We start from the raw sequence: 230,686 nt of genomic DNA, 5'->3' as shown, positions 1-230,686 counted from the left end.
TCACAAATTATGATATACAAAGGCGCCTTGCTTTTCTCAGATTACAACAAAAGCAAGGAAATTTGGTGGCACAGGCTAAAAAAGAGCTTATCGATGAAAAGCTAAAAAATATTGAAATAAAACGTCGTAATATTGAAGTAAGCAATGATGAAGTTGATAGAGCTTTTGAGAATTTTGCGACACAAAATAATATGACGATTGATCAGCTCAACCAGATTCTGATCCAAACTGAGATCACTGTGCAACACTTTAAAGATTACATCCGTGGACAAATAGGATGGGGGCGTCTTGTTAGCGCACGCTATCAAGCTGAAACAGGTATGATTAGCGAACAAGAAGCTGTACGCAGGATATTAAAAAATGGTGGTGTAAAACCTTCAACCAATGAATATACATTACAGCGAATTGTTTTTGTCATTCCTGCACATCGTCGTTCAGAAATTTTTGAAAGACGTCAAAGAGAAGCAAGCAATTTTCGTGCACATTTCCGTGGATGTGCCAATGCTCACAATCAAGCAAGAGGTATTTTAGACGTTACTATCCGCCACTTAGGAAAGTTTCTGGAGCCCCAACTTCCCAATGCATGGGAACAAGCTATTCTTGCAACGCCTGCTGGAAAAATGACAAAATTACAAGAAACATCTGATGGAATCGAAGCAATTGCTGTCTGCAAAATAAAAAGAGTTTCTGATGATTATGTCGCTCGACTAATATTTTCTCTTCAAGATAGTAAAAAAAGAAGCCCGCAAAAACTTGAAGAATTAAGCGACAAATATTTAGGAGAACTGCGGCGAGTGGCGCGCATTCAAAATTCATAATGGCTGCTCTTATTGTTAGCGGTGGTGATCCTGCCGGAATTGGTCCTGAAATAGTACTAAAAGCGTGGAGTTTGCGTGTTACGCGCCAAATTCCACCTTTTGTGCTTCTTGCTGATCCAGATGTTATTCGTTCGCGCGCTCGTTTTTTACAGATTGATGTTGAGGTGCAATCTGTTTTAATCAATAATTCCGCAAAAAATTTTCAAAACGCTCTTCCTATCATACCGTTAAAAAACAAACAAAGTGATCAATTAGGTATACCTTCATCGAATAATGCCGCTGGAATCATTGAAGCAATTCAACGCTGTGTTCAATTGATTCAAAATGGCCATGCATGTGCACTTATCACTTGTCCTATTGCAAAAAAGAATCTTTATGATGCCGGTTTTCAATTTCCAGGTCATACAGAATTTTTAGCCGATTTAGCCCATAAAGCTTTTCATAAATGTTATCATCCAGTTATGATGTTAGCAGGACCTCGATTAAAAACAGTACCAATAACTGTTCATATTCCATTTAAAAATGTTCCTTCACAGCTTACCCGTGATTTAATTGTTCAAACGGTACTTATTACTGAATGTGACTTAAAAACACGGTTTAAAATAACGTCACCCCGACTAGCTGTTGCTGGTCTTAATCCTCATGCTGGAGAAGGAGGTGCAATGGGAAAAGAAGATATTGAAGTTATCACTCCTGCTATTGAATATCTTAAAAAGAAAGGACTCAATATTGCAGGACCGCTGCCTGCCGACACAATGTTCCATGAATGCGCAAGAAAGGCATATGACGTTGCCATTTGTATGTATCATGATCAAGCCCTTATCCCTGTTAAAACATTAGACTTTGATAGCACTGTTAATGTCACGTTAGGTCTCCCTTTTATTCGCACGTCTCCAGATCACGGAACTGCTTTTGACATTGCTGATAAAGGGATAGCCTCTCCCGAAAGCTTTATTGCTGCTCTTAAACTTGCAAATCAACTTGCCGAAAATAGTTTAATACCATGCCAATAGATAATCTCCCTCCTCTACGTGAGGTCATTGATATATATGGATTACAAGCGCATAAATCTTTGGGGCAAAATTTTCTTTTTGATCTTAATTTAACATCTAAAATTGCTCATCACGCAGGTAATATAGAAGGAAAACCTGTTCTTGAAATTGGTCCTGGTCCTGGAGGTCTCACACGTGCCTTGCTAGCAAAGGGTGCCATTGTAACAGCAATAGAACGCGATGAACGCTGCATACCAGCTCTCTTAGAAATAGAAAAACACTATCCTAAAAAATTAAAAATTATTTGTAATGATGCACTGAAGCAAGACTTCTCAAAACTCTTTGAAACAAGCCCCGAAAAACCTCGCATTATTGCAAATCTTCCCTATAATATTGGGACACAACTCTTATTAAATTGGCTTTTGACTGAACCATGGCCTCCTTTTTATGAATCAATGACATTGATGTTTCAACGTGAAGTTGCCAAACGGATTACAGCTAAACCCCAATCTACTCATTATGGACGTCTTAGTGTCTTAACTGGCTGGCGTACCACTGCTAAAATTGCTTTTGATGTGCCCCCTCAAGCCTTCATACCAATACCTAAAGTAACTTCTTCCGTTGTTCATATTATTCCGCGAATACAACCTCTTGCCTGCTCTGCACAAAAACTAAGCCTCGTCACAAAAACCGCCTTTGGACAAAGACGAAAAATGCTTCGTCAAAATCTCAAAACACTTGGAGGTGAAGTGCTATTAGAAAAAGCTGGAATTGATGGAACACGCCGTGCTGAAACGCTCTCGGTTTCAGAATTTGTAACTTTAGCGCATCTAGTGCTCTAAAAAATTGCACTTTTTGTTATGCAACCTTTTTTAATCAAGACATTTATCGATCTTTTCAGCAATAAGCCCATCAACAAAAGAGTCAAGATAAGAACAGCGCTCGCGTTTTACGGTTTCAGCTAAATAAATTGATTTAATAAAAGATAAAGACTGATCTAAATCTTCGTTAATCACAACATAATCATAAGAACGCCAATGCTTTAACTCCGTTCGTGCATTTTCCAATCGTAAATTGATGATATCTTGACTATCTTCTGCTCGACGATGTAAACGCGAAACAAGCTCTTTCATTGATGGTGGAAGGATAAAAACAGATACAGTGTCTCCTAGCATCTTTTTTTGCAGCTGCTCGGTACCTTGATAATCAATATCAAATAACATATCACGGCCAGTACTCAATGCGTTCTCAACAGTTTCACGTAAAGTGCCATAATAATTCCCGTGAACTTCTGCCCATTCAATAAATTCATCTCTATCACGCTTATATTCAAACTCTTCCTTTGAAATAAAGTGATAATGCAGTCCATCTACTTCACTAGGACGCCTTTTCCTTGTGGTCATACTTACGGAAAGCTCTAATTTTCCATCTTTTAGAAGTAATCGAGAAATTGTTGATTTACCAGCACCTGAAGGAGAAGAGAGAATAAATAAAAAACCGCGGCGTTGATTTATTTTTATAGCACTCAATTTACTTTCGAAGACTGTCATTACATCACTCTACTTTGTTCATAAATGTTTCTCCAAAATTTGAATTATACATTATCTCAACCTTTCCCCTAATCAATGTGTTTTCTTAGCAGTTATCAATGTTATTCTGCTCTTTTTTGAGATAAGTTATTAGCAGTGTATTCACTGCTTTCTTAAATATTTTTATCCATACGCTAATCCCACTTGTGACAGACAAGAAAATGATTTTTTATCATTCTCATAAAAAGTTTAAAGAGAAAAATTTTACTATATTTTGCATTCTCATTTACGATGCAAAAAGATGTATTATCATTATAAATTCAATGTCTTGCCTTTAATTCTCGCCACTTGCGAACATTCACATTATGTTCCTCTAAAGTTCGAGAAAAAACATGCCCTCCTGAACCATCAGCAACAAAATAAAGTGCATCACTGCTTGGTGGATGTGCCACCGCTTTCAAAGAATCTCGACCTGGATTTGCAATAGCTGTTGGAGGCAAACCATTAATTTTATAAGTATTATATGGTGTTTGCTTCTCAAGATCTGAACGATAAATTGCACGACCTGATGGTTTTCCTTTTCCTCCAAAGAGACCATAAATAACTGTTGGATCCGATTGAAGACGCATATGCTTTGTAAGGCGGTTATAAAATACCGCGGCAACCATTGGTCTTTCTGCTGCAATTCCCGTTTCTTTCTCAACAATTGAGGCTAATATAACAAATTCATCAATTGATTTAATGGGTAAATCAGGTGAACGCGTAGCCCATATAGCATGAATTAATTTTGTCTGCCCTTCACGCAATCTGTTTACAATCTCTTTACGCGTTGTCCCCCGAATAAAACGAACAGTATCCGTCATTAAACAGCCCTCTGGAGGCAAAATTTTTGGAAGATCTCCAATCAAAATTTCATTCGCAGCTAATCGATCGAAAACTTGCTGAACCGTTAAACCTTCAGGTACTGTAAATGTATATTCAATAGATTTTCCTTTCACAAGAATATCCATAATATCCTGCATCGAAGAATGTGCCGGAATTAAATATTCACCAGCCTTCAGATGCGTTGTTTTTTGGTGATAACCAACCCCATAAACAAAAATATCTGATGATCGAATGAAACCACGTTTTTCTAGCAATGAAGCAATTTCACGAATTCCTGTGCCAGGATGGATAAGAACAATTTGTTCTTCCTCAATTTTTCCCTTTTCTTCAAAAATACTTTTTCCAATATAAAGAGGAATACTTATGGCGAAAAGAATAACCACAATCAGCATAAGAAAAAAATGACCGAGAATAACCAACGGATTACGGACGATAGATGATTTCTTTCGTTTTTTATGTACTAACATGTCATAACTATCTGCTAAATGATTCGAAGAGGAATCACTTACGTCCTTTAATGATTTTCCATTTTTCACATCGGACATAACCCCTCAATAGCGATTAAGGACAATATTATAATTTCTCATTCACCTTATAACAAAGTAGAAAACTCAAAAGCAGAAATTAAATAAAAATACTTATTATCCCCTAAAACGTCGCATCACCAACGATGCATTTGTCCCACCAAATCCAAAAGAATTAGAAAGAATCGTATCAATCTTTCGTTCACGCGGTTTGTGTGGTACAAGATCGATTTTCGTTTCAATCGATGGATTGTCAAGATTAAGTGTCGCTGGGGCTATATTATCCCGTATAGCTAGAACAGAAAAAATAGCCTCAGCGGCACCGGCGGCACCAAGTAAATGCCCGATAGATGATTTCGTTGATGACATGGATACTTGTGGTGCATAATTCCCTAAAACACGCTCAACAGCTGCTAGCTCTATGGAATCAGCCATCGTTGATGTACCATGAGCATTAATATAATCAAGTTCACTCACATTCACTTGTGCACGCTTAAGAGCAGCCATCATACTACGCTGAGCTCCTTCACCGCTTTCTGAAGGCGCTGTAATGTGGTAAGCGTCACCAGATAAACCATAGCCAATAACCTCAGCATAAATACGCGCTCCTCGTTTTTTGGCGTGTTCCAGCTCTTCTAAAACAACAACTGCTGCTCCTTCCCCCATCACAAAACCATCACGATCAGCATCATAAGGACGTGACGCCCGTTCAGGATCATCATTGCGACAAGTAGAAAGAGCTCTACAAGCTGCAAAACCTGCAAGAGATATCCGATTTATCGGAGACTCGGTCCCCCCTGCCACCATGACATCTGCATCACCAAACATAATCAAACGTGCCGCATCACCAATCGCATGCGCCCCTGTCGAACAAGCTGTTACAACAGAATGATTAGGCCCCCGTAAACCATATTGAATAGATACATAACCAGAAGCAAGATTAATCAAACGACCTGGAATAAAAAAAGGAGAAACACGACGAGGTCCCTTATCACGAAGCGTATAACCAGCTTCAACAATGCCCTCAACTCCCCCAATTCCCGAACCAATTAACACACCTGTACAAATCTGATCTTCATCACTCTTAGGAAACCATTCGGCATCTGCAAGCGCTTGGTTAGCAGCAGCCATTGCATAAACAATAAATGCATCAACTTTACGTTGCTCTTTAGGTTCCATATACAAATCAGCATTATAGGTTCCCTCTGTTCCATCCCCTAAGGGGATACGCCCAGCAATCTGGCATGGCAAATCTGACACATCAAACTCAGTGATACGTCGGACACCACTTCTTCCTTCAAGAAGTCGTTTCCAACTATATTCAATATTACCAGCTAATGGAGATACCAATCCTAAACCAGTAACAACAACACGTCTCATAACTTCTAACCTTGAACTAAACTTCACATCTCAAAGCTCTCTTTTCAAAAGAGCTCCGAAGAATATAGGCAAAAGCAATTTATGCCTTTGCCCTTTAGTAATCATGCAGAAGCTTTATCAATGAACTTGACTGCATCACCAACTGTAAAAATCGTTTCAGCAGCTTCATCTGGAATTTCTACCCCAAACTCTTCTTCAAAAGCCATAACGAGTTCAACCGTATCAAGGCTATCAGCCCCTAGATCATCGATAAAGCTTGCATTTTCTACAACTTTATCAGCATTAACCCCAAGATGTTCCACAATAATTTTCTTAACGCGCTCTACTGTATCACTCATGTTGAAATCCTCGAATTTATATTTTCCTATAATTTGGTTAACTATATCGGCTCATCTAATCAAGCAATAGATGCATTACTTTAAAAGATTTTAGCAATGATTTAAAACATCCTGTGGATATCCCCTACAAAATGAACTAATTTGACATTCCGACATCAATTGATCAACGACCATGTTCAAGAAATAGATGCATCTTTCTATTTCAATCGTTACTATCTAAAATAATACAAATCATAAATCAATGTGGAATAAAATAAATACTCAAATCATTGCCATTCCACCATTGATATGGAGTGTTTGACCTGTCGTATAGGCTGCTTCATCGCTTGCTAAATAAACAGCAGCAGCAGCTATTTCTTGCCCACTCCCCATACGCTTCATTGGAATCGCAGCCATAATTGCTTCTTTTTGCTTTTCATTAAGCTTGTTTGTCATTGCAGATTTAATAAATCCTGGAGCAATACAATTGATAGTGATGTTTCGCGAAGCAATTTCTTGTGCCAATGCTTTAGAAAAACCTATCAATCCTGCTTTTGCAGCACAATAATTCGTTTGTCCAGGATTTCCCACAACACCAACAACAGATGTAATGTTAATAATCCTTCCATAACGGCGGCGCATCATAGAATGTATTAATTCACGCGTCAAAAGAGAAGCTGCTGTTAGGTTAACTTCTAAAACATCATCCCAGTCTTTATCTTGCATACGCACAAAAAGACCATCCCTAGTGATTCCCGCATTGTTAACCAAAATATCGACGCCATCCATTTCTCTTTCTGCAACTTCAGCCAATTGTTTAATCGATTGGCGTTCAGAAAGATTAGCGGGAAATACAAAAACATTCTGCCCTAATTCTGCCGCCACTTCTCTAAGCTTTTCTTCACGTGTTCCATGAAGTCCAACAATGGCTCCTTGTGCATGAAAGCAGCGTGCAATTGCCTCACCAATTCCTCCCGAAGCCCCCGTTACAAGAGCTTTACGTCCTGTTAATCTAAACATTTTTTTAACTCCTTATAGATTAAACGCCAAGCATGCCTAGCGCTGATTCTATTTCATCAACTGTTCCAATTGTTACCCCCTTTATATCTTTGTTAATACGACGCGTTAAACCTGTTAATACTTTTCCAGAACCAACTTCAAAAAGCGTATCAACCCCATTAGCAGCGATCCATTCTATTGTTTCACGCCATCGCACTCTCCCAGTCACTTGTTCAACAAGAAGAGTAGTAATACGCTCTGGATTGCTCTCAGGTGCAACAGAAACATTAGCAATCAAAGGAACAATAGGGGGCATTTTGTTAACAGTCAAAAGTGCTTTCTTCATGGCATCAGCAGCAGGTTGCATTAAAGATGAATGAAACGGTGCAGAAACTGGAAGAAGAAGTGCACGTTTTGCACCTTTTGTTGATGCAATCTCTACCGCTGTCTCAACTGCTTTTGCTTTACCTGAAATAACAATTTGCCCACCACCATTATCATTAGCAATCTGACATAGTCCTTCTCCAGAAACAGTTTCGCAAATTTCTTCCACAGTGTGCTCTTCCAAACCAATCAGTGCTGCCATAGAACCTTCACCAACCGCGACAGCAGCCTGCATAGCATTGCCACGAATACGCAAAAGTCTTGCCGTATCTGTGAGAGTAAATGTACCAGCAGCACAAAGGGCCGAATATTCGCCTAAAGAATGACCAGCAACAAACTTTACCTTTTCTTCTATACAAAGCCCTAATTGTTGCATCACACGAATGACAGCCATGGATACAGCCATTAATGCCGGTTGTGCATTTGCTGTTAACGTTAAAACATCTGCTGGTCCTTCAAAAATGATCTTTGATAATTTCTCACCCAAAGCATCATCAACTTCCTCGAAAACCATCCGTGCGGCAATAAATTGCTCTGTAAGCGCCTTCCCCATACCAACAAGTTGACTTCCCTGCCCTGGAAAAATAAAAGCTGCACCCATTTATCAACTCCTAAAATTGTACAATTAAATTATTCTCTTTTGACCTTATTCATCCGCACAAATCAAGATAAAGCCCTTTATTTAAAACGAATACCACTCTTAAAATTATATTTTAAAGGCGGAATTTGATATAAAAACTTAGGAAAGTAGGGAGCTATAAACTGAATAACACCCAAACTTATGAGACTTCCTAAAATTGCACCTGCTAAAATATCAAAGGGATAATGTACACCCACAAAGATGCGCGCCCAACAGATCAAGCACAAAAACACCGTGGCAAATTTAAAAGCAACCTTGTATCGGTAAAAATAAAAGTTAGCTGCATAAGATGCAATGGTCAAGGCATGATTACTAGGAAAAGAAGCTGTTGCACGATGTTGAATAAGCGGTGTTGTCAACCCTACCACGAATGGGCGAGGATGAAAATAAAAAAGAGAAATGAGATAACCTATGAAAAGAGCAGAACAAATACTCATGCAAATGCTTAGCACGACACATCGTTCCCTCTCCCCACCACAAAACCACAATGCACAAAGATGGAGAGGAATAATATAAATTAAAAACTTTGCACAAAAAATACTAAACAAAACTACAATCGACCAAGCTTGATGATTGCCGACAAACATTTCAAAGAGTGTAACATCAATCTGGTTTAAAAAGTCCATTTTTCTCTCCTTTATGTTACAGTACTATCTTTTTGTAGACGAGGGAAATATATCAAGATTTAGCAAATCAATTTTTTTATGTGCATAAACTTGCTATTTTAAAAGATAACCTGTAGATATGAAATATTCGTTGCCGGCACTTTAGCTGGAGGTTGAACGGAGGGCTGTAAAATATCAGTAGGAAATACAATGTTTCCGGCCTCCCGTGTCTCCGCTCTCGGATGTCTCGAATCGTAAACGCGTCCTTTCTTCTTTGGATTTCCAAAAAAGACAAGTCGCAGAGGCTTTGCGCTAAAACCGGTAAGATTTAATTGAAGAAAGGCAAAACAACAATGGCTCTTTATGAACATATGTTCCTTGCCCGACAAGACATTACACCGCAGCAAGTTGATGAACTTTTGAGTCTCTACAAAGGTGTCATTGAAGCACATGGTGGGAAAGTTGGGCGTATAGAAAATTGGGGACTTCGTCCTCTTGCTTACCGCATTCGTAAAAACCGTAAGGCTTATTATACCTTGGTCAATATTGATGCACCAGCTTCGGCAATTGCTGAAGTGGAGCGTCAGATGCGCATCAATGAGGATATTTTGCGTTATATGACCATTCGCGTAGAAAAACACGAAAAAGAAAAATCTGCTATGCTCTCACACCTTGATCGCAATAGTCACATTGGACACGATGAAGAGCGTCCTCGTTTTCCACGTCGTCAACGTGAAAATGCTATAGAAGGGGTAGAATGATGACTGATACCAATCAAAACTCTGCACGTCGCCCCTTTCATCGTCGTCGTAAAACATGTCCTTTTTCAGGGACCAATGCTCCCAAAATTGATTATAAAGACATCAAGTTGTTACAACGTTATATTTCCGAACGTGGGAAAATTGTTCCTTCACGGATTACTGCTGTTAGTCAGAAAAAACAGCGTGAATTAGCTAATGCTATCAAACGTGCTCGCTTTTTAGGCTTACTTCCGTACGTTATAAAGTAAACGCTCAATACGCTATGCAACTGGAGAGTTTCTCCAGTTGCTTTTCTTATATGATTAAAAAAATAGCTTGTTGCATCCTATGTTAAGCTATTACATGTCAAAGTTGGGGTATTGACACGCCCCTAACTGCAGAAAGCAGGACAGCAATAAATGAAAAAAAATCGTACCTATGAGATATTAACCGGTATTTTAGCAGGATTGTTTGCTGTTGTAATAGGAATGGCAATCATCAGTGTTGCAAATATCGCGCCCTTTTTTTCTCTTCTTCTTGGCTGCTTTCTTTCATTGCCAATTTTTATTGTTGCGTTCGGTCAAGGAACACTAGCCAGTCTCATCGCCCTCATAAGTGCCACTGTTGTTCTTATCATAACCACTAATACCTATATTGCTCTTGGCTTGATGTTCTTATTTTTCCTTCCTGCTGTCTATGCTTCTTGGCTTCTTGGGCTTGCACGACCAGCGCAAAAAGAAAACGAACTGATATGGTATCCATTATCATCGGTTATTTTTCATTTAACTAATTTTATCGCTCTTATAGCAACTTTCATTGGGCTCTATGTTCAAACCCGTCCTTCCACACCCGTCATTGCAAAAAAAATCACCGAAAACATAGCACAAACTCTGCAACAATCACAGTCAATAAAAGAAGCCGATATACGCGCTTTTAGTGAGCTTTTAATGACGCATCCAGCAACTTTTACTGCTGTTTCTTTGACTCTTTATAGTTTGGTTTTTCTCATTGCTAACCTTTACTTTTCCATGATAGCAGCACAACACATGAAATGGCTGAAAAGACCTCGTGATGATTGGAGCCAAACTCTCCGCCTTCCAATTTCTGGAATTGTTATTTTCATTATTGTTTGCATAGCATCGATGATTGAGTTGAGCGCTTCTCTTAACTTGAGTACCCGTGTCTTTAGTACTGCATACACTGTCATCATATTAATTAGCGGTCTAGCATATCTTCACAATATTACAAAAGGGGTAAACGGTCGGATTATTATACTTTCTCTTGTTTATATTGCTATTTTAACAGTCGTTTTTACTCCACCTATTGTTTTCATGATGCTTTTGATGGGAATTTGGGCTGCTATTCAATATAATTTTCAATCACGCAAAAAACTCCACTAAATTTATTTGTTCGAAAGGAAAAACTATGGATATTATTTTACTTGAGCGCATTCCTCGTCTTGGTCAAATGGGTGATATTGTCTCAGTTAAAGATGGTTATGCGCGTAATTTTCTCTTGCCTCAAGGTAAAGCTTTACGTGCAAATGAAGCCAATAAAAAACATTTTGAGATACAACGTGCACAACTTGAAGCACGTAATCTTGAACGCAAAAGCGAAGCGCAAAAAGTTGCTGAAAAACTTGATGGACAATCATTCATTGTTGTTCGTTCTGCTGGTGAAACAGGACAACTTTATGGTTCTGTGTCAACACGTGATATTGCTGAAATTATAACAGATGAAGGCTTTTCTATTGGGAGAAATCAAGTCGAACTTAACCATCCAATAAAAATGATTGGTCTTCACACTATCACTCTTAGCTTACATCCTGAGGTTCAAATTTCCGTGATTATTAATGTTGCGCGTTCTACCAGTGAAGCACAACGCCAAGCAGAAGGTGAAACTCTCACTTCTGCTAAAGAAATATATAATATTCAAGAAGAATTATTAGAAGAAAGTCAGGAAGAATTATTGGCAGAAGAAATTAATGACAACGATATAAACAGTTCTCATCAAGAAGCTTAATTGCTATTTTTGCTTTCTGTTTTATATTTTTTATTCCATTTTAAATATTGCTCATAAAATACTCACACTTTAAAAGTGAGTATTTTATGGCCATCATACATAAAGAACCTAATTTTTATGAAAGCATTAGCAATATATTATTTAAAGGCATTACATGCCGAGAATGATGATATAACTAAGAGGAAATATCTTTTGTTTTCAGCATATAAAGCAAAAATAATTTAAAGTTCTACCTTTCAGGGTAAGGCTTGTATGAGCGGTAAGTTGATTGTATCCTCACATGATCTGAAATAATTTCAGTTATAAAAGAGTAATTCTGCTTACACAGATATTGGAATCTTAAGGTCATGTAACTTCAAAATACTTAAATTTAGAGTACCAAAACTTCCACTTTAAAATTACGTATTATAAAATAAAATAGATAGACGTAACACAAATAATATACAAATGATAAATGAGCAACGAAAAGAGAGCTTTGAAAAATTATATAATTTTAACTTAAAATGAAGGTTTGTAGCTCTATTCTTTTAATTATACGATTTTCAATTTATCGCCTAAAGTAGCTAGACTTGGAATTTTAGTGGAAAAATATTATGGAAGAAACTAACGTTGTTAATGTAGGCTCTTCAAAAAAAGAAGATTCTCCTTCTTTTCGGCAACTTCCGTATAATATTGAAGCTGAACAGGCATTGCTTGGTGCCATCTTTATCAACAATGATTCTCTTGACCGCGTTTCAGATTTTCTAAAACCAGAACATTTTTTTGAACCATTGCATCAAAAAATTTATCATGTTTTATCTCACCTTATTAAAACAGGAAAACGTGTAGATCCAGTTACAATCAAGCCCTATATCCAAATGGAAGAAAAAATTGGAGATATTACTGTCTACCAGTATGTTGTTCGCTTAGCCACAGAGGCAGTCACTATTATTAACGCTGAAGATTATGGACGCGTTATTTACGATCTTTTTATCCGCCGGTCTTTGATTAACCTTGGAACTCAAGTTGTCAATACAGCCTTTGATGCTCCTGTAGAGCTCACGCCTACCCAACAAATTGAAACTGTTGAAAATCAGTTATTTGAGCTAGCAGAAAAAGGGAAATATGGAGGTGGATTTGAAAATTTTAATGAGGCTATCAAAAAAGCTATCGATATGGCAAGTGCTGCGAAAAAGCGCTCTTCACAATTATCCGGGATAGCCACCCATATTAAAACACTTGATGAAAAAATGGGAGGATTACAAGCATCTGACTTAATTATCCTTGCGGGACGCCCTGGTATGGGTAAAACCTCACTGGCTACCAATATTGCCTTTAATATTGCTAATGCTTATAATCGTAATGCCAATATCCAAGAAAATGAAGGTGGCATTGTAGGATTCTTCTCACTTGAAATGTCCTCCGAACAGCTTGCAACACGTATTATTTCTGAACAAACAGAAGTCTCTTCTTCTGATATTCGGCGTGGTAATATTTCAGATGAACAATTTTCAAAAATTATTCGTGCGGTGAACCAACTACAAAAGGCACCACTTTATATTGATCAAACTGGGGGAATATCAATTACGCAATTAGCTGCTCGTGCGCGACGTCTCAAGCGACAACATGGCTTAGATATCTTGTTTATTGACTATATCCAACTCATGACAAGCAGTTCAAAGCGTTCATCAGAAAACCGTGTTCAAGAGATCACAGAAATTACCACAGGATTAAAAGCATTAGCGAAAGAATTGAACATTCCTATTATCGCTCTCTCTCAACTTTCACGTCAAGTAGAAAATAGAACAGATAAACGTCCACAACTTTCAGATTTACGTGAATCTGGTTCAATTGAGCAAGATGCCGACATTGTTCTGTTTGTCTATCGCGAAGAATATTATCTCAAAAATGAAGAACCAAAGTTAGGTAGCTTGGAACATACAAAATGGCAAGAAATAATGGACAAAGCTTTTGGAAAAGCTGATGTTATTATTGCAAAACAGCGCCATGGGCCGACAGGAATCGTGCCACTTGCCTTTCAATCTGATTTCACACGATTCAGTGATCTGGCCGATAGCAATTATCTTCCAGAGCAAATTGGTTAAATCAACATGGCGCGTAATCGTATTCAATTTATCTGCCAAAATTGTGGAACGGTCCATTCTCGTTGGGCGGGAAAATGTAGTGCTTGTGGAGAATGGAATTCCCTTATCGAAGAAACTATAAATGGCGGCATAGGAAGTGCTCCTAAGCAGAATGCTCGTAAAGGACGCATCGTCACACTCACATCTCTTTCTGGAAATATCGAAGATGCTCCACGTATTCATTCTGGTATTGCTGAACTTGATCGTGTTACCGGTGGAGGCTTTGTCCGTGGATCGGCACTCCTTGTTGGTGGTGACCCGGGTATTGGTAAATCAACATTGCTGACACAAACAGCCGCTGCTTTATCACGTAAAGGATATAATGTCATCTATGTTTCAGGTGAAGAGGCTATTGCGCAAATTTGTCTGCGCGCACAAAGGCTTGAAGCTAACAATACAGAAGTGAAACTTGCTGCTGAAACCAATGTTGAAGATATTCTGGCAACCTTAAGCGAACATAAAAACCTTGATATGGTGATTATCGATTCGATTCAAACCCTATGGTCAGATACAGCAGATTCATCACCAGGCACTGTCACACAAGTACGTATCGGTGCTCAAGCAATGATCCGCTTTGCCAAGAAAACAGGAGCCGCCGTTGTTCTTGTTGGTCATGTTACAAAAGATGGGCAAATTGCTGGTCCTCGAGTTGTTGAACATATGGTTGATGGCGTTCTCTATTTTGAGGGTGAAGGAGGACATCATTATCGCATTCTTAGAACTGTAAAAAATCGCTTCGGACCAACAGATGAAATTGGTGTCTTTGAAATGTCTGATAAAGGATTACGCGAAGTGATAAATCCATCCGAATTGTTTTTAGGAGAACGTAATGAAAAAGCACCAGGTGCTGCTGTTTTTGCGGGAATGGAAGGGACACGCCCGATACTCGTAGAAATTCAAGCGCTTGTTGCTCCTTCTTCCCTTGGGACACCAAGACGTGCGGTTGTCGGATGGGATGGAAATCGCCTTTCTATGATTCTTGCCGTTTTAGAAGCCCATTGCGGCATTCGTTTTGGACAGCATGATGTCTATCTGAACGTAGCAGGTGGATATCGCATATCAGAACCCGCTGCTGATTTAGCTGTAGCCGCTGCTTTGGTATCCTCTCTTGCCAATATCGCATTGCCAACGGATTATGTATATTTTGGTGAAGTCAGTCTTTCAGGAGCTACCCGCGCTGTTTCACATTCAGCACAGCGCATCAATGAAGCAAAAAAACTCGGCTTTCAAGGAGCATTTCATCCCACAACAACAACCGAAATGATGAAGTCGCTCAATTTTCAACAAAAAACTTTCTCCGACCTTCCCGAACTCGTTGCTACTCTTACCGTAAGTAAAAAATGATCTGCACCACAGATATGATAATATAGAAAAAACTCTATAAAATACAAAAGATCCTTGCTATAAGAACAAAAAATATATTTGTACACAGACTTATAAGAACACAACTTTATGTATAAGGAACAAACAAATGATCATAACAATCCTTGATGGAATTGTCGTAGTAATCATCCTGTTGTCCGCTTTTCTTGCTATGCTTCGAGGGTTTTCACGTGAAGTGTTATCGTTGATTTCTTGGGCAGTTGCAGCTATTACGACACTGTTTTTATTCAAGCCTGTCTTACCTTTCTTTGAACACTATCTCTCTAATAAAATGATTGCATTGATCACAACATTGGTCACGATTTTTATTATTGTTCTCATTATTACTTCAATTATTACAATGAAGATCTCTGATTTTATTATTGATAGTCGAATTGGTATCCTTGACCGTGCTATTGGTTTTATTTTTGGAGCACTTCGCGGTTTACTTATCATGGTCATCGGTATGTTGCTGATTAATGCACTGATTAAACCCGAGCTTCAAGCGAATTGGTTAAAAAATGCAAAAACAAGGCCTATTTTAGATTCACTAGGACAAAAAGTTTGGGAAATACTCCCAAAAGATATTGGATCTGTTCTCGAAAAGGCGGAAAATTTGTTTAAAGACAGCAATAAACATACGTATGAGCAACACTCTCATAAAAAGATAATTTTAAAAAATAAAGAATAGTTTTTCATGAGGAAAGAGAACTAAATGATGTAAAATGTGATATTAATGATTCCTCCGTATCACAACTGAAAGAATATGATGATAAAAAGTGATGTTTTCTGTCAAGAATTTTCGTTAGATGATGATACCCTTCATGAAGAATGTGGCGTTTTTGGTATTCTTGGGCATGAAGATGCAGCAACATTAACAGCTCTTGGACTCCACGCACTTCAGCATCGTGGGCAAGAAGCAGCTGGTATTGTTTCCTACCATAATAAAATGTTTCATCAAGAAAAGCATTTAGGTCTTGTTGGTGATCACTATACAAATCCTACAACACTTGCACGCTTACCAGGAAATCGCGCTATTGGACATACCCGTTATTCAACAACTGGAGAAGTAGCATTACGCAATGTTCAACCCCTTTTTGCTGAATTAAAAGCTGGAGGCATTGCTATTGCTCATAATGGTAATCTTACCAATGGTCTTACATTACGCCGTGAACTCATCGCTTCTGGAGCTATCTGTCAATCAACATCAGATTCAGAAGTTTTTCTTCATCTTATTGCCCGCTCACGTTATGAATCGTCCTCTGATCGTTTTGTTGATGCAATTCGGCAAGTAGAAGGTGGGTATGCTATGTTAGCGCTCACACGTACAAAGCTTATTGCTGCACGCGATCCAACAGGGATTAGACCCCTTGTGATGGGGGAACTTGATGGTAAGCCTATTTTTTGTTCTGAAACTTGTGCTCTTGATATTATTGGAGCAAAGTATGTCCGTGATGTTAAAAATGGGGAGATCATCATATGTGAAATACAAAAAAATGGGGAAATTACTAAAAAAATTATAAAACCCAAAAATGAAAAACCAGAAAAACTTTGCTTGTTTGAATATGTTTATTTTGCCCGTCCGGACTCAATCGTTGGAGGGCGTAGTGTCTATGCAACACGCAAAAATATGGGAATCCGTTTAGCACAGGAAGCCCCTTGTGAGGGTGATGTTGTGGTTCCTGTTCCTGATGGAGGAACTCCTGCCGCAATTGGCTATGCACAAGAAATTGGAATTCCCTTCGAGCTTGGTATTATCCGTAATCACTATGTTGGCCGTACTTTTATCGAACCAACACAACAAATTCGTGCTTTTGGTGTCAAGTTAAAACATTCTGCAAACCGTCCTGTGATTGAAAGAAAACGTGTTATTCTTGTTGATGACTCTATTGTACGTGGAACAACATCTCTTAAAATTGTGCGAATGCTCCGTGATGCAGGAGCAAAAGAAGTTCATATGCGCATTTCTAGCCCTATGATTTTCTATCCCGACTTTTATGGTATTGATACACCTAAAGTTGAAAGCCTTTTAGCAAATCAATATCCAGATTTAAAATCTATGTGTGATTTTATTGGAGCAGATTCATTAGAATTTCTTTCAACGGATGGATTATATCTTGCTGTAGCAGGGGAAAAACGGAATAACGCCGATCCACAATTTACTGACCATTATTTTACTGGATATTATCCTACGCAACTGGTTGATCAAGAAAATCTCTCCAAAACTCATCAATCATCTGTTCTTAAAACAAGAGATTAATGATGACAAAATGTGACTTTAGTCTCCATGGGCGTGTTGCACTTGTTACTGGCGCATCAAGAGGAATTGGCTATTATTTGGCACTCGAGCTTGCTGCACGCGGCGCTCATATTATTGCTCTTGCACGAACAGTCAGTGGACTTACTGAATTAGATAATCAAATCCGAGAAAAAGGGGCTCATGCAACCCTTGTTCCCCTTGACTTGCATCATATGGAAAACATCGATACTCTTGCTATCTCAATTGCCAAACGCTGGAAAAAACTTGATATTATCGTTGAAAACGCAGGAATCCTTGGAACACTCTCACCAATAGCGCATATAGAAAACACGGTATTTGAAGATGTTTTTCAAATAAATCTTTTCAGCCAATGGCGCTTAATGAAAGCTGTTGAGCCTTTATTACGTGAATCTGATGCTGGACGAGCCATTCTGTTATCCTCAAGCGTTGCGCATGCTGCGCGCCCTTTCTGGGGAGCTTATGCAGCCTCTAAAGCGGCTTTAGAGATGATTGCCCGCTGTTGGGCAGAAGAACTCAAACAAACCCCTATTAAGATTAATTGTGTCAACCCTGGTGCCACACGCACTGCCATGCGCGCTGAAGCTATGCCCGGTGAAGATCCACAAACTCTCCCTTCACCACAAGAGGTTGCAAAAAAGATAGTACATTTGTTATCACCTGATTTAAAGGAAACTGGAAAACTCTTTAATGTTCATAAAAATCGGTTTGTAGATTATCATGTACCTGATTGATCATCATCGGAGAAGTAAATCGTTTAACTCTCTCTTTTTCCTGTGCTTCTCAACAGAAGAATGAAACACTTTATGATTCTTGGATAGATTTAGCATCAGCCTTTTTCTCTTCTAAAGTAGCACGTTTATTATAAGCGATAAAACTACAGGGGAGAAAAATCATATAGCTAACAGCTGTAATCAATAAAGTTTTCCATGTGTAAGTCGCAAGAAAACCGACATAAATAACAATGACCAACATGCACGGTATAACGATATCGCGCCTTAAATTTTGATCAATTGTTTTTGCATTCCATACTGGTAAACGACTAATCAAAAGAAAAGCAATAATTACAGTATAAAGACTAAAAAATAATGCCCACCCCCAATTGGGGACCAAACCAAGAGCGCCTAAATAGGTAGGCAATAAAAGGAGTAATGCTCCTGCTGGTGCTGGAACACCAACAAAATAACTTTTCTGCCACTTAGGTATATTGGTGTTATCCAACATCACATTAAAACGTGCTAACCGCAAACAACAAGCAACACAATAAACAAGGGCTGCAACCCAACCAATGTGATTTGCTTGATTCAAGATAAAAGAATAAACAATAAGTGCAGGGGTAACACCAAAATTTATAACATCAGCAAGAGAATCCATCTGTGCCCCAAAAGATGAACTACCATCTATTAAACGGGCAATGCGACCATCAGCACCATCTAAAACTGCGGCCAAAAGCACCATTAAAATAGCAGCTTCATAGCGATGTTCAAAAGCCAAACGAATGCTGCTCATCCCTGCACAAATTGCTAAAATAGTAATGATATTGGGAATGACATACCGCATTGATGTAGGTGAACGCCGCCGACTTGCAACATCATCATGCTGCCCCTCAGGATTGAATGAAGAAAATGGCGAAAAATTTTTCATTGTGAGTCCTAATCGTATCTGAAGTCCGTTGTGGCACTCTTATCATCAAAAGAACCCAAAACTGTTTCTCCAGCAATTGCGGTCTGTCCAACTGCAACACGCAATTTCATTTCAGTTGGTATATAAATATCAAGGCGAGAACCAAAACGAATCAATCCAAATCGCTCACCAGTCATAACGGCATCGTTTTCTTTTGACCAACAAACAATCCGGCGTGCAACCATTCCCGCTATTTGTACGATACCGATTTTACCATGTTTGCTATCAATTACCACACCATTACGCTCATTAAACTGGCTAGCTTTATCAAACTCAGCATTGGTAAATCGACCTGGATGATAAACGATAGACTCTACTGTACCACTGATAGGAATACGATTAATATGGCATGAAAAAACATCCATAAAAATGGAAATACGGATCATTTCATCTTTCCCTAATCCTAATTCTTCAGGTGGAACACATGATTCCACAAATGAAATACGCCCATCTGCAGGCGACATAACCCAATTTGAATTTAAAGGGATCACACGATCTGGATTACGAAAAAAGTATATACACCACACCGTGAGAACGAGACCAAACCAAAACAACGGACTCCATATCCAACCAAGAATGAGCGAAATAACAAAAAACGCTACAATAAAAGGATAACCCTCTTTATGAACCGGTACAAAGCTATTATGGAAAGATTGCAGAATACTCATATAATTTCCTATTCATCGTAAACTCAAACAAGCAACAAATCTTTTTGTTCCTCTTGTGTCTTTTTATGTATTTAATCAATCACTCCATATAAAGATATAGATTACATTTTGCCCTATTTATTTTTTACGATTAACAACACTCGTCTCATCTTCTTCACGTATTTTACGTAATTTTTCTTCAGCTTTCGATGCTTCAAGCTGCTTATTCCACATTGAAGCATATAAACCTTTCTTGCGTAAAAGCTCTGTATGCGCCCCATTTTCAATAATACGACCACTTTTAAGAACCAAAATTTCATCAGCATTGATGACAGTAGAAAGACGGTGAGCAATAATCAGTGTTGTACGTCCACGGCTTACAATATCCAATGCTTGTTGAATTTCCTGTTCAGTCGCCGTATCAAGAGCCGATGTTGCTTCATCTAAAATAAGAAGTGGGGGGGCTTTTAAAAGTGTCCGTGCAATAGCCACACGTTGTTTTTCACCACCTGATAATTTGAGACCTCGCTCTCCTACCATAGACTGAAAACCTTCCGGTAAAATTTCAATAAATTTTGATATTTGTGCCATTTCAGCAGCTTTGCGCATTTCTTCATCTGTAGCACTTGGACGCCCATAGCAAATATTATAGGCAATTGTATCATTAAATAACACTGTATCTTGTGGGACCATGCCAATCGCTTCACGCAAACTCTTTTGTGTTACGTCACGAATATCCTGCCCGTCAATTGTGATAGAACCCGCGTCAACATCATAAAACCGAAAAAGCAACCGAGAAATAGTTGATTTACCTGCACCAGATGGACCGACAATGGCGACTGTTTTTCCTCCAGGAACTTCAAAATCAATATCTCTGAGAATCTGACGTGTCGAATCATAGGAAAACTTTACCTGATGAAAACGAATGGTCCCATCCCTTATCTCTAACGGTTTAGCATCCGATTTATCAACGATCTCCTTCTGAACATCTAAAAGATCAAACATTGCTTCAATATCCGTCAAACCTTGTCGAATATCACGATAAATTGAACCAATAAAATTCAGTGGAATGGAAAGTTGCATTAAAAGTGCATTAATAAAAACAAAATCACCCAAAGTTTGTGTTTTATAAAAAACTTCATAAGCTGACATCAGCATCATGATCGTCATTCCAATACCAAAGATAAGAGCCTGACCAAAATTAAGCCAGCTTAACGATGTCCAAATCTTTGTTGCGGCTTTTTCATAACCTACCATAGAAGCATCAAATCGATCGGCTTCTAGAGTTTCATTGCCAAAATATTTCACCGTTTCAAAATTCAAAAGAGAATCAACTGCACGCGTATTGGCCTCAGTATCTGCTGTATTCATTTGTTGCCGAATACGAATGCGCCAATCACTCGCCTTAATGGTAAACAAGATATATAATCCAACCGTTGCAACAACGATGAGAAGATAATGCCACCCATAACTTATGTAAAATACAAGTGCCGTTAATATAAACTCTAGAACTGTCGGTACTGTGTTCAGAATTGAAAATCTTACGATCGCTTCAATTCCTTTTGTACCACGCTCAATCACACGAGAAAGCCCACCAGTTCGGCGTTCCAAATGAAATCGCAAGGATAACTCATGCATATGTACAAAGGTTTTATAAGCCAATTGACGAACAGCATATTGACCAACAGTGGCAAAAAGAGAATCGCGTAATTGATTTAATCCAGCCTGCATAATACGTGCGACATTATATGCCAAAACGAGCATGATGGGAATAATCAAACTGGATGGGAACCATTCAGGTAGCTGAAAGCTTGAATCAAGCACATTCGTAGAATATTTAAAGAAATACGGTACAGATATGAGAACGAGCTTAGCCAAAACAAGATAAAATATTGCCCATAGCACACGTATTTTTAGATCACGTCGCCCTACTGGCCACATATAGGGCCATAAATTGTAAAGTGTGTGCAGAGTTCTGCCTGTATCTGATGATACAGTCTTTGTCATTTCATTGCGTTTCATAAAGTCCTTACTTCTCTATCATCCACACGAAAAAGGCAAAATACCCCCCTGTGGTTGTTTATAGATTTATCTCTTCATTACGCTTCCAATAAGCTATACCCACTCGTTATTTAAAGTTAGACTGTTTTTGAAAAAGGAACAAGAAATAATCCACTATACAATTTATTATTTTTATCTGTATTTTCATACCACTCTGCTGCAAATAAATTTTCAACTTTTACATGGTTTTTTTTCAATTCTGCCTGAAGCCACTTTTTTGTTTTACCAATCTCTTTAAGTCCATCATCAATAACTTCACCATTTTCTATTAAAATCGTCGATTTCTTCCCTTCTTCCTTTTTAATGACAGTGAAATCACCATTGGTTTCCAAACGAACAAAAGCGGCTTCATGTAAGTGACACCCTTTAAGACGTAACATCGTAATGAGATCATTAACATTGATCCCTAAGTTCTTAATCTTATCTATTTGGAAAACCCCATCTAAAACTAATGTAACATTCCGCCCTGCAATAAGACGACGAAAAAAAACTGAATAGCGTGCAAAAAAATTAAAAGATGTAATCAAGGTTTGCCAGATGAGTAAAACAAGCAATAATTGAATGCTACTAATACTCTGATTATAAATAACGCCTCCAATAATACCTCCCATAACAAAATTACTGACCAAATCAACTGGTGTCATCTGACTAAGGCTCCCCCGCCCCGTCGTTCTTAAAATAAATAAGAAGGCAACAAGACCTACAGCCAGCTTAAGCGCGATATACCCATAATGATATAAAAATTCCATCAAATTTTCCTCCCTTTATTTATGTAAGCTGCTGGAATAGGAAAATTAAAATCGTTTTATTTCCCACACAGTTATGCGCTCACCACTCTGCGGATCCTTACTGTCTTTTAAAAGAACCCCCTCCGCTGCAAGCTCATCACGAATTGTATCCGCTGCTTCCCACTCTTTATTATGGATAAGTCGTAGTCTTTCAGCAATACGTTGATCAATAAATTTTGAATCAAGAAAAGTTTTTTTTATAAATAATGGGCAGTCTATTTCTTTAATCCATTCTTGTCGTAACAGTCCTAATAAATTCATCCCATTAGCAAGAGCCAGCGCATTCCCTTCTTTATAAAACTTTCGCAAAAGAGTCAGTGCTTTTGGAGTATTAAGATCATCACTGAGTGCATCTATCAAAGTATCATTAATTGCTTCATTGTTTTCCATCTCACTTTTTTTGCTGCGAAGCAATTCATACCAACGATATAGTTCGCCACTCGATTGTATTAAACGCTGCGCTGTCCAATTTAATGGTTCACGATAATGCGTTTGCAACATCGAAAAACGCGCAGACAAACCAGCCCAATTTTTCTTCATTTCATCGATTAAAATACCATTAAACTCCAAAAAATTATTCTCTAAAACAGAACGAATAGTTATGAAATTGCCAAAGCTTTTCGACATCTTTTTGCCTTCAACTTGTAAAAAACCATTATGCATCCAAAAATTTGCCATTCGCTCCGTCCCAAAAGCTGAACAACTTTGTGCAATCTCGTTTTCATGATGAGGAAAAATTAAATCAAGTCCACCACCATGGATATCAAAAACATTCGCGGTTGGATCATCACAAGTTAAACCACCGCCATAGGGCGCTAATAACTTTGCCATTGACATCGCAGAACATTCAATATGCCAACCTGGACGACCTAAAACAGGAATTCCGGCCGGCGATTCCCAACCTGGCTCCCCTTCCACAGAAGGTTTCCATAAAACAAAATCCATCTCTTCCCTTTTATAAGCAGCAACATCAATACGCGCCCCCGCCCTCATTTCATCTAAAGAACGATTTGCAAATGCCCCATAGTGGGGAGGATTTTTTATGCTACTTACAGAAAATAATATATGATTTTCCGCTTTATAAGCGTGCCCCTTTTCAAGCAATCTTTCAATTAAAGAGCGCATTTCCTCTAAATGCTCGGTTGCGCGCGGCTGACTGGTTGGTAATAGACAACCAAGTGCTATTGTATCTTGTTGAAACTGGCAATATGTACGTTCTGTTAATTGACGAATGGCGTCATTCAATGACAAGTTTGGATATTCAAAAGCTGCTCGTGCATTAATTTTATCATCAACATCTGTAATATTACGCGCATATAGAACATGCTCATTGCCATAAACATGACGCAATAAACGAAATAAAATATCAAAAACAATGACAGGGCGTGCATTTCCTACATGCGCATAATCATAAACTGTCGGTCCACAAACATAAAGACGTACTCTTGTCGGATCTATTGGTGTAAAATTTTCTTTTTTACGTGTCAGCGTATTATAAAATCGCAACTCTTTCATTATTGACTCCATAGACGATATTATGCACCGCTCCTTTTAGATGCATCTTATCTCAAATTATCGTATTACGCGGTTTAGGCTAAAAACTTTTTTCTTATAGTAAATTCTTCTTACCATTTTCCCATTGTATTCACGGCTGTATCCATCATTTATCATAAAAACAATCTATTTTATTTGATTGAACAAAAGCATTCTATCATTAGAGATGCTTTCCCTTCTTAAAGAAAACGAGCTTAGAAAAAATTCTATAGGCAACACAATATAAACCTATGTGAAAAATAGATAGCTTTCAGGAAGCAAATCTTAAATTTTTAACCACACAAAGCTTCGTCAGTATTTTCAATATTCCACAATGGGTTCCTTACTGCCTCTTACGCCCTATATTTTATAATCAATAATTGAGAATAATGTAGCAATTAACTCTATTTTTTTACACAGTTCTCATGACAAAATTATTTTATCTGTACAGAGTTTTATTCAAAGAAAGCAATAAAAATAATGCGTAATAGATTGATGAACATCATTATTTTAATATTTCTTGTCATTTCAATGCCAACCTTTGCGCAACAATCTCCACCTTATGAAAAAAAATTACTCCGACTAGCAGAAATTTTGGGATCATTGCATTCTCTCCAAAATCTTTGCGAGCCTCCAACAAACCAATGGTATGATTATATGAATGCACTAATTGAAGCAGAACACCCCATTCCACAAAGACGTGCTTATTTTTATGAAGCGTTTAATGAAGCGTATCGTGCTTTCTCAGAAAATTATCACCATTGTACCCAAGCAGCCATTGAAGCCAATCAAAGATACATCGAGGAAGGAAGAATTTTATCTGAAAACCTCCTCATGCATTATAAATAATTAATCTATGCAAAAAGTATCTTTCTCCATTTTAGCGATATCAATGATATTCCTCTCACAAATGCGGGGAGCAATAAACCAGCTCTGAAAATAGAGAAACTTTTAAAGAATAATGTCTCGATACGCTTTTATTCGTATGAGCGCCTTTTTCCCCATACAAAATCGTTCTTTGGCTTCCTCCCCACACCTCAAAGGATGAAGATTGTTAACTAAATTTGCTCTGTAAATAATCTAGGTTCTTGTTGAACAAGATTCCTCTTGGCTTCCCACTCATGTAATTTGCTTCATAGTTTCTACAAATAAGCCTAAGAATATTCACCACGCATAAAAAACACTTATGTGCCAAAGAGGCTGACATACCCTATATCATCACTCTAAAAGATGATATTTTACGGCATACTTTTTAATCTGTTTACACCAAAGTTTCCATAAATTTAACAGGCTCTCCTTGTGAAGGTGTGACAATTTCACCTTCCCACATAACGCGCATACCACGGATAATAGTCCCAACAGGCCAACCTTTAACTTTTTGACCATCATAAGGTGTCCAACCGGCACGCGAACCAATTAAGCCATTCGTAATAATTTCTTCTCTCTTAAGATCAACAATGGTTAAATCAGCATCGTACCCAACAGCAATGCGCCCTTTACAGCTTATACCAAAAATACGACTAGGGCCATGTGAAGTGAGATCAACAAAACGTTCAAGAGATATTTTTCCTTCATTCACATGTGTCAACATAATTGCTGCTGTTGTTTGCACCCCTGTCATTCCTGAAGGTGAAGAGGGATAAGGTTGAAGTTTTTCTTCAAGAGTATGAGGCGCATGATCTGAGCCTAAGACATCAATAATTCCTTGTTGAACACCGTACCAAAGAGCTTCACGGTGGCGCGACTCACGAATAGGCGGATTCATCTGAATTAATGTACCAAACTTCTTATAATCATCAGCCGTGAGAGTCAAATGATGTTGTGTCACTTCAATTGTTGCAACATCCTTATGTTTTTTTAGAAAATCAATTTCTTCTTCTGTCGAAAGATGTAACACATGAATCCGTGCTTTCGTCTCATGGGCAATTTTTACCAAACGCTGCGTACATTTTAATGCCGCAACTTCATCACGCCAAATCGGATGTGACGATGCATCCCCTTCAATACGCAATATTTTACGCTCTTTGAGCCTCGCCTCATCTTCAGAATGAAAAGCTGCACGACGGCGTGTATTCTTCAAAATAAGGCGTACACTTTCATCATCATCAACCAAAAGATCACCGGTAGAGGCCCCCATAAAGACTTTAATTCCAGCCGCACCGGGAAGTCTTTCTAACTCAGAGAGTTCATGGGCATTTTCACGCGTTCCTCCAACCCAAAATGCAAAATCACAATGCATTCGATGAAATCCGCGTTTAACCTTATCGTTTAATGTTTCTTCTGATGTTGTCAACGGATTGGTATTAGGCATTTCAAAAACTGCCGTAACACCCCCTAACACAGCAGAATACGAGCCACTTTCCAAATCCTCCTTATATTCATTTCCTGGCTCACGAAAATGCACTTGGCTATCAATAATTCCTGGTAAAATATGAAGCCCCGTACAATCAATGACCTCACTAGCCGATGCACATGTAAGGTTGCCTATTTCAGCAATACGACCATTTGTAATACCAATATCACGCTTGCTTCTTCCATCATGATTCACAAGTGTTGCACCTTTAAAAATTGTATCAAATGTTTTAAACATAGCCACGCTCCTTACATATTGCTCACTTATCGATTATGTAACTTTGAGCAGAAAGGCAAGAACCATGATTGAAAAACAAAATGCCATTTGCTTAAAAAACCGCGGGCTTATTCAAATTACAGGCGAAGAAGCAACAGATTTTCTACAATCCTTGATCACGACAGATGTAAAAAAAATCAGTCCACAGGAACTTTTCCCTGGAGCCCTTTTATCCCCACAAGGAAAGATTCTTGCTGATTTTCTTATCGGAAAAAAAGAAAATGGTTACCTGATTGATATCAGAATGCCTTTAGCTGATACGCTTCACCAACGTCTGTTGCTCTATAAGCTGCGTAAAAAAGTAGAAATTACACAACCATTACAAGAGCTTGTTACGGTTTCTTTGAATAATGAATCAGATACTTTAAATTTTGATTCAAGTTTTGTTGATAAACGCTTCCCACAACAAGAAAAAATAATACGAATCTATGGCAAAAAACCTTTTTTGACTTCAGAGTATCATGATACATGGAATCAATTGCGTATCCGTTATGCAATTGCGGAAAGTGGTCAAGACTATGAAGTTGGCAAAGTCTTTCCTCATGATATTAATTACGATCAAATCAATGGACTCTCATTCAATAAAGGATGTTATATTGGACAAGAAATTGTTTCACGAATGCACCACCGCCGTGCAGCACGTCGCCGTATTTTTATTGTAAAAGGCCAGTGTGAATTAACCCCTCAATCTAGCATTGAAGCAGGAACAAAAGTGCTTGGCTACTTGGGAACGTGTGTAGAAAATGAGGCTCTCGCTTTAATGCGTATTGATCACGTCAAAGATTCTATGGACCATAACATCCCCTTTACTGTAAAAAACATTCCTGTCACTATAAACATTGCTGAAAATATGAATTTTACCTTTCCTGAAAATACTATAGAAAATATGCATGGCTAAAGCTGAATTATTAAAAAATGGAGAAGCACGCGCTTGGCAAAGAATGCTCTCTGGACGCAGACTTGATCTTCTCAACCCTTCTCCTTTTGATGTTGAAATTGAGGATATTGCCCATGGACTTTCTCGCGTGGCACGTTGGAACGGTCAAACACGAGGGGAGCATGCCTATTCTGTTGCACAACATTCACTTTTGGTTGAACAAATATTTCAAAAACTTTTTCCACAATCGGGAAGCAACGAATGTCTTTATGCTCTTCTTCATGATGCTCCAGAATATGTCATCGGCGATATGATTTCCCCCTTTAAAGCTGTCATAGGAACACAATATGAACGCATTGAAAAGGGCATCCAAGATGCTATCCACATGCGCTTTTCTCTTCCCGTTGATCTTTCTCAAAAACTTTTAAAAAAAATCAAACAAGCCGACCGTATCGCTGCATATTATGAAGCGATTACGCTTGCTGGATTTAGTACAGAAGAAGCCCTTCGCTATTTTGGCTCTCCCAATAATATTTTACCCGATGATCTTAATTTATACCCCTATTCTACCCAACAAATTGAAAACGCATTTTTAACTCGCTTCAATGCCTTGGATGCCCAAAGATTATAGACTCTTCGCATTGTTGATTCCCTATCATTAAAGACTCATCACACTGATTTATAATAATAATTCATTATTTTTTCATGTTGAATGAGAGCCCCTAATATCGTGAGATTCACTCATTTCAAATCTGTTTATATTGAATCAATCAAAATCATTCTCTTGCACGTCATAAGTGGGACCGGCATATGGGTAAAAACTTTTAAAGAAAGAATTTAAAATGTCTCTTATGAAGCGTAAAGATGCTAGTGCTCTGTAAATTGTACACTTCATAGGAGCTTTACCGTTATACCATTCACAGACGCCGTCGCGAAATAGGAGTTGAGTTCCTTAAGAAAGCTTTCTTTAAAAAAAAAGCACAGCTCAAATTGCATACAAAATATATGAAATAATGCACTTTCATTATCAAAACAACAAATGTTCCCTTGTCAAACTTTTCATCTTAAACTGAAGTTTATTTTAGTTTATAAACTTCATTATCCGCTGGGAAAGCACGAGATGTGACATCCTTTGCATAATTCTTTATTGCAGTTTCCATGGCTTGTTCAAGGTCTCCATAACGGCGTACAAATTTTGGCACATGAGCACCATAGCCCAACATATCTTCCATAACCAATACTTGTCCATCGCACTGATTGGATGCACCAATACCGATCGTAGGGATAGAAAGCTTTTCTGTCAGTTTTACTGCTAAAGGTTCGACAATCCCTTCTAAAACAATAGCAAAAGCACCGGCCTCCTCAATTGCAGCCCCATCGGCTTCAATTCTTTGCCAATCACTCTGTTTTCGTCCTTGTGTTTTGAAACCACCAAAACGATTCACCGCCTGGGGTGTGAGACCGATGTGCCCCATCACTGGAATGCCACGTTTACACAAAAAATCAATTGTTTCCGCTATATAAACACCACCTTCAAGCTTAACTGCACCACACCCCGTTTGAGCAAGAATACGCGATGCATTAAAAAAAGCTTGCTCTGGACTTTCCTCATAAGAGCCAAAAGGCATATCAATAACCACAAGAGCTTTTTGAGATCCACGCACCACGGCTTGTCCGTGTAAAATCATCATATCTAAATTAACAGGAAGCGTTGTCTCAAACCCATACACAACCATACCAACGCTATCACCAACCAAAAGGATATCGCAATATGGATCAGCAATCCGCGCAGTATAAGCTTGATAAGCTGTTAAAGAAACAATTGGCTGTTGTCCCTTTCTTGCACGTATTTCGGAAGATGTTATACGCTTTACGGTTTTATGTACACTCATTTTCCGCCCTTCTCTTGCAATATATATTGATCAATCAGCCTTACCTCTCCAAAGCGAACAGTAAGAAGTAAAACTGCTGGTTTATTCAATGTTCCTTTAACCACGCATAAAGTTTCCATATCCCGTAAATCTATTGCTTCAATGATTGCACGCGTTTCTTGTTGTAAAATATCACGAACAGTTTTGCATAATTTATCAACCGACCGTTCACCTTCATGGTAAAGCTTTTCAGCTGCTTTCCCACTTTCAGGAATAATTTTGGCAGCTTTACGATCTTCTAATGTTAAAAACTGATTGCGTGAAGAACAAGCTACACCATCTGACTCCCGTAGAATAGGAACTCCAACAATTTCAATAGGAAAAGCCAAATCTTCAACCATACGCCGAATAATTAAAATTTGTTGAAAATCCTTTTCCCCAAAAAAAGCCTTATCTGGTTGGACAATGTTAAAAAGTTTAGCAACAACGCTTGTCACACCACAAAAGTGCCCTGGACGTAATTTTCCCATCAAAATACGTGATAATTTTTTCACTTGCACAATTGTATCATTTCCCAGTGGCCACATTTCATCTACAGAAGGGGCAAAAACACATTCAACACCTGCTTCTTCTAACAAAGCACAATCGCCCTTCAAATCTCTTGGATATTGAGCAAAATCTTCATGAGGTCCAAATTGCTTTGGATTGACAAAAATAGAAACCAATACGCGATCACACATTGCTCTTGCATACTGTACTAATGCAAGATGACCATCATGCAATGCCCCCATTGTTGGAACAAAACCAATCGAAAAACCTAAACGTCGTTCCTCTGAAGTATATTGTCGGACTTCAGCAATTGTCTTTAAAACTTTCATTTTCCCATTCAATTATCATCAGATTAATAAATTAATGCTTGTATATCAAATTGGCGCTCAAATAATTGTATCAAATTCATGCGCACTGACGGCTGCTTTATATCTCGTGGCTCCCAGACATGACGCATAAGAAAAAAACCCGTCAGTATAAAACCATTTATTATGTCACTAGAATCAGTAGGACGAGTCGTTCTTTGCACAAGAAATTGTGGTAGAATGAGAAGCTTTTTTTTCCAAGGTTCCCCTGCTTCTTCACAGACAGCCCGTCCAGATTTTGGTGATACGTAATGAAGCCTTTCCTGACGACCTGTTGCAGCACAACAAGATAAATCAAGACCAAAACCAAGTTCTTCAAGAAGCCGCATTTCAAAACGTACAAGCAATTCTGCATTTACAAATGGTTCATCAAAATTCTGCATAAAAAGGTGTAAAATATCATATAAAACGGGGTGCGGATCACGTTCGGGAAGAAGTCGCAAATGAAAAGCTATCAATTGCAAAGCATAAAGTGCTTCTGGTAGACAGATTAATCTTGCCGCATGTAAATCAAGAGCTTCAAGCCGAAAAAGTCCCAAATGTTCTTCTAAACGAGCCCACCATTCAGCCTCCACAAAATTTCCAGGTTGAAGAAGAGCTGCCATACGACGCGATCGCCCCCCTTTTACCACTCCCATATAACGACCATGTTCACGTGTCATAACCTCAAGAATAACACTTGTTTCACCATATTGGCGTGTACCAAGAATAACAGCTTGTTCTTTCCACTTCATTTTACTTTAATTATTTTTAAAAATCTTATTTTAAAAAATCCAATCCCATTTCGCGATAACGTTCTGGATCGGTATCCCAATTATCGCGCACTTTCACAAAGAGAAAAAGATGAACCTTTTGATCCATAATTTCCATGAGTTCTTTACGTGCTGCTTGACCAATCGCTTTAATTGTATCGCCTTTTGCTCCTAAGACAATTTTTTTCTGACTCTCACGCTCGACATAAATAACTTGATTAATTTTAACGGAACCATCTGAACGCTCTTCCCAGTTTTCTGTTTCAACCGTTGAGGAATAAGGAAGTTCATCATGAAGACGAAGAAAAAGTTTTTCACGCGTAATTTCAGCAGCAAGATGACGCATGGGCATATCGGAAATTTGATCTTCCGGATAATACCATGGTCCCTCCTGCATCATATTACTCAACGCATGAAGTAAATCCTTGCAACCAGAACCGTTTAGAGCAGAAATCATAAATGTTTGCGCAAACTTTACACGTTCATTTATTTTAGTGGTTAACGCTAGAAGAGATGATTTAACAACTGTATCAACCTTATTAAGAACAAGAACTTTTTCTTGTTTCATGTTGTTTACAATATCTAACATCATATCAACTTCATCCGAAAGACCACTTTGAGCGTCAATTAAAACGAGCAGAACATCCGCGCTCTTAGCCCCTCCCCAAGCAGCAGAGACCATGGCACGTTCTAAGCGCTTATGGGGACGAAAAACACCCGGTGTATCGACCAACACAATTTGCACATCATCATGAATGACAATACCGCGGATTAAAGTTCGTGTTGTTTGTACCTTATGTGTTACAATTGAAACCTTTGTTCCAACCAATTGATTAACCAATGTCGATTTACCGGCATTAGGCATCCCAATAAGCACAACAAACCCAGAACGCGTTTTCATAACGTCACTCATGATCATTTTTTCCCCCGGCATTAGGCATCCCAATAAGCACAACAAACCCAGAACGCGTTTTCATAACGTCACTCATGATCATTTTTTCCCACTGTTTTCCATACACCCTCTCGTCGCAAAATTTTTTCAGCTGCCATTCTTTCGGCATATCTTTTGGAGCTTCCCTGCCCAATCTCTGAAGCAAACCCAGAAATACTTACCTCTACCATAAAAACAGGATCGTGATCTGGACCTGAACGTTTTATAACCTGATAATGTGGTTGTGCATTGCCTTGGATATGCGCCCATTCCTGTAATTCGGTCTTGGCATCACGCCGACCAGCATCCATTTTCTTTGCCCGACTATGCCAATATTTTTGAATAAAAGGGCGAACGCTTTCCAATCCTCCATCGAGATATATCACGGCAATCAAAGCTTCCACGACATCTGCATGCATATTGATGAGTCGACGCCCCTCGAAATTTTTCATCTCAAAACCAACACGGATCATATCAGGCAGCCTCATTTCACGCGCAATATCAGCACATGTCTGGGCATTGACCAGATGATTCAAACGGACTGATAATTCACCTTCACTTGCCTGAGGAAAAAGTTGATACAGCATTTCTGCAATCAAAAGCCCTAAAACCCGATCCCCTAGAAACTCTAGTCGTTCATAATTCCCCTGTTCCGAATCTTGTACACTCGAGTGTGTTAATGCCTTCTTTAACCTCTCTTCATCTTTAAAACGATGCCCCGTCAGCTTGAAAAGCTGATCAATCATTAGACGTTTCATCGTTGTTTCCTTGCTTGATAAGCGGCAAATCATGAACCGTATTTATGAAAGAAAACAAACGCTTCCAACGCACATCAAATGGCCAGCGCCAAACCTGCCAAGCACTTGAACCGTTACTGATAGAAAAGAAAATCACGCTCGCGCGACCAATAAGATTTTCTTCTGGAACATAGCCTACATCTAAACGACTATCATCTGAATTGTCGCGGTTATCTCCCATCATAAAGTAATGTCCTTGAGGAACTTCAAAAACTTTTGTATCATCAACTTTCGGGATGAAAGCTAAATCAAGTGTATCATAACTAACACCGTTAGGCATTGTCTCGCGATAAACCTCAACAGGATAGTTAACCTCTGTTATATCAGAATTATCAATCTCCCCCATAAAGTGACGTGAAACAGCCTCATCATTAATATAAAGAACACTTTGACGGACTTGTATACGATCACCTGGTAGCCCAACAACGCGTTTTATATAATCAATCTTCGGATTACTTGGTAAGCGAAAAACGACCACATCTCCACGTTGAGGTTGAGATGCCCAAATCCGTCCAGAAAAAAGAGGAGGAGAAAAGGGAATGGAAAAACGAGAATACCCATATGCATACTTAGAAACAAACAGATAATCTCCCACCAACAAAGTAGGACGCATTGAACCGGACGGAATACTAAAAGGCTGGAAAAAAAGTGTCCGAATAACCGCTGCTAAAAGCAGAGCCTGTACTAAAACAGAAATAAATTCACGAACCCCGCCTTTTTTTTCTTTTTTATGCACTTTATCTTTTTGGATCATCACCAACTGCCTTCTCATCACAGATATAATTTTTTTCATCATAATATTCAAATAACAAAAGCACAATCTCTCACACCATCTATCCACGTGGAAGTGCTTCGATAATAATAAATGCCTGTGCCCAAGGAAAATCATCTGTTATGCTAAGATGAATAACTGCATCATGATGAGGAGGTAATAACTTTTGAAGTTGCACTTGCGCACGATTTGTTAATTGCATTATTGGTTTACCAGATGGCAAATTAACGACCCCCATGTCTTTCCAATTGATACCACAAGCGATTCCCGTTCCTAAGGCTTTAGCGCATGCTTCTTTAGCAGCAAATCTTTTTGCATAGGAAGAGGAGCTTTTTTTGAGATTTTCGGATCTATTCCTTTCAATATCCGTAAAAATACGTTGGGTAAAACGCTCACCATAGCGAACCAACATTTTCTCAATACGTCGTATATCAACCAGATCATTTCCAAGACCAACAATCATACGGTATTACCCGATCTTTCTTCCGATGAACGCTTCTTTAAACGCCTTTTTTTTATAATCTTTTGATATCGCTTTTGTTTAAAACGAACCGTTGCTCTGTAAACACCTATATAAGATAAACCACCAAAAACAATACCTAAAAGAGTTCCACCTAAAATCATAGGACTCATAATTGTGTCCCATGCGCCTTTAAAGAGGAGAGAGAGATTTGACAATGTCAAACCATTAAATAGAGCACGAATTTGCGAAAGAGAAATCTCTTTGACATCGCTAAAAAGTGATAAACAAAAATACCCTACTTTATAATCAGCCATGACAATTAATAAAAATGTGAGTGGATTAGAAAAAATCGTCCCAATGATTGCGGCAGCAAAGTTTGCACGCAAAAGCCAAGAAAAAAATATTGCCAAAATAATATGCAACCCAAAGAAAGGGGAACAAGCTAAAAAAATGCCAACAGCAACCCCTAATGCTACTTCATGCGGTGTTGCTGATATACGCAAAATACGTTTATGTATGTAGCAAAATGAGCGAGAAAATGAACGACGTGGCCATAACCAAAGTCGAATACGCGTTACAAAATCTATTGGTTCTCGACTACGAAAAAGCATATGACTCTCAATATACATCTTTTGATGATGAAATAATTTATATCATCCAAATTAATCTTTTTAAGCTTTTGCACAAAAAAAATAGAACGACAATTAAATATTTCGACTGCCTGGTTTAATCGCTGGAAGAACAGAAAGCTCTGCAGGAAGTGCATCACTAGTATAAGAGGTTATCTCATATTCAGCAAGCGCAATCAATGGAACTCCAACATTGACCTTACCACCAGAACGATCAAGGATACATGCACTGGCCAATACCTCTGCTCCTGCTGCAACAAGCGCCTCAATAGTCTCACGAATGGAAAGACCCGTTGTCACAATATCTTCGACAATAACAACCCGTGCACCCTTCTTGATTTCAAAACGACGCAATTCAAAGATGCCATTTACACGCTCTACCCAAAGAGAAGGAACACCAAGGTGACGTGAAGTTTCATAGGAAGGAATAAGGCCGCCAATTGCGGGACCAACAACATAATCAATTTTTCCCTCGATAGATTTTTTGATTTTTTCAGCCAATCCACGACATAACTTTTCCGTCAAGTCAGCATGCATGAATACTTTCGCTTTTTGCATATAAGTCGCACTATGGCGCCCCGATGTTAAAATAAAATGCCCTTCTAGAATAGCATCTGCTTGTTTAAAAATATCAATGACATCTTGTGTATTCATTGCAAAATCTTTCTTTTTATCCATGAACTCGCCGTACTGTACTTACTGAACCTGCCTCTTTTAACTGAGAAAAAATACGATTCAAATGTTTTAAATCCCACACTTCCAAATCAATCATAATTTCTGTAAAATCCGGTGCTGTACGGATAAAAGATAAATTTTGGATATTGGCATCGTTAGCAGAAATTATTTGTGTAATTTCAGCCAAAGAGCCAGGACTATTTACAACCAAAATATTTATCCGTGCAGGAAAACGTTCATTCATTTGGGCATCAATATCCCAGCGGACATCAATCCATCGTTCTGGCTGATCATCATATGCCATCAAAGCTGAAGACTGTATTGGATAAATAACGATCCCAGCTCCGGGCTGCATAATACCAACAATCCGATCTCCAGGTACTGCTCCTTCCGGTGAAAAACGTACGGGTATATCTCCACGGGTTCCTCTAATAGGCAATGCTTTAGATTGATGATTCTCGACCATTGCATTTTTTTCATTTTCTGGAACTTTAAAAATCATACCTTGAGCATTCTCAATATTAAACCAACCTTCTTCCCCAGGCTTAAAAGATGACTTTTGTACCACACGGTGATCTTGATAATCAGGATAAACCGCTTTAATCACATCAGCGGAAAACAGCTCTCCACGCCCAACAGCAGCCAATACATCCTCTACATCTTTACGTGCTAAACGTGGCAAAACTTTCTTCAAAACGTCTTTTGAAAATTGTTTTCCCATATATTCAAATGAACGCTCGAGAATACGATATCCTAAACCCGAATATTGTTTACGTACCGCGGCACGACTTGCTCGTCGAATAGCTGAACGTGCTTTACCTGTGACAACAAGAAATTCCCATGCAGCTGGCGGAATTTGAGCATGTGAACGAATAATATCAACTTCATCACCATTTTTTAATTTGGTCATTAAAGGCATAATACGACCATTGATTTTCACACCCACACAAGAATCACCGATGTCTGTATGGACGGCATAAGCAAAATCAATAGGCGTAGCTCCTTTAGGAAAAGCAATTAATCGACCTTTCGGCGTAAAACAAAAAACTTGATCTTGAAAAAGCTCAAGCTTTGTGTGTTCTAAAAATTCTTCCGGATTATCTCCATCTGACAAAGATTGAATCGTTTGACGCAACCATGCATACGCATTTGTTTCATTTGATAACCTCGAAGCCGAATAATTAGAACCTTGCTCTTTATAAATGGAATGTGCCGCAACGCCATATTCAGCAATTTCATCCATAGCAGCAGTTCTAATCTGCAATTCAACACGTTGTCGCGATGGTCCCACAATCGTTGTATGAATGGAACGATAATCATTCTGCTTTGGTATAGAAATATAATCTTTAAAACGACCAGGAACCATTGGCCACGTCGTATGAATGACACCAAGAGCGCGATAACAATCATGCACTGTTTCAACAATCACACGAAATCCAAAAATATCGGATAATTGTTCAAAAGAAAGCGCCTTGCTTTCCATTTTGCGAAAGACGGAATACGATTTTTTCTGACGGCTTTTAACATTCGCTTTAATGCCATGCTCGAAAAAAAGTTTTGTCAACTCGTTTTCAATTGTGGAAAGCAAATCACGATTGCGTTTTGATAACTCAGAAAGACGATTGGTAATCGTACGATAACCTTCTGGATTTAAATAAAAGAAAGAAAGATCCTCTAATTCCTCGCGCATATCTTGCATACCCATACGACCAGCAAGCGGCGCATAAATATCCATCGTCTCCTCAGCAATTCGCCGACGTTTATCATCACGCATAACACCAAGGGTGCGCATATTATGAAGACGATCAGCAAGTTTGACTAAAAGAACACGAACATCATCAGAGATGGCAATAAGAAGCTTACGAAGATTTTCTGCCTGTACGGCTTTCTTTGATACAAGATCAAGCTTATTAAGCTTTGTAAGTCCTTCAACCAACTTCCCAATTTCAGAACCAAAAAGCTGATCAATTTCTGCTCGTGTAGCGCTTGTATCTTCAATTGTATCATGCAAAAGAGCAACAGCAATCGTCGCCTCATCCAACCGCATATCTGTCAAAATAGCAGCAACTTCTAAAGGATGAGAAAAATAAAGATCACCTGAAGCACGCTTTTGATGTGCATGCTTTCTCATTGCATAATCATAGGCCCTGTTTAAAAGAGCCTCATCTACGTCAGACTTGTAACGTTGAACACGTCCAACAAGCTCACACTGACGCATCATACGAGCATATCCTTTATCTTTTCACACCCCTAATCCTTATTGAACACGTCTTATCAATAAAAGACAAGAAAAATAACGGCTCCTTACAGACAAGGTATCTTTACTCCTGTAATATAAAATGCCGCAATTAATAATCGTCACTTTTTTCTGGAACAACCAAACCTTCAATACCCGCTAAAAGCTCTTCCTCTGACATATGATCAAATGAAGTACCTTCTTCTTGCGACGACGTATTAAAAACACTTTCAGCTTCACCTGAATGGGTAATAAATTCACTTGCCATTTCTGGCTCATCTACTTCCACATGCTTTTGCAGCGAATGAATAAGGTCTTCCTTTAAATCAGCAGGCGACAATGTTTCTTCTGCTATTTCACGCAAAGCAACAACTGGATTTTTATCATTATCACGATCAACCGTAATCTGCGCTCCTTGTGAAATCTGACGCGCCCGATGACCTGCTAAAAGTACCAATTCAAAGCGGTTGTCAACTTTATCAATACAATCTTCTACCGTTACGCGGGCCATTTATGCCTCTTTCTCAAATAAAAAAATTTAATAGCGAATAGAGGAGTATATACAATAATCAAAATAAAACACAAGAAAAACAACACAAACTTTTATATTTTTTGATTAAAGAACTTATTTAAGAAAATTCTTGGAAAATTTATAAAAATGTATAACCTATCCATGCTCGTTATCAAAGCTGCTCTTAAAAGCATTCCAATAGATTGGCTTCAAACAAGGGGAGGTCTTTCTTGACAAAATACTTGTCTGGAGTCTTCATCCTTTTAAAAGGAACACCAGCTGTTTAAAATCCTTTGCAATAACGACAGCCTTATGCATACTTTTTATGATAATATCTTTATTTAAAGAGAGAACTTTTTTTCTTTGAACATCATGTGTATTGTACTCTTATTCATCAAATAAATTACTGAAAGATTACCTCTCTGTACATAATAATTAGCAATAAGTTTATATTAAACTTTATTTATATTCATTATAGATTGTTTATCAAAACATAACCCGTCATATACGCTATAAAAGACTCAAAAAAATAGAAAAAACGATTGATGCCTAACACCACGAATAGCCAATTAACATCGCTTTGCCCAGAACCACCCCAAAATTGCAATTTATGTCCTAGGCTCCATCAGTTTATCGCTGACTGGCGTATCAAAGAACCAAGTTGGTATAACGCACCGGTGCGCCCCTTCTTTCCTTATAAAGGAGCAGACACAACGCGCCTTCTTATTGTTGGGCTTGCTCCTGGATTACGCGGAGCAAATCGAACTGGACGTCCATTCACTGGTGATTATGCTGGGCACTTACTTTATTCAACTTTAAAAAAATTTGGTTTTGCCCAAGGAACCTTTGAAGAAAGAGCAGACGATACTCTTGAGCTGATTGATGCAGCAATCGTCAACTCTGTTCGTTGTGTTCCCCCAGAAAATAAACCCACCGGTGCAGAAATTAACACGTGCCGCTATTTCTTCTCACCTCTTTTAACAAATCTTCCCAAACTTAAAGCCGTTATTACCTTAGGCACCATTGCGCACCATTCAACGATACGTGCCCTTAATGCAAAAGTTTTAGCTCACCCTTTTGGACACGGCGAAATTCATAACATCGGCAGATTACGCATCTTTTCGAGCTATCACTGTTCTCGTTATAATACAAATACTGGACGCTTGACAGACGCCATGTTTCACCAAATTTTTCAAGCAGCAAAAACATACTTAGATCAATGCTAAAACTGTTTTAAACCAGCGCTATAAATAAAGGATATCTAAATCGCATCCGTCATCCATATCTTTTTAAAAGTCTTGCTTTTTCACGTCCCCAATCGCGTTTTTTTTCCGTTTCGCGCTTATCATGAAGCTTTTTTCCCCGCGCTAGAGCAATCTCCAACTTAACACGCCCTCGTTCATTAAAATAAAGTTTAAGAGGAACAAGTGTCATTCCTTCACGAGACGTTGCATTAAAAAAACGTGCCATCTCACGTTTTGAAAGTAATAACTTGCGCAAACGTCGCGGTTCATGATTAAAACGATTAGCCTGCGTATATTCAGGAATATAGCTGTTTACTAACCATAATTCCCCATTCTCAAAACTCGCATAGCTTTCAGCAATATTGGCATGATTAGAACGCAAGGACTTTACTTCCGCTCCCTGAAGGACAAGACCGGCCTCGAGATTATTAAGGATTTCAAAATTAAAACGTGCTTTACGATTGTCAGCAATTATTTTCCGTACGGGCGCGTTCTTTTTTTTATTCATGGCTTTGTCAATATCATTTTATGCTTTTAAAATACCAGCATGACTGAGGGCTACATCAATAATCTTCTTTGTTCTTTCTGTTAATGGAACAATCGGAGAACGCACAGTATCACCACAAAATCCTAATTTTGCAGCAGCATATTTAATACCCGCTGGACTAGGCTCAATAAATACAGCACGATTAAGAGGCATCAAGCGATCATTTAATTCTCGTGCTGTTTTATAATCACCACGAAAACAAGCAGCTTGAAGCTCTGCACACAGCTTTGGAGCAACATTGGAGGAAACTGAAATACACCCCATACCTCCATGTGCATTAAAACCTAACGCTGTACAATCATCACCGGAAAGCTGTACAAAATCCTTCCCACACTTTTCACGTTGTTCACTAACGCGTTCAATTCTGCTCGTTGCATCTTTTACACCAATGATATTTTTAAAATCTTGATAAAGGTCTTTCATCGTTTCCACAGCCATATCGATAACAGAACGACCAGGAATATTATAAATTATAATCGGAATAGAAACAGCTTTGGCAATGGAAGAAAAATGTTTGTATAAACCAGATTGATTTGGTCTATTATAATAGGGAGTGACAACCAAAACTGCATCTGCACCAGCTTTTTGCGCGTATTGTGCAAGCTCTACAGCCTCACTTGTGCTATTTGATCCCGCTCCAGCAACAACAGGAACACGCTTTGCGACCTGCTCAACACACAATTCTATAATCCGCTTATGTTCTTCATGACTTAACGTTGCTGATTCACCGGTTGTCCCAACTGGGCTTACACCATTAATCCCTTGTGTAATCTGCCATTCAATAAAATCACAAAACGCCTTCTCATCAATTGCGCCCTTATTATCAAACGGTGTAATAAGCGCAGTTATAGCTCCCTTGAGCATGATAAACTCCCTATAATATTCGCTTTTATTTTTTTAATAATCGCCTTTTATAAATTTTAAATAGAGCATAATCTTGCTCTATCATTGAAGCAAGATGAATTTCAAAAAAAGCCCTCATAAGATGAAAATGTCCCTCCTTAAATGTTGCACATTTATTTAAAATAAACCGTCTATATTAACGCGTTTTTCATGCTTGTGTTCTATAAATCCTTAAGTTTTTACAAAAAGCAAGGTCTCAAGGTCTTTTCTCTATGCGTGTATTTTCCACCTCTCTTTTCGTATCAACCTTTACTGCACTTATACTGGCAATAAGAATTTTATTTTCAAGTGCATCCGCGCAAACACCTCTTTTGCACGGGAAAGCGCCAATCCCTTTGGTGCGCCCTACTCCCTTTACCGAAAAAGGAGCTCAAGAGCCTCTTCAACAGATACACACGACATCACACAATACTGCTACACTTCAGCAACTGAAAGCTGGGCTAGATGCACTAGCAAACAACAATATTGCAAAAACAATAAATCTTCGTAATTCAATGGAAAAACATAGCCTTGATCGTCATATTTTGACATGGGCGCTGGGGATATCAAACAAAGCTAATATACCAAGTTCTGAAATATTTAATGCAATCAACATGCTAAAAGGATGGCCCGGTATAGAAACGATGCAACGCAATGCTGAACGTGCTTTTCTTAACGAAACCAACGTCTCACGCGCAATCATCCAAAAATTTTCTCATCACCCGCCCCAAACAGCGCAAGGAATGGCTCTCTTCGCTAAAGCACTTATCGCAACGGGACAAACCACTCGTGCTCAACACGTTATTGCACCGTGGTGGCATAAGACACAGCTTAATGCAAAAGAAGAAATATTTGTTCTTAAAAATGCAAGCGTTGCATTAAAACCTATTGATCATTTGAAACGCATGCAATTTATGCTGTATGCATATCGTTTTGATTCAGCAGCACGCGTTGCAAAATTAGCCCATGCTCAATCTCTTTTTGATGCTTTTGTGGCCGTTGAAAAAAATGACCCTAGAGCTACACAAAAATTAAAAGCTGTAGAGAGATCATGGCAAAAAGATCCTCTTTTTCAGTTTGCTCGAATACGCCATCTTCGACGAACAGAGCAATATAATGCAGCCGCAGCACTCATGATGAAAACATCAAAAGATGCATTCCGCCTTATGAACCCTCATTCATTGTGGAAAGAACAACGCGCCCTTTCTCGTGAAATGCTCGATTTAAATAAACCAAAAATTGCTTACCAACTCGTTGCAATGCACACTGGTATAACATCTGCATTAGCTATCGATGCTGAGTTTCATGCAGGATGGTACGCACTACGGTTTCTTCATAACCCTAAATTGGCAATGCAGCATTTTTCACGTATTCCTCAACTCTCTTCTTCACCTTTTTCTGCATCACGTGGATATTACTGGATGGGACGAACAGCAGAAACGCTAGAAGAACATAAAAATGCCCAGCATTACTTTTATCGCGCAGCTCATTTTGGTGCAACTTACTATGGTCAATTAGCCGCTGCACGACTCAACCAAAAAAAGCTTAAAGTTTTCTTTCCCAAACCAACAACCGCTGAGCGACAACATTTTAGTGCACGAAAAGCGATCAAAGCAATTCAACGTCTTGAAGCAGCCGGCTATGCTGATTTTGCTAAAATTTTTTATAGAGAGCTCGGAAAAAAAATAGAAAGCCCCGGCGAATTAGCACTTCTGGCTGTTATGGCAGAAAAAAATGGAGACTATTATACCAGCCTCAAAATTGGAAAAATGGCTGTTTTTCAGGGAAAAAATGTCGGTGCACTCTCTCATCCTCTGGGAGCTATACCAGCTTCTACTAATATTTCTGTAGAAGAAAAATCGCTTATCTATGCCATTGCACGCCAAGAAAGCGAATTTAATCCAACAGCCATATCAAAAGCAGGCGCACAAGGTATACTCCAATTGCTTCCTACAACAGCAAAAGCATTGGCAAAAAAATACTCAATCGCATGGTCTCCTAAAAAATTTAGCAGTGATGCTCATTATAATGCAACATTAGGTGCCCATTTTCTCAATGAACAATTGGAACGTTTTAATGGATCCTATATACTAACTCTTATTGGCTATAATGCGGGTCCCCGTCGAGTCAATGAATGGATAAAACGTTATGGCGATCCTCGAGGACAATCTCTCGATAACGTCATTGATTGGATTGAGCGTATTCCTTATACAGAAACACGTAATTACGTGATGCGTGTCATGGAAAATTATGGTGTCTACAAAGCAAGACTCACTGGGAAAATAGATATAAAAACCGACCTGCTTTCTGGTCGACGGAAATGATATGCCTTAACTTCCCAAATAGTATTTGAAAGTGTTCATAAGAAGTGTTTTTATTCCTTTTTAAATAATACCCACATACCAACCTGCTTATGATATATATAAGCAAGTAATTTTAATTGATTCAGTATCAATAAATTCGAAATGAGAAAACCCTACGCTATTCAGATCTTTTATTTCAAACACAAAATGATAAATTATCATTATAAATCAACATGTTGTACAAATAGTTCATTTCTTCTCAACATAAACGACAATATCATAGATGATTACAAATAGGTCATTTTTTTACTGTTGCTTATTAGTGTCAATATTCAAATCTTGTACAACAGCATATTTTAAGACTATTTTGTTCTGCTTATAACATTTCTATACCAAATAAGAGTACGTTATTATGTATATCGTTTGGATTATCTCTAATAACAGAAAGACAGACTCATTGAGTTAGAAAGCTTTAAAGACAAACAATTCTCTTCTACCCCTTCCCTTTTCATTCGGGTTTACGACTTTTAAATATGTCAATATCTTTTAATGATGAAGATAAAGCTTTGCTTTTTTCCCCCATTTTTACATATAAGCTCACATCCTTCACACAAAACAGAGCATCTCAAAATAGTATGTTTTTCTTATTTATATTCTTGTTTTATTTTAATGTTTCTAAGGCCATTTCACAACGGTGTATCTGAAAAGTATTTACGAAAATCCTCTCACGAATGGTATAAAAATCGATGAGACACGATTAACCTTTACTGAATAAAAGCTATAGCTCTATCATCCCTTAACTCCCAATGTTGTAACAGCCCTTTCATTTAGAGCATTCATAAGAAATATATTCACTGCTTTTTAGAAGTTTTATATCCATGTTCCCCCTCAACTTGTGTCATAAGTAAGCGGATGATTTTGATTGACACAACGTCAAAAAAATCGAACGAACTATATTTTAACTTTTGTTCAAATTATAAATAATTATTATAAATCAATATATTATAAGAATAAGCGCCCTATATAAAAAATCAGCTAAATATCAGGGATACTCTGATTATTTTATTCACTTTTGATAGTGGTGGTGGTGGAAAAGAACCAACGCGTTGAAGTGCCGCCATCGCTAATCGATCAAGTTCCGGATTACCAGCAGAGACTGCCACACGACTAGAAAAAATACTCCCCTGCTCATGCACCATAAATTCTAACTTCACCGTTCCTTTTGCACGACTGGTACGCTGTCCCACAATATAATTTTTTTGCCTTTCTAATTGTGACTGTACCTTTGCTAACCACTCCATTAACAACATATCTTCAAGCCCTGCTGTACCGACGCCCTTGTTGGTGGAAGAAGAACGTACCGCCTTTGCATTAGAGCGCTTTACTACAGCCTTTGTCATCGGTATTGTTTTTTTGATAAACGCTTTATGCTCCACTTTTTGAGGAAGCGGTTCTTCCAAAGACTTTAAGTCATCTTGTTCTATCATATGCTGAGGTTCTTCCGATTGAACTTCATCCACGGATTCCAATTCCTCTGACTCCTTCTCTAAAAGATCAGACTGTAATACTTTTGGCTCTGTATTAATATCCGACTCTGTATGAATATCTGACAAGTCTGTATCAACATCCGGATAGATAGTTTCTTGCACAAAAGTCAGCATAATCTCCGAAGAGAGCAAGCCATTACTTACACCCGTACTTTGAAAATAAAACTGCGCTCCCAATAATACATGCAAAAAGAAAGCTCCAATAAATGCACCAATCCAAAGAGTTAATAATTGCTTCGTATTTGCAAAATTCATCGTTTCTTCTGCCACTATTTTAAGCTTAGTATTGGTGTCCAATCTCATTAAAACAGGCTATTTTGAAATTGCAACTTTTTTCTTGACTGATTTTGTCATGTTTAATATGGTTTTCTAGTGGTTTTGTGTTGTTGTCAAAATCATTTCTACTTGGCTGGCAAGTTTTAATCAGCGGGTCCAGCTTTTTTTGTATGTAAATAAAATTTCAAAACAGAGAGGGGACGTTTAAAAGGGTTGTGATGTGTTATGCAAATAAGACGAAAAAATATCTATAGAAGCTGTGTGATTTTAAGTGCATTATCGGTCTGTATGCCTTCATTTGTTTTGGCACAAAATAAAGATGGAGGTTCTATCACTGAACTCAAGCCAATTGTTATTAAAGAGAAAAAAATAGGAACGGCCTTGGATTCGGTCACTATTTTGACAGATCGGAAAACCGCGAAGGATATTCGTGAGAAACAAATAACTGATGCCTATGATATTAGTCGTCTTTATCCAACCGTGGGGTATAACCCAAGCAATAACAGTTTTGTCATGCGTGGTTTAGAAGCAAACCGTGTTCTCACAACAATGGATGGTATTGTTCTTCCATGGTTCAATGATATATTGCGTGAGAACAGTGGTAACACAATGTTTGACTTTAGTGCGCTTTCCACACTTGATGTTATTCAGGGATCGGATTCTAGTCTTTATGGCTCTGGTGCACTAGGAGGAGTTGTTGCGTTGCGTACCCTTGATCCTGAAGATCTTATCACAGAAGGAAAAAATTGGGGTGGTCTTATAAGAGGTGGTTATCATTCTGTTGATAATAGTTGGCACGTAGATCAAGCTGTTGCAATGCGTGCTCAACAAACGTTTTTGCTTTTCCAAGGTTCTTATGCGGAAGGTCATGAGCGCAAAAATATGGGAACTCTAGAAGGCTATGAAGAGCGCACACGTAAAAACCCTGCTCATTTTGACCAAAATAATTTGCTCTTTAAAATTCACCAATACCTTGATGACAATCACCGGCTTGGTTTTACAGCAGAGCGTTTTGGTCACAATATTGATACACATTTATTGAATGCTTCTGAAAGATCTTATGCCCGTGGTTCCGTTTATGATAAGAGCGACAAACTCCGTGAACGCCTTTCTCTTTCTTATGACTATAACGGCAATGAAGATGCTATTTTTGATGCGTTTCGTGGACAGATTTATTGGCAAAGACAGTCAAGTCATGATATTACGACTTCATTTCGTGTTCGGGCGCCCAAAGGGGATTTTTTGAGAGATAATTTTTTGCGTAATACCAATTATGGTTTCAATGCTGATGCTCTCAAGAAAATTCATATTGGCACTGTAGATCATACGTTAAAGATTACCGCTAACGTCTTGTCATCTAAGTTTCATCATTATTTGTTCGGGAAAGATAATTGTCACTTGCCGGAAAATGCACGGGGGTGCCTCTTTGTACCCGCTAATCGGTCAGATTCACCAGATACAAATGGCTATAATTTGGGTTTTGTTTTTGAAGATGAAATTGGCTTTGCTGATAACCATTTCCGTATAACACCTGGAATTCGGTATGATTGGTATAAGTATATCCCTCAGAAAACGTCTTCTTATGAGAAAGCTCTGCTTTCTGACAAATTTCCTCCAGAAAGAAATGGTTCACGTTTTTCTCCCAAATTACGTATGGAGTGGGATGTTCGTGATCAAGTAACACTTTATGCTCAATGGGCACAGGCTTTTCGTGCACCACGTGTTGCAGAACTTTACGTCTCTTATATGAAACCCCCTGCTTATTACTCGAAGGGCAACCCTGATTTAAAAGCAGAAACGAGCAATGGGTATGATGTTGGCATAAGGTATGGAAATGGAAATTTCGGTGGTTCACTCAGTGCCTTTTTCAATCAATACAAGGACTTCATAGATACTGTGGATATAGGGCCATCAGAGGAATACCGATTGGGACGTCGCCATTATACAAATCGTGCGAATGTGCGTATTTATGGTGCTGAAGCAAAAATACATTTGGCTCTTAATGATGGATTCCATAGCAATTTTTCTCTTACCTATTCGCAAGGAAAGGATCTTGATAAAGATGAATATCTTAACTCAATTCCAGCTTTAAAAGTGATTGCTGGGATCGGATATGCAAAAGAAATCTGGGGAGCAGACGTCGTGCTTACCTCATCTGCCAAACGTGATAAAGTTGCTAAGGAATCGGACTATCAAAAAATTCCAGGTTATAATATTATTGATGTGTCAGGTTGGTTGAAGCCCTTTGGTGAAAAGGGTCCTGTTATAAGGGCTGGTGTTTATAATCTGTTCAATCAAAAATATTGGAATGTATCAGATCTTCCTTCCGGTGAAAGCTCAACGCCGAAGGATTATTATAGTCAGCCTGGTCGCAACTTTAAAGTTTCGTTCGTGCAAAAATTTTAGTCACTTTTGTTAACCATTAGATCAATGAAAAAGGTTATATCGATAAAGAATAAATTGTTGCGTTTCTATTCTTATTGTTCTTTGAACAACAAATTTTGAGGTTTGCGCTTTAACTCTTTGTAATTTATTGTTTTTTATTGTTCTATTGTTGATAAAATAAGGGCTTGTTTGGTGGTGAGTTGAACCATTAGTTGATAGTGGTTCAACTCACTTTCTTTGATTTGAAAAATTAAACAATTAACCTTTAAACAGGTAACATAAGGATAAGCCTATGTCATACACAGCCGAAATGATTATTCGCTTGCGTGAAGAAAAAAAAGAGATGCGTAGCCGCGATTTTGCGGACTCTATTGGTATATCCGAAGCAGAACTCATTGCGGCTTATTGTACAATTGGAAAAGCAAAAAAACTACGCGCTGATGTCGCTACTCTCTTGGAAAATGCTCCTAAACTTGGAATAGTCATGGCATTAACACGGAATGAAAATGCTGTCCATGAAATAACAGGATGTTTTGAGAAGATTGTTCAAAGTCAGCATATTCCGATAACACTCGGTGAAATTGACTTGCGTATTTTTTCAAAACAGTGGAAGTTTGGTTTCGAGCATGACGTGACTATTCTCGGAACACCTATGAAAAGTCTGCAATTTTTTGATCAATATGGCATTGCTATTTTCAAACTCTATTCTCAAGACGCAACAAATATGGAAGAATGGGCTGCACTTGTTGAAAAGTTGCTTCATGACGATCAATCATCCGCACTTGATATTTCTCCCGCTCCTACTCCAGTACAATGTGATACGGCAAAGTTAGATGTTGAAAAGTTCCGAGATCGTTGGCGACAGATGACTGATGTGCATCAACTTCATGGAATTATTTCTGAACTGAAAATTAATCGACATAATGCTGTAAAACATGCCGGAAATGAATTTGCCGATGAGTTAAAAATAGAAGCTGTTGAGATGATGCTCAAACAAGTTGTACGAGAAGAGTTACCAATTATGTGTTTTGTTGGAAATAAAGGATGTATCCAAATTTTCACTGGACAAGTAAAGAACATTAAGCAAATGGGACCTTGGCTTAATGTTCTCGATCAGAAATTTCACCTCCATTTACTCGTTTCTGGAATCAAGAAGGTATGGCGTGTTCGCAAACCTACAATTGATGGGTATGTCAACTCACTTGAAGTTTTCGATAAAGATGATGAGATGATTATTCAATTCTTTGGCGTACGCAAGGAGGGCCAAAAAGAACGTGACGATTGGCGCTCTTTATTGAATGGTTTACCATCGTGTCAAGAAAACAGCAGTAACTAAGATAAGGTAAGGTCAGACATGTTCATATCTCTTTTGCATAGGTTATCAAACCTTTTCCTTATATGTTTACTGCTCTCTCTTACCTGTTTTTCTAAACAAGTGATTGCTGAACCTACAACCCGTTTTCCTGAAAATGCTCGAATTGTTTCTATCGGCGGAGCACTTACAGAAATTGTCTATGCATTGGGAGCCCAAGATCAACTTGTCGCCCGTGATAGTACAAGCGTCTACCCACAAGAAGCGCTCAAGCTTCCTGTGCTTGGATATATGCGTGCTCTTTCACCGGAGGGTGTTTTATCACTTGCCCCAGAGGGCATATTACTTGTTGAAGGAAGCGGTCCCGCTTCAACAATTGATATTCTCAAAAAAACATCAATACCTCTGGTGATCATACCAGAAGACTACTCCCGTGAAAATGTGATCGAAAAGATTCGCCTCGTTGGCCAAGCTATTCATCGAGAAGTGCAAGCGGCTGCGTTAATTGAAAAATTGAAGCGTAATTTTTTAGAAAACGATGCGCTTTTGGCGAAAGTAACAACACCAAAGCGTGTTCTTTTTGTTTTCTCTGTGCAAAATGGACGCGTCATGGCATCTGGAACAGGTACTGCAGCTGATAGTATGATAAAACTTTCAGGTGCTATCAATGCTATCACCGATTATAAAGGATATAAACTTCTCAATGGCGAAGCGTTATTGAAATCAGATCCTGATGTTATCTTACTTGTAAAACATGGTGCAAGATCAACCAGCATTGATAAGATTTTAGCCATACCGGCAGTTCAAGCAACAACAGCAGCAAAAAATCATGCCATAAAACAGATGGATGCTATGTATTTTTTAGGATTTGGTCCACGCACTGCAGACGCATCAAGAGAGCTTATTGAGATACTTTATGGTGCAAATCAAAACGGTAAGAGCTGATAAAAATGGTAGACGGTACATCCATGATGCATTTACCTGAAGCAAAAGAAGGTAAAAAAATAAACCGTTCAAAGCAGGGGAAGATTTTATTATTAAGCTTAATAATATTCCTTATCTTCAGTATTTTTGGTGGGCTCTTGAATGGTGCCGCAAAGGTTTCTTTCGTTGATCTCCTCCATGTAATGCTTACACAAGATTTTTCAGTAAGTAGTAAAACGCGTGATTACCTCGTGCTTATCGACATAAGGCTTCCCCGTGTTATCTTTGGATTGTTGATTGGAGCAGCTTTAGCTGTCTCCGGTGTTCTTATGCAAGGGCTTTTCCGTAATCCTCTTGCAGATCCTGGAATTATAGGTGTATCAGCAGGTGCTGGACTTGGAGCAGTCTTAGCAATTGTTGTCGGTATTGCTTTTCCTATTTCATTTGCACCTTTTCTAGAGCCTTACAAAGTTATCATAGGTGCTTTTTTTGGTGGACTTTTATCAACGATTATTCTCTACATAATAGCAACGCATAATAGTTTTACCTCTATTGCAACCATGCTGCTTGCTGGTATTGCTCTTGGTGCATTAAGCAGTGCAGTTGTTGGAACATTGATTTTTATCGCAAATGACCAACAACTCCGTGATATCACTTTTTGGAGTCTTGGCTCTCTTGCGGGCGCTACGTGGTTGAAAGTATGGCTCGTTCTCCCTTTCATCGTTATTGGTCTTCTTTTCTCTCCCTTTTTATCACGAGCACTTAATGCCCTTGCTCTTGGAGAAGCTGTTGCTGGCCATATTGGTTTCCATATTCAACGCGTTAAAAATATTGCTATTCCCCTTGTTGCTCTTATGTGTGGTAGTGCTGTTGCTGTCAGTGGTGGTATTGGTTTTATTGGTATTATTGTTCCTCATATTTTACGTCAACTCATTGGTCCTGATCATCGCTATCTCATTCCTTGCTCTGCTCTCTTGGGAGCAGCATTACTTATTTTTGCTGATACGTTTGCACGCTTAATTGTTGCCCCCGCAGAATTGCCAATTGGAATTGTAACAGCACTTTTTGGTGCACCTTTCTTTCTATGGATCCTTATATGCAAACGAGGAACAGACTTTTCATGATTGAAGCGACAAATATTTGTGTTCAGCGCGGAAAGAAGCAGATTCTTAAACACATTAATCTTCAAGCTAAAAGTGGTGCTTTTACCATTATTATTGGTCCTAATGGATCAGGAAAAAGTACTTTTATCAAAGCTCTGAGTGGTGAAATTCCTTACAGTGGAAAAATAACCTTAAATGGTTATAATGTATGCCAAACAAAAACTCATGAAATGGCCAAAATGCGCGCTATACTACCACAATCAACAACGCTCGTATTTCCATTCTTAGTCCATGAAGTTGTAGGGCTTGGCCTTTCTGTAAACCAATTTACCATTACCAAAGCCGAAGTGCAAAATCTTATCCAAAAAGCTTTAGAGTGCGTTGACCTTGCTGATTATGGCAACCTATATTATCACCAATTATCAGGCGGAGAACAAGCTAGAGTACAACTTGCCCGTGTACTTTGCCAAATCTGGAAACCTGTTCATAATGGAATTCCTCGCTGGATGATATTAGATGAACCTATTGCTAGCCTCGATATTCAACATCAAATCATCGTTATGGATATTGCCAAAAATTTCGCCCATTCTGGTGGCGGCGTTCTTGCTGTTCTTCATGACCTCAATCTCGCAGCACATTATGCAGATAACATGATTTTGCTCAAGGAAGGAGAGGTTTATTGCGAAGGAAATGCAACTAACGTTTTAACAACACAAAATCTCCGCGATGTTTATCATTGTTCTTTAAACGTTTCTGAATTACCTAAAGAAGATATCCCTTTTATACTCCCTCAAACGGCATCCTCCTATGAAATTAAATCTCTAAGCTATCGGTTTCAATCTAAAAACTAAAGTCCATAGAAAAATAAAACATGCAAATATTCAAGAATTTTTTTATTTTTATATGAGTTTTTTTTGTCATCTGTCATTTTAAAAAATTGTTTTTTTCGACTCTCTCAAGTATCATATTAACAGTATAGATTTCCTCTTCATACGCTAGAAAATAACGCGGAATTGCTCTGCGTTAACAAAATTATCAGGGTGGATGAATTATTATTACTCAAACATACTCATGATTTTATAGCATAGACAACGGTTGCATTAACAGGGCGCGTTTCTGCCTCACCCGTATGGGAAAGAGTTACCTTGTGTGTATGTGCACCAGCAGAACCTGTTCTCCCTTTCAGGGTCGCATTATAAGTATAATGATTCGGTAGTCTCCCAATATCACCAACTGGCCATCCTACCCCTTGATACTCAAAATTATGCGCATGCTCGCCTGCATTTTCAATACTCCCAATATGCGTATGCGATTTTATGCTATCTTGTTGTTCATCTGCAAATTTTCTACCACCATCTAAACCCCGACCATTATCAAAGCCGCGTAAAAACATGCCTCTAAAATCAGGAACTTTAAAAGTTTTATTGCTGTCTTTTCCCCATTTATCACCTATTGCGTTGAATAACTGCGGATAATCTTCACGCTTATAGGCCTTACCATCACACAAAAGCCAACCATTTGGCACATTTTGCATAGCAAATGTTGCAATGAATCCAGAGGGAAAACTTTCTATCTTTGGTGGTGTAGGATTTAATAAGTACCACCCCTCATGCTCTTTTATTAAAACACCATTATTGTATACCATTTCATAAATGCCATCTGTTTGAAGTTCTCCACCTTCTAATGGTATAACCCCCACATCAGTTGCTTTATAGATAAGCTTTTCTCCTATATTATTAACAGTTATTTTTGTCGCGCCAATATTTACACCACAAGCTTTAAAACGTATGACGATATCATTGTTGTATTTCTTTATAGGCGAAACTGTCTTTAAGGTAATTAATGTTGTTTTATCTTCCACATTTACTATAAAGCTTGAATTAATAGATCCACCATTATCTGCAAGATATTCACGCACGCGCTGCATCATCGCCCGTGCACTATCATTAACAGAACTAGGCGGCTGACCTTCTGCCCAATTAATGATACTATCTGAATAAGCATTTTCATCAGCCTTTAGAGACCAATCGTAAATATTAGACATTATAAATCCCCCATTATTTTCATAGTTTTTTTAACAAATTCTCGTTCTGTGCACTAAAATGTGCTGCCGCTGTTGATTGGTACATCATAATCACTGCACCATCCGTATTTACGCATTTTACCTCTCTTCACTCCTTACAATTTAATAACCTAAATTCACCAGATGCTTTTCATAACATTAGTATTAATGTTTTCTCTTCTAATGTGTAATGTAACACCTCATCTGATGTTACTTAATATCTTGTTTTGTTGCTTTGCTGTTGTTATATAATTATTTTTTAAATCTTGCATCTTGTTGCAAAATTTATAAATACTGTTCAAAATTTTCCTTATTATGGATTTCATACAACCATTATCGAATGTAATAACTTATCATCCACATAGAAAGTTTCTGATTTAAACATTATCTTTTTTTATTTTTTTCAATAGTTTAAATCTATCGCGTCGATATTTTAAAACAAAAAAACTCTATCTTTTGGCTATCACTTGTATTAAAATTTTAAAAGTTAGCTTCAACTTCGTTGCATGCTTCATTATGTTTTTATTCACATGCAGATGCTTTGTTATATTTTATTCAATTTATTCCTGAAATTGTATTACAAGGTCAGCACCAATGTTTTTTTGAACAAGCTTTTGTCTAATCTAAATGCACCATAGAAAATATATTCAATATGGACATTTCTTCACACTTTCATTGAACTGGAAATGAAATACTTTGAAATACTAAAGAAACACCACACACCCTCACCAAATCTGAAGGTTGTATCCAATCCGGAAAATATTAAAAAACATAACCTAGCACCCTCCCCCAATTTTTATGAACAATACCCTTGTTTTTTAAACGCCCCGTAATCAAATTCTCCCCTCCCGCACTTAGCATATCTCTATATATATTATTATATGTATATTTTTTTTGCAAGAATAATAAATCATTCTCAACAACATCTTGCAATTATTGGTGCTCTTCTCTATTCTTTCCGGCGTTTACCTCATTATTTAGTATAAGTGCACTACTTAAAAATGATTTTTTTACAAGATCTAAAAGATAAACTGTTTTTTATATCTTTCATAATGTTCATAACCAGTTTTATGGTATTAGTGGGACAATGCAAAGCGATTATAGAATGCTATAATAGTGTAGATAAAGAACTTACTAACGAATTTACCTATGAGTCTCTTGTTAACACATTTGTCTATCTCTGGAGTATACCAATCATCTTTTCCTGTATAGCTGCAGCTTTTATATGGCTACCAATTGTAACATTGCTAATAATAGCAATATTAGTGGGAATTTGGTTACTCCTCCTCATAATTCCCTACTTATTCCAAAATTAGTTTTTGGCTTTGTTAATCATTATCATAATAATTCTTTGTTTGCGTTTGTTTTATTTATTACCTATTTTAGTGTTTAAAAATTTTTTTGATGAAAATTTACTCAATTTTTCTCTTGTTCTATTATAATAATAAGAGCACTTCGTTATAATTAGAAAGCTTTTTGTATATAATTAATGATTTTTTATCTGTAATATTGTTGCATGATATCACATGACTATTGAATAACTTTACCTTGAAAACAAAGAGCTTTATGTCTCAGAAAATGAATTTTTGCCTCGTCTTAAGCTAAAACACAGCGCTTTGTGCGCATTTCTATTGCAAACTAATTAATGAATTTACGTAGTACTTTATGCTGAGATACATCCTTTTTCTTTCCTCTCTCTTCCAACTCTTTAAAAGTGTTGATGAAATTTCAAGATGAAAAGCCTTTGTTCATTTTCATCATCATTTTTTAATTCCGCTTTACGATTTTTAAAACATTCAAGGCAATATTATTTTTAATAATAAAGATTAGGTATTGTTTCACGCTTTTGTTTATCGCACTCTTAATGGGAACATCCCCTCATGAAAAATAGAATGCCCCACACAAAATATAATGATATTGCATATCACGCACTTTATTAAAGAAATATTGCTTAAAATATACTCCGTTCATTTTACGACAGCGCACGTCAATGATACAATGATAAGCTATTACAGATCATCATCTTTAAGCTTTTGAAGATACAAGCTGGAACCCATCATACATTTTGTTGGCCCCCACATTGCGATAGTCCTCGCATCTGAGAATGTTCATGAATGACTTTTGGCTTCCTTTCTTCAAGTATTTTGCCCCATATGCTCCCACTTATGACGTGCAAGGAAGTGATTTTATATGAAAAGATGTATGATGAGAGAATCTTATAGTATTCTGAGTTATTATTTTAATATGAAAAAATCTCAATCAGAGCTATAAACTATCTACTTTTTCCTTGATAATCCGTTTTTAACTTTATTCTTGTTTATAAAAGCTTCAATATCACAGTTTATCACTTCATAATATCTATTTTCACTCTTAAAAAACACACCAAAATCGTTTAAATATATTTTTATGATTGACAATATAGATATTTAAGCCAACCATATTCGTATTAGCAAAAATACTTTAAGTGGGAGGAGGCATGCAAATATGAGAATAGATATTGTATCAATTTTTCAAAATAAATTTTCTTGATCTTTATTGGGTTTGCTTTGCTATAAAGCAATACTATTCCTATTCATCCGAATACTCGTGATTGATAATTTGAATACATCCCCATTAACATCGTAACCTATTTTTGAACTCTGTGTCTATAAGGAAAAAGTTTGTGCAGAAAAATACTCCATCAATTAGTTGTAGCCCCTTTCCCGCTTCACGCAAAATTTATCAACAAAGTCCTATCTTTTCTGATGTGCGCGTACCATTGCGTGAAATTTCACTGACTGATGGCAGTGGTGAGAAACCTTTAAACGTTTACGATACTTCTGGCCCCTACACAGATAAAGATATGATCATTGATATTACAAAAGGCTTGCCAGCAATTAGCTTGCCTTGGCTCTCTAAGCGGGATGATACTGAAACTTATCCTGCACGATTAGTAAAACCTGAAGATAATGGATTGGCTTCTGATAAAAACCTTACACCAACATTTAAACAAAAACGTCCCATTTTACGAGCAAAAAATGGCAAAGCAATTACACAAATGGCTTATGCGCGCGCAGGCATTATTACAGCGGAAATGGAATATGTGGCTATACGAGAAAATGAAGGATTAGCAGTAAAAGAACGGCAGAATGTACCATCAAATGAAACATTTTCTGGATCAATACCAGAAATTTATACTGCCGAATTTGTTCGCAATGAAATTGCTTGTGGACGCGCCATTATTCCACAAAACATTAATCATCCAGAGTGCGAACCCATGATTATTGGGCGTAATTTTCGTGTTAAAATTAATGCCAATATTGGCAATTCAGCAGTGACTTCATCTATGGAAGAAGAAGTTGATAAAATGGTTTGGGCCATTCGCTGGGGAGCAGATACAGTTATGGATCTCTCAACAGGTCGAAATATTCATAATATTCGTGAGTGGATTATTCGAAATGCCCCTGTTCCCATTGGGACTGTTCCACTTTATCAAGCACTCGAAAAAGTACAGGGTATTGCCGAAAACTTAACATGGGATATTTTCCGTGATACCCTTATTGAACAAGCAGAGCAAGGTGTTGATTATTTTACCATTCATGCGGGATTAAGATTACCTTTTATCCCTTTAACCGTTGATCGGGTAACAGGTATTGTTTCACGAGGTGGTTCTATTATGGCAAAATGGTGCTTGCATCATCACAAAGAAAGTTTTCTTTATGAACATTTTGATGAAATTTGTGATATTGCACGCACGTATGACATCTCTCTTTCCTTGGGGGATGGATTGCGCCCTGGCTCTATTGCCGATGCCAATGATGAAGCCCAATTTGCAGAGCTTAAAACTTTGGGAGAATTGACAAAAATTGCTTGGGAAAAAGATGTACAGGTTATGATTGAAGGTCCTGGGCATGTCCCAATGCACAAAATTAAAGAAAATATGGAGCAACAATTAGATCTCTGTCACGAGGCGCCTTTTTATACTTTGGGACCTCTTACAACCGACATTGCTCCTGGTTATGATCATATTACATCAGCAATTGGTGCCGCTATGATTGGATGGTTTGGAACAGCTATGTTGTGTTATGTAACACCTAAAGAACACCTAGGACTCCCCGATAGGAATGACGTAAAAACTGGTGTGATCACTTATAAAATTGCTGCTCATGCCGCTGACCTTGCCAAAGGTTTGCCTAGAGCACAATTGCGCGATAATGCTCTTTCGCGTGCACGATTTGATTTTAGATGGCATGATCAATTCAACCTTTCTCTTGATCCGGAAACAGCCAGTGCCTTTCATGATGAGACAATGCCTAAAGAAGCCCATAAATTGGTACATTTTTGTTCCATGTGTGGACCAAAATTCTGTTCTATGCGTATTTCTCATGATATTCGTGAGGCAGCAGCAATAAGAAAAACAAAAGGGGAAGGTATGATCGCCATGGCCGAGAAATATCAGAAAAATGGTGACCTTTATATGGAAATTGTTCCTCCTCAAAAAGAGAAAGTAAACAGTTGAAGAACATTCTTATCAAAGGTGCAGGTGTAGGCGGCTTAACGGTTGCCTTTATGTTACAGCAAAAAGGTGTTTCTGTTACTATATCAGCTCCCCCTCATTCTCCTATAGGAAGTGCTAGTTGGTATGCAGGAGGAATGCTCGCACCTTACTGTGAGAAAGAAAATGCGGAACAGATTGTTGAAGATCTTGGTATACAAGCTATACAGTGGTGGCGTAAAACGCTTCCCAACCTTGTCATACAAAAAGGCACTTTAGTGGTTGCACCTACACGAGATAGAGGAGAGCTTGAACGGTTTTCTGGACGCACGCATAATCACAAAACCATAGATAATATAGAAATAGCTCATCTTGAACCAGATCTTGCGGAACGTTTTAACTGTGCGCTCTTTTATGAAAATGAAGCCCATATTGATCCTCGCAAAGCACTTATGGCTTTAAAAGAAAAGCTTCTCAACAATGGAGCGTGTTTTGTTGATGTAGAGACGGCTGAAACAAATTTTGATATTGTTATTGATGCAACAGGAATAGCACGTTTAGGAAAAGATAAAAATATACGGGGCGTGCGCGGCGAAATGCTTCTCGTGCGCTGCACCGATATTAAAATTTTGCGTCCAATTCGTCTTCTTCATCCACGGTTTCCTCTCTATATTGTACCTCGACAAGATAATATTTTTATGATTGGTGCAACAATGATTGAAAGTGACTTTGATGGTGCAATCTCAGTGAGATCAATGATGGAACTGCTCAACGCGGCTTATACTTTACATCCTGCTTTTGCTGAAGCAGAAATTATTGAATCTGGCGTTGGTGTTCGTCCATGTTATCCTGATAACTTCCCTTCTGTGCATAAAGATGGTAATTGTATTTCTATTAATGGATTTTATAGACATGGTTTTCTTTTGTCTCCAGAAATGGCAAAACGAGCAATGAAATTGGCATTGGAATAAAGCATGCAAATATTTGTTAATGGTGAAACAGTCCAAACAGAAGTTATGACTCTCGGTCTCTTACTTGAAGAATTGGGGTATGAAGGAAATTGGCTTGCAACCGCTGTTAACGCTGAAGTTGTTTCCATAGATGCACGAAGCCAATTTGTCTTGCATGAAGGAGATAAAATTGAAATTTTAAGCCCAATGCAAGGAGGCTAAAATTATGCTGAATCTTTATGGACGACAATTCTCTTCCCGTCTTCTATTAGGTACAGCGCAATATCCTTCACCAGCAATTCTTCGTGATGCTATTCATAAATCGAATACGGAAATTGTGACTGTTTCCTTGCGTCGTGAAACGGCAGGTGGAAAACAAGGTGGACAATTTTGGCAATTTCTTCAAGAACTTGGGGTAACAGTGCTTCCTAATACTGCTGGTTGTTATACTGTTAAAGAGGCCGTAACCACAGCGCAATTAGCAAGAGATCTCTTTAAAACAGCTTGGATTAAACTCGAAGTGATAGGAAACCCAGACACCTTACAGCCAAATATTTTTTCCTTAATCGAAGCAGCGCAAATTTTAAACAATGAAGGTTTCAAAATTTTTGCTTACACAACGGATGATCTCATTGTTGCTGAAAAACTTTTCGACATTGGTTGCCGTGTTATTATGCCTTGGTGTGCTCCTATTGGTTCTGCCAAAGGACCTCATAATACTGATGGATTGCGTTCTATCCGTGCTTACCTTCCTGACGCTACTCTTGTTATTGATGCCGGCATTGGACGCCCATCACATGCCGCCATTGCGATGGAACTCGGTTATGATGCAGTACTGCTTAATACCGCAGTTGCTAAAGCAGGTGATCCTGTCTTAATGGCTGAAGCATTTTCTAAAGCTGTTCAAGCAGGACGTATGGGATATAAAGCTGGCATGATCGAAGCACGCAATGTAGCAGTCCCTTCAACGCCAGTCATTGGAAAAGCAGTATTTTCATGAAACTGGATCCATTTTACCTCATCGTTGATAACGCTGATTGGATTGAACGTTTGCTCCCTCTTGGCATCAAGCTCGTACAATTGCGTATGAAACATGAAAATCAACAAATAATCCGTCAACATATCAAGCGCGCAAAAAACATATGCAATAAATTGGGAGCACAATTAATTATTAATGATCATTGGGAAATAGCAATTGATGAAAAGTGCAATTTTATTCATCTGGGACAAGAAGACCTAAGCAATGCTGATCTTCACGCAATTCGTAAAAGTGGTATAAAAGTTGGTCTTAGTACACATGATGAACATGAATTGGATATCGCACTCTCTGTTAATCCTGAGTATATTGCACTTGGTCCTATTTATCCGACAATCTTAAAAAAAATGAAATGGATGCCGCAAGGACTAGAAAAAATCAAACAATGGAGAAAGCGGATTGGTGCTTTACCTTTGGTGGGTATTGGTGGTTTAACACCAGAACGCGCAGTTGGTGTTTTAAAAGCGGGAGCAAATAGTGCTGCTGTTGTGACTGATATTATCCTCCATAAAAAACCTGAAGAACGTGTCCAACAGTGGATAAAAGTGACACAAACATGGCGTTGATACCTTCCATTCTTATTGTTGCAGGCACGGATCCAACAGGAGGTGCCGGTATTGTTCGTGATATAGAAACCGCTGCACATTTTCAAATAAAAGCAAATTTGGCAATCACTTGTGTTAACGTACAAGATGATAATCGCGTTGCCGAAATCATTCCAATGCGTGAAGACCTCGTCGCTGCGCAAATGCGTGCTGCCCTAGAAGCAAATCCAATAAGCGCAATAAAAATCGGTATGATGGGTACAAAAGCAATTATAACAGCAATCTGTAACGTACTCAAAGACTATCCCCATGTTCCAGTTATTTTGGACCCCGTACTTGTCGCTTCATCAGGAGGAAAACTAACAACGGAAGCAATCATCGACACGATGATCGATAAACTGCTTTCTCATGTTACTCTTTTAACACCGAATAGAGAAGAACTTGCTCTTCTTAGCCAAAGTCCATTGGCATCTCATGATGAGCAAGCAATACAACAAGCAAAAAAACTTTTGTCATTGGGAGCTCGATCTATTTTAGTAAAAGGGGGACATGCAGAGGGTCCTCTTGCAATTGATAGCTTCATTGACAAAACTGAAGTCATAAATATTTCTACGCCACGTTTAAAAGGAACAATGCGAGGAACAGGTTGCATTCTCTCAAGCGCTATTGCTGCGCATTTAGCATTAAATGAACCTCTCATTTCAGCTGTAAAAAAAGCAAAAGCATATATCTACACATTGCTTTTAACCCATTGCAAAAACAGTTTGTAAAGTCTTAGTATTTTCTCATATATCTAATATTTTCTCATATAAAAGTAATATTTATATATCTCATTAATATATTTAATATTTTTAATAAAAATTATTAAAAAAAAAGATAAAAATATAATAATAAAAAATTTATACTTAATTATTACAAATAAAATACTACAAAAATCACTTTCATTAATTATTAAATATAGAATATAATGATCAAAAATGTTATCATACCACTTGCATTCAGTAGAGAATTCTTTTATTATAAAGAGCTTAGTCTGTTTAAAAATTTAAAATAGCGTAATTTAAACAAATTGTACATTTAAAGATGTATATAATCGCGAACACTCGCATTTTACGATTTGCCTTTTTTGTGAAAAGAGAGAATCCTATCAGCGTTCTTGTACATTAATGGCTAGCGAATACATTTATAAAACTTGAAGGATAATTTTGTTTGATCTATAGTTGCTAGATCATTAGAAAAAATAAAATGTTAAATCAAACGCCGTGCTCAATTTCCTATGAAGAACTCTTAAACTTTTATAAAGAAAGTGGTGCGGATGCTGTTCTGACAAATTTCCCTATTAATCGTTTTAAGCAGTCTGCTTGTTCAGAGAGCAAATTAATATCTGTCGTGAACATTTCTCATAATCAACAAACATCTCCCACCGTAAAATCAGATCATCGTCCGCTGCATAACTCTAGGGGGGCTATACAAAATGAACCCACAGCTATAGAGAGTGCAAACAATGCAAAAACACTTGATGAATTAAAATCTGCGCTCCTCGCATTTAATGGCTGTTCACTAAAATTGACAGCAAAAAATACCTGCTTTTCAGATGGAACAGCAGGAAGCCCCCTGATGCTTATAGGCGAAGCACCAGGACGAGAAGAGGATATACAAGGAATTCCTTTTGTGGGAAAAGCAGGGATGTTGCTTAATAAAATCCTCGCATCAATTGGCTTAACAAGAAATAATGTTTACATTGCCAACACTATTCCTTGGCGTCCACCAGGAAATCGTACACCAACACCAAGAGAAGTTGCCTTGTGCCGCCCTTTTATTGAACGGCACATTTATTTAGCGCGTCCTCGTGTACTTATAGCACTGGGAGGCATTGCTGCACAGTTTCTTACGGGATCTCAAAATGGGATTATCCGAACACGAGGGAAATGGCATATTTATGAAAGTGAGGATAATATAAAAATACCTGTTATGCCAACTTTCCACCCTGCCTACCTTCTCCGAACCCCTAGTCAAAAAAAACTTACATGGACAGACTTCTTAGAAGTAAAAAATCGCCTCGATAGCCTTTTGTAATTCTGTAATCTTCTTTGACTCTAAAATTAAACACCTTCTTTAACTCTTAAAATACGAATGGGAAAAACTATGGAACAGCCAACAACATCTATTTATCGTTTGGAAGACTACCAGCCAACCCCTTACGCTATCCCTAAAACACAACTTTCCTTCCAATTGGCACCAACAAAAACCTATGTTACAGCCATATTGTCTATTGAACCCCGTCACAATACAAAAGAATTAACACCTCTTGTTCTTTCTGGTGATGATCTTACTTTAATTTCCGTTTCTATCAATGGTGAGACGTTAGCTCCAAACACTTATAAAGTGACGCCTTCACGTTTAGAAATTACAAACCCACCAGCGGCTCCTTTTACATTGAAATTGGTTACGGAACTGAATCCTGAAAGCAACCGCCAACTTATGGGCCTTTATCTTTCAAATGGTGTTTATTGCACACAATGCGAATCGGAAGGCTTTCGTCGTATTACTTATTTTTACGACCGCCCAGATGTTCTTTCTATCTATAGAGTGAAAATTGAAGCAGATTCCCAAACAATCCCAATCTTGCTTTCAAATGGTAATCTAGTGGAAACAGGAACTTTAGAGAATAATCGCCATTTTGCCATTTGGGAAGATCCTTATCCCAAACCATCTTATCTCTTTGCTTTAGTAGGTGGAGATCTTGATAAGTTAGAAGATCATTTTACAACTGTATCTGGACGACGTATCGAGCTTGGTATCTATGTGGAAAAAGGAAAAACCAAACGCGCAACCTATGCAATGGATGCTCTTAAACGTTCCATGCGTTGGGATGAACAATGTTTTGGGCGCGAATATGATCTTGATGTTTTCAATATTGTTGCTGTGTCCGACTTTAACATGGGAGCAATGGAAAACAAGGGACTTAACGTTTTTAATGATAAATATGTTCTGGCAGATCCTGAAACAGCAACCGATCAAGATTATAGAAATGTTGAACGTGTCATTGCACATGAATATTTCCATAATTGGAGCGGTAATCGTATTACCTGTCGCGATTGGTTTCAACTCTGTTTAAAAGAAGGATTCACTGTTTATCGTGATCAGGAATTTTCATCAGATCAAAATGTACGCAGCCTACAGCGAATTGAAAATATAAAAACATTAAAAGCTACTCAATTTGCCGAAGACGCTGGTCCCCTCGCTCATCCTGTACGTCCTCGTCAATATAGCCAAATTAACAATTTTTACACCACAACTGTTTATGAAAAAGGTGCTGAAGTTGTTCGCATGATACGGACTATTTTAGGACCCTCTCTGTTTCGTAAAGGTACTGATCTTTATTTTCAACGTCATGATGGACAAGCTTGTACAATTGAAGATTTTATCACCTGTTTTGCTGAAGTATCTGGTCAAGACTTTTCCCAATTCATGTTGTGGTATGAACAAGCTGGAACACCAAATGTAGAAATCGATAGTCATTATAGCGATGGTGTTTTAACAATTCATGCAAAGCAACATATTCCGGCAACCCCACAACAAAATACAAAAAAGCCCATGCTTATCCCTATATTATTTGGCTTGTTAGGACCTAATGGAGAAAACCTCACCTATGAAGCGGATACAGATATTCAATCAAACGTTATGCTTTTATCCAAGGAAAACCAAACGTTTACATTAAAGGGTCTGCGTGAAAAACCTGTTTTATCACTGCTTAGAGACTTCTCTGCGCCAATCAATCTACAAACTCCATTCAATGAAAGCGAACTTATTTTTCTTGCACAACATGATGACAATCACATCAATCGCTGGCAATCTCTTAATCATTTAATGACGCAAGCTTTGATTCAAAGCATTCAAGATGAAACAAAAGCAAAAGAGGGGATGCCCTCTGCTTTGATAAAATTGATTGAAGCTATCATTACAGATGAAAGTCTTGAACCTGAGTTTCGTGCATTTTGTTTAAGTTTACCGAGCGAAGTTGAACTTGCCCATACACTTGGTAAAAATGTTGACCCAGAGCGTATTCATCATGTGCGCAATCAGTTTTTAGCTTCGCTCGCACATACACATCAAGGGCTCTTCACAAAATTTTATGGGCAAATGCAAACCAAAGAGCCCTATTCATCAAACACTGTACAAGCTGGAAAGCGAGCATTAAAGAATATAATACTGGATTATCTTTCCATTACTGAGGCCAATCCAAATCGTGCTGCCGCACAATATGCAACAGCTGATAATATGACTGACCGTATGGCTAGTATCGCTGTTCTCGTGAAGCGTTTTAATGAAAGTGAGCAGGCGCAAAATGCCTTAAATGATTTTGAAAACCGCTATCACCATGATCCTTTGGTCATGGATAAATGGTTCTCCATTCAAGCAATGGTTGCAGGGGCATCAACGCTCGAGAATGTTCAAAAGCTCATGCAACACCCGCTATTTTCAAAAGACAATCCCAATCGTGTGCGTTCCCTAATCGGTGTCTTTTCCTCTAACAATCTCACGGGCTTTAACAGGATGGATGGAGCATCTTATCATTTTCTTTGCCAAATCATTTTGGAAATTGACAAAAAAAATCCACAGCTCGCTTCACGATTATTAACGACGATGCGCTCTTGGCGACAATTAGAACCCATTCGACAACAAAAACTTGAAACTGAATTAAAAACAATTGCTGCTGCGCCAAAATTATCAAGCGATGTCGCTGATATTATCAACCGTCTGCTCACTTGAAACGAAAAATTATTTTAAATCAATATTCTATAATATTTTTTAAATAAATTCTACAGACTATTCGATCATCATTAAATCTATAAACAGGCAATCTAAGCCTGTTTATAGATCATGTTTAAAGTGCCTTTTCCTTTTCATATTCCAAGTTCATAGAAGTAAAATTATTTTTTTTAAAAAAAAGACTGGACAGAAGACTCCTGTTTTGATTCATTGCACTCGATGGGGTTACTATGAATATCGAAGCAGTTTTTAAATCACATTATTCCATAATTAAAGGAACTGGAAATGGCTAAATTGGACGCATATCATGCGCCAACGGAGGTGTATACTGATTCAAAATCGAGCGCTCCAAGTCATAAAGCGCAGAAAAAACGTATTCATCTGCTTTCTGGCTCCGCCTATCAAAAGCTTCTCTTTATTGAACCTTGGTTGCGTCGCTCGCTTCCGTTTGTTATTTTAGCATTTCTTATTGTACTTGCATCAATTCGTTTTATATCACTCTATGATTGGCGTAACACGATTGATAAGAACACGCGTTCTACCATCACTTTCTTAGCTTCTCATATTACCAATACAATTAATCATGACTTACTGGCTGTTTCTCAGAAAGGAAAAGTCTCTGCCCTTTCTCATAGTCATTTCCAAAATATCCTCACCACTTTTCGTAATCAAGATCTTATTAATCCTAGCACTCTGATCGCCATTATTGATCAAAAAGGAAATGTCTTAGCTTCATCCAGTTCAGAGATTTCTTTAGGAAAACCTTTGCAAGATTTTATCTCTGACAGCATTGCTTTACAATCTCTTGGACAGCACGTTGGAATTATGAAAATCACAATAGGAAAAGATGCCCCTGCTCTTGCTTCATTTCAGCAAACAGAAAATGGGCAATATGGCGTATTCATTAGCGAAAAAATGCAAGATAGCGCCATGGAATGGCGGAAAATTCTCTCGTTAAATATAACCCTGTTCATTGGAACTAGTGGCGTTATCCTCGCTCTTCTTTATGCTTATTACAACCAAATTGTACGAGCACGCAAAACGGATCTTGTCTCAGAAAAAATTCAAAACCGTATTGATATGGCAATGATGCGTGGACGCTGTGGACTATGGGATTGGAATATGGCAAGTGGACGCGTCTACTGGTCACGAGCAATGTATGAAATGCTGGGCTATGTCCCTCAAGATGCATTGCTCTCAATTTCCCAAATTAGCGCCATTATCAATCCAAATGATGCGAATTTTTTTGATCTTGCTCAGGAATTAATGAGCGGTAAAAAAAAGCATATCGATATTAACGTTCCCATGCGTCATGCCGATGGCCATTATGTCTGGATGCGCATTCGTGCTGAAGTTACTGAAGAAGAAGAACCCCATTTGGTTGGTATTTCCTTCGATATTAGTGAACAGCAACAATTGGCTGAACAAACAGCGCAAGCCGACCTTCGTATCCGTGATGCAATTGAAAACATTTCAGAATCTTTCGTCTTGTGGGATTCAGAAGGACGTTTAGTCATGTCCAACAGCAAATTTTGCGAATATGCTGCTATTCCTAAACAAATTCTACAATCCGGTATCCAACGTGCAACCGTCGAAGCCATGGCACGCCCTGCTATCAGTGAATATCCCCTTAAAGATGATGGTACTGGTAACTTAACCAGTATTCGCCAAACGGCAGATGGTTGTTGGCTCAAAATTAACGAACGGCGGACCCAAGACGGAGGATTGGTTTGTATTGGTACTGACATTTCTGAGCTTAAACAACAACAGGAAAAATTTGAAGACAGTGAAAGGCGTCTTTTTTCTTTTATTCAAGAACTCAAACGTGCTCGAGGAAGTGCTCAACAACGTGCCTCAGAAGTTGAAAAACTTAATAAAAGTCTCAAGGCAGAAAAAGAGCGTGCTGAAAGTGCTAACAAAGCTAAATCAGAGTTTTTGGCTAATATGTCCCATGAATTGCGCACTCCTCTTAACGCTATTCTCGGCTTTTCAGATATCATGTTACAATCGACTTTTGGACCTCTTGGCTCACAACGCTATAAGGAATATATGCATGATATTTACAATTCGGGAACCCATCTTCTAACCCTTATCAATGACATCCTTGATATGTCAAAAATTGAAGCTGGAAGATTTTCGCTTGATTGTAAAAATACCGATCTTGAGCCCATCATTAGTGAAGCAGTACGAACACTAACGCCTCAAGCTCAAGAAAAAAATATTGTTGTTACAACAAACATTACGCCAGAACTTCATGCTGAAGTTGATGGTCGTGCTATGAAACAGATTTTCCTTAATCTCATCTCTAATGCCGTTAAATTTACGCCTTCTGGCGGAAATATTGATGTTTGCGCTTTCAAGAAAAAAAACAACCTTATTTTTAAAATTACAGATACAGGTGTTGGTATTCCCCAATCAGCAATTAAAAAACTTGGGCAACCTTTTGAACAAGTTGAAAATCAGCTTACTAAATCTCACACGGGCTCAGGTCTTGGCTTAGCCATTTCACGCTCCTTGCTAGAACTCCACAAAGGAAAACTTGAAATTACCTCAAAAGAAATGAAAGGGACAACTGTAACGATTATAATGCCCATCACACAAAATTAAATTCCTCCATTTTGTTCTCGTTGTAGCAAAATCTGTTTCCGTTTGGATCCCCAACGATACCCTGAAATAAAACCATTTTTACGCACAACACGATGACACGGAATGATAACAGCCAATTCGTTACGTGCACACGCATTAGCAACGGCACGAAAAGCGTTCGGTATACCAATACGGCATGCTAAGACTTCATATGAAATTGTTTCACCACATGGTATATCACATAATACTGCCCATACTTGTCGTTGAAAAACTGTACCATTTATATCTAAGGGAAAATTATATTTTTTGACCAACTTAGGTGTTTCTATCATAGCTATAATATGAGCAACTTCTCTCTTAAATGTATTGTCACCTACAACTTGTTGTGCATTGCCAAATCGTATCGTAAACTCCTGTAATAATTGTTCTATAGTATCTCCTAACGCTATATAACAAATCCCTTTTTGAGACCTAGCCACCAAAAGCTTTCCTATTGATACATCTTTCAGACAGAATATTCTCGTTTGGGAAATGTTCAGCATTTTAGCCTTCTTTATATTTTTAAATATTTTTGAACATCATCCATAAAGTAAAGAGAGAGTATTCACTATCTTTTAACAGCAAACAAAATCATTCTGAAATTATCTCCTTAGCCATTGTATTAAAATACACTCTCACCCTTTTATGAAATGGAAATATACATCAATTGACTTTCTTCCTACCCTAAAACGGAAAATTCGACCAGAACAGATCTATCAACAATCTTGCTTTTTATATAACAGATTCCAACTAAGACCATTTCATATGGTTTATTTCACAAGCTCTCTAAAAACAAATCCCGCCCTGAATTCTATCATATACTCTAACAAAAAACACCTTAATGTGGTAAATTTTCATACCTTATATCACAGCTCTAAACGGCAGTATTTTACGGAACAACAAGATAAACTTCCCATTTTATTTTACGAAATCCCATCGAACCATCAATAGTGGCTTATGTTTTACAAGCAACAAAAAAAGTGCGCGCCCTCTCTTTAGGAAAACAACGTCATAAAACACAAAATGTGCCGGCAATGGACTGAAAAGATGTTCCGGCTTTTATTCTCCACAGTATGCTTAAATATTCTAATTTGTTGGAGTACTACTATTATTTTTTTATCAAAGATCATACTTTTGATATACTTACGAGATGACTCAGCTCAAAAAAGAAATTTATCTTCAATTTTATGAAAAAAAGCATGGAAAAGGTATTTTAGTGCTTACTTTCTTTGTCACTTAACTTATAAAATGACTGTAGCCTCAGAACTGAAATATTTTACCCGCAACAATCGCGCACAGATATTTGTCATAGGAAAAAGCCATGCCCAAACGCACAGATATAAAATCTATTCTTATCATCGGAGCAGGACCTATTATCATTGGTCAGGCATGTGAATTTGATTATTCAGGCACACAAGCCTGTAAAGCATTAAAAGAAGAAGGTTATCGAATTATTTTGGTAAATTCTAATCCTGCCACGATTATGACAGATCCAGATCTAGCTGATGCAACTTATATAGAGCCCATTACTCCTGAAATAGTTGCCAAAATTATTGCCCACGAACGTCCCGATGCCCTTTTGCCCACTATGGGAGGACAAACAGCCCTCAACACTGCTTTATCATTAAAGCGTATGGGTATTTTAGACCGCTATCATGTTGAAATGATAGGGGCCAATGCTGATGCTATTGATAAAGCTGAAGATCGTGCTTTATTCCGCCAAGCGATGGCAAAAATCGGTTTGGAAACGCCACGCTCTATGTTAGCCAATGCAACAGAACTAAAAGAAGAAAATCGCCGACAGCACGCAAAAACGCGTGCTGAACTTAAAGCAAAACTTTCTGGTGCTGCACTTGACAAAGCACTCGAAGAACTTGAGCGCAACTGGCGACATACCGAAACTGATCGCAAACAACATTATATCGCCCATGCAACAGCAAAAGCAGTTCAAGCTCTTGATGTTGTTGGACTTCCAGCTATTATTCGTCCTTCATTTACCCTTGGTGGAACCGGTGGTGGAATCGCTTACAATCGTTCTGAATTTTATGAAATTATCGAACGCGGTCTTGAAGCTTCGCCTACAACTGAAGTTTTAATTGAAGAAAGTGTTTTAGGGTGGAAAGAATATGAGATGGAAGTTGTTCGTGATAAGAACGACAACTGTATCATTGTTTGTTCTATTGAAAACATTGATCCAATGGGGATTCATACCGGTGATTCGATCACTGTAGCGCCTGCTCTCACCTTAACAGATAAAGAATATCAATGTATGCGTAATGCTTCGATTGCTGTTTTGCGTGAAATTGGTGTTGAAACGGGGGGATCCAATGTACAGTTTGCTGTCAATCCTGAAAATGGGCGCCTCATTGTTATTGAAATGAATCCACGTGTTTCTCGCTCTTCAGCGCTTGCCTCAAAAGCAACGGGGTTTCCCATTGCCAAAGTAGCCGCTAAACTGGCTGTTGGTTATACTCTTGATGAATTAAAAAATGATATAACGGGTGGTGCAACACCAGCATCATTTGAACCTTCTATTGACTATATTGTGACAAAAATTCCTCGTTTTGCTTTCGAAAAATTTCCCGGTTCATCACCTGTCCTCACAACTGCGATGAAATCTGTAGGAGAAGTCATGGCAATTGGACGCACTTTTCAAGAATCGTTACAAAAAGCACTCCGTGGACTTGAAACAGGACTTACGGGTCTTGATGAAATTGTTATTCCAGAGCATGCTGAAGGTGATGAAAAAAGTTCTATACGCTCCGCCATTGCAATACCAAGCCCTGATCGTCTACGCTATATTGCTCAAGCCATGCGCACAGGCTTACCCTTAGATGAGATTCACCAAATTAGCAAAATTGATCCGTGGTTTTTAGAACAAATAGCCTCCATCATTGAAATGGAGCAGCGTATCCGCGTTCATGGATTACCCCAAGACGCAGATAACTTACGTATGTTAAAAGCTATGGGATTTTCAGATGCGCGATTAGCCTCCCTTACTGGAAAAGAACCCGATGATATCGCAGCTTTACGCAAATCACTGAATGTTAAACACGTCTTCAAACGGATTGACACTTGTGCCGCTGAATTTTCTTCTCCTACAGCCTATATGTATTCAACATATGAAGTTCCCTTTGCAGGTATAGAGCACTCGGAAGCACACATTTCTGAACGCAAAAAAATTGCTATTTTAGGCGGTGGACCAAACCGCATTGGGCAAGGTATTGAATTTGATTACTGTTGCTGCCACGCTGCTTTTGCACTGCGTGATGCAGGCTTTGAAGCGATTATGATTAACTGTAATCCTGAAACAGTTTCAACCGACTATGATACCTCTGATCGCCTTTACTTTGAATCTTTAACAACAGAAGATGTTATCGCTATTTTAGAAGCAGAACAGGAAAAAGGAGATTTGGTTGGAGTCATCGTCCAATTTGGCGGACAAACACCCTTGAAATTGGCAAGCGCTCTAGAAAAACACAACATTCCCATCTTGGGTACTTCACCTGACGCTATCGACTTAGCAGAAGATAGAGATCGCTTTCAAAAACTGTTATTTAAACTTAACTTAACACAACCTCAAAATGGTATTGCTCACTCCATCGAACAAGCACGCCTCATTGCCCACGAACTAGGCTTCCCATTGGTTGTACGTCCCTCTTATGTTTTAGGAGGACGTGCTATGCAAATTATCCGTGATGAACGTAGCTTACAAAATTATTTACTTGAAAGTGTCCCAGAATTAATTTCAGAAGATATCAAAGTCCGTTATCCTAACGACACAACAGGACAAATCAATATATTGCTTGGTAAAAATCCGCTTCTCTTTGATACCTATTTAACAGAAGCAATTGAAGTAGACGTTGATTGTCTATGTGATGGCAACGAAACACTGATTGTTGGTATTATGGAACACATTGAAGAAGCTGGTATCCACTCTGGTGATTCAGCATGTTCTTTACCAGTCCGTACGCTCTCAAATAAAATAGTTACTGAATTAGAGCGCCAAACCAAAGCATTAGCACAAGCACTTCATGTTCGCGGCTTAATGAATGTACAATATGCTATAAAAGATGACACCATTTATGTCTTAGAAGTCAATCCCCGTGCTTCACGTACTGTCCCATTTGTTGCAAAAACGATTGGTCGCCCTATTGCTAAAATGGCTGCACGTATTATGGCAGGAGAAACACTTCATGATGCTCTTCAAGCTTATGGTGGATTACCTTCCTTGCAGAAAAAACAACATATTGCCGTCAAGGAAGCAGTGTTTCCTTTTGCTCGTTTTTCAGGTGTTGATACACTTCTTGGTCCAGAAATGCGCTCAACCGGTGAAGTTATGGGACTTGACTATGAATTTTCGCTTGCTTTTGCTAAAGCACAACTTGGAGCTGGTGTAAAACTCCCTAAAGAGGGAACTTTGTTCGTTTCTGTAAGAGATGAAGATAAAAAACGCATCTTAAATCCTGTAAAACGTTTAACTGAGCTTGGCTTTTCTGTTGTTGCCACAAGTGGAACACATAAATTTCTTACCGAACACCACGTTGAAGCAACAAAAATCAACAAAGTCCTAGAAGGGCATCCTCATATTGAAGATTCCATTCGTAATCGCCAAATTCAATTGATTTTTAATACAACTAGCACTGCCAGTGCCATCTCAGACTCAAAATCATTACGTTATGCAGCACTCATGCAAAATGTTCCCTATTATACAACAATAGCTGGAGCCGAAGCCGTCGTAGAAGCGATCAAAGCACTCAAAAAAAGGCGCCTTGAAGTACGTTCACTACAAAGTTATTTCAGTTGAATTTTTTCTACTCAGCAAAAGGTACACTGCTTTCTTATTTTTTTTATATAAAAATTGATTAAGACTTGCTTTTTGTTCTAAAGACTTTTATAGAGGTTTCATCGAATTTTCGGTTACGTGACTTTCTTTCCTGTGCGATCTGCACTTTTGACGAAACTTCTCCCACCTAATTTCGATCTACAACCGTATTGAAGGAATGAAAGCTTCAATACTCAATATAATTATATATTCTAAGGAGTTTCCTATGTCTACAGGAACAGTTAAGTGGTTTAATACAACGAAAGGTTTCGGATTCATTCAGCCTAGTGATGGTAGTGCAGATGTATTTGTACACATTTCTGCCGTTGAGCGTTCTGGTCTAAACAGTCTTAATGAAGGGCAAAAAATTTCTTATGATGTTCTTCAAGATCGTCGTTCAGGAAAATTTGCCGCTGGCAACCTTGCTGCCCTTTAAAGTTTAAATTCTGCAGTATTTTATTTAAAAATCTTCGTCTGTAACGACGAAGATTTTTTATTTTGTATAAAGCATCATTTTACCTTGTTAAAATAAAAGACTGCTTACCTCCTTTGCACAATTTATCAAACCTCCCTTATACTTCCTCTAAAACTTTCATAAAATCTAAGAAGAAATTATCTTGTAAAAATCTCAAAAAAGAAGAATGTAAAGCCCGTGTAAGAGTATTTTGGAAGTTTTTTATTGCATACAATATAATCTCTTATAGAATATCCTTAAAGCAATAACTATTTGTTGATATAATATAAGGATTTAAAATTATGGCTTTTATTGCCGACAAACTGTCTCGTATCAAACCTTCTGCAACAATTGCTGCTTCCCAAAAAGCCCGTCATTTAAAAACATTAGGGCGCAACGTTATTGCTTTAAGCGCTGGAGAGCCAGACTTTGATACCCCAGACAACATCAAAAACGCGGCCATTGAAGCTATTCGAAGAGGAGAAACAAAATACCCTCCCATATCTGGAATTCCAGAATTGCGCCAAGCAATTTCTGCAAAGTTTAAAAGGGAAAATAATCTCAATTATGAACCAGAGCAAATTATTGTTGGTACCGGTGGAAAACAAATTCTCTTTAATGCATTGATGGCAACTTTGAATAAAGGGGATGAAGTCATCATTCCATCTCCTTATTGGGTAAGTTATCCAGAAATGGTTGCACTCAACGGTGGTACGCCTGTCTTTTTAGAAACAAAAGCCGAATTTTCTTATAAACTCCAACCACAAGAGCTAGAAGCTGCCATTACCCCCAAAACCAAATGGTTCATCTTTAACTCTCCTTCAAATCCATCAGGTGCCGCTTATACACATAATGAATTGAAAAAACTCACAGATGTTTTAGTAAAATATCCTCATGTTTATATTCTTTCCGATGATATATATGAACATCTCACATATGAGGGTTTTACCTTTGTTACTCCAGCTCAAGTAGAACCAGCGCTTTATGAGCGTACACTCACAATGAATGGTGTTTCCAAAGCCTATGCGATGACGGGATGGAGAATCGGCTATGCAGGGGGACCACAAGAATTAATTAAAGCTATGGATACCATTCAAGGTCAGCAAACATCTGGAACAAGTGTCATTTCACAATGGGCTGCTGTTGAAGCACTCAATGGGCCACAAAGCTTTATCGCTAAAAATAAAAGTATTTTTCAAGCACGCCGTGATTTCGTTGTTTCCATGCTAAACCAAGCTCCTGGCATTCACTGTCCAACGCCCGAAGGTGCTTTTTATGTTTATCCCTCTTGCACAGGACTTATTGGAAAGAAAACACCCAACGGTCAATGTATTACGAATGATGAAGACTTTGCCATAGCGCTTCTAGAAACAGAAGCTGTTGCTGTCGTCCAAGGATCTGCTTTTGGACTTGGATCAGCTTTTCGTATTTCTTATGCAACATCAGAAGAATTACTTGAAGAAGCTTGTATACGTATACAGCGCTTTTGCAACAGTTTAATTTAAAATTTTTAATATCATCTCTTGTGATCGTTTTTTTTTGCCGAATGTCAGTATATCCGAGAAAATATCGGAAATTGTATCATGGTCTGAATCAATCGATTCAGTAAAAATATCCATGAATAAACACAACAATAGAGGCTGTAGATAAAGAGCAAAAAAATCTAGCGATCAAATAAATGAATCGGTTTATTATCATGAGAGATGAAAAAACTATTCTGCTTTCTCTATTCAATTTATAACTCTAAAAAAGATCGAGCACTTTTAAACACAATTGCCCTTATAATCAAATCTTTTCTATTTCTCGGCTTCTTCTTCGTCCTAAAATGAAGAAGAAGCCTCCTCCCGTCGTTATGTAAACAATCCAGTTTCCTTTAAGTTCTATCTAATAACGACTTGATTTACTTCATAGGCTTTATGAACAAGACCTGCCTTAAATATTCACCTCTCACTCTAATAAAAAGCACCTCAATGTATAAAGTTTTAAATATTTTATATCACGCCCCTAAAAGACAGACTTTTATGCTACAACAGAATAAATCTCTCTCAAACTCCTTATTGAATTTTAGTATTCTTAAAAAATTGTTGGATATCCACAAGTTTCGAAATTTTTTCCTTATCATCCTCCCATATATTGCAATTTCTAGGAGCTCTTTCAAAAATAAAAAAAAGCCGGACATACGTCCGGCAAATTTGGAAAATCCTCAGAGATAAAATCAATCTGATAGATCTTCGTAAGGGAACACTCAAGAAAATGCACTGGGAGGCAACATAATCAAGAGATAGCATTCTATGTCATTTTATAAGAAAAAGTACAATAAAGACTTAAGCGTATCTGCTATGCAATAAACACATAGCTTTAAATTTGTCTCCATCATGTACCACTCTTTATTAATTAAATATAAAAATGTAAGCTACACCATCACACGATTGTCCAGTTTTCAATATATAATAACTCTCACATTTGCTAGCATTCATAAAAAACATTTATCCCTTTTTTCAAAAGTATTTTTCCACACGGACTCCATCCACTTTTAATGTGCAACGAATAGTTTTAATTGATTCAATATGGGCAAATTTAAAACGAAAGAATATTAGGGGAGTCTCAAATTGTAAAAAAGTTAATTATTCCTTATAAATTAAGGCATTAACATTAAAAAGACCACTGACGGGCTTTTAAAAAAATATAATCTCGAAAAGCATTTAACCTTGCCAAATTCTTTAAATTATAAGGATAACAAAAAAAAGTATCAAAAGAAGGAATATCAACCATATCAGGAAAAAGACGCACCAAATGCTCATCATTATTGACGATATAATCAGGCAGCACAGCAATCCCAAGATCACGCATAAGCGCATTCTTTATTGAGATGATATTGTTGATTTGTAGAACTGAAACGCGCAATGATCCATCACTTCTACCAGCCTTTTCCAACCAATTTAAACCAGACAAATAAGGTGGGACAGGTTCACCGAACGAAATAATACGATGCTCATCGAGATCAGACAATTTTTCCGGCTTTCCATAATTTGCAATATACTTTTCCGAAGCATAAACATGCATATGAATTGTAAAGAGTTTTCTTTGTATAAGATCAGGTTGTTGGGGTTGATGTAAGCGAACAGCACAATCCGCATGACACATTGTCAAATCAAGCTCTTCATCGGAAAGCAAAAGCTGAACCTGCATATCAGGATAAAGACTAAGAAATTCTGGCATACGCTCTGCAATCCACCCTGCCCCCATTCCAAAGGTCGAGGTCACACGCAAGTGCCCCGTTGGTTTTGCATAGCTTTCACTTAGTTGCAAACGTACACTTTCAAGCTTCATCAAAACATCATGAGCTGTACGATAAAGAGTTTCTCCCTGTTCTGTAAGAATCAAACCACGCGCATGACGTTGAAATAAGGATACCCCAACCTCTTGTTCTAAAGCCGAAACCTGTCGTGAAACTGCTGACTGAGATAAATGAAGCTTTTGAGCAGCATGCGTAAAAGATCCCGCTTCTGCTGCAGCGTGAAAAACCCTTAACTTATCCCAATCCAACGGTGGCGCCACAATTAATTCTACCTCTAGATTCTTTATGTTCTCAATGAGTTACTAACGCTTAGATATATCTAAAAACCGTTCTGCCTCCAACGCTGCCATACATCCTCTTCCCGCAGCTGTTACAGCTTGGCGGAATATTTCATCTGTTACATCCCCAGCAGCAAAAACACCAGCAATGCTTGTTGCTGTTGAGTCCGGTGCTGTCCATAAATAGCCGCCTCGTTTTTGTTTCAGCTGTCCTTCAAACAGAGAAACAGCAGGATCATGCCCTATAGCAATAAATATTCCCTCTGCATTCACGGTCATCTCGTGACCTGTCTTAACATTTTTCAGACGTGCCCCTGTTACAACAGCGCCCACTGGCCCCTGTGCTGGCAGCCCCACAATTTCTTCCACCACATGATCCCAAATGATACGTACGTTCTTGCAAGCAAGCAACCTATCTTGCAAAATTTTTTCTGCCCGAAAATGATCTCGGCGATGAACCACGCTTACACTTTTAGCCAAATGCGATAAATAAAGTGCTTCTTCAACAGCGGTATTTCCTCCTCCCACGACAATAACGTCCTTATCACGGTAAAAAAAGCCATCACATGTAGCACAAGCGGACACACCACCGCCCATAAAGGTTTGTTCACTTTCTAAACCAAGCCAGCGCGCTTGAGCTCCTGTTGCAATAATCAGTGCATCACAAGAATATTGTGTTCCTGAATCCCCATATAAGACAAAAGGATACTTCAACAAATCAGCCTTTATAATTGTATCATAGACAATTTTTGTCCCCATATTCTCAGCTTGTTTCGCCATTTGTTCCATCAACCACGGTCCTTGAATGGGATCTGCAAAACCTGGATAATTCTCAACATCAGTTGTAATTGTCAATTGTCCACCCTGCTGCAAGCCCGTCACCAAAACCGGCTTAAGCATTGCTCTTGCTGCATAGATCGCCGCTGTATAACCAGCCGGACCTGAGCCAATAATCAGCAGACGAATATGCGATTGTATCATTAAATCCCCTTCACTTTATTATAACTTAATTATTCTATAAATGATAACGGAATGCAGCCTTTTAAAAAAATATTTTTCAAGAGCCTCGATTATGTTATATGTACTTCATTTTCAAGTTTTATGAAAAGGTCTGATTACCAATTCATCAAGGCATGCTAATGTTAAGGATTAATCTTTATCCTATAAAGAGAAAAACGTAAATTCTTATGAGCACAAAACCATAATAAAAAGAGATACAAAGATAGGGAACGGTCATTTTTCAGTTTATTATCAATGTCTGTGCACGTTTTGCGTTAATCATGGCAGGAGCAATGCTTTTGCCAATTTTTGTGGATCTGCACGACAACAATCGTAATTGGATAACCTTTCTCTATTCTTGTGCCATAACCACCATGTTAGCAACGCTGATTCTTTTAGCAACTAAGGGAGCTACTTGTCGTTTTTCAGCACGGCTTGGCTTTATGCTCACTGTTTGTCTTTGGCTAACAGGAAGCATCGTAGGTGCCTTACCTCTTTATCTTTCTCCTCTTCCCATTTCTCTAGCAGGAGCCATTTTTGAATCTGTTTCTGGAATTACAACAACAGGCTCCACAGTCCTTTCTGATCTTGATAATTTATCGCGAAGTATTTTGTTATGGCGTTCTCTTATATGCTGGATTGGGGGCATTGGTTTTATCGGTTTAGCCCTCTTACTTTTGCCTTCACTGCGTGTGGGTGGCGTACGACTTTTTCATATGGAATCATCTGATAAATCTGAAAAAATATTGCCTCGCATCAACCAAATTGCTAACGGAATTATCATCGCTTATGTTGGTCTCACATTGGCTTGTATGCTTTCTTATTTTGCTGCAGGCATGAATTTATTTGATGCCATTAACCATGCAATGAGTACAGTCGCAACAGCTGGTTTTTCAACGCATGATGCTTCTTTTGGTTATTTTTCAGATAAACCAGCCATCTTAATTATTTCAACAATCTTCATGTTGCTTTCTGCTTTGCCCTTCGTACTTTATGTTAAATTAGTCCTTCCTGGACACTCCAAACGCTTCCTTGACCCACAAGTGATTGTTTTTCTCCATATCGTTCTCCTTTTCAGCTTTGCTTTAGCGGCATGGCTACGGTTTTATGATCATCGCGCGTTCCACTTGATTTTCCTTGATGTCATTTTTCACCTTTCATCCATTATTAGCACCACAGGTTACAGCGCTGAAGATTATCAACTTTGGGGACCGTTTGCGCTTGGAATTTTCTTCATTGTTTCTTTTACAGGCGGATGTGCTGGTTCTACTTCTGGTGGCATGAAAATCAATCGCCTCATTATTCTTTGGCGTATTACACAAACAAATATAGAAAAACTTCTTTCTCCTAATGTCATTGTAAAGGCGCGCTACGATCACTCAAATATATCAAACGATGTTGCACAAGCCGTTTTGTTTTTTGTCTGTCTTTATATGTTTTGCCTTATTATCGGCACTGCACTTTTGCTTACAACCGGTCTTGACTTTACTTCTGCCTTTACAGGGGTCTTAACCGCACTTTCAAATGTTGGTCCAGGCTTTGGAGATATTATTGGCCCCGCTGGTAATTTCTCTACAATCAACGATAATGCTTTATGGATTTTAAGTTTTCTAATGTTAGCTGGACGCCTTGAAATCATAACAATATTCGTCCTTTTTATTCCCGCTTTCTGGCGTGAACAATTCTAATGCATAGAGCATTTTATTCTACCATGATAAAAAATTTACAAGATAAAAAAGCGTGAACAGTATGAGTCATAATATTCACCCCTCACTCAATCCACTGAAGATTTCCTAAAATTTCATACAAATCATCATATCAATGATATAAATGTTGATATAAAAATAATTCGACAAGAGCAATCAAATACCAAGAGCCTTCAAATCCAGAACATATAAAACTTCACTTTATTGATCTTCTTTATCAAATAAAGTGGGCACATAGAACATCCTTTTTTTACGAATAATCTCTCATGCAAAAAATATGAATATTTGCTGATAAAAGTGCGTTTTCTCTTTAATAGAGTTACATCCTTATAGAAAATAAAATGCTATTATATTACGAATTCACAAGCTTGTTTGTAAAAAACATCTCACAATACTCATCACCCCCATTTCACGACAGCTCTCATGAAAGATATAAAATGGGCACCATCATTTTTACTTAAATAATAATAAGGTGCAAGGCGGTACCACAAAATAAGATATAAATTAGTACCACCATACTATTTTCTTTCTGTTAATGTCGTAACAGCCTGCATTTCAGACAATTTATAAGAAATTTCTTTATACCCTGTCTTCAATAGTTTTTATCCACCACATGCTTTCTTCCAATTGTGATGTGCAAGAGGATAGCTCTTATTCAAATTAAAAAGGTAAATTATCTATAGAAATCATATATATATTGATCTTAGATCCATCTTATTATGAATTTATTGAAAATATGTACGACTATTTTACCCATGGAGACACCATAAATATCTTTTTAAAGACAAGAAAACGTTTTTTCTATCTATTTAAGTCTTCCAAAACGAACAATATCAGTACGACACCGTATATCTAAACTTGAGTTAAAGCATTATTTTCTTATTCTAAAATATCACTGAATAAAAATAATTTTCCTCTCTCCTAGTATGCTTCATCATAAAGCACATATTGCTCTCAAGCGTATACATTTTTAATCTTTTATCCAAAATTTTGAGAACTTCTTATAGCGTTCTACTAAAGACAATATAAATTTTGTAAAATAACATTTATATCATTGAGCTGTTTTCTTGATGACTATGAAAAACCTTTAAGGAAGACACTTTTTATCACTCCTCAAAAAGATTTTTGATATAATAATCAAAGTGTTTTTTCCGCAAACAGTTCTTTGTAAACACGCTCAATCTCGGTTGTCTCCTTTTCCAAAGGAAAGTGTGTACGAACATGGGTTAAAGCTTTCTTTCCGGCTACCAATGTTTTTTCTACATCAGCAAAATAAGGTTCAATTGCTGCTGTTAAAGCCGCTCCATCTCCTGCTTTTACAACTGTTCCTGTTCCCTCGACCACCAATTCTTTATAAGCTCCTGCATCACTCGTTACAACCGCAACCTGTGATGCCATTGCTTCTAATGGTGTTAAACCGAAACCTTCTGTACGAGAAGGTGCAACATAAAGCGATAAACGACGATACCACAAAGGGATATCCAGAATCTCACCAAGAAAAATAATGCGATCATCCAGACCAGCCTTAGCAATCTTTTGGTGTAATTCTTTTTCAAAATGATAATATTGCTCTGTCGTACGACCAGCGATAAGTGCTGTCCATTCAGGATAGTCAGGCAATAACGCTATCATGGCATCAACAAATAAATCTGTTCCCTTTGAGTAACGCAGACGCCCAAAACACCCTACCGCGTATTTTCCTGGAAATCCTGTCGAAAAAAAGCAATCATCAAGAGTCTGTGGTGGAGTAAAACGCTTCACATCCACCCCATGCATAATAACCTTATGAGGCACTTCTAGATAAGCGCCCGTATGTGTACTGGTAGCGATAACCCTATCCATACAGCGAATCAACCATTTGGTAAAAGGCTTATGATGGCGTTGTGAAGCCGATGTAAAGATAAGTTTCAGCTTCATTTTCAAGATATCGCGCAAAAAGATCCCAAAAAGCATCTCAATATTGCGTCGTGCATGCCAAATACGAAATGGCTTCCCTTTCGGACTTTTCCAAAGTCCGAAAAGGTCCTTAAAAGCAAGAGCCGGCAAAGTTTGTGGTAAACCAAACCCCAAAGTGGATATACGCACACCCTGTTCGCGTTGCAGTGGAATAAGCTGAATAATCGTAGATGTTACTCCCGATAAACGCCTTTTAAAGTGAGGCGCAATAATCTCAGTTTCATCCAAAGATACACGCATAATAATCCATATGTTATTTAGATGTACTGAACCTTAATGATCTCGTAATTATGCGCACCACCGGGTGCATTCACCTCAATCACATCACCTTCTTGCTTGCCAATGAGTGCACGTGCAATAGGCGAAGAAATAGAGATTTTACCAACCTTTACATCAGCTTCTTGATCTCCTACGATCTGATACACTTTTTTTTCTTCAGTATCCTCATCCAAGAGTTTAATGGTTGCTCCAAATTTTATTTTGTCGCCTGAAAGACGCGTGACATCTATAACTTCTGCTCGTGCGATATAATCTTCAAGCTCATTTATACGCCCCTCATTATGGCTTTGCGCTTCTTTAGCTGCATGATACTCAGCATTTTCTGATAAATCACCATGTGCACGCGCCTCAGAAATTGCTTCAATAATTCGCGGACGCTCCTGTTGTTGACGCCAACGCAACTCTTCTTTAAGACTCTCAAAACCAGCTGTAGTCATCGGAACTTTTTCCATAATCCGTCCCTTTCTATTACACGGAAGGTTTAATAAAAATACAAAAAACGGCTTCCAAAATTACTTTTGGAATCCGAAAACTACGATCTTTTTTATTATATAGTACAGTATCGCTATTTTCCATACAAAAATAAATAAAGGAAACAAAACATGCACAAATAGTGATTAAAACATCTCATTTTGGTGTTTAAACCGTTAAACTTCACTCTTCTCTTTAAAGTCTCCTAAAGAAGAAAGAATTGTATTTTTTTCTGTTTTATCATAATCTAGGAAAAGAAATCATATGGGATACAAAGAGAGAAGGATAGAAAATCTCTAAAGAAATTCTTTACAGAAGAATGAAAAAAATCGTCATTTTTTTTATGTTTGGCTTTTTCTTTTTCGCCACAACAGTATCTGAAGCTGCGGATGCTTTTGTTACGAGGAATCTTAATTTTAGAACAGGTCCCAGCACTCAGTATGCACTTTGCGGCTTAATCTCTGCTGGAGAATTGGTTTTTGTTAAAAACTGTGAAGGAAATTGGTGCCATATCCGATATAACACTCAAATCGGTTGGGTGTCATCTCGTTATCTTTCATTTAAAGATGGAAATGATCTTTATCACACATACACGATGTCTTTAGTACCCAAACGTACCGATTATTCTCCATAACAGCCATAATAACTTATGCCATCTTAAATATCATCATGGCAAAAATGCAATAGTGTCCACGAACAACCACAAATATGCTCCTCCAAAGAAACACTTCGAAGAATTCGTCTCATAGAAAAAACTTGATCAATATCCTAATGAAAGCTCCAATAAACCAAAATAAATCTGTTCAATAACGTTTTGCTGTTGTCGTGATGAAATTGTAAAAATTAGTATTTTCTTTAAAATCACCAGCACTTTTCTATCAAAGGATACAACAATGAAAAATGGTGTTACAGCAACAGTTGAGGCTCTTTCTGCTCTGATTGCTTCAGGTAATCCTCTTTTTAAGAATGGTGCATTATGGACACCTCACCGCCCTATTCGTCCTGAAAAGTCTGAAGGTGGTATTCCATTTCAACTCGAAACCCACTTTGAACCTGCGGGAGATCAACCTCAAGCCATTAAAACTCTGGTTGATGGAATTCAAAAAGATGAACGTACACAAGTGCTTTTGGGTGTTACCGGCTCAGGAAAAACCTATACAATGGCCAAAATCATTGAAGAAACACAGCGTCCAGCTTTAATCTTAGCACCAAATAAAACTCTAGCAGCACAGCTTTACGGAGAGTTTAAAAGTTTTTTTCCCCACAATGCCGTCGAATATTTTGTTTCCTATTATGACTATTATCAGCCAGAAGCCTACGTTGCACGCTCTGATACCTATATTGAAAAAGAATCCTCAATTAATGAACAAATCGACCGTATGCGCCATGCTGCAACACGTGCTGTTCTTGAACGTGATGACGTCATTATTGTCGCATCTGTATCCTGTATCTACGGGATTGGTTCAGTAGAAACTTATACTGCTATGACCTTCAAAATAGAAAAAGGTGATAAACTCAATCAACGGCAATTACTGGCCGATTTAGTTGCCCAACACTATCATCGACAAGATATTAATTTCATTCGTGGTTCCTTTCGTGTTCGAGGGGATACAATTGAAATTTTCCCTGCCCACCTCGAAGATCGTGCTTGGCGTATTTCGCTCTTTGGCGATGAAGTGGAAACAATTACGGAATTTGATCCTCTCACAGGACAAAAAACAGGCGACCTTCAATCGATTAAAATTTATGCCAACTCACACTACGTAACACCACGCCCAACACTTAACCAAGCGATGAAATCGATTAAAATGGAACTCGTTCAACGCCTCGATGAGTTGAACGCAGCTGGACGTCTTTTAGAAGCACAACGTTTAGAACAACGTACAATTTTTGATTTGGAAATGTTGGAAACCACCGGCTCATGCTCTGGAATCGAAAATTATTCACGCTATTTAACAGGACGAAAACCCGGAGAACCACCACCAACCTTGTTCGAATACATTCCAAACAATGCTCTTGTTTTTATCGATGAAAGCCACGTAACCATTCCCCAAATTGGAGGCATGTACCGAGGTGACTTTCGAAGAAAAGCAACCCTAGCAGAATATGGGTTTCGCCTACCTTCCTGTATGGACAATCGCCCTTTACGCTTTGAAGAATGGGATGCCATGCGCCCACAAACTATTGCCGTCTCTGCAACACCAGGAAGCTGGGAAATAGAACAATCTCATGGCACTTTTGCAGAACAAATTATTCGTCCAACAGGGCTCATTGATCCACCAACAGAGGTTCGTCCAGCCAGCAATCAAGTCGATGATGTTGTGAATGAAATTCGTAAAACAATTCAAAAAGGCTACCGTACATTGGTGACAGTTCTCACAAAGCGTATGGCCGAGGACTTAACTGAATATCTCCACGAACAAGATATTCGCGTACGCTATATGCATTCTGACATTGATACATTAGAACGCATTGAAATTCTACGCGATCTGCGGCTTGGCACCTTTGATGTCCTCATCGGTATCAACTTGCTCCGAGAAGGCTTAGATATTCCAGAATGTGGTTTTGTTGCCATTCTAGATGCCGATAAAGAGGGCTTTTTGCGCTCTGAAACTTCCCTCATACAAACAATCGGACGTGCTGCACGTAATGTAGATGGCCACGTTATCCTCTATGGAGATACAATCACAGGCTCCATAGAACGAGCCTTACAGGAAACACAAAGACGTCGACAAAAACAAATAGCCTATAATGAAGAACACCATATCACACCCAAAAGTATCAAAAAAAATATCGGAGATATTCTCAATTCAGGCTATGAAAACAACCATATTCGCACAATTACCCCTGATGTCATCGAGAAAAAAAATATGGTTGGCAACAATTTAGCATCTCATATTAAACACCTCGAAAAATTAATGCATGAAGCTGCTGCTGATCTTAATTTTGAAGAAGCAGCACAACTTCGCGATGAAATCAAACAATTACAAAAGATAGAATTAGAAATCGCTGAGAACCCCTTAACACATCATAACGAACAATCCACCCATGAGCCCGTGTTACAACCAAATCTTTTCTCCAAACCAGACCTTGCACACATGGGACCAACCATGGACACTGGTATTTTGGAAAATCGAAAAGGAAAATCTGGTAAAAACACCCCTAATCAAGCAACAATAAAACGAAAAAAAACACAATCAACAAAGGAGCAAGAAATTTCAAACCGCCTAAAATAATCTTCAGCTCTTCTAAAAAAACGACTAAAGCTCAAAAGCAAACAGCATTATCCGCAAAATAGATAACCTCAAACATCAAGGGTGCTCCAATTTATCTAAAACACCATGAGAGAGAACATTTTTTCTTGTTAAACCGCGTTATAAAAAATCCCTAAAAATGTAAAAAACTTCTAAACTTTAAAAAAGAAGACAAATTTAAAGAAAATATTTTATATATATATCAAAAAAATCATAAAATGTATTATCTTTATAAAGTTATACTATGATATAGAACTCAAATATTATTTAGCCTTACAAGAGAATATTCAAACAGGATACTGTTCTATAACACAAATAAAGTAAAACAAGAATTTATCATAGCACCATAAGCTTATGATAAAAAATGATATAACTTTTATTCATACACCTATTATTCAATTTATATTGTATCAAGTGATACAAAAAGTATCCCTAAATAAAGAGTTTATATTCCATAGTAAAAAATCGTGGACTCTTAATACAAACTTATTAATTAACCTCAAGCAGAGTACATTAATTGAAATCAAAATTCTGTCATGATTTTATTTTACTGTATCTTCGATAGGTTTAACTAAATGAATTTTCATTTGTTTTGCCACAATAAAGTCCAAAATTATTCAGGCTCTATTCAGTTTGAAACGTGTAGGATGTGAAAAATACGAATTTACACAAGGAGCATCATTATGAAAAAGGTGATCAGGTTAGCGGTATTATCAGCAATGTCAACTGCAACCGTTTTCATGCCGCTAAATGCAACGCTTGCGGATATGGCATGGTATCAAATGAGTGAAATGAAGAGGGAGGCTGGTTTACCGTCTCGCAATTTTAGCTCCCATTCTTTTCATAGTAAACATCACTCTTTTGATGATCCCCACAAGCGTCATTATTTCAGCCAGACATGGAGAGAACAACATCAGCATCACGTTGAAAGCAAGACATATCATTATGTCGAACGCAAAAAGACAAAACACAGTAATATTCAAGGAAATGCTTTAGCATTGGGCATTCTTGCTCTTGCAGCAGGTGCAGTTCTTAGTAAAGTTTTTAAAAAACCAGAACAGCCACAAATTGTCTATCAAGACGCACCACAAAATCAGGTGATTTATCAAGTGCAGCAAACGATGGAATATGAGCCAGTACAACAATCATCAGAATCTGATTGGCTTCAATATTGCAAGAAAAAATACCGTTCCTTCAATCCTAAAACAGGGACTTTTCGAGGCAGTGATGGCTTAAATCATGTCTGCTATGCTCCAGTAAATTGAATTAACATTGAGAAAAGCCCGCTCTAAAGCGGGTTTTTGATGCCCTCCCCCCTTAAATCTCTTGAAGAAAGAGATTCCATTGGCGTTCATAGCCTATGCTACTTTTGGGACCATACCCACAGATAAAATAAACGTCGTCGCCTAAGGGAAAAACCTTTTCTCGAAGGGATTGCATCAATTTTTCATCGAAATAGAATGGGATGCCATGCGCCCACAAACTATTGCCGTCTCTGCAACACCAGGAAGCTGGGAAATAGAACAATCTCATGGCACTTTTGCAGAACAAATTATTCGTCCAACAGGGCTCATTGATCCACCAACAGAGGTTCGTCCAGCCAGCAATCAAGTCGATGATGTTGTGAATGAAATTCGTAAAACAATTCAAAAAGGCTACCGTACATTGGTGACAGTTCTCACAAAGCGTATGGCCGAGGACTTAACTGAATATCTCCACGAACAAGATATTCGCGTACGCTATATGCATTCTGACATTGATACATTAGAACGCATTGAAATTCTACGCGATCTGCGGCTTGGCACCTTTGATGTCCTCATCGGTATCAACTTGCTCCGAGAAGGCTTAGATATTCCAGAATGTGGTTTTGTTGCCATTCTAGATGCCGATAAAGAGGGCTTTTTGCGCTCTGAAACTTCCCTCATACAAACAATCGGACGTGCTGCACGTAATGTAGATGGCCACGTTATCCTCTATGGAGATACAATCACAGGCTCCATAGAACGAGCCTTACAGGAAACACAAAGACGTCGACAAAAACAAATAGCCTATAATGAAGAACACCATATCACACCCAAAAGTATCAAAAAAAATATCGGAGATATTCTCAATTCAGGCTATGAAAACAACCATATTCGCACAATTACCCCTGATGTCATCGAGAAAAAAAATATGGTTGGCAACAATTTAGCATCTCATATTAAACACCTCGAAAAATTAATGCATGAAGCTGCTGCTGATCTTAATTTTGAAGAAGCAGCACAACTTCGCGATGAAATCAAACAATTACAAAAGATAGAATTAGAAATCGCTGAGAACCCCTTAACACATCATAACGAACAATCCACCCATGAGCCCGTGTTACAACCAAATCTTTTCTCCAAACCAGACCTTGCACACATGGGACCAACCATGGACACTGGTATTTTGGAAAATCGAAAAGGAAAATCTGGTAAAAACACCCCTAATCAAGCAACAATAAAACGAAAAAAAACACAATCAACAAAGGAGCAAGAAATTTCAAACCGCCTAAAATAATCTTCAGCTCTTCTAAAAAAACGACTAAAGCTCAAAAGCAAACAGCATTATCCGCAAAATAGATAACCTCAAACATCAAGGGTGCTCCAATTTATCTAAAACACCATGAGAGAGAACATTTTTTCTTGTTAAACCGCGTTATAAAAAATCCCTAAAAATGTAAAAAACTTCTAAACTTTAAAAAAGAAGACAAATTTAAAGAAAATATTTTATATATATATCAAAAAAATCATAAAATGTATTATCTTTATAAAGTTATACTATGATATAGAACTCAAATATTATTTAGCCTTACAAGAGAATATTCAAACAGGATACTGTTCTATAACACAAATAAAGTAAAACAAGAATTTATCATAGCACCATAAGCTTATGATAAAAAATGATATAACTTTTATTCATACACCTATTATTCAATTTATATTGTATCAAGTGATACAAAAAGTATCCCTAAATAAAGAGTTTATATTCCATAGTAAAAAATCGTGGACTCTTAATACAAACTTATTAATTAACCTCAAGCAGAGTACATTAATTGAAATCAAAATTCTGTCATGATTTTATTTTACTGTATCTTCGATAGGTTTAACTAAATGAATTTTCATTTGTTTTGCCACAATAAAGTCCAAAATTATTCAGGCTCTATTCAGTTTGAAACGTGTAGGATGTGAAAAATACGAATTTACACAAGGAGCATCATTATGAAAAAGGTGATCAGGTTAGCGGTATTATCAGCAATGTCAACTGCAACCGTTTTCATGCCGCTAAATGCAACGCTTGCGGATATGGCATGGGACTTTACTCACCCTCTCACGAGAGAAATAGATGATATGAAGAGGAAGATGCGTAAAGAAAGAGATGATGCGACAAGGGAAATTGATAAGAAAATTGATGATATCTGGCGTTCCCGTTTTTCTAGCTCCCATTGTTCTGATAGCAAAAATGTCTGTCATTCTGATGATTTCCAAAAGTTTGTTGATGATTTCCGCAAGCTTTCTGAAGAAAACTCTAGAAGATTTAAAGCCAAACATAATAGGACGGAACAACAACATCAACATCATCATCAACATCATCATCAACATCATCATCATCATCATCATCAACATCATCATTATTATCATCATGTTGAAAACAAAACATATCATCACATTGAGCGTAAAAAGACAAAACACAGTAATATTCATATAGACAACTCAGGAGATGCTTTAGCGGTGGGTATTCTTGGTACAATTTTAAAAAAACCAGAACAGCCACAAGTGGTTTATCAAATAGTACCACAAAATCAGGTAATTTATCAAAAAGTTCCGCAAAATCAAAGAGTTTATCAGGTGCAGCAAACGGTGGAATATGAGCCACTCCAGCAATCATTAGAATCTGATTGGCTTAACTATTGCAAGAAAAAATACCGTTCCTTCAACCCTAAAACAGGGACTTTTCGAGACCGTAATGGTTTGGAACACATTTGTTATGCCCCAATAAATTAACTTCTGTTCTACTAAAAAAGTCTTAAATGGCACAAAAAAACGCTTCAAAGCGTTTTTTTGTTTGCTCATATATTAAAATCTTGAAGAAAAGAATTATTTTGGCGCTCATAGCCTATGCTACTTTTAGGACCATGCCCACAGATAAAACAAACATCATCGCCTAAGGGTAAAACTTTTTCTCGAAGAGAGTGCATCAATTTTTCATGAGAACAGAAGGGGAAATCAGTGCGTCCAATAGAACCACGAAAGAGCACATCACCCAAGAGAGCTAAGCGTTCTTTTTCATTGAAATAAATAACATGACCTGGAGAATGTCCTGGGGTGTGAAAAACCTTAAACACATGTCCAGCAAAATGAACGCACTCACCATCTTCTAACCATTGGTCAGGAATACAGATGCACGCATCAGTGATGCCGTAATTTCTTGCGCTTTCGCTCACGGCATCCATCACAGGCTTATCATCGCGATGTGAACCGATAATTTTTACATTAAGCGCCTCTTTCGCTTGCATTGCTGCTCCCACATGATCAAAATGACCATGTGTTATCCAAATAGCCTCAACGATAACGCCATTCTTTTCGATTACGTCTTGAATCCGCGGCCAATCACCACCGGGATCAACGAGAACCCCCGTTTTACATTCACTATCAAAAAGCAAAGTGCAATTTTGTTGGAATGTCGTAACTGGAATAATATGTGCACTAAGATTCCCCATGACGTCCTTTTCAAAAGTAAAATTTTACTAAGTTTATAAGGAGCATTCCTCTCCCTCTACAAAAAATAGTCTGCTCGACAGCTTTATACAACTTATGTAAACTTGCATCTTGTGTAAACTAAATTTTTATCAAGGTTTTTAAGAATGACCAATCACGTTCAAGTTTTGTGTGACGATGCCCCTCACCTTCTTGTGATTGATGATGATACTCGCATTCGCAATCTTTTATTTCAATTTCTCATTAAAAATGGATTTCGTGTTTCAGTTTCAGCCAATGCTAATGAAGCAAGACGACTGTTGGCAAGTTTAGATTTTGATCTTCTTATTGTTGATGTCATGATGCCTGGTGAAAACGGTATTGATCTTACTCATTCACTCCGCCAAACAAAAGATGTTCCCATTCTCATGCTAACAGCTTTATCAGAAATAGACAATCGTATCCATGGCTTAGAAGCGGGTGCAGATGATTATCTTGCTAAGCCGTTTGATCCTCGTGAACTTCTCCTTCGTATCAATGCCATTTTACGGCGTGGCTTTCCCCTTAGCCAACCAAAAATTGAGCAGATCGTTTTTGGACCTTATATATTTTCAATTTCACGACGCGAACTCAAAAAAGGAGGAGAAATTATTAAATTAACAGATAAAGAACAAGAAATGATGGTCATTTTTGCCGAAAATGCAGGCGATACAATTCCGCGCCATAAATTCGCGGCCGATGACAGCAATATAAGTGAACGTGCCATTGATGTACAGATCAACCGCCTTCGTCGTAAAATCGAAAAAAACCCAGCACTGCCTATATGGCTCCAAACCGTGCGAGGAATAGGGTACAAACTCTCTATTGAATAGGCACAAGAATGATCAAACCTTTAAGATTTTTTCTTCGATGGTTAACGAAAAAAATGCCTAAACGGCTTTATGCTCGCTCTTTGATCATTATTATCGCTCCAATGGTACTGCTGCAAACAGTCATTGCTTATGTCTTTATGGAACGCCATTGGCAAATGGTAACCGAGCGTCTTTCAATGGCTGTCGTGCATGACATTTCAGCCATTATTGATATTCTTGAAACATATCCACAACAAGATAACTATGGAGATATCAAGCGTATTGCACAACAACGCATGGGATTAAACATTTCTATTCTATCTCCTACCTCCTTACCCCCTCCAGGACCTAAGCCATTTTTTGCAATTCTTGACTATTTTTTAAGTGAAGAAATCACCCGCCAAATTAACCGTCCCTTCTGGATCGATACCGTAGGAGATTCTGATCTTGTTGAAATCCGTATCCACCTTGGTCACAATATCTTACGCGTCTTTGCTCCACGCAGCCAAGCCTACGCTTCCAATACTGCTATTTTTTTAAGCTGGATGGTAGGAACAGCTCTTGTTTTATTACTGATAGCAATTTACTTTTTGCGCAATCAAATTAAACCTATTCAACAATTGGCTGAAGCAGCAGAAAGCTTTGGACGCGGTCGTCCTTTACCAAAAGGATTTCAACCACAAGGAGCTGATGAAGTCCGTCGTGCTGGCATTGCTTTTTTACGTATGCGAGAACGTATTGAACGCCAAATCGAACAACGCACCATGATGCTCTCAGGAGTAAGCCATGATTTAAGAACCATTCTTACACGCTTTAAACTTCAGCTAGCATTAGTAAATACTGACTTTGATACTAAACCGCTTGAGCAAGATGTAAGTGACATGCAAAATATATTAGAAGATTATCTTGCTTTTGCTCGTGGTGAAGGAAGTGAAAGTGTCAAGACTTTTGATTTAAATGCTCTTATGCAAAAATTCTCCGCCGATGCTCATCTTCACAAACGTCAATTTTCTTACACCATTGAAGGTCCTACAGAAATACAAGTACGTCCCCGTGCTTTCACACGCTTGGTCAGCAATCTTGTATCAAATGCATTTTGTTACGGCACAACCGTTAAACTAACAGCTAACTCTCAACAAGAATCTTTTATATTGATAATCGATGATAATGGACCTGGAATTCATGAAAATATGCGTACAGAAGTTTTTAAGCCATTCTTTCGACTTGATAAAGCACGAAATCAAGATGCAAGTGGAACAGGACTTGGTCTTTCTATTGCTCAAGACATAGCACGCAGCCATGGTGGCAATATACAATTAGATGAAAGCCCACTTGGGGGATTACGCGCTATTCTTGATATCCCCCTATGAGCAATATTTCAGCAAACCATCTGTAAAAATAACAGACTGTGTATTTTAGGCATTCCCTACAGTTTCAAACAAAGTGTACTGCAGTGCCTTGTAAGCACTTTCTCCCGACAAAGCAACCATCTGAAATGCAACATAATGGCTTTCACAGACTTTAAGTGCATGTATCAACAATGTTTCAACCTGTATATGAGATGGATGCATCCCACCAGCCAAAAGAAGACCTTGCCGATAAATAACTGAATTATTCCTTTGCCAGTAATCAAAATGTCCCAACAACAACTTTTCATTAATTGCTAGCAATAAGCGCTGTATTTCAGCTGTTCGAGCATTTTTAATAGAGAGATCAAACGAACAAGCCAAATGAAGTGCTTCATGCTCTTCCATCCATGAAAAAGCAAGACGATAATTTGCGCGCTTTCCTTCCACACAAACGCTAATTTCATCTTGCGCATCCCGCTCAAACGACCAATCATATTCACAGGCAATCTGTTCGATAAAGTCAACAGGGTGCTCTTTTCTCTCTATGGCGCAAAATGCAAGCCTCATCACAATCCTCAATCATCTTAAAAACATTGTCAACAGAATATAAACCGCCTAAACTGTAACAATATTTTGCTACAATCAGAACCTTTACACCAAACAAATACACATAAAAACATCGACAGTACACAAACACCCAGAACACAATCGCGCTGTTTAGGGCAACCTGATAGTCATAAAACGAATCATCAAGTCTTTTCAGTGTATTGATACAATTTCATAGCGCCAGCCCCCCTGATTCAAAAAAATGTATTTTACCCAAAAAAAAATCAAAAATAAACAAATGCTCCACTCTAACAGACTCAAGATTAAGCATTTTTTAGTTTCACGCATCATATTGAAAAATTGGGGATATTTTTTTGAAGATTCTTTTTTTTAAGAAACTATCTTACTTTTTTGTGTCTGCGTTTTTTAAATCATCTTTTTTTAAATCATCAAGGCGCCTTTTCAAATCAGCATTATCAGCATGGATTTTCAGCACCATCTCCTTAAAAGTCTCAAACTCTTCGCGAGAAACAAGATCAAGTTTGTTTGCTATCTTTTCAGCCTGCACACGAAAAGCTGTTCCAGCTTCACGTCGTATACCTTGCGCGACGTCAGCAGCATCTGTTGCTAATTTTGCTAATTCATCAAGAATACGATTTGATCCATTACGCATAACATTTTTCCTTAAATTTTAATTATTGACGCACGCATTATAGCGTATTCTCATAACATTTAGATACTGTAATTTGTTCCTTTTACCCTATATTTTACATACTGTGCAGATTTTTCGTGACGATCTTTTTAAGATTTTTTAATATTTCTTTTATCACCATTTTTTTTACCGCGATAAACCAGTGGAAATCTATCCCCCTTTCTGACTAGCCTCCCTACTGACTTGACCATTGCGCATTCATCTGTCATTTCTGACCATTAGAGTCACTTCATATTCATCTCGTATAATGTAAGATGCTTAATTCATGAATAATCTGTCTTGTCCAGCCATTGCTTTTCCGTCTTTTCTTGATCCTGTCATTATCCAGCTAGGTCCCATAGCACTTCATTGGTATGGACTTGGTTACGTGGTGGGTATTCTTTTTGCTTGGTGGTATGCGCAAAAATTATTAAAAAAAACATCTCTATGGTATAGAGACCACCCTCCTATGGATAAAGAAAAGATCGGAGATTTTGTTGTCTGGTCTGCCATAAGTGTTGTTGTCGGAGGGCGTTTAGGACAAGTTCTTGTATGGGATCCCATTTACTATTTTAACCATCCAAGTGCTATCATTGCCGTATGGGATGGGGGAATGTCCTTTCATGGCGGACTTATTGGTATTATCATTGCTATGATCTGGTTTGCCCGTAAAAATCATATTAACATACGAGCCATGTTTGATATCATTGCTGCAGGTGCTCCTATCGGTATCGGCATTGTACGAATTTGCAACTTCATTAACCAAGAGTTATGGGGCAATATTACTACACGTCCTTGGGCTGTTTGTTTTCCTCTCGATCCTCACTATCTACCGCGCCATCCAAGCCAACTTTACGAAGCTTTCATGGAAGGATTTCTTCTCTTCATCATCTTATGCCTTATCATTTTTGCCTTTAAAGCATTAAAGCGCCCTGGAGCTGTTGCAGGAACATTTATTATAGGCTACGCAGTAGCGCGCAGCATTTCTGAAGTTTACCGTGCGCCTCAAGAAGATCCAGAATGGTTTTCAACTCTTTTCCATTCTACTGGTTTTACCTATGGCATGGCTTTATCTCTTCCCATGCTTCTTTTAGGGTTTTATCTTCTTCTCCATGCCTTTAAATGTAAATCGACAGAAAATGGCCAATCTAAAAGAAAAAATTAAAGAAATTATTGCCCTTAATGGACCAATCACTGTTAGCCAATATATGACGTTGGCACTTACCGATCCTCAATTTGGTTATTATCAAACACAAACACCTTTTGGACGTACCGGTGATTTCATTACAGCACCTGAAATAAGCCAATTATTTGGAGAAATGATTGGGATTTGGGTTCTCGCAAGCTGGAACGCTCATGGTTTTCCTCGCCCTTTTATCCTCGCTGAAATAGGTCCAGGACGTGGAACTCTCATGGATGATGTTTTGCGTACCATTCAAAAATTATCCACGACAGCATTTGAATCTTCTGAAGTTTTTCTCCTTGAAATAAGTAAAAAGCTTGCAAAAGAACAAAAAAAGCGCCTTTGCTCTTATCAAAAACAAATCCATAGCATTGAAAATTTTAATCAAATTCCTTCAAAACCTCTCTTCCTCATAGCTAATGAATTTCTCGATACACTCCCTATCAACCAATATATTAAAGTCAATGGAGAATGGAAAGAGCGCTGCATTACAGTCAATCAAGATGGAGATCTCATCTTTATTGCTGCCCCGCATAAACTTCCCTCTTCTTATCTACAAACCTATTGTTCTAAAGTGCCTGACGGAACAATTTTTGAATATGCCCCCTTACGGCATCAATTCATGCAACAAATCAGCCACCATTTAGTGCAAGTGACAGGTTCTGCTTTGCTCATTGATTATGGTGCTGCTGATCTTGCATTTGGCGATACCTTGCAAGCACTGTCAAAACATAGATTTCGTGATATTTTTGATGCCCCTGGTGAACATGATTTAACATCCCATGTTGGTTTTTCTTTTTTAAAAAACATAGCCCTTGAACAAGGTTGTTTTGCTGAAATCTTCGAGCAAGGAGATTTTCTTTTAAAAATGGGGCTACTGGAGCGCGCAAAACAGCTTGGAGTTGGCAAAAGTGCTCCTTTGCAAGACAAAATCCGCCAAGACATCGAACGGCTCGCTGGTCAAGATCAAATGGGAAAATTATTTAAAGTTTTACATTTCAGTGATAAAAACATCTCCATACCTCCCCAATTTTGATGATCGGCGCTTTTGTCAATAAGCACATCATTATCTGAAATATTCATTGATAAATATGAACATCTCCACCCTCACTTCAAATAATCTCCATAAGGAACTTTTATGAAATCTATCCCTCATCCCATTCTTGCAAAAAATCTTTCTACTTTACACACCCATGGGATAGAACATGGTTTTTTTACTCGTCAAGGTGGTGTTTCAAAAAGCCTTTACCAAAGCCTTAATGTTGGACAAAGCTCAAATGATCACCCTGAACATATTACACAAAACCGCACTTTGGTCGCTCATTATTTTGATGTTGAGATACAAAATTTAGTCACTGTCAATCAAATACACTCTTGTGAAGTCATTGTCGTTGATAAAGCTTTTATCGGCTCCCCTCCTAGAGCCGATGCTCTCGTTACCACCACACAAGAACTCGTAATCGGCATTCTTACAGCAGATTGTGGACCCATTCTGTTTGCTGATCCACAAGCAGGTGTCATCGCTGCAACTCATGCTGGCTGGCGCGGAAGCTTAAATGGAATTATCGAGAAAACAATTGCTGTTATGGAAAAACAAGGTGCCAAAAGACAATCAATAACAGCAGTCCTTGGACCTTGTATTGGTCCTTGTCACTACGAAGTAACAAGTGAATTTTACGACCAATTTATTGATTGCCACTGCAAATACCAAAAATATTTTATAAAAACAGACAAAATAAATCACTTTTACTTTAATCTGTGGGCATTCATTATGAATCAACTCATCAAAGCAGGCGTTAATGCTTCTTGTGTGGAGCTTTGTACCTACAAAGATGAAAAGCGTTTTTTCTCCTATCGCCGTGCAATCCACCGCAGCGAACCTGATTACGGACGGCAAATTTCTGCTATTATGCTAAAAAATAAAAAATGATCCTCTTTTATGCTTTAAAACAATACCAAAACTGCAAAACTAAACTTTTTACTCAAATGTAAAAATAAATCCCATTGTATTTTGCTTTGCTTTTTTTACAAAATTATTTACCAGCCCATAAAATATGATAGCTTTTGCTCTGAATCATTTTCAATGTTTGGTTATAATGATTGAAGGCAAGATGATACTCCTCTTTTTTACTCCTCTTCATTCATCTTAAATATGAAACATTCCCCATATTGAAAGCATTTTTTTATAAAGTAATAACCAAAAAGCTTAATCAATACGTATTTCTTTGTCACATGGAGAAAAAACTTTGCTCTAAAAGAAACAAACTTTTGGAAAAAGAGAAAACATACCGCATAGCTCTTTAACAATAATCGATAAAATTGTAAGGCTTTTGTAATTGTTCTCTTGCAATTTAATAAAAAGAAATTAAAAACCGTGTTGCATTCCCACCATGATAATTCAGAGGTTCTACTATGAAACTTTTCTGCGGAAATTCTAATCCACGCCTAGCTGAAGATGTTGCAAATTATTTGAACATCCCCTTAGGAAAAGCCACCGTAAAACGTTTCGCTGATCAAGAGATTTTCGTAGAATTGCATGAAAATGTGCGTGGACAGGACGTGTTTGTTTTGCAATCTACATCCTATCCAGCCAATGATCACTTGATGGAATTACTCATCATGATTGATGCGCTTCGTCGTTCTTCGGCACGTCGCATCACAGCTGTTATCCCTTATTTTGGCTATGCCCGCCAAGACCGTAAACCTGGTCCGCGTACTCCCATTTCCGCAAAACTTGTTGCCAACCTGATTACTGAAGCAGGGGCCCATCGTGTTTTAACATTGGACCTTCATGCAGGACAAATTCAAGGTTTTTTTGATATCCCTACGGATAATCTCTATGCTGTTCCTGTTATTTCTCGCGATGTCAAAGTACATTATTCTCTTGAAAATGTTATTGTTGTTTCACCTGATGTGGGTGGTGTTGTACGCGCACGCTCGCTCGCCAAGCGTTTGAATAGTTTGCTTGCTATTGTAGATAAACGTCGTGAACGTCCCGGTGAATCAGAGGTTATGAATATCATTGGAGATGTATCGGGAAAAGATTGCCTTTTGCTTGATGATATTGTTGATTCAGGTGGAACTTTATGCAATGCAGCAAGTGCTCTGCTTAAACATGGTGCCAATAGTGTCACGGCTTATATCACGCACGGTGTTCTTTCTGGTAATGCAATCGAACGAATTACCAATTCAGAGATGAAAGAATTGGTTATTACAGATTCAATTATGCCAACACAAACTATTGAGAAAGCCCATAATATTCGTGTTTTGCCCATTGCCGACCTTATTGGGGAAGCAATTGCAAGGACAGCAGCAGAACAATCGGTTTCCAGCTTATTTGGTTAAAGGGGTTCCTTGGGGTCTCCTGGTGCTGTTTCAACACCAAGATCAGGAAATGCAACAATACGTTGGCCACTAAAATGCGTATGAATAACAATAAGACCACGCTCTTCAAAGTAGGTTAAAAGTCGGCGTGCACGGCTTAAAGAATGAGTCCCATAAAGACGTGCTAAAAATGCATCGGATGGACATGGCTTTCCCCCTAATGCAGCCTGTGCTACATTCAAGAAGACTCCTTGGACATCTTCTTCTAAACTTTCTGATATCTGCAAAATATGTTTCCAATGTTCACTGACAGCCGTTTGTTCATCAACAAAAGCCTGAGCAATAGCCAATTTACGCCGAAATTGTGAAAGATTAAAAGGAACCTTTGACATACCATGGATACGACAACGAACTGAAAAATCTTGATAAAGCACCGCTGTTGAACGATAAAAAGCCTCAGAATCCTCAAGAATTTCCCGAATAATATGTTCTGCTTGGCCGTCATGCTCAACATCAGAAAGTTCAGGAAATAAACTCGGGGTTTCTTCCAACAACTCTTGTTTTTTATGCACTACCTCCTCTAACATCTCGTGCATTGATTTTTCCCTCATCGGCTCTCGTGTTTGTTTAAATGGCTTTAAAATTTCCTCTGGTGAAGCAGTAAAAACGAGCTCTTGCACATCATCCCGCTCTGTTGGAAGTGGCATTAATTTAGGGCTAGAAGAGCGTGCCAAAGTTTCAACAGAACCGATAATGATTGGTAAGGGACGTCGTGATAAAGCGGGGCCTAAAGCTATAAAATTCCCCCGCTCAAGATCTCTAAACATTTCCGCTTGGCGGCGCTCCATTCCCAAAAGATCAGCAGCGCGCACCATATCAATATCTAAAAAAGTCCGCCCTATTAAAAAGTTTGAAGCTTCAGCAGCAACATTTTTGGCCAACTTAGCCAAACGTTGTGTCGCAATAACACCAGCAAGACCACGTTTACGCCCTCGACACATAAGATTGGTCATAGCACTAAGAGAAATCTTACGTGCTTCATCAGAAACTTCTCCTGCCGCAGTTGGAGCAAACAATTGTGCTTCATCGACAACGACAAGCATAGGATACCAATAATCACGTTCCACATCAAACAGTGCCCCAAGGAAAGCCCCTACAGCACGCATCTGTTGTTCAGTATCCAAACCTTCAAGATTAAATACCACTGAAACCCGATGTTGTCGAATGCGATGGGCAATACGAGTCAATTCTAATTCACTACGTTGAGCCTCTACAATAACATGACCAAATTTATCTGCCAAAGTTACAAAATCGCCTTCTGGATCAATTACACAATGCTGAACCCACTTAGCACTTTGCTCCAAAAGACGGCGTAAAAGATGTGATTTCCCTGAACCGGAATTACCTTGTACAAGAAGACGTGTCGCCAATAACTCTTCCAGATCAAGAAGTGCTGGCATCGATTTATGCAAAGCACGACTCTCTGACATCTCACCCAAGGCAATCTCAATCTTCATAACATCTCCAGTGTTTGATTTTGAACATATCAGTGCCAGCGCATATTGGCTGATTCTCCATCCACACCGTAATTTGTAACATTTCCTCCTTTTTAACGGTAGAAATCATCGATTTTTCCCACAACTCTTGCATCTATGAATAGTTTGAATTATAGAACAAACTTCTGTGTAGACACCCTTGGAGGCAACGCAGAATGGAGCGATCGCTGTTGGTTAGCGCATATCTTCATATCCATGCAAAAACTATTACTGTTTTTGAAGGATCTCCAATCATGTAAAAAGGACTTAAATTATGAGCAAAAGCTACACTCTTAAGGCCGAAAAACGCGAGCGGGTTGGTAAGGGGTCCTCCCGTGAACTTCGCCGCAACGGTCTTATTCCTGCTGTCATTTATGGTGAAAAACAACCTCCTTTGGCAATAACAGTTCCCTATAAAGAAATTTTCTACAAAATTCATGCCGGTGGCTTTCGTACCACCATTGCAACGATTATTCTTGACAAGCAAAAAATTATGGTTTTGCCAAAAGATTATCAATTAGATCCCGTGCGTGACTTTCCCCTCCATGTAGATTTCTTACGCATTTCAGCAAAATCCGTTGTAGAAGTGAATATTCCTGTCCACTTCCTCAATGAAGATACAGCACCTGGACTTAAAAAGGGTGGTGTCCTCAATATTGTTCGGCACGAAATTGAATGTACGGCTCCAGCAAGTGCTATTCCTGAAGCTATTGAAATTGATCTCTCCAGCTACTCTATTGGTGACTCTATTCACATTTCAGCAGTGCAACTGCCAAAAGATGTGACTCCCATCATCCAAGATCGAGATTTTACCATTGCAACCATTGCAGCGCCTGCTGGCATGGATGTCAGTGATGAAACTTCTGAACAAGAAGATGATGAAGAAGACACGCAAACTTCATAAAACTTAAAAGGCGGAAATTTTTTCCGCCTTAATTTATGAGACATTACCCTTACTCATACTTTGACTGAAGATACACATGTGGCTTATCGCTGGTCTTGGCAATCCTGGTTTACAATATCAAAATAACCGCCATAATATCGGTTTTATGACTGTTGATGCCATTTATCAGTCCTTCTCTTTTTCTCCATGGTCGAAGAAGTTTCAAGCAGAAATCTCTAATGGTTTCATAAATAATGAGAAAATTTTTCTTATCAAACCCCAAACTTTCATGAATCTCTCTGGTCAAGCTATCGGTGAAGCTTTGCGATTTTATAAAGTAGATCTGAAGAATTTGATCATCATTTATGATGAGTTAGACCTGTCACCGGGAAAAGTTCGTATAAAAATTGGTGGAGGAAATAATGGGCATAATGGTATTAAGTCTATTGATGCCCATTGTGGCACTGACTATTGTCGTATACGCATAGGAATTGGTCATCCTGGAAGCAGAGAACTTGTTCATCAGCATGTTCTGGGAAATTTTACCAAATCTGATCAAGAGTGGTTATCCCCTCTCTTAGAGACAATTGCAAAAAATATCGCTCTCCTTATAAAAGATGACAAATCCCTCTTTATGAATGAAATTTCACAAACGATAAAAAACAATCAAAACCATTGACTTGCGTGTCACAGTCGCGTGAAGCATATGGATAAGAACTCTTGAAAAAAATGTCTCTTATACACTTTCTCAAAGGCAAAATCTGTTGGCAACCTGAGAAGCTAGAAAATAAAATAAGAATACAAGCTTATACACACTTTTGAAAAAGAAAGGCTTATATTCTCTCTTGAGAGAAAGAGAAGATTGAACAGCAAACCAAAATACTCAAACAGTTCTCTTCAATTTTCTCCCCTAAATTAAAAAAATTCATTTGGCTGAATGGTCGACTGTAGCGGATCATAGCCATTTGATTGTTGACTATAAACTGTAGGAATATTCCTATTGTTTTGTAATACCACAACACGCGAACCAACGGGAACACGATCATAAAGATCAATAATATCTTGATTAAGCAAACGAATACACCCACTTGAAATAGCACGCCCAATTGACCACGATTCGTGTGAGCCATGAATACGGAAAAGTGTATCTTTCCCATTTTTGAACAAATAAAGTGCCCGCGCACCTAATGGATTATCGGGTCCTGGTGGCATTCCTTTCCCAAGATGACCATAACGTTCTGGTTCTCGAGCCATCATAGCTGCAGTAGGAGCCCAATTTGGCCAACGACGCTTGCGCTGTACAACCCCTTCACCTTCAAATGCTAAACCTTCCTTACCGACCCCAATCCCATAACGTAAAGCCTTTCCATTTTCACCAATAAGGTAAAGAAAACACTCTTGCGTATCTACAACCAATGTTCCAGGTGGATAAGATGTATAATAAATCACTTCTTGTCGCCAAAACTTTGGATCAATTGTCGCAAGATCAACAGCAGGTAACAAATAGGTCTCATTCGTTACAGGACCGTACAAAGCCTGTATTTCTGGTGGAATGTATCGAACTTGTTGAAAAGAAACTGATGACATATCTGACTGATGTGTAGCACATCCAGCTAAAGCCAAAAGTGCTGCAATTAAAAAGACACAACGAGATAACACTCTTCTATTTTCTCCGATTAATTATTTATGCAGATTTGCATACCATGAAAAACTTAGCACATTATTAACATTAATTCGAAGTTTTCTTATCCTTGAGACTAAGGAGAGCATTAAGATAAGAAGAACTAAGGTAAAAAAAGCAAATTATCTGTTACTTTAGACTTTTTTCTCACTTATCGCAACACAAAGACTATAACTCTTCTAAAAATATGCTATAAATAAAGAAGCTTTATCTTGACTATAAAATCAAAAGAAAAGAAAGACTCTCATGGGCTTTAAATGCGGTATTGTCGGATTACCTAATGTTGGGAAATCAACTCTTTTTAATGCATTAACAAAAACAGCCACTGCACAGGCTGCCAATTATCCTTTTTGTACCATTGAACCCAATACCGGTGAAGTTGCTGTTCCAGATTTACGAATGGAAAAAATTGCATCAATCGCTGGTTCAAAAGAAATAATTCCTACACGCATTAACTTCGTCGATATTGCGGGGCTTGTACGAGGAGCTTCAAAAGGCGAAGGTTTAGGAAACAAATTTTTAGCCAATATTCGCGAAGTCGATGCCATTGTCCACGTTTTACGCTGTTTTCAAAATGAAGATATTACCCATGTAGAAGGACGTATTGATCCTGTTTCTGATGCCACAACCGTTGAAACCGAACTCATGCTTGCCGATCTTGAGAGCCTTGAGCGACGAATCGTACAAATCCGTAAACGTGCGACCGGAAAAGACAAAGAAGCTCTCACAATTTTACCCATTATGGAAAAAGCATTAAACATACTGCAACAGGGAAACCCTGTCCGGTTATTACTCAAAGATATCTCTTCCGATGAACACCACATTCTTAGGAGTTTGAATCTTTTAACCTCCAAGCCTGTACTTTATGTTTGTAACGTAAGCGAAAATGACGCCGCTCATGGAAATAGCTTTACCCAAACAGTTGAAAAAATGGCAACAGAGCAAAATGCGCAAAGCATTATCATTTCTGCTTCTATCGAAGCGGAAATCACACAACTGAGTGATGCTGAAGCATCAGAATATCTCAATGCTCTAGGACTCTTTGAACCAAGTTTAAATCGCCTTATTCGCGCTGGTTACCATTTACTTGATCTCATTACTTACTTCACCTGTGGGCCTAAGGAAACACGAGCATGGACAATTACGCGTGGTACAAAAGCTCCCCAAGCAGCTGGCGTTATTCACTCAGATTTTGAGCGCGGTTTCATTCGTGCCCAAACCATCAGCTACAATGACTATATTGCTCTGGGTGGAGAAAGCGGTGCAAAAGAAGCAGGAAAAGCCCGCGATGAAGGAAAAGAATACATTGTGCAAGATGGCGATGTCATGTTATTTAAACATAATACTTAAATCTTCACTCTGTCTTAATAGTTTATCTTGAAAACTTTGTAATAGGTCCTTGGAATCTTGTCGCAAAAGCTCCCAAGAATTTTTTGAACAAAAAAAACGTTGCTAGCATATTATTATGATAGCAACAGTTTTATCCATTAAAGAATGGGAATATAAAATTAGCGCGTCCAACGCCCTTCGTATTTAAATGTTGGAGCGTCCTTTAAAGAATCCTTTGTCGCATTTGTAATGAGTTTCCATTTACCATAATCATTTGTCATCTGGATTGTTTCTGGAGAAACGACCACATAACTCTCGCCTATGCCAAGAAAACCACCAACAGCAACAACAAACCCTGCAATATTATTTTCACGTAAAATAATATCTTTTACTTCACCAATATTTTCATCTTCTATATTATATACATTGGCGCCTATAAGGCTGGAAGCAACAAAATCCGTTGCTAAAGGTGTCACATAACGCACAGACTTATCTACCCCCACCTGTACAATACCCGTCGAAGAGATCATTTCAGGTTTTGAAGGCACTTCAAAAGACTGAGCGTAAGTACTAGAAACCATCAAAATTGACATAAGAGTAGTACATGCAATTTTTTTCATTTTAACATCTCCGTTTTTACTTTGCTTTTACTTTATAAAACCTCAATGCATCATAAACAGATTTGTTCCTTATGCTCTTTATACTCTATACTCTTTCAAGCCTTGTCGCTTTATCATTTTCTCTTTATTTCGTCTTTTGTTTCTTTCTCTAACTCTTCTTCTAAACCACACCAAATACGATTTTTTAAAATATAAACAAGCCCTGCAAAAATGATTAAAAATAAAATAACACGAAAACCGGTTTTTTTACGAATTTCCATATGAGGATCGGCAGCCCACATCAAAAAAGCAGAAACATCGCGCGCGTAATGTTCAATGATTTCTGGGGTTCCATCTTCATAAGCAACCATACCATCACTCAAAGGAGGAGCCATAGTTAAAGAATTACCGGCAATAAAATAAGGATTATACCAATAACCATCCGCAATTTTTATCTCCTTCGGTGCCTTCTGATATCCTGTTAAAAGAGCTGTAATATAATCTGGACCAGCTGTATCATAATGAGCCAATGCATCAGTAATTAAAGCAGGAAACGGCAAAGATACACCACGTGCACGTGCCATCAATGACAAATCTGGAGGATAAGCACTATTTAAAATAAATCTTGCTTCTTCTTCATGTGCAAAGGGAGAAGGAAAATAATCCGTTGCAACCCCAGCACGTTTAAAAAATTTTCCTTCTCGATTAGGACCATCGCGCACTTCATATTGCCGCGCCAAAGCTTTAATCTGTTCTTGATCATACCCAAGAGCTTTTAAATTGCGAAAAGCCACATATTTTAGCCCATGGCAGCTGGAACAAACTTGTTTATAAACCTTTAATCCACGCCTCAATTGCGCCTTATCATAAAGCCCAAATGGACCTGAAAAACTCCATTCTTGTTTTTTAGGAATCCTTAAAGGAAAAGAAATAAATTCCTCCTCCTGATCAGAGGCATCCCCCGCTAAACTCTGAGCAGAAAAGCTCATAGCAACGATAACAATCAGTCCGACAAAAACATTTACCATAGTCTCTTTTTTTTCTGTTTTAAATCTTGCATAATTGAAGAAGGAAGAGAACAATTTTTTTCAAACGCTGGCAAAGTCGGCAAAATAACCAAAAAAAATATAAAATAATAAACCGTAGCTAATTGCGTCCATAAAAGGATTTTGTCATTTATTTCTCTTGACCCCAACCAACCAAGGAAAACGACATCAATAACCAACGCCCAAAAGAAAATTTTATAAACAGGTCGATATCTTGCTGAACATATTTTAGAGCGGTCTAACCATGGCACAAAAATTAAAATGCAAATCGAACTGACAAATAAAACAAAGCCCACAAAAGTTGAAGGGAAAATACCAATATCAAAAGTTATAGCACGAAGTATCGCATAAAAAGGCAAAAAATACCATTCTGGAACCACACGAAGAGGTGCCTTTAAAGGATCTGCCACACTATAATTTTCAGCCTGCCCCATATAATCAGGCATATAAAACAAAAACCAGGCAAAGAAGATCAAAAAAACAGTAATAGCAAAAATATCTTTGATAAGCGCATAAGGTGAAAATGGAACCGTTTCCTTATCTGATTGTATAGCAAGACCCGTTGGATTGCCTTGCCCAACACAATGGATTGCCCAAATATGCAGCCCCACAAAAAGAAGCAAAACAAATGATAAAACATAATGGAAAACATAAAAACGATTCAACGTTGGTTGTCCTACGCCATAACCACCCAGAAGTGTCTCATGCAACCATGTCCCCACAAAAGGTATCGTTTTTAAAAGCCCTGCAATCACTGAAGCCGCTGAAATAGACATCATCCCCCAAACAAGCACATAACCAAAAAATGCTATTGCCATCATGATGATATAAATAAAAATACCTGTAACCCACACCATTTCTCGCATATTTTTATAAGAACCATAATAAAGTCCACGTGCCAAATGGATATAAACAGCAATAAAAAAAAACGAAGAGCCTACAGAATGCCATGGACGAAAAAGCCAACCAAACTGCCCTTCACGCCGAAATCGTTCACTGGTTTCAAAAGCCAAATGAATATCTGGAACATAATGCATAGCCAAGACAATACCAGTCAAGAGCTGTGATAAAAGCATAATGGTCAAAATACCGCCAAATGTGTAAAAGTAATTAAGATTACGCGGAACAGGAAAAATCACAAATGTATTATAAAAAAAACGAGGAAGAGGAAAACGCTTATCAAACCAACGAGCAAGAGCATTTTTAGGACAATAAGGAGGAAACCTTGTCATAACCTTATCCTATTTTGAGCAAAGTATCAGAAAGAAATTGGTAAGGTGGAATAGCCAAATTATAGTTAGCTGGACCTGACCGCACTCTTCCAGCGGTATCGTAAACAGATCCATGACAGGGACACAACCATCCTCCAAATTTACCCGATTGCCCAAGTGTTACACAGCCTAGATGCGTACAAAGATTAATAACAATAAGCCAATTTTCACGTCCTTTACCTGCTGAACGCGCAAAATCTGTTGCTTCTTTTTCACCTTCAAGATTAGGATTGCGCGCTTGACGATCTTTTAGAAGACTCAATTCAGTAGCGCGCGCATCAGCAATTTCTTTTGTTGTACGGTTTCGAATAACAACAGGCTGTCCTCGCCACTTTACCGTCACCGACATCCCCTCTTCAATACCAGAAAGATCAACCTCAACAGAGGAAGATGCCAAAACAGCTTCATCTGGACGCAACTGACGGATAAAAGGCCACGCAACCGCTCCCATTCCAACTGCTCCTGCAACAGCTGTTACCAAAAACAGAAAATCCCGCCTCGTTTGCTCACCCATGGACTTAACTTAAAGAGACTATTTGCTAAAACATTCTTCTACCATACCCTCTCCCATTGTACAATGCTTGATCACTCAGTTGCATCAACCATAAAAACATCCCCGTAAAAAACTTCTGCCATTTGTATGGTCTATACAAAAAACTGTTTTATAATGATAATTCATCGTTTTACAGAGTGAATGAAATCCTGAAACACCGTAAGTTTCTTTCATTTCAAACCTATTCATATTAATCAATCAAAATTACTCCCCCGCCTGTGAAAAACGGAGATAGCGTGTAAATAAACACTCCTAAAGAAAGAAACATAGTCTTATTATGACCAGATCTCAGTAAATAAGTTGAGCTTATCGGTTATTTCTTTAACACATTTACAGCATCTCTCCCTCCCTCAATTCCAACTGGTTGAATGAGTATTTTTTCCGCTTCTGCTTTTGCATAAAAAGCATATTTTGTTGATTTTCATTAAAATGGATGATCTAACCTCATTAAATATCCCACTTTTCAACATAATGAGCCAATCCATTTCATGTATCGCTCAATAAAAGGAAGTCCCTAATAGGGAGATTCTCTCTTATCCCAAACAAACCTGTGTACATAACTTTTTCCCTGAAATTTAAAGTGAATAAAAATAAAACATAAAAAAACATGTATTTCTCAAAGCATATTTTTCGAATAAATTGTAACGCTTCTTTACAAAGTTGAAAGAAAAATCATATTACAGAGAACATGACACTTCATATAGCTCTTTTCCAACCTGATATCGCTGGTAATACTGGAACGATTTTACGTCTTAGCGCTTGTTTTGGTTTACATGTGCACATTATTGAACCCGCAGGCTTTAATCTGTCGGATCGTAATCTCAAACGCGCAGGATTGGATTATCTCGAATATGCTTCCTTAGAACGACACATTGATTGGCAACATTTTATAAGCTCCATGAAACACTTTAACCGCCGTCTGTTGCTTTTAAGTACAAAAGCAAAAACATGCTATACGCAGATATGCTATCAAAAAAATGATGTTTTACTTTTTGGTCGTGAAACAGCTGGCGTTCCCGATTATGTTCATGAAACGGCCGATTCCACATTGAAAATTCCCATGCAACCACAGGCACGCTCTCTAAATCTCGCCATGTGCGTAGCCATAACAACGGGAGAAGCATTACGCCAAATTGGTTATCATGAAAGAAACTGTAATCTATAAAAACACAACAATTCCATTAAAATCTTTAATAGAACAATAAAAATACATGAAATATGGTTTTAAATAATTAAAAAAATATTTTTTATAGAATATAATGAGTAATTAAAAGCGCATAAAGTTCAATAATACTTTTGGAATAACTTACAGAATGCCTATAAAAACTCATAAATTATCACGAAAAACAATATACAACATATAAAGAACAGTTAGAGCGTATAACACTTATCATTTTCCAACAATCAGGTGCTGATAAAATAACATTTCTTAGTGCCCATCACATCCATTTCATATCACCACCTATGAATGATTAAATACTCCTCATAGTAAAAATCCATTGGACATCCCCCTCTTTATGCTCATACAAAATGCAAACCGCTATCATTATTCTCTTTATCCGTTTTCACTTTCGAGAATCCTTATCTTTGAGATGGTTCATAAAAGACATTTTTTCTCTCTGTAATCATTTTTCCTCACACGGCTTCCCACTTGTAACGTGTAAGGCTATAATTTTGATTGATGTAATATGAACAGGTTTGAAATAACCTTACAATATTCGGAGCTCTTGTTTCACATGACGAATAATGAATTATTATTATAAATCAATTTTTTCTAATAATGCATGACGATCCATTAAAAATCCGCTTTCGACCCATATCATTTCTAACTCTTTAAGCTTTTTTCCTAAAAGCACACCTTTAGCAAAACCTTTCTTTATTAAATCGTTACCATTAATGGGAAAAGTTGGAATCTGCCATTTTTTGGCAAGCTGATGAAGCTTGACATAATCCTCTGCTCTTTGCAAAGCATCACTTTTTTCCAGATTATCGAGATGTGATGCAGCGACAGACAACGATAATTGATCTAAAACTGGCTGTCGTCCATGAAAATAAATCAGTTTTTGCACAAAATGATCAGAACAGTTTTGGTTTATTATTTCTAACTCTGCCCATTCTTTTAATCGTGTTGTTTCTTTATGGGAAAAATGCAAGCGCTGTGCCATTTCATGAAGACGTATGGGGTCAGGAGGAAGAAGGCTTTCTAGCCGTAACAATGGATCAACTTTCCAACCAAAAGCGTATTCTGTCTTCACCAATGCGTGAATTGCATCAATACCCCATCGTTCTGTTTCAGGAAAAATAAGTGCCAAAATTCTGCTTTGTCGCATCCATAAAAGAGCACGCGTTGGATCAAACGCCGCAAGAAGCTTTTTCATTTCTGCCCAAATACGTTCAGAAGAAAGTTTTTTTAAACCGTGTTTTAAACTAACACATGCCTTCAATCCTTGTACATCAGGTCGCCCTGCTCCATACCATGCAAAAAAGCGAAAAAAACGTAAAATACGCAAATAATCTTCGCAAATACGATCTTCTGCAATCCCAATAAAACGAACTGTTCGGCTAGCAATATCACTCAAACCTCCCACATCATCATAAAGATTGCCAGCAGCATCACAATAAAGCGCATTTATCGTAAAATCCCGCCGTTCAGCATCTTTTTTCCAATCACGACCAAATGCCACTTTTGCATGACGACCATCTGTTTCAATATCGCAGCGAAGCGTTGTAACCTCATAAGAACATGAATGAGCAACTACTGTTATTGTACCAAAAGCAATCCCTGTAGGAATAGCTTTAAATCCTGCTTCTTCTACACGTGTAATAACCTGTTGCGGCAAACAAGTTGTTGCAATATCAATATCACTAATAGGCTGCCCTAGCAGTTGATTGCGCACTGCTCCCCCTACAATACGCGCCTCTTCTCCCTCCAAAGACAAAACACGAAGAAGTGTTTGGATATCCTTTTGTTGTAACCACGCAACCTGTTTGAAGTCCTGTCTTATATTCACCCTTTAACCTTTCAAAAAAGTTGTCTTCATTGCTTTAAAGAACTCTCTTCATAAAACAAAATTTTTAAGACATCCCTTATAAAACACGTCTATTCCTTCCAAAAAAAACTTTTCTCTTCTTGTATACGAATATGAAAAAAATGGCATATGATACTTCATTTCTTCTCATTTTCTGTTACAAACAATAAAATATCCATTATCATGCAGAGAAAATTACCATTTTTGCGACAAACGCCTTAAGGAAGAAATATGAGTCAACATGATCTATCATCCAATTCTGTAAAAAAGGTCAATATCAATCATGAGGCTCAAGTCATTATTGATGATATTGATATGGCACACAAAGAATTGGATATTTTACAACAAGAAATTGACAAAGTTATTTTTGGGCAAAGTCAGGTAATCGAATATGCTTTAATCTCTATTTTTGCTGGTGGTCACGCCCTTCTTGTCGGTGCTCCAGGACTTGCAAAAACACGTCTTGTTGAAACATTGGGAACAGTCTTAGGGCTTGATGAAAAACGCATCCAATTTACTCCTGACTTAATGCCATCGGATATTATTGGTTCTGAAATTATGGATTCCGATAAAGACGGTAAACGTTCTTTTCGGTACATTCAAGGTCCTATTTTCACGCAACTTCTCATGGCCGATGAAATCAATCGTGCTTCTCCACGGACACAGTCAGCCCTTTTACAAGCTATGCAAGAATATCATGTTACTGTTGCAGGTATCCGTTATGATTTGCCACAACCTTTTCATGTTCTTGCAACGCAAAATCCTCTCGAACAAGAAGGGACCTATCCACTTCCTGAAGCACAACTGGATCGCTTTTTGATGCAAATCGATATTGACTATCCTGACCTCACAACAGAGCGACGGATCATTTTAGAAACAACAAAAGAAAAGAAATCAAATGCAAAACCAATTTTATCCGCCAAAAAATTGCAAAAAATTCAAAATATCGTTCGCAAAATGCCTCTTTCAGAAAATGTGATCGAAGCTATTTTAAAAATTGTCCGCTCAACTCGCCCTCATAAAGACAATAGCCTTGCTAATACTTATGTTTCTTGGGGACCTGGTCCACGGGCATCACAAGCCCTTTCACTTTGTGTTCGCGCCCGTGCTCTTTATTATGGACGCTTAGCCCCCTCACTTGATGATGTTGAAGCATTGGCCTATCCCGTATTACAACACCGCATGGCTCTTAATTTTTCTGCCCGTGCTGAAGATGTAACTGTAAAAGATATTATCAATAACCTTGTGAAAGATGTTCTTTGAATGGCTATTGGCAAAAAAGTTTTACAAAAGCCTCCATTGTCGCTGGCAAATGAACTGCATAAGGATACTGGCAAAATGCCATATTTCCTTTTACAAGCACGTCATATCGCTAATACACTGATAACCGGATGGCATGGACAACGCAAACGCGGTAATGGGGAAAACTTTTGGCAATTTCGTCCCTATGTTGAAGGAGAATCTATTACCCGCATTGATTGGCGTCGCTCAGCGCGTGATGAAAATACATATCTCCGCGAACACGAATGGCAAATGACACAAACCGTTTGGCTCTGTCCTGATCAGAGCGCATCAATGCATTACTGTTCGCGCTTTTCTAAAATCTCTAAAGGTAATCATGCCATTATTCTTACCCTTACCCTAGCATCACTTCTTGCTCGCAGTGGCGAACATATTGCTATTCCAAACTTAATGTCCCCCACAATGACATCCAATGTCGTAGAGCGAATAGCCTTTGCTTTAGAAAATCATTCAGATGAAAATTCATTTCCGGATTTTTCAACGATTACACGCTTTTCACATGTCGTTATAATGAGTGATTTTCTCGACTATCCTGAAAAAATCATCCAACATTTAACCGTTTTAACTACAAAACAGGTGACAGCTCATTTAATTGAAATTTCTGATCCCGCAGAAGAAAGCTTTCCCTACGCAGGTCACACAGAATTTTTTGATCCTGAAACGAAAGAGAAACATGTTTCCACAAAAGCAGAAGATCTTCGTAAGAGCTATTGTAAACTATATCACGCAAGGCGACAAGAGTTGGCAAATTTTTGCGCACGTCAAGGATGGTCTTATCACGTTAGTAAAACGGATCAACCTTTAACAGAGACCATTTTTCATCTTGCAAATACAATGGGCGACTCTCCATTGCAAAAAAGGAGGGCCCTTTGAGTTTTGCTGCTCCCTTTCTGTTACTAGGGCTTTTGTTCCTACCGGTCATTTGGTGGCTGTTGCGGATAACTCCTCCATCTCCGCGTAAAGAGCTTTTTCCTCCGTTACGCTTCTTACCCAAACCAACTCATCAGCAGGAAACAGCAAAACATACACCTTGGTGGTTGCTCTTGTTGCGTTTAACCATAGCGGCACTTGTTATCATAGCGTTAGCACGCCCCACGTGGGATCAAAAACCAATCAGCTTTTCCGGATCTCAACCCCTTGCACTCATTATTGATAATGGTTGGGCTTCTGTAAAAGAATGGAAAAAGCGCATCTCTATCGCTGAAATGCTCCTTGCTCAGGTAGAAAAACAGCAAAAAAATATTTATCTTATTGCAACGGCTGAAAATGATATATCCAATATAGAGCCGCAACCCGCCAAGATTATAAAACAGCATTTAATGCATTTGCAACCGCGTCCTTGGCCTGTCAACCGTGTGCACGCACTGAAAAAACTCAGAAAAATAACCAAAGGAAAACCTCTTGATGTTGCTTATTTAAGTGATGGATTACAAACAAATGAAGATGAGCAAGCTTTTGCTTTGCTTGAAGAATTAAAACCTGAAAAATTCTTATGGTATTTGGCTGATATTTCCGATTTAATCGGCATAACATCCGTAGAAAATAACGATGGAAGCATGGTCGCGCGTATTATCCGCTCAACAACACACGGCAAAACTTCCGCTACACTCAACCTCTACGATTCAAACAATCAACTTCTCGGTCAATTTACGAAAAATTTCTCTGAAGGAGAAACAACAGCTCTTGTTCCTTTTGATATACCACTTGAACTACGCAATGATATCGCTTGGATAAAAATGAATAATCAAAACCATGCTGCTGCAACTTTCTTGGTAGACAGCCATAACAAGATAAGCCGTGTTGCTCTTCTATCACCCGATACCAATGAAATGGCACAGCCTTTACTTTCTCCATTTTATTACATTATCAAAGCATTACAGAAATATACACAGCTTATAACCGCCGGTGGAAGAGAGCTTTCAACGGATATTGATTATTTGCTTAAACAAAATCCATCTGTTTTCATTATGAGCGACATGGTTAACATGCCTGAAAAAGCAGAAAAAAAACTTTCTGATTTTGTGAATAAAGGGGGAACACTCATCCGCTTTGCAGGAGAAAAACTCAGTAGTGCAGAACATTATGATAGTCTCCTTCCGATACCGCTACGTCAGGGGCAACGTTTCCTTGGAAGTATTATGTCTTGGACGAAACCACAAAAGCTTGCCCCTTTTGCAAAAAATAGCTTTTTCTTTGATCTTCCTTTTCCAGAAGATGTCACTGTCTCGCGCCAAATCCTCGCAGAACCAACCCCAGATCTTTTTGAAAAAACGTGGCTTAGCCTTTCGGATGGAACCCCTCTTATTACCGCAGTAAAACGTGGTAAAGGAACCCTCATTCTCATTCATGTTGCTCCTGACCCCACATGGTCTAATCTTCCTCTTTCTGGCTTTTTTGCACAAATGTTGCAAAAACTAATCACATTAGGGTCTAACGAAAACACAAACTTCACACACAGAGAAAAAAGAACAATGGTACAAAACCCGTGGCGAACCATAACCGCTGACGGACAATTACAAGTACCACCCTCTCATGTTGTTCCACTGGTCTTTGACTCTCAAAATCCACCCCATCCTTCCTATAATACTCCCCCAGGACTTTATGGTGTCAAAAGCGATTTTTATGCACTCAATCTCTTAACTCATTCGTCGCACTTGATGAAACAATCATCATTGCCAACTTCTCTTAATAAAAGCCCTTTATCTTACGATACAAAAGAAAAAAATCTTATCGGTCCACTTTTAGGATTAGCCATCTTATTATTCGCCTTTGACAATTTTCTCATTTTATGGATGGGAGATATTTTTTCTTTCATGAAACGGCGTAATATGTTTCTCCTCCCTTTTATAAGTCTTATTGCCTTGTTTTCATATGATCCAACTCTTTATGCACAAACGAAAGAAAATCATCATGATAGTGTACAAGCTGCTGGTGCAACACATCTTGCCTATGTTATAACCAATAATCATGAAATTGATACAACGAGTAAAAGTGGTCTAGAAGCGTTAAGTCAATTTATCGCAGAACGTACAATGCTTACCCCAGGCTCTGTTACAGCACTTGATCTCGATAAAGATGAACTCTCTTTTTATCCTCTTATTTACTGGCCAATTGATGTTAAGAGTCCTATACCTACTCCCAAAAGTCTTGAAAAAATAAATAACTTTATGAAACATGGGGGAACAATTTTATTTGACACACGCGATCAGATAAAGAGCAATCTTAATCTTGAAGGAGATGCCACTCCAGAAACGCAACGATTACGAGATATCTTAAAAGAGCTAAATATTCCATCCATTGAGCCAGCATCAACGGATCATGTTGTTGCACGTTCTTTTTATATTATGCCAGATTTTCCTGGTCTCTACCGTGGTTCACCTTTATGGATTGAATCCTCATCAACAAACAAAAAAAATAAAAATTCTCTTGCTAGCGGTGATAATGTAAGTTCTCTTCTCATCACCGCCAATAACTTTGCCGGTGCTTGGGCACTGGATGAAAAAGGGACATGGAAATATCCCCTTGTTCCCAATGATCCAATGCAACGTCTATGGGCATTTCGTGCAGGTTTAAATATTGTCCTTTATGTTCTTACAGGAAACTATAAAGCGGACCAAGTTCATGTTCCAGCACTCTTGGAACGCTTTAAAAGAGAAAGAAGGCAATGATATCATTTTTCACTTTTCAGCCTTTTTTACCACTCATTTGGATTCTGTTCTTAAGTGGAATATCGATGCTTTTTGTCGTTGTTGGTCTTGTTACGCAACGTCAAGGTTCTTTATTTCGTCTGATGGCATTAAGCGCCCTCATCCTTGCTTTGCTCAATCCAATGATCATAAAAGAACAGCGCGAACCACTGAAAAGCACAGTAGGTATTGTCATTGACCGCAGCAAAAGCCAAACATTTGGAACACGTACAAACGATAGTGATGAAGCGCGCGCGCAATTAACGCAAGCATTGGCGCATTATCCACAATTTGAACCACGCTTTATTGAAGCTGGAAAACTTGCTGATAATCAGTATGCGCCCTCAACGAATTTGTTTGATGCTTTAACACAAGCAGTATCTGATGTGCCGTCCTCTCGTTATGCAGGAACCATTTTTATCACCGATGGACAAGTACATGACATCCCTTCCATTTCAGACCTTCATCATAAAGCACCTCTCAATGCTCTGATTACAGGACACTCAGATGAATTTGATCGCCAAATCAAGTTTATTTCTCCTCCACGCTTTGCCCTTGTCAACAAACCACAAACGCTCTCCATTTTGGTAGAAGATAAAGGCCCCGCCAAAAAAACAATACCACAGAAAGCAAATATTACACTAAGCGTCAATGGACAAAACATTGGCCATTATTCTGTAACTCCTGGCGTGATTTTTCAAACTGAAATTACCCTTCCTCATGCTGAAAAAAATATTATCCAAGTGATAACCGATCCACACAAAGGTGAACTAAGCTTTGAAAACAACCGCGCCATAACAATCATTGAAGGAATCAGAGAAAATTTACGCGTTCTTCTTATTTCAGGTGCTCCTTATAATGGAGAACGGACATGGCGAGACCTTTTGAAAGGTGACTCCAATATTGATCTTGTTCACTTTACTATTTTACGTCCTCCCACCAAAGCAGATAATACGCCCTTAAGCCAATTATCCTTGGTGGTCTTTCCGACAAGAAAACTCTTTGTTGAAGAGATTAATAACTTTGATCTCATTATCCTTGATGGCTACCAGCACTCTGCTGCCCTACCCTTAATCTATTATGATTATATCGCCCAATATGTACAAAAGGGGGGTGCATTGCTGATGGTAACAGGACCTGAATTTACAAAAAACAACTCACTTGCGAAAACACCTTTAATAAGCATTCTACCGGCATTGCCCAATGGAACTATTATTGAAAAGCCTTTTCGCCCCACATTAACCAAAGAAGGTGAACGCCATCCTGTCACAAGGGGCCTTGCAACACTTAACCTTCCAGCTTCTCAATGGGGGCAATGGTTGCGACAAATTGCTATTCAAAACATAAATAACGGAATCGCCCTCATGAAAGGAGCCGATGAACAACCACTTTTACTTCTCGCGCATGTTGATAAAGGACGTGTAGGCATGTTGCTCTCCGATGAAAGTTGGCTTTGGGCACGAGGTTTCGAAGGCGGCGGTCCTTATGCAGCTCTTTATCGTCGTATTGCCCATTGGCTCATGAAAGAACCAGAGCTTGAGGAAGAAAAATTAAGTGCAACTAGCAGCCATCATCATTTAACAATTCACCGCCAAACTCTAAAAGACCATCCAGAACCCGCTGAAATAACCTTTCCTTCTGGAAAAAAAGAACATATCACTCTCACCAAAGAGCAAGAAGGTCTCTTCAGCGCAACTGGGACCACTAATGAAACAGGAATTTTTACCATTAAAAATGGCGATTTAACAATACTTTCTTCTGTAGGGATGCTCGATAATCTTGAATTGTTTGACTTAATTTCAACACAAGAAAAACTAGCCCCCATTATTAAACACACCGGTGGTTATATCGGACGGTTACATCCTGAGGGAAAAGAAAACATTCATCTTCCTCCATTCAAGCTGATTCAATCAAAAATAAACCCGTCTTCTTCCCCAGCACATTCAATTATTCTGAAAGAAGCGACAGAAACCCGTTTAATTAATACCTTTTATTTTTCGATATTTTCTGGTTTCTTGGCGCTGCTTGCTTGCCTTTTACTGTTGAGCAGCATGTGGTATCGTGAAAGCCGTTGAAAAATCTGAAATTTCGTATAATAGTCTTAAAATTTAGCTTATTTTTTTGTGTATTTTCTTGTCTTTTACAATTAGATAAAAACATTGATCTATAATGATAATTTATCATTATAGTCATATTGAGTCATTATTCCCTGTAGGATTTTTCTTTTTTGTAATACTTTCTATATTAAATTAATTAAAATCACTCGCTTGCACATCATTAAAAGAGGTCTGTATGAATAAAAACCATTGAAGAAAAGAGTAAAGTACCTCTTATGAATCCTCTTAAAGCAAGGATTTTCACAAAATTGGGAGGGGAATAGTATAATGGTTTTACTTTGCACCTTGTATAAATGTAAAATGGTGGCGCATAATAAGCCTTATAAACGGGGCTTTTCATAGTATTGAGAACTTTCGTGAAATGGAATCAAGCGCACTGGGAAATATCTCTTCAAAACAAATATATGAATGTACAGCACAATGATATTTTATTTGGGATATTCCTCTTGAATCGTTCTGTTTTGCGTGAAAAAATCTCCCATTAAAAGCAATACATGGCAGCCCAAAACCGTAAAAATTCCTGATAAATACAATACATTCTTTTGCATTTTATACTGAATAATTAGATTTTTTATGATAATGTGTAGTCGTATAAAAGCTATTTAAAAGTCTTAAAACTTTATGACCATCATTTTAAAGTCTATCCCATCATACAAAAGACATATCAATTGCCAAGAATGATATGTTGTATTATGTTGCTCTTTTCATAAAAAATACAATACAGCGTTAATTCTTCAAAGAATTTTCTCATATTTTCAACAAGCTATTTTTCATTTTACAATCCTTCTTGCCTTTAAGTATCAACTTATCTTATGCTTATTCTCTAAATCATTTTTAATACTCTACGAGCTTTTATGTTTTATCTTGCCCATATATCGGATGTACATCTTTCCCCTCTCCCGCAACCTTCCCTTTTTGAACTTTCTGGAAAGCGTCTTACCGGTTATCTGAATTGGCAAAGAAAACGTAAGAGTCAAATGGTAACAAATGTCCTAGAAACTTTAATAGATGCCTTAAACAAAAAAAAACCTGATCATCTTGTGATCTCTGGTGATCTTGTGAATCTTGCTCTAGATAAGGAATTTGAACAAGCACATCGTTGGCTACTTAACTTAGGACAACCTCAAGATATTTCCTTGACATTTGGAAATCATGACGCCTATGTCCGCGGTGCTTTCCAAAAAGCATGTACTCTTTTTAAACCTTGGATCACAGGTGACGTCCCTCAAAAAAGCGCCTTTCTTTTTCCTTATATGCGCATTCGCAAAAATGTCGCCATTATAGCAACTTCTTCAGCCATCGCGACACCACCTTTTCAAGCTTCTGGTTATTTTGGTAAAATACAAGCGCAAACTTTACCACTCTTTTTAAAGGAAGCAGCACAGCGTAACCTTTTTCGTGTCGTCATGATTCACCATCCCCCCTTTCCCAAGGCAACATCTTGGCATAAAAAACTACGAGATATAAAACGTTTTCTAGACGTTATCAAATATCACGGTTGCGAACTTATTCTTCACGGACATACTCATTTACCTACATTGAATTACATTGAAGGACCTATAAAAAAAATTCCTATTGTTGGTGTTCCTTCCGCATCACAAGCTTTTGGTGATAAAAAACCACCCGCAGGCTTTAATTTATTTTCCATTGAACGCTTACAAAATCAATGGCACTGCCAATTGCAACGTTATAGCATTATAACCCCCCAAAACGAGATTGCATGTACTGAAACAATTAATCTTTAAACACCTTCATAGTTGCCAAAACAACCAAAAACATAGTTGCCAAAACAACCAAAAACGAAAGTATTTTTATTTCATATCCCTTTGGAAATCATAATTCTTATTTCTCTTTAAACGACAAAGTTCCACTTTCTCTGTCGATAAATCAATTTCTCTCAGAGAATTCCATCTGCTACCCCTCTTATATGACTGGCTTTACAAACTCACTGGTTTACTTCCTTCCCGTCCTAAAGGACGAAAATTTCTACCACACCTGATCTATAAATAATCCAGATTCTTGTCGCACGGATTCCACCTGCTAATTGTGCATGTGATTTGCTTCACAAAGCTCTACACACAAATCCCGCCTTGAATTTCATCATACACTCCTCCAAAAGCATCTAATGCATAAAATCCTTATATCACTACAGTGATGATATTTTATAGAATAATAGAGAAGCTTATTCAGCTTCTATACCTGAAAATCAATGACTAAAAAATCCCAATAATAACTAAAGTATATAATTTCAATAACCCAACCTATTTGTAATTGATAAACAAACGATGCTGATTGATTTATCGTAAATAGATTTGAAATTATTCTCTCTTATTTCACTCGACATTTATTATCGTACATTTAAAAGATTTATAAAAAATTATAGATTCTATTTCGATAACAGGCATAGGTAACAATGTTTTTTATGTCTCGATAAATTTCTAATTTTCTATCTATTTTTCCTATAAATCACTTTATAATACTCTTTATAATTATTTTATTACTATAAATTATTATTTATAATATTACATAAAATATCTAATAATAATAAAAATTATAATATGAATTTTCATTATTATTGAGTTATATTGCGGATGTAATTTTACGTACTTTAGAAATTTTTTTGTTATTAAATAAAATATTTTACGATAACGAAAAACAGAAAAGTCGATTGTATGAAAGGTATTTCAAATAAAAAAAACGCCATTAAGTTGCCAATTCATGTGTTTGTTAAAAAAGCATCTTTTAAAGCACCCAAATCCATTTCCCCATGGCACCTATGAATAATGTAATGATAAGTCCATTTAGTAGCACCATCTTTACATTTATGAAAAAGCAAACTAGTATCAAATCTCACACTTTGCCAACCCCAATCTAGCGACAGCCTTTGGCACTTGAGATGGTTCATAAGAGGCATTTTTATTCTTTCTTTAATGTTTTTTATCTCACGGCTCTCCCTCCTTTGACGTACAAAAAACATGGTTTTGATTGGTTCAACATGGTATAGGTTAAAAATGAGAAAATCTTATGATACTTGGGGCTCTCACTCAACATAAAAAGGTAAATTATATTTACAAATCAAAGTATTGTTCGAATAAAATAGTAGCTCTTTTGAGTGAAGGATATTTTCCAGCACATATCTAAAAAATAAAAGCCTCATTCGAAAATGAGACTTTTGAATTTTTAATTCTGCAAAAATTTAAAATTTATAAGCTACACCTACGCGGAAATCGTTTGTCTTGTAGCCCATTTCAAATTTATCATGCACGAACTTCTTTTTACCAAAATCTGAATAACGGTATTCTGCACGCACAATAACATTATCAGTCATTGCAAAATCAACACCACCCCCGAGGGTATAACCAATCATGGTCTTTTTTTCATCATGCAACCAATCAGAAAAATTAACTGCTCTGTTGTTGCTATCAGCAACTAACCCAAAAATATTCTGAAGCTGCGTATAAGCAACCCCTCCAGAAACATAAGGCATCACACGCTCAATCGCAAAACCAACTTTCACCCGCGTAGCACCAGCCCATTTTTGTTTTAAAGTATGGCGTACAGCTTCAATAGGTATTGCCGAATCCTCCTCATGAGAATCTCTTGTTAGATTTGTTTCTTCTGAAGAAGCTTCTTCAGTTTGACTTTTTTTTGGTCGATTAATATCTTTTGTACTCTTTTTATCAGACCACATAATATCCGTATCAATACCTATAATAAAACCATTATCGATATCAATATTGGAACCTGCATAAACTCCCCCTATAAAACCAGAAAGTTTAGGTAAATCCTCCTTTCCAATTGGATTCCATATCCCCGTCTCATCTTTTAAATAACTTGCAGTTGTTTTACCTGAAAAGCTACCAATCTGTCCTCCAAGATAAAATCCTGTCCAAGAAAAAGCAGGAACTGCAATAACAGGAACAGGCTGTTCAGGAGTAATGACATCCGCCGCTTGTACTACAGAAATTGAAATTAAAGAAAAGATAGATGTTGAGACTAAATACTTTGTAATCATAATTGCTCCCCTAAAAGCTAATGTGATACATAAATAATAGTAAATCGTTTCACATTTTTTTTAAAAAATCTATAGCAAAAATGACACAGTTACAAAAAAATAAAAGTAGTTTTAATAAATAATATTATAAAAAACTTTAAATATGCTTTGTATTTCCATTAATTATTACATATTATCTTTTATAGCTTCATATTAATCATTATTATCCATAATTATACAAATAATTATAATGTCATTTTTTTGAAAAAATGAGGTATGTAATCAATAAAGCTTTTTATCATATTGATTTCAATATGTTGGTATTATTAGTGTAATGAGACATAATCTCTATAAGTTTTTATATAAATCTGTACGATCAAATACGATCAAAATACTCTTGCATATATTCTTGTGTTGAATATCTCTTAATTCATAAATGTATCTGATATACTGCTGCTTAATAAATGACCCATATGCTTTTTCATATACAGGAGATAAGATTCATAAAGAATATCATTCACTAAACTCGTCACTCATCGCTTTTTGTATAAAGAATGACACCTAGAATGGCACATTTAACAGAGAATTTTTTTCATCACACTTGAGAAATCAGTAGAGAACTTCACTCTAACCCTCTCAAGCGTGTCTCTCAAGCGTGTAATGAAATAAAAGACAAAAATTAATATATAAAAATCGAATTAATAATTTTTATTATTCTTATAGAATTATTTTAATGTTTCATGATTTTTGTAAAAACTGAACAGACCAATTGCCCAGTTTCTGCAATTAACTTTTCAACACGAAGCAAATCAGGTTCCCCAACACTATTTAACAAAAGGTCACTTAATCCAGGTGGCATATTATTGGGATCAAGAGAATCATTTAAGCAAAGCCGTATAATTTGACTCAAATTTGTATAAAGACGATAGGCATAATGTAAATCAGCAATACATGACTGATTAAGAAAACTGTTTGGTAAGTGATCTAAAATATCAGCTGTTGTTGCTCCAATTTGAAACTCAATGACATGCGTAATAAGAGAAAATTGAGCAATAAACTCCAAATCCATAATGCCACCAGACATCGTTTTTAAATCCCATTGATTTTTTGGCGGCTTTTCTTTTGCAATCAAGGAACGCATTTCACATACTTCTTTTGCAACTTCCTTCTTATCACGAGAAATAGCAATAATTGCACACACTTCATTTTCTAGCTTTTGTAAAAAATCAGGATCTCCTGCAATGCCTCGAGCCCTTGTTAAAGCAAGATATTCCCATATCCATGCTTCTTGGCGATAATACTTTTTAAAAAATGGAAAAGAAACAGCAACAGGTCCTTTATTGCCTAACGGCCGTAACCTTAAATCAACGACATAAAGAACACCTTGGCTTGTAAGAGTGGATAAAGCAGAAATGAGGCGCTGTGCTAAACGCGTATAATATTGAGAGATATAAAGAGGCTTTTCTCCATCAGATATTTCTGCATCATCATCGTGTTCATAAAGCAAAACGAGGTCAACATCGGAATCTGCCGTCAATTCGCGACTTCCAAGCTTCCCCATACCCAATATGCCAACACGCCCCCCTTTAACACTACCATGAAGACGAGAAAATTCCTCTTGAACGGCAGCAAATGTTTTTGTAATCATAAGATCAGCAAGCGCAGTAAAAGCAAAACCCGCTCTTTCTCCTGTAATTGCACCATTCAAAATTCGAATACCAATCAAAAAACGTTGTTCATCTGCAAAAATTCTTAAATGATCGAGAATTTCCTCATAAGGAAAGATATTTTCAAGAAAATATTCAAGCCGTTTTTCTAAATACATTTTTGTTGGTAATTCTGAAAGAATATTCGGATCTAACATTCCATCAAAAACATGGGATCTGCGTGTAATAATTTCTGCAAGACGTGGAGCAGCGCCCATAATAAGGACAAGCATATCCAAAAGAGAGGGATTAGACTGCAAAAGACTAAAAAGCTGAATTCCTGAAGGTAAGCCCTGTAAAAAACTATCAAAACGCAACATCGCCTCATCAGCTCGTTTTGTCCCACCAAAAGCTTTCAAAAGAGCTGGTGTTAATTCCGTTAATCTCTCGCGTGCTTCGGCTGATTGCGTTGCTTTATAACGACCACAATGGAGAGTACGCATAATACGACAAATATCACTTGCTCTTTCAAAGCCTAAACGGCTTAACGTTATTAATGTCTCCGGATCATCTTCTTCACCTGTAAAAACTAAATTACCAATTTCTAAACCAAGTTCTTGCTCATTCTCAAACAGTGCTGCATAATGTTTTTCAACAACCTGAAGTGTTTTTAATAAATCACGGATAAAACTGCTGCTGTCTTGATAACCCATTAAATAGGCAACACTTGTGAATTGAGCAATATCATTTGGAAGAAGGTGTGTTTGTTCATCGAAAAGCATCTGAATACGATGTTCCACATTTCGAAGAAAAGCATAACTTTTTATAAGGCTATTTCTGGTTTTCTCACTGATCCAACCAAGCGTGTGAAGTTCTGCTAACATTGCAACTGTCTGGCGTCCACGTAATTGAGGAAAACGCCCACCAGCAATGAGCTGTTGTGTCTGAACAAAAAACTCAATCTCACGAATACCACCACGACCTAACTTTATATTATGCCCATAAGCTGCAATTTGACCGTAATTTTTATGCGCATGAATTTGACGTTTGATCGAATGAATATCAGCAATAGCAGCGTAATCTAAATATTTCCGCCACACATAGGGAAAAAGCTCTTTAAGAAAGTTAAAACCTGCCCTCTTATCGCCAGCAACTGGACGTGCTTTAATCATGGCTGCTCGTTCCCAATTTTGCCCACGCCCTTCGTAATACCGCAAGGCAGTCCTTACTGGTAGAGCCAAAGGAGTTGATCCTGGATCTGGACGAAGTCGAAAATCAAGACGAAAAACATATCCTTCCGCAGTGCGTTCTTGAATGATACGGATTAATCGGCGTACCATTTTAGAAAATACGTCAACACTTTCAGAAAGATTACCAATATGAGGTGATGTTTCATCAATGAAAACAATAAGATCAATATCAGAAGAATAATTAAGTTCCCCTGCTCCTAATTTTCCCATCCCTAAAATAATTAAACCACAGTCTTTTTCTGGATTTTCACGGCTTAATAAATTGATCTTACCATGATCATGCGCTTCTCTTAATAGAAAACGCAGCGCTACACTTAATGCTGCTTCGCCCAAACGTGTCAACCAAACACATGAAACTTCGTAAGTAAAAACACCACTCAAATCAGCTAAAGCAATGAGAACATGCGCTTCTCGTTTTTTGCGCCTTAAAGCAGCCATCAATGAAGTTTCATTTATAGATTCATCCTTATCAATAGCCGTAATATCATCTATAATTTCGCTCAGCCTTGTTTCTATATCAACATTTAATAAAGCACTAAGATATGATGGATTGGCAATTAAAACCTCACGCAAAAAAGGAGATAAGGTCATAACCGAACTGATAAAAACTATCTGCGTTCCACTCTCTGAAATAAGGGAAACAAGCGATTCTAAACCTTCTTTCCTTGCTTGTTCTTCCATGTCTTTTAACCATTGGGAACCACTTTTATCGAGAGGGCATAAAGGGAGAAGCTGTGTTTTTAAAAAAGCTTGTTTCGTCTGCGCTCCCTTGAAAAGCATTTTGCCTTCCTTTCTATTGCTTTATACTTTTAAAATAGTTGTTACGTATGAAAAGAGAAAAGTGAAGAAAAATGTCTTTAAGGAAATAACAAAACAGCCCTAAGCCCTGGATTTGCATTTTCAAGTAACAATTCACCCCCGTGAAGCTTCATAACTGCTTTTGCTATACTTAAACCAATCCCAAACCCAGGTTGTGTACGGCTTTCTTCAAGACGAACAAATCGTTCTGTCACTTTTTCAAGTTTATCCTCTGCTATTCCTGGTCCATTATCACTCACAACAACTAACAAATGTTCATCACGATATTCCATTGATAAGCAAACCTCCGCTTTCCTTTTACCTTTAGAAGCATATTTAATGGCATTATCTATAAGGTTAAAAATTGATTGTGCAACAAGCTCACGATTCAACTTAAGCTCTTTATCAAATATATTCCCCAACCGAAGTAAAACACCTGACTCTTCAGCAAAAGGTTCGTAAATCTCAACAGCATCTTCAAGGATCAGTTTCATATTCATCATTTCAAGATGCTCAATTGCACTGCTGGCCTCAATACGTGAAATCATTAAAATCGCATTGAACGTACAAATAAGTTGATCTGATTCTGCAATAACCCTATCAAGGACCTGACGATATTCAAGCTTTGTCTTATTTCCTGAAAGCGCTTCTTCAGCGCGATTTCTAAGACGCGTTAACGGCGTTTTCAGATCATGAGCAATATTATCTGATACTTGACGTAAACCAATATTTAACTCTTCAATGCGGTCTAACATAACATTAAGATTAGTTGACAATCGATCAAACTCATCCCCTACTCCAGAAACAGGTAAACGCCCACTGAAATCACCATCCATCAGGCGCTGTGATGCAGCCGTTACATGATCAATCCTTTGTAAGGCTCTCCTTCCAACAAAAAACCATATGAGTAAAGCGCCTCCAACCATCGCAGCAAGTGCAATGATCACAGCTTTACGAATAACCACTGCAAAACGTTCTGGCTCATCCAAATCGCGTCCTATAAGAATCTTCATAGCATTAGGTAAATCAACAATAACCGCCAAAGCGCGATGTTCACTTGTTTTGCCATGTTCTCCAAAACGAGAATACAAAAAAGAGGTAGAAATAAAACCACTCTGATTCAAAAGACCTAATTCAATACGTGCTACATTTCCTGCTAAAATACGCCCCATAGAATCCGTGACAAGATAAAGAAATGCTCCTGGTTGTCTTGAACGATAATCAATAGTGCGCATTAATAAGGATAATCCCCCATAATTATAAGCATTTTCAATATACTTTAATTCTTCATGTAAAGCCTGTTCAGTTTGCTCTGTTAACAATGAAGCAGAAAATGCCGTCATATAAATAGAAAGCCCTGTTGCCACCAAGCCAAACAATAAAATATAAAGTGCTGAAAGCCTTAGCGCCGTCGTGCGCATTATATTAATCAAACGATTCATGCTTTGTTATCTGGTGCTTTCAGCATATATCCAGCTCCACGCACGGTATGGAGAAGGGGAACATCAAAATCTTTTTCAATTTTGGCTCTCAAACGGGAGATATGGACATCAATGACATTCGTTTGTGGATCAAAATGGTAATCCCAAACATTTTCCAAAAGCATAGTGCGTGTAACAACCTGCCCCGCATAGCGCATCAAATATTCAAGTAAACGAAACTCTCGTGGTTGCAATAGGATGTTTCTATCACCCCGTTTTACCGTATGTGCTAGCCGATCAAGTTCAAGATTACCTACACAATAAACAGTTTCTGCTTCTTTAGGATTTTTCCGCCGTTGTAAAACTTCAACACGCGCAAGAAGTTCAGAAAAAGCATAAGGCTTTGTCAAATAATCATCTCCCCCTGCACGCAACCCCGTTACACGATCATTAACTTGCCCTAAAGCCGAAAGGATAAGAACCGGTGTTTCATTGCCTTTAGCGCGCAATTCAGCAATAATAGAAAGGCCATCACGATGCAAAAGCATTCGGTCAACAACCATAACGTCATAATTTTCCGTGGTCGCTAAAGCGTATCCCGTATCCCCATCATAAGCAACATCAACAGAATGCCCTACTTCCAAAAAAGCCTTTTCGAGATAATGCCCCGTCTCATGATCATCTTCAATAACGAGTATCTTCATAAAACGTATCTCCATTATTTTATTATGTTGTAGGACAAACATTTAATAAACATTTGTCCTACAACTAAAGCCTTATTTTTTCAAAATTGGAAGAGCAACAAAACGATTTTGATCATTTGTTCGCACTTGTAAGAGTATAGCCTTTCGTCCTAACTGCTGAGCATTTTTGATTGTGCTAACAATATCAGAGACTTTTTTAACCGGTTTATTATTTACTGTCACAATGATATCTCCAGGGCGTATCCCTTTATCTGCAGCATCTGAATCGGTATCGACATCCGTTACCACAACCCCTACACCATCATCAGAAGGTATAACAATCAGACCATAATCTTCCAATGTTTCATCTAAATCACCCCGTTCATTTGAATGTTTTGAAGCCTCTTTCTTACTTTCATCTTCAGACATTGAAGCGAGTTTAACCTTGATACTTTCCTCCTTACCTGATCTCCAAATCCCTATGGTTACCGTTTCTCCTGGTTTAATATTTGCAATACGTTTCGCCAGATCACGCGCATCAGCAACCTTTTCATTATTCACGGAAATAATTACATCACCCGCTTTAATACCAGCCTTTTCTGCCGGCCCTTTTAACGGATCAGTGACCAAAGCACCTTTGGCTTCTTTCAAACCTATTGAATCGGAAATCTCCTTTGTTACCGGCTGAATCTGAACACCTAACCAACCACGTTGAACTGAACCTTTTTCAATAAGTTGTTGTACAACCTGTTTTACAGTCGCTGCCGGAATAGCAAAAGCAATCCCAACATTTCCTCCAGAAGGAGAAAAAATTGCTGTATTAACCCCAACAACCTTTCCATTAAGATCAAATGTTGGGCCACCAGAGTTTCCTCTATTAACAGCAGCATCAATCTGAATAAAATCATCATACACACCAGTGCCAATATCACGTCCACGTGCAGAAACAATACCTGCTGTCACAGTTCCACCAAGACCAAATGGATTCCCAATGGCAACAACCCAATCCCCAACACGAAGCTTTGAATCATCACCAAAATCAACATAGGAAAATTTTCTTTTATCACTTACTTTTAATACGGCAAGGTCGGTTTTGGGGTCTTTCCCAATAAGCTTTGCGTTCAATTCTGTACCATCATCAAGAACAACAGTATAACTTGTTCCGTCAGAAATCACATGATCATTGGTTACAATGTAACCATCAGACGAAATAAAAAAACCCGATCCAAAAGCAATAGGACGGAGTCTCCGTGATTGGTGGGGAAATTTATTTTTAGGTTTATCAAAATCATAAAACTCTTTAAAAAATCTTTTCAAAGGATGTTGGTCTGGTAATTGATCAAATCCTGGACCACTAAAAAAGTTGCTAAAGAACCTATCTTCTTTCTTTTTATTGCTCTTTACTTGTACTGCTACAACTGCTGGTTTCACTTGAGCAACAATATCGGCAAATCCCTGTTGTTGCATTAACGAAGTAAATACAGAACTTGCATGAGCCTTTGTCATCAACAAGCTTGATGTACATCCACTAAAAAACAGTGCACTTTCCAATATCGCAGAAAAACTCACTGCGACAAACGTTTTAAAGAAAGCCTTTTTAATCATTTACTCTATGCTCCTATTCAATTATACCTTTATTCCAATTGCGATCACTTATAAAATACTAGACCTTACCGTTTTCTGTCTAAATTATTAAAGTTTTGTAAGGTTTCAGTATCCCCTAATATAATTATAATAAGATTGTATGCTCATTGCAGATGAGCCGATTTTTTCTTTTATGTAACATCTTTTTTAATGCAATGGCATTTTTGACTGTCTTTTTCATTCAGATAACTCATTATTTTCTCATGATTATTCCGTTTTAAGTGGAAAAATATGATATTTGTGCCAATGATGATGATGATCAAAGGCGAAAACCATAAAAACCAAGTTATTTTATTCAATGGTGGTTTCAAGAGAATAAATTCACCATATCGTTCAACAAGAAAGTCAGTGACTTGCTGGTTACTATAGCCCATTTTTAGCCTTTCCCGAATTAAAAGCCGTAAATCACGTGCTAGAGCAGCATCTGAATCATCAATTGATTGATTTTGACAAACCGGACAACGTAAATGTGATGAAATATGGCGTGCTCGCGCTTCAAGAACCTTATCCTTTAAAATCTCATCCGGCTCTACTGCTATTGCTAATCGAAAAGGAAACGTTGCAATTAAAAAAAATAAAATCCAAAGATTTTTTTTCATCTCAATGTCTTTTCCAAAAATTTAAAGCAAGCAGTACCCTATTGTACATGCCAATGCGAAACCAATACCCCAGAAGAGAAAGACATCCGCCTACAGCCATCATGAATGCCCCTAACCAAATACATATTACATAAGGCTTCCACCATATGTGTACAACAAGACCCCGATTATCGGTATGCCCTGGTACAATATATAGCTGCGATAAGCCATGATTTTGAAGACCAACTTCTGTTGTTGATGTATTTTGGCTTGAATAAAATCGCTTTGAGGCTGTTACATGACCCACAATGTTTTTATTTTCATATATTTTAAAATAAAACTCCATTGCCGAATAATTCGAACCAACACCTTCATACACTGCATCAAAATGAAGCGTTTTATCCGCTATCGTCACCCTATCCCCTACGTTCATGATTAAAATACGTTCTTGCCCAAAACTTGCCACACAAACAATACCAAATAATGTAACACCTAATCCCATATGTGCTATTGCTGCACCAAAAGTAGACCATGGCAATCCAAGAAATCTCTTAACGCGTATTGAAAAAGCTCTCTTGCCATATCCACTCTTTCCCCATAGATCCGCTAAACTGCCTAGAAAAACAAACGCTGAAAGCCCAATCCCTAAAACTGCAAAGATATCACGCAAAGATGTCGCATAAAATATTATAAAACAGACGATAGCAGCCAATACAAAAACAAACCATAACCGTTCAAAAACTGCAAGAAAATCACCGCGTTTCCATGCCATCATTGTTCCAAACGGAACAAACAACAACAGCAAAATCATTAGCGGTCCACAGGTAAGGTTAAAAAAAGCAGCCCCTACAGAAATTTTTTGTCCTGTTAATATCTCAATAAAATAAGGATAAAGCGTACCAATCAATACTGTTGCTGTTATTGTTGTAAGTAACAAGTTATTTAAAACAATAAACCCTTCACGTGAAATTGGTTGAAAAAATCTTTCTGTTTTTAAAATAGGGGTGCGCAAAGCAAAAAGAAGAAAAGCCGCTCCCGTAAAAAAAAATAAAAGCGCAAGAATTGCTTGCCCCCGTGCTGGATCAACAGCAAAACTATGAACAGAAACTAAAAGCCCCGAACGCACAAGAAAAGTTCCCATCAGAGAAAGAGAAAAAGTAAGCAGCGCTAAAAACAAAGTCCAACTTTTCAATATTTCTCGTTTTTCGAGAACAAGAGCAGAATGTAAAAGAGCCGTTCCTGAAAGCCAAGGCATAAACGAAACATTTTCAACAGGATCCCAAAACCAATAGCCCCCCCATCCTAGCTCATAATAAGCCCAATAGGAGCCAACCATAATACCCAATGTTAAAAAACACCAAGAAAGTAAAAGCCACGGACGAATCCCACGCGCCCAAACTCTATCAACATGTCCCATAATCAATGCCGCAACGGCAAAAGAAAAACAGAGTGAAAAACCAACATAACCTAAATAAAGTAGCGGTGGATGAATTGCTAATGCGATATCTTGTAAAAGAGGATTGAGACCATTTCCCTGCAATGCTGGTGGATTCACACGTAAAAATGGATTGGATACAAAAAGAATAAATAAAAGAAAAGCACTTGTAATCCAACTTTGGCAAATTAAAACAAGCGTCTTAAAATCTTCTGGCAAATGTTGGCTAAAAAAGGCCATCAATGCACTAAAAAAAGCAAGACTTAAAACCCATAACAACATAGAGCCTTCGTGGTTGCTCCAAACACCGGTAATTTTATAGAGCATCGGTTTTTCTGAATGAGAATTCTCAACAACGTTCAAAACAGAAAAATCAGATACAACATAAGCATAAATTATCACTAAAAAAGATAAAAGCAGTAATGTAAAAGTGATATATGTTAGAGGAACAGCTGTTTGCATTAACAAACGCTCTCTCCACCAAAAACCTAAAGCAGGTAAGAACGCCCCTAATAAGCTTACTGAAAATGCTGCAGCTAAAAAAATATGACCCAGTTCGACAAGCACACTCGAATTATTTCTCCATAATGTAATGTTTTTTTAAACGATCAGCTGTTTCTTTAGGCATATAAGTTTCATCATGTTTTGCTAAAATACGCGTCCCTACAAAAAAACCCTGTTTATCGAAATGCCCTTCTACAATCACCCCCTGACCTTCACGAAAAAGATCCGGTAAGGCACCGTTGAAAACCACTTTTTCATGTTTTTTGTTATCCGTTACAAAAAAAATAACGCCTCTCTCTCCAACATATTGAACAGTCTCCTTTTCAACAAAGCCACCCAAACGCAAAGGGCGCCCCGTTAAAATATCTTCTCTTGTAATTTCAGAGGGCATTCTAAAAAAACTGACCGCATGACGCATTGCATACACTATAAGACTTGCTGCAACTGTCATAACCAAACAACATAATAATATGATCAGCAAGCGCTTTTTTTTTCGCTGCTCTAAAATAACCTTCAACGAAGAAGAATTCTTTAAAGATTGACTTTTCATAGACACTCTACGAAAAAAATTAAATATGTTATAATAAGTATCGATATTTTATTTTTTAAGAGCTTTGCACATCTTCTACATAGGTGCAACTTTTTATCCAATACCTCACCTTTGCTAACAAGCTTATCAATATCTTTCTTCCTTTTTTAGTTTTACAACCAATTTTTATTTAACCTATAACCACTTATATCATGCTCTTTACATTCTTCATTTCTGTTCTTCAATCTTCTTCACAAACACCTACTTCTAAGAGATTACTTCTCTTGTCTTTCTAAACAGCATTTCTCTTTATATTTCATCATCTCAATTGGCGATGATTGCTTTTCTTTGTATGCTCACTCGATAAATCATGTAACTGAATCATCATTTTTTTAACACGTGATTGTCCTGAAAAATTTTCAGGCATTGTATCAAGAAAGCTTTGTAAAAATTGCACTGCCTGCGCAGTTTTTCCTGCTTGATGCAATGCATCGGCCAACAATAAACGTGGATAAAAATCTGTTGGCGCTAAATCTGCTGCTTTTTGAAAAGCATTTTGTGCTTCTTGTGTTATCACTCCCCCTTCATAACCAACCAATGCTAAACCATATCCTACAAGCCTTGGAGCTGTTTCTCCATTCAAACGAAGTGCGTCTAAATAAGTATTCACAGCCTCTTGAAAAAGGCTTTCTTCGAGATACCCTACCGCTAACGCATCTGCTAGCTTGCCATCATGAGGTGCACGGAAAAAAAGCACTTGTAAACGAATAAGCTTTTCTTGCTTACTAAGAGTTTTAGGATCCTTATCCATTAATTCGCTAAAAAAATAACTTTTCACTTCTGGACTGCCTGTCAGCCCATAAATATTCCATGTCATAAGAAGAACAAATAAAATACTTAAAGCCTTAAGAATATTTCTTTTTTTATAATGCATATAAAGCTTGTTAAACTCAATCGTATGCTTATGACTTCTATAACCATCCACGGTTTGAACTTTCCATTCTTTCTTTATCTCATCGTCAAAACGTAGTGAACGAAAAAGAATACTTGCCAGAAAAGTCAGAAAAAATGCTGCAAAAATTAATAAGAGCATATCACTTTTTTCCAATACGAACAGAGAATGTCTCGCTTACATTTTACCCTCTTCATGAGAAGAGTGATGTGAATTGATAAAAATTCATTTTTTCATGGAAAATATTATAAAATCTATTGTCCATTTTTCTTATATATATCAACTAAACAAAGAAACTAAAAACAATGTTTCCCTACTCTTTATGTATTATCTGAAAATACTGCTTTACAAACTTTATAGACATTTCTTGCTTAAGGAGAAAATATGTTATTCTCCCATCTTAGGTAATAAAACTTTTGCATACAACCCACCCAAATCAGAACGTGATAAAAAGAGCTTGCCACCATATTCACTGACCATATCTGAAACAATTGCTAGCCCTAAGCCTGCCCCTAGTTTACTTTCATTAAACCGCCGCCCTCTTTTTAATGCTTCCTCCATTTTGTCTTCTGTTAAACCAGGGCCATCATCTTCTACAAAGATACTAAAATATTCTGTTTCTTCAACATTTTCTTCTAAACAACAAGAGATCAAAACCTTTGCTCGAGACCACTGAGTAGCATTTTCAATCAAATTCCCTATAATTTCTTCTAAATCTTCCTTCTCTCCAGAAAAAACAATATCATCAACATCCATAATAAATTGAATTTGTTTTTCAGGATTAAGCTTTTTCATAACCCGCACCAAACGTTCAAGCACACTGCGAACAGACGTATGATAGACAATACTATCGCATTGTGCTGCAATCCGCGCACGCTGAAGATAATGATTGATTTGAGCTTGCATTATTTGCGTTTGCTCTCTCAACAAACAAGCCTTTTCTCCGCGCATCTTATCTGTCTCATTCATAATCACGGATAGAGGCGTTTTCAATGAATGCGCAAGATTACCAACCTGTGTGCGAAATCGCTCAATAATACGCTGATTATTATTAATGAGAGCATTCATCTCTTGTACAAGCGGCATCACTTCGCTTACTAAATCCGTATTCACATAGTGAACTCTTCCTTCGCGAATATCATTCAATGCGCGTCGAATAAGCTTCAACGGTTGAAAACTAAAGAAAATAATAGCAATATTAATAAGGACACTCCCGATACCAAAACTCCAAAGAAAAATTTGCAAAGTTCGCTTAAATTCCTTTACTTGGGCATGAGCTTCATCGATGTTCCCAACAAGCCGAAAACGTGCAATATGATTTTTATTATCAAGAACAACATCACTCTCAATCACTTGTAGCTTTTGACCATTGTTCCCCTTTATCCGATAAGAGCGAAAGAACTTATTGTCAAAAGGTATATCAACATCACTTGGTGTAAATATCTCGCCTGTTCCCAATGAGGGGGATGTCAATCTTCCTTTTAAATTATGGGATATCGCAACAACTTCCCAATACCATCCTGTTGTTGGATCAGAATAACGAATATCATCAATCCCAGCCCCTCCTCTCAAAGTACCTTCCGATGACACCGTCACTGTTGCAATAAGACTGTAGAGTTGAGCAGAAAGAATACGCTCTAGGCTTTGTTCAGTTGAACGTTTATAAAATAAAATACTTACTGCAGAAATCGATAAAAGAGAAATAACAACCCATAATGTTGATAAGACCATAACACGTAAACTGAGAGATCGAGTAATTACAAAAAAGAACCTCCTACACCAATTATTCTTTTCGAAAGTATTCATTAATCACCTAGCGTTCTCACGCGATACCCCATTCCTCGAATAGTTTCAATCAAATCCACTCCAAGCTTTTTCCGTAACCGACCTACAAAGACTTCCACCGTATTCGAGTCCTTATCAAAATCCTGATCATAAAGATGTTCAGTAAGCTCTGTTCTTGAAATGACCCTGTCACAATGATGCATGAGATACGAAAGCAGTCTGAATTCATAAGATGTTAGTTTAATCAACTGACCATCCACAAAAACACGAGACGTCTTCGTATCCAACAAAACATTTCCGCAACATAATGCACTTGTCGCATGTCCCGTAGCGCGACGAATTAATGCTCGTAAACGTGCCATCACTTCCTCCAAATGAAATGGCTTCACAACATAATCGTCAGCCCCCGCATCAATACCGTGCACCTTATCAGACCAACGGTCTCGCGCCGTTAGCATTAAAACAGGCATGGAGTGCCCTTCTTGACGCCATTTTTCAACAACACGAATACCATCAATATACGGTAAACCTATATCAAGTATCACCGCGTCGTAAGACTCTGTGCTCCCTAAAAAATAAGCCTCTTCACCATCGAAAGCACTATCGGAAACATATCCTGCACGTCTTACAGCTTCTGCTAATTGATGGTGAAGATTCCGATCATCTTCAACGATTAAGATACGCATCACAACACCATCTGCCAAAGACTAATCAGCAGGAACAAAAAACTCAACACGACGTAACTTTTCCCCATTACGGGCTGGTACAACAATCACAATTGCACACATGCCCTTTCCATCCTGAACAACTGGGTTTGAACGGACGAGAACCCCGCTCTCTTGCGCAGCAACCTTCTTACCTACTTCAGCACACCCAGAAGCTAGAACAGAATCTGCTCCTAAAAAAGCTGCTATTATTACGAACAAGAATTTTTTTTTCATCATAAATATTTCACTAACCCACCTCTTCTCTTCCTTGATAAAGGATAAAAGAAATAATGGCTTTTTTGGGTCGATTTAAAAATCACAAATGGAAATAATTTATCCTCTATCTTACAGAAGAATGCATTAACATTACTTTAAATTTTTAAAAAATCAAAATAAAATATTTTTAATAATGAGAATAAAATTTATTAGATAAAATAATAAAATCTTAATACACTATCTTACGAAAAATGAATAATTCTAAAATAAACTCTTTCTCTGTTAGCACTATAGCAAAAAAATACTTCTACTCCATATAATTATTGTAGATTTGTTTGGTTGTATTTCTTTGCCATAGGCTCTCTTTAAATGTTTGATTTTTTTAAAAAAAAGAAAAGGCAACACCGTAAGCCATTTCACAGTCCTGCTCTCATTGAATTAGACGCACGATTAGATACAGCGCTTTATCACATTCGTTCTGCTAACAGTTTTTTCTGGAAAAAGGCAAAAATCATCTCACAAAATTTTCATCTTCAAGGATGGAAACGTTTTATCGTTGAAGTTCTAGATGAAATACTGACATTAGGGTTGATGGGCTTTACTCTTTTCACTATTTTGGGCATTTCTGTTTTTGAACTGACCAAAACAGATTGGTCTTCTCCTAAAAACTTTTCCATTCTTTTTCTAGATCGCTATGGAAATTCCATTGGGCACCGTGGTGCACTGCCGGCGATCTCTGTCCCCGTTGAAGAAATGCCTGACACTGTCATTAAAGCGGTTCTTGCTACAGAAGACCGTCGTTTTTTCGATCATTGGGGTATTGATTTTCAAGGACTTACACGGGCAATTTCACAAAATATGCAAGCTAAAGGTGTGGTGCAAGGTGGTTCAACTCTCACACAACAATTGGCTAAAAATTTATTCTTAACAAACGAGAGAACCATAACACGTAAAATCAAAGAAGCTTATCTTGCTCTTTGGCTAGAAGCAAATTTTAGCAAAAAACAGATTTTGCAACTTTATCTTGACCGCGCCTATATGGGAGGAAACAATTTTGGTATTGCAGCAGCTGCAAAATTTTATTTTGGAAAAAACATACGTCATGTATCTTTAAGTGAATCTGCTATGTTAGCAGGACTCTTTAAAGCTCCAACAAAATATGCTCCTCATAGTCATCTCTTTGCAGCTCAAACACGTGCCAATGTAGTCCTTTCTAATCTTGTTAATAGTGGCTTTATGACGAAGAGCCAGATTATCAATGCGCATCGCCACCCTGCTAGGGCACTTCCCCAAATAGAAAATAATCAGGCTGATTATTTTCTTGATTGGGCATTCGAGGAAGTCAAAAAAATGCGTAATCAACTTCCAAGCCATAGTTTAATTATTCAAACGACCCTTGATCCGAATATTCAAAAAGCAGCAGAAGAATCAATTGCATATCATTTACATCAATATGGTCAACAATATCGCGTAACACAAGCTGCCACTGTTATACTCGATAATAACGGTGCCGTATGCGCAATTGTTGGAGGACTAGATTATAAAAAGAGCCAATTTAACAGAGCGACACAAGGCGGACGGCAAACTGGTTCTTCATTCAAACCTTATGTTTACGCAACCGCACTGGAACACGGACTTTCTCCCTCAACAATCGTTTTAGATGCTCCTATTAATTGGGGAGGTTGGACACCAAAAAATAATTCTGGTCGTTATTTGGGGAAAATTGATTTAGCAACAGCTTTAGCTTTTTCCATTAATACAGTCCCTGTGTATCTCACCTATCAATATCTTCACCGCGATACCAAACCCATTATAGATCTCATCAAGAATATGGGGATTAACGCGCATATTTTATCACACAAAACGATGGTTCTTGGCACTTCCAACATGACCCCCATGGATCAAGCAACTGGCTTTAATGTCTTTGCGAATGGCGGGATAGCTGGTAATCGGCATGGGTTCATGCAAATCAGAACAATCGATGGGCATGTGATATGGGATTTCGAGCATAACGGAAATAAGTTACACCGAGTTCTCAGCAGACAATCAGCTGCCTATATGAACCAAATGATGGTGGGTGTCACAACACGAGGGTCTGGTAAGCGTGCTGCTCTGCCCATGACTCTTGTCGCTGGGAAAACTGGAACATCACAATCCTATCGTGATGCTTGGTTTGTTGGCTTTACAGGCAATTATACTGGAGCGGTATGGATGGGAAATGATAACTTTTCACCGATGAATCGTGCTTTTGGAGGTGGCGTTCCTGCCATGATATGGCAACGCATCATGCTTGCTGCACACCAAAATATCATGCTCAAACAGCTCTATGGTGTTAAAGATTCTCTTCTTCCTTATCATTCCCCAATACTTTCCTCCCATGTAGATTCTGAATTTTTTCCCCAAACACCCTCTACGCTTTCTCCTGAAACATTGAATATTGTGCGATTGATTAACAAAGATCTGAAAAAACCATCTGCAATTTCTTTGAAGATGAAAACAACTGGAGATTCAACATTTTGAATTCAAAATATTCTATGATGTTTTTTAATATCACCATTTTCTTTTTTATCTTCGCTTTTTCTATTTTATGTGGAAAATTGAGTGTCGATTATGTACTCAATTCCTTTCATCATTTTGGACTCTTTAGAATTGGAAAATGGAGTGCTTATCCACAAATGGGAACCGCCAATATGGATCCCTATACCCGCGCCCGCACCGCTAAACAAGGCATTGTTTCACTCGGACGTACTGAAGGTATTCAATTCCAGATTTGGCAAGATAACCAAGGGCGTCCACTCCACTCTCGCTGTCATTATTTTCTCAAAGGAACCATCCCTGAAACCCGTCTTTTTACCCTTTATACAGCTGACAAATCCCTAAAGCCCTATACTTCATCCAAAGAAATACCTTTTGAACTCCATACGAACGCTGTTACTTATGAGCATGATGGCTCATTGCACATCAATATTTCACCTACACCGCAAGCCGGCAATTGGCTTGCAACAGTTAGTCAAAAAGAATTCGGGCTTATTCTTACCTTATACGATACCTCAATCATCTCTGCAACGGCATTACAAAAGCTTACAATGCCCTCAATAGAACAAATTCCATCAGGACAAATAAATTGTGACTAGATTCATTTATATCGCACTTCTTGCAATCATTGGCGCTATTATCGTTCATATTTGCGTTCTCTTTCTGATCCCCTATTGGGCACAAAATAATATATGGACAGCACTTAAAAAATCCGGAGCCCCTTATCAATTTGTTGCTTTTACTCCCGATAATCCTATTCAACAATCTGCTGATCCACTCTTTCTTCTTAAAGTCTGCAGATTTAATCTTGAAAATGGGCCTGTTCATTTAAAAGCTTTGAAAACACGACAATTTTGGTCACTCGCAGCTTACACACACAACGGAATTATTTTCTATAGCCTTAATGACCGAACAGCCCCTGATAATACACTCGATCTTATTATTGGAAAACCAATACAAATAATAGAACTCAAAAAATCAAAACCTAAAAAAAATGCCAATTCAGTTTTGGTTGCTAAAAATTTGAATGAAGGTTTTGTCATTTTACGTATTTTTGCCCCTTCTTCACTTGCAAAAAAGGAAAGTGAATTTTTCCTTTCATCTGCAACCTGCCGCATATTTTATGAATAAAAACGGACTAACCTCTCATTTGTACAACATCTTACTTTCTATACAAAATAAATGAAGCCTATCAAAATGATTGTCTTTTTCCTCTATTAATCGAATATTCGAATTCAGGTTTGTCTGATTGTAGATCCCTAAATTTTTTATTGAGATAGAATGAAATCTCTATTGCACATCATCATATCCTATTTGATACGCATTATCTGACAGAAAAAACTCCCCGTAATCAGAAGAGAAAAATCAAAATTCTAAATAAATATGCTGCTAACAACCGTAAAACTTGTTATTTGAGTTTATTTCTTTTTATTTACAAACATTCCCATAAAGTTCGCATCAATGACATGATAAACTATAGAAGAAATACTGATTACCTTCAATGAAGTGCCAAAATAATCGCTGGAAACTTATAAGACATTACGCATCCTTGACCTCAAAAATAAGTGCTTTATTTTTGTTTTATGAGCATAAGCTTTTTATAGGATATACACTCTGAAAAAACTTGGCTTATAGTTTACAATTGAGGGGAAAAAACTTCATGAAGAAGAGATATGTTCGGTTCGTTTCAAGAGCAGCAGTATGGTCCCCTCGATTTGGTGGATTGGCGTTCTTTATTTTATTATTTTCAGTCATTTTACAACGTTTTTCCGTCATTAACGTAACCGACTTCATAATTTTGATAGGTATCTCTACTGGCTGTGTGATTATTTCTCTTTTTCTTGCTGTAAAAGCACTTTACAGCTTATGGGTCTATGGAGCCCTAGGGGGAATGAAAGCTTTAAAAGGGATCATTTATTCACTCATAACTGCTACACCATTGATGTTATTTTTTGGACTTTGGTTTACCTTACCGGCTCTTTACGATATTTCTACCGACACACAAAGCCCGCCAGCTTTTTTTCGCACAATACGTCCCAGCGATGCTTTACCGCTTAAAAGCGTTTTGACCAAACAAGCAGCTGTACAGATGTCCTCATGGCCGGAAATGTCAGGACGTCGTTATGATGGTTCACCTGAGCGTATTCGCGAATCCGTTCTCAATGTTTTAGCAGCTTATGATTGGCCTGTTGTAGCACAACGAGAGTTTCAAGGTGAAGAAGATGCACTTTATATTGAAACAATGGCAAAAACTTTTTACCTTGGCTTTATTTCGGACATTGTCATTCGTTTAACTGATGAAGGGGATACAACTTTTGTTGATATGCGTTCTGCTTCGCGTTATTTGCCAAGAGATTTAGGAACGAATGCTGCTTTTATTATCGATTTTATGGATGCACTTGATACAGAAATCGCTTCTCTCCCTCTTTCTCAAGATGATGAATAGAGGCTAGAAGTATAGTAAATTACATTTAGTAAATCAGCTTATTTAAAAAATAAATCTTGAGACGTGTGGAAACACATAAATCGATTATCGCCTCTCAACGGCTATAAGCATACTGACAAGTTCTTTGACCACCCCAAGGCAACTTATAGCCTCTTTTTAGCCATTACACGTAGATAAAACATCTGAATTCAAATTCTAGAATTAAATACCATACTTGATTTTACGCATATTTTTTATGCTCAGAAATCTTATCATAAGGGTAGGCAAGAAGACTTTCCCTAATAAGGAAATTAAGCATTTCGTACAGGCTTATTTTTCCAATGAGGGTAGAAAATCATATCTCCATCAAGATAGAGAAATCTATTTATCTAATCTGATGTAAACTCACATAGTTACAGAAAAAATCAAAAATAAAAACACACTTATTATCGATGATACGATTTTACAGATTTTTTAAAATCTGCAAGCATTAAATCTTCAAAAAAAACATTATAATACACACAAATTCACCGATAATTGTCACAATCAATGATAATTGAAATTATGCAAACAAAATATATAATAATAAAATACTAATATCTAATATATTTAAACGCAACATAAATAAAACAAAACGTCAAAAATAACAAAAAGAACCACCCAAATGTCTTAATCGCTTCCTTTATACTATTTTTCCAACTGTCACCACTGTATCTATAAATTAATGAAAATGAAAATATAAAAACAAATATTGAAAATAAAATATCAAAAACATTATCAATTAATAGTAAAATAACATTATTACCAATATACATAATAAAAATCCGAAATAAAATTTTTATTATAACATAAAAATTATGATTATATTAAATAAATCCTATTTTAATAAATATTTAAAATATCTATCACAATCGATATATTATATATAATAACATTTTTAATTAAAATAAATTAAGTATAATTTTATATATAAACAATTGTTAAAACTCCATATATAAACATTGCCAATAAGGGGCCAGTAAAATTATTCATAACAAAAATATCCCTGAAATCAGTTTAGCCATAGCTTTAAAGTATGTTTGCAATATTACTGATCTCAGAAATATCTTGCCAGCTATTTTCTAAATAAATTAAACAGTATTCTTTCGCTTTATCGATGACAGCATTCATCTATCTTATCGATCAAGGCATTACCACCTTTTTCTGCTACACTTAGGAGCGTTCAACGGCAACGCCTTTTGGTCTTAATTAGACCCGTGAATCCCCCTACTAATGCGCCTTTAAGACCATTTGCGACCACCTCTAAGCATAACGACCCACATCACAACTATCAGAGTGAAATCAATATGCACTTAGCAAATGGGGAGTTGTTTGCGCGTATTCGAGAAGCTGATCTGTTATAAAGTTATAGATTTTATTAAATAACAAATATAGAGATATAATATAAAATATATAATAATTACAATTGATCCTATTTTTATAAACTGCTTCCAAGTGGGAAATTTAACTCTATAAAATAATATAATTAAAAAAACAAATACACTTGTTGCAAGCATTGCATTCTTTATGCTGAAAACAATATCTAACATAATAAAACATAATTAAATATTTAAACTATACACAGTAATATAAAAAATATTATAAAGAATGAAGCTATACTTAACAATGATTTTTTCATTATATGTTTATTACTATAACCTTTATATTTATAGTAGAAAAAAATAATTCTACAATAATATCTATCATAAGAAAACCAAATTTTAATATATATTATAAATAATAATATGCTTATTTTTTAGAAATAACCTGTAGACATATAATTTAGGATATTTATACGTCTACAACATTATTTATTTTTATTATATCTTGTTGACATTCTCTACAAGTGAGAAAAACATTTCAGTGCTCATTTATGAGAGCCAAAACATTCTTTGTACTTACTGTGAGCACCATACGCAGAACCTAAAACTTTTCCTGCTTTGTAGCCAGCGCTAGCACCCGGCACCACACCCACCCCTTCACCAGCAAAAAATCCTATAGTTCCTCCTATAGCTCCTCCTATAAACTTATCCCTTTTTATCGTAATGCATAATATCACTAGGACTACATTTATGAGATGAGCTTGATGAATGTGAACTGCTGTGTGAATCATGTGATGAGCTTGAACTACCCATTTTTAGTCTCCTTATATTATTAAAAATAACTGCATCATAATGATGATGCGACAGTTTCATTATTGTGCTGTTAAAAAAATGTAAAATATAATTTGTAAAAATAATAATAAAATACTGTATAAACAATAAATACATTATGTTAATATCTCATTCGCACAAAATGTATACTTTTTATTTAGTAATAATACTATTTACAATACTGTTTAAATATGCGACATCAGCCGCTCTTTCTCTTAAACAAAATCATAAATTCAAATGAGTCACTCACAAGAAAAGCTAGTATCGTTCTCTTGGTTTACAAGAACAACAAAGAAATATATTTATTATGTCATCGAACTCAGTTGCGTTGCTGTTGTTTTGCGTTTGCTGGGCTTGGTGAATCCTTTTATTTTTCAAGCGATTATCGACCGTATTCTCCCTTTTCAGCGCATTGAAAGTCTCTATGCTATCGTTGTCTTGATGGTTGCTATCATGCTGTTTAGCACAGCTCTTAGCGCTCTTTCAGGTTACTTAGGTGCCTATTTAGCCAATCGGCTTACATTAGAATTTGGATGGCGCGTTTACACCCATGTGTTAAGCCTCTCCTTGCCTGTTTTACGCACTTGGCAAGTGGGGGAACTGTTCACGCGAATCGGAGAGGTTGATACAATTCGTGGTTTTTTAACAGGAAATTCTATGTCAAAAAAATAAATAAAATCACTGTTTATAATAATAAATTTATTTTCTAAATATAATTAGTGTATATTAAAAATATTATACACTTATAAAGTGTATGTATAATAAGCTTACAAACCAATATATTTAATTATATAATTAACAATATTTATCATTATAAATACTAAAATTCCTAATAACAGTGATTCTTTTGCAGCTTGTTTCCAACTATAACTGTTAAATCTATAGAACAACATACATACCAAAATACCCATAATTAGTGGAATAAATAATTTTATAAATAATATACATAACAAAAAAACCATATAATATATAATAATATTTTAATTTAAAATAATTTATCTATTTTACGAATGATTTTATATATATAGAGATATAGATAGAAATTGATAATGCTATAAACAATAAACTTAACTCAACTAAATCTGATTTTATATTTTTTTTCCAACTTCTGAATCTAAGTATATAAGAGAAAATTTTAAAAAAACCAATAATACTTATTAAAAATAACGCAGTTTTAAAAATTTCTAAATTATCCATAATAAAAAAGTCCAAAAATATAGATATCTCTGATGTTTGCTTAGATACAGTTGCAGACATTTAATTTCTGTTCTCTTATTAAATATATTTACAACAATATTAGTTTCAGAGATATCTTTCTTTAATACGATCTACAAATTAAAATCAGTACACCAGCCTTACTTTTTTGTGTGGCACTCAACAGTCTTATCTATCCAACCAATATTAAACCCAGTTACCATTCCATGTCCGCCCTCTTTGAGAGCATTTTTAAACCTATTTTTTAATCCACCAGAACCTGTCATGAACCCAGTAGCTGCATCTGCAACACCTCCTGTGATAGCACTTGTAACTCCACTAACAACATAATCCAAAGGACTACATGCCTTAGATGAATGTGAACTACTGTGTGAATCATGTGACGAGCTTGAACTACCCATTTTTAGTCTCCTTATATTATTAAAAATAACTGCATCATAATGATGATGCGACAGTTTCATTATTGTGCTGTTAAAAAAATGTAAAATATAATTTGTAAAAATAATAATAAAATACTGTATAAACAATAAATACATTATGTTAATATCTCATTCGCACAAAATGTATACTTTTTATTTAGTAATAATACTATTTACAATACTGTTTAAATATGCGACATCAGCCGCTCTTTCTCTTAAACAAAATCATAAATTCAAATGAGTCACTCACAAGAAAAGCTAGTATCGTTCTCTTGGTTTACAAGAACAACAAAGAAATATATTTATTATGTCATCGAACTCAGTTGCGTTGCTGTTGTTTTGCGTTTGCTGGGCTTGGTGAATCCTTTTATTTTTCAAGCGATTATCGACCGTATTCTCCCTTTTCAGCGCATTGAAAGTCTCTATGCTATCGTTGTCTTGATGGTTGCTATCATGCTGTTTAGCACAGCTCTTAGCGCTCTTTCAGGTTACTTAGGTGCCTATTTAGCCAATCGGCTTACATTAGAATTTGGATGGCGCGTTTACACCCATGTGTTAAGCCTCTCCTTGCCTGTTTTACGCACTTGGCAAGTGGGGGAACTGTTCACGCGAATCGGAGAGGTTGATACAATTCGTGGTTTTTTAACAGGAACCATTGCCACAACCGTACTGAATGTTCTCTTTGCCATTATTTATCTTGCAGCACTCTTTTCCATTAGTCCAAAACTTACCTTTATTGTCCTTATTATTTTACCTTTACAAATGGGCTCTTTAGCGTTGGTCGGTCCCTTCTTGCGCCGTCAATTACGCCGTGCTTTCACTCTGCAAGCTGCCCATCAATCGCGCCTCATTGAAAGTTTTACCAATCTTGAAGCCATAAAAGCGCATGTAAAGGAGCCAGCCCATACAATACGCATGCAAGAAACTTTAGCCCGCAGTTTAGATCAAAGCCTTACGACCAGTAAATTGCATCTTCTCAATGGAGCCATGAGTCATATTTTTGGTGATCTTTTCACTATTTTTATTATCTTTTTTGGTGCTCAGGCAGTTCTTCAAAACCAAATTACGCTAGGGCAACTTATTGCCTTTCATCTCCTCGCTGGAAATGTTTCTGGTCCTATCCTAAGCCTTGCATCCCTATGGGAAGAATGGCAGCATTTGAAAATCTCTCGTCTTCGTTTGGGCGATATTCTTAACTCCCCTTCAGAATGGGAAGAAGAAAAGCCGCCTCTTCAACTCAGCGCTCCTCCTCATCTTGAAGCCAACGATCTCTGTTTTTCTTATGGAGATAAGTCCATTATCAATCATCTTGATGTCTGTTTACAACCTGGGCAACCAATTATGTTACTTGGTCCTTCAGGGTGCGGAAAAACAACCTTGGCGAAGCTTCTTTGTGGACTCTACCCCCCAACAAGCGGAAAGATATTGATTAACGCCCAACCTTTACAGAATTTTGATGTCCGTAGCGTGCGTGAAACAATCGCGTATTTTCCCCAAAATCCTTGCCTTTTTTCCGGAACCATTCTTGAGAATATGCTTCTTGCTAAACCAGATGCCACTAAAGATGAAATCGATGCTGCACTATATGTTAGTGCTTGCCATGATTTGATTGCTCAGTTGCCTCTAGGACTCAATACTCAAGTAGGAGAGCAAGGTGGTTTTTTATCAGGTGGTCAGCGCCAACGCTTGGCTTTAGCTTGTTTCTTTCTGATAAACCCAAGCCTTCTTATTTTGGATGAACCTACTTCCGCATTGGATGATACTGTCAGTGCGCAAATTGTTGAGCATTTATATAAACTTTCGCAAGATCGTATTGTTCTCGTTATTACCCACAAACGTGATCTCTTTCCTCAGCATGCAACCATCTTAAACTTTACTGATTTGGAGGCAAAAAATGGCAGATAAAGCTCCCTATTTGCGCCCTTTGTCACCAACGCTTCATATGGTTGTTGCTGTTTTAATTGCTTTATTTCTCTTTATTGTGATCGGCAGCTTTATCGCAAAAACAGAGATTGTTGCACGGGGGCAAGGAAGTGTTATTCCCACCGCTTACGTTCAGCTGGTCCAAGCGCAAAATACAGGACGCATTGAGAAAATCCTTGTAAAAGAAGGGCAATTTGTTCATCAAGGTGATCTCCTTATTCAATTAGATCCCCGTGAAGCCCTCAATGAGTGCGCACGTGTTCAAGCAGATATCGCACAACAAACCCTTCAAGCACAAATCGCAACAGCTATTTTAACAGCTTTGCATGAAAGTGATCCTTTGGATAAAGATTTTGTAGCCAAAGGGCTTGCCTATCTGCCAGCTCCTCCTTCTGGCAACACGACTGCAAGAATAGAAGGGGAAAAACTCATTAGCGCTACCCTTCAATCTCTCCAAGATAAATTAAGAGCGCTAAAAGCACAGGCGGACCGCGTCGAGCGCAGCGGTGCAACACAACATGCGCAATTAGATAGGTTGGAAGATGATCGTCAATTAAGCCAAGGAAAATTAAAAGCTGCAAAAAGCCTGATGGAAACAAAAGTCATTAGCCAAGCCGTTTATTTAGAGCGTTTACATGACTTTAAAAATGTCGAGCATGAAATTTTAACCAATCAAAGACGTTTGGAAGAAAATGCCGCCGAAATAAACACCCTCCTCCAACAACGGAAAAGTCTCATTTCCGATGAAATTGCCCGCTATCGGCAACTTTCGCGTGAAACAGAACTGAATCTTCAAGGATTAAAAGCAAAGCTTGATAGCACTCAATACCGTCTTGACCACTTATCACTTTATGCACCTGTTGATGGACGTATCGATGATTTAAGTATCCATACTTTGGGCGGCTTTGTAGAGGCTGGTAAAACGCTCATGCGTATTGTCCCCGGTGCGGGTGGTCTCATTATTGAAGCATTTTTTGATAATCGAGATATTGGTTTTTTAGAAAAGGGCCAACGTGCTTACATCAAGTTTTCTGCCTTTCCGCCTGAACGTTTCGGTGTTATCCACGGTACAGTCGTTAATGTAGGTGCTACAGCACGCTATGATAAAGAAATTAATGGTGTCTATGCTGTTTTAATCAAAATTGACCAAGATCACATCACTTTGAATAACAAACATCTTAAATTTATCCCTGGCATGACTGTGACAACGGATGTCATTACCTCAAAACGGCGGCTCATTTCTTATTTCTTTGAACCTATCACCAAAATTTTAGAACAATCTCTAAAGGAAAGATAATGTCTGTAAATGAAAATTCATCACCTTCACTCATAGATCCTCTTACAGCGTTAGGAGCTATGGTTGTTTTAATGCTTACATCTCCCTTATACCGCCGCTGGCGAATCTGGGATATAGACCGAAATTTAGGACCAGCTTTACAAACTGGGCAATATAAACTCTATAAAAATGAACGTGGAGAATTTTGCGCCTTTATCACTTGGGCTTTTTTAGATGAAAAAAATCATCAATCTATGCTTGAAAAGGGAGAGCTTTTGTCCGATGCGGATTGGCAAGGCGGAGAATATATGTGGTTTATTGATTGTGTGGCACCCTATGGACATGCTGCTGGTATGGTACGTGACATGCAGCGGCATGTGTTTCCTAATCAGCATTATTGCTACGCTGTTCGGCGTAATGAAGATGGTGGAATACGGAAAATCACCCGCTGGTGTTGCTATAGAGCACAAAATCCAGTCAAATAGTTTTTCTAAAGCAAGTGCGCATAAATCATTTATCCCTCGTCTTATAGAAAAGAATCTTTTAAAAGAGCTCTTTGAGCGATAGCTATAGTAAAAGAAAACCTTACCATATTTAGAGCTAACCTGCTACAAATGGGTATTTTTCAGCTTACCATACTTGCTATGAATAGCAACAGATGGTTAAGGGGGTAATCCACTCTCTCAAGCTGAAATTTGATAACTAATTTCACCAGAATTGGCTGGGGTACCTGGATTCGAACCAGGGAATGCCGGTACCAAAAACCGGTGCCTTACCGCTTGGCTATACCCCAAAAAAACACGCTTTATAGCGACTCTTGCACCTTATAGCGATTCCTGTGATTGGACGCAATATCTGAAAATCAAAGACCTTACTTTTTTATCATAAAGTGCCTGATTTATCATAAAGTGCCTGAGTCTTGTATGGCATTGCATCAATACAAATTCGTAGCAGAAATTGATATACTGTTGTACTTTTAACACAAATAGAAAACATTTATCCACCAATAATTATTTTGCTCTTTGTATTGATTTTTTAGGAACAGAAAATGAAAATCTTGTAGTTTACTCATGTATCTAATAAATTAGCATATGATTTACTTTTCTTGATATATTCCAATCTCATCTTGCTTCATTAAGATAAAAGCTGTCACCATATTGGAAACTGGTAAAGTGTGTGATAGTTGCTGTGCTCTTTCATTAAGCGTAAAGATGATAATGTCCACTGGTTTTTACATTATATTATTCATGAGTAGCGCCATAAAATGAAATCAAGCACATTGAAAAATATCTCCTAAAAATAACACTTAAATATTCTATTGCAAACACTATGACACACCTAATAGGTTAGAAGAGTTTTGCAAAAATTAAAAATATTTTATCTGGCATTTGAAAAAATAAAGATATAAGAACAAGGGATAATAGCTATTTCTATTTACTTTTTATTCAAAAGATAATGATATTTTTATCGGTTCATAGATGTAAAAAATCTTCAGAAATAATCTTTATATAGACTAATGCCTTTTTTGATTGATTGGCATACATTTCCTAAAAGCTCCTTTTATAAAAAGAGAGACATTAAAATTAATTTCACACAAATAGGTATTCAACATTTGCTTTTCAATTCTGTAAATGGCAAATTAGACTTATGAAATAAGCTTAACAATTAGAATCGAGGAGATTTTTAATGGCTTTTGAATTGCCCCCGTTGCCTTATGATTACGATGCCCTTTCACCTTATATGTCACGCGAAACGCTTGAATATCATCATGATAAGCATCACCTCGCTTATCTTAACAATACCAATAATTTTGTGAAGGAGTTAGGCTTAGAGAATGAAAGCCTTGAAGATATTGTTAAAAAAAGTTTTGGAAAAAATATTGGTTTGTTTAATAATGCAGCACAGTATTACAATCATAACCACTTTTGGCTTTGGATGAAAAAAGATGGTGGTGGTCAAAAACTTCCTGAAAAGTTAGCAAAAGCTATTGACGCTGATCTAGGTGGTTACGACAAATTCCGCGCTGATTTTATTGCTGCTGCTAGTGCCCAATTTGGTTCTGGATGGGCATGGGTTGCTGTTAAAGATGGCAAGCTTGAAATTATGAAAACGCCTAATGGCGAAAATCCCTTAATTCACAATGCTCGACCTATTTTGGGTGTCGATGTGTGGGAACATTCCTATTACATTGATTATCGCAATGCTCGACCGAAGTACCTCGAATCCTTTGTAGACCATTTAATTAATTGGGACTATGTTTTGAAACTTTATGAAGAATGTGAATTTTAAGCTATCTAGATAATTTTTTTAGTGTATGAAAGTCCCTATAATCCAATAAATTATCGGGGACTTTCAAACAAAGATATTGTGGATTAGCAACAGCCTTTTCCTGCTATCTTGAGAATATATGCATAGATATAGGCAACTTCTTCTAGCTTTGAAAAACGTCCAGCTGCACCAGCGTGCCCCGAATCCATATTAATACGTAATAAAATTGCATTATCGTCTGTTTTTAAGTCTCGTAATTTTGCCACCCATTTTGCAGGCTCCCAGTAAGTTACACGAGGATCTGTTAATCCTGCCATCACAAGTATAGGGGGATAGTTTTGAGCTTTGACATTATCGTAGGGTGAATAGGAAGCAATAAGCTTATAATCTTCTTCTGATTCAAGAGGGTTCCCCCATTCGGCCCATTCTGGAGGTGTGAGTGGCAATGAAGCATCTAACATTGTCGCTAAGACATCAACAAAAGGCACATTCGCTACGATTCCAGCAAAATCCTGTGGAGCTATATTGGCAATGGCTCCCATCAACATCCCCCCTGCTGAACCACCATAAGCAATAAGCCGGTCGTGAGAAGTGAATTTATTGTTTACAAGGTAACGTCCACAAGCAATAAAATCTGTAAATGTATTGTACTTAAAGAGATGTTTTCCTTTCTCATACCATTCTACTCCCTTTTCTTTTCCTCCGCGAATATGAGCAATCGCGTAAATAAAACCTCTGTTTACTAGAGAAAGTACATTACTATTGAAACTGGCAGGAATAGAGATCCCATAAGCACCATAACCGTAAAGAAGACAAGGCGCACCACCATCAAGAGGAGTGTTTTCGTGATAAAAAAGTGAAATAGGAATCTTCTCACCATCGTCTGCTATTGCTGTAATACGTCGTGTTACATATGCATCTTTATTATGCCCAGAGGGAATTATTTGCGTTTTTAAAAGCATTCGTTTACGACTTTTCATCTCATAATCAAACACTTGATCAGGTGTTGTCATAGACGAATAGGAAAAACGAATAGTTGGACTGTTATATTCTGCAACCCCTTGTAGACCTAAAGAATAAGCCTCTTCAGTAAAAGCAATGGAATTAACTTTTTTAGTGGTACGTTCCATTACTTTTATACGTGGAAGCCCCTCAAAACGTTCGATCCAGACAAGAAAATCTTGATAAGCATCATGGGATAATATTAGGCACCCAAGCTGATGTGGGACAAACTCAGACCAATTTTCTGATTGTGGAGATGTATATGGCGCTACCATAATTTTGAAATCTTTTGCATTATCTAGATTGGTCAGAATATAAAAGACATCACCACCTTCTGTAAGTGAATATTCAATACCTTTTTGTCGTTTCCGTACACATTGGGGAGTAGTAAAAGGCGCCTCAGCAGGAATCAACCAGATCTCTGATGTTTCATGATCATGAATATTAATATAAATAATATCATTAAGCTTAGAGCCGCTTACATCTAAGAAAAAACCTGGATTGTCTTCGCGAAAAATAAGCTTATCTTGTGATTGATCAGTGTTTAATCGGTGATAATAGAGCTCTGAAGGTCGGTGATTTTTATCCATTTTAGTATAGAAAAAACCTTCAGATCTAGCATCCCATACAATTTGACCAGATGTATCAGTAATTGTATCCATACAGTCAGACAATGTCTCAAAATTACGAATTTTAGCTGTATAGAATTCTGATCCTTTGTCATCATAGGTCCATACCACATGTGTATGGTCAGGAGATTCTTGAACTGAACCAAATTTGAAATATTCTTTGCCTTCTGCCAAGACATCACCGTTAAGGTAAACGGTTTTTTCTCCGCCATTCCTTGGTGTCCGAAAATAATGCGGTTGTTGACCTCCGGTAACATAAGAGAATCCGTAAGCAAAAGGACCATGTTTTATAGGAACAGAACTATCATTCTCTTGGATCCTGTTTTTCATTTCGGTAAAAAGCAAATCTCGTAATGGTTTTGTATCAGCCATTTGAGCTGATTGATAAGCATTTTCTTTTTCAAGATAATGTCGAATATTTGGATCAAGACAGTTAGGATTTTTAAAAACATCTTGCCAGTTAGACGCACGTAGCCAATGATAGGGATCATCACGAAAAATACCATGATATATTTCCTTATGAGTGATTCTAAATGCTTTGGGAGGAATTGCAAAAGTGCGGGTCATACACAATCCTATATTAAAATATGTTAACAGCTTCGTTTATATGTTAGAATCATAATTATTGATGCAAGTGTAAAAATCTATAAGTTCTATTCACTTGTAAAAATAGCGCCATGATAATTTTTAAAACTAATACCTTTCTGTCCATTACATATCACAGCTATTGTTTTCTAGGGATATAATACCACTTTTATAATGAAAGTGATTGGTAAGACAATTAAACTATGAGAAAAAGAATTGATTTTTTTTGAAACAGTATAATATTATAATTTTATAGAAATTAATAACTATATTTAAAGTATTTTTATTAATGTATAAAACATAAAAATATTCTATGTCGTTTTAATGAATAGTTTTATATTATAAGTAATGCTATTGTGTCTTATTTATAATATAGTACGTTATTTATTATTAAATTTAATAAATATAAATAATAAAAATAAATTTAAAATTTAGAAAAATAAAATTACTAAATTATAAGTATTCAAAATAAAAAATACTAATTTATATATTATATTTTTATAATTAGTAATTTTATTTTTACGTTCTCAAAAAAAATAAATAAATTTTATCCTATATTTTTTTATATTTGTGATGTATTGTATGTTATGTATGATATGTTATAGGATAAAAATATATTTTAGCATGTAATAATTTCGTTTTTCTTATTTTATATTATGACAAAAAAGAGGTATTTATTTGATTTTTTTGTGTTTTGGCAATTTTATAGAATAATTGAATTGACAAAAAAGATTTTTGTACAATATGAAGTTCATGTGCATGAGATCTTTATATCATGAGTATATGCACTATATCTCGATTTTGAATTACTCAATTTTAAATTAAAGGAAACAAGAATGGAACATCGTGCAGTCTTAGAGACTGAAAGCAATTTAGTTATTACATTGGTTGCTGATATTGTTGCTGCCTACGTGAGTAATAATTCTATTCGACCGACTGAAGTGCCAAGTTTAATTGCTGATGTCCATGCTGCTTTTCGTAAAGCAGGGAATTTAGAGTTAACAGAAGTCGAAGTTGAAAAACAAAGGCCTGCCGTTAATCCAAAGCGTTCAGTATTTCCTGATTATCTCATTTGCCTTGAAGATGGGAAAAAATTTAAATCTCTAAAGCGTCATCTCATGACACATTATGGAATGTTGCCAGAGGAGTATCGTGAAAAATGGCAGTTAGATAGTTCTTATCCTATGGTGGCGCCTAATTATGCAAAAACACGATCAGCTTTGGCCAAAGAAATGGGTCTTGGACGCAAAAGTAAACGGAAAAAAACTAAATAATCTTATTTTGCGAAAAAATGGTTTCGTGTATAAATTTGATTTCAGTATACATGTTTTGTGTGAAGCTTTTGTATATATAGCAATTTCTATCAAGGGGATTATACATAGCTTTCGTTACGAATCCGTTTAATCATTGATTTCAGACCATTTGATCGTTGTGGTGTAAGATTTTCATTTAAACCAAGTTTTTCAAAGAGCTCTTGAGCATCGGAATTGCGAATTTCAGAAGCTTTTTTGCCTGAATAAAAAGCAAGAAGTATGTAAATGAGTCCACGCACAATATGAGCATCGGAATCACCTTGAAACGTCAATATTGGATCTTCTGAGTTATTACGTGAAGATAAAAGCCACACTTGGCTAACACAACCAGGAACTTTGTGAGCATCGTTTCGAGCGCTTTCCGGAAAAGGTGGCAATTCATGGCCAAGCTCAATGACATAACGATAACGGTCTTCCCAATTATCCAAAAGCGAAAAGTTCTCTATGATATTACCGATTGTTTCCGCCATTATTTTAGTCCTGTTTTGTTTGAATAATCATTCTTAAATACACTTATAAAAAATAAATATTTATTCTTCCTAACATAAATAACACGAAGAACGTTAAAAATCCTTATTTCAAGATAACATTGTATGGTTTTGTAAGAACTCTTGTATTGCGATTTTGCAAGAAACATTAAGGGAAATCTCTGATATTATTGTTGTTCCCTAATATGTTGCCTAAATATTCATAAGCAGCTCTTGCACCGTAATATGCGCGTTCACCAAGTGAACTTAAAAATGATTTTCCTACTTTGCAGGTTTCTATATTACGGTCACAAAATGCTCCTAGGTCATTTAAAGCTTCTTTAAATGACCTAATCACATCGCTCGTTGTTGTCTCATTATTTTTGGGGCTAAAAGAATAGTCACTGGTTGGATTTGCTACAAAAAATGAAATAATGACAAAAATAAAAAATAAAAAAAATGATAATTTGATTAAAAAACGTATCATGGGCAATCAATGTACCGCAGTGGTAAATACAATAAAAGAAACATTTTATACACTGTTTCTTTATAAACAATTTATAAAATTTGTTTTTTATAAAATTGAGTATTCATTTATTGGATCTATATCATTGGCTTTTTTATAAATATGGCACAATGCCGCTGTATAAAATGGGATACATTGTCTATTCAGTAAAAATTTAACATCCCAATTATACACTTACAGGCTGATCATATTAATGAACATACCATGATAAAAAATGAGAGATATAACCATGATCGTGCATAAGAGTTAAGAAATGTACCCCCCACATTTATAATCTTTTATTCCACAAGAAAGTGTAGCAATGAGATAAGGATTAAACACAGAGTCCAATTTCTTTTCCATATTGTGTACATACTTATTTTAAATAATAGTTCATCATCTTAGCTTAGTTGAAAAGACTAAAAAGAGTCAGACTCTGTTATTCTGACTCTAGTAGTGATAAAATATTTATATTATCTATAAAATTTTTACTAGAACATCACCAACATGATCAATATGTCGATCAAAAGATCAAACAATAGCTTCATCTCTTATAACTCCATCTCAAGATCTCAAGACAAGTTTTTCTATAACATTGTAAACATCAATTTAATTGATACAAAAGTAGCTCCACCAAAATATAATAACCTTAAGAGACCAGTATTCTCACCAAACCGTTTACAGAAAAGTAACCCTATATATGTAAATTGTAAAGAATATAATGACTCTTATCTTTTTAACGTTATAGAAAAATAGTCTCTAACTTGTTTTTAAATGATAGGCAAACATCTGCGCCAAAAATGAAGAATAACGTGATATTATTATTGAGATGATTATATGTGATAATGCAGTTTGCAAACACTAAAATGCTCTTGAACGTTAATCATTCGATGTTCTCTTTATACATATTGAAAGATTTGTAAAATCTGAAATTAATAAAAATTGATAAGAGCTCTTGTTGATTGATCAACTTATACATTGATAGAATGAAGCTGCTTATTCTAGGAGTTTGAAAGGAAAAAACAATAATGTAAATGCATTTCTCTCTAGCGAAAAGTAAGAACTAATTTGCATTCGTTTCTTTGTGAAACATAAACGCAACTGAAAATAAAAATGATGACAACAAAACGAAAGACGACCCGAAAAAAAACTGTAAAACACCGTAAATACTATAGTAGTATTGTTATAACACTTCTTCTTATAATTTTTCATTTTATTTTTTGGATAGCAAAAACTCTTTATTTCTATACACGAAAAAATACTTTATTTTTTGTTGGATCTCTTCTTTTTAGCATTAGTTTTTTATTTATTTCATTTAATGCTTTATTTTCGCAAATGACAACGCATCAAAATATTTTAACTCAAATGAAATTTTCCTCCGTTCAAAGTATAGGGAAGAGCTCTACTTTATTGGAAAAAGAAGCAAAATCACAAGAACTCTCTCGTGTAACTTCTCTACATTCTCCAAGTCATCACCATACAAATTCACCTTTACCTCCTCAATCAGCAAGCATTCTGGAAAAGCAAAAAGAACTAGTAAAATTAGGACTTTATGATGGACCTTTAGATGGACTGGAAGGACCTAAAACACGCCGAGCTATCACTTTATGGAAACAACAAACTGCTCAGAGAATGCAAAAGAATGCTCTATCTAATCCCACAACAGATGAAATTGCGATATTAATTAAGCAGAGCGAAATAGAAACAAAAAATATGACGCACTTAAAAGAAGCTATTTCAGAGCCTTCTGTCGAAGATATTATACAAGTGCAAAAAGCTTTACATATTTTTGGGAATGAAGAGGTTATTGTCACAGGAATAGAAGATCAAAAGACGATAGAAGCCTTAAAACAGTTTCAAAAAATGTTTGATCTTCCTGTAACAGGTAAAATTAATCACACAATTTTAATGAAAATGCGCGAAATTGGTTTATTAAATTGAGGCTAATCATCTATACTATAAAAATAATCTCTTAATTTATAATGATAATTCATCTTTCGCTTGTTTAATGCCCCCCCCAAACATTCCTTCATCTCAAGCCCTCTTATATTCAATCAATCAGAATGGTTTTCTTACACATTATATATTGCGCCATACAATCTGCTGTAAGAAAACCACAACCAATTGCAGAAAAAGAAATATTGCAAAATAACAAACGCGCTTGTTCTAGCATTTTTATTACTTCTGATGATAAAAGGACACGAAATTTTATTGTAGTATCATGTAAACCTTTCATATTCTCGAGCCACGAATTGTCCACATCTTATCGTCAATTTGATCTTTATAAATATGACGCAAAGAATTTGTGCAAACACCTGTAAGGATAAGTAGACGTAAAGCTAGTTGTGTTATGCTTGTTGTTTTGCAAAGTGTCTGATAAAAAACCGGCACTTCTCTCCAATCTATTGCTGGAAAGTTTTGTGTTTTATGACGTTGTTTTCTAAGAGAGCGTGTGCTTTTGGTGTCGTCTAAAAATCAACATCCAAACCTAACGCAGCAGTATGTTTGAAGCAAATGTTAAGACAGTTTAGTACTTTCTCAACTGTTATAGCTTTTGTATGCCAAATGGAGGCAAGAGCATTGCACATCTCTGTTTGTATAATCTCTGAAACAGAGAGACAGTCTAATTTGGGAAGAATATGAAATTTTAAGGGTAGAAACCAGTTTTCATCTTTGCCATTTCCTTTTAATTTAGCTTTACGACTTTCAAAGACATCTAAAGCAATGTCTTTAAAATAATGGAGATTACCTATTGCCTCATGCTTTTATTTAGCTCGCGTCTTTTTGGGCCCCCCCTCACGTAAAACAAAATGTCCTAAACGGAATATACGTGGATTGCCATTCACGATCTTTCTTAAAAAAACATTTCTAAAGCACCCAAGCCCATTTCGCAACAACGGCCCGTGAATAATAATAGCAGCCTTCTCTGTGCGCTATCATCTTTACGCTTGTGAAGAAGCAAACCGGCACCATTACACACTACCTACCTTCAATTTGTGACAGCTCTTGACACTTGAAGAAGCATATCCTTGCTTTATTTTTTTATCCATAGACGCTAATTCCACCTGTAATATGCAAAAAACATGGTTTTAATTGATTCATTATCAAAGAAGTTGAAATGAGACAATCTTGTGATATTTACAGCTTTCGTTCAATATGAGAAATAAAAAATTATCATTATAAATCAACATATTGTATAACTTTGATATTCCTTCAGGAATGTAAAGATGATAGCGCATAGTAGAGTTTATATACTTTGGGAAGATTTTTATAAACTTACGGGGAGTTTTACATAATCCCCATTCCACGAATGTCAATGTGAAATGGGGCATCCACTGAGAGATGTCTATCTCAAACAGCATGATGTGCAAAAAAAATGCATTTGTTTGGAGCATTCTATTTTGCGTGAGGAGTCCATTACCCTATAAAAAAGCAAACGTGTAAATTGACTGCACAATAACACGTTTCTCTCTATCAAGAGGTTCGTCAATAGAAAGTGTATTAATAATACATCTTTGTCTATCCTGCTTTATATTTTCTCTCATAAACCTCTCAAAAATACACTTTCTCGCGTAACATAACTTATCGTGCATTTTAGAAGCAATTTTATTTCCTTTATTAAAGAAAATAAAAGAATATATAAAAAATTATTTCAGTAATAACTATACAACAAAAAAATATTAACCCATTATATCCTTTTTGCTATTGCGGCCTGGGCTGCTGCTAAACGAGCAATTGGTACTCGAAAAGGAGAACACGAAACATAATCTAGGTTATTTTCTTCGCATAAAGCAATAGAGGCCGGATCGCCTCCATGTTCACCGCAAATTCCTAATTTTATTTTTGCACGCTTTGATCGTCCACGCTGTGCAGCAATGGTAATAAGTTCTCCTACTCCATCACAGTCAATAGACACGAAAGGATCTTGCTCTAAAAGACCTTTTTGAAAATAGGTTGCCAAAAAAGGAGCAGCATCATCACGGGAAATCCCAAAAGTGGTTTGTGTCAAATCGTTTGTTCCAAATGAAAAAAATTCAGCAGTTTCAGCAATTTCATCTGCTCGAAGCGCCGCCCTTGGAAGCTCAATCATCGTCCCAACCATATATTGAATAGTGCTTCCCTTTTCTTTCATCACTTCCTCAGCAACCTGATCAATACGTGCTTTTACAAAATCGAGTTCAGATTTAAGCGCAACAAGTGGCACCATAATTTCAAGCATAACAGGAGATCCAGATTTTTGGGCAGCTTCTGCTGCTGCTTCAAAAATCGCCCGCGCTTGCATTTCTGCAATTTCAGGATAAGTAATAGCTAAACGGCATCCACGTAATCCAAGCATAGGATTAAATTCATGCAACTGCTGAGCGCGTTCAGCAAGCACTTCAGCAGAAACACCCATAGCTGTTGCAACATCAAGAATTTCTGTTTTCGTTTTAGGTAAAAATTCATGTAATGGTGGATCTAGCAAGCGGATAGTAACAGGTAAACCACACATAATTTCAAATAATTCACTAAAATCTGAACGCTGCATTGGCAAAAGCTTATCTAGTGCTTTACGACGACCATTTTCATCATGACTTAAAATCATTTCACGCATGGCAACGATACGTTCATCAGAAAAAAACATATGCTCCGTACGGCAAAGACCTATACCTTCAGCCCCAAAGGAACGCCCCATACGGGCATCAGATGGTGTATCAGCATTAGCGCGAACTTTGAGACGCCGCATTCCATCAGCCCATTCCATTAATTTTGCAAAGTCTCCGCAAAGCTGAGGTTGCAACATTGCAACTTTCCCTTTGAAAATTTCTCCACTTCCACCATCAATTGTAATAATATCACCTTTTTTAAAGCTTTCTCCTGAAGCAAACAGCGTATTTGTGTTATAATCAATCCGCACACTTCCAGCACCAGAAATACATGGTTTCCCCATCCCCCGCGCAACAACAGCAGCGTGACTTGTCATACCGCCACGCGTTGTTAAAATTCCTTCTGCAGCATGCATACCATGGATATCTTCTGGGCTTGTTTCTACACGGACCAAAATAACTTTGCGACCTTCCGCCGACACCGTTTCTGCCTCTTCTGAAGTAAAAACAATTTCACCAGTTGCGGCTCCAGGAGAAGCAGGTAAACCACGTCCTATAATAGAACGTTCTGCTTTGGGATCAAGTGTTGGATGCAAAAGTTGGTCCAGCGACTTTGCATCAATACGCATCACAGCCTCTTCATGGTTTATTAACCCCTCTTCAACCATTTCAATTGCTATCTTGAGAGCCGCACGAGCCGTGCGTTTTCCTGAACGAGTCTGAAGCATCCATAATTTACCTTTTTCAATGGTAAATTCGAGATCTTGCATATCCCGATAATGCTGCTCAAGCTTCTGCGCTATCTGACATAATTTCAAAAAAGCCTCAGGCATAATTTTTTCTAATGACGGCCTATTTGAACCAGCAACAATACGCGCATTTTCTGTAATATTTTGAGGTGTTCGAATGCCCGCCACAACATCTTCCCCTTGCGCATTAACTAAAAATTCACCATAAAGTTCTTTTTTCCCTGTCGATGGATTGCGTGTAAAAGCAACACCTGTTGCCGAATCTTCACCCATGTTGCCAAAAACCATAGCTTGCACATTAACTGCCGTTCCCCAACTTTCAGGAATATTATGTAAACGGCGATAGGTAACTGCACGTGCTGTCATCCAACTTGAAAAAACGGCTCCAATTGCTCCCCATAACTGCTGTTCAGGATTTTGTGGAAAAGGTTTTCCTAATTTTTCTTCAACATATGCTTTATAAGAAGTAATAATATTCTTCCAATCACCTGCTGTCATTTCTGTATCAATAGTGTAACCATTGCGTACTTTTGCTTCATCAAGAATTTCTTCAAAATACGCATGATCTAACCCCAAAACAACGTTAGAATACATTTGGATAAAACGCCGATAACTATCATAAGCAAAACGTTCATTATTAGCTTGTAAAGCAATGGCTTTTACAGTCTCATCATTCATGCCAAGGTTAAGCACTGTGTCCATCATCCCTGGCATAGAAGTTCTAGCACCTGAACGAACAGAAAGCAAAAGTGGCTTTTGCTCACTCCCAAATTCACGTCCTGTTTGTTCACCAATGCGTCTTAGTGCTTGCTTAACAGATTCCTGTAGCTCTTCTGGATATGATTTGTCATGGGCATAATAAAAATTACAAACTTCTGTTGTCAGCGTAAATCCGGGTGGTACGGGCAAACCAAGATTACTCATTTCTGCCAAATTAGCCCCTTTACCTCCGAGAAGATTACGCTCACTTGCACTTCCTTCTGCCTTTCCATCTCCAAAACTATAAACCCATTTTTTCATTGTACAAATCCTCCCATATCAGCATCAAAACATCATTCAACCTAGGCTCACTTAAAAGCAATGATTTGATTCAAAATCGGCTCAACAAAAAATATTGCTTCATAAATGCATAATATTAATCCTTCCAAAAGCGATAATGACTAAAAGTATCACTATCTATCTTCTGGAAGATTAAGATTCATTTTTAAGAAAACTATCAATCACCGAAAAAAAGTCTTCTACTTTCATGGCACCTTCATATTTACTACCATTAATAAAGAAAGTAGGCGTTGCTGTAACACCAAGTTTTTTACCACGCTCAAAGGATGCATTCACTTCATCTAAAATGGCTTGATTTTTCAAACATGCAGTAAAACTTTCATCTGTAAAACCAGCCATTAAGCCAATTTTTTTCAATGGTGTTAGAGCATCTTTTCCGAAAGCCCATTCATTTTGTTTTTGAAATAAAACTTCTATTAAAGGAAAATAGCGATCTTCTGGTGCACACTGTGCCAACATAAAACCTGCTGTTGCCCGAGGATCAAAAGCATAATCGCGGAAAATCAGTTTTACTTTTCCTGTTTTGATATATTTTTTACGAATTTGAGGAAGTATATCATTATAAAAATGCGCACAATGGGTACATGTCAACGAAGCATACTCAACAATGACGACTGGTGCATCCGCCTCTCCCTCAAAGCGATCCTTTACTTTACCCGATTGGAGAATCTCTTCCATATCAACAGTTGCCACTGGTTTGGGATCACGCGCTAAAGCAACTGTTACACTGTTTTGTACAATCGTTATGAAGAGAAAAATTATCCCGAAAGATAAAAAAGAACGATATTTTACCATAAATAATACTTTTCTGTTGTTATTAACGAATAAGAATCCAACGCTTTCTCATATATTAAAGAAAAATATATAAAATATCTTGCTATTTATTATTTTTTTCCAAAAAAATGCAACAGCCAAGTTTATAAAGTGATTGGCGCAAGCTTTTATCTTCAATTCCTTCAAGCATTTCTCCCACGCATTTTTTGTCTTGTTCACTCAAAGACGATTTTAGAGGCAAGTGATTCATAAAAACCGTCATACTCCTTTGCTCAATCTTGATGCGATCAATAGCAATATAGCCAAAAAATCCGTTAATTCTATGAAGTAATTCCTCTGTTTCATGCATCAATTTTAACGCAGCAAATCCTTCACATGCGACAACAAGTGTTGCTGGCTGAAAAACATCATCTTGATCTGCACGACGTTTCCAAATAATTTTAAGCGGCATTGTATGTTCACTGATATCATAGCCCGCAATTTGTGGCCAATGTTCTATAAGCGCTACATTAAGCCCTGTCCGTTTGCGTAAAACTGGATCAAGTATTTTGTATACCGTCTCAGAAAGAGAATAAAAGATATGTTTTTTAAGTTGTTTTCTCATTTTTAGATCATTGTTCAATCGCTTACTAAATTAAAATCATTTGTTTCATCTAAAAATTATTGCCTCCTCAATTTATGAAAGATCAACAAAATAAATAATTTTTTCTTTTGCATTTTATATCTTCCTATGCTTGAAAACAATCATGTATGAAATTTCTTCGCACCTCCTTGCTTGGTACGATCAAAATCACAGACATCTCCCATGGCGGATTACCCCCGAAAAGCAAAAACAAGGTATCCGTCCTGATCCTTATCAAGTTTGGCTTTCTGAAATCATGCTTCAACAAACAACCGTTGAAACAGTTAAGCCTTATTTTAAAAAGTTTCTGAAACTATGGCCTGATCTTTCCTCTTTAGCAAAAGCCTCACAAGATGACATCATGAAAGCATGGGCTGGACTTGGTTATTATTCACGCGCACGTAATCTTAAAAAATGTGCGCAACAGCTTGTTGAAAACTACGCGGGACAATTTCCACAATCTGTAAAAGAATTGCGAACTCTAGCCGGTATTGGAGATTATACTGCCGCAGCCATTGCTTCAATTGCTTTTAATCACCCTGTAGCAGTGGTTGATGGTAATGTCGAACGTGTGGTAGCGCGCCTTTTTGCTATCACTTCAATATTACAAAAAGCAAAAGTTGAAATTAAAGAAAAAACACAAAAAATTACTGCTTTAAATCGTCCTGGTGACTTTGCTCAAGCAATGATGGATTTAGGAGCAACAGTTTGTACTCCACGCAAACCATCTTGTTATACCTGCCCTCTTCAATGTTTATGTAAAGCAGCAAAGACGCAACAACCGGAATCTTTTCCAGTCAAAGCCCCTAAAAAAGAACGCCCTTCAAAAACAGGTATTGCTTTTGTGGCTCTTAATAAAAAGAGACAAATTTATTTGGAAAAACGACAGACGCAAAAGCTCCTTGGTGGAATGACCCAAATTCCTAACAATATTGGCATAAACAACGAAAATGGGCTCCAAAATGCACCCTTTACTGCCAATTGGCAATTCAAAGGACAAATTACGCATGTTTTTACTCACTTTTCTCTAAAACTCGATGTTTACTATACTGAGGATATTCATGAAATGAATTGTGAAAATGGTTGGTGGTGTAACATTCAACATCTTGCCGAAGAAGCACTACCTACTGTTATGAAAAAAGCCATTTCCGTAGCACTTCCCAATTCTTTCAGATTTAAATAACCTTCCCTATTCGTAAAAATGTTTTCTAACGGAGACTTTTGTATCTCTAACGATCATTTATTAAGTCATTTATTAATCTGTAAAAGAAAAACTTAAAAAAATGAAATAACCAATTTTTTCTACAGATAAGAATTAAGGAGGGGTAAAAAAGCTTAGAAAGCTTAGATTTAAATTTCAGAATCTATCCTTTTTTGCTTATGAAGGAGCAAGTCAGCACCATCATTATATTTACCAGTCCCCTACAACAACCCTTGGCACTTGAAACGGTTCATAAAAGGTACTTTTTAGTTCTTTCTTTAACAATTTTATTCACACGCCAACCCCGCTTATGACATGCAAGCAAGTAAATTTTATTGATTCAATATGAAACAGGTCTGAAATAAGAAAATTTGACGATATTCGGGGGGAACTCAATATGAATAACGCTAAATTATCTTGATAAACCAATACATTTTACGCACTTTATAGATGCACATATTACCTCAAAAAAGCACTTAATTTTGAGCTTCTGAATGAGCCTTTTAATTTTGATATTTCATTTTTATAAGATTATATTAAAATTTTACTGTTTTGGAACTAAAATCAGAACATAGAGTGAAAGTTTCTCATTTTAATTTCTTCTACAAGAAGCAAAAAATACTCGCTTGCCGCTTACAAGCGAGATTAGTGTGTTAATAAAAAACATCTAAGAAAGGCATAAAATGCCCTCACGTCCATCTCAATCAAGATCAGGTACATTGATGATCACTCTAGAATGAAGCGATCAGCTTAGTTCATAAAACACCCGTTTTTAACATTTGTGAACGTATGATCATTCTTAAATGATCTATGGACTTCAACCGTCCATTTTCCTCATAATACCAAAATGTCCAACCATTACAACTCTGCGAATCTTGAGCCTTTCTTCCCATTGCGTGAATTGAGCCCGCTTCACCACCATGCATAATCGTACCATCAGCTCTTACAATAGCAGACACTTGCTTCTTACGATCATAAAGAACTTCTCCAGGATAGAGTAAACCTGCTTCAAGCAAACTGTTGAATGCTACGCGCGGTTCTGCTTTTTTTCTATCCAAAATCGCTAGTTCTGGTTGCGCTAAAGGTTTAACCGCTGCAATTCTCTCACATGCTGCATCAATGTAATCTTGCTCGCGTTCAATCCCAACAAAATCACGCCCTAAAAGCTTGGCAACAGCACCTGTTGTTCCCGAACCAAAAAACGGATCAAGAATAACATCACCAGGTTTACTAGAAGCCATAATAATACGCGCTAATAACGCTTGCGGTTTTTGTGTTGGATGTAATTTACGCCCTGAATCATCCTTTAAACGTTCAGCTCCAGTGCAGAGAGGGAAAAGCCAATCTGAACGCATTTGTAGATCTTCATTGGCCGCTTTTAAGGCATCATAATTAAATGTGTACTTTTTATCTTTTTGATCTCGCACGGCCCAAATAAGCGTCTCATGAGCATTTTGAAAACGGCGCCCTCGAAAATTAGGCATCGGATTATTTTTGCGCCAAATAATATCATTAAGCATCCAAAAACCTAAATCTTGTAATGCCGTCCCAACTCGAAAAATATTATGGTAAGATCCGATAACCCAAAGTGTTCCGTTGGGTTTTAATACACGACGACAAGCAAGCAACCATGCACGGGTAAAAGCATCATACGCAGCAAAACTCTCAAACTGATCCCATGCATCATCAACCGCATCAACAAGCGAATGATCTGGACGGTATAAAGCTCCGTCCAATTGCAAATTATAGGGTGGGTCCGCAAAAATCATATCAACGGAATGTTTTGGAAGTTTTTCTAGAACGGAAACACAATCTCCTTTAAAAATTTTATTGCGCCATGGCATCTGTGAGGGAGTACGAAGAAAATCTTTTTGAAGCTGAATAACTGTCATGAAAAACCCAACAAAATTAACTGAATTTGCCCTATAATCAACCAAAATAGTTTATAGGCCCGCATTACCAATCCATATTTACAAAATAGCGTAAACGTATCGTTAAATTTCTACAAAATTGATAATTGTTTTTGTTTTTTTAAGTAAAAAAACTTTCATATGAATGAAACCTTATTTTTCTTTTTTTCAATGTACTGTTCCCATATCATTTATTTCGTAAAAGAATTAAGAATCATTTTCAAAGCGTATTTTTATGAAATAAGATCTTCTCAATATCGTTTTCATAAAAGTTGTCCATCTCGTAACATGTAAAGGAATATCTTATGCCTCAGATAGATCTTATTATTTTTGATTGTGACGGAGTTCTCGTCGACTCTGAATATCTTGCAGCAAAAATTGGATCTCAATTGCTCAAACAAACAGGATATGAAATATCATCCGAAGAATTGAGTGAGCGTTTTGCAGGACTTATCTTTCCCGATATTCTTAAACACGTTGAACAGGAAACAGAAAAACCAATTTCTGCTCATCTCATAGATCAGATGACTAATATTTTTCGTACACAAATAAAAACTAAATTACGGGCTATTGATGATGTAAGAGAAGCCGTAGAAATTATTCAAACACGCTATCCCTACTGTATCTGCTCTAATGCAAAAAGCGTAGATATAAAAGAGATGCTCACCACGGTTGATCTCTATGACCTTTTTGAAGGTAAAATATTTTCAGCACCTGAAGTTGGAACAAAAAGAACGAAACCAGCCCCTGATGTTTTCCTTTTTGCCGCACAACAATTACAGGCAGAGCCCCAAAACACTATCGTTATAGAAGATTCACTTCATGGTGTACACGCAGCCATAGCAGCAGGCATGCGTGTCATCGGCTTTACCGGAGGATCACATAGCTATCTTGGCCACTCCAATGCACTTGCAGAAGCTGGAGCAGAAACAGTTATCGCAAAACATGCTCATTTAGGAGAAGTCTTAGAAGCAATGGCAGTATGGCGAGATCTATTATAAAAAATCTCTTGAATATATCAGTTTGTAAACTCTTGTAAGAAGCATTTTTACTCAAATGCCCTTCTCTTCTCGCTACTTCTTTTATAATAACTTTAGTAAATGCGTAATTCAGGACATCTTTCTTCTTTATAAACGTCAAAGATTCTGATGCCCTAAGAATTTTATATTATGGGGCTTTATCATCATATCTATTAATTGCAAAATAGACTTGAGTACCTTGAGAAGGATTTCTTAAAAAAGCACATAAATATGAAACATAGAACAACGTAAAGAGATACCTGTAGTTGCTCAAAATTTTCTGAAAGCACTTGTATAGATTTTTTAAATAAGCAATGAAATCAGATCTTTTCAAAAGTAATCCAACTTTAGGAAAGGCATCCTTTCTAAAAATAAAAGTGGCTTTTCGGTTTGGAAAGAAGAAAATGTTGAAAAATATTATCTAATGCCGATCTTTCAGCACTCATAAATGTCTCTGAATTGATATTCTGCTATACACTGCTTTACATCACAGTAATATGCTGTTCACATTGGCGAGAAAATGATAATATCATTTATCTCTATCCAATTCGAGCTCTACTTTATACTATGAGCGAAATGTATATTTTTAGTATCTATAAATGTATTTAAAAAAATAATATTAATATCATTTTATAAAAATTATGCGATCACCACATGTTATTTATATATAACACATAACGAAATATTTCATAAAATTTTAAAAAATATTTTTGTAATTATTACTGTTACATTTTTACAATAATGTTTATAAAAAATTATATTTATATTTTTATATGTATTTTTATTATTGACTAAAAATACATATTGAAATATCTAAATTATATATAGTGTGAGATATATAAACATTATGTATATTTTCTTACATATATAACTTAAAAATATTTGAGGTAAAGTTATGGTCAAAATATTTAAAAATTATATCTTAAGCACTTTTATAGCGAGCACTTTTTTTATTTCACAAACTGTAACTGTTAATGCAAACTATTTGAAAAACGATACTCCAAAAGAGGAACTTTCTGTTTCCCCAATGGAACAAGTAAAGTATGCGAAATCTGATGTAGTTTCTACGACTGCTTTCTATGTTCCATCTGTAAATTATCAAACAGAAAATGGAACAACAGGTGAAGGGAAAATTGAAAAGGTCGTTGAGCCTATGACTGTAGGAGTGGGACTATTGTTTGCTGGATATGCAATGAGCTTTATAGGATCGATAATAAGTTGGATAAAGGACATAGTGTTGATGTTCAAATAATTCAACCTCGTCTAGAACTCTAGAACAATAGCTTCATAATGAAGCTATTGTTCATTGTAAGTAATTACATAATGGAGCTTATCTTGCTACAAAATATAAATGTTGTAGATTATATCCAAATATCCAAAGTATAAATTTACGCATATATATATTGAATAGTATAAAATATTTGAGGTAAATTATGATTAAATTGTTTAAAAATCATATGTTAAGTATTTTCATTATGTCTGCCTTTTTTCTTTCACAGGTTGTAAATGTGCATGCAAACTATTTGCAAAATAATACTCATCGTGAAAATATTTTTGTTTCTGCAATAGAGCAGAAAAAACAGGATGCAGTCCATACCGTTTCTCTCTATAGCCCCATTCTAAGTCGTGGAGTGGATAATGAACCTACTATTGAAGGAAAATTTGAAAAGGTCGTTGAACCTCTTACACTCGGAACCTTTGGTGTTGGGATGGCAATTGGATATGCATCAAGTACGATAGGCATGTTTTTAGGATGGATAATAGGTAAAATAATATCGTATTTTAAATCTCGTTAAAATTGAAATCTTATCAGAATAAAACCTTCTCATACGAAATATAAACTATGGATATATTCTGTATTTATCCATTGTTGATGACAAAAAACTAATGAATTAGTGCACATTAAGAATGAAAAAGCTTTAAATGCTTCTGTTTCTCTTAATGTGCACTAATTCTGCCGATGCATCTATTCAATTCAGAGTAAAATAAAAGTAAAAGTATTGGTGATAAATTATGATTAAAGTATTGAAAACTTACGTATTAAATATTTTTATAGCAGTTTCTTTTTTGCTTTCACAAGTTATAAATGTTCATGCCAATCATTTGAAAAATGATTTTCAATGGGAAACTGTCTCTCTAATAGAACAAGGAAAGAAAAAAGCTATCAATATAGCTACTCTTTATGTACCAAGTTTCACTCATGGAGCAAAAAGTGAAACTGCCATTGAAGGAAAATTTGAGAAAGTGTTTGAACCAATTACGTTAGGAGTTTTTTCTACAGCAGGAGCTTTGGGTTTTGGATTCTTGACTGGATCTATTATGGCCATATTTAGCGGGATAATCGGATGGGCAATAGGAAAACTTAAAGGCAAATAATTCAAAGATACTCAGTTATTTTTTCTATTTAAAATAAGAATATTTTACAGCCTGCTTCACATCATTTAGCAGGCTGTCGTATGTTTTCTATGGATAAAAGTTAGGTTACCATACTGTATAGAACAAATATAATATCTATAATAATAATTAAGCTAAACAAAAATTATTCAAAGTATAGATTTGCGCACGCAATGCCATAAAATTACCTTACAAATCTTCCAGTGTGAATTTTGATCTGTATCATTTCAATATTCATTTTAGCAGATTTAATTGTTACAAAGTATAAGAGCATAAAATAACTATAAATGATTGAGTTTTACAAAAAAAAGTTCTTCAATAAATACCATTCTATCTATTTGATTTTATTATTTAAGAAGATGCACAAGTGAAGATACGTTGTAAAATTTAAGTAAATGAATAATAGAGGGAAAATTTTCGACTTTAACAGATTTTCTGTGAACATTTGACGTTTATATCTCAAAAATAAAAATGCTTAAGAATATTTCCTTTCATTATTGAGTTAAAAACTCTATCCATTTAATAATTTAAATATTATGAAAAACGTGAAATAAATAACTTCACCAATTTGCCAGAAATAAAAAAAGGATAAAACGTATGGAATATATCAGCACGAGAGGTGAAGCTCCTGCTTTAAGCTTTACGGAAACGATCATGACAGGATTGGCAATTGATGGGGGACTTTATCTGCCAGATAAATTTCCTCAGCTATCATTTGATGCGTTACGAGCACTTCGTGGTCAGTCCTATACAACAATTGCTAAAACTATTCTGTGGCCCTTTGTGAATAACGAAATCGAATATACAGCTTTTGAAAATATGATCGCTGAATCTTATGCAACCTTTCACCATCCAGCAATCTGTCCGTTACGACAAACTGGAGCAGATGAATTTATCCTTGAACTCTTTCATGGTCCTACTTTAGCTTTTAAAGATGTCGCAATGCAGTTTCTTTCTCGACTGATGGATTATGTTTTGACTGAAAAAAATAGATGTGCAACGATTATTGCTGCAACATCAGGTGATACAGGAGGGGCTGCGATACAAGCTTTTGCTGGAAAAGAACACTCAGATATTTTTATTTTATTTCCTAAAGGACGTGTATCACCTGTTCAACAACGGCAAATGACAACCAATCAATGTTCAAATGTTCATGCCATTGCCATTGAAGGAAATTTTGATGATTGCCAAGCTCTTGTCAAAGCAATGTTTAATGACCACAATTTTCGTAAAAAAAGAGCGCTTTCAGGTGTTAACTCTATAAATTGGGCGCGTATCATGGCGCAAATTGTTTACTATTTTTCATCTGCACTTTCCTTAGGGGCTCCTGATAGAGCTGTTTCATTTACTGTTCCTACTGGAAATTTTGGTGATATTTTTGCAGGTTATGTTGCAGCCCGTATGGGATTACCCATTGCTCAACTGGTCATCGCAACGAATGATAACGACATCCTTGCACGTACATTGACCAGCGGTACTTACGAAACACAACCAATAGTCCATACAACATCACCTTCTATGGATATTCAGGTCTCTTCTAATTTTGAACGTTTGCTCTTTGAAAGTGGTAATCGTGATCCAATGTGGATTCGCAATGCAATGGACAACTTGAAACAATCAGGACGTTTTACTCTTGATGAAAAGCAACTCAAAAATATTCGTTCCCTATTTTCTGCTGGGAAAAGCAACATGGCTGCAACAGCTCAAACAATTAATAGTGTCTATAAGGAAAGTGGCTATCTTGTTGATCCACATACAGCCGTCGCTCTTCAAGTAGCGCGTAAAAACAAAAAACCGCATATTCCAATGATCGTCCTTGCCACGGCTCATCCAGCTAAATTTCCTGATACTATTAAAAGTGCTTGTGGACTTCATGCCCCATGGCCATCTCATCTCAATGATGTAATGAAACGCAAAGAACACTTTATAAGTCTTGCTAATGATGAAAAAATAGTAAAAGATTATATCTCTTTAAAATCGCATGCATCTTATTAAAGTTAGCTGCATTAACTTAAATCAAGAATATTCTAATACCCTTACAATGAGGTATTTAACTTATTTAATGGAGTTGTAAATACATGGATGTAGATATATGTCGCCTTAGTAATGGCTTGACTATCGCCACACATACAATGCAACAAATTGATAGTGTTGCCCTCGGAATATGGGTTAAAGTGGGCTCACGCAATGAAACCTCCACACAGCATGGTATTGCTCATCTTCTTGAGCATATGGCTTTTAAAGGAACCGAAAACCGCACTGCTTTTCAAATTGCAACCGATATTGAAGATGTTGGCGGTGAAATCAATGCCACCACCAGTATTGAAACAACAGCTTACTTTGCACGTGTACTTAAAAGCGATATCCCACTTGCTATAGACATTTTAGCCGATATTTTAATGCATTCAAAATTTGACGACAATGAACTAGAACGAGAAAAACAAGTAATATTTCAGGAAATTGGTGCCGCTCATGACACTCCTGATGATATTGTTTTTGATCACTTTACAGAAACAGCCTTTCGTCATCAATCCCTTGGACGCTCTATTTTAGGAACAGCTAAAACTATCCAATCATTTACATCTACTGATCTCCATGATTTCATCAATAAACAATATAGTGCAGATCGTATGATTGTCGTTGCTGCAGGAGCTGTAAAACACGAAAGTTTCTTGCGAGAAGTTGAAAGTCGTCTTGGTACTTTTCGCTCCCATTCAACCGCACCTCTTACTAATCTTGCAAATTATGTTGGTGGCGACTTTCGTGAATATCGCGATTTAATGGATACACAAGTTGTTCTGGGGTTTGAAGGGCGTGCTTATCACGCGCGTGATTTTTATGCGGCCCAAATTCTTTCAATCATTCTTGGTGGTGGTATGTCTTCACGTCTTTTTCAAGAGGTAAGAGAGAAACGTGGATTATGCTATTCTATTTATGCTTTTCATTGGGGATTTTCAGATACTGGTCTTTTTGGTGTTCACGCAGCTACCGGACAAGAAGGGCTCAAAGAACTTATTCCCGTGATTCTTGATGAACTTTCCAAGGTCAGTAAAAACATTCACGCCAATGAACTGCAACGAGCACAAACGCAATATCGTGCGAATCTGACAATGTCACAGGAAAATCCCTCTAGTCAAGCACATCTCATTGCTCGCCAAATACTCCTTTATGGTCGACCAATTCCAATATCGGAAACAATTGAACGCCTCAATCTCATCACTCCTAAAAGATTAACTGATTTAGCACATCGTCTTTTTACAAATTCCACTCCAACACTAACTGCTGTCGGACCTGTAGGACCCCTCATAAATTTTGATGATTTAACGTCAACTCTTTCATACAAGCTAAAGTAAAAAACTTCTTTTCAAAACAGCATCACAATAACATACACATATTTTATCGTAAAATTTACCACAAAAGCTCTTCTCATTAAATAAGTTTTGGAAATATTGGGCAAAGAAGCGTACAAAACTACCCAATTCATACTTCATGTGATAAAGATTCTAATGAGTGAAGGTATATCCATGAAATCTGGAAATTCATGGTTTAACTTTGCCCTTTTAACATATAAAACTTCATTCGCTTCAAGTTCCATTGAAGCAAATGGACATGTGGTCTATTTGTATACAAAACCACATAACTTAAGAAAAAGTGATAACAATTTATTATGTAAATAAATTATAAAAGGTGGACGTTTTTTCTCAAAAATCGAAATGAAAATTAAACATCCTAAAATATTGAGAGTGGGACATTGTGAAGAGTTTGCGTAAAATAATTGATATCATTTTCATTGTAGTCGTTAGTTTTCTTGTCCATCTTACATCAGCACAAGCAATTGAGCCAGTTAAAATTTCTTCTCAGGATGCTGCTCTTGATCTCTCAAAAGCAATTGAAATTCACCATACAAACAGCTCTATTTTTCAAACAAGTACAGCGCCAGGACCAGATGGTATTGTATGGCGTATTGAAGTGCAGGCAAAAAATGAAAAATTTTCCGGAAATTGGGCAGTCTTTTCTCTTGCAAATCCAACAGATGAACAAGTCGATCGTCTCATCGTTGCCCCCCATTACCGCATGGCGCGTTCTGGATTTTTTTGGCCAGATCTTGGATCAGAAAGGATTCAATCCATAACGCCAAGCGAAGGGTTTTCCCTCGATCGTCAACTTAGTGCAAACTCTGACATCTTTCGTATTACCCTTAACCCTGGTGCTGTTGTTACATTTGTGGCCGAACTTAACTCTGCAAATCTACCGCAAATCTATTTATGGCAACCTGAAGCTTATAAAGATGCAATTAATTCTTATACGCTTTATCATGGTATTCTTCTTGGTATATCTGGTCTCTTAGCGCTTTTGTTAACTGTTCTCTTCGTCGTCCGTGGAACAGGGCTGTTTCCTGCAACAGCAGCTGTTGCTTGGGCTGTGCTTTTTTATATTGGTATTGACTTCAACTTTTTAAATAAATTCTTTGCAGTTACACTCACAACACAACCAATCTGGCGTGCTGGTACAGAAGTAGCACTTACTGCTACACTCTTCATTTTTCTTTTTACCTATCTCAGCCTTAACCGCTGGCATTATCATTTTAGTTACGGTGCTATCGCTTGGACCATTGCCTTTTGCAGTCTAGGAGCCTTTGCTATTTATGATCCAATCAGAGCAGCTGGAATTGCGCGTTTGTCTTTTGGTCTTACCGCTGTGCTTGGTATAATATTAATCATCTATTTCTCAATCAGAAGCTATGACCGCGCCATTATGCTTATCCCAACATGGTTGCTCATTAGCTTTTGGTGTATTGGAGCCTATGCCTGCATAGCTGGATATTTAAACAATGATATTATCCAGCCAGCATTAGCGGGAGGATTAGTGCTCATTGTTCTTCTCATCAGCTTTACTGTCCTGCAACAAACTTTTTCTAATGACGCTTTCCATGAAGGAATATTTTCCGATCTTGAACAACAAGTACTCGCAGCAAAGGGAGCTGGAAATATTATTTGGGATTGGAATATTGAGCGTGACCGTATTGTTGTACATCCAAACATGGCAACCCTTTTTGGTACTGAAATTCATAACCTCAATGGACCTATGCGCAACTGGATTTCAGCCTTGCACCATGATGATCGTGAACGCTTTCAAGCCGTATTAGATATCATTCTTAAAAATAAAAAAGGGCGCATTGATCAAATTTTTCGGCTTTCTTCCGGTGGTGGTTATTATCATTGGTTTTCTCTTCGTGCACGTCCGGCTATGCAAAAAGATGGGAAAATCACACGTGTCATTGGAACCATTGTCAATATTACTAACCACAAAAAATCCGAAGAACGCTTATTGCATGATGCAATCCACGACAGCTTAACCGGCCTTCCTAACCAACAAATTTTCTTCGATAGACTACAAAATTATACCTCTTTGGCGAAAGCAAATATCAAAATTAGACCGACTGTCTTTATGATTGATTTTGACAATTTTCGCCAAATTAATCGCAAATTAGGCATAGCAGTTGGGGATACTGTACTGCTTATAATCGCACGTCGTTTAAACCGTCTCATTAATTTTCAAGACACCTTATCGCGCCTTTCAGCAGACCGCTTTGCAATTATTTTACTCAGTGAAACTGAACCACAAAAAATTGCAGCATTTGCAGATCATTTGCACAAAACAATTTCAGCACCTATTTCACTTTCAGAAAACAAAATAATCCTTTCAACGTCTATCGGATTGGTTACATGGAGTGAAAGCCGATCGACGGCTAAAGATATTTTTAATGATAGTGAATTAGCGATGATTCGTGCAAAACAAATGGGTGGAAACCATATTGAACCTTTTCGTCCTAATTTTCGCACTTTGGGTCTCGAACATAATACTCTGGAGAAAGATGTTCATTATGCCATAAAACGTAATGAGATAAAAATCCTCTACCATCCTATTCTTAATTTATCAGACGGACATATTATTGGTTTTGAAACAATTGTAGAATGGCATCATCCCACTTATGGAAATTTAAATGTCTCTGATTTCATAAAAATCGTAGAAAACGAACAAATTGTTATGAATTTGTCACAATTTATCATCGATAATGCCATTATCGATCTTATAAATGTACAAGAAAAGTTTTCCCAACAATCTTTCTTTATTTCAATTAATTTACCAAGCGCAGAAATGATTCATCCTCGTTTTATCAGTCAATTGCGCGCCGCTTTGCTTCGTCATCCGCTCCACAAAGGACGTTTGATGATTGAAATATCTGAATTTGTCTTAAGAAATAATCCTGAACAATCAGCGCACTTTCTCGAACAAATTAAAACACTTGGAATGAATCTCGCACTCGATAATTTTGGAACAGGTTATTCGTCTCTGACCTATCTCGTACGTTATCCATTTGATATGGTTAAACTTGATCGTTCACTTATTTCAATCGACTCCCTTAAGAAGAAAATTGTTCTCAAGTCTATCATTAATATGGCAACAGATCTTAATTTGCAAATTATCGCAGAAGGTGTTGAAAATGAAAAAGAAGCGATCTTCCTCCGTCAAGAAGGCTGTAAATATGTTCAAAGCACACTTGTAACGAAACCGATTGCCATAGAAGAATTAATTACGCTCGTTCAGAGCCATTTCCCTTATAAAGTAAAAACATAAGGGATAAAATAACGTGTAAAGTTAAAAAGCTTAGAAAAAACTCTATGCATGTCCCATTTCAGAAGCAAGATAAGTTGGATCGATACCCATGCGTGTTAAACTTTTATCATACTTGCAGCTTAAATCGCTTTCAAAAAGAAAACTAGGTGATGTAGAACTGATTAGCCAACCATTTGTAGAAATTTCTGCCTCAAGTTGCCCCGCTTTCCATCCAGCATAACCTAATGCTACCAGTGCATGTTGCGGACCTTGTTCGCAACTGATCGCTTTTAATATATCAATTGTCGCAGTAAAACAGACCTTATCTGCAATAAAAACAGTTTCTTCACAAGCATAATCATCTGAATGAAGGACAAAACCACGCGAAGGATCAACAGGACCACCATAGCGAACTGGAAACTGTTTTATTGGTTCAGAAAGACTTTTTTTTTGGCCACTGTCTATGACTCCCAAGTGAAGCAAAAGCTCTGGAAAATCAATATGATGCAATTGATTGAGAATAATGCCCATCGCACCGGCATCAGAATGCGCGCAAATGTAAATAACAGAACGAATAAAGCGTTTGTCATTCATCCCAGGCATTGCTATGAGTAATTGTCCACCTAAAAAGCCATTACACCGCTTCATTAATTTGTTATTCTCCATAATTTACATGATAAAAGTTTGTTCATTTAGTACACTAGGAAAATAAAACTCCAATGAAAAAAAGTCATATATTTACAAATTTACAAAATATCGCAACTTTCTTTTATAAAAATCTTTTAGTTACTTTAAGCTTAACATTCATAGTTTTAGAATTACTTAACATTCCTGTAAATGCTCAAAAAGGACAAAAACTCCAGCTTTTCGCAACATCTTGGTATGAATCAGATGGTGGTCGTATCCGATTAGCGATCACCGAACCTTCTCTTTCTGGAATAAGAGAAGGCATTATTGAGATTGTGCTTAAACCAGGATGGAAAACTTACTGGCGTAATCCAGGTAATTCTGGCATGGCACCGTTTTTTAATTTCAACCAACAGGTTTCTTATGAAATCTTTTATCCTACCCCACAGCTTTTTGAAACAGAAAATGATTGGTCATTAGGCTATAAAGATAAAGTAATATTGCCCTTCAATCTTTCTGGTTCAAGCAAAAATTTAAGTGGTGCTTTCACTCTTGGATTATGTAATAAAATCTGTCTTCCATTTACTGTTAACTTTGATTTTTCGCCATCTGCTCTTAAAAATAAACATCTTCCTGCTTCCTTCTTAAAAAATGCCCAAGATTCTTTGCCCCGCATGATGCAGAATGCACTAAAAATAAGTGCCGAAAAAAATAACAGTACCCTTCTTATAAAAATACAAAATAACAACAAAACCACTCCTTCCTCTCTCTTTTTAGATGGAGGAGAAATGCAAATTGGAGCAGCAAAAAAAGTCAGTGATAACGCAGAATATACACTCTTCAGTGCTCCACTCTATTTCGCTCCAGAAGAAATAAACCAAAAAATTTTTTATACAGTTTCTTTTAAAGATTACGCCTTAAGTGGAACATTCATATTCCATACGCAGCCAACCCCTCTTGTGACTCCGTAATAAAAGAAAAAAGCTATCAAACAGCAATTATGCTGTAAAATGTCCATTTTCGCGATATTGAGTAATTGCTTTGCGAGCAAGGGCATCTGCGCGTTCATTTTCTGGATGTCCCGCATGCCCTTTTACCCAGTGCCATCTGACTGTATGACAAGAACAAGCATCCTCAAGAGCTTGCCATAGCTCCATATTTTTAACAGGCTTTTTTGATGCGGTGCGCCAATTATTCTTTTTCCAATCTTCAATCCACTTAGATATACCGTTACGCACATAAACTGAGTCTGTATAAAGGTCGACCAAACAGGGCTCTTTAAGCGCCTTTAATGCACAAATTGCCGCCATGATTTCCATTTGATTGTTTGTCGTATGGACCTTACCGCCATAAAGCTCACGTTCATGACCATTCCAGCGTAAAATTGCTCCCCATCCTCCAATTCCAGGGTTCCCTGAGCAAGCACCATCTGTATAAATTTCAACGACTTTTTGTTGAGTTGCCATAAAATTTAAAAACCTAATTCACTTAGCGAATTTACATTACTGAAAAAACAAAGCTTGTGCCAATACTCCCATGGATCTTTCTTAATAACAAAGCTATTAGGCGGTGTATTAAACCAATCATAAAGACGTGTGAGTAAGAAACGTAAAGACGCACCACGAGCTAACAAAACAATCTTGTCCAATTCTAAAGGGATCAATGGTCTTATTTTTTGATAATTTTCCAATAACTTACGTGCTTTGGCCAGATTATAGGAATGATCAGGCTCAAAGCACCAAGCATTTAAACAGATCGCTAAATCATAAGCAAAAAAGTCATTACAAGCAAAATAGAAATCTATCATCCCAGAAAGACGATGATTCACAAAAAAGACGTTATCATTAAATAAATCTGCATGGATAATGCCTATTGGTAAATTGAGCGGCCAATTTTCCTGTAAAAAAGCCAATTCAAACTCAATTTTTTGTCCAAATTCTTTTAATAATGCATCTTCTTTTGTTTGACAACGTTGCCACAATACCTGCCAATCCATAACAGAAAGAGTATTTTTACGACTGAGTGTAAAATCCTGTCCTGCTAAATGTAATTGTGCGAGCCCCGTCCCCACTTCACCACAATGATCTATAGTGGGCTGGCGGACCCACTCTCCTTCCAGAAAAGTAATAATAGCAGCAGGGCGTCCTGCTAATTCACAGATCATCATTCCATCATTTTGAATAACAGGTTGAGGACAAGGAATTCCACGCTGTCCTAAATGCTGCATCAAGCGACAAAAAAAAGGTAAATCATCTTTTGAAATACGTTTTTCATAAAGTGTTAAAATAAATCGCCCTTGTGTTGTCTCTAACATAAAATTAGAATTTTCAATCCCCTCCTCTATACCTTGATAAGACAAAAGTGACCCTATTGCATAACGTGTTAAAAACACTTTTAAATCATTTGAATGAATATCTGTATAAACGGCCATTATTCTGCTTTCGTTGTAGACATGTCTGTATTCTGATTTTCATTTTTTGCATTATTTGCTTGACCATTGACGAAAGCCATATCTTGAGACGTTAAAATGACGTCACGTAATTCGCGACTCACTAAAAATTTTTCCGTTTCTACCGCTGTTTCAGCTAATTCTATTGTGACATCATAACGCTCACGAAACGCTGAAATAATTTCATCAATAATAATTTCAGGAGCCGAAGCCCCTGCTGAAAGACTGACAATAGAAAGAGCTTTTAGGTTTTCAAAATTAATTTCATCAGCGCGCTGAACTAAAATAGCTTGCCGCGCACCAGACTTTTCAGCAACCTCTACTAAACGTCGTGAATTAGAAGAATTTGGCGCTCCAACAATCAAAAACAAATCACTCCCCTTTGCTGCTGCCTTAACCGCATCTTGTCGATTCGTTGTAGCATAGCAAATTGACTCAGCCGCTGGGGCCGCTAATGTAGGGAAACGTTGTTGTAATATATCGAGAATTCCTGCAGTATCTTCAACAGAAAGCGTTGTTTGTGTAACAAATCCTAATTTATCTGGATCATTGGGTTGGTAATGCAAAGCATCTTCTATCGTTTCAATAAGCGTCACAGCCCCTTCTTCAAGCTGTCCCATTGTCCCTATCACCTCAGGATGACCAGCATGACCAATCAATATAACATGACGACCATGACGTTGATGTCGTATCGCTTGTTTATGAACTTTCGAGACCAACGGACATGTTGCATCGAGATAAAACAAATTATAGCATCGTGCTTCTTCTGAAACAGATTTTGGTACACCATGAGCAGAAAAAACAACCGGTTGATTGCGATGTTCTTCTGGAATCTCATCAAGTTCTTCAACAAAAACGGCTCCCCGTTGTTGTAATCCCTCAACCACGTAGCGGTTGTGTACAATTTCATGACGAACATATACTGGAACACCATATTTTTTTAATGCAAGGAGAACAATCTGGATAGCACGATCAACCCCTGCACAAAATCCACGTGGACCACAAAGACGTATCGTTAAAGGGGGAAGTCCAGACATAAATCATCCTTAATCTCTACAGTTTTAGCTATATATTCAAACAACCTATCGTTATACACGAATAAGCAATGTAAAAAAACTGGCAATACCATCTTTTGCATAAGAACACACTCTATCGTGTTTTCTTACAATATGTTCTTGCAACAAAGCTCTTTTAAAATTTGTTCTTTCATTTTACGCGACTAAAGAGCGATAAAATACCAAACAAGAGATTCAATCAAAAGAACTCCAAAGATAGCTGCCAAATAAAGTAATGAAAAGAAAAACAGTTTTTTTGCCATCAAAATAGTTTCATTATGTGTATCAGCTTTCCACAAACGATAGGCAAAATAAACAAAGATAATGCTTAAAATTGTTGAAAAAATACCATAAAAAATTCCACCAAGACCAGTAAAGCAAGGAGCAGCTGCGCATAATGCCATCAAAATAGTATAAAATAAAATCTGTTTTTTTGTTGAATGTTCACCTCGTACATTAGGCATCATAGGGATACCTGCTGCCTCATAATCAAGAGATGAAAATAAAGAAAGAGACCAAAAATGAGGGGGGGTCCACATAAAAATGATTAAAAATAATAAAAAGCTATCAATACTCACTGTCCCTGTTGTCACGGCCCATCCAATCATTGGTGGAAAAGCCCCAGAAGCACCACCAATAACAATATTTTGTGGTGTGATACGCTTTAACCAAATTGTATAGATAACAACATAAAAGAAAATCGTAAACGCAAGAAAAAATGCCGCAAACCAATTAATGAAGCTCCCCATAACCAATACCGAAAGCATAGAAAGAACCATGCCAAAAATAAATGCTTTTCGGGAACTGATTTTACCCATAGGAATAGGACGCTTTTTGGTCCGTTCCATCACGGCATCAATGTCAGCATCATACCACATATTCAGTGCTCCCGCACCGCCACCACCGATAGCAATACATAAAATCGCTAAAAAACCATACAACGGATTGATAGAAACAGGCGATACAAGCAAACCAACCAGAGCCGTAAAGACCACAAGAGACATAACACGTGGCTTTAATAACGTGATATAATCACCAATACCGGATTTTGGTGGCGTTGATTTACCATTCACAACCGATAACTCTCCTGAAACTGACATTCCGCTCAAAGCCCTTTTCCATTTCTGTCATTCACAAACCAATATTATCTGACAAATATTATCTAGCGTATGGAAATGATCAATTAAGACCAATCGTATTTTTGAGAAAATATGAAATACCTCGTTCGCACGTATCCCCTAAAAATAGATGGAAATATTGGCAACAAAAATACATTTTTTCAATCAACATTCTCTCCTACATTACAAATGTATCATAAAAATATATCCTATGGATTAATATATTTGGGTAAATACTGATTTTGTGTTATAGTTTTTATGTGGGGAATTCATTTTTTTATGTAAATCTATGCATGGTTGTGTGTGTGTTGAGTCGGATAGGATTTTCTGTGATACTTCATAAATTACTCAAAAAAAGTTTTTTTATTGGTGCTGTTCTTTACACACTTTATAGTAGTTTTATCAATCATGCATTTGCACAAACACCCTATGCGCAAAATGTCCCTGCTCCACAAACCTATGGTGCATGGACAAAAGTTTGTACTCTACCGCCAGGTACACCTAACATGCAGTGTGAAGTTGTACAAAACGTTCATACACAAGGTCGTCATGATATTACCTTGCGCGTTACATTTTATAAACTTCCTAAAAAGCAAGGTGCTTTGATGCGTGTTTTTGTTCCGATTCGCGTTGAATTACGTCCTGGTGTTGGAATTAAAATTGACGATAAAAATATGGGCAGAATGGAATATCGTCGTTGTCTTGGTGATAATTGTGTTGCTGAAGCCTTTCTTAAAGAAGACATATTGCAGCTCTTTTTAAAAGGAAAAATGGCAACTTATTTTATTTTTACAACTCCTGAACAAGGGATTGGAGGTTTCGTTGACCTTCATGGTCTTGGCGACGCCTATGCAACCTTACCTACATGAATGAAATCGATACACTTTATACGATTAAAATCTCATCGTATATTTTGAAAGCTTCTTAAATTAGATTAATAAAAATCTTCTAAGTCCCCATAAAAATAGGATAATTCTTATGAAATCGCTGATTGATCATTTTGATATTACTTCCTCTAAAGTGCAATCACTTGTACAAGAAACGCTTCATCATGCTGATGACGGTGAGCTTTACCTTGAGTATACAGAAAGCGAAGCTCTTTTATTTGATAATGGACAGCTTAAAAACGGCTCTTTCCATCAAGATATGGGATTTGGTCTGCGTGTCGTTGCTGGAGAAGCTACCGGATATGCATATTCTAGTGAATTATCAGCTGCTGCACTCAAACGTGCCAGTGAAGCAGCTAAAGCTATTACCTATAATAATCATGCAGGGACTTATAGCATAGCACCTCAACAAACAAACAAGAGACTTTATCAACCGCATAATCCCCTTGATGCTCCATCATTTGAAGAAAAAAGTGCTCTTTTGCAAAAAATTGATGCCTATTTACGTGCTAAAAATGATAAATTGCATCAAGTGACTGCTTCTCTTTCCGGCTCGCTACAACATGTTGAAATTTTACGTGCAGATGGTTATTTGGTTCGTGATATTCGTCCCCTTGTGCGGCTTTCTATATCTGTAGTCGCAGCTGAAGGCAATCGACGTGAAAATGGTTTTTATGGATGTGGAGGGCGACAAGCATTTGACCAATTTATTCATGAAGACAATTGGAAAAAAGCTGCGGATGAAGCCTTACGTATGGCTTTAACAAATTTAGAAGCAGAAGCAGCACCTGCAGGATCTTTTGATGTTGTCTTAGCCAATGGATGGCCTGGCGTTATGCTCCATGAAGCCGTAGGTCATGGTTTAGAAGGTGACTTTAACCGTAAAAAAACATCCGCTTTTGCTGGACTTTTAGGACAACAAGTTGCGGCAAAAGGTGTTACAGTTGTTGATGATGGAACAATTCCACAATGCCGTGGTTCTCTCACTGTCGACGATGAGGGGACCCCTTCAGGATATAACGTTCTCATTGAAAATGGAAAGCTCGTTGGTTTTATGCAAGACAGGCTTAATGCACGGCTTATGGGAAGTAAATCAACTGGGAATGGACGGCGTGAATCTTATGCTCATGCACCAATGCCACGAATGACCAATACAATCATGCTAGGAGGAGATAAAACACCTGAAGAAATCCTTTCTTCACTCAAACATGGTATCTATGCTGTTTCATTTGGTGGAGGACAAGTTGATATTACTTCTGGAAAATTCGTCTTTGAATGTACTGAAGCATACCGAGTAGAAAATGGTAAAATTGTAGCACCAATCAAAGGCGCAACTCTTATTGGAAATGGACCGGATGCTATGAAACGTATTACAATGATTGGTAATGATAGTAAACTTGATAATGGTATCGGTCTCTGTGGAAAAGCTGGCCAAAATGTCCCTGTTGGTGTTGGTCAACCTCATCTTCGAATCAATAATATGACAATCGGTGGAACTGCGCTTATAAAGGAATAAGCGTTCTCATTCCTTCCCAATATTGCCTCCTTCTCGTCTATCACGACCACTTTGTGAGGGGGGGGGTACAATGCGTTGATTTATAAAGATAATCTATCGTTTTTCATATTGAATTAGAACCTTGAATTCCATAAGATTCTCTCATTTCAAATCTGTTCCATGTTGAATCAATCAAAATCTTTCGTTTGTACGTTACAGGTGGGGGGAGTTATATGAATAAAAACTGTAAAAGACAGGACCAAAGATTCCTCTTATGTCCCCTCTCAAGTACCAAGAGTTGTAGAAACATTGAGAGATGGCAAATATAACACTAGCACCGGCTTGTTCAGATACATCTTCTTCGTAATACATTAGTCTTTTGTGTGGGATAATTTACCTTTTATATTTCATAATAAAAAAGTTTAAAATAAAAAACACTTTCTACATTCAGTGCTCTTAATTCAACGAGCAAAAGGTTATTATTATAGAGAAATTTTGGAGAGATTTTTATAATAATACTCAAGTAAACTTTTAAAAAAGTCTTCATGGCATTAAAAAATTTTAGGCTAAAGCTTCCAAGCTTTCTTTTTTTTCTTTTTGCTCAAAACAGCAACAATTTCGACATGTGGTGACCATAAAAATTGATCAATCGGTATGATTTTTTCTACTGTATACCCCCCTGCAACAAGAAGAGATAAATCACGAGCAAATGTAGTAGGATTACAGGAAATTGCCACAACACGTGATACTGTTGTCTTCGCTAATTCACGTACTTGTTGCTCTGCACCAACACGGGGAGGATCAAAAACAACACTCTCAAAACACTCAAGTTCCTTTACAGAAAGGGGATGTCGGAAAAGATCACGTTTTTCACAAGTGACCGTTTTTAAACCAGTTGCAAAACGTGCTGCTGTATTTAGATTTCTTAATGCATCTTCATTATCTTCTACTGCATGAACATTCATCTTTTTTGCCATACGCAAGGTAAATGTTCCTATCCCTGAAAACAAATCAACAGCATTCTTTGCTTTTTGTAAATGAGTCAAAATAATATTGCCCATTATATTTTCAGCTTCGCAAGTTGCTTGAAGAAAACCACCAGAAGGAAATTCAACACGGACATCTCCAAAGTAAATCTCTGGTTTTTCTCGTTCAACCAAAACTTCACCGTCAACAGATAAACGTATAATCCCATATGAAAGAGCAGCACTGATCATTTTCTGACGAAGTGATTCATGGTGTACAATGCAACCGCTTAAAGCAACATCTAAACCATTTTCAACACGTGTTATTGTAACATGAAACCGTTTGGCAGAGCTGCTTAGAAAAGCACAGAGCTCTCTAATATTATGCAACTGAGAAATAAGCTCTGGACGGCTTACTGGACATTCCTCAAGAGCTACAATCTCATGAGAGAGATAACGGTTAAAACCAACTTTTTGCCCCTGTGGGGTCATAGATGCTGTTAGAGTAATCCGCCGTCGGCTATAAGGTTTACATTCTATTAAAGGCGCAACAACATTATTAAGTCCATACTTTTTAAGCGCATCAACAACCAATTGTTGTTTCCATACGCGATAAGCATCCATATGCCAATGCTGAAGAGTACACCCTCCACATTCTCCAAAATGCTGACAAAGAGTATCAATGCGTTCTAATGATTTTTCTTTTAATGCTATACATGTTGCATATTTTCCATGAACAGTAATTTCAGCACACTCTCCTGGTAAAGTAAAAGGAACATAAACGAAGCCGTGAGACGTCCTAGAAGTACCATACCCATTTGCTCCGATATGGTCGATTATGACATTGTCACTCACTCTTGTTTTTCTCCGAATAGTAAATATTCCACGTTGCCATCACCACCTGTAATAGGGGAAGAAATTAAACCTTTTGCACTCCACCCTGTTTGTGTATTTAACCAAACAAAAAGCGCCTCAGCAGTTTCTTTAGCTATTGATGGATTTAATATTCCCCTCTTGCTAAAGTGTTTACGACCAACCTCAAACTGAGGCTTTACCAGTAAAACAGCTTGGGCACCCTTCTTGGCTAAAGACAAAACGGGAGGCAATGCAAGTTTGAGAGAAATAAAGCTAACATCTGAAACGATAAGATCAATTTCTCGCCCACCTAAATGTTTATGTTGAAAATCTCTAACATTCAAGCCTTCTAATAACGTTATAGCACTGTTGCCCAATAAACGTTTATCAAATTGATGATGCCCAACATCAACGGCAATTACATGAGCCGATCCACGCTCTAAGAGAACTTGTGTAAAACCACCTGTTGATGCACCAACATCAATGGCCGTCACTTTATCTGTTATAATCGGAAATGCATCAAGTGCAGCAATCAATTTTAACGCTGCCCGAGAAACATAATTCTGCGCTGGATCACAAACAGCAATCTCTGCATCATCAAAAACGATTTGCCCAGCTTTAAAAACGATTTCGCCGTTAACTTTAACAGTTTGACGCATAACAGCATCACGTGCGCGTGAACGTGTCGTAAAAAAGTTTTTTTCAACTAAGAGAATATCGAGCCTTTTTCTGGCAGCCATATCATACTCGAATTTTTTATCCTGTTCGAATCTCGCGGCCTAAAGCAGCAAAAACCGTGTTGACAATACCCATAGCATCAAGTCCGATACGTGAAAGAACTTTTTCTGGTGCACCATGATTCAAATACTCATCAGGAAGTTTTAGTGTACGAGCTTTTAAACCATGCTCTAAGAGCCCTTCTTGCGCTAAAAATTGTAATATGTGCGCTCCAAAACCACCGATTGCCCCTTCTTCAATTGTCACCAATACTTCATGCTCACGTGCCAAACGACACATCAAATCCTTATCTAAAGGTTTCGCAAACCGTGCATCTGCAACCGTCGTAGATAATCTTTCAGCCTCCAATGCATCAGCAGCTTGTAACACTTCTGACATCCGCGTTCCAAAACAAACCAAAGCGATCCTATTTCCTTCACGCAGAACACGCCCCTTTCCAATTTCTAATAACTCACCACGTTGCGGTAAATCTATACCAATACCCTCACCACGTGGATAACGAAAAGAAATTGGTCCCTGATCATAAGCTGCAGCTGTACGCACCATATGCATCAGTTCAAGCTCATCAGAAGGTGCCATAACAACAAACCTAGGAAGAGTGGACAAAAAAACAATATCAAAACTTCCAGCATGTGTTGCACCATCTGCCCCCACAAAACCTGCACGGTCAATAGCAAAACGTACCGGTAATTTTTGAATTGATACATCATGAATAATTTGATCATAAGCACGCTGTAAAAAAGTAGAATAAATTGCAACAAAAGGCTTGTACCCTTCACAAGCAAGTCCTGCCGCAAAAGTTACGGCATGTTGCTCAGCGATACCAACATCAAACATTTTTTCAGGAAATTTTTTCGCAAAAGAATCAAGACCTGTCCCTGTTGGCATCGCTGCTGTTATGCCAACAATCTTATCATCATGGCGAGCTTCTTCTATTAAAGCTTTAGAAAATACCTTGGTATAGGGTAGAATATTACTTGATGCTTTAACCTGTTTTCCTGTCGTGACATCAAAACGATTAACACCATGATATTTATCAGGTGAGGCTTCTGCAGGTGGATATCCCTTTCCCTTATGTGTGACAACATGCACCAAAACAGGACCACTAGGATATTCACGAACATTTTTTAAAACAGGCAATAAATGCCCCAAATTGTGCCCATCTATGGGGCCAAGGTAATAAAAGCCAAGCTCATCAAATAAAGTTCCCCCAACCAAAAGTCCACGCGCAAATTCCTCTGAACGACGCGCCTTATCCAAAAAAAACTTTGGCAATTTTTCGCTCAACATCTTTACGCGTTCACGCAAATGACGATAAGAAGGACGAGATACTAATCGTGCAAGATGTGCACTCATAGCACCTGTAGGTGGTGCGATAGACATATCGTTATCATTAAGAACAACAATCAAGCGTGCATCCAAAGCACCAGCATTGTTCATTGCTTCATAAGCCATGCCCGCAGACATTGCACCATCACCGATGACAGCTATGATATTGCGTCTTGTCTCTGCTTTCAAAGCACTTGCCACCGCCATGCCAAGCCCCGCTGAAATAGAAGTAGACGAATGACCCGCTCCAAATGGATCATACACACTTTCTGAACGTTTTGTAAAACCTGATAATCCGCCCTCTTGACGTAATGTGCGAATTTTTTCTCTACGCCCCGTTAAAATCTTGTGTGGATAGGTTTGATGACCAACATCCCAAATAATCCTATCCTCTGGTGTATTAAAAATATAATGTAATGCAACAGTGAGCTCAACAACACCAAGTCCCGCCCCAAGATGACCACCTGTTACAGAAACCGCATCAATTGTTGCAGTCCGCAACTCATCAGCCAACTGTACCAAATCAGACTCAGGCAATGCCCGCAAATCTTGCGGAAAACAAATACGGTCAAGCAATGGTGTTAAGACCTGAGACAAAAAAAACCTTTCTATTATCTTAACTCAAGAAAACGAAACGATAAAAATATATCTTCTCTACTCTTATTTACAGTTTTGCATCTTTTTTACTGAAAAATGCTCTTTTCTATTTGAGATGAGCTATACTTTCCTCATTTTTTACTTATTTTATAAAAAAGAAATCAATCGATTTAATTTTCTATAAAAAAGGTTATTATATCTCCTCGTTTCACAATAAATATCCAAAATATTTAATATTATTTAGCATCAAGTGGTTCTACTCCTTCTGGAGAACCGTCTTCTGAAAGCTGTATTTTTTCAACTTTAGCTTCAGCAACTCTTAAGAGTTTTTCACAATGCTTTTTAAGCGCTTCACCGCGTTCATAAATATCAATGGATTGTTCCAAAGGCACATCGCCACGTTCCAAATTTTCGACAATAACTTCAAGTTGCTTAAGCGCTTGCTCAAAGCTTAAGGTCGTAATATCCCCCTCTTGTATCTCTTTTTTCATATGAACCTCAAAAAATATCTGTTCTAGATATACGAATTCCAAAACCTTCTAAACCTACATGATGATGCTCTTTAGCAGCATAAACAATAACAGAGCCTATTCCTAGATATTTTAAAATTTGTGATCCTAAACCAATTTTGCGCCATTCTTCTTCGCGTTCAATCGCCTGCACATGGTTTTCTGAACTGTCTCTTGCCATATTTTGAATATCAATAGTTGATTGCATAACAGATCCTTTACGCAAATAAATAAATACGCCACGTTTTTCTTTTTCCATCATACGCCGCATCACCACCATAATATCTGAAGATTGACAAAAAACGTCATTTATAATGTTTTCATGATGTAAATACACAGGAATATCCTCACCCTCACGGACATCACCAAAAACAATTGCAATATGCTGAACGGCTTCCCAAGGGAATTGATAACTTTGAACAATAGCGGGACCTACAGATGTTTCAATAGGCATTTCTCCAACATGCTTGATCAATATTTCCTTACGTTGGCGGTAAGCAATTAAATCTGCAACCGTTATCATATGTAACCGATGTTCTTGTGCAAATTTCATGATCTGATCGCCATGTTTAACGCTGCCATCATCATTGACCAACTCACCAATAACACCAACTGGTGGCAAACCAGCTAATTTACATAAATCAACAGCGGCCTCCGTGTGACCTGAACGCATGAGCACCCCCCCTTCATGCGCAATCAAAGGAAAAATATGTCCTGGACGGACAAAATCGTGAGCACCAGCATTTGGATTAGCAAGATTACGAACTGCCAATGTGCGGTCATGTGCAGAAATACCCGTTGTTATCCCATGTTTAAAATCCACAGTAACAGTAAATTGCGTCCCATGTGCAGAGTTATTATCTGGTACCATAGGAGCAAGATTAAACCGTTGTGCTTCTTTTTTTGGCATAGGTGTACACACAATACCTGTTGTGTGACGAAGAATAAACGCCATCTTTTCTTCTGTACAATACGCTGCAGCAACAGTTAAATCACCCTCATTTTCACGGTCATCATCATCTGTCACCACAACAATTTCACCGCGTTCAAAAGCTTTAAGTGCAGAAACAATTTTTTTTTCATCATACGCCATTGTTCACCTTTTCAATCACCCAATTTGACCGCGATGTCTTAGATAATGGTCAGCAATAGCACAAGCAACCATCGCTTCACCAACAGGAACGGCACGAATCCCAACACATGGATCATGACGTCCCTTCGTTATAACATCTATATCATGACCATCAACATCAATGGAGCGACGAGGCGTTAAAATTGATGAAGTAGGCTTTACAGCAAAACGTGCAACTATTGGCTGTCCACTCGATATTCCCCCTAAAATACCACCAGCATGATTGGATAAAAAAAGCGGTTTTCCATCATTTCCCATTCGCATTTCATCGGCATTTTCTTCTCCCCTCAGGCGGGCTGCCGCAAAACCATCACCAATTTCCACACCTTTTACCGCATTAATCGACATAAGTAACGATGCAATATCTTGATCAAGCTTTGCATAAATAGGGGCTCCTAAACCTGCCGGAACATTTTCTGCAACGATCTCAACAACCGCACCAACAGATGTTCCCTCTTTACGGAGTTTACTGATATAATCACTAAAAATGGGAACCATCTCTGCATCAGCTGTAAAAAAAGGATTATTATCAACCTCTGACCAATCCCACCGATCACGATTAATATTATGAGGACCAATTGCTATCACTGCTCCTCGTACAATCAAACCAGGAACGATTTTACGAGCAAATGCACCAGCTGCAACACGTGCTACCGTCTCCCGTGCTGAAGCACGTCCCCCACCTCGAAAATCACGAATGCCATATTTAATATCATAAGTATAATCCGCATGTCCTGGACGATACTGATGAGCAATCGAGCTATAATCCTTCGAACGCTGATCTGTGTTTCGAATCAACAGAGAAATTGGTGTACCTGTCGTCACCAATGTTGTCCCATCGTCTTGAACAACAACTCCTGAAAGGACCTCTACTTCATCTGGTTCTCGGCGCTGCGTTGTATATTTTGATTGTCCTGGTTTGCGTTTATCAAGATAAGCTTGAACTTCTGCAAGAGTAAAAATAATTCCAGGTGGACAACCATCAATGACACAACCAAGAGCAGCACCATGACTTTCACCCCATGTTGTTACACGAAACAAATGACCAAATGTATTATGCGACATGAAAAAAGATCCGTTTCTCTGTCAAATATATACAACGACAACGTATGTTGTGTGCTATACACAAGGTAGCTCGTTGCTCCCAAATACCCTTAGCCACTTTAAATTTGGTCAAATTACTGCTGTCCAATAAAATCCCATAAACCAAACTTTATTCTTTAACGACAGAAATGTCTGGTGCATCAACTGCTTTCATACCTATGATATTATAACCCGAATCGACATGATGGACTTCACCGGTAACAGAACGAGACAAATCTGAAAGAAAATAAAGCGCAGAATCACCAACCTCTTCAATTGTTACCGTACGACGTAATGGAGCATTATATTCATTCCATTTTAAAATATAACGAAAATCACCAATACCAGAAGCCGCTAACGTTTTAATTGGTCCAGCAGATATAGCATTAACACGAATATTTTGAGGACCTAAATCTACCGCTAAATATTTCACGCTCGCTTCAAGAGCTGCTTTGGCAACCCCCATTACATTATAATTGGGAACAACCTTTTCTGCACCATAATAGGTCAGTGTCAAGATTGACCCACCATCTGGCATCAATTTCTCTGCACGCTTCGTTAGAGCTGTTAGGGAATAAACGGAAATATTCATGGTCATCATAAAATTTGATTCGCTGATATCAATATAACGACCACTTAATTCGTCTTTATCAGAAAAACCAATAGCATGAACTAAAAAATCGAGTTTTCCCCATTTCTTCTCTATTTCTCTAAAGACCGTATCAATAGAGACACTGTCAGAAACATCACAATGTCCACAAACAAACCCCTTTAATTCTTCAGCCAAAGGCTCAACACGCTTTTTCATTGCTTCACCCTGATAGGTAAAAGCAAGCTCTGCCCCTGCGCTACTTGCTGCTTTAGCGATTCCCCAAGCGATGGAGCGATTATTGGCCAACCCCAAAATTAAACCACGCTTACCGTACAACAAACCATTACCCTTAGCCATCAGCACTGCCCCATTGTTACTTAAAATTAATATTATTCATCTGCCTATGACACAGGTCAACTTTTTCTTCAAGCAATTGGTTTAAAATCAAACAAAAACTACGCTTTTGTATATAAAAAATTTTAAAATTAATCTTGTTGCATTTGCAAAAACTGTTCTAGCGCGGCATTTTCACCTTCCGGCAACATAATGCGAACATGCACATAAAGATCATCTCTTGTACCATTTTTTAAACGAAGCCCTTTTCCTTTCAACCGTAAAACGCGATCAGAACTTGACCAAGCAGGAATCGTTAAAACCACACGTCCCTCCAACGTCTCAACTTCTTCTTTTGCTCCCAAAACAGCATGTTTAAGAGAAACTGGTAAATCAAGATGAAGTGCTCTTCCTTCAACCCGAAAACGAGGATGTTTTTGAATCTGAATGGTTATCAACGCATCTCCTGCTTGCCCGAGAGGTACCTCTTCTCCCTGACCTTTTAAACGAATAGTCTGTCCGTCTTCAATATAATCTGGAAGTTTAATTTTTAACTTTTTTCCATTTGGAAAAACAGCTTCCACCTTTTCTGCGCCAACCATCTGCTCTAATGTTATGGCAAGATTAGCACGAACATGTGCTCCTTGTTGGGGACGGTTATAGTGTGTGGAATTCGAAAAGCTACTACCTCCTCCAAACAGATCCCGAAAAATATCACTCGCATCAAAACCTGCACCACCTGAAGAGGAAAAATCAAATCCCTTTGCTCTTCCTGAAAAGGGATTTTGTTTATTGCTAAAATTTTCACCAGTACCATAAGCTTGATAAAGCGGTTTTCCTTCCATATCAATTTCACCGCGGTCAAATTGTGCCTTTTTATCCTTATCACCTATAATTTCATAAGCTTGATTAATTTCAGCAAATTTTTCTTTAGCCTTTGTATCATCTTTATTATGGTCTGGATGATACTTCTTTGCTAATCTTCTAAATGCCGATTTAATCTCTTGCGATTTTGCGGTACGTGCCACACCCAGAATCGTGTAGGGATCACGCATATTGCCCTCTTTTCAATTTTTTCGTTTTCAAAATATCAACTGATCCGTTGCTCAATATCCCTTATATCTTCATCAGTCTATTCTAGAGAATAATTTCTTCTTTCCTTTTTATATGTCTATCAATAAACTAAAATACCAGATAAAATGAGACATTTATTTAATATAGCTCATTGTAGCCTATGCTAAAGTAAAAATAATTAAACTACCATAGAAATACACAATAGCATTGGCTTTTTGATGATAAAGTAAATGAGAAAATGCCTCGCCCATACTCACTGATATTTGGAGAAACTATGAGCAACAAAATACCAACAGATGATCATTTTATGAAAATGCAAAAACCTTTTGAACTTTTCGCAAAGTGGCTTGAAGAGGCAACGATAAGTGAAATAAATGATCCAAATGCTATGGCATTAGCAACAGTTGACGAAACAGGACTCCCTAATGTTCGTATGGTTCTCCTCAAAGACTACAGTCCCCAAGGCTTCGTCTTCTATACCAATTATGAAAGCTGTAAAGGACAAGAAATTTTAAAATCAATGAAAGCATCTTTAGGTTTTCATTGGAAATCGCTCCGTCGTCAGGTCAGAATTAGAGGAATTGTTGAAAAAGTAAGTCAACAGGAAGCCGATGCCTATTTCCAATCGCGACCACGTGGTAGTCGAATTGGTGCATGGGCATCTAAACAATCTCAACCTTTAGACAATCGTTTTGTGCTCGAAAAAGCAATTGCTCAATATACTGCGCGTTATGCTCTAGGCAATATTCCACGACCACCTTATTGGTCTGGGTTTCGTGTTAAACCCCTTTCTATAGAGTTCTGGTGCGATCGCCCATTTCGTTTACATGATCGTCTGCTTTTTACACGCGATTGTGTTGAACACAGCGATTGGAAAAGACAAAAACTTTATCCCTAATCCTTCAAACTTCATCGTTATAAAGATTTTTTCTTCCCAACAGTTAAACAAGTATTTTTTATTTGAAAAATTCTAAAAGAAGATGATTTATTTTATTTAAATAGAAGAAATTCATTTTCACTGTAATTCATTTTCACTGTAAAAGTTGATTGGTAATATTTTCTACTGTATTGCTTAAAACAGATTAGCAACAAGCTTATTTAAAAGAAAATACTGTATTCAGCAGAAACTATGATTTTAGCTAACTTATTTTTAGACCGCAGGATAAAATATCGTCCATATACCCCCACATACCAAACCAGCAAAAATCACAAAACCAATAAGCGAATTAGATTTGAAAAGCCTGAGGCATTGTGAACTGTCATCTATATCAATGACTTTAATTTGAATAAACATATGGATGCTTGCCACAAAAATCCCCAAAAAACTAAGAACAGGGACTCCAGCTAAATAAAATGCTAAACTAACGAACACCACAAAACCACCATACAAAAATACTAAAGCACGCTTGGTTCCTTTACCAAAGAGAAGGGCCGTAGAACGGACACCAACAGTAGCATCATCTTCTTTATCTTGATGTGCGTAGATTGTATCGTATCCTATGGTCCACAAGATTGATCCCACATAAAGCAAGATTGGTGCCCAGCTTAAACTTCCAAAGACAACAGCCCACCCCATTAATGCCCCCCAATTAAACGCAACGCCTAAAAAAAACTGCGGCCAATATGTTACGCGTTTCATAAAAGGATAAAATGCAACAGCTATCAATGACGAAATACCTAGAAAAAAACTAAACCTATTAAATTGTGATAAAACGACTAAACCAACCAAACATTGCATAAGTATAAAAACTCTTGCTTGAAACCGACTCACATGACCTGTCGGCAATGGGCGAGAACGTGTCCTTTCTACCTGAGCATCAATTTTATGGTCAATAAGATCATTCCAAGTACATCCTGCCCCTCGCATAGCAATAGATCCCAGAAAAAAAAGAAAAAGATACCAAACCCAGTGAAGAAACATTGATAAAAGAGTATCGTAATGCATGTTATAAGAGAAAAAAGCCATTGTTGTTGACCAAAAACAAGGCCACATCAACAATTGCCATCCGATAGGCCGATCCCAACGCGCCAATTGCGCATAAAACCATAAAGAACAGGGAAGGAAATTGTAGACCCATTGTTTGGAAGATGCATCCATAACCCGTCCCTGACTCTCACAGGATTGAACATGCGCGATATTTTTATTTTTTTTCATCAAATGATTTACCTTTGGTCTTGCGATAGAGACATTTCATTCTTATGAGAAGGAGATGAGATTAATCATCTTTTATGAGAGGAGCAAGCAATGAATATTCTTCTTATTGGCTCAGGTGGACGAGAACATGCTTTAGCATGGAAAATAGCTGCATCACCACTGCTAACAAAGTTATATTGTGCTCCTGGAAACCCTGCAACAACAGAATTTGGTGAAAATATTAATTTAAACATTGATGACCATCCCCTTGTTATTGATTTTTGTAAAAAACATTCTATTGATCTTGTGATTGTAGGACCAGAAGCACCATTGGTTGCGGGTATAACAGACTCTCTTAATAGCGCTAACATCTGTGTATTTGGTCCTACTCAAAAAGCTGCTCAACTAGAAGGTTCTAAAGCTTTTACAAAAGATTTATGTCGTAAGAATAACATTCCTACAGGAAGTTACCAATGCTTTAATGATGCCTCTAAAGCTAAAGCTTACATTCATCAACAAGGTGTTCCCATTGTTATTAAAGCTGATGGCTTAGCAGCTGGCAAAGGTGTCGTGGTTGCAACAACTATGGAAGAAGCATTTAACGCAGTCGATGCCTGCTTCAAAAGTGCATTTGGAGATGCAGGAAACAAAATTGTTGTAGAATCTTTTCTTGAAGGTGAAGAAGCAAGCTTCTTCTGCCTTTGTGATGGTAAAGTTGCTCTTCCTTTTGGTTCTGCTCAAGACCATAAACGTGTAGGTGATGGCGATATTGGAGCAAACACCGGTGGTATGGGTGCTTATTCACCAGCGCCCATCATGACCCAAGAAATAGTGAATCGTACCCTCAAAGAAATTGTTGAACCAGCTTTAAAAAGCATGAAAGAAATGGGCGCCCCCTTTAAAGGTATTCTCTTCGTCGGATTAATGATAACGCAAAAAGGACCCGAATTAATTGAATTTAACGTACGATTCGGTGATCCTGAATGTCAAGTTTTAATGATGCGCCTCAAAGATGACATTTTGCCAATTTTTCTTGCTGCAGCTCAAGGAAAACTTGAAAATAAGCCTCTTCGGTGGTCTGAAAAAACTGCTCTCACCGTTGTTATGGCTGCCAATGGTTATCCAGACTCTCCCCAAAAAGGTACTGTTATCCGTAACGTTGATAAAGTAAACAATCTTCCCGATGTGAAAGTTTTTCAAGCTGGTACAGTATTGCGTGATGGAGAACTCATTGCAAATGGTGGACGTGTCCTCAACATAACAGCAACAGGAAAAACGATTACGCACGCACAAAAACGTGCTTATGAAGCTGTTGATTGTATTGATTGGCCAGAAGGTTTTGTTCGTCGTGATATCGGATGGAGAGCCATTGCGCGAGAAAACTAAATCCTTTGAATATTCTTTTTTCCGATTTGATTATTTTATATAAGAGCATGATACACAAATTTTCTTACTGTTTTACGTTGACCATAATTTTGAAAAAATGAGTGTGCTTTCCTTTGAACAATCAAATATTGTAAATAGGATATCTACTCATGATAAAATAGGAAATTTCTCTGAATATAACACTGTGATATAAACTGATCATTTTACTGTTGTATTTAATTTAAACGTATTTTCTCATCATCTTTATAAATACTTTCTTTCTTATAAAACCCTGAAGAAAAACATATATACTATCATTTCTCTTATTTATTGCGTTTTTTAATGAAATTCCGCTTTTACGAAAAATAAAATGCCAAAAAAAAGATACTGATGTTATTCACGTACAAATTCTTAAACAATATCTCTCATGCTCGTCACTCCCATTTTACGACACTACCTGCAAATAGTATAAATCCATTCTGCCATCTTTCTGAAATAAAGATAAAAACCGATACTATCATTGTATTTTCCAACTCCCAATATTACGATAACCCTTTCTATCTAAACGCTTTATCAGAGAGTGTTTACTCTTTTTTAATGATTTTTATCCACACTCTACCCCTTCTTATAACGTGCAAAAAAATGATTTTGATTATAGGAGAGAGATGAAGTAAGAATATTTTGCAATATTCAAAGCTCTCATTCAACATGGAGAAATGATTTATAAAAAAGTAAAAAACACTTCCAGCAATCTGCTCGTGTTTTAATGATGTGGCAAAAACCAAAAATTACACCGCCAAAAAAACGGTTTCTATTGTTATGAAAGCCGTTTTTACCTCTCCGAGAAAAGCGTTTAACATAACCGATTCCTGCTGCCAATGTATGGTGTCAAAAAACTCTCATTTACAATCATTGACTTCCTCTTTGCCTTAAAGAACCAAAAGTCACACCAAATCCCATCTGTAAACGTCCGGATTCTCATTGAGCGGGTTCCTCTTGGTTCCTACTCATATGCTTCACTTACACAAAGATCGACAAGCAAACTTAAGAATATTCGCCATGTCCTCTAAAAATGCTTCATGTGTGAAGTTTACACGCCTTATATTACCGCCCCAAACAACGATGTTTTACGGCACAACAAGATAAATGCTTACGGTAGTACAAAAATGAATGCATATTAATATTACTGGAGTGCAATTCGATTCGCAATCACCAAACGCAAGCCTAACGGATTGCTATAACGAAGTAAAAAACGCTTTTGTTTAGAATGTGCTGTTGTACCAAAAAAACGATGTAAATCAGAACGATCTTTTACAACCAGAATGCGATTATCTTCATTGATCATAAGCATGGGGAGTCCATAAGTATCCGCCCATAATCGCCAATCCAGAAGAACATTATTCAAATCTCTGGAAACCAAAAGCGGTATACAAGCTTCCTCATCGGCATGAAGTAATTCTAATGCAACAGCTCTTTCTCCTGAACGCGTTTTCACGGTACGTGCTGCAATTCCTTGGAAATGATAAGGGGGTATTAAATGCGATAAGCTTGAAGGCATATCCGTTTTAAAAGAAACACCACGCTCATTTAACGAACAAATAACCTGATTACCCGTTTTGGATGAAAAATATGTCGTCGTTTGTGGCAAATGGCACGGATCTAACCGAAATTCAAGCACCGCTTTTGCCTGATTAAAGCATTGATTAGCCATATACATTATCCCAATTTATCTTAAATAACATACACCCTTTAGCAGCTTTTTCTCATTGGATTATTAAAAGTTTGAATAAAAAACAACAGGTTTCTTTTTTGGTTATTAAAATCTAAACAAAAATACATGATCACTATTCTTGAATTATAATACTTTTCCGGGATTCATTATCCCTAAAGGATCGAGCGTTTTTTTAATCCCTTGCATAATATCCAATGCGACAGGCGATTTAAAAGAACGAAGTTCTTCGCGCTTAAGCTGACCAATTCCATGCTCAGCAGAAAATGCACCTCTATAGTCCATCACTAAACTATGAATGCGATGATTCATTTTTGACCATAACTGCAAGAACACCATCGTATCAGCTCCTACAGGTTGTGTAATGTTATAATGTAAATTTCCATCGCCCATGTGTCCAAAACAAATCACCCGTGCTCCTGGAGCAATATCTTCAACAATAAGCGCTGCCTCAGCAATAAAATCAGGAATAGAAGCAAGTGGGACCGCAATATCATGCTTAATGGACCCTCCTGCTAACTTTTGTGCATAGGATATACTTTCACGCAACTGCCAAAAAAAATCTTGCTGTTTTAAAGATTGTGCAACAATTGCATCTTCTATCACCGCATTCTTTAAAGCTTCTTCTAAAATAATACTCAGTACTGATAACGCCTCATCATCGCCTTGCAATGATGAAATGTTCATTAATACATACCATTCATGCTTCCGCTGAAGAGGAGGCTTCTCACACATCTTATAATCTAAAGCCATTTGCAAACTGAGATTTCCCATGAGCTCAAAACCTGTCAACATCCCTCCTCCATATTTTTGAGCCAGAGATAAAAACTCTAAAGCCTTCGCCGGACTATATAATCCCACCAAAGCAACAGCTTTTCCTTTTATTTTTGGAAACATCTTCAAAACGGCTGCGGTTATAACACCTAATGTGCCTTCTGCACCAATAAAAAGATTTTTCAAATCGTAACCGCTATTATCTTTTTTAACAAAACGCAAATCATCTAAAATACGGCCATCCGGTAAAACAACTTCCAAACCAAGACAAAGATCACGCATATTGCCATAGGCTAAAACAGCTGTCCCTCCAGCATTCGACGAAAGATTTCCCCCTACTTGACAAGAACCTTCAGAAGCCAAAGAAAGAGGGAAAAAACGACCTGATTCATCCACTTTTTTCTGTAAATCCTGTAAAATAACACCTGCCTCTACAACAACAAAATTTCCCTCAAGATTTATAGTTCTAATCTTATTTAATCGTTCCATGGATAAAAGAACGCTCCCTCCTCTTTCATCTGGTTGTTGTCCCCCCACAAGCCCTGTATTTCCACCCTGTGGCACAATCGGTGTGCGTGTTTTGCTCGCTAGCTGCATAATCGATGAGACCTCTGCGCAAGAAGATGGACGTAAAAGTAAAGGTGTTTTTCCATGAAAAAGCCCACGCTCTTCAAGCAAATACGGTGCAATCAACGCTTGATCTGTTATAGCATGCTTAGCACCAACAATTTCTCTAAACCCCTCAATTAATTTCTGCTCCATGTTTGTTTCTCCTTTGGAGCCGCAGCCCGTATAAGACGATCATTGATCGCCTCCCCTAATCCGTATGATGGAATAGGTTCTACTGCGATACATCTCACTTTAAATGAATCTAATTCCTTCATATATTGAAATAAATGAAAGGCTGCCTCTTCCAACTTTCCATCTTCGCTAAGATTTAAAATAGAAACGGCATTTTCAGCCCCCATAACGCGCTTTGAACCAAATGCTAAAAGCGCTTCACCATTTTCCACCTTTTCTACATTCAAACGAATCGTAGCATTGGGAGCATAATGCGACTTTAACATCCCTGGAGCTTCAATCGCCGCCCTTTGATCTATCCGTTTTAAAGACTTCCCCACAATTTCTTCAATTTTATCAGCCGCAAGCCCCCCTGGACGCAAAAGATAAATATTTTCATCACAAATCTTAATAATCGTTGATTCAAGCCCTATTTTAGCAGGTCCTCCGTCCAATATCAAAGGAACAGATTCCCCCAAAGATGCAAAAACAGCCTCAGCTGAAGTAGGGCTAAGACGCCCCGACTGATTCGCACTAGGAGCAGCAAGTGGTCGGCCAAAATGTTGTACTACTTCCGCAAAACGACTGTCTGGAAAACGAACAGCCAAGGTATTCAAACCAGAGGTTGTTAAAGGATGAATATTATGCTGTTCCTTTAAAGGCAAAACCAATGTCAAAGGCCCTGGCCAAAATTCCTCCATTAATTGGCGTGAAAGAAAGTCAATTTTCACATAACGTTCCGCCATTTCGATGCCGCTGACATGCACAATAAGAGGATTAATTTGCGGACGACTCTTTGTAGAAAAAATAGAAGAAATTGCCCTCCCATTGGTTGCATCGCCCGCTAATCCATAAACAGTTTCCGTTGGTAATGCTACTAACTTCCCTTGTTTAAGAAGCGCTATTGCCTCTCTTATCGAAGCACTATTGAGTGGTAGAATCGTCATGACACACCATTTCTATAACACTCTTTTAGTGGTGCAAAACTATAACGATGTAATCCTATAATTGGTCCATATTTATCAAGAGCTGTACGATGCGCTAGTGTTGCATAACCTACATGCTTCTCTAAACCATACCCTTTATAAACTTGTCCTGCACACTCCATCATCCTGTCACGCGTTACTTTCGCAATAATAGATGCGGCTGCAATTGAAACCGAACGCTGATCGCCCTTAATCAACGCCATTGCAGGACAGGACAACTCAGAAGGAATATCACGTCCATCAACAAGGACATAGTGGGCTGGAATGGCTAACCCTATAATACAGCGACGCATTGCTTCTAAAGTTGCTTTTCTAATATTAGATTGATCAATTGTACGAGCACAAAGACTAGCGACTGAAACCGCTAATGCACTTTGCAAAATTTCATGATAAAGTCTATTTCGTTGGAGAAAAGAAAGTTTTTTTGAATCATTTAACCCATTAGGAATATGGTCTTTATCCAAGATAACTGCTGCCGTTACCACAGGTCCAGCGAGAGGCCCCCGTCCTACTTCATCAACACCTGCTATATGAAAAAAACCCTGTTTTTGCAAATCCAATTCGCACGAAAAATTTGGTTGAAGCGGAACATTAAACATCTTTGATAAATCACAATACAACAAACATACATCTATTTCTGTAGCCTGATCATTTTTTGCAAGCATTACAGTTTTAAATGGCTCTCCAAACATTATGCGAATTCTTGCACAAAAGATAAAAAAATACATTTCTTTGGTTACCCTCTTTCACTGTGTATAATAAAATCAGGACGAAATAAAAGCTTTTATATTTATTTATCAAATATTTCCTAAAGTCATGATAGGTTTTACAAACCAATTTGGGTGCATTGATTTGATAAAAAGAGCTGCTTGTTGCGCTGTTTGTTTATTTTTAAAAATGCCAAAGCAAGTTGCTCCCGTTCCAGATATACGGGAAAAAAGAGCCCCACATTCATCTAATACAGATAACACTTCAGCTAACTGAGGTGCTATTTTTAATGCAGAAGAAAAAAGATCATTACGCGTTTCTTGTAAAGCTTCAACCAATGAATCAACACTCTTTAAAGAATCTGTATTAATTTTTAAAGAAGGATTATGACGCTTCTCTAACGCTTTAAAAACAGTTTGTGTTGAAATCTCTTGTCCATGATTAACCAATACTATTGCAAGAGAACAGGCTCCTTTTAGTTGTATCATCTCTTGACCAATTCCTTTGACCAAAAGTGGCTGCTGATATTCTAATGCATAAAGGCACATGGGAACATCAGCACCAAGAACTAAGCTCATTTTTGCTAATTCTTGGTAAGAGCAATCAAGATTCCACTGTTGACGCAACATGCTTATAACCCCAGCTGCATCACCTGAGCCACCACCAATGCCTGAAGCAACAGGTAATGTTTTTACAAGCCGAAAAAAAGCAGGTTGAGCACATTCAGGAAAAGTCTTATGCATAAAATCCCGTGCGCGAATAACCAAATTATCTAAATGAGACACAAGGCCTTTTGCAAACGGTCCCGTCAAAACAAATTGATTATTTTCGCAAGGTGCATAGTGTAGACAATCACCGCTAAGACTAAAATAAACCAAACTTTCTATTAAATGATACCCATCAGAACGTTGCCCCACAACATGTAGAGCTAAATTCAATTTAATAGGTGTAAATAAATAGGAATGTCCTTGGAACGAAGCTTGTACATTTGATATCATATGACGTAATATTCACCTACATAGGGTTCTTTTACAAATTCCCCCTTTTATCCATACTTTTATTAGCACAAACCCTATAAACAGCTTGGAATATTCTTAATCGTTTTCTAAACAAACAATAAATATAAAGAGCACTCATACAAAATAAACGACATGTTCTCATTCGTATCATTTCAAGCCTTTTTTCTTCTAGAATCTGTTTTTAGATAACAATCCCTCTGGCTTGAATAATCCTTTCCATTACAAACCATAACGCTGCCAAAGTGCTCGCTCTTCTGCTGCCATCAATGCACTGTCAACGACTGTATAAACCGTATGTGCCGTCACTCCTGAAGGCGTTTTAGGTCCTAAGAAACTTTTTGGAGGCATAATAAGTCGAAGTTTTGCATCATTACCAAAGCGCTCCTTAATAACAGAACGTACATCATTCAATCCATCAACCAGACCAAGCTCAACGCTTTGTTTTCCACTCCAAAACATTCCTGTAAAGAGATTCGAATCATTTGATAATTTTTCAGCACGGCGTTCTTTAACCAAATCGATAAAAGTTTGATGCACTTCAAGTTGGAGAGATTTCAAATGCTCGATATCCGCCTTTTTTTCTGGCTGAAATGGATCTAATGTAACTTTGTTCTTTCCTGCTGTGTATACACGCCGTTCGATACCAATTTTCTTCAAAAGTTCCGGAAAACCAAAGGAAGCTGAAACCACTCCAATGGAACCAACAATTGAAGAAGGATCTGCAAAAATTTCATCCCCCGCACAAGCAATCATATAACCACCGGATGCTGCAATATCTTCAATAAACACAAGAACCTTTTTATTTTTTTCTTCTGCCAAGTCACGAATACGCTTGAAGATAAAACGCGATTGTACAGGTGAACCACCAGGAGAATTAATAATAAGTGCAACAGCCGGTGACTTTTTGTGTGCGAAAGCCTTCTCTAAAAGATTTGCACACCTACTGAGGGAAAGGGTACGAGATATAGACGCTGATGAATCCATAATTGCTCCTTGAAGGCGCACCACAGGAATTTCAAGTTTATCGGAAGAAAAACGACGTGGAATAAAACTTTTAATAAAATCCATCAAAACAAAATCTCCTTATAAATTAAGAACAATTAAATAGGAAAGGACAACAAAGAGGAAGAACGCGATAATATCCAAAAGCGCCAATCAATCCCCACATTACAAGCAGAAATATAATTTCACCCAAAGTCAAACCTCCCTAACAACAAAGTTTCGACTTTAAATAATAAACTAAAAAACACAAGATACTATTAGAAAAGTTCCCACAAGCTTATATATCCATTATTAATTGCATCAACTTGGGGTGAAAAAGTATGGTCATTACCTTCATGTATAACCAATGCCGGTAAAATAGATAAAGCTGCTCTGCTTCCTCGTTTTGCGTAAAATAAAAGACGAATTGCAGCTGTTTTCGCACGTGCATGCACAGGAATTATACAAATATCACCAAAACGCCCTTCTAAAGCACGCAAGATATCTGTCAGCGATTGTGGACGTGCAATGAGCCCTAAGTATCCACCTGGCTTAACAATGGCCGCTGCACTCCGCAACCAGTTATCAAACATCGCTTCAGACATAACATGTGCTTCAGATTTTTGTTTATCAGGTGTCTTGCGATCAGTAGGATTATTAAAAGGTGGATTCATAATCGCAAAATCAAAGCTATTATCTATCAAACCTGCTTTTATACGGGCATTCCCTTTGAAGGTAACATCTGCTTCTAGCAAACAAACTCGGCTAGCAAATTGTTCATTTTGTTTTAGCATAAGCGTTTTTTGAGCGTAAGATACCATAAAAGCTGAACGTTCAACTAAGGTAACATGAACTTTCAAACAACGCGAAGCAACAGCCAACCCTGCAGCTCCAGCACCTGCACCTAAATCAACAACCTTGCCCTTTAAATTACTTGGAACCAAACTAGCTAATAACATCGCATCCATTCCAGAACGATGACCATATTTATGGGGTTGAACCAAATAAAATTTCCCGCGGTGAAAACTATCAATTGTTTCACCACTCTGATTCGTTGTTTTATCCATTTAAAAGCCTAATGTTCACCTTTATAAACTGCATTTTTGCCATTCAGCTGCTATTTTAAATTTTTTTATTATTTCATAACAACAAGATTACACTCGCTAAAGAACATTTATTGCCAATAACATTCCAAGCTTACACTTCAAAGCGCCATCAAAAGCTTGAGTCAAACACAAACCCCCTTTATGCTAGTAAATAAAGTAAATTTTATATATGTCCATTGCAATACTCTAGGAGTAAACACATTGAGCGCAGCTATCAAACCAGAACAAATAAGAAATAATCAAATTTCTCTTCAATCTCTTGTCAATCTTACTCAAAAAGATATGGAGCGCGTAAATCAATTTATTCTCTCTATGGCAGAATCAGAGGTTGAGATGATCCCTGAAATTTCCAACCATCTTATTTCATCAGGTGGAAAGCGATTACGCCCAATGATTACGCTCGCTTCTGCTCATATGTTCGGTTATCAAAGTGACGGGCATATAAAACTCGCAACAGCTGTTGAATTTATGCATACAGCAACATTACTACACGATGATGTGATTGATGAAAGTAATTTGCGACGTGGAAAATCCACGGCACGGATGATTTGGGGGAATCAAGCAAGCGTACTTGTTGGTGATTTTCTGTTGGGTCAGGCTTTTAAAATGATGGTCGATGTCGGTTCCATAGAAGCGCTCTCTGTCTTAGCGAACGCTGCTGCAATTATTGCTGAAGGAGAAGTTATGCAACTTTCTGCTGCAAAAAATATCAAAACCAGCCCTTCAGACTATCTCAAAATCATCAATGCCAAAACAGCCGCACTTTTTTCAGCAGCCGCTGAAGTAGGACCGATTGTTGCTGGCTATGGACATAAAGAGCGTTCTTCATTACGTGAATATGGAACATCTTTAGGTTTAGCTTTCCAATTGATTGATGATGCACTTGACTATAGCGGTAGTGCTCAAAACTTAGGAAAAAATATAGGGGATGATTTTAGAGAAGGAAAAATAACAATGCCTGTTATTATCGCATATGAACGTGGAAATATAGTAGAAAAAAATTTCTGGAAACAAGCACTTGAAGATGGCAATAACAATAATGAAGCCTTCGCATACGCGCAACACTTAATAGAAAAGTATGATAGTATCACAGATACAATAGAACAAGCACGCATCTACGGAAAACATGCAATTGATGCTCTTATTCCCATGAACGAAAATCTTGCTTACAATGCTCTCGTTGAGACTGTTGAATTTTGTATTGCGCGCGTAAACTGAATTCTTTGCAAGAATCGCAGTATTTCTCAATAAAGTAATGAGATATGATCTATAAACAACACCATCGATTGATTATCTTGAAAAGGATTAGCTCCATGTGCTCTGCAACGGTATCCCGAATTTTTACCCTCTTTATCGTGGGTATCATGCTGATGCCATTCCCCACCTACAGTAAAATAAGCACCGCAATTCATACAAGCTCATTTACAGGTGCTTATTTAGCTGGAAGGGTTGCAAATCATGAAAATAAAACAGAACTTGCTATCAATTACTTTAAACAAGCACTCGTTTATCAACCTGATAACATTGAAACACAAAAAGAGCTCCTTGAAGCTATGCTCTCGGTCGGAAACTTTAAAGAAGCTGTCCAACAAGCCCAAAAACTCAAAGAGCAAGATGTTATAACTCCCTTTGTTTCCTTAACTTTGTCAGTAGAAAGTCTCATCAAAAAAGACTATAAGAATGCCAATTTTCTTCTACAATCAAAAGAACCTCCGAAATCCAATAATCCAATACCTGAACTCATCGGTGCTTGGATTAAATTTGGATCTGGACAAAAATCTCAAGCAATCGCTGATCTTAAGAAACTCAAAGGTCCTGTCTGGTATGACCTTTTTATATCTTATCATCTAGCACTTATGAGCGACCTTGCAGAACAGCCAAAGGATGCAAAAAAATATTTCATTAAAGCACTTAGTAACAAACAGGGGACTCTTATCGCTCCTAATACCTATGAACGTATTATCATAGCCTATGCCTCATTCCAATTGCGCCATAATATGCGTAACCAAGCTCTTCAAACAATCCAACATGGCGAACAAATGTTGTCAGGTCGAGAAGTCCTTAAAAACTTTCGAGAAAAAATTGAAAAAAACTCTTTCTTAGAGAGAGTTATTAAAACACCTCAACAAGGAGCAGCCGAGGTACTATATAATTTTGGAACAGCCCTCAACCACAAAAACTCAGGGCGAATTGCACGTATTTTTAAGCAATTATCTTTCGCCTTATACCCTCAAAATGACGCAACACTGTTTCAGCTCGCACACATTTCTGCTAAATTGAGTGATCCTCATAAAGCAATTAAACTTTATCGCGCTTTATCCCCTAAATCTCCTTATTATAAAGATGGACAACTTCATCTTGCATTCCTTCTTGCCAATAACAATAATTACAAAGAAGCAATAAAATTACTCACATTGTTAAATGAAAAATTTCCCAATGATCGTAATATTTTGATAACGCTCGTTGCTTTTTATATGCAGGACAATAAATTTCTTGAGGCCATTAAAACTCTAGACACCGCTATTGCCCAGATAAAAAACTTTCAGCAGGACGATTGGAAACTCTTTTATCAGCGTGGTATTGCTTTTGAACGTTTAAAGCAATGGCCAAAAGCAGAAATTGATTTGAGAAAATCGCTTGAATTTTTTCCAAACCAGCCGCAGGTTCTTAATTATTTAGCCTATTCCCTTGTAGAACGTGGTGAGAAGCTTGAAGAATCGCTCCGTATGCTGCAAAAAGCTTCCGCTTTGCAAACTCACAACAGTCATATTCTCGATTCTTTAGGGTGGGCTTATTATAAACTAAAAGAATATAATAAAGCAGTGCAAATATTAGAAAATGCTGTCAGATTACAACCTGAGGACCCAACACTGAATGATCATTTAGGTGATGCCTATTGGAAAGTTGGACGTAAACGTGAAGCAATCTTTCAATGGAACCACGCAATTGACGGAAAACCAGAAAATTCTGAACAAATTCAAGAAAAGTTGAAATTTGGTTTGCAATAAACGATGCTTAACCATAAACCACATGAAATAATAAACAGAGAAACTAAAATTACTTTGGTTTTTTGTTTAGTCCAATATAAAGAGTATAAAGCGTGAAACTGCCTGAACATCTTAACCCTAAACGTTCTTTTCAGGGACTAATCTTAACTTTGCAAAATTATTGGGCACACTATGGATGTGCAATTTTGCAACCTTACGATATGGAAGTCGGAGCTGGGACTTTTCATCCAGCAACAACATTACGCTCCCTAGGTCCACGCCCTTGGAAAGTTGCTTATGTCCAACCCTCCAGACGTCCAACAGATGGACGATATGGTAAGAATCCAAATCGTTTACAACACTATTATCAATTCCAAGTACTTCTCAAACCCTCTCCGCTCAATCTACAAGAACTTTACATAAAGTCGCTACAAGCTATCGGACTTGATACAAAACTGCATGATATTCGCTTTGTTGAAGATGATTGGGAAAGTCCCACCCTTGGTGCTTGGGGGCTTGGATGGGAATGCTGGTGCGATGGGATGGAAGTCTCTCAATTTACTTATTTTCAACAAGTTTGTGGCATTGAATGCGCTCCAGTTTCAGGGGAACTCACATACGGTCTTGAGCGTCTAGCGATGTATATCCAAGGGGTTGATAACGTCTATGACCTTAACTTTAATGGTTTGGAGGGAGAAAACAAAATAAGTTATAGAGATATTTTTTTACAGGCAGAACAGGAATACTCATATTACAACTTCGAATTTGCTGATACAAAATTGCTACATCAGCATTTTATCGATGCAGAACGCGAATGCAGGGCACTTCTTGATGCTGGAAAACCAAATAAAGAAAATATATTACATCGCTGTGTTTTTCCTGCCTATGATCAATGTATTAAAGCGAGCCATATCTTTAATCTTTTGCAAGCACGTGGCGTTATTTCTGTAACCGAACGACAAAATTACATTCTTCGCGTTCGTGATCTCGCGCGCCGTTGTGGGGAAGCCTTCTTACTCACAGAAGCTGGACAAATATATACTGGAGAAGCCTAATGTCTGATCTTCTTCTTGAACTTTTCAGTGAAGAAATCCCCGCACGTATGCAACGAAAAGCTGCTGCTGATCTCAAAAAATCTGTTACAGATCAACTTGTGAATGCTGGATTGATCTATGAAGCTGCTCGTGAATATTGGACACCTCGTCGGCTAACATTGGACATACGCGGACTTTCCATACGCTCAAAAGATATCCATGAAGAACGAAGAGGTCCTAGTATAAAATCACCACAGCATGTAATTGATGGTTTTCTACGTGCAACAGGATTAAACGATATTTCTGAAGCACATATTGGACATGATGATAAAAAAGGTCATTTTTATATTGCTAAAATTGTTAAAAAAGGTCGAGCTGCAGAAGAAATTATTGCCGATATTTTACCGAATATTATCCGCAACTTTCCGTGGCCGAAATCTATGCGTTGGGGAAAAGATTCAGCACAAAGTGGTGCTCTGAAGTGGATTCGACCCTTACAAAACATTCTTTGCGTCTTCGGACCAGAAATTGGTGAAACACATGTTATTCCGTTTACAATTGGTTCTCTTAAAAGCAATAATTTAACTTATGGTCATCGTTTCTTAAGTGATGGAAAGCCATTTCAAGTGCGCCGCTTTGATGATTATGTTACTCAACTTGAAACCCATAAAGTCATTCTGGATGCCGAGAGACGAAAGAATATTATTTTAGCTGATGCCCAAAATCTCTGCTTTGCCAACGGTTTAGAACTAGTTCAAGACAATCCCCTCCTAGAAGAAGTTGCTGGTCTTGTTGAATGGCCTGTTATCCTGATGGGTGATTTTGACCAATCATTCCTTGATATTCCTCCAGAAATTATTCGCTTGACCATTCGAGCTAATCAAAAATGTTTTGTTACCCGTAAACAAGGAGAAAAAGTAAAACTTTCTCATCATTTTATTCTCGTTTCTAATATTCTTTCAAATGATGAAGGCAAAGAAATTTCAAAAGGAAATAGTAAGGTTGTCCGTGCCCGTCTTTCTGATGCACTTTATTTTTGGCAAACCGATCAGCGTGATTTGCCTGATATTCAACAATTAGAATCTTCTATAAAAAAATTTGATCTTGATATAAAAAAACCTCTCGATCAAAGAATGGCGCGACTTGATCATTTGAATGTAACTTTTCATGCTAAATTAGGTACGCAAGGTGCAAGAGTAGAACGCATTGCTACACTCGCACAAGAAATTTCACCTTTGATACAGACAGATCCTCTTTTAGCAAAACGTGCAGCAATCCTTGCAAAAGCTGATTTGCAAACAGAAATTGTCGGAGAGTTTCCTGAACTACAAGGGGTTATGGGGCAAAAATATGCCCTTCTTCAAGGGGAAGATCCTCGCGTAGCTGTAGCAATTGAGGACCATTATAAACCTCAAGGACCAACAGATCGTCTTCCACAAGAACCGCTTGCTATAACCGTTATGCTCGCCGACAAAATTGACATGCTCGTTGGCTTTTGGCTCATTAATGAAAAACCAACGGGCTCAAAAGATCCCTATGCGTTAAGACGAGCAGCACTGGGAGTTATTAGGCTTGTACTTTCGCGAGATTGGAAAATCAATCTTATGCCACTGTTTCAGTTAGCAATGAATCTTTTCTTACAAAAAAAAAATAAATATGAAATCTCTCAAAGAGAAAATTCACAATTGCTGAATCTGCTTCCAGAAAAAACAGAATATATTTTATCAGACCTGTTATTCTTTTTTCATGACCGTTTGAAAATCTATCTAAAAGAGGAAGGTGCTCGTTACGATGCCCTTGAAGCCGTTTTAAATAAAGATTCTGATGATTTTTTATTGGTTGCACGTCGTGTCGAATCGCTTATCGCTTTTATCAATACCCATGATGGAATGAACTTTGTAGCCTCTGTAAAACGTACTGCCAATATTCTTGAAAATGAATTTCAAAAAAGCACAACAATAGTGAATGAAATTAATCCTGAGCTCTTTGTCGAGAAAGAAGAAAAGCAGCTCTATCATGCAATTTGTGAAGTAGAAAAACAGGTTCTTGCTCCCATCAATGCGACAAATTTATCATTTGTACTCAGTGTGCTAGCGCCACTTGGAAAATTGATTGATATATTTTTCGAAAAGGTATTGGTGAATGATAAAAAACCTGATGTTCGTGCTAACCGTTTTGCTCTTCTCAAACGTATTCACATTATTACACAATCGGTTGCGGACTTTTCAAAACTTGTCATTTAGAATCAAAATGTCCTATTAATTGATAAAAATAATGAAGATAAATTTTTTTATGACTTTTATTAATGAATCTTGAGAAAATTATGCAACCAAAGAGGACATTTTTTATCTCTCAAATATCATTAATTAAGATATGTTTTCATTTTGATAAATGATTCTTTCTCAAGAGACTCTTTAATAAGTTCGTCTGCCTTGTCAGAATCTAATTCCTTTGCAATAAGGATACGTGCTGTAGAAATTGCCAAATCAATAGCCGATGAAGAAACCATGCGTATCGCATCCGCTTCTGCTTGAGCAATTTTTTGCTCTGCCAATTTATTGCGGTTTTTTACATATTCTTCTGCTTTTGTACGAGCCTCAGCAATAACAGATTCAACTTCATGTTTTGCTGCTGCAATAATTTCTTGCGCATCTTTTTCTGCTTCTGCATGTTTGCGTTGATATTCAGCCAATATTTCCTGTGCCTCTTCACGAAGACGCAGAGCCTCATCCAGCTCATCTTTGATACGCTTCGCGCGCGCATCAAGATGGTGTATAACCCTCTGTGGAATTTGGAAATAGACTAAAAGAGCTAAAAAAAGAACTAACCCAACAAATGCCCAAAAAGTATCAGTCATTTTTGTCTTCCTCAATAATCCGCTGTTTTAACAACTGAACGAACAGCCTCTTTGCTGATATCAACGTCAATCAATTTTTTCACAATTTCAAGAGCCACTTCTTCAGCGATAGAACCAACATTTTGCATCGCCTTATCCCGAATTTTTGCTATCTGTTTTTCAGCATCTGCGAGTTTTTTTTCTAAACTCTCTTCAATTTCTTTCCGTTCAAGCTCTGCTTTTTCTTTTAATTCTTCACTAGCTACCTGCGCTATAGCATGCGCTTTCAAACGCGCTTCTGCTAATTTCCGCTCATAAGTTTCAACAACAATGTCTGCTTCCTGCTTCATGCGCATTGCCTGATCTAAATCAGATGCGATTCGATCTCGCCGCGTTTCAATAACACCACCAATACGTGGTACAATTACACGAGAGATAAAAAGATAAAAAAGTCCGAAAGAAATCGCCAACCAGAAAAAATGCGAACCAAAATGTACAAAATCAAAAGGCGGAAACACGCGATTTGCATGTTCTGCCACCTTTTTAATATGTTCTATCGACGTTTCAGTGTTCTGTGCATAAGCGCTTGAAACAAACATCTTCTTTCATCCTTTAAATAGCTTATTAAAGCCCTCTATAACCGATGATAACTGACTGACATCTCTCTGGTTAAGAGCTAAAAGGGTAAATCTTTCCTCATGCAAGAACAGATATACCCTTTTGATGATGATTAAACCCCAAAAAGAAGTAGTAAAGCAATGAGCAGTGAAAAAATTCCCAAAGCTTCTGTTACAGCAAAACCAAAGACAAGACGTCCAAACTGACTATCCGCTGCTGATGGATTTCGTAATGCACCAGAAAGATAGCTACCAAAAATATTACCAAGTCCTAAAGCTGTTCCAGCCATACCAAAGCAAGCAAGACCAGCGCCAATATATTTTGCTGCAAGCACCATTTCCATGTTATTCTCCTTTAAAGCGAAATTGCATTATTCGACGGAAAACCGCCAGTTCTATTAATGTCCTGGATGAATTGCATCATTAAGATACATACAAGTTAAAACCGTAAAGACGTAAGCCTGAAGAAATGCGACCAAAAACTCAAGAGCAGTAATCGCTACAGTCATAATAAGCGGTAAAACCGAACCACCCACACCTACGAGTCCTACCCCAATCATTGAAACAACAAACCCAGAAAACACTTTGAGCGTAATATGACCAGCAAGCATATTCGCAAAAAGACGAAGAGAAAGACTAATTGGACGGGAGAGAAAAGAAATAACCTCAATCATTGTCACCAGAGGCAAAACCACAACAGGAACTCCACTGGGAACGAACAGTTTCAAAAAACTGACCCCATGCTTATAAAAGCCATAACCAATCACCGTCAAAATTACCACCATTGCTAACGAAAACGTGATCATGATCTGCGATGTAACCGTATAAAAATAAGGAAAAAGACCAATAAAGTTAGCAACCAAAATAAAAGTAAACAGAGAAAAAACTAAAGGAAAAAACTGTATTCCCTGTACACCAGATGATTCCCGCAGAGTCGATGCTACAAACTCATATGCCATTTCCGAAAGAGACTGCATCCGCGTTGGAACCAATCCACGACTTGATGATGAAATGAAGAGAAAAATAGAAGTTATAACAACCGTGAGAACTGTAAACAATGATACATTTGTAAACGATAAATCCATATTTCCTATGGAAATCTTAATCAGCCTTGAAACCTCAAACTGATGAATAGGATCTGGAGCGTGCGCTGTCACTTCAACCTCATTTATCGGACCTCTCATTGGCCCCTTTATCTTGTTTATCTTGGCGCAATACGCCTTTTTTTCCTAATTGACTGGAGGAAACATACCCCACAAACCGAAGAATACTCACTACACCAGCAGCAAATCCAAAGAAGAGAAAAAATACCAATCCCCAAGGATACGAACCTGCTAACTTATCAAACCCTAACCCTAAAATAACACCAACTATAACACTCGCCAGAAACTCACTGGAAAGCTTAATTGCATTTGCCATCCCTCCTTGTGATTTTTCTCGCTTATTCTTATGCTCCCGCTTCTTTAATGCCCGCTTGCGCACTAAAGCTACGCTTAAGTTCCTACTACGACATTCCAAATCCTCTGAATGAAGACACTCTCCTTGCTTTTCCTCTTCAGCCTCCTTACGGCTTATAACGGGTTTCTCGCCCACCGCCATCATTGGCTCCTTAATTAAAAAGCAAAGTAAGAATGCATTTCATAAAACCGTGTGCATCATATTGTTCCCGAATTTATTCGTCAAGATACTAAAAGAAATCTATCACAAATTATCGTATAAATTTTATTGTATAAATAACGTATTTTTTAATTTACATCTTTCTTAAAAAGATATTCTGAGCACCTAAACCGATTTCACGACAGCACCCGTGAATGTATAACGAAAAGTTCCCGTGAATGATATAAAACTCATAGAACAGCCACTTTTACGCTTAACAAAAGGTGTAAACTGATACCATCTTATTTTCCAGCTCCCAATGTTATATCAATTCTAGTTTTGAAAGAGAACATAGAAAGCTAAAAACAGTATGAGAGCGTTGTTTTGTTCCTTTTATTCAAATAAACTTGCACTTTTTATTTTATGAAAATGATCAATGGTTTTTATATGATCCTATTCGCAAAGTATTTTACATATGCCATCACAGAACCCATCACTCAATGAGCTTGAGGGTATTAAGAGAGGTTCCTTTAAATACGATAAATCTAAAATTTCAAATAGGTCAAGCCAATAGAACACAATAAAATTTAAATAAAATCACCATACTACTTTATACAATTTTAATCCACTTTTTTGAATTTCGCCCTTTACAATTGAATATCGGTAGATTCAGCAAATATTTTTGCTTTTTATTTAGACAAACTATCGTAAGCAAAAGCGCTTATTCATAATCTTTATTTTTATAAAACGATAATTTAATGCTTCTTTTCAAACGAGCATCATAATTGTATTTCCCTACCCTCATATTTGCATCTATTCTTGCATTTAAATAACCCATTAAGAGGATGATGTACTCTTTCTTAAATACTCCCTATTAAACTCTTCTCATAACATGCAAATAAATGATCTTTATCAAGATGAGAGAACTCTATTCAATAGCGCTCATGGTAAATGATTATCAATAAAATTAAAACTTTAGCAAATAAAAATTTTTTCTTTTATGAAAAGAACGATCATTGAAAAAACTTATTTTTAAGATTCTTAAGTATAGATTTCATCACTTAAAAAAATTAAAGAGTTATCATTTCTTTTTGGAACGTGTCGCAAAAGGATTATCAGAGGCTCGTAATGATATGCGAACGGGTATACCAGACATATCAAATGTTTCACGTAACCCATTGACAAGATAGCGCAAATACGACTGTGGCATACTTTTGGGGCGCGAGCAAGAAATCATAAATCCAGGAGGACGTGTCTTAACCTGTGTGATGTATTTAACCTTAAGTCGACGTCCAGAAACCGCAGGAGGTGGATGATGTGCAACAACAGTTCCAAGCCATTGGTTCAATTTAGCCGTCGAAATGCGACGATTCCATACACGGTGCATCATCATGACATTTTCCATCAGTTTATCAATCCCTTGACCATATTGTCCTGATAAAGGAACAGCTCTCAAACCACGAACTTGAGGAAGAAATCGCGCACATTTTTCATGCAAATCAATCAATGTGGTCTGACTATTTTCAATAAGGTCCCACTTATTGAAAGCAATAACTGGAACACGCCCTTCACGAATCACAAGATCAGCAATTTGTAAATCTTGCTTTTCAAAAGGTATCGTTGCATCAAAAACAATGACCACCACTTCTGCAAAACGAATAGCACGTAAAGTATCTGCAACAGATAGTTTTTCTAATTTTTCTTGAATTTTCGATTTTCGACGTAAACCTGCAGTATCAAAAAGTTTAATATGACGACCACGCCATTCCCAATCTACAGAAATAGAATCACGCGTAAGTCCTGCTTCTGGTCCTGTTAACAAGCGCTCTTGTTTCAACATACTATTGATAAGAGTGGATTTTCCTGTATTGGGACGCCCTGCAATTGCAATCCTAATGGGCTTACTTTCATCGTAAATAAGCTCTTCTTCTTCCAAATCGTTTACATCATCACCAACAGATGCAAGCTGTATCGTAATATCTTCTTCTTTGTTGTTGCCAAAAGCATGCTCTGACCCCACAGCATCTATAATTGCATCACGCAGATCACTAAGTCCCAAACCATGTTCAGCCGATATTAGGCACGGCTCCCCCAAACCTAATGACCACGCCTCATACTCTCCTCCTGTTGCCGCTCTTGACTCAGACTTATTAGCAACAAGCACAATTGGCTTTCCTGATTTGCGAACCAATGAAGCAAAATTTAAATCACTTGGTGTTATCCCGCTCTTTGCATCAAATACAAATAAAATAAGATCCGCTTCATCAATCGCAGCTTTTGTATGAGAACGCATACGCCCCTCAAGTGTATGATCACCTGCTTCTTCCAGCCCAGCCGTATCAATCACATCAAAACGTAGATCTTGAAGTTTTGCCGCATGAATACGTCGATCACGTGTTACACCAGGCTTATCATCAACCAAAGCCAATTTTTGCCCAACCAAACGATTAAATAGTGTTGACTTCCCAACATTGGGACGACCAACGATAGCAATGGTAAGGCTCATCGATTTATTCCTTATTTGCCTTGCCCTCAGCTTGTATCAGCTCAAGCATTATTCGAGCCCGATCTGTTATTTTTGAACCCAAAGCACCTTTTTCAGAAATTTTCTTAAAATAATAAACCGCCTCATCCATTTTATCCGCCTTATAAGCAGCTAAACCTAAAGCCTCTCTTGCAGACATATGCATAGGATCGGTATCACTTGTCATATCTTTGATACGCTTTTCAACATCAGCTAATGTCCCTGTATCAACTAGGATATAAGCCGCCCGAATTTTTGCAACTTTCTGCAAAATCTCTGGTGCTTTCTCATCCGCTGCAACAGAATCAAAAATCTCCACTGACTTAATAATGTCACCCTTCTCCATGAGTAAAGAAGCCTCACGTAAACGAGCAAGAAAAGGATACCCCCCAAAATGAGAGGTTTTAACAGTTTCTAATTGCTTTATCGCTTTATCAAAATGACGTGTATCCGCAAAATCAAGACTTTTTACAAATGCATCACCAATATAACCGGCTTTCTTTATTTGCTGATGATGGTAAATTTGATAAGCAACTATCATGAGTATAAAAAGAATAGCTGCTCCAATAATTGAAAAACCATACCGCCTCCAAAAAGCAAGCGCCTTTTCCTGACGAAATTCTGCATTCACTTCAGCAATAAAACTATCATACGACATATATCATACCTTGAAAAAAGTTACTTTCCCTGTGCTTTTACGCATAAATGGACAAAGATGGTAGTCCTAATTAACTAAAAATCTTTAAATTGCTCGTTTATTTATTTTAAATCAACATGTAGCCAAATCAATCAGATTTTTGCAACACTCTTAATCGAAAATGATGCAACCGCCCTGTTGTTCACATTACAGCTTTTATATAGCTTTTATATATTGTCTTGAGTCTTATAAAAAATTCACTGCTTTAATATCTATCATGATTGCCTATCATCTCAAGCGGACTTGCTCCCCATTATATAGAGAGATAATCTTTTAAAGTCTTCAACACAATCGTTGATAATATTGGATTGTAGAATTACAATAGAAAAACCAATTCTTTAAAAACTTGAACAAAAAGTAAATTTTCACGAATACCTACTAAAACCAAATAGATAAATTTTACCTGTATAAAAAATACCGAAGCGCCATGATAAAGTGTGGTATAATTTCAAATCTGCAGTTAAAGCTCTTTATACAAAATGTATCCCTTCAACTTATCTTCATACGATTAACAACCTTTTGTAATTGATCCTTAAATTTTCTAAAAATATCCTATTGTAAGGGCCAAACCCACATAAGCATTGGAACAGCAATAATAACGATCAACACCGCCAATGGAGCACCCAAACGTGGATAATCACTAAAACGATATCCTCCTGGTGCCATCACGAGCATATTACTTTGATGTCCAATAGGTGTAAGAAACTCACAGCCCGCACCAATTGCAACAGCCATCAAAAAAGCTTCAGGCTTATAATGTAGGGAATGAGCAAAACTTGACGCAATTGGTGCTACCATCATCACTGTTGCTGCATTATTCAAAAATGGCGTGACCAACATAGCTGTCACCAACATAAGTGCTAAGGCACCAGATGGCGGGAAAAATATTGCCAATTGGCTCAGCCATTGACCAATGAGATCCGTACATCCTGTTTTCTCTAACGCTTCACTTACTGGAATAAGAGCCGCTAATAGTACTAATATTTGGCCATCTAATGCCTGATACAGATCACGCGCGGGCAAAACGCGAAAGATAACCATTGCAGCAGCAGCAGAAAAAAAAGAAAACGCAACGGGAACAATATGAAAAGCTGTAAAAATAATTGCTATAAATAAAACAGCTAAAGAGATGAAACCATGTCGTAAATTTCCAAACACAATATTTCGTTTTGCTAGGGGCAGGCATTTCAATTCTCTTAATAAATTTGGAATAACTGCATCCTGTCCTTGCAAAACAATCACATCGCCAAGATGGAAAATAATATCATCAAGTCTTCCCCGCACCCTTTCATGTTGACGACTTAATGCAAGCAAATTTACATTATAGTGATCAAATAGGGAAAACTCTTTCGCACTAATACCAATAAGAGGTGAATTATGGGTGATGACTGCTTCAATAATATCGATGTCACTGTCCTTATCACCTGCAGCAATAGTTCGCCCCTTAGAAAACTCTAAACGAGCAGAGTTCATCACGCTATCTAACCCTGTATGCGACCCTTCCAGCAAAATAATATCATTTTCAGACAAAACAAAATCTGGTAACGGTGAAATAGATACTTTGTTTCTGATGATTTGAATCACCATAACGTCACCACTTGATGGCTTAACCAAATCAACAATATTTTTCCCTATAATCGGTGAATTTATTGGAATACGCACTTCTGCAACATAATTACGAATATCAATGGCATCATCAAATGATACACCTGAACGCACACGTACAGGCAAAAGCCAATAAAAAAAGACTAAATATACAACACCAGCCGCCGCAATAACCGCACCAACTGGTGTAAAATCAAACATAGTAAAAGGTGTTCCTGCTAAACGTTCTTGCATCGCTGAAATAACAACATTGGGAGATGTTCCTATCTGTGTCATAAGCCCCCCCAACAAAGAACCAAAGGCCATGGGCATCAAAAAGACAGAAGGAGAAACCTGAGAACGACGTGCAAACTGAAAAGCTATCGGAAGCATAATAGCCAAAGCACCAATATTTTTAACAAACATTGATAATACAACAACAGAAAGAACTAAAAAGGCTAATTGAAGACGCACAGATTTCACGTCTGTCCATATCCGTTGAATAATAAATTCCATTATACCAGAACGCGATACGGCCGTACTGACAACAAACACACTCCCCACGATAATAACAATATCATTACTAAAACCGCTAAAAGCTTCCTTCGGACTGACAAGACCAAGAGCACAAGCTATTAATAACGTACAAATAGCAACAAGATCATAACGAAATCGATCCCAAATAAAAACAACCATCATGAGACCAATGATCGAAAAAGCCATTATTTGATTTTCTGTCATAACACTCACCTCTCCCCATTAAATTATAATGCACAAAAACATATTTTTTATGTTTTAAATATTCCTATAAACAGCAGCAAGATAAAAACAGACATCGGAATATTTTAGGATAATTTTAAAATGATAAAAAATTATGATGCGCATAAACTTACCTCTCCTTATTATGCGTTATTATGCGTTCTTTTCTATAAAGAGCTAAACTCAAAGAAAATTGATAAAAGTTGATAAAGCTCTATTGCAAAAAAGATGAGAATAACTCTAATATAGAGAGTAGATAATTGTTGAAACTGATACACGCTATATTTAAACCTTTGTCGTTGCTTAAAAGAATTTATCTTCACTCTCAATTCAAAGAGTGATAAAAATGAAAGAAGAAAGAATGCTCAATCTTAATAGTGGGTATCAAAGTAACCTCAGATATTGGCTCACTTGCATTATTGGATTTGTTGCTATTTTGGCAATTATAATTGTTGGTGGATTTTATATCGCAAAACCCTATCTTGACAGTTTTGTAAAACAAGAAATAGCCCGTCGTGGCATAAAAGCCCGAACATCTGAAGTAAGCATTCTAGGTAGAGTCAATTTGAAGAATGTGACATTACCTGTTCCAGCTGGTACATCACTTAGAATTGGTGCCATTTCTGCCCGTCCTCCCCTTTCCTTTATTCCCGGAACTTTTACATTTTATAATGTTGATTTAAAGCATAATAATATTCATGTGCAAATTCCCCAAATTTCTCTTCGGAGTGTATCCTTAAAAGAAAAAGATAGAACGATAACATCACGGCTTTTACAATCAATGATGCGTATTGAGCTTTCCTCAATTATTGCTCCCAATATACAACTTTCTATAGAAAATAAAAACAACCGAATAGAAACGGTTGAAGTCAAGAATTTCCAGCTTTCTGATTTTAAAAATGGCCATATCCGTTCAGTTAATATTAAAAATATGGATCTTAAAACAGTTGCAGTAAATGGTGCCAAACAGATGCAGCTTATGGCTAAAAGTGATACAATAAAAGCCCATGATATCGACATCAACTATGCCTATTCTATCATTTTTGGAAAAAACAATGCTCTCAACCAAGGTAAAACCGTCACTGGCCCCATTTCTCTGAATAATGTAAGTGTCGATGTTTTAGAAGAAGCGGAAAAAAGCAGTTCTTTCTTCCTCGGACAGTTTAAAACATCTGGTTTAAAAATGAAGCCGCTTGAACAAACTCCTGAAAAATTGATCAAAGCTTATCTTAATGCAAGAAAAGAGAATAATAAAATCGCTGAAAAAATAGCACAAAATGGTCTTCTTCTAAACATACTGCTCGCCATTACCTCAGCGGATGCCAAAATTGATAATATCACCGTTGATATACCGCAGTTGAAAGCAACACTCGAATCACTCCAATTTAAACCAACCTTGTGGAAACAACCTATCCCCAAAAAGCTTTTTCTTTCTCTCAATAACCTTTCTGTTTTACCTAAAAAAATGAATGAAAAAGACTTAGAGTTCTTCAAAAATCTGAACTTTGAGCGCTTTGACATTTCAGGAAAAATTGATATTTCTTACGATGAAAAAAAACGTATGCTCCTTCTTGATGCAATGTCTTTCAATATGAGAGACGTTGGATCTGGGAACATATCAGCTAAGGTTATTGATGTTGATGAAAAGCTTTTTTCTGGTCAGCAAAATGTAATGATTGCTGCTTCTCAAGACTTTGGCATCAATGAAATTGATGTGCAATATAGGGATGCAGGTTTCATTGAGAAGCTTTTTTCTTATCTTGCGCAAAATCTTAATGACAACCAACATGATCTTAAAAAGGAGCTCTATGACGATTTCTATCTAATGATGACGCAGACCCCAAAAATGCTTCTAAAAAATCATGACGAAGCAGAAAAAATTTCAAAATCCTTAGGGGAATTTGCTAAAAATCCACAAACATTGATTGTTAAAATTAAAGCAAAAGATAATAAAGCGCTCACAATGGTTGATCTCGAATCTGCTCTACAAAATGATCTATCCAAGGCTTTAAACAAAGTACATCTCACTATTAAAAATGAAGCATCACCTTAAACATTTTGTGCTTTAAATATGATGATTTTGTCTATAAATTAAGAACTTTATTCCTCTTTTTGCTTTTATATGATACAGAAGGTATCATACAAAGTCATTTACACAGAGAATATAGAATCTAAAATTGTCGATGCTTGGAGTTGTTCATGTCTGATTTATCTTCAAATCGCCTACCTAATCGCGCTTCTCGTGTCACCAATCAAGCGCTTTCTGCGATCGAGCGTTTTCTCCATATTGAAGCTCTTAGTGGTATTGTTCTTTTATTAGCTGCTGCTGCTGCACTTATTTTTGCCAATTCTAAATATGCTGCTTTCTATGAATCTTTTTGGCATACACCTCTTGGCTTTAATTTGGGTCATTTCACTCTTTCATGGGATTTACATTTCTGGGTTAATGATGCTCTTATGACTATTTTCTTTCTCGTCGCAGGAATGGAAATTCGACGCGAAATTCATGAAGGTGCTCTTGCCGATTTTAGACAAGCAATCTTACCAATTGTTGCCGCAATAGGAGGCGTTTGTGTTCCCGCAATTATTTACTTTATCTTCAACTTTAACGAGGGGCATATACGCGGTTGGGCTGTGCCAACAGCAACAGATATTGCCTTTGCTCTAGGTATTCTTGCTCTTCTTGGAAAAAAAATTCCTTCTAATCTTCATATTATTCTTCTATCATTAGCGATTATTGATGATATTATCGCTGTTCTTATTATTGCTTTTTTCTACTCAACAAACATTGATCCTAGCGGTTTAATGATTGCAGGAGCAGGTATTGCTTTGGTGCTATTTTTTCAGTGGATCGGACTTGCATCAGCATGGCTTTACATTTTACCTGGTGCAATCATCTGGTGGGGTTTAATGGTAACAGGTGTTCACCCATCACTTGCTGGTGTAATCTTAGGAATGATGACTCCCGTTCTTCCTACCCGTACTCTTGTGGCGCCACTCACCATGCTCAGTAACGCTATGCAAATTCTTCAAGAAAAAAATACAAAAACAGATCTGCATCATATTTCAACCGCATTGAAAAAAATGCGCAAAGGACAACGGGCCATGATTGCTCCAGTAACACGCGTTCAAAAAGCGTTGCATCCATGGGTTGCATACGGTATCATGCCGGTCTTTGCCTTCGCAAATGCAGGAGTAAGTTTTGCAAACTTTGATCTTTCTTCTGACAAATCATTCTTGATTGTTTTGGGTGTTGTCATTGGTCTTTTCGTTGGTAAGCCTCTTGGTATTATCACAGCCAGTTATATAGCCGTAAAATCAGGGCTATGCCGCCTACCCCCTCATATGACATGGACAGGTGTTTTACTCATTGGTTTTTTAGCAGGAATTGGCTTTACAATGTCTATCTTTGTTTCAATGCTCGCTTTTAAAGATATTATTCTGCTTGATGCTGCAAAAATTGGGGTCCTTTGTGGCTCTGGTTTATCTGCTCTTATCGGTCTGGGATATGGATTTATTTATATTAAGCGCAATAAAGGAATTTCTCATAGTTCCTAACAAACTAACTGAAAATACATTTTTATGCAAAACTCTTAAAAAGTGATTTTGCTCATTTGTTGGATTCGGACAATATTTAATGTGAAATCCGTTGTCTCACCTCATCTTTACACTTATGAAGGAGAAAACTAATATCATCATACTATTTACTAGTCTCTAATGTCGCAACACCTTTGACACTTAAGAAGATTCATAAGAAATATTTTTATTCCTTTCTTCAATAATCTTTTATTCATACACTAACTCCAATCGTGATATACACAAGAATGATTTTAATTGTTTCAATATAAAAGGCTTCGTGGTTTCAGAGAAGCTGCCTTTCGTCGGGAAGTTATTCACTATAAAGAAGAATTTAATTATTATAAATCAATATCTTATCTTTAATTATACAAAACAGATAAGAATAAGCAAAATTCCGTAACCAGTTAAGTAATTCCATGGCTTATTTTTTCCCAATAAACCACCCTCCTCGTTACTGATTTTATTGCCGGTATTCTAAAAAACTTTAATTTTTATCTTCTTAAAAGGCACATTATTTTTTGGTAAAAATATTCGATTTATAATGATACTTTATCATTATAAATCTTGAATGGACTCCAAATATCGTAAGATTTGCTCATTTCAAATCTGTACATGATCAATCAATCAAGACTATTCCCTTACACGTCACCAGCCAAGGAGGAATATGGAGTCACATTATTTGAAGAAAGAAATAAGAATGCTTCATATCAACACAAGAGCTGTTCAACACGAAAACTAAAAATAAAATGATGACGACCAACTGACACCTTTGATCTAAGTAAAGGAGATGGTCCCCAATAAATTTTACGTTACGCCATCCACAAGCGCCGTAATGGGCTTGGGGAGAAATATTTATTTAAAACAAGCGCGTAAATTGGCAATATAATAGCGTTTTGTTTTACGTGAAAGGCATATACGATTTAAATAACGCAATAAACAAAACGTGAATCAATATATAATATCCATTATTTCAAAGATATTTCTGTCAATATCTTTGAAAGTTGTAAAGCAGAATTAAAAGGAAGTTGTAAAATGGAAACTGGTTTTCACTTTTATGGCTTCATATTCTCCCCCAATTAGGTTTTATCTCCATTTCAGAGGTTCCCCCAACAAGTATACGCAACACCCTTGTTCCTATCTGGCATACAAAAACAGGAGTTGCTCGTAGTCCCCTTATCCGTCTCAATATATATATCATCAAACGTGCATCTGCGCTGACATTAGATATTGATACAGGTAACAAAAAACAAAAGATTTATTGGGAATAACAACGTCATAAAATCACTACTCGATTGACAATGGAGAGAAAAAATATCCTCGTTTTTTATCATAGACACATCACTTGTCTCCCTCCATGAAAGAATTAAACTTGAAGCATTCTTCCATAGGGAGCGCTCTAGTTTACGTAATTAACTCTCGGGAAAAAAGAAAACCCTAGTCATTTAGACTATTCTAAAACATACGATCAGTGGAAAAATAAAGCATATATATCGTTGCACTCCCCTTTTCCCGCTCTTAGTTGATATTTATTTTCTTTTTGTTTACAGAGTTAGCTCTATATTTCTTGATACCATAAAATAATCTTTACAGATAATTTAAAAAACAATATTTCCGAGACTTTCGAATTATACAACGCCACATTAAATACAATAAGAGTAAAATAATATTTATAAAAATATCTTTATTGGGAATAAGTGTATTAATTACTGCACTTTGATAACATATCTTATATTCACTTCAAATGGATATCCCCATTCGAATGCATTATGCTACTAAAAAGTAATTACAAAACAAGAGAATACGTTTCACATTCATATACTGAATAAAAACAAATTGTGAGAAAAAATATTTAACAAAATTAGAATAATAAAAATGGCTATATTTCTTACAAGAAGAGTTTTACTTACAAAAACAACCATTTGAAAAATATGTAAATATGATAAGAAACTAGCACGATATACGGCACAAACGAAAGAATGTATTTCATGCGTGAGTGGCAGTATGACAAAGAAAATACTTGTAATAGAGTAGTTAAGGGAAGAAAGTTAACCTAAAGAACATATAGAGGTATCGAAAACTCTGAAAATCTTAGTCATAATTCAAAAAAAGATAAATAGACATGAGAAAAAATTTAAGTAATGAAATCATGAAAGCAGCACACTATAACATTATCATTTAATTTTGATCTATCGTTACATGATTTTATGAAAAGTGCTTCTGAAGAGCTATAAGCCGTAAACGCATAAGATATAGTAATTCTACAACTTATAGCGCAACATAAATATTGTCTATAGAGATATATTTTTATTGCCTCATAATACGGAAAAAAATAAATTTACAAGATACACATAAAGCTATAAACAACCATTTGAGACAAGCTAAATATCTCTAGGAAATACATCTTCGATTCTATTTTTGATAATTCCGTCACTAATCCAATGAGCTCAAATTTCTCTAAGATTTATAATATTAAATCTGTATTCACAAGGCTGTCCCTCATGTCACATGCATCCTTTGAATAAACGCAGTGCCATTGTTCCTTATTCTATTAAAGCTTATTGTGAAGACTTCACTATCCCTCTCTATAGGCTTTAAAACGTTTATAGACGGCATATTTTATATCCCTTCTTAAACATTTTTTACCTAAACATCTTTCTCTTGTCATGTATAAGCAACCATTTTTAAATTCATCATGAACAAGTTTAAAATGAGAGAGTTTTGCTGTATTAAATATTCTATTTAAGTTAAAAATATAAATTGTCCTTAACAAAAATTATTAATATATATTAAAGCTTTATGTTATTGAAACTTTGTTAAAACTAAAAAATGCTCATCCCTTATCAAGTGCATAAACAGCATGTAATGTTCTAACCGCAAGTTCAGTGTAAGCACTATCAATCAAAATAGAAATTTTAATTTCTGAGGTCGTAATTGCTTGAATGTTAATACCCTTTTCAGCCAAAGCCTTAAATGCTGTAGCGGCAACACCTGCATGGCTACGCATTCCAATACCAATCACAGATACCTTGGCAAGATCACTTTCAAATTGGAGAACATCAAATCCAATTTCTTTGCGATTCTTCTCAAGTAGTGCAACGGCTTTTTCTACATCTGATGATGGTACAGTAAAAGTCATATCAGTTTTTGAGCCATCTTCAGAAATATTTTGCACAATCATATCAACATTAATGCGCTCTTCAGCCAAGGGACCAAAAATTGCTGCCGAAATCCCTGGACGATCGGCAAGCCGACGAAGGGAAATTTGCGCTTCATCCTTAGCAAAAGCAATACCAGTAACATTTTGTTGTTCCACGATTTCATCCTCATCGCAAATAAGTGTTCCAGAAGAACTCATTGGATCCTCCATGCCTAACGCATCAGGATCCTCAAAACTTGAACGCACAAAGGTACGAACCTTATGAACCATTGCCAATTCAACAGAACGAACCTGTAAAACCTTTGCACCAAGAGAAGCCATTTCCAGCATTTCTTCAAAAGCTACTTTTGGTAAACGACGCGCTTTCGGTTCTATACGTGGATCCGTTGTATAAACACCATCTACATCCGTATAAATATCACAGCGATCAGCTTGTACAGCCGCGGCTATAGCAACAGCACTTGTATCTGATCCCCCACGCCCTAAGGTAGAAATCCGGTTATCTGGAGCTAACCCTTGAAAACCAGCAATAACGGCAACCTGACCTTCCTGAAAACACTCGATTAAAAAAGATCCATCAATATCAGTAATACGTGCACGTCCATGCGCATTGTCTGTATGAATAGGAATTTGCCAACCAAGCCATGAACGTGCATTCACACCCATTTCTTGAAGTGTCAAAGCCAACAAACCTGAAGTAACCTGTTCACCAGAAGCAACCACAACATCATATTCACGAGCATCTCTATGCTTGGAGGAAGCATCACACGTCCACTGAACAAGCTCATTGGTTTTACCAGCCATCGCAGATACGACAACGGCAACCTCATTGCCTGCATCAATCTCTCTTTTGACATGCCGTGCAACATTATGAATACATTCAATATTTGCTACAGATGTTCCACCGAATTTCATGACAATGCGCGCCATTAATAACACTCTTACCTTTACATCTTTTATCTCAAACGGTAATGAGAATTAGATGCTGTATCAACTAACCATTTTCTCGACATAGCGAATATCTATCATTTGTGCAAGTTTCATTATGATTATATTAATTTCTCTTGACTTTGTATAAAATCTACTGGACTTGATCATTAAAAATAAAAGGCAGGCAACATGATAGATGAAACACAAACAACTATTGATCAAAGTGAAATTGATCATTTTTCACGTATTGCTACAGAATGGTGGAATCCACAAGGAAAATTTCGACCTCTTCACCAATTTAATCCAACACGCCTTGCTTACATCAGAGAAAAAATCTGTTTAGAGTTTAATCGTGACCCTTGTTCATTTACGCCCTTTGATAATTTGAAAATTCTTGATATTGGCTGTGGAGGAGGCTTGTTATGTGAACCAATGGCACGTCTTGGCGCTATGGTCGTAGGCGTTGATGCTGCACAAACAAATATTGAAGTCGCAAAAACCCATGCAGCTCAAAATGATCTTTCCATTGATTACCGCACGATGACAGCAGAAGCTCTTGCCAATGAAGGAGAAAAATTTGATATCATCCTTAATATGGAAGTTGTTGAACATGTCGCTGATGTTAATCTCTTCATAGCAGCTACAGCAAAAATGTTGAAACCACAAGGGTTAATGTTTGTCTCAACACTCAACCGCACGTGGAAATCATGGGGGCTTGCTATTGTAGGCGCTGAATATATTCTACGTTGGCTTCCTAAAGGAACACATGATTATAAAAAATTCCTAAAACCTCTAGAACTTAAAAATTTCTTATCAAAAAACGCCCTAACTATCATTGATGAGATAGGGATTACTTATAACCCATTAAACGACAGCTGGAATCGCTCAAAAGACATGAGCGTTAACTATCTCCTTCTCGCAAAACGGTCTTAAGGATATGTAATTTACAAATATTATACGCCTTGTAATAAAGAATTGAGCTTTCCCTCAGCCTCTAAAGCATAAAGATCATCACAACCGCCAACGTGATAATCACCTATAAAAATTTGTGGAAATGTATTACGTCCATTTGCACGCTGTACCATTTCTTGGCGAAGGGATGTGGAAGCATCAATATCTGTATACTTTACGCCTTTTTTATTAAGCAAATCACGTGCTTTTGTGCAATAAGGGCAGTTAGGGCGTGTATAAATTATTATCTCTTTCATAGTATTATCCTCCAATATTTTTTAATAATATTCACTTTAAATTCCTCTTACGAGGAGGGAAAAATAGAATCTTCTTTGAGAACACGCGAAAATGTTAGCACATCGACCTGTCGCGCACCTGCATATTTTAATGCAGCAGCTGCTGCTGTAACTGTTGCACCTGTTGTAAATACATCATCAATCAGCAAAACAGAACATCCTTTGAGATATTTTTTAACCTTATGCGAAACCTTAAAAGCATTTTTTACGTTAAGTTTTCTCTCTCTCGAAGAAAGACTAACCTGCGGACGGGTATGCCGACAACGAACAAGCCAACTCGGTTTTAAAAGCTTTTTTTGTGATGCTGCAATATAACGCGCAAGCTCAGCAGATTGATTATAACGTCTCTCCCAAAAACGACGAAAATGCAATGGAATGGGAATAATAACATCACAATCATCAATAACCTCGCGTCCAGCAAACATCATCCAGTTGGCCATAAATGATGCCAATTCTATATGATCACCATATTTTAAGCGCGTTACTAAAGCTCGTGCAAGCCCTTTATGAACAATAGCAGAACGGACACGTGAAAAAGGATGAGAATTACGAAGCGCTTCACCACTGAGAAAACCATCCCCCATATCACAAACAAAGGGAGTCCCCATAACAGGACAATAAGGTTTAGTGATAAATTGAAGGTCTTTCCAACATTCGGAGCAAATCGTGCCATAAGTAGAAACATTTTGCTTACATCCAGGACAAATTGGTGGATAAAGCACCGTTTTCAAGCGTTCAATGAACTTACTTAGTATATCCCCACTACTTAACGCCGCTTCTCGAAAATACAACATTATAAATTTAGGCTTTTACAAGTTTCCCTCAGAACAAAAGTTCCTTTGTATTTCCTCAATTTATAATTTTAATTCCTTTAAAAATTCTTACCTTCTATAAATTTATTTTTCTTTTATATTATAAACTTGACAGAGCTTGCACAAATAATGAACCTTTTCAAAATATATTCTTTCATAGATCGAAAGTGTTCCACAATATGTCGCATCCTTTAATTTTTGATCATAACCGCATTGAACAATTCCGAAAACGTGCCTTTCAAAAAGCAAAAAAAGGATACGACTTTTTACTCTCTCACATGGCAGAAGATCTCTATAAACGTCTTAGCACTGTTGATCGCCTCTTTACATTAGCTCTCGATTTACACAGCCATACAGACCTTGCTGCGCAAGCTTTAATGAAATCTGGAAAAGTTTGTTCCATAGAACGTATTGAGACCAATACGCTTTATCAAAGCCATGATAAAAAATTTCATTTACGTCATCGGGAATTTCTTGATTTACCTCAAAGTTACTGTGACCTTATTGTTTCACTTCTTTCATTACAATTGACCAATGATACCCCTGGTGTTCTAAGCCAGATAAAAAACACCCTTAAACCAGATGGCTTATTTCTTGCTGTTATGGCAGGAGCTGGTACATTAAGAGAATTGCGCGAAAGCCTTCTGCAAGCTGAAAGTGAAATTTATGGTGGAGCAAGCCCTAGGATCTATCCTTTTGCCGACATTCGTGATGCAGGCGCTCTTTTACAGCGTGTTGGCTTTGCCCTGTCTGTAGCAGACGTTGAAGATATCACAATACGTTATAATACAATGTTTGACCTTATGCACGATCTTAAAGCTATGGGAATGCAAAATGCACTCATCAATCGTTCACGACGCCCTGTATCCAAACGTTTTTTTCTCCGCGCAGCTGAAATCTATGCACAACGATTTAGTGATCCTGATGGACGTATTCGTGCACATTTTTCTTTCATTTGGCTCTCTGGTTGGGCTCCTCATCCCAATCAACAAAAACCCTTACAACCTGGTTCAGCGCAAATATCTCTTACAGATGTTTTACAACCCCAAAAAACATAACCTAAAATCATTTTTTAAAAATACTTTTATCTGTTGTCTGTAACATTTGACTGGTGATCGTTCCAGCTATCATTGAATCGCTCACGTTTAGAGCGGTCCGTCCCATATCAATTAGCGGTTCGATAGAGATAAGTACAGCAACCAAAGTAACAGGAAGCCCCATAATTGGTAACACAATCAATGCAGCGAAAATAGCGCCTCCCCCCACACCAGCAACACCAATAGAACTCAATGTCACAACCCCAATAAGCGTAGCAATCCAAGTAGGATCAAGAGGGTTAATACCCATAGATGGTGCAATCATGGTCGCAAGCATCGCTGGATAAAGACCAGCACAACCATTTTGTCCAATTGTTGCCCCAAAAGAAGCTGCAAAACTCGCAATGGGTTGTGGTACACCTATCCACTGTGTTTGCGCTTCAATATTCAAAGGAATACTTGCAGCACTTGAACGACTGCTAAAAGCAAATGTTAAAACAGGTAAAACCTTTTTGAAAAAACGAAAGGGATTAACCCCAGAAATACCAAGCAATACACCATGAATTCCAAAAATTAAAATAATACCGACATAAGAGGCAATGACAAAAACCAGTAAATTTAAAATATCTGCAATACGCGATATTGCTCCTACTTTCGTCATAAGTGCAAAAATACCATAAGGCGTCAAAGCAATCACAATACGGACTAACCGCATAATCCAAGCTTGTCCCACTTGAATAAATAAAAGCGCTTTTTCTCCTTTTTCTGGCTCATCTTTCTTTAAAAGAAGAACCGCTGCACCTAAAAATGACGCAAAAATAACAACACTGATAATTGACGTACGTTTAGCTCCACTCAACTCAGCAAATGGATTTTTAGGAATCATAGACAAAATCATCTTTGGTATATTCATATCTCCAAGTTTAGAAATATGACCTTCAAGAATAGCAGAAACATTTTGCCCTTCATGCACTAAACCATCGGCTGTTAATCCAAAAAAATTAATCACAAGAACACCAACCAATGCTGAAAGAGCCGTTGTAAAAAGCAATATTGAAATTGTTATTATACTCATCTTTCCAACAGCATAAACAGAATGTAAATGAGCAACTGCTGAAACAATAGAGATAAAAACCAGTGGCATAACAATCATTTGCAACAATAAGATATAGCCCTCACCAACAATGTTAAACCATTCAACGGATTTCAATAAAGTGCTTTCACCCTCTCCATAAATAAACTGCAAAACACTTCCAAAAATCAAGCCAAGGATAAGCCCTAGCATAACACGTAGTGAAAGACTCCATTGCATTCTCTTACTTTGAGAAACAAACAATAAAAAAATAACAAATAGAAATAAATTGACGAAAAAATTAAATGTCATTGTCTATGCTCACTTACTATTGTTATGATTGACGTCAATAATCTGCATAATTCAAAATCAATGCATGATATTTAAAATTAACATAAAGCTTACCAGGCTTTTACAAAATCATTATTTTTTTAATTTATAGATTAAAAGAGAATTTTTTATCTACTAATAACTGTTTAAAGAAAATAAATAAAATTATGTTCCTATTCTTTAAATTTATGCTCTCATAAAATAGTTAAAAAAGAGAAATATAAACAACATTCATTGCATCTTAATACCGAACAATTCCAGCATATCTTATCCTATCAATATCCTTACCTCTCTCTTTTGCTATTTGAACTGAAGCGAGCTTTTCAAGAAAGGATGAATTAACAATCGAACATTCATGATTTTTCTAGAAAATACCTTTCATAGATTCTTTCTTTGCTTTCAATGAACGCTTTTTTATTTTTCGAATTTTTTTTATAGTCATAAAAAAGACTTTAAAAGCCACAATGCCTATTGAACGACAATACATTGATTTATAATAAATAATTTACTATTTTGCATATTAAATGAGAGTCCCGAATAACGTAAGATTCTCTCATTTCAAACCTGTTTATCTTGAATCAATCAAAATCATTTTCTTGCACGTCACAAGCAGAGCTGGCGTGTGGATAAAAAATGTATAAGAAAGGTGTAGAAATACCTCTTATGAAACGTCTTAATGCAAGAGCTGTCGCAACATTGGAGGACGGAGCTTGGGCAGAAAATATAAATAATATGATTGCTTTTTATAATAGCGCAGTAAAACGTTTTAACGATACATATCTATATGCTGATCGAACAACACGTGTACGTGCCGTAGATAATTTTATCACTTTAGATATAAAGTTGTAGTTATAATGTTAAGCAAGAACTAATAAGAGGAAGGGTTTTTGAATTTGAAAAGACATGCCTCATGCAAAGTTCGTATCGTTCTTTTACACGACTATGGCTTTATTATAATCGTATCTTCAATGACGGAGTTTATCAGATACCACATGTATTCCCTATGGGGCAAGCAGTAGAAAATAGAGTCATAGAAATTACAAGCATAGGAGCACGAAGCGGTTTTTCTGTGTTG

185 protein-coding genes, 1 tRNA gene and 3 pseudogenes (2 of these 189 only partly in view) are annotated in these 230,686 nt (G+C 37.2%); 88 read left to right on the top strand and 101 right to left on the bottom strand.

What is annotated here, in order from left to right; translation table 11 throughout:
• The 3 genes in view from ACFIKY_RS01180 to rsmA are tightly spaced (each overlapping or abutting the next) and all read left to right on the top strand, a layout consistent with a single transcriptional unit that may run on beyond the window.
• Window positions 1-818: the 3' portion of a peptidylprolyl isomerase gene (locus tag ACFIKY_RS01180; RefSeq protein ID WP_026500356.1), read on the top strand. Its footprint begins 139 nt before the window's first position; the window shows 818 of its 957 coding nt (coding positions 140-957); the start codon falls outside the window, past its left edge; it ends in the stop codon at window positions 816-818.
• Complete coding sequence (pdxA, locus tag ACFIKY_RS01175) at window positions 818-1,831, top strand: 4-hydroxythreonine-4-phosphate dehydrogenase PdxA (RefSeq protein ID WP_375644910.1); 1,014 nt, start codon at window positions 818-820, stop codon at window positions 1,829-1,831. The genes ACFIKY_RS01180 and pdxA overlap by 1 nt, the downstream gene beginning before the upstream one ends.
• Entirely contained in the window at window positions 1,822-2,652 is an 831-nt protein-coding gene (rsmA, locus tag ACFIKY_RS01170) for a 16S rRNA (adenine(1518)-N(6)/adenine(1519)-N(6))-dimethyltransferase RsmA (RefSeq protein ID WP_273788483.1), read from the top strand. The genes pdxA and rsmA overlap by 10 nt, the downstream gene beginning before the upstream one ends.
• 30 nt (window positions 2,653-2,682) lie before the next feature.
• Here rsmA and gmk read toward each other — a convergent pair whose 3' ends face one another.
• From gmk to ACFIKY_RS01135, 7 genes are all read right to left on the bottom strand, one after another.
• Entirely contained in the window at window positions 2,683-3,360 is a 678-nt protein-coding gene (gmk, locus tag ACFIKY_RS01165) for a guanylate kinase (RefSeq protein WP_375644911.1), read from the bottom strand.
• Between the two features lie 299 nt (window positions 3,361-3,659).
• Entirely contained in the window at window positions 3,660-4,769 is a 1,110-nt protein-coding gene (mltG, locus tag ACFIKY_RS01160) for an endolytic transglycosylase MltG (RefSeq protein WP_375644912.1), read from the bottom strand.
• A gap of 96 nt (window positions 4,770-4,865) precedes the next feature.
• Window positions 4,866-6,128 carry a beta-ketoacyl-ACP synthase II gene (gene fabF / locus ACFIKY_RS01155; RefSeq protein ID WP_375636547.1) on the bottom strand — a complete coding sequence of 421 codons (1,263 nt, stop codon included), beginning with the start codon at window positions 6,126-6,128 and terminating at the stop codon, window positions 4,866-4,868.
• Window positions 6,129-6,229: 101 nt separating this feature from the next.
• Window positions 6,230-6,466, bottom strand: coding sequence for an acyl carrier protein (locus tag ACFIKY_RS01150; RefSeq protein ID WP_004860281.1), 237 nt, complete (start codon window positions 6,464-6,466; stop codon window positions 6,230-6,232).
• Between the two features lie 261 nt (window positions 6,467-6,727).
• Window positions 6,728-7,465 carry a 3-oxoacyl-[acyl-carrier-protein] reductase gene (fabG, locus tag ACFIKY_RS01145; RefSeq protein ID WP_375644913.1) on the bottom strand — a complete coding sequence of 246 codons (738 nt, stop codon included), beginning with the start codon at window positions 7,463-7,465 and terminating at the stop codon, window positions 6,728-6,730.
• Window positions 7,466-7,484: 19 nt separating this feature from the next.
• Entirely contained in the window at window positions 7,485-8,429 is a 945-nt protein-coding gene (gene fabD, locus ACFIKY_RS01140; RefSeq protein ID WP_375644914.1) for an ACP S-malonyltransferase, read from the bottom strand.
• A 77-nt stretch (window positions 8,430-8,506) separates the two neighbouring features.
• On the bottom strand, window positions 8,507-9,094 hold the full coding sequence (locus tag ACFIKY_RS01135; protein ID WP_375661298.1) for an undecaprenyl-diphosphatase: 588 nt from the start codon (window positions 9,092-9,094) through the stop codon (window positions 8,507-8,509).
• A 332-nt stretch (window positions 9,095-9,426) separates the two neighbouring features.
• Between ACFIKY_RS01135 and rpsF the strand changes: the two genes are divergently transcribed.
• The 9 genes from rpsF (at window position 9,427) to ACFIKY_RS01090 (ending at window position 18,332) form a co-directional block, all read left to right on the top strand.
• Window positions 9,427-9,834 (top strand): 30S ribosomal protein S6, encoded by a 408-nt coding sequence (gene rpsF, locus ACFIKY_RS01130; protein ID WP_273788489.1) that lies wholly within the window; start codon window positions 9,427-9,429, stop codon window positions 9,832-9,834.
• Window positions 9,834-10,082: a 30S ribosomal protein S18 gene (gene rpsR, locus ACFIKY_RS01125; RefSeq protein WP_012754957.1), complete on the top strand. Its 249-nt coding sequence runs from the start codon at window positions 9,834-9,836 to the stop codon at window positions 10,080-10,082. Before rpsF ends, rpsR begins: the two co-directional genes overlap by 1 nt.
• A gap of 150 nt (window positions 10,083-10,232) precedes the next feature.
• Window positions 10,233-11,213 carry a hypothetical protein gene (locus tag ACFIKY_RS01120; RefSeq protein ID WP_375644916.1) on the top strand — a complete coding sequence of 327 codons (981 nt, stop codon included), beginning with the start codon at window positions 10,233-10,235 and terminating at the stop codon, window positions 11,211-11,213.
• Window positions 11,214-11,238: 25 nt separating this feature from the next.
• Window positions 11,239-11,835, top strand: a complete 597-nt coding sequence (gene rplI, locus ACFIKY_RS01115) for a 50S ribosomal protein L9 (RefSeq protein WP_375636556.1) — start codon at window positions 11,239-11,241, stop codon at window positions 11,833-11,835.
• Between the two features lie 593 nt (window positions 11,836-12,428).
• Complete coding sequence (locus tag ACFIKY_RS01110; protein WP_375636558.1) at window positions 12,429-13,919, top strand: replicative DNA helicase; 1,491 nt, start codon at window positions 12,429-12,431, stop codon at window positions 13,917-13,919.
• Window positions 13,920-13,925: 6 nt separating this feature from the next.
• Window positions 13,926-15,302, top strand: a complete 1,377-nt coding sequence (gene radA, locus ACFIKY_RS01105; RefSeq protein ID WP_375644917.1) for a DNA repair protein RadA — start codon at window positions 13,926-13,928, stop codon at window positions 15,300-15,302.
• Window positions 15,303-15,429: 127 nt separating this feature from the next.
• Window positions 15,430-16,011 (top strand): CvpA family protein, encoded by a 582-nt coding sequence (locus ACFIKY_RS01100; protein WP_375636561.1) that lies wholly within the window; start codon window positions 15,430-15,432, stop codon window positions 16,009-16,011.
• Between the two features lie 75 nt (window positions 16,012-16,086).
• Complete coding sequence (gene purF, locus ACFIKY_RS01095) at window positions 16,087-17,580, top strand: amidophosphoribosyltransferase (RefSeq protein WP_375628701.1); 1,494 nt, start codon at window positions 16,087-16,089, stop codon at window positions 17,578-17,580.
• A gap of 2 nt (window positions 17,581-17,582) precedes the next feature.
• Window positions 17,583-18,332 carry an SDR family NAD(P)-dependent oxidoreductase gene (locus tag ACFIKY_RS01090; protein WP_375655933.1) on the top strand — a complete coding sequence of 250 codons (750 nt, stop codon included), beginning with the start codon at window positions 17,583-17,585 and terminating at the stop codon, window positions 18,330-18,332.
• A 70-nt stretch (window positions 18,333-18,402) separates the two neighbouring features.
• Here ACFIKY_RS01090 and pssA read toward each other — a convergent pair whose 3' ends face one another.
• From pssA to cysS, 5 genes are all read right to left on the bottom strand, one after another.
• Window positions 18,403-19,242, bottom strand: a complete 840-nt coding sequence (gene pssA, locus ACFIKY_RS01085) for a CDP-diacylglycerol--serine O-phosphatidyltransferase (protein WP_375636563.1) — start codon at window positions 19,240-19,242, stop codon at window positions 18,403-18,405.
• An 8-nt stretch (window positions 19,243-19,250) separates the two neighbouring features.
• Complete coding sequence (locus tag ACFIKY_RS01080) at window positions 19,251-19,949, bottom strand: phosphatidylserine decarboxylase (protein ID WP_375636564.1); 699 nt, start codon at window positions 19,947-19,949, stop codon at window positions 19,251-19,253.
• A 117-nt stretch (window positions 19,950-20,066) separates the two neighbouring features.
• Window positions 20,067-21,950, bottom strand: coding sequence for an ABC transporter ATP-binding protein/permease (locus ACFIKY_RS01075; RefSeq protein WP_012754947.1), 1,884 nt, complete (start codon window positions 21,948-21,950; stop codon window positions 20,067-20,069).
• Window positions 21,951-22,066: 116 nt separating this feature from the next.
• A complete protein-coding gene (locus ACFIKY_RS01070; RefSeq protein WP_375636566.1) occupies window positions 22,067-22,738 on the bottom strand; it encodes a DUF421 domain-containing protein in 672 nt (223 codons plus the stop codon).
• 45 nt (window positions 22,739-22,783) lie between these two features.
• On the bottom strand, window positions 22,784-24,292 hold the full coding sequence (cysS, locus tag ACFIKY_RS01065) for a cysteine--tRNA ligase (protein WP_375644918.1): 1,509 nt from the start codon (window positions 24,290-24,292) through the stop codon (window positions 22,784-22,786).
• 498 nt (window positions 24,293-24,790) lie between these two features.
• Here cysS and ACFIKY_RS01060 point away from each other — a divergent pair, with 498 nt between their 5' ends.
• The gene (locus tag ACFIKY_RS01060; RefSeq protein WP_208439587.1) at window positions 24,791-25,159 is read left to right on the top strand and encodes a TIGR02301 family protein; all 369 of its coding nucleotides are present in this window, start codon (window positions 24,791-24,793) and stop codon (window positions 25,157-25,159) included.
• A gap of 412 nt (window positions 25,160-25,571) precedes the next feature.
• Here ACFIKY_RS01060 and ACFIKY_RS01055 read toward each other — a convergent pair whose 3' ends face one another.
• On the bottom strand, window positions 25,572-26,900 hold the full coding sequence (locus tag ACFIKY_RS01055) for a dihydroorotase (protein ID WP_375636570.1): 1,329 nt from the start codon (window positions 26,898-26,900) through the stop codon (window positions 25,572-25,574).
• A 64-nt stretch (window positions 26,901-26,964) separates the two neighbouring features.
• Between ACFIKY_RS01055 and ACFIKY_RS01050 the strand changes: the two genes are divergently transcribed.
• The gene (locus tag ACFIKY_RS01050; RefSeq protein WP_375644919.1) at window positions 26,965-27,837 is read left to right on the top strand and encodes a YgfZ/GcvT domain-containing protein; all 873 of its coding nucleotides are present in this window, start codon (window positions 26,965-26,967) and stop codon (window positions 27,835-27,837) included.
• On the top strand, window positions 27,830-28,447 hold the full coding sequence (locus ACFIKY_RS01045; protein ID WP_375636574.1) for a YfbR-like 5'-deoxynucleotidase: 618 nt from the start codon (window positions 27,830-27,832) through the stop codon (window positions 28,445-28,447). Before ACFIKY_RS01050 ends, ACFIKY_RS01045 begins: the two co-directional genes overlap by 8 nt.
• Window positions 28,448-28,892: 445 nt before the next feature.
• Here the strand turns inward: ACFIKY_RS01045 and panB are convergent, their stop codons facing one another.
• The 11 genes from panB to rpoZ all read right to left on the bottom strand — a co-directional run bounded on the left by panB (window position 28,893) and on the right by rpoZ (window position 38,367).
• Window positions 28,893-29,708: a 3-methyl-2-oxobutanoate hydroxymethyltransferase gene (panB, locus tag ACFIKY_RS01040; RefSeq protein ID WP_375635687.1), complete on the bottom strand. Its 816-nt coding sequence runs from the start codon at window positions 29,706-29,708 to the stop codon at window positions 28,893-28,895.
• On the bottom strand, window positions 29,705-30,565 hold the full coding sequence (gene panC, locus ACFIKY_RS01035; protein WP_375635688.1) for a pantoate--beta-alanine ligase: 861 nt from the start codon (window positions 30,563-30,565) through the stop codon (window positions 29,705-29,707). The genes panB and panC overlap by 4 nt, the downstream gene beginning before the upstream one ends.
• Window positions 30,566-30,588: 23 nt before the next feature.
• A complete protein-coding gene (recO, locus tag ACFIKY_RS01030) occupies window positions 30,589-31,335 on the bottom strand; it encodes a DNA repair protein RecO (protein ID WP_375635689.1) in 747 nt (248 codons plus the stop codon).
• 25 nt (window positions 31,336-31,360) lie between these two features.
• On the bottom strand, window positions 31,361-32,266 hold the full coding sequence (gene era, locus ACFIKY_RS01025) for a GTPase Era (RefSeq protein WP_012754937.1): 906 nt from the start codon (window positions 32,264-32,266) through the stop codon (window positions 31,361-31,363).
• 68 nt (window positions 32,267-32,334) lie between these two features.
• Window positions 32,335-33,042 (bottom strand): ribonuclease III, encoded by a 708-nt coding sequence (rnc, locus tag ACFIKY_RS01020; RefSeq protein WP_012754936.1) that lies wholly within the window; start codon window positions 33,040-33,042, stop codon window positions 32,335-32,337.
• Window positions 33,023-33,835, bottom strand: a complete 813-nt coding sequence (gene lepB, locus ACFIKY_RS01015) for a signal peptidase I (protein WP_375635832.1) — start codon at window positions 33,833-33,835, stop codon at window positions 33,023-33,025. Before lepB ends, rnc begins: the two co-directional genes overlap by 20 nt.
• A gap of 79 nt (window positions 33,836-33,914) precedes the next feature.
• The gene (acpS, locus tag ACFIKY_RS01010) at window positions 33,915-34,316 is read right to left on the bottom strand and encodes a holo-ACP synthase (RefSeq protein ID WP_375635690.1); all 402 of its coding nucleotides are present in this window, start codon (window positions 34,314-34,316) and stop codon (window positions 33,915-33,917) included.
• Window positions 34,313-34,927: a DUF2062 domain-containing protein gene (locus ACFIKY_RS01005; RefSeq protein WP_375635691.1), complete on the bottom strand. Its 615-nt coding sequence runs from the start codon at window positions 34,925-34,927 to the stop codon at window positions 34,313-34,315. Before ACFIKY_RS01005 ends, acpS begins: the two co-directional genes overlap by 4 nt.
• A gap of 93 nt (window positions 34,928-35,020) precedes the next feature.
• Window positions 35,021-35,599 (bottom strand): orotate phosphoribosyltransferase, encoded by a 579-nt coding sequence (gene pyrE, locus ACFIKY_RS01000; RefSeq protein WP_375619471.1) that lies wholly within the window; start codon window positions 35,597-35,599, stop codon window positions 35,021-35,023.
• A gap of 16 nt (window positions 35,600-35,615) precedes the next feature.
• A complete protein-coding gene (locus ACFIKY_RS00995) occupies window positions 35,616-37,841 on the bottom strand; it encodes a RelA/SpoT family protein (protein ID WP_375635692.1) in 2,226 nt (741 codons plus the stop codon).
• 127 nt (window positions 37,842-37,968) lie between these two features.
• The gene (gene rpoZ, locus ACFIKY_RS00990) at window positions 37,969-38,367 is read right to left on the bottom strand and encodes a DNA-directed RNA polymerase subunit omega (RefSeq protein WP_273791104.1); all 399 of its coding nucleotides are present in this window, start codon (window positions 38,365-38,367) and stop codon (window positions 37,969-37,971) included.
• Between the two features lie 545 nt (window positions 38,368-38,912).
• On the opposite strand from rpoZ, the gene ACFIKY_RS00985 reads away from it, so the two are divergent.
• Window positions 38,913-39,593: a uracil-DNA glycosylase gene (locus ACFIKY_RS00985; RefSeq protein ID WP_375635834.1), complete on the top strand. Its 681-nt coding sequence runs from the start codon at window positions 38,913-38,915 to the stop codon at window positions 39,591-39,593.
• A 49-nt stretch (window positions 39,594-39,642) separates the two neighbouring features.
• On the opposite strand, the gene smpB is transcribed toward ACFIKY_RS00985, so the two are convergent.
• Window positions 39,643-40,119: an SsrA-binding protein SmpB gene (smpB, locus tag ACFIKY_RS00980; protein ID WP_012231306.1), complete on the bottom strand. Its 477-nt coding sequence runs from the start codon at window positions 40,117-40,119 to the stop codon at window positions 39,643-39,645.
• Window positions 40,120-40,137: 18 nt separating this feature from the next.
• Window positions 40,138-41,022, bottom strand: coding sequence for a 4-hydroxy-tetrahydrodipicolinate synthase (gene dapA / locus ACFIKY_RS00975; protein WP_375635693.1), 885 nt, complete (start codon window positions 41,020-41,022; stop codon window positions 40,138-40,140).
• Between the two features lie 251 nt (window positions 41,023-41,273).
• On the opposite strand from dapA, the gene ACFIKY_RS00970 reads away from it, so the two are divergent.
• Complete coding sequence (locus tag ACFIKY_RS00970) at window positions 41,274-43,364, top strand: lytic transglycosylase domain-containing protein (protein WP_375661297.1); 2,091 nt, start codon at window positions 41,274-41,276, stop codon at window positions 43,362-43,364.
• A 1,010-nt stretch (window positions 43,365-44,374) separates the two neighbouring features.
• Here ACFIKY_RS00970 and ACFIKY_RS00965 read toward each other — a convergent pair.
• Window positions 44,375-45,145, bottom strand: a complete 771-nt coding sequence (locus ACFIKY_RS00965) for an energy transducer TonB (protein ID WP_375635835.1) — start codon at window positions 45,143-45,145, stop codon at window positions 44,375-44,377.
• A 246-nt stretch (window positions 45,146-45,391) separates the two neighbouring features.
• Between ACFIKY_RS00965 and ACFIKY_RS00960 the strand changes: the two genes are divergently transcribed.
• The 5 genes from ACFIKY_RS00960 (at window position 45,392) to ACFIKY_RS00940 (ending at window position 51,741) form a co-directional block, all read left to right on the top strand.
• The gene (locus tag ACFIKY_RS00960) at window positions 45,392-47,572 is read left to right on the top strand and encodes a TonB-dependent hemoglobin/transferrin/lactoferrin family receptor (protein ID WP_375635695.1); all 2,181 of its coding nucleotides are present in this window, start codon (window positions 45,392-45,394) and stop codon (window positions 47,570-47,572) included.
• Between the two features lie 271 nt (window positions 47,573-47,843).
• Window positions 47,844-48,887, top strand: coding sequence for a hemin-degrading factor (locus ACFIKY_RS00955; RefSeq protein ID WP_375635696.1), 1,044 nt, complete (start codon window positions 47,844-47,846; stop codon window positions 48,885-48,887).
• Window positions 48,888-48,905: 18 nt separating this feature from the next.
• On the top strand, window positions 48,906-49,808 hold the full coding sequence (locus ACFIKY_RS00950) for a hemin ABC transporter substrate-binding protein (protein ID WP_273788426.1): 903 nt from the start codon (window positions 48,906-48,908) through the stop codon (window positions 49,806-49,808).
• A 5-nt stretch (window positions 49,809-49,813) separates the two neighbouring features.
• Window positions 49,814-50,911, top strand: coding sequence for an iron ABC transporter permease (locus tag ACFIKY_RS00945; RefSeq protein ID WP_273788425.1), 1,098 nt, complete (start codon window positions 49,814-49,816; stop codon window positions 50,909-50,911).
• Window positions 50,908-51,741, top strand: coding sequence for a heme ABC transporter ATP-binding protein (locus ACFIKY_RS00940; RefSeq protein WP_375635697.1), 834 nt, complete (start codon window positions 50,908-50,910; stop codon window positions 51,739-51,741). Before ACFIKY_RS00945 ends, ACFIKY_RS00940 begins: the two co-directional genes overlap by 4 nt.
• Before the next feature lie 218 nt (window positions 51,742-51,959).
• Here the strand turns inward: ACFIKY_RS00940 and ACFIKY_RS00935 are convergent, their stop codons facing one another.
• Together ACFIKY_RS00935 and ACFIKY_RS00930 are read right to left on the bottom strand one after the other, a co-directional pair.
• Entirely contained in the window at window positions 51,960-52,934 is a 975-nt protein-coding gene (locus ACFIKY_RS00935) for a phage tail protein (RefSeq protein ID WP_375635698.1), read from the bottom strand.
• Window positions 52,935-53,714: 780 nt separating this feature from the next.
• Window positions 53,715-53,885: a hypothetical protein gene (locus ACFIKY_RS00930; protein WP_155914971.1), complete on the bottom strand. Its 171-nt coding sequence runs from the start codon at window positions 53,883-53,885 to the stop codon at window positions 53,715-53,717.
• Window positions 53,886-55,614: 1,729 nt separating this feature from the next.
• On the opposite strand from ACFIKY_RS00930, the gene thiC reads away from it, so the two are divergent.
• The 9 genes from thiC (at window position 55,615) to ACFIKY_RS00885 (ending at window position 67,337) form a co-directional block, all read left to right on the top strand.
• Entirely contained in the window at window positions 55,615-57,450 is a 1,836-nt protein-coding gene (thiC, locus tag ACFIKY_RS00925; RefSeq protein ID WP_375635699.1) for a phosphomethylpyrimidine synthase ThiC, read from the top strand.
• Window positions 57,447-58,397: an FAD-dependent oxidoreductase gene (locus ACFIKY_RS00920; RefSeq protein ID WP_375635700.1), complete on the top strand. Its 951-nt coding sequence runs from the start codon at window positions 57,447-57,449 to the stop codon at window positions 58,395-58,397. Before thiC ends, ACFIKY_RS00920 begins: the two co-directional genes overlap by 4 nt.
• A 3-nt stretch (window positions 58,398-58,400) precedes the next feature.
• Entirely contained in the window at window positions 58,401-58,598 is a 198-nt protein-coding gene (thiS, locus tag ACFIKY_RS00915; protein WP_012754917.1) for a sulfur carrier protein ThiS, read from the top strand.
• Between the two features lie 4 nt (window positions 58,599-58,602).
• Window positions 58,603-59,376 carry a thiazole synthase gene (locus tag ACFIKY_RS00910; protein ID WP_012754916.1) on the top strand — a complete coding sequence of 258 codons (774 nt, stop codon included), beginning with the start codon at window positions 58,603-58,605 and terminating at the stop codon, window positions 59,374-59,376.
• Complete coding sequence (locus ACFIKY_RS00905; protein ID WP_273723616.1) at window positions 59,373-59,978, top strand: thiamine phosphate synthase; 606 nt, start codon at window positions 59,373-59,375, stop codon at window positions 59,976-59,978. The genes ACFIKY_RS00910 and ACFIKY_RS00905 overlap by 4 nt, the downstream gene beginning before the upstream one ends.
• Window positions 59,969-60,727: a hydroxymethylpyrimidine/phosphomethylpyrimidine kinase gene (locus ACFIKY_RS00900; RefSeq protein ID WP_012754914.1), complete on the top strand. Its 759-nt coding sequence runs from the start codon at window positions 59,969-59,971 to the stop codon at window positions 60,725-60,727. The genes ACFIKY_RS00905 and ACFIKY_RS00900 overlap by 10 nt, the downstream gene beginning before the upstream one ends.
• 475 nt (window positions 60,728-61,202) lie before the next feature.
• Window positions 61,203-62,033, top strand: a complete 831-nt coding sequence (locus tag ACFIKY_RS00895) for a uracil-DNA glycosylase family protein (protein WP_375635701.1) — start codon at window positions 61,203-61,205, stop codon at window positions 62,031-62,033.
• Window positions 62,034-62,102: 69 nt separating this feature from the next.
• Entirely contained in the window at window positions 62,103-64,730 is a 2,628-nt protein-coding gene (pepN, locus tag ACFIKY_RS00890) for an aminopeptidase N (RefSeq protein ID WP_375635702.1), read from the top strand.
• A 285-nt stretch (window positions 64,731-65,015) separates the two neighbouring features.
• Window positions 65,016-67,337 carry an ATP-binding protein gene (locus tag ACFIKY_RS00885; protein ID WP_375635703.1) on the top strand — a complete coding sequence of 774 codons (2,322 nt, stop codon included), beginning with the start codon at window positions 65,016-65,018 and terminating at the stop codon, window positions 67,335-67,337.
• Here ACFIKY_RS00885 and ACFIKY_RS00880 read toward each other — a convergent pair.
• Window positions 67,334-67,858 carry a methylated-DNA--[protein]-cysteine S-methyltransferase gene (locus tag ACFIKY_RS00880; RefSeq protein WP_273788414.1) on the bottom strand — a complete coding sequence of 175 codons (525 nt, stop codon included), beginning with the start codon at window positions 67,856-67,858 and terminating at the stop codon, window positions 67,334-67,336. The genes ACFIKY_RS00885 and ACFIKY_RS00880 overlap by 4 nt on opposite strands.
• A gap of 818 nt (window positions 67,859-68,676) precedes the next feature.
• On the opposite strand from ACFIKY_RS00880, the gene carB reads away from it, so the two are divergent.
• From carB to ACFIKY_RS00865, 3 genes are all read left to right on the top strand, one after another.
• Window positions 68,677-72,162 carry a carbamoyl-phosphate synthase large subunit gene (gene carB / locus ACFIKY_RS00875; protein WP_375635704.1) on the top strand — a complete coding sequence of 1,162 codons (3,486 nt, stop codon included), beginning with the start codon at window positions 68,677-68,679 and terminating at the stop codon, window positions 72,160-72,162.
• Between the two features lie 244 nt (window positions 72,163-72,406).
• Window positions 72,407-72,616, top strand: coding sequence for a cold-shock protein (locus tag ACFIKY_RS00870; RefSeq protein WP_012754908.1), 210 nt, complete (start codon window positions 72,407-72,409; stop codon window positions 72,614-72,616).
• Window positions 72,617-72,936: 320 nt separating this feature from the next.
• Window positions 72,937-74,139 (top strand): pyridoxal phosphate-dependent aminotransferase, encoded by a 1,203-nt coding sequence (locus tag ACFIKY_RS00865; RefSeq protein WP_375661296.1) that lies wholly within the window; start codon window positions 72,937-72,939, stop codon window positions 74,137-74,139.
• A 1,147-nt stretch (window positions 74,140-75,286) separates the two neighbouring features.
• Here the strand turns inward: ACFIKY_RS00865 and ACFIKY_RS00860 are convergent.
• Together ACFIKY_RS00860 and trxB are read right to left on the bottom strand one after the other, a co-directional pair.
• A complete protein-coding gene (locus ACFIKY_RS00860) occupies window positions 75,287-76,192 on the bottom strand; it encodes a LysR family transcriptional regulator (RefSeq protein WP_012754906.1) in 906 nt (301 codons plus the stop codon).
• 42 nt (window positions 76,193-76,234) lie between these two features.
• On the bottom strand, window positions 76,235-77,191 hold the full coding sequence (gene trxB, locus ACFIKY_RS00855; protein ID WP_375635706.1) for a thioredoxin-disulfide reductase: 957 nt from the start codon (window positions 77,189-77,191) through the stop codon (window positions 76,235-76,237).
• 311 nt (window positions 77,192-77,502) lie between these two features.
• Between trxB and ACFIKY_RS00850 the strand changes: the two genes are divergently transcribed.
• Window positions 77,503-78,897 (top strand): TrkH family potassium uptake protein, encoded by a 1,395-nt coding sequence (locus ACFIKY_RS00850; RefSeq protein ID WP_375635707.1) that lies wholly within the window; start codon window positions 77,503-77,505, stop codon window positions 78,895-78,897.
• Window positions 78,898-80,052: 1,155 nt separating this feature from the next.
• Here the strand turns inward: ACFIKY_RS00850 and ACFIKY_RS00845 are convergent.
• Entirely contained in the window at window positions 80,053-81,111 is a 1,059-nt protein-coding gene (locus ACFIKY_RS00845; RefSeq protein WP_375635708.1) for a glycosyltransferase family 4 protein, read from the bottom strand.
• A 17-nt stretch (window positions 81,112-81,128) separates the two neighbouring features.
• Window positions 81,129-81,602 (bottom strand): transcription elongation factor GreA, encoded by a 474-nt coding sequence (gene greA / locus ACFIKY_RS00840; protein ID WP_012754902.1) that lies wholly within the window; start codon window positions 81,600-81,602, stop codon window positions 81,129-81,131.
• 338 nt (window positions 81,603-81,940) lie between these two features.
• Between greA and ACFIKY_RS00835 the strand changes: the two genes are divergently transcribed.
• The 3 genes from ACFIKY_RS00835 to ACFIKY_RS00825 all read left to right on the top strand — a co-directional run bounded on the left by ACFIKY_RS00835 (window position 81,941) and on the right by ACFIKY_RS00825 (window position 86,140).
• Window positions 81,941-82,255, top strand: coding sequence for an SH3 domain-containing protein (locus ACFIKY_RS00835; RefSeq protein ID WP_375635709.1), 315 nt, complete (start codon window positions 81,941-81,943; stop codon window positions 82,253-82,255).
• 259 nt (window positions 82,256-82,514) lie between these two features.
• Complete coding sequence (uvrB, locus tag ACFIKY_RS00830) at window positions 82,515-84,857, top strand: excinuclease ABC subunit UvrB (protein ID WP_375661295.1); 2,343 nt, start codon at window positions 82,515-82,517, stop codon at window positions 84,855-84,857.
• 701 nt (window positions 84,858-85,558) lie between these two features.
• On the top strand, window positions 85,559-86,140 hold the full coding sequence (locus tag ACFIKY_RS00825; RefSeq protein ID WP_375661294.1) for a BA14K family protein: 582 nt from the start codon (window positions 85,559-85,561) through the stop codon (window positions 86,138-86,140).
• Between the two features lie 52 nt (window positions 86,141-86,192).
• On the opposite strand, the pseudogene ACFIKY_RS00820 reads toward ACFIKY_RS00825, so the two are convergent.
• Window positions 86,193-86,339, bottom strand: a pseudogene (locus tag ACFIKY_RS00820) (MBL fold metallo-hydrolase); the annotation flags it as partial.
• Between ACFIKY_RS00820 and ACFIKY_RS00815 the strand changes: the two are divergent.
• Window positions 86,334-87,413, top strand: a pseudogene (locus ACFIKY_RS00815) (helicase-related protein); the annotation flags it as partial. The pseudogenes ACFIKY_RS00820 and ACFIKY_RS00815 sit on opposite strands and share 6 nt — an antisense overlap.
• A gap of 701 nt (window positions 87,414-88,114) precedes the next feature.
• Entirely contained in the window at window positions 88,115-88,897 is a 783-nt protein-coding gene (locus ACFIKY_RS00810; RefSeq protein WP_375661293.1) for a BA14K family protein, read from the top strand.
• Window positions 88,898-88,962: 65 nt separating this feature from the next.
• Here the strand turns inward: ACFIKY_RS00810 and ACFIKY_RS00805 are convergent, their stop codons facing one another.
• The gene (locus ACFIKY_RS00805; RefSeq protein ID WP_375635713.1) at window positions 88,963-89,613 is read right to left on the bottom strand and encodes an MBL fold metallo-hydrolase; all 651 of its coding nucleotides are present in this window, start codon (window positions 89,611-89,613) and stop codon (window positions 88,963-88,965) included.
• Window positions 89,614-89,757: 144 nt separating this feature from the next.
• On the opposite strand from ACFIKY_RS00805, the gene ACFIKY_RS00800 reads away from it, so the two are divergent.
• Both ACFIKY_RS00800 and ACFIKY_RS00795 read left to right on the top strand, forming a co-directional pair.
• On the top strand, window positions 89,758-90,462 hold the full coding sequence (locus ACFIKY_RS00800) for a response regulator (protein WP_375635714.1): 705 nt from the start codon (window positions 89,758-89,760) through the stop codon (window positions 90,460-90,462).
• 8 nt (window positions 90,463-90,470) lie between these two features.
• Complete coding sequence (locus ACFIKY_RS00795) at window positions 90,471-91,811, top strand: ATP-binding protein (RefSeq protein WP_375635715.1); 1,341 nt, start codon at window positions 90,471-90,473, stop codon at window positions 91,809-91,811.
• 45 nt (window positions 91,812-91,856) lie between these two features.
• Here the strand turns inward: ACFIKY_RS00795 and ACFIKY_RS00790 are convergent, their stop codons facing one another.
• Both ACFIKY_RS00790 and ACFIKY_RS00785 read right to left on the bottom strand, forming a co-directional pair.
• Window positions 91,857-92,357 (bottom strand): YbjN domain-containing protein, encoded by a 501-nt coding sequence (locus ACFIKY_RS00790; RefSeq protein WP_375661309.1) that lies wholly within the window; start codon window positions 92,355-92,357, stop codon window positions 91,857-91,859.
• Window positions 92,358-92,739: 382 nt separating this feature from the next.
• A complete protein-coding gene (locus tag ACFIKY_RS00785; protein WP_012754892.1) occupies window positions 92,740-93,009 on the bottom strand; it encodes an accessory factor UbiK family protein in 270 nt (89 codons plus the stop codon).
• Between the two features lie 304 nt (window positions 93,010-93,313).
• On the opposite strand from ACFIKY_RS00785, the gene lgt reads away from it, so the two are divergent.
• The 4 genes from lgt to ACFIKY_RS00765 all read left to right on the top strand — a co-directional run bounded on the left by lgt (window position 93,314) and on the right by ACFIKY_RS00765 (window position 97,555).
• The gene (gene lgt / locus ACFIKY_RS00780) at window positions 93,314-94,192 is read left to right on the top strand and encodes a prolipoprotein diacylglyceryl transferase (protein ID WP_375661292.1); all 879 of its coding nucleotides are present in this window, start codon (window positions 93,314-93,316) and stop codon (window positions 94,190-94,192) included.
• Window positions 94,167-95,246: a class I SAM-dependent methyltransferase gene (locus ACFIKY_RS00775; RefSeq protein ID WP_375644867.1), complete on the top strand. Its 1,080-nt coding sequence runs from the start codon at window positions 94,167-94,169 to the stop codon at window positions 95,244-95,246. Before lgt ends, ACFIKY_RS00775 begins: the two co-directional genes overlap by 26 nt.
• Before the next feature lie 102 nt (window positions 95,247-95,348).
• Window positions 95,349-96,140, top strand: coding sequence for a peptidoglycan editing factor PgeF (pgeF, locus tag ACFIKY_RS00770; RefSeq protein ID WP_375635717.1), 792 nt, complete (start codon window positions 95,349-95,351; stop codon window positions 96,138-96,140).
• A gap of 482 nt (window positions 96,141-96,622) precedes the next feature.
• On the top strand, window positions 96,623-97,555 hold the full coding sequence (locus tag ACFIKY_RS00765; RefSeq protein ID WP_375635718.1) for a ribose-phosphate pyrophosphokinase: 933 nt from the start codon (window positions 96,623-96,625) through the stop codon (window positions 97,553-97,555).
• Here ACFIKY_RS00765 and ACFIKY_RS00760 read toward each other — a convergent pair.
• The gene (locus ACFIKY_RS00760) at window positions 97,552-99,051 is read right to left on the bottom strand and encodes a helicase HerA domain-containing protein (protein WP_375661291.1); all 1,500 of its coding nucleotides are present in this window, start codon (window positions 99,049-99,051) and stop codon (window positions 97,552-97,554) included. The two genes, ACFIKY_RS00765 and ACFIKY_RS00760, sit on opposite strands and share 4 nt — an antisense overlap.
• Before the next feature lie 292 nt (window positions 99,052-99,343).
• Between ACFIKY_RS00760 and ACFIKY_RS00755 the strand changes: the two genes are divergently transcribed.
• Entirely contained in the window at window positions 99,344-99,973 is a 630-nt protein-coding gene (locus ACFIKY_RS00755; protein WP_375619359.1) for a 50S ribosomal protein L25/general stress protein Ctc, read from the top strand.
• A gap of 76 nt (window positions 99,974-100,049) precedes the next feature.
• The gene (pth, locus tag ACFIKY_RS00750) at window positions 100,050-100,631 is read left to right on the top strand and encodes an aminoacyl-tRNA hydrolase (RefSeq protein ID WP_375661290.1); all 582 of its coding nucleotides are present in this window, start codon (window positions 100,050-100,052) and stop codon (window positions 100,629-100,631) included.
• A gap of 236 nt (window positions 100,632-100,867) precedes the next feature.
• Here pth and ACFIKY_RS00745 read toward each other — a convergent pair whose 3' ends face one another.
• Window positions 100,868-101,611 (bottom strand): L,D-transpeptidase, encoded by a 744-nt coding sequence (locus tag ACFIKY_RS00745; RefSeq protein ID WP_375661289.1) that lies wholly within the window; start codon window positions 101,609-101,611, stop codon window positions 100,868-100,870.
• Window positions 101,612-101,879: 268 nt separating this feature from the next.
• Between ACFIKY_RS00745 and ychF the strand changes: the two genes are divergently transcribed.
• Window positions 101,880-102,983: a redox-regulated ATPase YchF gene (gene ychF / locus ACFIKY_RS00740; protein ID WP_375661288.1), complete on the top strand. Its 1,104-nt coding sequence runs from the start codon at window positions 101,880-101,882 to the stop codon at window positions 102,981-102,983.
• 158 nt (window positions 102,984-103,141) lie between these two features.
• Here the strand turns inward: ychF and ACFIKY_RS00735 are convergent, their stop codons facing one another.
• From ACFIKY_RS00735 to petA, 4 genes are all read right to left on the bottom strand, one after another.
• Window positions 103,142-103,582 (bottom strand): PRC-barrel domain-containing protein, encoded by a 441-nt coding sequence (locus ACFIKY_RS00735; protein ID WP_012754882.1) that lies wholly within the window; start codon window positions 103,580-103,582, stop codon window positions 103,142-103,144.
• Window positions 103,583-103,695: 113 nt separating this feature from the next.
• Window positions 103,696-104,589, bottom strand: a complete 894-nt coding sequence (locus ACFIKY_RS00730; RefSeq protein WP_375635722.1) for a cytochrome c1 — start codon at window positions 104,587-104,589, stop codon at window positions 103,696-103,698.
• On the bottom strand, window positions 104,583-105,839 hold the full coding sequence (locus ACFIKY_RS00725; RefSeq protein WP_375647053.1) for a cytochrome bc complex cytochrome b subunit: 1,257 nt from the start codon (window positions 105,837-105,839) through the stop codon (window positions 104,583-104,585). The genes ACFIKY_RS00730 and ACFIKY_RS00725 overlap by 7 nt, the downstream gene beginning before the upstream one ends.
• A 4-nt stretch (window positions 105,840-105,843) precedes the next feature.
• Window positions 105,844-106,392, bottom strand: coding sequence for a ubiquinol-cytochrome c reductase iron-sulfur subunit (gene petA, locus ACFIKY_RS00720; RefSeq protein ID WP_330167301.1), 549 nt, complete (start codon window positions 106,390-106,392; stop codon window positions 105,844-105,846).
• Window positions 106,393-107,119: 727 nt separating this feature from the next.
• Between petA and ACFIKY_RS00715 the strand changes: the two genes are divergently transcribed.
• Window positions 107,120-107,596 carry a tRNA (cytidine(34)-2'-O)-methyltransferase gene (locus ACFIKY_RS00715; RefSeq protein WP_375661287.1) on the top strand — a complete coding sequence of 159 codons (477 nt, stop codon included), beginning with the start codon at window positions 107,120-107,122 and terminating at the stop codon, window positions 107,594-107,596.
• 592 nt (window positions 107,597-108,188) lie between these two features.
• On the opposite strand, the gene ACFIKY_RS00710 is transcribed toward ACFIKY_RS00715, so the two are convergent.
• Window positions 108,189-109,442, bottom strand: coding sequence for a CCA tRNA nucleotidyltransferase (locus tag ACFIKY_RS00710; protein ID WP_375661286.1), 1,254 nt, complete (start codon window positions 109,440-109,442; stop codon window positions 108,189-108,191).
• A gap of 249 nt (window positions 109,443-109,691) precedes the next feature.
• Between ACFIKY_RS00710 and ACFIKY_RS00705 the strand changes: the two genes are divergently transcribed.
• The 5 genes from ACFIKY_RS00705 to ACFIKY_RS00685 all read left to right on the top strand — a co-directional run bounded on the left by ACFIKY_RS00705 (window position 109,692) and on the right by ACFIKY_RS00685 (window position 118,310).
• Complete coding sequence (locus ACFIKY_RS00705; RefSeq protein WP_375652886.1) at window positions 109,692-110,723, top strand: AAA family ATPase; 1,032 nt, start codon at window positions 109,692-109,694, stop codon at window positions 110,721-110,723.
• A complete protein-coding gene (locus ACFIKY_RS00700) occupies window positions 110,724-111,635 on the top strand; it encodes a DUF58 domain-containing protein (protein WP_375652888.1) in 912 nt (303 codons plus the stop codon).
• Window positions 111,632-114,430, top strand: coding sequence for a DUF4159 domain-containing protein (locus ACFIKY_RS00695; protein WP_375661285.1), 2,799 nt, complete (start codon window positions 111,632-111,634; stop codon window positions 114,428-114,430). Before ACFIKY_RS00700 ends, ACFIKY_RS00695 begins: the two co-directional genes overlap by 4 nt.
• The gene (locus ACFIKY_RS00690; RefSeq protein WP_375635729.1) at window positions 114,427-116,523 is read left to right on the top strand and encodes a glutamine amidotransferase; all 2,097 of its coding nucleotides are present in this window, start codon (window positions 114,427-114,429) and stop codon (window positions 116,521-116,523) included. Before ACFIKY_RS00695 ends, ACFIKY_RS00690 begins: the two co-directional genes overlap by 4 nt.
• A gap of 896 nt (window positions 116,524-117,419) precedes the next feature.
• Complete coding sequence (locus ACFIKY_RS00685; RefSeq protein WP_375635730.1) at window positions 117,420-118,310, top strand: metallophosphoesterase family protein; 891 nt, start codon at window positions 117,420-117,422, stop codon at window positions 118,308-118,310.
• Window positions 118,311-119,761: 1,451 nt separating this feature from the next.
• Here ACFIKY_RS00685 and ACFIKY_RS00680 read toward each other — a convergent pair.
• The 12 genes from ACFIKY_RS00680 to ACFIKY_RS00625 all read right to left on the bottom strand — a co-directional run bounded on the left by ACFIKY_RS00680 (window position 119,762) and on the right by ACFIKY_RS00625 (window position 134,728).
• Window positions 119,762-120,580, bottom strand: a complete 819-nt coding sequence (locus ACFIKY_RS00680; protein ID WP_375644858.1) for an outer membrane protein — start codon at window positions 120,578-120,580, stop codon at window positions 119,762-119,764.
• A gap of 709 nt (window positions 120,581-121,289) precedes the next feature.
• Window positions 121,290-124,235: a bifunctional [glutamine synthetase] adenylyltransferase/[glutamine synthetase]-adenylyl-L-tyrosine phosphorylase gene (locus ACFIKY_RS00675; RefSeq protein ID WP_375661284.1), complete on the bottom strand. Its 2,946-nt coding sequence runs from the start codon at window positions 124,233-124,235 to the stop codon at window positions 121,290-121,292.
• Window positions 124,236-124,312: 77 nt separating this feature from the next.
• On the bottom strand, window positions 124,313-125,695 hold the full coding sequence (locus ACFIKY_RS00670; protein WP_375635733.1) for an ATP-binding protein: 1,383 nt from the start codon (window positions 125,693-125,695) through the stop codon (window positions 124,313-124,315).
• Window positions 125,692-126,378, bottom strand: a complete 687-nt coding sequence (locus ACFIKY_RS00665) for a response regulator transcription factor (RefSeq protein WP_012754868.1) — start codon at window positions 126,376-126,378, stop codon at window positions 125,692-125,694. Before ACFIKY_RS00665 ends, ACFIKY_RS00670 begins: the two co-directional genes overlap by 4 nt.
• Window positions 126,379-126,450: 72 nt before the next feature.
• Window positions 126,451-127,962, bottom strand: a complete 1,512-nt coding sequence (locus ACFIKY_RS00660) for a Do family serine endopeptidase (RefSeq protein WP_375635734.1) — start codon at window positions 127,960-127,962, stop codon at window positions 126,451-126,453.
• Window positions 127,963-128,132: 170 nt separating this feature from the next.
• Window positions 128,133-128,600, bottom strand: coding sequence for a cytochrome c-type biogenesis protein CcmH (locus ACFIKY_RS00655; RefSeq protein WP_375635735.1), 468 nt, complete (start codon window positions 128,598-128,600; stop codon window positions 128,133-128,135).
• Window position 128,601: 1 nt separating this feature from the next.
• Window positions 128,602-130,581: a heme lyase CcmF/NrfE family subunit gene (locus tag ACFIKY_RS00650; RefSeq protein ID WP_375647059.1), complete on the bottom strand. Its 1,980-nt coding sequence runs from the start codon at window positions 130,579-130,581 to the stop codon at window positions 128,602-128,604.
• 7 nt (window positions 130,582-130,588) lie between these two features.
• Complete coding sequence (gene ccmE, locus ACFIKY_RS00645) at window positions 130,589-131,068, bottom strand: cytochrome c maturation protein CcmE (protein ID WP_375635737.1); 480 nt, start codon at window positions 131,066-131,068, stop codon at window positions 130,589-130,591.
• 298 nt (window positions 131,069-131,366) lie between these two features.
• The gene (locus ACFIKY_RS00640) at window positions 131,367-132,140 is read right to left on the bottom strand and encodes a tetratricopeptide repeat protein (protein ID WP_375635738.1); all 774 of its coding nucleotides are present in this window, start codon (window positions 132,138-132,140) and stop codon (window positions 131,367-131,369) included.
• Between the two features lie 246 nt (window positions 132,141-132,386).
• Window positions 132,387-133,805 (bottom strand): ATP-binding protein, encoded by a 1,419-nt coding sequence (locus ACFIKY_RS00635; RefSeq protein ID WP_375661283.1) that lies wholly within the window; start codon window positions 133,803-133,805, stop codon window positions 132,387-132,389.
• A complete protein-coding gene (locus ACFIKY_RS00630; protein WP_012754861.1) occupies window positions 133,805-134,470 on the bottom strand; it encodes a response regulator transcription factor in 666 nt (221 codons plus the stop codon). Before ACFIKY_RS00630 ends, ACFIKY_RS00635 begins: the two co-directional genes overlap by 1 nt.
• A 21-nt stretch (window positions 134,471-134,491) precedes the next feature.
• Window positions 134,492-134,728, bottom strand: a complete 237-nt coding sequence (locus tag ACFIKY_RS00625) for a hypothetical protein (RefSeq protein ID WP_375628179.1) — start codon at window positions 134,726-134,728, stop codon at window positions 134,492-134,494.
• Window positions 134,729-135,076: 348 nt separating this feature from the next.
• Between ACFIKY_RS00625 and ACFIKY_RS00620 the strand changes: the two genes are divergently transcribed.
• From ACFIKY_RS00620 to ACFIKY_RS00605, 4 genes are all read left to right on the top strand, one after another.
• Window positions 135,077-137,227 carry a transglycosylase domain-containing protein gene (locus ACFIKY_RS00620; protein WP_375661282.1) on the top strand — a complete coding sequence of 717 codons (2,151 nt, stop codon included), beginning with the start codon at window positions 135,077-135,079 and terminating at the stop codon, window positions 137,225-137,227.
• 17 nt (window positions 137,228-137,244) lie between these two features.
• Window positions 137,245-137,841 carry a DUF1214 domain-containing protein gene (locus ACFIKY_RS00615; RefSeq protein WP_375661308.1) on the top strand — a complete coding sequence of 199 codons (597 nt, stop codon included), beginning with the start codon at window positions 137,245-137,247 and terminating at the stop codon, window positions 137,839-137,841.
• Window positions 137,834-138,373 carry a hypothetical protein gene (locus ACFIKY_RS00610; RefSeq protein ID WP_375661281.1) on the top strand — a complete coding sequence of 180 codons (540 nt, stop codon included), beginning with the start codon at window positions 137,834-137,836 and terminating at the stop codon, window positions 138,371-138,373. Before ACFIKY_RS00615 ends, ACFIKY_RS00610 begins: the two co-directional genes overlap by 8 nt.
• Window positions 138,374-138,902: 529 nt before the next feature.
• Window positions 138,903-139,688, top strand: a complete 786-nt coding sequence (locus tag ACFIKY_RS00605; RefSeq protein WP_375661280.1) for a DUF1499 domain-containing protein — start codon at window positions 138,903-138,905, stop codon at window positions 139,686-139,688.
• Between the two features lie 1,885 nt (window positions 139,689-141,573).
• On the opposite strand, the gene ACFIKY_RS00600 is transcribed toward ACFIKY_RS00605, so the two are convergent.
• Window positions 141,574-141,819: a DUF6861 domain-containing protein gene (locus tag ACFIKY_RS00600; protein WP_375661279.1), complete on the bottom strand. Its 246-nt coding sequence runs from the start codon at window positions 141,817-141,819 to the stop codon at window positions 141,574-141,576.
• Window positions 141,820-142,096: 277 nt separating this feature from the next.
• On the opposite strand from ACFIKY_RS00600, the gene ACFIKY_RS00595 reads away from it, so the two are divergent.
• Complete coding sequence (locus ACFIKY_RS00595; protein WP_375661278.1) at window positions 142,097-142,531, top strand: ABC transporter transmembrane domain-containing protein; 435 nt, start codon at window positions 142,097-142,099, stop codon at window positions 142,529-142,531.
• Window positions 142,532-143,214: 683 nt separating this feature from the next.
• Here ACFIKY_RS00595 and ACFIKY_RS00590 read toward each other — a convergent pair.
• On the bottom strand, window positions 143,215-143,475 hold the full coding sequence (locus tag ACFIKY_RS00590; RefSeq protein ID WP_375661277.1) for a hypothetical protein: 261 nt from the start codon (window positions 143,473-143,475) through the stop codon (window positions 143,215-143,217).
• A gap of 255 nt (window positions 143,476-143,730) precedes the next feature.
• Here ACFIKY_RS00590 and ACFIKY_RS00585 point away from each other — a divergent pair, with 255 nt between their 5' ends.
• From ACFIKY_RS00585 to ACFIKY_RS00575, 3 genes are read left to right on the top strand one after another with little or no spacing between them, the layout of a single operon-like run.
• Window positions 143,731-145,398, top strand: a complete 1,668-nt coding sequence (locus tag ACFIKY_RS00585; RefSeq protein WP_375661276.1) for a peptidase domain-containing ABC transporter — start codon at window positions 143,731-143,733, stop codon at window positions 145,396-145,398.
• Window positions 145,388-146,713 (top strand): HlyD family type I secretion periplasmic adaptor subunit, encoded by a 1,326-nt coding sequence (locus tag ACFIKY_RS00580; RefSeq protein ID WP_375661275.1) that lies wholly within the window; start codon window positions 145,388-145,390, stop codon window positions 146,711-146,713. Before ACFIKY_RS00585 ends, ACFIKY_RS00580 begins: the two co-directional genes overlap by 11 nt.
• On the top strand, window positions 146,713-147,177 hold the full coding sequence (locus ACFIKY_RS00575) for a toxin-activating lysine-acyltransferase (protein WP_375635748.1): 465 nt from the start codon (window positions 146,713-146,715) through the stop codon (window positions 147,175-147,177). Before ACFIKY_RS00580 ends, ACFIKY_RS00575 begins: the two co-directional genes overlap by 1 nt.
• A 233-nt stretch (window positions 147,178-147,410) precedes the next feature.
• Here ACFIKY_RS00575 and ACFIKY_RS00570 read toward each other — a convergent pair.
• Window positions 147,411-147,485 (bottom strand) — tRNA-Gln (locus ACFIKY_RS00570).
• A gap of 893 nt (window positions 147,486-148,378) precedes the next feature.
• Here ACFIKY_RS00570 and ACFIKY_RS00565 point away from each other — a divergent pair.
• Complete coding sequence (locus ACFIKY_RS00565) at window positions 148,379-148,981, top strand: superoxide dismutase (protein WP_012754850.1); 603 nt, start codon at window positions 148,379-148,381, stop codon at window positions 148,979-148,981.
• Between the two features lie 83 nt (window positions 148,982-149,064).
• On the opposite strand, the gene ACFIKY_RS00560 is transcribed toward ACFIKY_RS00565, so the two are convergent.
• Window positions 149,065-151,158 carry a S9 family peptidase gene (locus tag ACFIKY_RS00560; RefSeq protein ID WP_375661274.1) on the bottom strand — a complete coding sequence of 698 codons (2,094 nt, stop codon included), beginning with the start codon at window positions 151,156-151,158 and terminating at the stop codon, window positions 149,065-149,067.
• 854 nt (window positions 151,159-152,012) lie between these two features.
• Here ACFIKY_RS00560 and ACFIKY_RS00555 point away from each other — a divergent pair.
• Window positions 152,013-152,450, top strand: coding sequence for a MucR family transcriptional regulator (locus ACFIKY_RS00555; protein ID WP_012754848.1), 438 nt, complete (start codon window positions 152,013-152,015; stop codon window positions 152,448-152,450).
• Between the two features lie 98 nt (window positions 152,451-152,548).
• Here ACFIKY_RS00555 and ACFIKY_RS00550 read toward each other — a convergent pair whose 3' ends face one another.
• Together ACFIKY_RS00550 and ACFIKY_RS00545 are read right to left on the bottom strand one after the other, a co-directional pair.
• Window positions 152,549-152,959 carry a SufE family protein gene (locus tag ACFIKY_RS00550; protein WP_012754847.1) on the bottom strand — a complete coding sequence of 137 codons (411 nt, stop codon included), beginning with the start codon at window positions 152,957-152,959 and terminating at the stop codon, window positions 152,549-152,551.
• Between the two features lie 166 nt (window positions 152,960-153,125).
• A complete protein-coding gene (locus tag ACFIKY_RS00545) occupies window positions 153,126-153,443 on the bottom strand; it encodes a DUF5330 domain-containing protein (RefSeq protein WP_375635751.1) in 318 nt (105 codons plus the stop codon).
• 1,134 nt (window positions 153,444-154,577) lie between these two features.
• On the opposite strand from ACFIKY_RS00545, the gene ACFIKY_RS00540 reads away from it, so the two are divergent.
• Window positions 154,578-155,402, top strand: coding sequence for a peptidoglycan-binding protein (locus ACFIKY_RS00540; RefSeq protein ID WP_375635837.1), 825 nt, complete (start codon window positions 154,578-154,580; stop codon window positions 155,400-155,402).
• A 109-nt stretch (window positions 155,403-155,511) separates the two neighbouring features.
• Here the strand turns inward: ACFIKY_RS00540 and ACFIKY_RS00535 are convergent, their stop codons facing one another.
• The 4 genes from ACFIKY_RS00535 to ACFIKY_RS00520 form a co-directional block, all read right to left on the bottom strand.
• The gene (locus tag ACFIKY_RS00535; protein WP_375635752.1) at window positions 155,512-155,697 is read right to left on the bottom strand and encodes a hypothetical protein; all 186 of its coding nucleotides are present in this window, start codon (window positions 155,695-155,697) and stop codon (window positions 155,512-155,514) included.
• A 1,452-nt stretch (window positions 155,698-157,149) separates the two neighbouring features.
• The gene (gene ppdK, locus ACFIKY_RS00530; protein ID WP_375635753.1) at window positions 157,150-159,816 is read right to left on the bottom strand and encodes a pyruvate, phosphate dikinase; all 2,667 of its coding nucleotides are present in this window, start codon (window positions 159,814-159,816) and stop codon (window positions 157,150-157,152) included.
• A 171-nt stretch (window positions 159,817-159,987) separates the two neighbouring features.
• Window positions 159,988-160,650, bottom strand: a complete 663-nt coding sequence (locus tag ACFIKY_RS00525; RefSeq protein WP_375635754.1) for a DsbA family protein — start codon at window positions 160,648-160,650, stop codon at window positions 159,988-159,990.
• 82 nt (window positions 160,651-160,732) lie between these two features.
• The gene (locus ACFIKY_RS00520; protein ID WP_375635755.1) at window positions 160,733-161,233 is read right to left on the bottom strand and encodes a DUF721 domain-containing protein; all 501 of its coding nucleotides are present in this window, start codon (window positions 161,231-161,233) and stop codon (window positions 160,733-160,735) included.
• 142 nt (window positions 161,234-161,375) lie between these two features.
• On the opposite strand from ACFIKY_RS00520, the gene mutY reads away from it, so the two are divergent.
• Window positions 161,376-162,434 (top strand): A/G-specific adenine glycosylase, encoded by a 1,059-nt coding sequence (gene mutY, locus ACFIKY_RS00515; RefSeq protein WP_375635756.1) that lies wholly within the window; start codon window positions 161,376-161,378, stop codon window positions 162,432-162,434.
• 773 nt (window positions 162,435-163,207) lie between these two features.
• Here mutY and ACFIKY_RS00510 read toward each other — a convergent pair.
• Window positions 163,208-164,296 (bottom strand): site-specific DNA-methyltransferase, encoded by a 1,089-nt coding sequence (locus ACFIKY_RS00510; RefSeq protein WP_372440009.1) that lies wholly within the window; start codon window positions 164,294-164,296, stop codon window positions 163,208-163,210.
• Window positions 164,297-164,667: 371 nt separating this feature from the next.
• Here ACFIKY_RS00510 and ACFIKY_RS00505 point away from each other — a divergent pair, with 371 nt between their 5' ends.
• From ACFIKY_RS00505 to ACFIKY_RS00475, 7 genes are all read left to right on the top strand, one after another.
• Window positions 164,668-165,363 (top strand): HAD family hydrolase, encoded by a 696-nt coding sequence (locus tag ACFIKY_RS00505; RefSeq protein WP_375635757.1) that lies wholly within the window; start codon window positions 164,668-164,670, stop codon window positions 165,361-165,363.
• A 913-nt stretch (window positions 165,364-166,276) separates the two neighbouring features.
• A complete protein-coding gene (locus ACFIKY_RS00500) occupies window positions 166,277-166,633 on the top strand; it encodes a hypothetical protein (protein ID WP_375644573.1) in 357 nt (118 codons plus the stop codon).
• A gap of 181 nt (window positions 166,634-166,814) precedes the next feature.
• Window positions 166,815-167,177: a hypothetical protein gene (locus ACFIKY_RS00495; RefSeq protein WP_375635759.1), complete on the top strand. Its 363-nt coding sequence runs from the start codon at window positions 166,815-166,817 to the stop codon at window positions 167,175-167,177.
• A 217-nt stretch (window positions 167,178-167,394) separates the two neighbouring features.
• Window positions 167,395-167,757 carry a hypothetical protein gene (locus tag ACFIKY_RS00490; RefSeq protein ID WP_375635760.1) on the top strand — a complete coding sequence of 121 codons (363 nt, stop codon included), beginning with the start codon at window positions 167,395-167,397 and terminating at the stop codon, window positions 167,755-167,757.
• A gap of 615 nt (window positions 167,758-168,372) precedes the next feature.
• Complete coding sequence (gene thrC, locus ACFIKY_RS00485; RefSeq protein WP_375635761.1) at window positions 168,373-169,770, top strand: threonine synthase; 1,398 nt, start codon at window positions 168,373-168,375, stop codon at window positions 169,768-169,770.
• Between the two features lie 83 nt (window positions 169,771-169,853).
• Window positions 169,854-171,128 carry a M16 family metallopeptidase gene (locus tag ACFIKY_RS00480; protein WP_375635762.1) on the top strand — a complete coding sequence of 425 codons (1,275 nt, stop codon included), beginning with the start codon at window positions 169,854-169,856 and terminating at the stop codon, window positions 171,126-171,128.
• A gap of 400 nt (window positions 171,129-171,528) precedes the next feature.
• Complete coding sequence (locus ACFIKY_RS00475) at window positions 171,529-174,414, top strand: EAL domain-containing protein (RefSeq protein ID WP_375656001.1); 2,886 nt, start codon at window positions 171,529-171,531, stop codon at window positions 174,412-174,414.
• A gap of 42 nt (window positions 174,415-174,456) precedes the next feature.
• Here the strand turns inward: ACFIKY_RS00475 and ACFIKY_RS00470 are convergent, their stop codons facing one another.
• Window positions 174,457-175,041 (bottom strand): YqgE/AlgH family protein, encoded by a 585-nt coding sequence (locus tag ACFIKY_RS00470; RefSeq protein ID WP_012754832.1) that lies wholly within the window; start codon window positions 175,039-175,041, stop codon window positions 174,457-174,459.
• Window positions 175,042-175,112: 71 nt separating this feature from the next.
• Between ACFIKY_RS00470 and ACFIKY_RS00465 the strand changes: the two genes are divergently transcribed.
• Window positions 175,113-175,991 carry a protein-disulfide reductase DsbD domain-containing protein gene (locus ACFIKY_RS00465; RefSeq protein ID WP_375635764.1) on the top strand — a complete coding sequence of 293 codons (879 nt, stop codon included), beginning with the start codon at window positions 175,113-175,115 and terminating at the stop codon, window positions 175,989-175,991.
• Between the two features lie 27 nt (window positions 175,992-176,018).
• Here ACFIKY_RS00465 and rnhA read toward each other — a convergent pair whose 3' ends face one another.
• The 4 genes from rnhA to cyoE form a co-directional block, all read right to left on the bottom strand.
• Entirely contained in the window at window positions 176,019-176,486 is a 468-nt protein-coding gene (gene rnhA / locus ACFIKY_RS00460) for a ribonuclease HI (RefSeq protein WP_375635765.1), read from the bottom strand.
• A gap of 5 nt (window positions 176,487-176,491) precedes the next feature.
• Window positions 176,492-177,451, bottom strand: a complete 960-nt coding sequence (locus ACFIKY_RS00455; RefSeq protein ID WP_375635766.1) for a homoserine kinase — start codon at window positions 177,449-177,451, stop codon at window positions 176,492-176,494.
• Window positions 177,451-178,506 (bottom strand): 4-hydroxy-3-methylbut-2-enyl diphosphate reductase, encoded by a 1,056-nt coding sequence (gene ispH, locus ACFIKY_RS00450; protein WP_375635767.1) that lies wholly within the window; start codon window positions 178,504-178,506, stop codon window positions 177,451-177,453. The genes ACFIKY_RS00455 and ispH overlap by 1 nt, the downstream gene beginning before the upstream one ends.
• A 182-nt stretch (window positions 178,507-178,688) precedes the next feature.
• A complete protein-coding gene (gene cyoE / locus ACFIKY_RS00445) occupies window positions 178,689-179,624 on the bottom strand; it encodes a heme o synthase (protein ID WP_375652858.1) in 936 nt (311 codons plus the stop codon).
• A 311-nt stretch (window positions 179,625-179,935) separates the two neighbouring features.
• Here cyoE and ACFIKY_RS00440 point away from each other — a divergent pair, with 311 nt between their 5' ends.
• Complete coding sequence (locus ACFIKY_RS00440; RefSeq protein WP_375635769.1) at window positions 179,936-180,511, top strand: invasion associated locus B family protein; 576 nt, start codon at window positions 179,936-179,938, stop codon at window positions 180,509-180,511.
• 109 nt (window positions 180,512-180,620) lie between these two features.
• Window positions 180,621-182,045, top strand: coding sequence for a metalloprotease TldD (gene tldD, locus ACFIKY_RS00435; RefSeq protein WP_375635770.1), 1,425 nt, complete (start codon window positions 180,621-180,623; stop codon window positions 182,043-182,045).
• Window positions 182,046-182,590: 545 nt separating this feature from the next.
• Here tldD and ACFIKY_RS00430 read toward each other — a convergent pair.
• From ACFIKY_RS00430 to ACFIKY_RS00395, 8 genes are all read right to left on the bottom strand, one after another.
• On the bottom strand, window positions 182,591-183,844 hold the full coding sequence (locus tag ACFIKY_RS00430) for a class I SAM-dependent RNA methyltransferase (protein WP_375635771.1): 1,254 nt from the start codon (window positions 183,842-183,844) through the stop codon (window positions 182,591-182,593).
• Window positions 183,841-184,584 carry a TlyA family RNA methyltransferase gene (locus ACFIKY_RS00425; protein WP_375635772.1) on the bottom strand — a complete coding sequence of 248 codons (744 nt, stop codon included), beginning with the start codon at window positions 184,582-184,584 and terminating at the stop codon, window positions 183,841-183,843. The genes ACFIKY_RS00430 and ACFIKY_RS00425 overlap by 4 nt, the downstream gene beginning before the upstream one ends.
• Before the next feature lie 16 nt (window positions 184,585-184,600).
• Window positions 184,601-186,508 carry a 1-deoxy-D-xylulose-5-phosphate synthase gene (gene dxs, locus ACFIKY_RS00420; RefSeq protein ID WP_375661273.1) on the bottom strand — a complete coding sequence of 636 codons (1,908 nt, stop codon included), beginning with the start codon at window positions 186,506-186,508 and terminating at the stop codon, window positions 184,601-184,603.
• A gap of 236 nt (window positions 186,509-186,744) precedes the next feature.
• The gene (locus ACFIKY_RS00415) at window positions 186,745-186,999 is read right to left on the bottom strand and encodes an exodeoxyribonuclease VII small subunit (RefSeq protein WP_273787907.1); all 255 of its coding nucleotides are present in this window, start codon (window positions 186,997-186,999) and stop codon (window positions 186,745-186,747) included.
• Between the two features lie 7 nt (window positions 187,000-187,006).
• On the bottom strand, window positions 187,007-188,110 hold the full coding sequence (gene ribB / locus ACFIKY_RS00410; RefSeq protein ID WP_375635775.1) for a 3,4-dihydroxy-2-butanone-4-phosphate synthase: 1,104 nt from the start codon (window positions 188,108-188,110) through the stop codon (window positions 187,007-187,009).
• Between the two features lie 15 nt (window positions 188,111-188,125).
• The gene (gene aroC / locus ACFIKY_RS00405) at window positions 188,126-189,214 is read right to left on the bottom strand and encodes a chorismate synthase (RefSeq protein WP_375635776.1); all 1,089 of its coding nucleotides are present in this window, start codon (window positions 189,212-189,214) and stop codon (window positions 188,126-188,128) included.
• Window positions 189,215-189,362: 148 nt separating this feature from the next.
• Entirely contained in the window at window positions 189,363-190,181 is an 819-nt protein-coding gene (gene fabI, locus ACFIKY_RS00400; RefSeq protein WP_273787904.1) for an enoyl-ACP reductase FabI, read from the bottom strand.
• A gap of 128 nt (window positions 190,182-190,309) precedes the next feature.
• Entirely contained in the window at window positions 190,310-191,212 is a 903-nt protein-coding gene (locus ACFIKY_RS00395; RefSeq protein WP_012754817.1) for a DnaJ C-terminal domain-containing protein, read from the bottom strand.
• Between the two features lie 293 nt (window positions 191,213-191,505).
• Here ACFIKY_RS00395 and pdxH point away from each other — a divergent pair, with 293 nt between their 5' ends.
• Complete coding sequence (pdxH, locus tag ACFIKY_RS00390) at window positions 191,506-192,129, top strand: pyridoxamine 5'-phosphate oxidase (protein ID WP_273787902.1); 624 nt, start codon at window positions 191,506-191,508, stop codon at window positions 192,127-192,129.
• A gap of 252 nt (window positions 192,130-192,381) precedes the next feature.
• Here pdxH and ubiA read toward each other — a convergent pair whose 3' ends face one another.
• Window positions 192,382-193,386 (bottom strand): 4-hydroxybenzoate octaprenyltransferase, encoded by a 1,005-nt coding sequence (gene ubiA, locus ACFIKY_RS00385; protein ID WP_375635778.1) that lies wholly within the window; start codon window positions 193,384-193,386, stop codon window positions 192,382-192,384.
• Between the two features lie 90 nt (window positions 193,387-193,476).
• Here ubiA and purD point away from each other — a divergent pair, with 90 nt between their 5' ends.
• Window positions 193,477-194,751 (top strand): phosphoribosylamine--glycine ligase, encoded by a 1,275-nt coding sequence (gene purD / locus ACFIKY_RS00380; protein WP_375635779.1) that lies wholly within the window; start codon window positions 193,477-193,479, stop codon window positions 194,749-194,751.
• A gap of 1,162 nt (window positions 194,752-195,913) precedes the next feature.
• Here the strand turns inward: purD and ACFIKY_RS00375 are convergent.
• From ACFIKY_RS00375 to ACFIKY_RS00345, 7 genes are all read right to left on the bottom strand, one after another.
• Entirely contained in the window at window positions 195,914-196,441 is a 528-nt protein-coding gene (locus tag ACFIKY_RS00375) for a DUF6101 family protein (RefSeq protein WP_012754813.1), read from the bottom strand.
• 144 nt (window positions 196,442-196,585) lie between these two features.
• The gene (locus ACFIKY_RS00370) at window positions 196,586-197,995 is read right to left on the bottom strand and encodes an FAD-binding oxidoreductase (protein WP_375644562.1); all 1,410 of its coding nucleotides are present in this window, start codon (window positions 197,993-197,995) and stop codon (window positions 196,586-196,588) included.
• Entirely contained in the window at window positions 197,980-198,960 is a 981-nt protein-coding gene (locus ACFIKY_RS00365) for an L-threonylcarbamoyladenylate synthase (RefSeq protein WP_375635781.1), read from the bottom strand. Before ACFIKY_RS00365 ends, ACFIKY_RS00370 begins: the two co-directional genes overlap by 16 nt.
• A complete protein-coding gene (locus ACFIKY_RS00360) occupies window positions 198,957-199,598 on the bottom strand; it encodes a ribonuclease HII (RefSeq protein WP_375635838.1) in 642 nt (213 codons plus the stop codon). The genes ACFIKY_RS00365 and ACFIKY_RS00360 overlap by 4 nt, the downstream gene beginning before the upstream one ends.
• A 198-nt stretch (window positions 199,599-199,796) precedes the next feature.
• Window positions 199,797-200,705 carry a 4-(cytidine 5'-diphospho)-2-C-methyl-D-erythritol kinase gene (locus ACFIKY_RS00355; protein WP_375635782.1) on the bottom strand — a complete coding sequence of 303 codons (909 nt, stop codon included), beginning with the start codon at window positions 200,703-200,705 and terminating at the stop codon, window positions 199,797-199,799.
• 240 nt (window positions 200,706-200,945) lie between these two features.
• Window positions 200,946-201,794 carry a S49 family peptidase gene (locus ACFIKY_RS00350; protein ID WP_375635783.1) on the bottom strand — a complete coding sequence of 283 codons (849 nt, stop codon included), beginning with the start codon at window positions 201,792-201,794 and terminating at the stop codon, window positions 200,946-200,948.
• A gap of 191 nt (window positions 201,795-201,985) precedes the next feature.
• Window positions 201,986-202,774 (bottom strand): tRNA1(Val) (adenine(37)-N6)-methyltransferase, encoded by a 789-nt coding sequence (locus ACFIKY_RS00345; RefSeq protein WP_375635784.1) that lies wholly within the window; start codon window positions 202,772-202,774, stop codon window positions 201,986-201,988.
• Window positions 202,775-202,954: 180 nt separating this feature from the next.
• Here ACFIKY_RS00345 and ACFIKY_RS00340 point away from each other — a divergent pair, with 180 nt between their 5' ends.
• The 4 genes from ACFIKY_RS00340 to glyS all read left to right on the top strand — a co-directional run bounded on the left by ACFIKY_RS00340 (window position 202,955) and on the right by glyS (window position 209,077).
• Window positions 202,955-204,031, top strand: a complete 1,077-nt coding sequence (locus ACFIKY_RS00340; protein WP_375635785.1) for a polyprenyl synthetase family protein — start codon at window positions 202,955-202,957, stop codon at window positions 204,029-204,031.
• A 95-nt stretch (window positions 204,032-204,126) separates the two neighbouring features.
• Complete coding sequence (locus ACFIKY_RS00335) at window positions 204,127-205,821, top strand: tetratricopeptide repeat protein (RefSeq protein WP_375635786.1); 1,695 nt, start codon at window positions 204,127-204,129, stop codon at window positions 205,819-205,821.
• A 92-nt stretch (window positions 205,822-205,913) separates the two neighbouring features.
• Window positions 205,914-206,855, top strand: a complete 942-nt coding sequence (locus ACFIKY_RS00330) for a glycine--tRNA ligase subunit alpha (RefSeq protein ID WP_375635787.1) — start codon at window positions 205,914-205,916, stop codon at window positions 206,853-206,855.
• Entirely contained in the window at window positions 206,855-209,077 is a 2,223-nt protein-coding gene (glyS, locus tag ACFIKY_RS00325) for a glycine--tRNA ligase subunit beta (protein WP_375635788.1), read from the top strand. The genes ACFIKY_RS00330 and glyS overlap by 1 nt, the downstream gene beginning before the upstream one ends.
• 119 nt (window positions 209,078-209,196) lie before the next feature.
• Here glyS and ACFIKY_RS00320 read toward each other — a convergent pair whose 3' ends face one another.
• The 8 genes from ACFIKY_RS00320 to ACFIKY_RS00285 form a co-directional block, all read right to left on the bottom strand.
• Complete coding sequence (locus tag ACFIKY_RS00320; protein ID WP_375635789.1) at window positions 209,197-209,691, bottom strand: F0F1 ATP synthase subunit B; 495 nt, start codon at window positions 209,689-209,691, stop codon at window positions 209,197-209,199.
• Between the two features lie 11 nt (window positions 209,692-209,702).
• Window positions 209,703-210,269 (bottom strand): F0F1 ATP synthase subunit B, encoded by a 567-nt coding sequence (locus tag ACFIKY_RS00315; RefSeq protein WP_012754801.1) that lies wholly within the window; start codon window positions 210,267-210,269, stop codon window positions 209,703-209,705.
• A gap of 131 nt (window positions 210,270-210,400) precedes the next feature.
• On the bottom strand, window positions 210,401-210,631 hold the full coding sequence (locus ACFIKY_RS00310) for a F0F1 ATP synthase subunit C (RefSeq protein WP_005773968.1): 231 nt from the start codon (window positions 210,629-210,631) through the stop codon (window positions 210,401-210,403).
• 54 nt (window positions 210,632-210,685) lie between these two features.
• Complete coding sequence (locus ACFIKY_RS00305; protein ID WP_375661307.1) at window positions 210,686-211,444, bottom strand: F0F1 ATP synthase subunit A; 759 nt, start codon at window positions 211,442-211,444, stop codon at window positions 210,686-210,688.
• A gap of 7 nt (window positions 211,445-211,451) precedes the next feature.
• A complete protein-coding gene (locus ACFIKY_RS00300) occupies window positions 211,452-211,886 on the bottom strand; it encodes an AtpZ/AtpI family protein (protein WP_375661272.1) in 435 nt (144 codons plus the stop codon).
• A 1,078-nt stretch (window positions 211,887-212,964) separates the two neighbouring features.
• Window positions 212,965-214,389, bottom strand: coding sequence for a ribosome biogenesis GTPase Der (der, locus tag ACFIKY_RS00295; RefSeq protein WP_375635791.1), 1,425 nt, complete (start codon window positions 214,387-214,389; stop codon window positions 212,965-212,967).
• A gap of 4 nt (window positions 214,390-214,393) precedes the next feature.
• The gene (locus ACFIKY_RS00290) at window positions 214,394-215,065 is read right to left on the bottom strand and encodes a tetratricopeptide repeat protein (protein WP_012754797.1); all 672 of its coding nucleotides are present in this window, start codon (window positions 215,063-215,065) and stop codon (window positions 214,394-214,396) included.
• Between the two features lie 591 nt (window positions 215,066-215,656).
• A complete protein-coding gene (locus ACFIKY_RS00285; RefSeq protein WP_375635792.1) occupies window positions 215,657-217,429 on the bottom strand; it encodes an SLC13 family permease in 1,773 nt (590 codons plus the stop codon).
• Between the two features lie 364 nt (window positions 217,430-217,793).
• Here ACFIKY_RS00285 and ACFIKY_RS00280 point away from each other — a divergent pair, with 364 nt between their 5' ends.
• Together ACFIKY_RS00280 and nhaA are read left to right on the top strand one after the other, a co-directional pair.
• Window positions 217,794-219,500 carry a hypothetical protein gene (locus tag ACFIKY_RS00280; RefSeq protein WP_375661271.1) on the top strand — a complete coding sequence of 569 codons (1,707 nt, stop codon included), beginning with the start codon at window positions 217,794-217,796 and terminating at the stop codon, window positions 219,498-219,500.
• A gap of 146 nt (window positions 219,501-219,646) precedes the next feature.
• Window positions 219,647-221,005: a Na+/H+ antiporter NhaA gene (gene nhaA, locus ACFIKY_RS00275; protein WP_375635794.1), complete on the top strand. Its 1,359-nt coding sequence runs from the start codon at window positions 219,647-219,649 to the stop codon at window positions 221,003-221,005.
• Window positions 221,006-223,856: 2,851 nt separating this feature from the next.
• Here nhaA and ACFIKY_RS00270 read toward each other — a convergent pair.
• A complete protein-coding gene (locus tag ACFIKY_RS00270; RefSeq protein ID WP_012754793.1) occupies window positions 223,857-225,113 on the bottom strand; it encodes an aspartate kinase in 1,257 nt (418 codons plus the stop codon).
• 189 nt (window positions 225,114-225,302) lie between these two features.
• Between ACFIKY_RS00270 and ubiG the strand changes: the two genes are divergently transcribed.
• Complete coding sequence (gene ubiG, locus ACFIKY_RS00265; protein WP_375628238.1) at window positions 225,303-226,046, top strand: bifunctional 2-polyprenyl-6-hydroxyphenol methylase/3-demethylubiquinol 3-O-methyltransferase UbiG; 744 nt, start codon at window positions 225,303-225,305, stop codon at window positions 226,044-226,046.
• Window positions 226,047-226,066: 20 nt separating this feature from the next.
• Here the strand turns inward: ubiG and grxC are convergent, their stop codons facing one another.
• Together grxC and ACFIKY_RS00255 are read right to left on the bottom strand one after the other, a co-directional pair.
• Window positions 226,067-226,321, bottom strand: a complete 255-nt coding sequence (gene grxC, locus ACFIKY_RS00260) for a glutaredoxin 3 (RefSeq protein WP_273787883.1) — start codon at window positions 226,319-226,321, stop codon at window positions 226,067-226,069.
• Between the two features lie 47 nt (window positions 226,322-226,368).
• Window positions 226,369-227,154, bottom strand: a complete 786-nt coding sequence (locus ACFIKY_RS00255) for a ComF family protein (RefSeq protein ID WP_012754790.1) — start codon at window positions 227,152-227,154, stop codon at window positions 226,369-226,371.
• Window positions 227,155-227,351: 197 nt separating this feature from the next.
• On the opposite strand from ACFIKY_RS00255, the gene ACFIKY_RS00250 reads away from it, so the two are divergent.
• On the top strand, window positions 227,352-228,230 hold the full coding sequence (locus ACFIKY_RS00250; protein WP_375635795.1) for a methyltransferase: 879 nt from the start codon (window positions 227,352-227,354) through the stop codon (window positions 228,228-228,230).
• Window positions 228,231-228,237: 7 nt separating this feature from the next.
• On the opposite strand, the gene ACFIKY_RS00245 is transcribed toward ACFIKY_RS00250, so the two are convergent.
• A complete protein-coding gene (locus ACFIKY_RS00245) occupies window positions 228,238-229,593 on the bottom strand; it encodes an L-cystine transporter (RefSeq protein ID WP_012754788.1) in 1,356 nt (451 codons plus the stop codon).
• Between the two features lie 732 nt (window positions 229,594-230,325).
• Here ACFIKY_RS00245 and ACFIKY_RS00240 point away from each other — a divergent pair.
• Window positions 230,326-230,686: pseudogene (locus ACFIKY_RS00240) on the top strand (type ISP restriction/modification enzyme) (its annotated part continues 818 nt past the right edge of the window); the annotation flags it as partial.

The sequence above is a fragment of the Bartonella sp. CR127HXZ genome, assembly GCF_042194555.1.
Lineage (GTDB): Bacteria > Pseudomonadota > Alphaproteobacteria > Rhizobiales > Rhizobiaceae > Bartonella > Bartonella grahamii.
The sequence above is the reverse complement of the archived record's forward strand: the minus strand, read 5'-3'. Positions and strand labels throughout refer to the sequence as shown.

Coding starts and splice junctions, on each gene's coding strand:
- pdxA (WP_375644910.1), top strand. CDS start 818: ATGGCTGCTCTTATTGTTAGCGGTGGTGATCCTGCCGGAATTGGTCCT.
- rsmA (WP_273788483.1), top strand. CDS start 1,822: ATGCCAATAGATAATCTCCCTCCTCTACGTGAGGTCATTGATATATAT.
- gmk (WP_375644911.1), bottom strand. CDS start 3,360: ATGACAGTCTTCGAAAGTAAATTGAGTGCTATAAAAATAAATCAACGC.
- mltG (WP_375644912.1), bottom strand. CDS start 4,769: ATGTCCGATGTGAAAAATGGAAAATCATTAAAGGACGTAAGTGATTCC.
- fabF (WP_375636547.1), bottom strand. CDS start 6,128: ATGAGACGTGTTGTTGTTACTGGTTTAGGATTGGTATCTCCATTAGCT.
- ACFIKY_RS01150 (WP_004860281.1), bottom strand. CDS start 6,466: ATGAGTGATACAGTAGAGCGCGTTAAGAAAATTATTGTGGAACATCTT.
- fabG (WP_375644913.1), bottom strand. CDS start 7,465: ATGTTTAGATTAACAGGACGTAAAGCTCTTGTAACGGGGGCTTCGGGA.
- fabD (WP_375644914.1), bottom strand. CDS start 8,429: ATGGGTGCAGCTTTTATTTTTCCAGGGCAGGGAAGTCAACTTGTTGGT.
- ACFIKY_RS01135 (WP_375661298.1), bottom strand. CDS start 9,094: ATGGACTTTTTAAACCAGATTGATGTTACACTCTTTGAAATGTTTGTC.
- rpsF (WP_273788489.1), top strand. CDS start 9,427: ATGGCTCTTTATGAACATATGTTCCTTGCCCGACAAGACATTACACCG.
- rpsR (WP_012754957.1), top strand. CDS start 9,834: ATGACTGATACCAATCAAAACTCTGCACGTCGCCCCTTTCATCGTCGT.
- ACFIKY_RS01120 (WP_375644916.1), top strand. CDS start 10,233: ATGAAAAAAAATCGTACCTATGAGATATTAACCGGTATTTTAGCAGGA.
- rplI (WP_375636556.1), top strand. CDS start 11,239: ATGGATATTATTTTACTTGAGCGCATTCCTCGTCTTGGTCAAATGGGT.
- ACFIKY_RS01110 (WP_375636558.1), top strand. CDS start 12,429: ATGGAAGAAACTAACGTTGTTAATGTAGGCTCTTCAAAAAAAGAAGAT.
- radA (WP_375644917.1), top strand. CDS start 13,926: ATGGCGCGTAATCGTATTCAATTTATCTGCCAAAATTGTGGAACGGTC.
- ACFIKY_RS01100 (WP_375636561.1), top strand. CDS start 15,430: ATGATCATAACAATCCTTGATGGAATTGTCGTAGTAATCATCCTGTTG.
- purF (WP_375628701.1), top strand. CDS start 16,087: ATGATGATAAAAAGTGATGTTTTCTGTCAAGAATTTTCGTTAGATGAT.
- ACFIKY_RS01090 (WP_375655933.1), top strand. CDS start 17,583: ATGACAAAATGTGACTTTAGTCTCCATGGGCGTGTTGCACTTGTTACT.
- pssA (WP_375636563.1), bottom strand. CDS start 19,242: ATGAAAAATTTTTCGCCATTTTCTTCATTCAATCCTGAGGGGCAGCAT.
- ACFIKY_RS01080 (WP_375636564.1), bottom strand. CDS start 19,949: ATGAGTATTCTGCAATCTTTCCATAATAGCTTTGTACCGGTTCATAAA.
- ACFIKY_RS01075 (WP_012754947.1), bottom strand. CDS start 21,950: ATGAAACGCAATGAAATGACAAAGACTGTATCATCAGATACAGGCAGA.
- ACFIKY_RS01070 (WP_375636566.1), bottom strand. CDS start 22,738: ATGGAATTTTTATATCATTATGGGTATATCGCGCTTAAGCTGGCTGTA.
- cysS (WP_375644918.1), bottom strand. CDS start 24,292: ATGAAAGAGTTGCGATTTTATAATACGCTGACACGTAAAAAAGAAAAT.
- ACFIKY_RS01060 (WP_208439587.1), top strand. CDS start 24,791: ATGCGTAATAGATTGATGAACATCATTATTTTAATATTTCTTGTCATT.
- ACFIKY_RS01055 (WP_375636570.1), bottom strand. CDS start 26,900: ATGTTTAAAACATTTGATACAATTTTTAAAGGTGCAACACTTGTGAAT.
- ACFIKY_RS01050 (WP_375644919.1), top strand. CDS start 26,965: ATGATTGAAAAACAAAATGCCATTTGCTTAAAAAACCGCGGGCTTATT.
- ACFIKY_RS01045 (WP_375636574.1), top strand. CDS start 27,830: ATGGCTAAAGCTGAATTATTAAAAAATGGAGAAGCACGCGCTTGGCAA.
- panB (WP_375635687.1), bottom strand. CDS start 29,708: ATGAGTGTACATAAAACCGTAAAGCGTATAACATCTTCCGAAATACGT.
- panC (WP_375635688.1), bottom strand. CDS start 30,565: ATGAAAGTTTTAAAGACAATTGCTGAAGTCCGACAATATACTTCAGAG.
- recO (WP_375635689.1), bottom strand. CDS start 31,335: ATGAAGTGGAAAGAACAAGCTGTTATTCTTGGTACACGCCAATATGGT.
- era (WP_012754937.1), bottom strand. CDS start 32,266: ATGAGTGACGTTATGAAAACGCGTTCTGGGTTTGTTGTGCTTATTGGG.
- rnc (WP_012754936.1), bottom strand. CDS start 33,042: ATGAAACGTCTAATGATTGATCAGCTTTTCAAGCTGACGGGGCATCGT.
- lepB (WP_375635832.1), bottom strand. CDS start 33,835: ATGATCCAAAAAGATAAAGTGCATAAAAAAGAAAAAAAAGGCGGGGTT.
- acpS (WP_375635690.1), bottom strand. CDS start 34,316: ATGATTGTTGGTCTTGGAAATGATCTGGTTGATATACGACGTATTGAG.
- ACFIKY_RS01005 (WP_375635691.1), bottom strand. CDS start 34,927: ATGCTTTTTCGTAGTCGAGAACCAATAGATTTTGTAACGCGTATTCGA.
- pyrE (WP_375619471.1), bottom strand. CDS start 35,599: ATGAATACACAAGATGTCATTGATATTTTTAAACAAGCAGATGCTATT.
- ACFIKY_RS00995 (WP_375635692.1), bottom strand. CDS start 37,841: ATGATGCGTCAGTGTGAGCTTGTTGGACGTGTTCAACGTTACAAGTCT.
- rpoZ (WP_273791104.1), bottom strand. CDS start 38,367: ATGGCCCGCGTAACGGTAGAAGATTGTATTGATAAAGTTGACAACCGC.
- ACFIKY_RS00985 (WP_375635834.1), top strand. CDS start 38,913: ATGCCTAACACCACGAATAGCCAATTAACATCGCTTTGCCCAGAACCA.
- smpB (WP_012231306.1), bottom strand. CDS start 40,119: ATGAATAAAAAAAAGAACGCGCCCGTACGGAAAATAATTGCTGACAAT.
- dapA (WP_375635693.1), bottom strand. CDS start 41,022: ATGCTCAAGGGAGCTATAACTGCGCTTATTACACCGTTTGATAATAAG.
- ACFIKY_RS00970 (WP_375661297.1), top strand. CDS start 41,274: ATGCGTGTATTTTCCACCTCTCTTTTCGTATCAACCTTTACTGCACTT.
- ACFIKY_RS00965 (WP_375635835.1), bottom strand. CDS start 45,145: ATGAATTTTGCAAATACGAAGCAATTATTAACTCTTTGGATTGGTGCA.
- ACFIKY_RS00960 (WP_375635695.1), top strand. CDS start 45,392: ATGCAAATAAGACGAAAAAATATCTATAGAAGCTGTGTGATTTTAAGT.
- ACFIKY_RS00955 (WP_375635696.1), top strand. CDS start 47,844: ATGTCATACACAGCCGAAATGATTATTCGCTTGCGTGAAGAAAAAAAA.
- ACFIKY_RS00950 (WP_273788426.1), top strand. CDS start 48,906: ATGTTCATATCTCTTTTGCATAGGTTATCAAACCTTTTCCTTATATGT.
- ACFIKY_RS00945 (WP_273788425.1), top strand. CDS start 49,814: ATGGTAGACGGTACATCCATGATGCATTTACCTGAAGCAAAAGAAGGT.
- ACFIKY_RS00940 (WP_375635697.1), top strand. CDS start 50,908: ATGATTGAAGCGACAAATATTTGTGTTCAGCGCGGAAAGAAGCAGATT.
- ACFIKY_RS00935 (WP_375635698.1), bottom strand. CDS start 52,934: ATGTCTAATATTTACGATTGGTCTCTAAAGGCTGATGAAAATGCTTAT.
- thiS (WP_012754917.1), top strand. CDS start 58,401: ATGCAAATATTTGTTAATGGTGAAACAGTCCAAACAGAAGTTATGACT.
- ACFIKY_RS00910 (WP_012754916.1), top strand. CDS start 58,603: ATGCTGAATCTTTATGGACGACAATTCTCTTCCCGTCTTCTATTAGGT.
- ACFIKY_RS00905 (WP_273723616.1), top strand. CDS start 59,373: ATGAAACTGGATCCATTTTACCTCATCGTTGATAACGCTGATTGGATT.
- ACFIKY_RS00900 (WP_012754914.1), top strand. CDS start 59,969: ATGGCGTTGATACCTTCCATTCTTATTGTTGCAGGCACGGATCCAACA.
- ACFIKY_RS00895 (WP_375635701.1), top strand. CDS start 61,203: ATGTTAAATCAAACGCCGTGCTCAATTTCCTATGAAGAACTCTTAAAC.
- pepN (WP_375635702.1), top strand. CDS start 62,103: ATGGAACAGCCAACAACATCTATTTATCGTTTGGAAGACTACCAGCCA.
- ACFIKY_RS00885 (WP_375635703.1), top strand. CDS start 65,016: ATGGCTAAATTGGACGCATATCATGCGCCAACGGAGGTGTATACTGAT.
- ACFIKY_RS00880 (WP_273788414.1), bottom strand. CDS start 67,858: ATGCTGAACATTTCCCAAACGAGAATATTCTGTCTGAAAGATGTATCA.
- carB (WP_375635704.1), top strand. CDS start 68,677: ATGCCCAAACGCACAGATATAAAATCTATTCTTATCATCGGAGCAGGA.
- ACFIKY_RS00870 (WP_012754908.1), top strand. CDS start 72,407: ATGTCTACAGGAACAGTTAAGTGGTTTAATACAACGAAAGGTTTCGGA.
- ACFIKY_RS00865 (WP_375661296.1), top strand. CDS start 72,937: ATGGCTTTTATTGCCGACAAACTGTCTCGTATCAAACCTTCTGCAACA.
- trxB (WP_375635706.1), bottom strand. CDS start 77,191: ATGATACAATCGCATATTCGTCTGCTGATTATTGGCTCAGGTCCGGCT.
- ACFIKY_RS00850 (WP_375635707.1), top strand. CDS start 77,503: ATGCTTTTGCCAATTTTTGTGGATCTGCACGACAACAATCGTAATTGG.
- ACFIKY_RS00845 (WP_375635708.1), bottom strand. CDS start 81,111: ATGCGTGTATCTTTGGATGAAACTGAGATTATTGCGCCTCACTTTAAA.
- greA (WP_012754902.1), bottom strand. CDS start 81,602: ATGGAAAAAGTTCCGATGACTACAGCTGGTTTTGAGAGTCTTAAAGAA.
- ACFIKY_RS00835 (WP_375635709.1), top strand. CDS start 81,941: ATGAAAAAAATCGTCATTTTTTTTATGTTTGGCTTTTTCTTTTTCGCC.
- uvrB (WP_375661295.1), top strand. CDS start 82,515: ATGAAAAATGGTGTTACAGCAACAGTTGAGGCTCTTTCTGCTCTGATT.
- ACFIKY_RS00825 (WP_375661294.1), top strand. CDS start 85,559: ATGAAAAAGGTGATCAGGTTAGCGGTATTATCAGCAATGTCAACTGCA.
- ACFIKY_RS00810 (WP_375661293.1), top strand. CDS start 88,115: ATGAAAAAGGTGATCAGGTTAGCGGTATTATCAGCAATGTCAACTGCA.
- ACFIKY_RS00805 (WP_375635713.1), bottom strand. CDS start 89,613: ATGGGGAATCTTAGTGCACATATTATTCCAGTTACGACATTCCAACAA.
- ACFIKY_RS00800 (WP_375635714.1), top strand. CDS start 89,758: ATGACCAATCACGTTCAAGTTTTGTGTGACGATGCCCCTCACCTTCTT.
- ACFIKY_RS00795 (WP_375635715.1), top strand. CDS start 90,471: ATGATCAAACCTTTAAGATTTTTTCTTCGATGGTTAACGAAAAAAATG.
- ACFIKY_RS00790 (WP_375661309.1), bottom strand. CDS start 92,357: ATGAGGCTTGCATTTTGCGCCATAGAGAGAAAAGAGCACCCTGTTGAC.
- ACFIKY_RS00785 (WP_012754892.1), bottom strand. CDS start 93,009: ATGCGTAATGGATCAAATCGTATTCTTGATGAATTAGCAAAATTAGCA.
- lgt (WP_375661292.1), top strand. CDS start 93,314: ATGAATAATCTGTCTTGTCCAGCCATTGCTTTTCCGTCTTTTCTTGAT.
- ACFIKY_RS00775 (WP_375644867.1), top strand. CDS start 94,167: ATGGCCAATCTAAAAGAAAAAATTAAAGAAATTATTGCCCTTAATGGA.
- pgeF (WP_375635717.1), top strand. CDS start 95,349: ATGAAATCTATCCCTCATCCCATTCTTGCAAAAAATCTTTCTACTTTA.
- ACFIKY_RS00765 (WP_375635718.1), top strand. CDS start 96,623: ATGAAACTTTTCTGCGGAAATTCTAATCCACGCCTAGCTGAAGATGTT.
- ACFIKY_RS00760 (WP_375661291.1), bottom strand. CDS start 99,051: ATGAAGATTGAGATTGCCTTGGGTGAGATGTCAGAGAGTCGTGCTTTG.
- ACFIKY_RS00755 (WP_375619359.1), top strand. CDS start 99,344: ATGAGCAAAAGCTACACTCTTAAGGCCGAAAAACGCGAGCGGGTTGGT.
- pth (WP_375661290.1), top strand. CDS start 100,050: ATGTGGCTTATCGCTGGTCTTGGCAATCCTGGTTTACAATATCAAAAT.
- ychF (WP_375661288.1), top strand. CDS start 101,880: ATGGGCTTTAAATGCGGTATTGTCGGATTACCTAATGTTGGGAAATCA.
- ACFIKY_RS00735 (WP_012754882.1), bottom strand. CDS start 103,582: ATGAAAAAAATTGCATGTACTACTCTTATGTCAATTTTGATGGTTTCT.
- ACFIKY_RS00730 (WP_375635722.1), bottom strand. CDS start 104,589: ATGGTAAATGTTTTTGTCGGACTGATTGTTATCGTTGCTATGAGCTTT.
- ACFIKY_RS00725 (WP_375647053.1), bottom strand. CDS start 105,839: ATGACAAGGTTTCCTCCTTATTGTCCTAAAAATGCTCTTGCTCGTTGG.
- petA (WP_330167301.1), bottom strand. CDS start 106,392: ATGGGTGAGCAAACGAGGCGGGATTTTCTGTTTTTGGTAACAGCTGTT.
- ACFIKY_RS00715 (WP_375661287.1), top strand. CDS start 107,120: ATGACACTTCATATAGCTCTTTTCCAACCTGATATCGCTGGTAATACT.
- ACFIKY_RS00705 (WP_375652886.1), top strand. CDS start 109,692: ATGAGTCAACATGATCTATCATCCAATTCTGTAAAAAAGGTCAATATC.
- ACFIKY_RS00700 (WP_375652888.1), top strand. CDS start 110,724: ATGGCTATTGGCAAAAAAGTTTTACAAAAGCCTCCATTGTCGCTGGCA.
- ACFIKY_RS00690 (WP_375635729.1), top strand. CDS start 114,427: ATGATATCATTTTTCACTTTTCAGCCTTTTTTACCACTCATTTGGATT.
- ACFIKY_RS00685 (WP_375635730.1), top strand. CDS start 117,420: ATGTTTTATCTTGCCCATATATCGGATGTACATCTTTCCCCTCTCCCG.
- ACFIKY_RS00680 (WP_375644858.1), bottom strand. CDS start 120,580: ATGATTACAAAGTATTTAGTCTCAACATCTATCTTTTCTTTAATTTCA.
- ACFIKY_RS00675 (WP_375661284.1), bottom strand. CDS start 124,235: ATGCTTTTCAAGGGAGCGCAGACGAAACAAGCTTTTTTAAAAACACAG.
- ACFIKY_RS00670 (WP_375635733.1), bottom strand. CDS start 125,695: ATGAATCGTTTGATTAATATAATGCGCACGACGGCGCTAAGGCTTTCA.
- ACFIKY_RS00665 (WP_012754868.1), bottom strand. CDS start 126,378: ATGAAGATACTCGTTATTGAAGATGATCATGAGACGGGGCATTATCTC.
- ACFIKY_RS00660 (WP_375635734.1), bottom strand. CDS start 127,962: ATGATTAAAAAGGCTTTCTTTAAAACGTTTGTCGCAGTGAGTTTTTCT.
- ACFIKY_RS00655 (WP_375635735.1), bottom strand. CDS start 128,600: ATGAAAAAAAATCTTTGGATTTTATTTTTTTTAATTGCAACGTTTCCT.
- ccmE (WP_375635737.1), bottom strand. CDS start 131,068: ATGAAAAGTCAATCTTTAAAGAATTCTTCTTCGTTGAAGGTTATTTTA.
- ACFIKY_RS00640 (WP_375635738.1), bottom strand. CDS start 132,140: ATGCTCTTATTAATTTTTGCAGCATTTTTTCTGACTTTTCTGGCAAGT.
- ACFIKY_RS00635 (WP_375661283.1), bottom strand. CDS start 133,805: ATGAATACTTTCGAAAAGAATAATTGGTGTAGGAGGTTCTTTTTTGTA.
- ACFIKY_RS00630 (WP_012754861.1), bottom strand. CDS start 134,470: ATGCGTATCTTAATCGTTGAAGATGATCGGAATCTTCACCATCAATTA.
- ACFIKY_RS00625 (WP_375628179.1), bottom strand. CDS start 134,728: ATGATGAAAAAAAAATTCTTGTTCGTAATAATAGCAGCTTTTTTAGGA.
- ACFIKY_RS00620 (WP_375661282.1), top strand. CDS start 135,077: ATGTTTGATTTTTTTAAAAAAAAGAAAAGGCAACACCGTAAGCCATTT.
- ACFIKY_RS00615 (WP_375661308.1), top strand. CDS start 137,245: ATGTTTTTTAATATCACCATTTTCTTTTTTATCTTCGCTTTTTCTATT.
- ACFIKY_RS00605 (WP_375661280.1), top strand. CDS start 138,903: ATGAAGAAGAGATATGTTCGGTTCGTTTCAAGAGCAGCAGTATGGTCC.
- ACFIKY_RS00600 (WP_375661279.1), bottom strand. CDS start 141,819: ATGATTCACACAGCAGTTCACATTCATCAAGCTCATCTCATAAATGTA.
- ACFIKY_RS00595 (WP_375661278.1), top strand. CDS start 142,097: ATGAGTCACTCACAAGAAAAGCTAGTATCGTTCTCTTGGTTTACAAGA.
- ACFIKY_RS00590 (WP_375661277.1), bottom strand. CDS start 143,475: ATGGGTAGTTCAAGCTCGTCACATGATTCACACAGTAGTTCACATTCA.
- ACFIKY_RS00585 (WP_375661276.1), top strand. CDS start 143,731: ATGAGTCACTCACAAGAAAAGCTAGTATCGTTCTCTTGGTTTACAAGA.
- ACFIKY_RS00580 (WP_375661275.1), top strand. CDS start 145,388: ATGGCAGATAAAGCTCCCTATTTGCGCCCTTTGTCACCAACGCTTCAT.
- ACFIKY_RS00575 (WP_375635748.1), top strand. CDS start 146,713: ATGTCTGTAAATGAAAATTCATCACCTTCACTCATAGATCCTCTTACA.
- ACFIKY_RS00565 (WP_012754850.1), top strand. CDS start 148,379: ATGGCTTTTGAATTGCCCCCGTTGCCTTATGATTACGATGCCCTTTCA.
- ACFIKY_RS00560 (WP_375661274.1), bottom strand. CDS start 151,158: ATGACCCGCACTTTTGCAATTCCTCCCAAAGCATTTAGAATCACTCAT.
- ACFIKY_RS00555 (WP_012754848.1), top strand. CDS start 152,013: ATGGAACATCGTGCAGTCTTAGAGACTGAAAGCAATTTAGTTATTACA.
- ACFIKY_RS00550 (WP_012754847.1), bottom strand. CDS start 152,959: ATGGCGGAAACAATCGGTAATATCATAGAGAACTTTTCGCTTTTGGAT.
- ACFIKY_RS00545 (WP_375635751.1), bottom strand. CDS start 153,443: ATGATACGTTTTTTAATCAAATTATCATTTTTTTTATTTTTTATTTTT.
- ACFIKY_RS00540 (WP_375635837.1), top strand. CDS start 154,578: ATGACAACAAAACGAAAGACGACCCGAAAAAAAACTGTAAAACACCGT.
- ACFIKY_RS00535 (WP_375635752.1), bottom strand. CDS start 155,697: ATGAAAGGTTTACATGATACTACAATAAAATTTCGTGTCCTTTTATCA.
- ppdK (WP_375635753.1), bottom strand. CDS start 159,816: ATGAAAAAATGGGTTTATAGTTTTGGAGATGGAAAGGCAGAAGGAAGT.
- ACFIKY_RS00525 (WP_375635754.1), bottom strand. CDS start 160,650: ATGGTAAAATATCGTTCTTTTTTATCTTTCGGGATAATTTTTCTCTTC.
- ACFIKY_RS00520 (WP_375635755.1), bottom strand. CDS start 161,233: ATGAGAAAACAACTTAAAAAACATATCTTTTATTCTCTTTCTGAGACG.
- mutY (WP_375635756.1), top strand. CDS start 161,376: ATGTATGAAATTTCTTCGCACCTCCTTGCTTGGTACGATCAAAATCAC.
- ACFIKY_RS00510 (WP_372440009.1), bottom strand. CDS start 164,296: ATGCCATGGCGCAATAAAATTTTTAAAGGAGATTGTGTTTCCGTTCTA.
- ACFIKY_RS00505 (WP_375635757.1), top strand. CDS start 164,668: ATGCCTCAGATAGATCTTATTATTTTTGATTGTGACGGAGTTCTCGTC.
- ACFIKY_RS00500 (WP_375644573.1), top strand. CDS start 166,277: ATGGTCAAAATATTTAAAAATTATATCTTAAGCACTTTTATAGCGAGC.
- ACFIKY_RS00495 (WP_375635759.1), top strand. CDS start 166,815: ATGATTAAATTGTTTAAAAATCATATGTTAAGTATTTTCATTATGTCT.
- ACFIKY_RS00490 (WP_375635760.1), top strand. CDS start 167,395: ATGATTAAAGTATTGAAAACTTACGTATTAAATATTTTTATAGCAGTT.
- thrC (WP_375635761.1), top strand. CDS start 168,373: ATGGAATATATCAGCACGAGAGGTGAAGCTCCTGCTTTAAGCTTTACG.
- ACFIKY_RS00480 (WP_375635762.1), top strand. CDS start 169,854: ATGGATGTAGATATATGTCGCCTTAGTAATGGCTTGACTATCGCCACA.
- ACFIKY_RS00470 (WP_012754832.1), bottom strand. CDS start 175,041: ATGAAGCGGTGTAATGGCTTTTTAGGTGGACAATTACTCATAGCAATG.
- ACFIKY_RS00465 (WP_375635764.1), top strand. CDS start 175,113: ATGAAAAAAAGTCATATATTTACAAATTTACAAAATATCGCAACTTTC.
- rnhA (WP_375635765.1), bottom strand. CDS start 176,486: ATGGCAACTCAACAAAAAGTCGTTGAAATTTATACAGATGGTGCTTGC.
- ACFIKY_RS00455 (WP_375635766.1), bottom strand. CDS start 177,451: ATGGCCGTTTATACAGATATTCATTCAAATGATTTAAAAGTGTTTTTA.
- ispH (WP_375635767.1), bottom strand. CDS start 178,506: ATGTCTGGACTTCCCCCTTTAACGATACGTCTTTGTGGTCCACGTGGA.
- cyoE (WP_375652858.1), bottom strand. CDS start 179,624: ATGTCAGTTTCAGGAGAGTTATCGGTTGTGAATGGTAAATCAACGCCA.
- ACFIKY_RS00440 (WP_375635769.1), top strand. CDS start 179,936: ATGGTTGTGTGTGTGTTGAGTCGGATAGGATTTTCTGTGATACTTCAT.
- tldD (WP_375635770.1), top strand. CDS start 180,621: ATGAAATCGCTGATTGATCATTTTGATATTACTTCCTCTAAAGTGCAA.
- ACFIKY_RS00425 (WP_375635772.1), bottom strand. CDS start 184,584: ATGGCTGCCAGAAAAAGGCTCGATATTCTCTTAGTTGAAAAAAACTTT.
- ACFIKY_RS00415 (WP_273787907.1), bottom strand. CDS start 186,999: ATGAAAAAAGAGATACAAGAGGGGGATATTACGACCTTAAGCTTTGAG.
- ribB (WP_375635775.1), bottom strand. CDS start 188,110: ATGGCGTATGATGAAAAAAAAATTGTTTCTGCACTTAAAGCTTTTGAA.
- aroC (WP_375635776.1), bottom strand. CDS start 189,214: ATGTCGCATAATACATTTGGTCATTTGTTTCGTGTAACAACATGGGGT.
- fabI (WP_273787904.1), bottom strand. CDS start 190,181: ATGGCTAAGGGTAATGGTTTGTTGTACGGTAAGCGTGGTTTAATTTTG.
- ACFIKY_RS00395 (WP_012754817.1), bottom strand. CDS start 191,212: ATGCGTGATCCCTACACGATTCTGGGTGTGGCACGTACCGCAAAATCG.
- pdxH (WP_273787902.1), top strand. CDS start 191,506: ATGAGCAACAAAATACCAACAGATGATCATTTTATGAAAATGCAAAAA.
- ubiA (WP_375635778.1), bottom strand. CDS start 193,386: ATGAAAAAAAATAAAAATATCGCGCATGTTCAATCCTGTGAGAGTCAG.
- purD (WP_375635779.1), top strand. CDS start 193,477: ATGAATATTCTTCTTATTGGCTCAGGTGGACGAGAACATGCTTTAGCA.
- ACFIKY_RS00375 (WP_012754813.1), bottom strand. CDS start 196,441: ATGGCTAATCAATGCTTTAATCAGGCAAAAGCGGTGCTTGAATTTCGG.
- ACFIKY_RS00370 (WP_375644562.1), bottom strand. CDS start 197,995: ATGGAGCAGAAATTAATTGAGGGGTTTAGAGAAATTGTTGGTGCTAAG.
- ACFIKY_RS00365 (WP_375635781.1), bottom strand. CDS start 198,960: ATGACGATTCTACCACTCAATAGTGCTTCGATAAGAGAGGCAATAGCG.
- ACFIKY_RS00360 (WP_375635838.1), bottom strand. CDS start 199,598: ATGTTTAATGTTCCGCTTCAACCAAATTTTTCGTGCGAATTGGATTTG.
- ACFIKY_RS00355 (WP_375635782.1), bottom strand. CDS start 200,705: ATGATATCAAATGTACAAGCTTCGTTCCAAGGACATTCCTATTTATTT.
- ACFIKY_RS00350 (WP_375635783.1), bottom strand. CDS start 201,794: ATGGATTTTATTAAAAGTTTTATTCCACGTCGTTTTTCTTCCGATAAA.
- ACFIKY_RS00345 (WP_375635784.1), bottom strand. CDS start 202,774: ATGGATAAAACAACGAATCAGAGTGGTGAAACAATTGATAGTTTTCAC.
- ACFIKY_RS00340 (WP_375635785.1), top strand. CDS start 202,955: ATGCTAGTAAATAAAGTAAATTTTATATATGTCCATTGCAATACTCTA.
- ACFIKY_RS00335 (WP_375635786.1), top strand. CDS start 204,127: ATGTGCTCTGCAACGGTATCCCGAATTTTTACCCTCTTTATCGTGGGT.
- glyS (WP_375635788.1), top strand. CDS start 206,855: ATGTCTGATCTTCTTCTTGAACTTTTCAGTGAAGAAATCCCCGCACGT.
- ACFIKY_RS00320 (WP_375635789.1), bottom strand. CDS start 209,691: ATGACTGATACTTTTTGGGCATTTGTTGGGTTAGTTCTTTTTTTAGCT.
- ACFIKY_RS00315 (WP_012754801.1), bottom strand. CDS start 210,269: ATGTTTGTTTCAAGCGCTTATGCACAGAACACTGAAACGTCGATAGAA.
- ACFIKY_RS00310 (WP_005773968.1), bottom strand. CDS start 210,631: ATGGAAATGGTGCTTGCAGCAAAATATATTGGCGCTGGTCTTGCTTGC.
- ACFIKY_RS00300 (WP_375661272.1), bottom strand. CDS start 211,886: ATGGCGGTGGGCGAGAAACCCGTTATAAGCCGTAAGGAGGCTGAAGAG.
- der (WP_375635791.1), bottom strand. CDS start 214,389: ATGAGCCTTACCATTGCTATCGTTGGTCGTCCCAATGTTGGGAAGTCA.
- ACFIKY_RS00290 (WP_012754797.1), bottom strand. CDS start 215,065: ATGTCGTATGATAGTTTTATTGCTGAAGTGAATGCAGAATTTCGTCAG.
- ACFIKY_RS00285 (WP_375635792.1), bottom strand. CDS start 217,429: ATGACAGAAAATCAAATAATGGCTTTTTCGATCATTGGTCTCATGATG.
- ACFIKY_RS00280 (WP_375661271.1), top strand. CDS start 217,794: ATGAAAGAAGAAAGAATGCTCAATCTTAATAGTGGGTATCAAAGTAAC.
- nhaA (WP_375635794.1), top strand. CDS start 219,647: ATGTCTGATTTATCTTCAAATCGCCTACCTAATCGCGCTTCTCGTGTC.
- ACFIKY_RS00270 (WP_012754793.1), bottom strand. CDS start 225,113: ATGGCGCGCATTGTCATGAAATTCGGTGGAACATCTGTAGCAAATATT.
- ubiG (WP_375628238.1), top strand. CDS start 225,303: ATGATAGATGAAACACAAACAACTATTGATCAAAGTGAAATTGATCAT.
- grxC (WP_273787883.1), bottom strand. CDS start 226,321: ATGAAAGAGATAATAATTTATACACGCCCTAACTGCCCTTATTGCACA.
- ACFIKY_RS00255 (WP_012754790.1), bottom strand. CDS start 227,154: ATGTTGTATTTTCGAGAAGCGGCGTTAAGTAGTGGGGATATACTAAGT.
- ACFIKY_RS00250 (WP_375635795.1), top strand. CDS start 227,352: ATGTCGCATCCTTTAATTTTTGATCATAACCGCATTGAACAATTCCGA.
- ACFIKY_RS00245 (WP_012754788.1), bottom strand. CDS start 229,593: ATGACATTTAATTTTTTCGTCAATTTATTTCTATTTGTTATTTTTTTA.